Genomic DNA, 223,298 nt, shown 5'->3' on the forward strand with positions numbered 1-223,298 from the left:
CTCAGCAATGCCCATATTGCCGAAAGCAAATTCTTGAAAAACAGCGGCCAAAACACATTCTGCCAAAGTAGTGCTAGTTCGTGCGGCGGCGGGCGGCGTTGATAGGCATGCAGGCCGGGGGCGGGGTCGCACCCGATGGCGCCGCTCCACCGGGACTGGACTGACGGGGCGGTGGCCAAGGAACTGGCGACGGGTACGGGCTGCAAGGCATGGGCTGTTGTTTCGCTCTAGCCTCCCCACTCTTGCGGAGTGTTACATATGGGTGTATGTAATTGCCATGAGCCACATCAGTATCCGCGATTTGCAGAAGATTTCTGGCGAGGCGATCGGCGCTTTGCCCGGTCCTACGCCGGTCAAGTCTGGAGAGCGGACGGTTGGCCTCCTTATCCCGCTCAAGGCGGCAGACCCGGACCGGCTCGCGGCGGTTCTGGCGCGTGCCGAGAGGCTCGCGAAGCGACGGGACGTCGCCGCGGACGACGCGGCGCTCGCTGAGTTCGGTGAGGTCGATCCGGTCGATTGGTCCGTCTCGGCCGTGAGGGCTCTGACGGCCAAGTCGAAAGCATGAGGCGCCCGTCGACCACGATTGTCATCGATGCTGCCATTCTGATCGCTGCAGTTCGGGGCCGAAGCTCCGGCGCCCTCTTGGCGGCCGCCGCCAGCGTGATCCTGGTGACGACGGACCGCGTTATCCAGGAAGCGAGGCGGCGTATCCTGCTGGGGTTGCGGCGACCGGAGTTGATCGAGGTGCTCGACGCATTGGCGGAATCGATGACGATCGTGCCGGTAGCCGCATTGGAGCCCATGCTCGCCAGATGTGAGGAGACGCTGCGAGACGCCGTGCCGAGCCGCAACGGGTCCGAGCGCGATGCGCATGTGCTGGCGCTTGCCTGGAGTGTCGATGCTGACGTCTGGACGACAGATCGCGATTTCGCCGGTACGGGTGTCGCGACCTGGTCGACGCCGAACCTCCTGCGTGCGTTTGCGGAGACCGCTACGTAGCGCGGCCGGAGTAGCACTCCGAATTTGTCCCAAACCGCAAGATCGGTCGAGCGCACCCTGGCCATCCCGGCGTAACTGCATCCGCCACGGAGGAGGGACGATGACGGCGGCACTGCAAAACTATCGGGCCCGGATGCGGCGGGTGCTGGATCATATCGATCGGCATCTCGACGATGATCTGGACCTCGACAGCTTGAGCGGCGTTGCGGCCTTTTCGAAATTCCATTTCCACCGGCAGTTCACCGCGACCTTCGGGCTGTCGGTGCATCGTTATGTCCAGCTGGCCCGCATGAAACGCGCGTCCCACCAGCCGGCCTATGACGACGCCCTCGATGTCACCGAGATCGCGATGGAGGCCGGCTACGGCGCGCCCGATGCCTTCGCCCGCGCCTTTCGGCAACGGTTCGGGCAATCGCCGTCGTCCTTTCGCAAATCGCCGGATTGGGAGCCGTGGCTTGCGGCCTTCGGGCCTCTCTAAGATGCGAGGAGCAAGCTCATGCAGACGACCTTTACCAAAGACGACGTGACGATCCGCGATGTGCCGACCACTGAGGTGGCGATCATGGAGCATCGGGGTAACCCGGCGACGCTTCCTGCCACCATCCAGCGCTTCATCGCCTGGCGCAAGGCGGCCGGACTGCACCCCAGTGCTCATCCGACCTTCACCGTCTGGCGCTCCGAGCGGCGGCCCGCGCAGCCTGCCGATTACAGCATCGACCTCTGCGTCGGCACGACCGGCCGATCGCCGCAAGCGGTGAAGATATCAAGGCCGGCGAGATTCCCGGCGGCCGCTGCGCCGTGCTGCGTGTCGTCGGCTACACCGACAATCTCGAGCCCGCCGCGCTGTTTCTGTACCGCGACTGGCTGCCGGCCAGTGGCGAGGAAGCGCGCGACTTCCCGATCTATTGCCAGCGGCTGAAGTTCTTCCCTGACGTACCGGAGCATGAGACGGTCGCGGAGTTGTTCCTGCCGCTGAAATAGTGCGCCGCATGGCGCAAAAATCAGGCTGCGGCTGCGCGAGGTGCAGTCGCAGCTTGTCGTGACTTCGCGCTCGAGCATCTGAGGCTCCGCTGCCGCGGCGTGCGGTGCTACGGCATGAATATAAGGGTTGACTTATATTAGCCATCACCGATATTCTCATCCCACGCCTGGAAATAGGGAGAATCAAGATGGAGATCGACGTCGCCAGGGTATTGGGGCTTGTGACGCGTTCGGTGCGGAACTTCGAGAAGGACGGCAAAGCGGCCAGCGCGGTGATCCTGACGCGGCTGTACGATACGGATGTCGACGATCTCTGGGACGCGGTGACGAGCAAGCAGCGCATTCCGCGCTGGTTCTTGCCGGTCGAAGGAGACTTGCAGCTCGGCGGACGCTACCAGCTCAAGGGAAATGCGGGCGGCACGGTCACGGCCTGTACGCCACCGACCCATTTTGCTGCGACATGGGAATTCGGCGGCGCGGTGAGCTGGATCGAGGTGACGCTTGCGGCAGAACGCAATCAGGCGCGTCTGACGCTGGAGCATACCGCTGTTATCGAGGATCATTGGAAACAGTTCGGTCCAGGCGCGGTGGGGATCGGGTGGGATCTCGCCATCACAGGACTTGAGCGATATCTTGCGACCGGGGCATCGGTCGATCACGAGATCGCCGAGGCGTGGATGGTCTCCGCGGAGGGCAAGGACTTCATGACGAGATGCGGCGAGTGTTGGTGTGCAGCGCATGTTGCGAGCGGGGTCGATCCCGCCTCGGCGAAGCAGCGCTCGGACCGCACCATCGCCTTCTATCGCGGCGAGATGCCGCCTGAGATCGCCCATCCGGGCACGGGAAGCTGATGCACGCCTTCGAGGTCCTCGCCGATCCCGTCCGCCGCCGCATTCTCGAATTGCTGGCGCCAGGTGAGATGGCGTCCGGCGAGGTCGTAGAAGTGATCGGTGCCGAGTTCGGCATCACCCAGGCGGCCGTGTCGCAGCACCTCAAGGTGCTGCGCGAAAGCGGCTTTGCAACAGTCCGCGCGGAGGCGCAGAGGCGCCTCTATTCGGTCGACGTCGCGGGCCTCCGCGCAGTGGATGCGTGGATTGGCCAGTTCAGAAATTTCTGGGAGCCGAAGCTGGACGCGCTGGCAACGGAGATCGCGCGCGGCAAGCGGGAGCGGAGTCGTGGTCCCATCGTCAAGCGTGGCGGCAAGAGAGCCTGACCGTCTCCGGGTTCGATCCGTCATTCCCGCGCCATCTTCTCGAACTTCTTCACCAGCCGCTCGCGCTTCAGCCGCGACAGCCGCTGGATCCAGAACACGCCGTCGAGCTGATCGATCTCGTGCTGGTGGCAGACGGCGCGTAAGCCGTCGGATTCCTCGGTCTGCGTGTTGTCGTCGAGGTCCTGATAGCTGATCCGCACCCGGGCGTGGCGCTGCACCTCGTCGGTGACGCCGGGCATCGAGACGCTGCCTTCCTTGTGCAGGATCATCTCGGGCGAGGCCCACTCGATTTGAGGATTGACGTAGGTCTGCGGCCCCGCGACGGGATCGAGCTCGAGCACGACGAGCCGCAAGGGCACGCCGATATGCGGCGCCGTGATGCCGATCCCGGGCGCAGCGCGCATCGTCTCCAGCAAATCGGCCGCAAGCTCGCGCAAGCCGTCGTCGAAGGCGGTGACGGGCCGGGCTGGCACGGCAAGGCGGCGGTCGGGATAGCGGACGATCGGGCGAATGGTCATGAGCTCGGGGCGGCCAAGGCGAAGAGTGATCGAACTGTCGGGATGACGACATCGTGCCGGTGTTTTGCCCGACGTGTCAAATCTCTATGCGCCAGCACGGCTGAGAGACACCGGACGTGACCGGTGGGGTAAGCCATTGATCCGCTACTGTCGGCTTCTATGCGCGGGTTTCGGCTTTCTGTTGGCAGGGCGCCTGCGAATTTGCCACGCATCGATGTCTGGCCTAACGTTACCACCAACAACAAGCATTCGGGAGGACCAACTTCATGCGCACGATCGTGATCGCACTGGCAACGGCCCTTGCAGCGGCGACCCCGCCGCGGCCGACTATCTCGTCAAGGAGGTCGGCAGCTTCCACGTCGGCGGCCGCACCGAGACCCTCAACGGGCTTCCGTCCAAGGAGATCGTGTTTTCGCCCGGTGCGCCGCCGATCAAGGTCGATCCCAACGGCGAGTTCGCGGTCGAGCAAATGTACGTCCAGTTCGTCAAGCTCGCGCAGCCAAAGTCGAAACTGCCGCTGCTGCTCTGGCACGGCGGCGGGCTGTCGGGTGTGACCTGGGAGACCAAGCCCGACGGCAAGCCGGGCTGGCAGCAATTCTTCCTCAATGCCGGCTATGACGTCTACGTCTCGGATGCGGTCGAGCGCGGCCGCGCCTCCTGGGCGCGCTATCCCGAGATATTCAAGAGCGAGCCGTTCTTCCGGCCCAAGAAAGAAGCCTGGGAGCTGTTCCGGATCGGGCCTGCTTACGAGGTCGGCGGCAAGCGCGAGGCGTTCGAGGGGGAGCAATTCCCGATCGAGGCGTTCGACCAGTTCGCCAAGCAGAGCGTTCCACGCTGGGCAACAAACGATGCAGCCACGCAGAAGGCCTATGATGCCCTGGTGCAGAAAGTGTGCCCCTGTATCGTGGTGGTGCACAGTCAGGGCGGCAATTTCGGCTTCACCGCTGCACTGAACGCGCCGGACAAGGTCAAGGCGCTGATCGCGCTCGAGCCGTCCGGTGCGCCGGATCCCGCCAAGGTCGATGCGGCCAGGCTGAAGGGCGTGCCGCATCTGATCGTGTGGGGCGATTTCCTCGACAAGGTCCCGGTGTGGTCCAAGCTCGTGGTCAATCCGACCAAATGGGCTCAGGCGATCGCGGCCGCCGGTGGCAAGGTCGACACGTTCGAACTGCCCAAGATGGGACTTAGGGGCAACACCCACATGATGATGATGGACCGCAATTCCGACGATGTGGCAAAGCTGGTCAACGACTGGATCGAAAAGCAGGGCCTGACGAATTAGCCTGCGGACTCGCCGGAGATCTACACCAGTTGCTCAATGCTCATCGTCGGATCACTCGGCGGGATGATGGCATTGTGCTGGTGTTTTTGCCCGGCCAGTCAAATTGCGGCGTGGAATCCAGGCTCACGGCATCGCGATTGATCCCCGATCGCAAACCGTTGATTCCGCTGTGGGCGGCTACTGTGCATGGGGTTGTTTTCGGCGTTTTGTTGGGGGCGCGAATGCTTGCCCCAAAAAAGGTTGGAAGACCTGTCTGCTTGCGCGGTTCCCATTCGTCTTGCAGGTGAGACAGACCTGACGGGAGACAAAAATGCCTGCTTCCAGATATCGCTGGGTGATCGTCGCCGCCGGCGGCCTGCTCGGCTGCGTCGCCATCGGCGGCATGTTTTCGCTGCCGGTGTTCCTCCAGCCGATCGCCAAGGACACCGGCTGGTCGGTGACCGGCATCTCCAGCGCGATGACGATCGGCTTTCTTGCGATGGCCTTCACCAGCATGGCGTGGGGCACGCTAACGGACAAGTTCGGGCCGCTGCCGGTGGTGCTGACGGGATCGAGCGTGCTGGCGCTCAGCCTGTTCGCCGCGAGCCATGCGACCTCGCTGCTCGCGTTCCAGGTCGTGTTCGGCCTTCTGGTCGGCGCCTCCTGCGCTGCGATCTTCGCGCCGATGATGGCGACCGTCACCGGCTGGTTCGACACCCATCGCGGCCTTGCGGTCTCCCTGGTGTCGGCCGGCATGGGCGTGGCGCCGATGACGATGGCGCCGTTTGCGGCCTGGCTGGTCTCGCATCATGACTGGCGCACCGCGATGCAGATCGTGGCGCTGGTCGTTGCGATCATCATGATCCCGGTCGCGCTGCTGGTCCGCCGTCCCCCGGGGCTTTCGCATCCGCCGGCCCCGACGATGGGCGGGGGCGGGGCGCCAGCCGAGATGTCGCGGAGCGAAGCGCTGCGCTCGCCGCAATTCCTGATCCTGCTCGCCACCAATTTCTTCTGCTGCGCCACCCATTCCGGCCCGATCATCCACACCGTCAGCTATGCCGTGAGCTGCGGCATCCCGCTGATCTCGGCGGTGACGATCTACAGCGTCGAGGGCCTCGCCGGTCTCGGTGGCCGCATCGCCTTCGGCCTGATGGGCGATCGTCTCGGCGCCAAGCGCGTGCTGGTCTCGGGCCTGCTCGCGCAAGCCTTCGGCGCGCTCGCTTATGCGTTCGCCCATCAGCTCACGACCTTCTATGCGGTCGCAGCCGTGTTCGGCTTCATCTATGCCGGCACCATGCCGCTCTATGCGGTGATCATCCGCGAGAATTTTCCGCTGCGCATGATGGGCACCGTGATCGGCGGCACGGCGATGGCCGGCAGCCTCGGCATGGCGACCGGTCCGCTCGCCGGTGGCCTGATCTACGACGCGTTCTCCAGCTATGCCTGGCTCTATATCGGCTCCTGGGCGATGGGCCTCGGCGCCTTCCTGATGGCGATGACGTTCCGTCCGTTCCCGAAGCCGCAAGGCGAGGCGGCGCCGGCCCCGGTGGCGGCGTGATCTTCGCGAGGCGCAGCAGCTAGAGCTGCGCCTCGATCGCGGCCTTGTCGATCACCGACCACACCTGCCGGATCTTGGCGCCATCGAATTCATAGATCACGTTTTCGCAGAAGCTCACGCGCCGGCCGTTCACGGCAAGCCCTAGGAACGTGCCGGCCGGCGTGCAATCGAATTTCAGCCGTGCCGCAACACGCGGCGGCTCGGAAATCAGCAGTTCGATGTCGAAGCGCAGATCCGGAATCTCGCGAAAATCCCGCTCCAGCATCGCGCGATAGCCGGTCAGCCCGAACGACTGCGAATTGTGCACGACCTCGTCATGCACGAATTTCCCCAGCGCCGGCCAATCCTGCCGGTTGAGGCAGGCGATATAGTCACGATAGATGTCGGTGAGTTCGGCTGGCGTCATGGCGATGCTCCTGCGGCTCCGGGCCTAACGCGGAAAGCAGGGAGTCGGCGCGCCGATCACAGCCTTTTTTCGAAGAACAGATCCGGATAGGGATCGTCGTTGAAGCGCGGGATTTCGCGCCAGCCGGTGCTGCGGTAGAGCTGGCCTGCCTCGGGCAGGGCGCTGTTGGTATCCAGCCGCAGCAGCGCGATGCCGAGCGAACGCGCGGCATGTTCGGCCGCGTCCATCAGGCGCCGGCCGAGCCCCAATCCGCGGGCGGACGGTGCGACCCAGAGGCGCTTGATCTCGGCGTAGCCGTGGTTCGTTCCCTTCAGGCCGACGCAGCCGACCGGCAGCGTGTCCGAGATCGCGACGATGAAGCTGCCTCGCGGCCGGCGCATGTCCTTGGCATCGGGGTCGCGCGACAGCGACACATCAAAGCCCTGTTTGAAGCGGCGGCCGAGCTCGGCATAGTACTCGCCGAGGCAATGGCGCGCCTCATCGCTTCGCGGTTCCATTTCGACGAGCGCGATCCGCCCGCGTGTCAGCGCCGAGGCGATCAGATCCATTGCCGCCAGCAGCGCTTCGCGTTGCGCGTTGCGGGCGAGGAAACCTTCCGCCTGCGTGTTCGACAGCGCTTCATAGGCCGCGAACTCGCGCTTGCCGGCGCGTGTCAGGCTTGCCACCCGGCGCCGGGCATCGTCCTCATGCGCGCTCGTCTCGATCAGGCCTTCATCTTCAAGACTGCGCAACAGCCGGCTCATCAGCCCGGAATCGAGACCGAGATAATCGCGGATCTCGCCGACGTCGGAGCGGCCGTGTCCGATCGCATTGAGCACGCGCGCCGCGCCAAGCGGGCGGCCGCGCCCGAGGAAGGACGTATCGAGCGCACCGACGGCGGAGGTCACGGCACGGTTGAAGCGGCGGACGCGGGAGACCGGATCAAGCATTACCTGACTTTAGTCAGAGATGCTTTGGCCGTCAATCTCAGCCCTTCGCCCGGTATGCCGGAGGGATCACGAACACTTCATCGGCGCGGCCATAGCCGCCATCAGGAACTTCCTCGATCAGCACCATGGTATGCGGACGCGCCGCTTCGCTGAAATAGTCGACGAACATCGCGGTCACGCGATGCACGATCTCCTCCTTTTGCGCGGTCGACAGCGCCGCTTGCGGCACCTTGATGTTGGCAAAGGGCATGGTCGGTCTCCATATTTGCGACGCCGGATCATCCGCCATCATGTGCGCGAGAACTAGCCGATCGCATGCGTGGGATCATCCGGCTGCTCTTGCCATCACTTGTCGGCTATGTTGAACAATCGGACCATGGACCGCTTCGAGACCATGCGCCTGTTCGTTCGCCTCGTGGAAAGGCGCAGCTTCACTGCGGCTGCGGCCGATCTCGGCTTGCCGCGCTCGACGGCGAGCGAAGTCCTGCGCGGCCTCGAAGCCCATCTCGGCGTGCGCCTGCTCGAACGCACCACGCGGCATGTCACGCCGACGCTCGATGGCGAAGAGTATTACCGCCGCTGCATAGCGATCCTGGCCGAGGTCGAGGAGGCGGAGAGCGCGATGCGCGACGCCCAGCCGCGTGGGCTGTTGCGCTTCGATGCGCATCCACTGCTGACGCGCACGTTCATTCTGCCGAAGCTGCCCGAGTTCCTGGCGCGCCATCCGCTGATCGAGCTGCAGATCGGGCAGGGCGACCGCCTCGTCGATCTCGTGCGCGAGGGCGTCGATTGCGTCATCCGCGCCGGCGAGCCCGAGGATAGCGGCATGATCCAGCGTCGTCTCGGCTCGATAGAGGAGATCACGGTGGCAAGTCCGGCCTATCTCGCCGCGCACGGCACGCCCGTGTCGCCCGATGAACTCGACGGCCACCAGATGGTCGGCTTCATCTCGTCACGAACCGGCGACGTGTTGCCGCTGGAGTTTTCGGTCGGAGGGCGATTGCGGGAGGTCGTGCTGCCGAGCCGGATCAGGGTGAACAATTCCGACACGATGGCTGATCTGGCGCGGCTCGGCTTCGGCCTGGTGCAGGCGCCGCGCTATCGTTTTGCGAACGACCTCGCCAGCGGTGCGCTGGTCGAAGTCCTGCGCGACCATCCGCCGTCGCCGACGCCCCTGTCGGCGCTCTATCCGCAAAATCGCCAGCTCACGTTGCGGTTGCGCGTCTTCCTCGACTGGATCGGTCGCATCTTCGGTGAGGCGAAGCTCTAGCCGAGCCCAAGGGTTTTCCGTGATTTGCGCGTGAGCTTTGCCACGATCAGTGCGTGCGCCTGAACGAGATAGGCCGTCAGCTCCGCATCCGGCAGCGCGTTGTTGCTGACAAGCTGCACCCACTTGGCCCGCGCGAGATAGGGGGCAGGCCGGGCGAGGCCGTGCTCGATGAGCATGGAATACGCCATGTTGGAGACCTTGAACATGTAGCCGCCCGAGCTCGCCGTATAGCCGCCGCTGATGGCGAACATCTTGCCGCCGACCTTGAACACCGAGGTGCCTTCCCATTGCACCACCTTGGTGGCGGCGGGCAGGCGCAGGCAGCGTGTCTCGAATGTCTTAGGGGTCATGCGCTTGCGAGCACCAGGCAGGAGAAGCCAGTCACTAGGGCAGCGCGCGTCAACTAACAAGGGATGAGACGCGCGCGGGTTCTGAGGTGTTTCGCTGCGTTCGCAATGGCGAAGGGGAGCAGATGCGCCGCTTTGTGAGTTGTGCAGGCCGCCAAGTCAGCTACCATGCATCGCCTGCTTCATACCCGGGCGGCAAGTGGAGGCGACATGAGCGCGCAGGAACGGAAAGTCAAGGGATCGGACCTGTTCGTCGCGGCGCTCGAGAACGAAGGCGTCGATCGCATCTTCGGCGTGCCCGGCGAGGAAAATCTCGACCTCGTCGAATCGCTGCGCACGTCGAAAATCGAGCTGGTCCTGACCCGCCACGAGCAGGCCGCGGCCTTCATGGCGGCGACCCATGGCAGGCTGACCGGCAAGCCCGGCGTGTGCCTCTCCACGCTCGGGCCCGGCGCGCTCAATCTGTCGACCGGTGCCGCCTATGCGCATCTCGGCGCGATGCCGATGATCCTGATCACCGGCCAGAAGCCGATCATGAGCAGCCGGCAGGCGCGATTCCAGATCGTGGACGTGGTCGCGACCATGAAGCCGCTGACGAAATTGTCGCGGCAGATCGTCAGCGCCTCCTCGATCCCGACCGTGGTGCGCGATGCCTTCCGCGTCGCGATGGAGGAGCGGCCGGGACCGGTGCATCTCGAACTGCCCGAGGACATCGCCGGCGACGAAGTCGAGGCCGTTCCCGTGATCCCGATCCATCCCATCGAGATCCCCGTCGCGCATCGCGCCGCGCTCGACCGTGCTGCCGAGATGATCCTGGCCGCGAAGCGTCCGTTGGTGATGATGGGGGCGGCGACCAGCCGGCCGCGCTCCACCCACGGCATCGCGAGCTTCGTGCGGCGGACCGGCATTCCGTTCTTCACCACGCAGATGGGCAAGGGCACCGTGCCCGGCGGCACCAATCTCTATATGGGCACCGCGGCCTTGTCCGAACGCGACTATGTCCACGATGCCATCGACGCTGCCGACCTGATCGTCGCGATCGGCCATGACCCGATCGAGAAGCCGCCCTTCATCATGGGGCCATCGGGGCCGAAGGTCATTCACGTCAGCTACACTTCGGCCAGCGTCGAGTTGGTCTATTTCCCTGACGCCGAGGTCGTCGGAGACGTCGGCCCCAGCCTGGAGCTTCTGGCCGACCGGCTCGAAGGCAAGCTGCCGCAGGCGGCGGCGTTGCTGCCCTTGCGCGAAGACATCCTCAGCCACATTGCCGACCGCGCAACCGAGACGCGCTGGCCGCCGACCCCGCAGCGCATCGTGCACGATATCCGTCAGGTCATCCCGGAGAACGGCATCGTCGCGCTCGACAACGGCATGTACAAGATCTGGTTTGCGCGCAACTACCGCACCCGTGTCGCCAATACGCTGCTGCTCGACAATGCGCTGGCGACGATGGGCGCGGGCCTGCCGTCGGCGATGATGGCCGCGATGCTCTATCCTGATCGCCGCGTGCTCGCGGTGGCCGGCGACGGCGGCTTCATGATGAACAGCCAGGAGATGGAGACCGCGGTTCGCCTCAAGCTCAATCTCGTCGTGCTGGTGCTGGAGGACAATGCCTACGGCATGATCCGCTGGAAGCAGGCCGTCGACCATTTTGCCGACTACGGCATGACCTTCGGCAATCCCGACTTTGCGCTCTATGCCAAAGCCTATGGCGCCAAGGGCCACCGCATCGAAAGCATCGACAGTTTCGGTCCGACGCTGGAGACGGCCTTTAGGGAGGGCGGCGTGCACCTGGTCTCGATTCCGATCGACTATTCGGAAAACGTCCGGGTGCTCGTGGACGAGCTGCGGGCGCGGCAAAAGTAGCGCCCGGTTTACCATCTTGCTGCGAGGATCATAGCTGCCATTCCTTGATATATATCGCATTGCGATATAATGCGGGCGCGAAGAATCCTCCCGACAAGAGACGTCCATGCGCCAGACCCCCGACATCACCGGCGGCCTCCCGCGTCCTCGCGGCAAACCCGGAGATTTTACCGCCGACCGCCGCGTGCTGGTCCTGATCGGGATGGCGCTGCTGGTCGGCAGCATCAGTGCCGGGGCGGCCTGGGTGCTGCTGAAGCTGATCGCGCTGGTGACCAATCTGGTGTGGTTCGGTCATTTCAGCACTGAGAACGTCTCGCTTGCGAATGCCCATCCCGGAATCTGGATGGTGCTGGCGCCGGCGCTCGGGGGGCTCGTGATCGGGCTGATGGCGCGGTTCGGATCGGAGAAGATTCGCGGCCACGGCATTCCCGAAGCGATCGAGGCGATCCTGATCGGTGGCAGCCGGATGCAGCCGAAGGTCGCGATCCTGAAGCCGCTGTCCTCGGCGGTGTCGATCGGAAGCGGCGGCCCGTTCGGCGCGGAAGGACCGATCATCATGACGGGCGGCGCGATCGGATCGATCTTCGCCCAGTGCTTCCATCTGACCGCGGCCGAGCGCAAGACGCTGCTTGTCGCGGGCGCGGCTGCGGGCATGACAGCGATCTTCGGTACGCCGATTGCCGCGGTGCTGCTCGCGGTCGAGCTGCTACTGTTCGAATGGAAGCCGCGCAGCTTCCTGCCCGTGGTGACGGGAGCGGTGATCTCGGCGGCCTGGCGCCCGCTGCTGTTCGGGACCGGGCCGTTGTTTCCGTTCACGGAACGGCCGGACCTGCCCTGGTGGGGCCTAGCGGCTGCGATCGGCGTCGGCATTGCCGCCGGCCTGCAATCCGGGCTGATGACGCGGCTGCTCTACGCGATCGAAGACCTGTTCGAACATCTGCCGGTGCACTGGATGTGGTGGCCGATGCTCGGCGGCCTCGTTGTCGGTCTCGGCGGCCTGATTGATCCCCGCGCGCTCGGTGTCGGTTACGACGTCATTGCGGATCTGTTGTCTGGCCACATGGCGCGTGACGAGGCGATCCGGATGCTGCTGGTGAAGTCTGCAATCTGGGTGGTCGCGCTGAGTTCGGGCACATCGGGCGGCGTGCTGGCGCCATTGCTGATTCTCGGCGGCACGGCCGGCTGGATGGAAGGACTGATCTTGCCTGGCGGCACATCATTCTGGGCGCTGGTCGGCATGGCCGCGATGATGGGCGGCACGATGCGCTCGCCGCTGACAGGCGTGATGTTCGCGATCGAGCTCACCGGCAACATCGACATGCTGCTGCCGCTGCTGGCGGCGACCGGCGCGGCGCATGCCGTCACCGTACTGTTGCTCAAGCGCTCGATCCTGACCGAGAAGATCGCACGGCGCGGCCAGCACATCACGCGCGAATACGCGGTCGATCCGTTCGAACTGCTACGAGCGGCCGACGTCATGGTGACTGATGTCGACACTCTGCCGGTCGACATGTCCATTGACGCGGCGGTCGCGTTCTTCACCTCGGAGCAGCGCCGTCACAAATCCTATCCCGTCGTAGCAAGCGATGGGCGGCTGACCGGCATGGTGACCCGCGCCGACGTGCTGCGCTGGCGCACCGAGGGCGATCATCAGGCGGCGACGCTCGATGATGTCGTGTCGGACACGTCCAGCATCGTCGCGTATCAGGATGACGTGCTGGGGCGGGTCGCCGATCTCATGGTCGCCTCCGATCTCGGACGGCTGCCGGTGGTCGATCGTGGCAGCCATCGCGTGGTCGGCCTCGTCGCTCGCAAGGATTTGCTGCGAATTCGCGCAGTCGTGAACGCGCAGGAGGAGGACCGCGATGCATATTTCCTGCGCGAAAAGGCGCTTGTGCCGGAGCCGCGGATCGCGGAAGGTCAGCCGCTCTGAATTCCAGCACTGACAGGAATGAACATGACACGTGTTCGCTGCGTTACCGAGATGGGCATGGGCGTCGACGTCCACGGCCGGGACGCCACCAAGGCGGCCAAGCGCGCGGTGTCGGATGCCATCAGGCATTCGAGTCTCGGTTTCTTTCGGATGATCGGCAAGACCGCAAGCGACATGTTCGTCGACGTTACCATCGGCGTGCCCAACCCTGAGGCCGTCGACAAGGAGGCGGTTGCCAAGGAGCTTCCTTACGGCACCGTGACCGTCACCGCGGTCAAAGGTGGGCTGGAAATCCCCTCGGCCACGGAAGTGGCCAATGATCCCATCCTCATCGCCAATGCGGCCGTGATCGTCAGCTTCGAGAAGGACTAGGCCGGTGTCCGACAGCGATGAGGCATTGCTGGATCGTCCGATCTGGAGCGCGCTGACGACGAGCCAGAAGCACCTGGCCGAGGGAGGCTCGCGCGCGCGACGCTATCCCGTGGACATGACGCCGTTCGCTGACATGGTCGACATGTCTGAGGCGAGCTTTGCCGCGCTCGGCGATCTCCTGCCGCCCTTGCAGGTCACGGCGTTGTTCACGCCCGAGCCGGTCGACGTCCCCTCGGGCTTCAAGGTCGTGCTATCGGAAACCGGCGAGCAGATGATCGGCTCGCCCGCGGACAGCTCGTTGCGTGACGCCGAGATCGTGAGGCTGGGTGCGGCCGATGTTCCCGCGATGATGGCGCTGACGGCGTTGACCAAGCCCGGTCCGTTCGCCGCGCGGACGCACGAGCTCGGCACGTTCCTCGGCATCCGCGCTGGCGGCGAGCTGGTCGCGATGACCGGCGAGCGCATGAAGCCGGGCAAATTCACCGAGATGACGGCGGTCTGTGTCCATCCCGATTATCGCGGACGCGGCTATGCGCAGGCTCTGCTCGCAGCCGTCGCGCGCCAAATCGAGGCGCGCGGCGAAATTCCATTCCTGCACGTGTTTTCGAACAACAATTCGGCCATCGCGCTCTATCAGCGCCAGGGCATGCGCATCCGCCGGCGTCTGCACGTGACGGCGTTCACGAAGCAGGCGTGACGGCCCGGCGGGGTGCGCCGGGCCGTCGATTTCAAGTCTTGTAGTCGACCAGCAGCGCGCTGGATGCATTGGAGGACGCCGAGTTGCCGCTGGAGCTGTAGGAGGTCGACTGGCTGGTCGCGTTCTGAAGCAGCGAGATCAGCTCCTTCATCAGCTCCGCGGTGGCGGCAGACGACGAGCTCGACGAGGAATCGGACGACGAAGTCGAGTCCGTGCTGGTCGTGCCCGACGCATCGCTGCTGCCGTCCGGCGGCGGCGGGCCGCCGGCGCTGCCGGAGAAAGTGTTGGCGAATACGTTCTTCAACTCGCTGGCCTGATCGCTGGTCAGCTTGCCGTTCGACACTTCGTTCTGGATCAGGTCGTCGATCTTGGACTGCATCTTGTCAGCCGAAGGCGGCGATGAGGAGCTTGCGCTGGATGCGCCGCTCTTCATCGTCGAATCGATGTCGTCGAGCGCCGACGACAGTGCGGACTGGTCGCTCGACGAGATGGTCCCTGCCGAGACTTCCTTGGTGAGCTCGCTCTTGAGGCGGTCAAGGGGGGAGTAGGAATTGGTGGTCGTTGCAGAGATCGAGGTCATTGCCGGTCACTCCTGGTGAGCATGAAGATACGCTGAACATGACCGTGAGGCTAAAGGTCGCGCGCTTAACGAGATCTTGCCGCAGGGATTGCTGACGTTTTCGTTGTGTTGCTCGGGCGGGTAGGAACATGCGGCGAAACAAAAAGGCTGAGATGACCAGCGTCGTCCGCGCCTCACGCGAACGGGCTTCCCCGCGAACGATTCGTTGCTATATCCATCGCAGACCAATTCAGGGAGGAGCGCATTTATGGACGCCAGGACGCCAGATTTTTCCGCCGCGCGGACGGCGATGCAACGCTACGTCGATCAGGAGATCATCCCCGGCGTGTCCTGGGCGGTGCTGCGCGGGCGCGAGGTGGTCGACCAGCAATGCGTCGGCTTTGCCGATCGCGAGGCGAAGACCCAACTCCGACCCGACCATATTTTCCGCGCGTTCTCCAACACCAAGATCTTCGTCACCTCCGCGATCATGCTGATGGTCGAGGAGGGCCGCATCGGACTCGATGACCCCATTGAAAAATTCCTGCCGCAACTCGGCCATCGCAAGGTGCTGAAGCAGGGTGCTTCGAGTCTCGCCGATGTCGAACCGGCGAAGAGCCCGATCACGATCCGGCATTTGCTGACCCATACGTCCGGTCTCAGCTACGGCATCTTTGATCCCGGCACGGTGCTGTTCAAAGGATACAACGACGCGGGCGTGCTCAATCCGCTGACGCCGCTGACCGACATGATCGACAAGCTCGCCGACCTGCCGCTGTCCTATCATCCCGGCACATCCTGGGAATATTCGGTGGCGACCGACGTGCTTGGCCGCGTGGTCGAGGTGGTCTCGGGCAAGCCGCTCGATGTGTTCCTGAAGATGCGCATCTTCGATCCGCTCGGCATGACCGACACCGGCTTCTTTGTACCTGAAGCGCAGCAAGGCAGGCTGGTTGCGCATTACACCGGCGCCGACGTGCTCGATCCGATGAAGCCGGGCCTGACGCGCGCCGATAATCTGCCGTATCCCCAGGCCTATCGACGGCCGTTCCCGCGGCTGTCGGGGGGCGGCGGTCTGGTCTCGACCCTGCCTGACATGCTCGCTCTGGTGCGGGCTCTGCTACCCGGTCCGGATGCGCTGTTGAAGCCGGACACGCTGCGGCAGATGATGATCAATCAGTTGCCTGAGGGCCAGACCATCCGCTTCGCCAATCTCGGGCCGATGCCGGGCAAGGGCTTTGGCCTCGGCGGCGCCGTGACCTTCGCGCCGACCCAGTTCGATCCGCCGAATTCCACGGGCGAATTCCAATGGGGCGGCCTGGCCGGCACCCATTGGTGGATCTGCCCCGGGGCCAATACCGCAGGTGTTCTGATGGCCCAGCGTCATCTGGGCTTCTGGAATCCGTTCTTCTTCGAGTTCAAGCGCCTGGCCTACCAGGCGGTCGGGAGCTGATTGCGAAAAGATTGCTGCATTGATTGCAGGAGCCGTTGCGCGCCGGCGGTACGCTCGGCCATGCATTGTCGGCGCAGAGGCTGTTTGACCGCCATAGGGATGAGGGATGAGAGAGCCTTGGTTCGAGGCGGGACCATGCGCGTGAACAACTATCTAGGTCTCGATGGATTTCGTTTCGGCTGGGTAGCTGCGTGGATCGACGAACGCGGCGATCACGGCTTCGACTATTCGACGGGCCTGACGCGCCTGCTCGCAATGCCGCACACGCGCGCGATGATCGACATGCCGATCGGATTGAAGCCTGGCGGCTACCGCGCATGCGACCTGCGTGGGCGCGACTTGGTGGGGCCTGCGGTGTTTCTCGGCGCCCGCCGCGACCTCTGGACATTTCCGGACATGGCCGCGGCCAACAGGCATTACTGGAAGCGGGAAGGCAGGGGCAGGGGCGTCTCGGCGCAGCTTTGGAACATCAGGGACAAGATCAGGGACGTCGACGCGATCATGACGCCGGAGCGTCAGGCGACAATCGGCGAAGCGCATCCGGAATTGATCTTCTGGAATCTTGCAGGGAGGAGCCGGCTTGCGAAGAAGACCTCGGCGGAAGGCCGTGAGCAGCGCATTGCGCTGCTCACGCAACGCGGCTTCACGCGTTTGCGGCAATGGCTGACGCTGCGCCATGGCACCGGCATCGGCTGCGACGATCTCGTCGATGCCTGCGCCTGTGCGGTCGCGGCGCGCAACAGCACGCAGCGTATCGGCGGGGACGAGATCGATCCGCGCAGTTTGCGGATGGAGATCAACTACTGAACCGGTCCCGCGGAGCGGCTCCGGCCACCCGGGAAAAACAGGCAATTTTTTTGGACCCTACCGGAACCGGCGGTGGTGGGCTCGCGTTCCCCATGCGGACAGAATTGGAAGAAGCTCGTACTACGATGCATGATGCCAGTCAGTTAGCGACCGCGATGCTCGCGCTCATTTTTGCCGGAGCGCTGCTCGTCACGGGGCAGCTCTTCATCGAGCAGCGCGCCCAGCACGATGTGGTCTACGCCACCAATCATCTGCTAAAGCCACTATGATCGGAATTCGCGGCAGACATCCGGCGTGACACGTCCCGGCCTTGCGCCATATCCCGGCTCGCCTAGATTAGACGGAATCTCACGCAAGCCGCCGGGGTCCCCATGTCCGATCTGTCCGCCTTTCCGATCACCAAGCGCTGGCCTGCCAAGCATCCCGAACTGCTTCAGCTCTATTCGCTGCCGACCCCGAACGGCGTCAAGGTCTCCATCATGCTGGAGGAGGTCGGACTGCCTTACGAAGTTCATCTCGTCGATTTCGGCAAGGACGACCAGAAGACGCCGGAATTCCTCTCGCTTAATCCGAACGGCAAGATTCCGGCGATCCTCGATCCCAACGGTCCCGGCGGCAAACCGTTGCCGCTGTTCGAGTCCGGCGCGATCCTGCAATATCTCGCGGAGAAGACCGGCAAGCTGCTGCCGCAGGATGCGGCGCGGCGCTACCAGACCATCCAGTGGGTGCATTTCCAGATGGGCGGCGTCGGGCCGATGTTCGGCCAGGTCGGCTTCTTCCACAAATTCGCCGGCAAGGATTTCGAGGACAAGCGCCCGCTGGAGCGTTACGTCGGCGAGTCCAAACGGCTGCTTGGGGTGATGGAGGCGCATCTCTCCGGCCGGCAATGGTTCATGGATGACGACTACACCATCGCCGACATCTCCATGCTCGGCTGGGTTCGCAACCTCATCGGCTTCTACGGCGCCGGCGATCTCGTGGCGTTCAGCCAGTTCAAGTCGGTCGCTGCCTGGCTCGAACTCGGACTGGCGCGTCCGGCCGTGGAACGTGGGCTCAACATCCCCAAGCGCCCGTGAACTAGCTCAGCGCCTTGTAGCTCATATAGAGCGCCATGACGGCCACGAGGGCGATCATGCTCCGGCGCAGCACCGCTTTGCTGACACGGTTGGCCGCGCGGGCGCCGAGATCGGTGCCGATCCAGAGGCCGGCGATGATGCCGAGGATGGCGGGCCAGCCCACCATCAGGCCCTTGCTCCAGTAGATCCAGGCTGCCGGGATGTTGGTCGGGATCACCGAGAAGATCAGGCTGACGAGCTGCGCCTGATGCTGCGGCACGCGCAAACCGGCGGCGAGACCAACCGTGATCGCGAGGCCGCCGCCGATGCCCATGAAACCGGAGGAGAAGCCCGCCAGCATGCCGATGAGGAGCAGGGGGAGCCAAGGCAGTTGGTCGCGGTCATCGGCGCCGCTGTCCTTGCGGTCGCCACGCAGGATCAGCAGAGCGATCAGCGCGACGAGATAGCCGACGTAGGTCCATTGCAGCACCGCGTCGGACACGGCCGCCGCGGCATAGCCGCCGCCCGCGCCGCCCAGGAGAAATCCGATGCCGATCCAGATGATCCATGGCAGCGGGCTGCGGTTGCCGCTCTGCCAGTAGCGGCGCACGCCGGCGAGTCCGGTCGGCGGGACCTGCGTGATCAGCGAAGTCCCCTGGGCGACGTGTTGCTCCGCGCCGAGCAGCAGCACGCTGAAGATGACGAGTCCGCCGCCGGGGCTCGTTCCCATGAAGCCCGACGTCAGTCCGCTGACGAGACCGACGCCGATGCCGGCAAGGACCTCGTGCATCCAGGGCATGATTTACGTCCTGGCCCGTCGCTTGATGTCGGGCCGGGTCGTGCGAAACCCGTCGATCACTCCGGTCACGGCTGCCATGCAGGCCGTGACATCAAGATCCTCGCCCCAGCTTTTTTGCAGCACGAAGCCCTGAAAGATCGCGATCAGCACGCGCGCGATCGCGTCCGCGCCGACGTCGCGCCTGATCAGGCCGTCGTGCTGACCGCGTTCGACCAGCGCCACGATCAGCGCGCGCGGCATGGCGATGCCTTCGACGACGCTGGAGCGGACGCGGCGGTTGCGAAGCGCCTCGGCCCAGCCGTGGATGCCGACGCGGCGCCGCGCTTCGCCCGCAGGATCGGTCAGCCATTGCGCGTAGACGCGAACCAGCGCGTGCAGTCCCTCGACGGGATGACCGGAGCCTTGCGCAACCGAGTTGAGCACCGCCTCGCGGCGATGCCGGTCGTCGGCGAGCGCCTCGATCAGCTCGTCCTTGCTCTGGAAGTAGAGATAGACCGCGCCATGGCTGAGGCCCGACCGCTTCACGATGTCGGCCATGCCGGTCTGGTGAAACCCGTCTTCGGAGAAGCAGGCGAGCGCCGCTTCGAGAATCTGCTGGCGCCTGTCTTCACGCTTCTTGTCGCTGATCTTGGGCATCCGTCCCGTCCGCAAATAACTGACAGATCGATCACTTTAGAAATTCCGCAAAGACTGGCCTTCAGAGCGACGTCCCATATAAAAAGCGATCAGTCAGTCAGTTTTATTGTCGAACCAGCTTCAGGTCAAGTCCGAGCACGATGGCGCGAAGCAACAGGATCAGCGATGGGTGATCAGCCTGTGAGAGCGCTAGAACAGCCGCCCGCCGTTCGGCACCGGCTTGCTCGGCTGCATCAGCACGACCTTGCCGTCCGCATCGGGAAAGCCGAGCGTGAGGACTTCCGACACGACAGATCCGATCTGGCGCGGCGGGAAATTGACGACGGCCGCGACCTGCTGTCCCACCAGCGTCTCGAGCGGGTGGTTCTCGGTGATCTGCGCCGAGCTCTTGCGCACGCCGATGACGGGGCCGAAATCAATCCATAGCCGCCAGGCCGGCTTGCGCGCCTCCGGAAACGGCTTGGCATCGACGATGGTGCCGACGCGGATATCGACCGCGAGGAACGTGTTGAAGTCGATGGTCGGCGAGGCGGATGCGGCGGGATCGTGGGTGACGTGCATAGTGTGTCCGTTCGGGAGAGGTCGAAACATCGTTCGCGATATTGTCGCGCGATCAGGAGTTTCGTACAACGCGAACAGCCCAGGCATCACGCATGCGCGAGGACCGTCTTGCCCAACATCATCTACGGCATCAAGAACTGCGACACCATGAAGAAGGCGCGGACCTGGCTCGACACCCATGGCGTCGCCTACGAGTTCCACGACTACAAGACCGCCGGCGTGGAAAAGGACAAACTGAAGCAATGGAGCGACAAGCTCGGCTGGGAGACGCTGCTCAATCGCGCGGGCACCACCTTCAAGAAGCTGCCCGAGGCCGACAAGGAAGGCCTGACGGAAAAGAAGGCGCTGGCGCTGATGCTAGCGCAACCATCGATGATCAAGCGGCCGGTGCTGGAAATCGGCGGCAAGCTCCTGGTCGGCTTCAAGCCAGATATCTACGACAAGGAAGTCGGCGCCGTCTCGCGCAAGCGCTAAAGCGTTTCAAGCGAAGTGGATTCCGGTTCGCATAAGAAAACGCGTCGAATCCAGATTCAGTTCAGCTCGATGATTTCGGCGGAAACACTCGGGCCGTCGCTCTGATCGGCGAATTCGACGATGTCGGCGGCCGCGATGCGGCCCGGCGCACGGTGAAACAGGTCACGATCGATCACCGTGCGCAGTTTCGGCCGAGGTGGCGCGTCATTTCCGCGCAGCAGATCCTTGATCTCGAAGCCGCCGTCCTCGCAGAAGGTCTTCACCGACGCGATGACGTGGCTGACCCTGTCGTCGGTGAGGAACGGCAGCAACAGCCGTTCATAGGCGACGACGCGGCCGTAGATGTCGTCGACATCGGCAACGCTGTAGACCGGGAGCCCGCGCGCCACGCATTCCTGATAGATCGGTATCACGAACGGCGCGAGCCGCGGTCCGACATAGTCGTCCAGCAGGATTCCCTTGCCGGTGTGGCCATAGGCGCTCGAGATTCGCGTGCCCTCGCTCTGAATCGTCAGGCGCGGCGGCGTCGAAGCGTCCACCGTGTAGTAGATGAGATCGGACAGCTCCTCCTCGAGCCGCGCGGGCTGATACTCCCAGATCGGCGGCGCAATCTGCTGGCGCGCATAAAGGCGCAGCCACGTGTTGAGCAGATCGCGCTGCCGGATCGACTTGACGACGGAGGGAGCTGAGCTGGCGAAATCCAAGACAATATTCCCGGCGAATGAAGCGCGTTCATGATCTCGCGTGCGGGAAAATTTTTGATGAAGGCTGGCGCGGGGCGCCAAAGACCGTTAACGACGACTTGATGACCGGTGTCTTGCGGACCGGGAGGCCGGCAGGCCACATCGCAAAGCCTGCAACTAAGGGAGCATAAGACTCCCGGTCAAAGGCCTGACCTGCTCAGCTTTCCGCCTTGCCTAACCCCCGTCACCTCCGGCATATTCCGCGCCCGGAGGCGGCGTTCCGGGACGGGCTCCAAGGCCTCCGGAAAGCCGAAGTAAACAAGGAGAGCCACGCGCGGTTCGCGCGGGCAGGGGGAAATCTGTTTGGCCGATGAGTTCATTCTCGAAACGGAAGGCTTGACCAAGGAGTTCGCGGGCTTCTTCGCCGTCCGCGACGTTGCGCTCAAGGTACGCCGTGGGAGCATTCACGCGTTGATCGGCCCGAACGGTGCCGGCAAGACGACGTGCTTCAATCTTCTGACCAAGTTCCTCAAACCGTCTGCCGGAAAAATCCTGTACAAGGGGCAGGACATCACCGCGATGGCGCCCGCCGATGTGGCGCGTTTGGGCTTGGTGCGTTCGTTCCAGATCTCGGCGGTGTTTCCGCATCTCACCGCGCTGGAGAATGTTCGTGTCGCGCTCCAGCGCCAGCATGGCAGCTCCTTTGATTTCTGGCGCTCCAAGTCCGTGCTCAACCGCTTCAACGACCGTGCGCGCGAGCTGCTGAACGATGTCGGCCTCAGCGAATTTGCCAATACGCCGGCGGTCGAGATGGCCTATGGACGCAAGCGCGCGCTCGAGATCGCAACCACGCTCGCACTCGATCCGGAGATGATGCTGCTGGACGAGCCGATGGCCGGGATGGGGCACGAGGACATCGACAAGATCGCGGCGCTGATCAAGCGCATCTCGGCGAAATACACCATCCTGATGGTCGAGCATAACTTAAGCGTCGTCGCCAATCTCTCCGACATCATCACTGTGCTGACGCGCGGGCAGGTGCTCGCGCAGGGCCATTATTCCGAACTCACCAAGGACGAGCGCGTCAAGGAAGCCTATCTGGGAGCCGGTCATGCCTGAGACTGCAATGGCCGAGGCACCGGTGAAGGCCGCAACCGGCGGCAACATCCTCCAGGTCCGCAACCTCGAGGCTTGGTACGGCGAATCCCACATCCTGCACGGGATCAATTTCGACGTGAACGCGGGCGAGGTCGTCACGCTGCTCGGGCGCAACGGTGCTGGCAAGACGACCACGCTCAAATCGATCATGGGCATCATCGGCAAGCGCGCCGGTTCGATCAAGTTCAACGAGCAGGAGATCATCCGCGCGACCTCGGACAAGATCGCGCGCATGGGCATCGCGTTCTGTCCCGAGGAACGCGGAATTTTCTCAAGCCTCGATGTGCGCGAGAATCTCTTGCTGCCTCCGGTTGTGCGCGCAGGCGGATTGCCGCTGGAGCAGATCTTCGACCTGTTTCCGAACCTGAAGGAACGGCTGAGCAGCCAGGGCACCAAGCTGTCGGGCGGCGAACAGCAGATGCTCGCGATCGCGCGTATCCTGCGCACGGGCGCGAGCTTCCTGATGCTGGACGAGCCGACCGAAGGTCTTGCGCCGGTCATCATTCAGCAGATCGGTCACACCATTGCGCGACTCAAGAAGGAGGGCTTTACGATCCTTCTGGTCGAGCAGAACTTCCGTTTCGCATCCACGGTTGCAGATCGTTATTACGTCGTCGAGCACGGCAAGATCATTGACGGATTTTCCAACTCGGAGCTTGCCGCCAATATGGACAAGCTCCACGCCTATCTCGGCGTCTAGAACGGCCAAAGAGAAGACTTCGAAAAGGAAAATTGCATGAAGACCAGGTCGATTGCATCATTGCTGCTGACCACCGCGCTCAGCTTCGCCGTGGCAGGCGTCGCGTCGGCGCAGGACAAGACCGTCAAGATCGGCGCGTTGTCCGACCAGTCCGGTCTCTATGCGGATCTCGGCGGCCCCGGGTCGACACTCGCGGCCCAAATGGCGGTTGAAGATTCCGGCCTTGCCGGCAAGGGCTGGAAGATCGACATCATTTCCGGCGACCACCAGAACAAGCCCGACATCGGCACCGCCATCGCGCGGCAATGGTTCGACGTCGACAAGGTCGACATCATCGTCGACGTGCCGAATTCCGGCGTGGCGCTTGCGGTCAACAACGTCGTCAAGGAAAAGAACGGCGTCTACATCAATTCCGGTGCGGCGACCTCGGACCTCACCAATGCGCAGTGCTCGCCCAACACCGTGCACTGGACTTACGACACCTACATGCTGGCGCACACCACGGGCCAGGCTCTGGTGAAGGCCGGTGGCGACACCTGGTTCTTCCTGACCGCCGACTACGCCTTCGGCGCGGCGCTCGAGCGCGACACCACGGCCGTCGTCACCGCCAACGGCGGCAAGGTGATCGGCGGCGTCAAGCATCCGCTCAACACGCCTGATTTCTCGTCCTTCCTGCTCCAGGCCCAGGCCTCCAAGGCCAAGATCATCGGCCTCGCCAATGCCGGCGGCGACACCACCAACACGATCAAGCAGGCCTCCGAGTTCGGCATCGGCAAGGGCGGCCAGAAGCTCGCGGCGCTGCTGTTGTTCCTCACCGACGTCAAGGCGATCGGCCTGGAGACGGCGCAGGGCCTCAACTTCACCGAGACGTTCTACTGGGACATGAACGACCAGACCCGGGCGTTCTCCAAGCGCTTCGCCGAGAAGATGAAGAACAATGCACCGCCGACCATGGTGCAGGCGGGTGTCTATGCGGGCGTGCGCCACTATCTCAAGGCGCTGGAAGCCTTGGGCGGCAATCCGCATGACGGCATCAAGGTCGTCGAGAAGATGAAGTCGATGCCGACGGATGATGATCTGTTCGGCAAGGGCGAGATCCAGCCCAACGGCCGCACCATCCATAACGCCTATCTGTTCGAGGTGAAGAAGCCGTCGGAGTCCAAGGGACCGTGGGACTTCTACAAGCTGGTCGGCACGGTGCCGGGCGATCAGGCCTTCACGCCGCTGTCCGAGAGCAAGTGCGCGCTGCTCAAGAAGTGAGACCAATAGCCCGCCGGCGCCGGCCGGCGGGCAACTCCAAAGCGTTTTCGAGCGAAGTAGATACCGGTTCGCATGAAGAAAACGCGTCAAAACAAGAATCTGGAGATTGGGTTCTGATTCCATCAGAACCGATTCTCTAGGGAACGCCGAAGGGACTGGGTGCTGGATCGATGCAGGCTCTCTACGCACAGCTATTGGTGGGACTGATCAACGGCTCGTTCTACGCGCTGCTCAGTCTCGGGCTCGCCGTGATCTTCGGCATGCTCAACATCATCAACTTCGCCCACGGCGCGCTCTACATGATGGGCGCCTTCTGCGCCTATTTCCTGCTGAATCTCGGCGGCATCAATTACTGGTGGGCGCTGCTGCTGGCGCCGATCATCGTCGGCATCTTCGGCATGATCCTGGAACGGACCATGCTGCAATGGCTCGCCGGCCTCGACCATCTCTACGGCCTGCTGCTGACCTTCGGCATCGCGCTGATCGTGCAGGGCGTGTTCCAGAACTATTTCGGCTCGTCCGGCCTGCCTTATGCCATTCCCGACCAGCTCAAGGGCGGCATGAATCTCGGCTTCATGTTCTTGCCCGTCTACCGCGGCTGGGTCGTCGTGTTCTCGCTGGTGGTGTGTCTGGCGACCTGGTTCCTGATCGAGAAGACCCGGCTCGGCGCCTATTTGCGCGCCGCCACTGAAAATCCGACGCTGGTGCGCGCCTTCGGCATCAACGTGCCGCGCATGATCACGCTCACTTACGGTCTCGGCGTCGGTCTTGCCGCGCTCGCCGGTGTGCTCTCGGCGCCGATCAACCAGGTCCGGCCGCTGATGGGCGCCGACCTCATCATCGTGGTGTTCGCGGTGGTGGTGATCGGCGGCATGGGGTCGATCATGGGCTCGATCATCACCGGCTTCGCGCTCGGCGTGATCGAGGGCCTGACCAAATATTTCTACCCCGAAGCCTCCAACACCGTCGTGTTCGTGCTGATGGTGCTGGTGCTCTTGGTGAAGCCAACGGGATTGACGGGAAGGGCAGCCTGATATGACAGCCTTGACGGACGACACGCTGCCGGTGACCCCGCGCGCGATGCGCGACGAGATGATCCTCTTCGTGGTGATGGCGCTGCTGCTGGCGTCGGTGCCCTTTACGGGGGTCTATCCGTTCTTCGTGATGCAGGCGCTGTGCTTTGCTCTGCTCGCCTGTGCCTTCAATCTCCTGATCGGCTATGGCGGCCTGTTGTCGTTCGGCCACGCGATGTTCATGGGCACCGCGGGCTATTGCAGCGGGCATGCGCTGAAGGTGTGGGGACTGCCGCCCGAGCTCGGCATCCTCGTCGGCATTGCCGCGGCGTTCGGGCTGTCGCTCATCACCGGCTATATTTCGATCCGCCGCCAGGGCATCTATTTCTCGATGATCACGCTGGCGCTGTCGCAGCTGCTGTACTTCATCTACCTGCAGGCGCCCTTCACCCACGGCGAGGACGGCATCCAGGGCATTCCGCAGGGGCATTTGTTCGGCGTGTTCGATCTGTCCAAGCCGACGGTGCTCTACTACGTCGTGCTGGTCGGCTTCCTGGCGGGCTTCCTGCTGATCTACCGGATCATCAACTCGCCCTTCGGTGAGGTCCTGAAATCGATCCGGGAGAACGAGCCGCGCGCGATCTCGCTCGGCTACCGCACCGACCAGTACAAGTTCCTGGCCTTCGTGCTGTCGGGCACGCTGGCAGGCTTTGCCGGTGCGCTGAAAGTGTTCGTGGCGCAGAATGCCTCGCTCACCGACGTGCACTGGTCGATGTCAGGCGAAGTCGTGCTGATGACGCTGGTCGGCGGACTCGGCACCATCTTTGGTCCCGTGGTCGGCGCCTTCGTGATCATCGCCATGCAGCAATATCTGGCGGGCTTCGGCCAGTGGGTCACAGTCATCCAAGGCTCGATCTTCGTGATCTGCGTGCTCACTTTCCGCCGTGGCGTCATCGGCGAAATCGCGCATTACTTCCGGCGGTCCCTGTAAGCTATTGATATATCAGGGGTTCAACTGACGGGCGAATCCGGTGGATGATCCGGCTCCGCAGGCCTGAGATGGCACGCGCGCGGAGCGAAAATGGTCTATGACGGTTTCGTGACGGCCCTGACGGGGCCGGGCCATGTCAAACCGGTAGACTAGTCCCATGATGCGTTGGTTTCGCGCTTTCCTTCCTAAGGAAGAACGGTTTTTCGACCTGTTCGACCGCCATGCCCAGACCGTGATCCAGGGCGCGATCGCGCTCCAGGGCGTGCTGAACGGCGGCGAGGAGACGCCGGTCTACTGCCAGCGCGTCAGCCAGTTCGAGAACGACGCCGACAATGTCACCCGCGAGGTGCTGACGGCGGTGCGGCGCACCTTCATCACGCCGTTCGATCGTGGTGACATCAAGAACCTCATCACCTCGCTGGACGATGCAATCGACCAGATGCAGCAGACGGCCAAGGCGGTGATGCTGTTCGAGGTCCGCAGCTTCGAGCCACCGATGCGCGAGATCGGCGCGCTCCTGATCGAATGCGCCAATCTGGTCGGACGCGCACTGCCCCTGATGCAGCAGATCGGCAAGAACGTTGCCATGCTGACCGCGATCACGGAGGAGCTGACCAAGCTGGAGGGCCGCGTCGACGATCTCCACGACATCGGCCTGAAGGAGCTGTTCCTCAAGCATCGCAACGGCAACGCGATGGATTTCATCGTCGGCGTCGAGATCTATGACCATCTGGAGAAGGTGGCCGATAGGTTCGACGACGTCGCGAACGAGATCAACAGCATCGTCATCGAGCAGGTTTAGCGCATGATCCGGAAAAGTGTGCAGCGGTTTTCCGCCCAGATCATGCGTGGATTTTAACGGAGGGCCGCGCCGTGGATGCTGCGTTGGGTCTTCCCGTTCTGGTCGGACTGATCGCCGTCGCGCTGCTGTTCGACTTCCTGAACGGCCTCCACGACGCCGCCAATTCGATCGCGACCATCGTCTCGACCCGGGTGCTACGGCCGCAATTCGCGGTGATATGGGCCGCGTTCTTCAATTTCGTCGCCTTCATGGTGTTCGGTCTGCACGTCGCGCAGACCATCGGCACGGGCATTATCGATCCCGCGATCGTCGACGCCCAGGTGATCTTCGCGGCGCTGGTCGGCGCCATCGTCTGGAATCTCGTGACCTGGGCGCTGGGCATTCCATCCTCGTCATCGCACGCGCTGATCGGCGGCCTCGTCGGCGGCGGCATGGCCAAGGCGGGAATCTCGGCGGCGGTCTGGAGCGGACTGACCAAGGCGGTGCTGGCGATCGTGCTGTCGCCGCTGGTCGGCTTTCTGCTCGCGATGATGCTGGTCGCGATCGTGTCGTGGCTTTCAGTGCGCTCGACGCCGTTCGCGGTCGACCGCGCCTTCCGCATCCTGCAATTCGCCTCGGCCTCGCTCTATTCGCTCGGCCATGGCGGCAACGACGCACAGAAGACCATGGGCATCATCGCGGTGCTGCTCTATTCGCAGGGCCATCTCGGCAGCGAGTTCTCGGTGCCGTTCTGGGTGGTGCTGTCCTGCCAGGCTGCCATGGCGCTGGGCACGCTGATGGGCGGCTGGCGCATCGTCCGCACCATGGGCCTGCGCATCACCAAGCTGACGCCGATGCAGGGGTTCTGCGCCGAGACCGGCGGTGCAGCGACCCTGTTCATGGCGACCTTCCTCGGCGTTCCCGTCTCGACCACCCACACCATCACCGGCGCCATTGTCGGCGTCGGCGCGGCCCGCCGCGTCTCGGCGGTGCGCTGGAACGTGGCGAGCTCGATCGTCTATGCCTGGGTGATCACGATCCCGGCCTCGGCCATCGTCGCAGCACTGAGCTGGTGGGCGGTCCAGATCTTCCTCAAGTAACGAGCTTCAGCCCGACGATGCCGGCCACGATCAGCCCAATGCTGGCGAGGCGAAGCGCCGTGGCGGGCTCATTGAACAGGAAGATGCCGAGCGTCGCGGTCCCGACCGCACCGATGCCGGTCCAGACCGCATAGGCGGTTCCGACGGGCAGGGACTTCAGGGCAAGTCCCAGCAGGATGACACTACCGGCCATGGCCGCGAGCGTGATCACGGAGGGAACAGGTCTGGTAAAGCCCTCGGTATATTTCAGGCCGATCGCCCAGGTGATCTCGAGAAGACCGGCGACGAACAGGACGCTCCAGGCCATGACGACCCTCCATTCACGGCAGGGTCGTCCCCGCGGGCTGATAGACGGATGAGCAGGAAGGTCGTCCTCCCCGGAAAGCCGATATGGGGCTGGCCGAAGGGCTCCGCAATCACCAAATGAAGCTTGATCAGGCCCGTTTTCCCTGCCAAACGCTCCCGCCATGTCCGACATCGCCACCACCACAGCCGAATCGCCGGCCCGTTCCCCGCTTGCCGCCGAAGTGGCGCGGCGGCGCACCTTTGCGATCATTTCGCATCCGGACGCCGGCAAGACCACGCTGACCGAAAAGCTGCTGCTGTTCGGCGGCGCCATCAACCTGGCCGGGCAGGTCAAGGCCAAGGGCGAGCGCCGCAATACCCGCTCGGACTGGATGAAGATCGAACGGGAGCGCGGCATTTCCGTCGTGACCTCGGTGATGACCTTCGAGTTCGAGGGCCTCGTGTTCAACCTCCTGGACACGCCGGGCCACGAAGACTTTTCGGAAGACACTTATCGCACGCTGACCGCGGTCGATTCCGCCGTCATGGTGATCGACGCCGCCAAGGGTATTGAGGCGCGGACCCGCAAGCTGTTCGAGGTCTGTCGGCTCCGCGACATCCCGATCATCACCTTCATCAACAAGATGGATCGCGAGAGCCGCGACGTCTTCGAGCTGCTCGACGAGATCGAGAAGACGCTGGCGCTTGACACCACGCCGATGACCTGGCCGGTCGGCCGGGGCCGCGATTTCCTCGGCACCTATGATGTCGTCAATGGCGGCGTGCGCCTGCTCGAAGGCGGCGGGGCCAAGACGGGAGCTGCGCAGCAGATCGAGATCGAGGAGCTCGCCAAGCTCAACGCCAATCTCGACGTCTCGGCGGTGAAGGACGAGCTCGAGCTCGTCACAGAGGCCTCAAAACCCTTCGAGCTCGAAGCGTTCCGCGAGGGACATTTGACGCCGGTCTATTTCGGCAGCGCGCTGCGCAATTTCGGCGTCGGCGACCTCTTGGAAGGTCTCGGCAAGTTCGCCCCCGAGCCGCGCGCGCAGGACAGCGATCAGCGCAGGGTCGAGGCCACCGATCCGCGCATGAGCGCCTTCGTGTTCAAGATCCAGGCCAACATGGATCCGAACCATCGCGACCGCATCGCGTTCGCGCGGCTCTGCTCCGGTAAGCTCAGCCGCGGCATGAAGGCCAAGCTGGTGCGCACCGGCAAGAGCATGCCGCTGTCGAGCCCGCAATTCTTCTTCGCGCAGGATCGCTCGGTGGCGGACGAAGCCTTTGCCGGCGATGTCGTCGGCATCCCCAACCACGGCACGCTGCGGATCGGCGACACGCTGACCGAAGGCGAGGATTTCAACTTCGTCGGGGTGCCGAGCTTCGCGCCGGAAATCGTCCGCCGTGTTCGTCTCACCGACGCGATGAAGGCGAAGAAGCTGAAGGAAGCGCTGCAGCAGATGTCGGAAGAGGGGGTGGTGCAGGTGTTCCGTCCGCGCGACGGTGCGCCCGCGCTCGTCGGCGTGGTCGGCGCGCTGCAGCTCGACGTGCTCAAGGCCAGACTGGAAGCCGAATATTCGCTGCCGGTCGAATTCGAGGTCAGCGAGTTCCAGCTCGCACGCTGGGTTTCCTCGGAGGACCGCAAGAAGCTCGACACCTTCATCGCCGCCAACACGTCCAGCATTGCCGACGACGTCGACGGCGATCCTGTCTATCTCGCCCGCAACGAGTTCTACCTCGGCTACACCAAGGAGCGCGCCGAGGGCATCGAGTTCACCAACGTCAAGGACGTCAAGAAGAAGGCGTAGGTGGTCGCGTTCGCGGCAATCACGCTCTCGGCGCTGCAGCCACACTCTCCACTGTCGTGCCCCGGCTTGACCGGGGCATCCAGTACGCCGCGGCTCTTCGGTTCTATCGCTGCTGTCTCGGAGTACTGGGTCGCCCGGTCGAGCCGGGCGACGACACTGTGCCTCCACGCAAGCATGTGAACGGTGGCAGGCTTGACGTTGTCGATGGCGATGCCACTTTTCACGCACGTGGCATTGTGAGCTCATCCATGTGGCGCGGCATTCTCGTTTTTTTCTTGCTGGTGTTACCGTCCGCCGCCGTCGACGCGCGACCGCGCCAGATCAACCCGATCCCGTTCGCGCACGAGCCCTGCAGCGTCCTCGACGGACGCCCCTGCACGCCGTATTATTGCAGCCCGCTCGAGCCCGGCCCCTGCATCCCCGAGATCGACTATCCCTACGGCCAGAATCTCCAGCTCACGATTCAGAGCGTCCCGCCGGAGGCCGACCGCGCAAAATACCAGAAGCCTGATCACGATCTCGATACGATCGGTGACCTCTTCGCCGAACTGCGCAGCTGCTGGTCGCCGCCATCGGAGAACGCGCGTGGCGGCACGCAAATGTCGGTGCGTTTCAGTTTCAACAAGAACGGCGGCCTGATCGGCCCGCCGCGCCTGACATATGCGACCGCGGGCATTCCGGCCGATACACGGACCGCCTACCTCGACGCGATCAAGTCGTCGCTGAACGCCTGCCTGCCGCTGAAATTCACTGATGGACTCGGTGGTGCTCTGGCCGGGCGTCCCATCGCAATCCGTTATGTCGATAACCGGGACCTGGGCAAGTAGCGCGTCAGTTGCGACCGGCGGCCAATCGATGATACCTGAGGGGCGGGGGCGCTGAGCCAAGGGGAGGATGTCGTGGGTCTGCTGGTCATGATCCTGGGGCTGGTGCTGTTTTTCGCCGCCCATGTTTTCACGACGAAACGTGAGGCGCGCGCGCAGGCGATCGCGCGGCTCGGCGAGGGGACCTACAAGATCCTCTACTCGGTCGTCTCGCTTGCGGGCCTGGCGCTGATCGTCTGGGGCTTTGGCCATTATCGCAGCTCAGGTTGGATCGATGTCTGGTATCCGCCGAAAGCGATGAAGCACATCACGGTCGCGCTGATGCTGCCCGCCGTGATCCTGGTGGTCGCCTCCTACCTGCGCGGCCGCATCTATGCGACGCTGAAGCATCCGATGCTCGCGGGCGTCAAGCTGTGGGCGTTTGCGCATCTGCTTGCCAACGGCGATCTCGGCTCCATCATCCTGTTCGGCTCGTTCCTGGGCTGGGGCGTGTATGACCGCATTTCGCTGAAGCATCGCAAGGATGCCGGTGCCCCGCCGATTCCGGTGGGCGGCGTCACCAACGATGTGATTGCGATCGCGGTCGGCATCGTCGCCTATCTGGCGCTGGCCTTTGCGTTCCATCCGGTCGTGATCGGCGTGCCCGTCATGGGCTAGCCGATCGGCGCAAGACATCACCTCCGTGCCCATGCCCGGAAGGTGACAAAAGTAACGAGACGAGGGCCCACCGATGGACTGGTCGCAATCTCAGATTCCGCCGATGCGGTGCGAGGCGCGTTTTGGTGATCGGGTGGTGCCGGCTTTCACCGAGCGACCGGAAAGTCTCTGGGCGATGATCGCGCAGGCTGCCGCGCGCAACGGCGACGGCGAAGCACTCGTTTGCGGCGATATCAGGCTCAGCTGGCGGCAGGCGGCGGAGCAGGCCGCGCGGATTGCTTCGGGCTTTCGCAAGCTCGGCCTGCAGCGCGGCGACCGCGTCGCGATCCTGCTCGGCAATCGCATCGAATTTCCGCTGCTGCTGTTTGCCGCTGCGCATGAGGGCTTGGTCACGGTGCTGCTCAGCACGCGCCAACAGAAGCCGGAGATCGCCTATGTGCTGGCCGATTGCGGCGCCAGGATCCTGATCCACGAGGCAACGCTCCTCGAGCGGCTGCCCGATGCGCAGGATGTGCCCGACCTGCTTCATCGCATCGCCATCGACAACGATCCGGCGCTGTCGCGTTTCGCCGCGCTCGCCGGCAACACGCCGGCGGCGGCGCCGGTCGAGGTCAGGGAAGAGGACACCGCGATGATCCTCTATACGTCGGGCACGACAGGCAAGCCGAAGGGCGCGATGCTGGCCCATTGCAACATCGTGCATTCCTCGATGGTGTTCGTGTCCTGCCTGCAATTGACCGCGGCCGATCGCTCGATTGCAGCGGTCCCGCTCGGGCACGTCACCGGCGTCGTCGCCAACATCACGACCATGATCGGCTGCGGCGGCGCGCTGATCATCATGCCGGAGTTCAAGGCGGCCGATTATCTCAAGCTCGCCGCGCGCGAGCGCGTCACCTACACGGTGATGGTGCCGGCGATGTACAATCTCTGTCTGCTGCAGCCGGATTTCGACAGCTACGATCTCTCGAGCTGGCGTATCGGCGGCTTCGGCGGCGCGCCGATGCCGGTTGCGACCATCGAGAAGCTCAAGGCGACGATTCCCGGCCTGAAGCTGATGAATTGCTACGGCGCGACCGAGACGACGTCGCCATCCACGATCATGCCGGGCGAGCTGACGGCGACCCACATCGACAGCGTCGGGCTGGCGTGCCCGGGGGCGCGGATCATCGCGATGGGGACCGATGGGCGCGAGCTGCCGCGTGGGGAGATCGGCGAGCTCTGGATCCAAAGCGCCTCCGTCATCAAGGGCTACTGGAACAACCCGAAGGCCACCGCGGAGAGTTTTACCGCCGGCTTCTGGCATTCGGGCGATCTCGGCTCGGTCGACGCCGAGGGGTTCGTCCGCGTGTTCGATCGACAGAAGGACATGATCAACCGCGGCGGCCTGAAGATCTATTCGGCCGAGGTCGAATCCGTGCTGGCCGGCCATCCCGCCGTAGTCGAGAGCGCGATCATTGCAAAGCCATGCCCCGTGCTCGGCGAGCGCGTTCATGCCGTCGTGGTCACGCGCACGCAGATCGGCAGCGACGACCTGCGCGCCTGGTGCGCCGAACGGCTCTCCGATTACAAGGTGCCGGAGACGATGACCGTGACCGCCGAGCCCCTGCCGCGCAACGCCAATGGCAAGGTGGTGAAGCGGCAATTGCGGGAGCTGCTGGTCTGACCGGGGACCGGGGGGCCGGGATGCCAAGGTCCTCAGTTAACGCCTTGATCGGGCTTGCTTTGCCTTGCCACCGCCATATCGATAGGGTATCGCCGCCGCGACGTGGGGACGGGGTTTGGACGCGCGCGATCTGGCGCGCGCTCCCGGCCGGGCATGGGATTAGCTTAAGTGTCTGAATTATTTGACGAAGTCGACGAGGAAGTACGTCGCGAGCAGCTCAAAAAGCTGTGGGACAAATATTCGCTCTACTTCATCGCCCTGATGGTGCTGATCGTGGCGGCCGTCGGCGGCTGGCGCGGCTACCAGTACCTGGAGGCCAAGAAGGCCGCCGAGGCCGGCGCCGTCTTCGACAAGGCCGTCGAGCTGTCGGAGCAGGGCAAGCATGCGGAGGCCGAGACCGCCTTCGCCGATCTCGCCGCCAAGGCGCCGTCCGGCTATCGCACGCTGGCACGGCTTCGCGCTGCGGCCGAAAGCGCGGCTCGCGATCCCGAGGCTGCGGCCAAGATGTATGACGACATCGCTGCCGACCGCAGCATCGGCAGCGAGTGGCAGGACCTGGCGAAGGTTCGCGCGGCCGGCCTGCTGGTGGACAGCGCCTCCTATGCCGACATGCAGCAGCGGCTGGAATCCTCCGCCGATCCCAAATCGACCTTCCGCCACACCGCCCGCGAATTGCTGGCGCTGTCGGCTTGGCGCAACAACGACATGACCGCGGCCCGCAAATGGCTCGACGCGATTGCCGAGGACGGCGAGACGCCGCCCGGCCTGCGCTCGCGCGCCGAGGCGCTTCAGGCCCTGCTGCCGCCCGTCGCCAAGAGCTGACGACGGCCCTCTGACTAAACGAGATCCAAGATGCGCCGCACGCCACGTTTGATCGCAGCTGCCGTCCTGATCGCCTTCACGGGCGTTCTGAGCGGTTGCTCCAGCTTCGATCCGAGTGATCTGCTCGACTTCCTCGACACCAAGAAGAAGCTGCCCGGCGAGCGCAAGCCTGTCTTCCCCGAAGGCGTGCCGGGTCTGGAGCAGGGCGTTCCTAAGGAGATGTACAAGGGCGCGCAGCAGCAGGACCCGAACGCGCCCGCCGTCGCTGCGCTTCCGGCCGAGCCGGCCGAACCCGCAAAGCCGACCAAGTCCGCCAAGGGGAAGAAGACCAGGCAGACGACGCCCACCGCTGCCGCACCGGCTGAAGCGCCGGCTGGTGAGGTCGACGGCGAGGCCCAGCCCGAGGCGGCACCGGCGCCGGCCGCCCCGCCGCCGAAACACAAGATCGTCCGCAAGCGCACCACCGCGCCGCCGCCGGACCAGCAACCCGCACAGCAGCCGGCGCAGTCGGCCCAGACCACCCAGCCACAGCCGGCGCAGCAGCCCCAGGGCGCTTTCCCCGCGCCGCTGCCGAGCGGCAGCTTCTCGCGCTAGTTTTCTCATTGCATTGACAGGCGCGGCCCCGGCAGCGCACGAATGACCGATGTCCTTTTCGATCGCCATCATCGGCCGGCCCAATGTCGGCAAGTCGACGCTGTTCAACCGCCTGGTCGGACAGAAGCTCGCGCTCGTCGATGACCTGCCCGGCGTCACCCGCGACCGCCGCGAGGGCGAGGCAAAGCTGGGCGATCTCGAATTCACCATCATCGATACCGCCGGTCTCGACGAGGGCGCCAAGGGCTCGCTGACCGCACGCATGCAGGAGCAGACCGAGGCCGCGATCGCGCAGGCCGATGCGCTGTTCTTCGTCATCGATGCCCGCATCGGTCTCACGCCGACCGATCGGGCCTTCGCCGATTTCGCGCGCAAGGCCAACAAGCCGGTGCTGCTGGTCGCCAACAAGAGCGAAGGCAAGCACGGCGACGCCGGCGCGATGGAGTCCTTTGCGCTTGGTCTGGGCGATCCCATCCAGATATCGGCCGAGCATGGCGAGGGCATGGGCGAGCTTTACGACGCGCTCGCCAAGCTGATGCCGCCGCCTGTCGAGGAGGATGATGCCGAGGACGACGAGCCGCTCTCCGAGGAAGAGGCCGCGACGCGTCCGATCCGGGTCGCCATCGTCGGCCGGCCCAATGCCGGCAAGTCGACGCTGATCAACCATCTGCTCGGCGAGGAACGGCTGCTGACGAGCCCTGAGGCCGGTACCACGCGCGATTCCATCGCGGTCGAGATCAACTGGAAGGGCCGCGATTTCCGCGTGTTCGACACTGCCGGTCTTCGCCGCCGCTCGCGCATCGAGGAGAAGCTGGAGAAGCTCTCGGTTGCGGATGCGCTGCGCGCGGTGCGCTTTGCCGAAGTGGTCGTGCTGATGATGGACACGCAGAACCGCTTCGAGGAGCAGGATCTGCGTATCGCCGACCTGATCGAGCGCGAGGGCCGCGCGGTCGTGCTCGCCGTCAACAAATGGGACCTGATGGAGACCAAGGGCGGCGGCGCGATTTCCACTCTGCGCCGCGATGCCGACCATTGGCTGCCGCAGCTCAAGGGCGTGCCGATCGTCGCCGTCTCCGGCCTGATGGGCGAAGGCATCGATCGCCTCATGCAGGCGATCCAGGATGCCTACGCGATCTGGAACAGGCGCGTGCCGACATCCGCGCTCAATCGCTGGTTCGAGCAGGCGGTCCAGGCCAATCCGCCGCCCGCGGTGTCCGGCCGCCGGCTGAAGCTGAACTACATCACGCAGACCAAGGCGCGCCCGCCGAGCTTCGTGCTGTTCTGCTCGCGCGCCGATGCCGTGCCGCAGTCCTACTTGCGCTACCTCGTCAACTCGATGCGCGAGACCTTCGAGCTGCCGGGCACGCCGGTGCGCATCACCTTGCGCGAGAAGGCCAACCCGTTCGCGCACAAGCGCAAGCGGCCGTCGTGAGCGGACGGGTCGGCTGCCTGAACGACTGAGGCGCGATTTTTCGCGTCGGCCATCTTCGCGTAAGTGCTCTTTGAGCAACAGTTCGAGAATCTTGGCGAGACCCGCTGGACTGCCGGCGTCGGCGAGCGCAACCTTAAATTTTCATATCGTGATTACGCAGCCGCGCTGATGTGCGCGGCTGAGCGGAGGCTATTGTGATAAAACGGAGCTTTTTCGCTGCCGTCGCAATCCTGTCTCTCCTGTCTACAGGTTGCGCGATCCATCCACTGCCGGAGAACGTGACGGGCGTATCGACCTATCATATCGTTCGCCAAATCCGATGCGAGAGCCGCGATACGCTTCGCCGGTTTGTCATCAAGTGGCTCCACCGGATCGGTCCGCAACTTCCAATGGCTGAAGATCTTGCTCTGCAGTACGAGCAAGAGCCGGCGTCCATAAGGAATTTCCACTACAACCTATTCAAGGGAGCTGCGCTTGTTCGTGTGCGCTCCGCTGCAAAGCTGTTTTACGACGCTGGGCTTGCCTACAGTTTCGATCTCACCATGACGGAGGACAATAATTTGTCCACCGACGTCAACTTTCTCAAGCCTCTTACCAACTCGCAATACACGCTCGGTCTGCACGGTTCAGCCAACAGGGCGCGGGTCAATCAGCGCACATTCACCGCGACGGATACTTTCAGCGGCCTGCTGACAAAGGTACCCGAAGGGTATTGTGAAGGAAAAGTCGTCGGGCCCAACTACATTTATCCGATCGCTGGGCGAATTGGCATCGATGCTGTGATCGAGGACTTTATCAATCTGACGCTGTTTGCCAACCTGGCAGGTGACGATGCCAAGCCGGGAGTTGGCGGCAGTCCTCCTACGATGGCCGACAAGCTCACCTTTACCACGACCGTGTCGGCCTCTGTGGTGCCAGGGGTGACATTTACTCCCGTGACGGATGCATTCCAATTGTCGAGTGCGACCGGAAACGGACTTGCCGATCGGACCGACGTGCATCAGGTGACAGTGGGAGTTGCGATTGCGCCCACGGGGATCGCCGAGTTGGATCCACTTCGCTCCTACCTTTTTTCCTCATCTCGCGGGGGAGTTGCGAGCGATCCGGCTGATCAGATTACGCGGAGTCCTCTTATTGTCGGTCGGCGCGTGATCGGAGGCGGCAGCCCGTCCGAACGGCTCGCGGTGCTGGCCGCGGACCAGGCCAAGAGTCCCGAAGTTGAAATCAGGCGGTTGCGATAACTAAGGAGGGTATTATGGCGAAAAAGGCTAAGAAGGCTAGCAAGGCTGCGAAAAAGTCGTCTTCGACAACGAAGATGCTCAGAGTTCCGCTGCACTCCGTCGTGCATTTTGTTCGAATGCTCCAGGACGAAAAGCATGCCGCCAACTTCGTGAAGGCAGCCCGGGATTCAAATGCGGTCGTGGCTCTCCATCCCGCAACGGTCGACTTCGTCAGGAATTTCGTTGCGGACAAGCAACTCCACCACGCAATGGTGACCAAGGTGGTTGATCCATGTCCGGGCGATCCTTTCGAGTGCCATTTTAGAGACTAGTTCGGCACGGCCTCCAAGAACGTGGATGCCCGGGACAAGCCCGGGCATGATGTCGTGGAGGCGTGCGCGACCGCTACGCGGTCACTTCTTCACCAGCGGGCACTCGCTGTCCTTGAGCGGCCTTGCCGCATCTTCCGCCGGGATATTCGCAACCAGCTTGTAATAGTCCCACGGTCCCTTCGATTCCTCCGGCTTCTTCACCTCGAACAGGTAGGCCGGGATGATGCGGCGACCGTCCTCGCGCAGCGGGCCCTTGCCGAACAGCGGATCGTCCGTCGGGATTTCCTTCATCTTGGCGACGACCTTGGCGCCGTCATGCGGATTGCCGCCGAGCGCCTCGAGCGCCTTGAGGTAATGGATCACGCCGGCATAGTTGCCGGCCTGGGTCATCGAGGGCATCGCGTGGTTGGCCACCTTCTCCTGGAAGCGCTTGGACCAGGCGCGGGTGTTGTCGTTCAGATCCCAATAGAAGGATTCGGTGAAGGTCAGGCCGTGCGCGGTCTTGAGGCCGAGCGAGTGGACGTCGTTGATGAAGAGCAGCAGCGCGGCGAGCTTCTGGCCGCCCTCGACGATGCCGAACTCGGCCGCCTGCTTGATCGAATTGGTGGTGTCGCCGCCGGCATTGGCAAGCCCGATGATCTTCGCCTTCGAGTTCTGCGCCTGGAGCAGGAACGACGAGAAGTCGGACGTGTTGAGCGGATGCTTGACGCCGCCGAGCACCTTGCCGCCGTTCGCGGTGACAACGGCACTCGTGTCGCGCTCGAGCGCGGCGCCGAAGGCGTAGTCGGCGGTCAGGAAGAACCAGCTATCGCCGCCGGCCTTGGTCAGCGCCTTGCCGGTGCCGTTGGCGAGCATGTAGGTGTCGTAGGTGTAGGAGATGGTGTTGGCGTTGCAGGCCTTGCCGGTGAGATCGGCGCTGGCGCCGCCATTGTTGAGCAGGACGACGTTCTTTTCCTTGGCGACGTTGCTGACCGCCAGGGCCACGCCGGAGTTCGGCGTGTCGGTGATCATGTCGACCTTCTGGGTGTCGATCCACTGCCGCGCGATGTTGACGCCGACATCAGGCTTGTTCTGGTGGTCGCCGCTGACCACTTCGATTTTCCAGCCCTTGGCAAGCAGGCCGGAATCCTCGACTGCCATCTTGACCGCCGCCACGGAGCCGGGGCCGCCGATATCCGCGTAGAGGCTGGACATGTCGTTGAGCACGCCGATCGTGACGGTCTTGTCCTGAGCGTAGGCGGATGATGCAAAACCGAAGGCAGCGCAGGCGAGAAGGGCCGCAGAGCGGCGCGCGAACGTCGTCGTCATAAAGGATTTCCTCCATTGTCAAATATGCGGACAGCTCTCTTGCGGAGCCTTGTTCCGGCTGTTGGCTCTACCGTGTCCCGCGGGCCCCGGCAATGCGCCTAAAGCCGGACGACGCTGCGCCGTCGCGTCATCCGTCGGTTAACTCTGGGGCAAAGATGCGTTGAGACGCTATTTCAGCGCGTCCGAGGCAGCTCGAGCGTCTGCATTATTGAGCCGATGGTCACGCCGGCGCGCGGAAGCTCATCAGGCTGCGCGTCTTGTAGTCGTAGAACTTGCCGGTCTCGGTCCAGTCGGGCGCGCACAGCGGCACGATGAGTTCGGCGACCTGCTCGGGCGTGTCGAGCGTCGCCGGGTCCTCGCCCGGCATCAGCGTGGCGCGCATGCGGGTGCGGACCGGGCCCGGATTGAACAGGTTGACGCGGATCTTCGTGTTCGCGGTCTCGTGCGCCCAGGCGCGGGCCAGCGTCTCCAGCGCGGCCTTGGAGGCGGCGTAGGGGCTGACATAGGCGGTCGCCTTGTTGGCGGCGCCCGAGGTGATGAACACGGCGCGGCCAGCGTCTGACTGCTTGAGCAGCGGCTCCATGCAGCGGATCAGCTGGAAGTTGGCGGAGACGTTGACGGCCATGACGTCGTTGAACGTCTTCAGCTCGATATGGCCGATCGGCGAGGAGGGACCGAGCACGCCGGCATTGCCGACGAGGATGTCGAGCTTGCCATAGCGCTCGTGCAAGCCTGCGCCGAGCCGCGCGATGCCGTCGGTATCCGTGAGGTTGAGTGGTACCAGCGTGGCGCTGCCGCCCACTTTGCGGATCTCGTCGTCCAGCTCCTCGAGCCCTCCTTGCGTGCGCGCGGTGGCGACGATATGCGCGCCGGCCTTCGCCAGCGCGAGCGCCGTGGCAAAGCCGATGCCGCGCGAGGCGCCGGTGACGAGAGCGATGCGGTTGGCGAGGGGTTTGGTCATATCCGTGTATCCACGTCTTCGCGACGGGTTTTACAGACATGGGGCACCGGGACAAGCCCGGTCTGACGCAATTATTGCCTTCACGCTTTAGCGGTCGCGGGTCAATTGCTTATTATCGTCGTTCGAGCCGCTTTCCGAGCTTTTGGGCGTGACCTTCATGCCCTGGACGAAGGCGAAGACGATGAAGCCGACCAAAAGCACCCCGCAAAGGATGGCGACGATCGTCTGCATCGGCGCCGCTGCGCCCTCAGCTCGCCTCGGCCAGCAGCGAGAGCTGCCGCGGCTGCGGCTCGGTCTGGGTCTGGTCGGTGAGGTGGGTCGGATAGGCGCCGGTGAAGCAGTGGTCCGCGAACTTCGGATTGGCGGGGTCGCGGCCGGGCTCGCCCATCGCGCGGTACATACCGTCGATCGACAGGAAGGCGAGCGAGTCGGCGCCGATGAGCTCGCGCATCTCCTCCAGCGAATGCGTCGCGGCCAGCAGGCCGCCGCGATCGGGCAGGTCGATGCCGTAATAATCGGGGTAGAGGATCGGCGGCGAGGCGAGGCGGAAATGCACTTCCTTGGCGCCGGCATCGCGCATCATGCGCACGATCTTCTTCGAGGTGGTGCCGCGCACCAGCGAGTCGTCGATCAGGATGATGCGCTTGCCTTCGATCGCGGCGCGGTTGGCCGAGTGCTTCATGCGCACGCCGGATTCGCGGATCGCCTGGGTCGGCTGGATGAAGGTGCGGCCGACATAGTGGTTGCGGATGATGCCGAGCTCGAACGGCACGCCCGAATGCTGGCTGTAGCCGACCGCGGCGGGCACGCCGGAATCCGGCACCGGCACCACGACATCGACGGGCACATGGCTCTCGCGTGCGAGCTGCGCGCCGAATGCCTTGCGCACCTCGTAGACCGAGCGGCCGTGGACGATGGAATCCGGACGCGCGAAATAGATGTACTCGAAGATGCAGGGGCGCGGCGCCATCGGCGGGAACGGCTTGTGGATGTCCTGGCCGTTCTCGTCGAACACGATGACTTCGCCGGGTTCGATGTCGCGCACGAAGCGCGCGCCGATGATGTCGAGCGCACAGGTCTCCGACGTCAGGATCGGGCAACCGTCGAGCTCGCCGAGCACCAGCGGGCGGATGCCGCGCGGATCGCGCGAGCCGACCAGCTTCTTGTTGGTGAGCGAAACCAGGGCATAGGCGCCTTCGATCTCGCGCAGCGCGTCGATGTAGCGCTCGATGAAGCGGCTGCGCCTGGAGCGCGCCACCAGGTGCAGGATCACCTCGGTGTCGGACGTCGACTGCATCATCGCGCCGCTCTTGACGAGCTCGCGACGCAGCGTCAGGCCGTTGGAAAGGTTGCCGTTGTGAGCGACCGCGAGGCCGCCCGCGTTGAGCTCGGCGAACAGCGGCTGCACATTGCGCAGGATGGTGGCGCCCGTCGTGGCGTAGCGGACGTGGCCGACGGCCATGGTGCCGGGCAGGCGGTCGATCACCTCACGGCGGGAGAAGGTATCGCCGACGAGGCCGAGGCGGCGTTCACTGTGGAAGCGGCTGCCGTCGTAGGAGACGATGCCCGCGGCTTCCTGGCCGCGATGCTGGAGGGCGTGAAGGCCGAGCGCCGTGATGGCGGCGGCATCAGGGTGTCCGTAGATGCCGAATACGCCGCATTCCTCGCGGACCGTATCTCCCTCCAGGTCGTCCTGAAGCTCTAGCGCGGCGGAGCCGGGATCGAGATCAGTATGGGCGTCCTGGTCAGGGTGTCGCATCTCGTCCCGCCTCTCTCTAGGGCTCAATCAACGCGCCGCAGGTTTCTCGATCAGCTTCTTCAGGCTGTCACGAGCAGGTTTGCTGTACCCGTCGCCACTGCCCGAAGGCTGCTGCTCGGTATCAGCTTGATCATCTTCTGGTTTGTTTTTCTTGAATCTTTTCAAGATGGTGTTCTCGGGGTCGTCAGGCAAGAGGGACATCAGCCAATCCCCGGTTCCCTGGAGCACCACGCGGGATTTGGCCCCCGTGACCCAGTCCGGGCGCTGCTTGTCCGGCACCAGCCAGGTGAAGAACAGGAAGGCGACCACGACGATCAAAAGCCCGCGAGCGAGGCCAAACAGGAACCCGAGGGTGCGGTCCAGCGCGCCGATGCGCGAATCCAGGATCATGTCGGAGATTCGGACCGTGATCACGGAGACGACGATCAGGGTGCCCACGAACACGCCGGCGACCACGACCACGCTCGCGACCGTGTCGTTGTTGAAATAGGTCTTGGCGGTCGGCAGCAGCTTGGAGAAGGAGTACAGCGTCACGATCGCCGCGGTACCCCAGGCCGCAATCGAGAGGATTTCGCGCATGAAGCCGCGAACCATGGCAAGCAGGCCCGAGATCAGCATCACACCGAGCAGGATCAGGTCGAGGAGTGTTACTGGCATCGGCTGGTCTGGTCCGCTCGTACTCTCAAAAGGTGCTCAGCGAATCGGTGTTTGGCCGCCGGCCTAAAAGAAGGCCTGACGACGCTTCCGGCAAGGCCGCAACCACGCAATCCCCATGCTGCTTTTGTGACGGCTGTATAGCGGCGGGGGCGCTTGACGTCACCTCCAGCTAACCCTCTCCACGGCGGAATCTTGCCGGTGTGGCATTTTTCTCCGCTGGAGCGGTCGACTCGCCCCGGCGAGAGCCACGGGCGGCGATTTCAGCGACCAGGGTCGTGAGGCTGTTGATCGCGTTCAGGGACAATCCGGCATCGCCACTCGCCTCACCACCCCGGGCCGATTCGGGCAGTACGGCGCGCTTGAAGCCGAGTTTTGCCGCTTCCTTGAGCCGCGCCGGGGTCTGCGCCACCGGGCGGATCACGCCGGAGAGCGAAATCTCGCCAAAATAGACCCCATCGGTGGGTAACTGCGCGTTAACCAGGGATGACACCAGTGCCGCCGCGGCGGCCATGTCGGCGGCCGGCTCGTGGATGCGCAGGCCGCCCGCGACGTTCAGATAGACGTCGTGGCCGGACAGCTTGACCCCGCAATGGGCCTCCAGCACCGCCAGCACCATCGAGAGCCGGCTCTGATCCCAGCCGACCACGGCCCGTCGCGGGGTGCCGAGCGAGGTCGGCGCCACCAGCGCCTGCAACTCGACCAGAACGGGCCGCGTGCCCTCGATCCCTGCGAACACAGCAGTGCCGGGCGTGCCGAGATCGCGCTCGGACAGGAACAGCTCGGAGGGGTTGGTGACCTCGCGCAGGCCGAGCCCGGTCATCTCGAACACGCCGATCTCGTCGGTCGGGCCGAAGCGGTTCTTGACCGCGCGAAGGATGCGGAATTGCTGCGAGCCTTCGCCCTCGAACGACATCACGGCATCGACCATGTGTTCGACGACGCGGGGTCCGGCGATCTGGCCGTCCTTGGTGACGTGGCCGACCAGGATGATGGCCGCGCCGGTTTTCTTGGCGAAACGAATGAGCGCCTGTGCCGAAGCGCGCACCTGCGTGACCGTGCCCGGCGCCGATTCCACGGTGTCGGTCCACATGGTCTGGATCGAGTCGATCACGATCAGCCGGGGCACCGTGCCTTCCGACAAGGTCGAGACGATATCCTCGACCGAGGTCTCGGCCGCGAGCTGCACCGGCGCATCCGACAGCCCGAGCCGCTCGGCGCGCAGCCTCACCTGGGCGATGGCCTCTTCGCCCGAGATGTAGACGATGCGGTGGCCGGCCCGAGCCATCATGCTGGTCGCCTGCGTCAACAGCGTCGACTTGCCGATGCCGGGATCGCCGCCGACCAGCAGCACCGAGCCGCGGACGAAGCCGCCGCCGGTGACGCGGTCGAGCTCGGTCAGCCCCGACGACATGCGCGGCGCATCCGGGCTCTTGCCGGCAAGGCTCTCCAGCGCGAACGTCCGCCCCTTGCGCTTGGAGCGGATCGAGACCGGCACGCTGCCTGAGGTGTCCTCCTCGGCGAGCGTATTCCACTCGCCGCAGGATTCGCACTTGCCCTGCCAGCGGTTATAGGCCGCGCCGCAGTTCTGGCAGACGAAGGAGAGCGTGTTCTTGGCCATCGGTATGGTGAGTCGGAGGTTTCAAAATGCGCTGATAGCACGGAACGGTGGGCTGCGCGGCTAGCCATCCGTGCTCCAGTTAAGGCAATTCCGTGCGGCCATACACTCTTTGTTAGCGCTATGCCGTCCCTCCGTGCCGGACTTTGCCAAATGTTAGCGGACGCAGGTCCAGTTTCGGAACCAGGATGGGGTGGCGAAACGGATGACGGTCCTCTTACGGATATTGCTCGCGGCGAGCATGGCCTTTGGCGTTCTCGTGCCGGCTGGCCGTGTCGTTGCGGCCGATGCAAAGCCGCTCAACATCGTCTTCGTGAACCCCGGCAAGACCGGCGAGGTCTACTGGGACATGGTCGCGCAGACCATGCAGGCCGCCGGCCGCAAGCTCGACGCCCATGTCGAGGTGCTGACCAGCGAGCGCAATTACCGCACCATGCAGGAGCTTGGCCTCGGCGTGGTCGCCCGAGCCGACAAGCCGGACTTCCTCATTCTCTCCAACGAGGAGTCCGCCGCCGTACCGATCCTCGAGGCGGCCGAGAAGGCGGGCATCAAGACGCTGCTGCTGTCGAACACGTTGATCGGCGAGGACGCTGTGCGGCTCGGGCCGCCGCGAGCCAAGCTCAAGAACTGGCTCGGCGACATCACGACCGATCTGACGACCGCAGGCGCGCGGATGGCGAATGCGCTGATCGGCGCAGCGCGCAACGAGAAATGGCAAAGCCCTGACGGCAAGATCCATCTGCTCGGGATCGGCGGTGACGAGATCACGCCGGCCTCGATTGCCCGCAATGCCGGTCTGCAGCTCGCGGTCGCGGCGGCGCCCGACGTGGTCGTGGACCGGATGCTGTTCGCGAACTGGACGCAGTCGGAAGCGGAGCAGGTGGCGGCCAATTACCTGGGCTGGGCGCAACGCAAGGGCATCCGCCCCGCCGGGATCTGGGCCGGTAACGATCCGATGGCGCTGGGGGCGCTCAAGGCCGTCGCGGCGGCCGGCATCACACCGGGACAGGATATCCAGATCGTCGGCCTCAACTGGTCGGAGGACGCGCTGCGTGAAATCAAGGCCGGTCGTTTGCTGCTGAGCGACGGCGGTCATTTCCTGCTCGGCGGCTGGTCGGTCGTGCTGTTGCGCGACTATGCCGACGGCTGCGACTTCGCAGCCAGCTCGCCGCATATCGAAGTCAAGACGTCGGCGATCACGCGCGACAATCTCGCCTCCGTCGCCACGCTGATCAAATCCCGGGCTTACGACCGCATCGACTTTGCGCGATTCAGGGCAAAGCAGGGACGCTGCGGCCAATACGACTTCTCCGTTGATATGCTGATCTCCACGCTGTCACCCCCAAGCAGCGCTGGTGAATGATGCCGGACGCTGACGGGATGAACGGTCCAGCGAAGTCCGCGCCATCGCGCTCGGTCGTCCGCGCGATGATCTGGGCCACCGTGCCCGTGCTGTTGCTGGTGCAATTGCTTGCGTCTGCCGGCGTCGAGGTGTCGAGCTTCTGGTCGCAGATCAGGCAGCTCGATGCCCGCATTGCTCGCGTTGCCGAGAGCCGTGCTGAACTGATCGCCGAGCCGCTCTGGAAGATGCGCTACGACCAGGTCACGGGTGTGCTCAACGAGATCATGCACGACGAGACCATCGCGGCCGCTGCCGTCTACGACGACACCGGCGTCGTGATCGCCCGGGTGGTGGCGCGGCCCACGGTCCAGACTCTCACCGAGATCTCGCGTCCGATCGCCTACCGCAACGGCAACATCGCCGTTCAGGCCGGCCGCATCGCGATCGCCTATTCCTATGCGACGCTCTATGCGGACACCGGCAGCAGGCTGGGGCTGCTACTCATCGTCGGCCTGCTCGGGACGCTTGCGACCATGATCGCAATGCGGATCTCCGCCAACATCTTCATCGGCAAGCCGCTGGCGGCGATGATGTCCGCGATCCAGCGCAGCAAGCAGGATGGCCGCGCCTATCCGGCGGATGTCAAATCGTCCAACGAATTCGGCCAGCTCGCGAGCGCCTTCAACGCGATGCAACACACGACATCAGGCGCGCTTGACCGGCTCGGTCACATGGCCTCGCACGATCCGCTCACGGGGCTGCCCAACCGCCGCTCGCTGTCCGAGCGTCTGGGGACCTTGAGCGGGGATGCCGGCTCGCCGGACGCGCTGATCGCGTTCTGCTTCATCGATCTCGACGATTTCAAGGGCATCAACGACACCTTCGGTCACGATGCCGGCGACAAGTTTCTGGTCCAGATCTCCGAGCGGCTTCGTGGCACGGTCGGGCCGGAAGATTGGGTCGCGCGGCTCGGCGGCGACGAGTTCGTGGTCATTCGCCCTGAGGTCGGCAATGAAGCGGCCGCAGAAGCCTTCGCGCGACAATTGCTGGAGGCGATCTCCGCGCCGATCCTGCTGCATGACAAGCAGGTCGTGCCGCGCGCCAGCATCGGCCTTGCCGTGCGCCGTGCCGGCGACCCCGAGCTGGCGCATTTGCCGGCGCTCGCCGACATTGCGCTCTACCACGCCAAGAGCAAGGCGCCCGGCACCGTGGCGGTGCTGGACGAAGCGCTGCAGCGTCACTACCGACGCCGTCGGGATCTGGAGCTCGCCATTCCCGCAGGCTTTGCCGAGCAGCAATTCGAAGTCTGGTATCAGAGCCAGGTCGACATGATGACCGAGGAAGTCATCGGCCTGGAAGCACTCATTCGTTGGCGTCATTCCGAATATGGCGTGATCGGCCCCGGCGAATTCCTGCCGCTGATCGAACGCAGCGGAAATAACGCGCGGCTGACGCGCTACGTGCTGACCGACGCCTGCCGCGCGTTGCAGCAGCTGGCCGCTGCCGGCAAGTCGTCCATCCGGATCGCGATCAATCTGCCTCCCTCCGAATTGGCCGATCATTCGTTCGCGGCCGAATTGCGCGAGACCTGCGAGCGGTTCGGCGTCGCAGCTTCGTCGCTCGAGCTCGAGATCACGGAGGGATCGCTGATCAACAATATCGCCAGCGCGTCCGATACGCTGCGCCGGCTGCGGCGCCTGGGCGCGACCATCGCGCTCGACGATTTCGGCACGGGCTACAGCTCGCTCGCCCATCTCAGGCGCTTTCCGCTCGATAAGGTCAAGATCGACAAGGCGTTCATCCGCGAGATCCCCGAGAGCGCCGAGGACAAGGCGATCGTCGGCGTCATCGCCTCGCTCGCGGGCACGCTCGGGCTCACCCTGGTCGCCGAAGGCATCGAACGCGCCGAGCAGGCGCAGGCCATGCGCGAGATGGGCGTGAGGCTCGGCCAGGGCTTTCTGTATCACAAGCCGCAACCCCTCGATGCGGTGCTGCGCGGGCTTGCGGTGGCCGGGCGCGGTGAGGATCGCGTGCTCGCAGACAGCCCCTCGATCGCGCCCGAATTCGCCGACTGAGCGCTACGGCCGTGTCGCGTTCCAGAGCATCGAGAGCCCGGCTGCGAGCATGATCGCATCCATCACCAGGCGGAACATCTCCGGTTTCAGGTGCAGTACGAATCGCTTGGCGACGAAGGCGCCCGACATCAGCGAGGAGCCCGCGATCAAGCCCTTGATGAAGACCTCCGGCGTCAGCGCGCCGAAGCGTTCGAACGTGACAGATTTCGCGAAGTAGAGGCCAAGGGAGGCGGCGGCCTCGGTCGCGAGGAAGGCGCCCTTGCTAAGACCGTAGAACAGGAACAGCGGCACGCTGAGCGGACCGGTCGAGACCACGATGCCGGTGAGATAGCCGATGATCGCGCCGCCGATCGCCAGATGCCAGAGATTGGCCCTGAGGTCGTGCCGTGCCAGCCAATGCCGTAGCGGCACCATGGCGATCAGGAAGACGCCGATGGCGAGATCGACGGCGTGCGAGGGCAGGGCGAGCAGCGTCCGCGCGCCGAGCGCCGCGGCCGGAATGCCCGTGACCGAATAGGCCGCGCAGGCCCGCCAGTCGACCTCGCGCCACCACGCGAGGATCCGCGAAAGATTCGCCATCACCGAGGCGACTGCCATGATCGGCACGGCCTCCTTCGGCCCATAGGCATAGACCAGCACCGGCATCAGCATGATCGACGAGCCCGTGCCGACGATGCCGGAGATGGTGCCCGCGACGAGGCCGACGGTGAGGACGAAGAGGAACGCCAACGACAGGGCTCCGGGAGATCGGGGAAATTGAGGATCCCCGCCTGGCGCTGCTCGCAGCGGACGGAGTTCGTTCATGGTGACATCCTGCCAGTGTTTTGCCCGACGAGTCAAACCAAAATTCGGAATAATGGAAAATCATGATCCTGACGGGGGCGGCTACTGTGCATGGGGTTGTTTTCAGGATCTTGCTTGGGCGTCAGCGCTGCTGACAGTATGTTGGCAGCAGCGTCCGGCTACGACCATCTCCTGACAAGCGGGGAACGGATCATGCCGATCGAGGCAAGCTGCCATTGCGGTGAGACGGTGTTCGAGGTGACCGAGGCGCCTGCGAGCGTGACGCGCTGCACGTGCTCGCTCTGCGCCAAGCGTGGCGCGTTGTGGGCCTATTACACGCCCGCGCAATTTCGCCTGCTGTCACCTGTCGACAACGTTGCGACCTATCTCTGGGGCAGCCGCACCGTCAAACATCATTTCTGTGCGAGCTGCGGCTGCGGGACCTTCTCGGAATCGCCCGACTGGTCGACGGGAAAGCCCGACTTCGGCAATCCCAGGGTCGGCGTCAACGCGCGTCTATTCGACGATTTCGATCTCGACGCGGTGCCGGTGAACGTGATCGACGGCAAGAATTTGTGGTGAGGACGCAGCGCCACGCATATCTGCCCGCAGCGGCGTCCTCTTGAGGCGCTCTCGAAAAGCTGATTTGTTTCCGGCCCGAGAAAAACGGGAGGAAGCCATGATGCGTCTTTTTACGCGAGTGATGCTCGCGGCGATTGTGGTCGCTGCGGCCGGCTTCGATGCAGCGCAGGCGCAGACCAAGCCCAAGGTCACGACGCTGGGTCCGGACTTCCCCAAGGCCGCGCTGTTCGTCGGCAACAGCTTCTTCTACTACAACAACGGCATGCCGGGCCATCTGACGTTGATGGAGCGGGCAGCCGACGCTGCGAACAAGGCGACCTATCGCAACACCATGGTGACAATCGGCGGCTCCGGGCTCGACTGGCACGACATGGACAATCTGCTGCGGCCGGGCGGCCTCGGCGCTTATTCCTTCGACGAGCAGAACGTCGTGAAGTTCAACAAGCCAGGCCGGCAGTACGACGCGGTCGTGATGATGGACTGCAGCCAGTGCCCGATCCATCCGCAATTGAAAGACGCGTTCACGAGCTTTGCGAAGAAAGACAGCGAGATCGTTCGCGCCCACGGCATGCGTCCGGTGCTGTTCATGTCCTGGGCCTATGCCGACAAGCCGGAAATGACGGAAGAGCTCGCCGAGGCCTACACGCTCGCCGGCAACACCAATGACGCGCTCGTCATTCCCGCGGGCCTCGCCTTCGCGCGCGTCCGCAAGCTGCAGCCTGAGCTCAATCTCTATGCGCCGGACAAGCGCCATCCGAGTCCGGCAGGTACGTATCTGGCGGCCTGCGTGACGCTCGCTGCGCTGAGCGGCCGCTCGCCCATCGGCAATTCCTACATGACCGGGGTCGATCCGGAGACGGCGCAATTGCTGCAGAAGGCGGCATGGGAGACGGTGCAGGACTATTACGGGCGCTGACCCGCGGCAGCGGCACTATTGCTTCAGCACCACCCACGCCGGCGCGTGGTCGCTGGCGCCGTCCTCGCCGCGAACCTTCCTGTCGACACCGGCCCTAGCGAGGCGCGAGGTGAGGGCAGGGCTCAACAGCAGATGGTCAAGCCGCAAGCCCGCATCGCGCGGCCAGCGGTTTCGCTTGTAGTCCCAGAACGTGTAAATGCGCTGGTCCGGGTGCAGCTCGCGGATCGCATCGCACCAGCCTTGTGCGACGAGCGAGGCAAACGCCGCGCGGCTCTTCGGCTGGATCAGCGCATCCTTGTCCCATGAACGCGTCGGATAGATGTCGATCTCATCGGGCGCGACGTTGTAGTCGCCGGCGAGCACCACGGGCAGGTCCTGCTTGATGAACGTCTTGGCGTGACGTTTCAGCCGTGCAAACCAGTCGAGCTTGTAATCGAATTTCGGCCCCGGCTGCGGATTGCCGTTGGGGAGGTAGATGCTCGTGACGATGATCCCGCGCACGGCGGCCTCGATGTAACGGGCTTCGAGATCCCCAGGCTTTCCCGGCAACCGGTCGCGCGTGAGGATAGGCTCCGTGCCACGGGCGAGGATGGCGACGCCGTTCCAGGTCTTTTGGCCACGCCAGACTGCGCCGTAACCGGCCTTTTCGATCGCTTCTGCCGGAAATTCGCCATCACTTGCCTTCAATTCCTGAAGCGCGACGACATCGGGCTTCGCCGCGCGCATCCATGCGAGCAGATTGGGCAGGCGACGGTTGATGTTGTTGATGTTGAATGTCGCAATCTTCATGTAGAGCTACCGGCTCCTGCCTTTCCTTACCGGAGATACAATGTCCAAATTGAGCTTTGCCGTTCTTGCGTTCGTCGTCGCGTTCTCCGGGACCGCTTCGGCACAATCGTCCGATACGCGCGGCGCGTGCAAGGCGGACTACGACAAATTCTGCGCCGGCATCGCTCCCGGCGGCGGCAAGATCATCGCCTGCCTGAACGCCAAGCGTGACCAGCTCAGCGCGACCTGCAAGGCGGCGCTGGACAGCCGGAAGAAGTAAGCGGCGAGGCGCTCAGCCCGGCAGCGGCGGCGGCGGCCCCGGCTGCTCGATCGGCGGCGGGGAGGGCGATTGTTCGGCCGTCTGCGCGGGCTCCGGCTTCGTCAGCGGTTCGACCACGTTGCCGCCCTTGTAGACGCGCGCGTAGCGGTGGCCGAGGCTGGTCAGCACCTCATAGCCGATCGTGCCAAAATGGTGCGCGAGTTCGTCAACGGTGATGCCTTCGCCGAGCAGGGTGACCATATGGCCGCGCCGTGCCGCATTCGGCGGCAGATCGGTGATGTCGATCGCGATCAGGTCCATGGAGATACGGCCTGCCACGGGACAGCGCTTGCCCGCGACGATGACCTCGGCGCCGCGTGTGCCGTCGTTGGAGCTGGCGGCGCGGAAATAACCGTCGGCATAGCCGACCGCGATGATCGCGAGCTTGGTCGGCCGCCGTGCGGTCCAGGTGCCGCCATAGCCGACGGTCTCGCCGCGCTCGACATTGCGGGTCTGCACGATGCGTGCCTTCAGGTCGATGACCTGCTGCATCGGATTGTCGGCCTCCGGCGTCGGATTGACGCCGTAGAGCGCGGCGCCCGGCCGCACCAGATCGAACTGGAACGGCGCACCGAGGAAAATGCCTGAGGAATTCGCAAGCGCCGCCGGTACGCCGGAGAATTCGCTGGCGATGCCGCGGAAGGCTGCAAGCTGCTTGGCGTTGACGGGGCTGTTGAGCTGCTCGGCCGAGACCAAATGGCTCATCACCAGCGTGATGCCGTGATCGCCGGCATTGATGCGGGGGATGATGGCCTGCGCCTCGGCAAGAGTCAGGCCGAGCCGGTTCATACCGGTGTCGATGTGGATCGCGGCGCCGCCCGACCAGCCGGTGCGGCGGCAGAACACGTCCCACTCGGCGAGCTCGTTGAGGTCGCCGATCACCGGACGGCAATTGATCTTCGCGTAGTGCTCGCCGCTGTTCTGGAAATAGCCGCCGAGCACGTAGATCACCGCGTCCGGTATCGCAGCGCGAGCGGTGCGCGCCTCCTCGATGGTGGCGACGAAGAAGGTCCTGCAGCCGGCCTTGTTCAGGGCCTGCGCGACCTGCGCGGCTCCGCATCCATAGGCGTCGGCCTTGATCACCGCCGAGCACTCGGCTGGCACTGCCGTCTTCTCGAGCTTGCGCCAGTTGGCGATGATGGCATCGAGATCGACGGTCAGCACGCCGCCGTAGGCAGCGAGTGCGGCAGCCTGATTGGCCTCCGCTGAGAGGAGGCCGGATTGCGGGATCATCTTCGGGTCGGACGCCATTGTCATGGCGTCGTTTTACGCAAGAGGCAGGCCGGGTTCAAGAAACTCAGTAGTCGTTGCCGCTGCGGGCCGGAAGCTGACTGTCCGGCGCGAGGTCGCCGAACCGGGTGACCGAGGCTTCGAACGCCAAATCGACGGTGCCTGTCGGGCCGTGGCGCTGCTTGCCGATGATGACCTCGGCCTTTCCGTGCGCAAGACTCATGTCAAGCTGCCACTTCTCGTGTTCGGGCGTGCCCGGGCGTGGCTCCTTCATGGCGAGGTAGTATTCCTCGCGATAGACGAACAGCACGACGTCGGCGTCCTGCTCGATCGATCCGGATTCACGCAAGTCGGAGAGCTGCGGCCGCTTGTCGTCGCGGGATTCAACCTGGCGTGAGAGCTGCGACAGCGCGATCACGGGGACGTTGAGCTCCTTCGCCAGCGCCTTCAGGCTGGTGGTGATTTCGGTGATTTCCTGCACGCGGCTGTCGCTGGCGCGCTTGCCCGAGCCGGAGAGCAGCTGGATGTAATCGATCACGAGCAGATCGAGGCCCTTCTGCCGTTTCAGCCGGCGGGCGCGGGCCATCAGCTGCGCGATCGACAGGCCGCCGGTTGCGTCGACATAGAACGGCAGCGATTGCAGCTCGATCGAGACCTCCCGGATCTTGTCGAAATCGGCTTCTGAGATGCCGCCGCGGCGGATGTGGGAGGAGGGGATTCCGGTCCGCTCGGCCACGATACGCGTGGCGAGCTGGTCGGCCGACATTTCGCAGGAGAAGAAGCCGATCACGCCGCCATTGGCGGCCTTCATGGTGCCGTCGGCCTGGATCTCGCCGACATAGGCCTTGGCGACGTTGTAGGCGATGTTGGTCGCCAGCGACGTCTTGCCCATGCCCGGGCGTCCCGCAACGATGATGAGATCGGAGTGCTGCAAGCCGCCCATCTTCGTGTCGAGGTCGCGCATACCGGTCGAGATGCCCGACAGTTTGCCGTCGCGCTGGAACGCCTTGGCCGCGAGATCGACCGCGACCGCCAGCGCCTGCGAGAATTTCTGGAAGCCGCCGTCGTAGCGGCCGGACTCGGCAAGCTCGTACAGCTTGCGCTCGGCATCCTCGATCTGCGCCCGTGGCTGGAAGTCGACGGGAGCGTCATAGGCGACATTGACCATGTCTTCGCCGATGCCGATCAGGTCGCGCCTGAGCGACAGGTCGTAGATGGTGCGGCCATAATCCTGGGCGTTGATGATAGTCGTCGCCTCGGCGGCGAGGCGCGCAAGATATTGCCCGATCGTCATGCCGCCGACATCGGTATCGGCGGGCAGGAAGGTCTTCAGCGTGACGGGCGTTGCGATCTTGCCCATCCGGATCAGGCTGCCGGCGGTTTCGAAAATGGTCTGGTGCAACGGCTCGAAGAAATGCTTCGCCTCCAGGAAGTCGGAGACGCGGTAAAAAGCATCGTTGTTGACCAGGATCGCGCCCAGAAGGCTCTGTTCCGCCTCGATATTGTGCGGCGCGCTCCGGTAGGCGGGAGTTCCGGCATCGGGCGCGAGTTTGAGAACGTTCGAATCAGTTAGGGCCATGGTCGGACGTGCTTAGCAATTTTCTTGGGCGGATGCGGGGCCGGGATAAAGCGCCGCCGCAGGCGAAAGCGGAAGCAAAAGCTGGTCGCTATCAACCGATCTTAAAAGCGGTGGATGATTAGCAGCCGCAGCATGCCCCGCGCTTGACGGATTTTCGCGGAACTTGGGTCGGACCGGAAGTCGCCGCGATCACGTCACGGAAAAATCCGGATACCGTGAACCTAATGATGGAGATGCAGACCTATTTAAGCGCGCGTTAGCGCGTCCTGTGCAGGTTCAGACCAAAAGGAGGTAGACCAGCGCAACCAGGGCCGCGCCGACGCCGGTGGCGATCAGGGCGTAGTCGGTGCGGAGATCATCCTGCACGTCGAATGAGGTTTGGGTCTCTTTGCTCATTGCCACGGTCTAAGGCAGCGCCGTCGAGAGGAATGTGAACCAGATCACATCTCCCCGGATTCTTTCGGGGATAGGAGAGGGAACAGGCGAGCGGGCCGGGGATTGTCTCCCGTAGACCCGCCATGGGAACGAGGCAGGAGATGCGGCCAGAACGGCAGCACCAGATTTGGCGAAACGAGACGGCCAGCCGGCTTTGGCTCTCGGGCCTGATCGCCGCCATGCAGCACGCCGAGCGGCCCGAAATCCGGCGTCAGCCGGTCGCCCCCGAGGTTATCGTGGAACTGAGGGCGCAGTTGGCCTTAACGGCGCCTTACCGCGCCTCTCCGATCTCCACCCTTCGTCATTAGGACTCATTCACCGGCGAGCTTCAGCTTCGGTTTGGCGCCGCCCTCGAGAGCGCGCAGCCGGGCTTCTTCACGCGCGACATAGTCACGCGTCATGGGGACCACGCCCTGGCGTTTGGTGAGCTGGACCTGGAAATTCATCATCCCTTGCTTGCGGAACGTCATCTCGCAGGCCGCCAGATAAAATTCCCACATCAGCGCGAAGCGCTCGTCGTAAAGCTGTACGGCTTCCTCGCGTCGCGCCATGAAGCGCTCCCGCCAAGCCTTCAGCGTCTCGGCATAGTGCAGGCGCAGGATCTCGATGTCGCAGACCAGAAGGCCGGCGTCTTCGATCGCGGGCAGCACTTCCGACAGCGAGGGAATGTAGCCGCCCGGGAAGATGTATTTGGCGATCCAGGGATTGGTCGAATCCGGTCCCTGCGAGCGGCCGATCGAGTGCAGCAGCATGATGCCGTCGTCGCTCAGCAACTCAGCGCAGCGCCGGAAATAGGTGCTGTAGAACCTGGCTCCGACGTGCTCGAACATGCCGACCGAGACGATGCGATCGAATTGCCCGTCGATGTCGCGATAGTCCTGGAGCAGGAAGCGCGCGTGCTGCGTCAGCCCCTTTTCGGCGGCTCGCGCCTTCGCGATCTGCAACTGCTCCGTCGATAGCGTCACGCCGGTGACGTCGGCCCCCACGATCTCGGCGAGATAGAGTCCGAGCCCGCCCCAGCCCGAGCCGATATCGAGCACGCGCTGACCGCGGTTGACCAACAGTTTTGCGGTGACGTGCCGCTTCTTGGCGAGCTGCGCATCGTCGAGCGTAGCGTCCGGAGTCTCGAAATAGGCGCAGCTGTATTGCTTGTCGGCGTCAAGGAAAAGTGAATAGAGCCTCGCATCGAGATCGTAGTGATGCGCGACATTGCTGCGCGAACGCGTTCGCGGATTGAATTGTCTGAGGTGTCTGACCAGATAGCGCAGGTGCCACCAGGGTTTTGCCCAATGCGGCAACAGGTCGGGTTGATCGAGCAGGATCGCCAGGGCATCAGCTATGCTGCCGCGCTCGACGACGAACTCGCCGTTCATATAGGCCTCGCCAAGCCCCAGTTCGGGATTGATGAGGATCTTTCGTTGAGCATCGGCCGTGACGAAGCGCACTTCGACCGGCGTACCGGAGCCGTCACCGACGCTGAATTTCAATCCGCCCGCCGTGGTCACCGTCATCGACCCGCGGCGGATGAATTGAGTCAAAAACTTACGCAACAAGCGGTCCATCGACACCAACCTCTCGAGCGAACCCGAAAAGATGCCACTACCCGGCCGTCACATCGACGCTTGGAAAATCCGTTGGTTCCCATGCGTTCGCATGTAAATCTAAGCAGCCGATTACCGCCCCGCTATTGCACTGTGTTCAAAGCCGATATTCGAAAACTGCGTGCTCACATGTTCGATGAGTGCGCTTCCATTCGCGGCGCAATCGGCTAAAAGGTGACCGCTGCCGCGCCGGATACCGGCCTTATCTATCGGATTTCAATGGAGATGATGGGAATGTCGAGCCGAGCGCTCAGCCTCGCCACGGTGCTGTTTCTGGTCGGCTTCGGTGCTACCGATGCCGCTTTGGCGCAGGCGACGAACCTCGAGGCCGGCAAGGCCCCGTCCCAACTCTTCGCGCAGACCTGCAACGCCTGCCACAAGAGCCCGCGGGGGCTTTTGAAGACGGTCTCGCCGAGCTCGTTGCCGGGCTTCCTGCGCCAGCACTACACCACCAGCCCGGACATGGCCGGCGTGCTGGCCTCCTATCTGGTCTCCAATGGCGCCGCCGACGTCCGTTACCAGGCCAAGGACGGCAAGGAAGGCAGGGACAAGAAGGACGGCGCCAGGGAGAAGGACGCCAACACGAATCCTGGGCAGTCGCCAGAACATCAGGGGCGCCGCCAGCGTCCGCAAGAGGCCACCAAGCCGGAGGGCGAGGGTGCCGCACCGGCGCCTGAGGGGCGCCAGAAGCGCGCGGCGCGACCGAGTGAGGACGGTGCCAAGGAAGGCGTGAAGCCTGAGGCCACGACCGAACAGCGGCCGGCGGGCCGTAAGGGCAAGCGCATGAGCAAGCGTGGCAAGCCGGAAAGCGAGGACGCTGTTGCGCCGAAGGTCGAACCCAAGATCGAGCCGAAGAACGAGAATGCGAAGGCCGACTCCCTTCGTGAAGGGTCCAAGCCTGACAGCGCCAAGCCGGCCGAGAAGCCCGCCGATGTGAAGCCGGAGAGCGCCAAGGTCGAGCCGAGCGGCAACGACGCGCCGGCTCTGCGCCCCGACCCGGTCCCGCAGGTCACGCCGGCTCCGCCGACTGATGCCGCCAAGCCGACTGAGCCGGCCGCTCCCAAGCCTGCCGAAGCTGCCGCATCCAAACTGACTGAGCCCGCGCCCAGTTCCGAGCCCGCAGCCAAGCCGGCAGAGCCGGCCCCGTCTGCGCCCGCCGCGGCTCCGTCGCCTGCACCGTCGGAATCCTCCGGTCCGCCGGCTCCCCCGATCTCGCGATAACCGATAATCCCGTCAATCTGCGAAGACTGCGCTCAGCGCGGCCTTCGCTTCGTCGTGCGGAGCCGACGAGAGAGGCACATGGCAACGGCGCTCGCCTCGATCGCGATGCTGAGCGAGGACATTGCCGTCGAAATGAAAAGCCCGGCCGCCTGAGGCGACCGGGCTTCGCTTCGCGTATGAACGCGAGGCTTACTTCTCTTCTGCAGCGGGGGCCGGCTCGACCTCGTCGTGCTGGGCTTCCGGATCGAAGAACTCGCCGGCCGCGGCGATCGCCTCGGCGGCTGCGTCGCGGTCCTCGTTGCGGGTCGAGATGTCCTCGCCGCGATTGATGCGCTCGGCCTCGTCCTGGCTGCGCGCGACCGTGACGGTGACTTCGACCTCGACCTCGGGATGAACGGCGACCGTGATCGAGTGCTTGCCGATGGTCTTGATCGGCGCATCGAGCTGAACCTGCGGACGGGCGAGCGTGACGCCGTCAGCCTCGAAGGCGAGAACCACGTCGCGCACGGTGACCGAGCCGAACAGCTGACCCGCTTCCGAAGCCTGGCGGATCACGATGATGTTCTTGCCCTCGATCTTCTCGGCGACCTTGGCTGCCTCGCCCTTCGAGGCAAGGTTGCGAGCTTCGAGTTCGGCCTTCATGCCGTCGTACTTGGCGCGGTTGTCGGCGGTGGCGCGCAGCGCCTTGCCGCGCTTGAGCAGGAAATTGCGGGCATAGCCGTCGCGAACCTTCACGACTTCGCCCATTTGACCGAGCTTGCTCACGCGTTCCAGCAAAATGACTTCCATATTCGTTCTCCTTTGAAGTGCTCTGGTTTCAGTTTTCGGGGTGGACTTAAGATGTCGGCAATGGCGGCGGTTGCCGGTTGCGCAGGAAGCGCTCCCGGAAGCCGAACACGGCATCCGCGAGCCCAAGGATGGTGAGCAGGACAAGGCTCACGCTGAACATGAAGATGATGACGTAGGCGGCGGCGAGCCAGAATGCGCGGCTGGCGAGGCCATGCGTAATGGTATGCAGAACAGCAAGGCCGACCAGCGCATAGGCCACCATCAAGACGGTCGTGACGACGATGGCGAGAATGCCGGTCATTCCGCCGAAGAAGCTGAAGGCCAGCGCAACGCAGAGTGCCACGAGGGTCATCGGCGGCAAGTTCGTGCGGCTAAGGTCCGGCCTGGGCCGATGCAGCCGTCCCGAAACAGCCGCGACCTTGGCGGCGAGCCAGAGGTTCAAAGTCAGCGTTGCCATCTGGGATGCTGCCACCAGAACCGGCGTGACCGCGACCATCAGGCCGACACGGGGATCATTCTCCGTGACGTTGGTCTCGCCCATCAGCGTGAGCACCCTGGCGAAGCCGCGGCGCATGGCGTCGCTGATCGTCGACGCATCGCTTCCCAGGGAAAACAATGATCCCGCAGTCAGAAGCGCGGCGAGCGCCGCAATCCAGAGCAGGACACGACCGAGCGGATACCACTCGACCTGCAGCGAAGCCGGATCCGGGTCCACGCTACCATCAGCCAACGGCCGTCCCAGCATGGCGAGATGGCCAAGCCACCAGGCCGGCAATGCGATCGCAAGACCGTAACCGAGGGCGAGGGGCGTGCTGAGTGCGACGCCGATGACGAGCGTTGCGGCAAGACCGCCAAGCGCGCCGCAAAGCGGGCCCCAGGCGATCGCGACAAGCATCAAAGGGAGAGGAGCAAGGCAGACCAGGACGAGCGAGATCAGCGCGCCCGAGACGATCGAGGCGAACATCAGGGCCGACGCAGCGCCGGCGATCAGGGCTATCAGTCCAAATGCCATCATCAGCTGTCCCGCTCCCTTCGAGCGGTTAGAGGCGCTTTGCCCCAACCATCGGCGACCGGACGACCCGGAAGCCTTATGAGTTCAGAAAGTCACGACCGGCGACGGCAATCGTCGCCGGTCGAAAGTGGTCGTGTCAGCGAATGACGTAGGGCAGCAGGCCCAGGAACCGTGCGCGCTTGATGGCGCGGGCGAGTTCACGCTGCTTCTTCGCGGACACCGCGGTGATGCGGCTCGGCACGATCTTGCCGCGCTCGGAGACGTAACGCATCAGGAGCTTGGAGTCCTTGTAGTCGATCTTCGGCGCATTGGCTCCCGTGAACGGGCAGCTCTTGCGGCGACGGAAAAACGGGCGGCGTGCACCAGCTTCAGCCATTGTTCTTACTCCCCATCCGTTTCAGCTTCGTCGCGCGGACGGCGCGGGCCACGATCACCGCGGAAGCCGCCGTCGCGATCGCCACGGAAGCCGCCTTCACGCTCGCCGCGGAAGCCACCGCCACGGTCGTCACGCTCGCGATCACGGTCGGCCTTGCGCATCATCGCGGACGGACCTTCCTCGAGCTCCTCGACGCGGACGCTGAGATAGCGGATCACGTCTTCGCTGATGCGCTCCTGGCGCTCGATCTCGGCAATCGCCGCGGACGGCGCGTCGATGTTGAGCAGCACGAAGTGCGCCTTGCGGTTCTTGTTCATGCGGTAGGTGAGGGAGCGAACGCCCCAATTCTCGGTCTTGGTGACCTTGCCGCCGAGACCCTCGACGATGCCGGTCATCTGCGCAGTCAGCTCTTCGACCTGCTGCGTGCTCGCGTCCTGGCGCGCGAGAAAAACATGCTCATAGAGAGCCATTGTCGTCCTTTCCTCGTGTTGGCGCATTGCCCGGCGTCAAGCCCTTAAGAGACCTTCGGAAAGGACTCTGGGATTAAGCTCAGAAGGCGGAAACACGGGACGACGGGTCGACTGGCCCTGCCACACCAAAATCACTGAGGATTTGCTGAGACCGTCCGTTCAGCTCCCGGCCGGGGTCTGCGGATGCGCGCGTTATACGGATTTTGGCCGGCTTGGCAAGGTTGAGCGCTTTGCTTTCGGCCCGGATCGTCCCGGTGCGGGCGGACAAACGGTTCTTAAATACCATATCCAGCTTGATTTATTTGTTTGTATGTCATACAAACAATGCCGCGCGAGGATGAGATGGTGGAAAAGTCGGCCCAGGAGTCGTTGGAAGCGGTTGGCGACCCCAAACATGCCGCGCGGGCGACGCGCTCGGCTGGCCGCAAGATGCGGTCTCTGCTCTTGGATGCCGCGAGCCCCTTGTTTCGCGAGCGGGGCCTGTCGGGCACCGCGATCACCGACATCGCAGCCGCCGCGGACGCGTTCCCGAGCCAGATCACCTATTATTTCCGAACCAAGGAAGCGCTCTTCGTCGAATGCGCCTGCCGCGATCTGCTGTATTTGGCCCGCGCGACCGAGCAGGCGGCGCTGAAGGCGCGCACGCCCGGCGAATACACCCGCGCGTTGGCCGAGACCGTGACGGCGAGCGATTCGATTGCCTTCTTCGCCGAGGCGCTGACACTGACGCGCCGGCGCCAGGATTTGGCACCGCTGGTCGAGCGCACCATCGAGCGCCTGCATTCTGAAGGCGCGCGCGCCTATGCGGGCCAGGTGGCGCGCCATGGCTGGCGGTCGCTGCGCGCTCCCGACGATAGCTCGCGGCGGTTCTGGGCTGTCGCCATCGGAATCATTCTCGAAGGCTGTGCCATGGGCCGCTCGCCGGAGGCGCTGTGCGCCGAGATGCTGCGTGTGCTCGGCGCGCAGGCGAAATCCAGCAGCGACACTGGGCGGCTGCGTCTCGTCGACGAGCACAATGCGTCAAGCCATCAGAACGAGGAGGAGTAGGTCATGACCGCGCTTCGCATGCGGGCCCGCGATTTCCTCACCGACAAACAACTGGCCGACGTACGCCAACGCGTGACCTGGAAGGGCGTTGCGATGATCGCGCACGCCTGGGCGCTGATATCAGGTGCGATCGCCCTGGTCGCATGGTGGCCCAATCCGATCACCTATATTCTCGCCGTCGCGATCATCGGCTCGCGCCAGCTGGGCCTGGCGATCCTCATGCATGACGGCGCCCATGGCTGTCTGTCCGCGGACGAGAAGACCAATCTGGCATTGAGCCAATGGCTCTGCGCCTATCCGCTCTTTGCGGAGACACGCAGTTACCGGCGCTACCACCTTCAACACCACGCCCGCACCCAACAGGAGGACGATCCTGATCTGGTGCTGTCGGCGCCGTTTCCGATCACCAAGCTCAGCTATCGCCGCAAGTTCATTCGCGACATCACCGGGCAGACCGGCTACCAGCAGCGCAAGGCGCAACTGCTCAATGCGCTCGGACCGAGGGACTGGCCGTGGCGCCAGCGCGCCGCGCATTTCTGGGACAAGCTCGGCCCGCAATGCCTCGTCAACGCCGCGATGTTCGCTGGCCTTGCGGCGGCCGGCGTGTGGTGGGCCTATCCGCTTTTGTGGTTGGTGCCGCTGCTCACCTGGATGATGGTCATCACCCGCATCCGCAACATCGCCGAGCATGCTGTCGTGCCTGACAGCAGCGATCCCCTGCGCAACACCCGCACCACCCACGCCAATTTTTTCGAGCGGCTTTTCATCGCGCCGTACTACGTGAACTACCACCTCGAGCATCATCTTCTGTTCTACGTGCCCTGCTACAACCTGCCGAAGGTGCATCGTCTGCTGAGCGAGAGCCGGCATGGCGGCCGGATGGAGGTGCAGCCGAGCTACGCTGCGGTGCTCCGGCTTGCGACCGCCAAGCCCGATCGGGATGACCGTCCCTGCCAGCTCGTCAACAGCGCGCGCCGTGCGCAGGCAGGGGCGGTGGTTGATGCCAACCAGGCCAATGGCGGGTTCTAGGCGTCGCATCCCCAGGTGAATGCTGGCCGAAGTCCCTATCTTGGCTTGACATTCCAGCCCCGGACAGTGTCTACGGCCCCCTTTGGAGCATGATCCGGAACCATGGCCTAAGGCCGTGCGTCATCGGCTGCCGGTTCTCGAGAGGGATCACGCCCGACAAGCAGGGAGCGCCGATGACGGCAGCATTCACATTTCCTGGACAAGGTTCCCAGGCAGTCGGCATGGGCAAGGCCCTGGCCGACACCTTTCCGGTGGCGCGCGCCGTGTTCGACGAGGTCGATGCCGCGCTCGGGGAGAAGCTGACGGCGACTATCTGGGATGGCCCGGCTGAAACCCTTCAGCTCACCGAAAACGCCCAGCCGGCCCTGATGGCGATGTCCATGGCCACTCTGCGGGTGCTCGAGGCTGAGGCCGGGTTTTCCGTCGGGCGGGATGCGGCCTTCGTGGCCGGCCACTCGCTCGGTGAATATTCGGCGCTGGCTGCGGCTGGGAGCCTGACCATCTCGGACACCGCGCGGCTGCTTCGTATTCGTGGTCTCGCAATGCAAAAAGCCGTGCCTGTTGGCGCCGGCGCCATGGCCGCGCTGCTCGGCCTCGATTATGACGCGGCCATGGAGGTCGCCAAGGAGGCGGCGCAGGGCCAGGTCTGCCAGGCCGCCAATGACAATGGTGGTGGGCAGGTGGTCGTCTCCGGCGACAAGGCGGCGGTCGATCGCGCGGTCGAGATTGCCAAGACCAAAGGCGCCAAGCGTGCGATGCTGCTGCCGGTGTCCGCGCCGTTCCATTGCAAACTGATGCAGCCCGCGGCCGACGCCATGGCGGAAGCGCTGTCCAAGGTGACGATCAAGGCGCCGGCTGCGCCGCTGGTGTCCAATGTGCTGGCCCGCGCCATCACCGATCCCGACGAAATCCGCCGCCGCCTGGTAGAGCAGGTCACCGGCACGGTGCGCTGGCGCGAGTCGGTTGCCTATATGGCTGGGCAGGGCGTCACCCGTTTCTTCGAGATCGGCGCGGGCAAGGTGCTGACGGGACTCGTGAAGCGCATCGCCGACGGCGCTGTCGGTGTTGCGGTCGGCGGTCCCAATGATATTGCCGCCGCCAAGGATGCATTGGCCGCTGCGAAGCAGGGCTAGAGGAGTTTTTCCATGTTCGATCTGACTGGCAAAAAGGCGCTCGTCACCGGCGCGACCGGCGGCATCGGCGGTGCGATCGCACAGGCGCTGCACGCGCAGGGCGCCACCGTCGCGATATCAGGAACGCGCAAAGAAGTGCTCGATGAGCTTGCCGGCAAGCTTGGCGAGCGCACCCATGTGCTGCCCTGCAATCTCTCCAAGGCCGATGAGGTCGAGGCGCTGGTGCCGGCTGCGGAAGCGGCGATGGGCCAGGTCGACATTCTCATCGCAAATGCCGGTATTACGCGGGACAATTTGTTCGTTCAGCTCCGTGATGAGGATTGGGACGAGGTTATCAACGTCAATCTGACCGCGACCTTCCGCCTGGCGCGCGCCGCCACCAAATTGATGATGCGCAAGCGCTTCGGCCGCATCATCGCCATCACCTCGGTGGTCGGCGTTACGGGCAATCCCGGGCAGGGGAATTACACTGCCTCGAAGGCCGGCTTGATCGGCATGATCAAGACGCTCGGCGCCGAATACGCCAAACGCGGCGTCACCGCGAACTGCATCGCACCCGGCTTCATCAAGACGCCGATGACGGATGCGCTCAACGACAAGCAGCGCGAGATGATTCTGACCAAGGTTCCAGCCGCCCGTCTGGGCACGCCCGAGGACATTGCGGCAGCCGCCGTCTATCTCAGCTCGAACGAAGCAGCCTACGTCACCGGCCAAACCATCCACGTCAACGGCGGCATGGCCATGATCTGACGTTTCGCATGGGCGGGCGGGATGCGGCAAACGGCCGTTTCCGGAGCGAATTGAGGCGTGTAGTCAAGGCACTTGAAGTATGTTAACCGGACGCTGAACGGATGGGCAAAGAACGCCATTGCAGGTTTTTGAAACCCTGTATATTGGCGATGCGGAGCCTTAGCCGTCGTTCGCCGGGCCGCATCGGTAAAGATGGGGCCAAATCAAAGTTCGTAAGCGAAGGCAGTCAACGACCACGACGGCTCGTATCGTCCCGGGGGGTCGGGTCTACAGGGAACAACACGAGGTTATGCAATGAGTGACATTGGCGAGCGGGTTAAGAAGATCGTGGTCGAACACCTTGGTGTTGAACCCGAGAAGGTTGTCGACGCTGCGAGCTTCATCGACGACCTCGGCGCCGACAGTCTGGACACCGTCGAGCTGGTGATGGCGTTCGAAGAAGAATTCGGGTGCGAAATTCCGGACGACGCCGCGGAGACCATTCTCACCGTCGGCGACGCCACCAAGTTTCTCGAGAAGAACGCGAAGAGCTAAGGCTCTTCATTTTCGCGGGGACAACATTGAAACCGGACGGGCCGCTTCGCAGCGGTCAGCCGGTTTCTTGTTATTGGCCGTGAATCTTTCGATGCGGAGTTTTCGGATATGAGGCGGGTTGTCGTCACTGGTCTCGGCATGGTGTCGCCACTCGGCTGCGGCGTCGAGCCGACCTGGAAGCGCATCCTCAACGGCGAGAGCGGTGCGCGCAGGATCGAGAGCTTCGATGTCTCCGATCTGCAGACGAAGATCGCCTGTACGGTCGTGCGCGGCGACGGCAGCAACGGCAGCTTCAATCCGGACAAGTGGATGGAGCCGAAGGACCAGCGCAAGGTCGACGACTTCATCATCTTCGGCATGGCCGCGGCCGGCCAGGCGCTCGACGACGCCAATTGGCATCCCGAGACCGAAGAGGACAAATGCGCGACCGGCACCATGATCGGGTCCGGCATCGGCGGCCTCAACGGCATTGCTGAGACTGCGATCCTCTTGAAGGAGCGAGGCCCGCGCCGGGTCTCGCCATTCTTCATTCCGGGCCGCCTGATCAATCTCGCTTCCGGTTATGTCTCGATCGCCCACGGCCTGAAGGGCCCGAACCACTCGGTGGTCACGGCCTGCTCGACTGGCGCGCATGCTGTCGGAGACGCCGCCCGCCTGATTGCGCTCGGCGATGCCGACGTCATGGTCGCCGGCGGCGCGGAGTCGCCGATCAGCCGGATCGGCATTGCCGGCTTCAACGCCGCGCGCGCGCTGTCGACCGGCTTCAACGAGACCCCCGAGAAGGCCTCACGCCCCTATGACAAGGACCGCGATGGCTTCGTGATGGGCGAGGGCGCCGGCGTCCTCGTCCTCGAAGAGCTCGGGCACGCCCAGCGCCGCGGCGCCAGGATTTATGCCGAGGTGATCGGCTACGGTCTGTCGGGTGACGCCTATCACATTACGTCGCCGTCACCCGATGGCGATGGCGGTTTCCGCAGCATGTCGGCCGCGCTCAAGCGCGCCGGCCTGACGGCGTCTGATCTCGATTACATCAACGCGCACGGCACCTCGACGCCGCTCGGCGACGAGATCGAACTTGGCGCAGTCGAGCGCCTGCTCGGCAATGCTGCTTCCAAGGTTGCGATGTCCTCGACCAAGTCCTCGACGGGCCATCTGCTCGGTGCGGCCGGCGCAATCGAGGCGATCTTCGCCATTCTGGCGATTCGCGATAATATCGTGCCGCCGACCATCAATCTGGATCATCCGTCGGTGGAGACCGCGATCGATCTCGTGCCGCACAAGGCGAAGCAGCGCGAGGTCAACGTCGCGTTGTCGAATTCTTTTGGTTTCGGCGGTACCAATGCGTCGGTGATCGTCCGGCGTCTGGCCCAATAGTTTGTGTTTGCGACGAATCCACCGTTTTGCCGTATTCGGCGATAGTCATATCTGTGGGCGCGTGCATTTGGCTCGGCAAGCGATTGTCAGGCTGCGATTGAACCGGCAGGATTCAGGTTGCTTCGATGAGTGAAAGGCCGCCCATTTCGCCCCGGAGTCCGCGGGCAGCGCTCGAGCCCGAGCAAGTCCCGCCGCCGCCGAGGCGTTCGGAGCGGGCGCGCAATCCCTTCGTTGTAGTCGGTAACGCCATCATCACCCTGCTTTTGATCGGTATGATTGGAGCGGGAGCTGCCTACTATTACGGCCGGCAGGTGCTCGAATCGCCCGGGCCGCTGAAGGAAGACAAGGTCGTCAACATTCCTCAGCGTGCAGGTAAGCGCGATATCGCCGAGACCCTGAACAGGGAAGGCGTGACCGACGTCAATCCCTGGGTGTTCATCGGCGCTGTGGCCGCGCTGAAGGCGAGCTCGGACCTCAAGCCGGGCGAATATTCGTTCCAGAAGAACGCGAGCTTGCGCGACGTGATCGCCACCATTGTCGAGGGCAAGGTGGTGCAGCATGCCGTCACCATTCCGGAGGGCCTGACCTCCGAGCAGATCGTGGCGCGTCTCTCCGACAACGACATCTTCACCGGCAGCGTACGCGAAGTGCCGCGCGAGGGCACCCTGCTGCCCGAGACCTACAAGTTCCCGCGCGGGACCCCGCGCGAGCAAGTGATCCAGCGCATGCAGCAAGCGCACAAGCGCGTGCTCGCGGAGATTTGGGAGCGCCGCAGCCCTGATCTTCCGGTCAAGACTCCTGAGCAGCTGGTGACACTCGCCTCAATCGTTGAGAAAGAGACCGGCAAGCCCGACGAGCGCAGCCGCGTCGCCGCGGTGTTCGTCAACCGCCTCAAGCAGAAGATCAAGCTGCAGTCCGATCCGACCATCATCTACGGCCTGGTCGGCGGGAAGGGCACGCTGGGACGCCCGATCAAGCGCAGCGAGATCACGCAGCCCTCGCCCTACAATACCTATGTGATCGAGGGCCTGCCGCCCGGTCCGATCTCCAATCCCGGCCGCGCCTCGCTGGAGGCCGCCGCCAACCCGGCCCGCACCCGCGATCTCTATTTCGTCGCCGACGGCTCGGGCGGGCATGCCTTCACCGAGACCTACGACGCGCATCAGAAGAACGTCGCGAAACTGCGCGCGATGGAGAAGCAGATCCAGAACGACACGGTTGAGCCGGCCGAGGACGCGCCGCCGCCTGCGGCTGCGGCACCCTCGGCCGCAGATACGGTGCCGACCGCGACAACGCCGGCCCCCCGGCCGCCCCAGCAGAGGAAGCCGCCCGCCCGGCCGGCGGCGCCCGCCCGCCAGGGCGCGGTGCAGCCATCGCCGCCGGTGATCCAGCGCTAGGGCTGCTCCAGCCTCGGGCCTTGCGCAGACCGGCCTGCGGACATTGCGGATTCCACTTTCGTGCAAAATAGTCTTAAGATTCCCGTGGCCTGATGGCCTCGCGAATCCCATGCTTGTTGGAGAATTTGACCTGATGGCGCTGTCGTCCATGACCGGCTTTGCGAGACGCCACGGCGCAAGCGGGCCGTATACGTTCGAGTGGGAGTTGAAGTCGGTCAACGCCAAGGGCTTTGACTTGCGGGTGCGGCTGCCGCAGGGGTTCGACGAGCTCGAGGCCCACGCCAAGAAGCGCGCCGGCGAGCTGCTCTCGCGCGGCACCGTCTACGCCAATCTGAACGTCAAGCGCGCCAATGCTGCTGCCACCGTTCGCGTCAACGAGGATGTGCTCAACGCCGTGCTGAAGGCCGCCGCAATGATCTCCGGCAAGGTCGACGCGGTGGCGCCGAGCATCGACGGCCTGCTCGCCATCAAGGGGGTCGTCGAGGTCGCCGAGCCCGAGGGCGACGAGGAGGAGGACAAGGCGGTGCGTGTCGCCGCAGCCGAAGCCTTCGACAAGGCGCTCGACGAGCTCGTCGCGATGCGCAAGCGGGAGGGGATCTCGCTCGGCCAGATTCTGACCCAGCGCATCGATGAGGTCGAGCAGCTGGCGAAGAAGGCGGAGATCGCGCCGGGCCGCAAGCCCGAGGCGATCAAGGCGAGGCTCGCCGAGCAGATCGCCGCGCTGCTGGACACCACCGACCGTTTCGATTCCGACCGCCTGATGCAGGAAGCGATCCTGATCGCGACCAAAGCCGACATCCGCGAGGAGCTCGACCGCATCACCTCCCACATCGCGCAGGCGCGCGAGCTGATCGGCAAGGGCGGCCCGATCGGCCGCAAGCTCGACTTCCTGGCGCAGGAGTTTCACCGCGAGGTCAACACCTGCTGCTCGAAGTCGAACGACATCGAACTGACCAATACCGGTCTCGCCATGAAGAACGTGGTCGAGCAGTTCCGCGAGCAGGTCCAGAATCTGGAGTGATCGATGACGACAAGCGGTCACGGAACTGACGGGGTCGAGCGCCGCGGATTGATGTTCGTGCTGTCCTCGCCTTCGGGCGCGGGCAAGACGACGCTGTCGCGCCTACTGATCGAGCGCATGTCGGGCCTGAAGATGTCGGTCTCCGCGACCACGCGGGCGATGCGGCCGGGCGAGGTCAACGGCAAGGACTATTCGTTCGTCGACAAGGCCACCTTCGAGGCGATGGTGAAGGCCGGCGAGCTGCTGGAATGGGCCACCGTATTCGACAACAGCTACGGCACGCCGCGTGGCCCGGTCGAGGCCGCACTGTCGGCCGGGCAGGACGTGCTGTTCGACATCGACTGGCAGGGCACGCAGCAGCTGCGCGAGAAGGCGCGCGCCGACGTCGTCAGCGTCTTCATCCTGCCGCCCTCAGCGGCTGACCTCGAGAAGCGGCTGCATTCGCGCGCACAGGATTCCGACGAGGTGATCCGCAAGCGCATGAGCCGCGCCAGCCACGAGATGAGCCACTGGGCCGAGTACGATTACATCGTCATCAATCACAATGTTGATGACGCCTTCGCCGAGGTGCAGTCGATCCTGAAGGCCGAACGCCTTAAGCGCGAGCGGCGGACTGGCCTCGTGAGCTTCGTGCGAGCGCTGCAAGGTCAGCTTCAAGGCTAGGTTCGAAGCCAGGCTGCGACAGCCGTGGCCCTTGCGCCGCCAGCCGCTCCAGCATCGACGTGATGATATCGATGTCGACGGCAGTTTCGTCGTGCGCGTGGTCCTCGTGCGCACCCGCCTCGCGCACGCCCTCTTGGTGCGCATCCAGATCGTGACCGGCCAGGTCGTGATCGGCCACATCGAGATCGATCACATCGGGGTTGGCCTCCGCTTCGGAGTGGCTGTCGGCCGCAAGCTGGGGCGCCGGTGTTTCGATCTCGAATTCGTCCTCGAAATAGTCGATCCCGGTGTCCTCAGGCTCTGCGACCGCAATTTCGGTGGAACGGCCCTGCGCGGCGATCCGGCCGATCGCGTCGCTGAACGCGGCGATCTGCGGCGCTTGCGGACGCACGGCGTCGAAATCTACCGGAAGCGGTCGCGTCGTGCGTGGCATGGGTGTCGGGGCTGCATTGAGCCACGGCGCGCGGCTGTCGTCGCGATCCTGCCGATTGTCCCAGTTCACGCGGCGATCGGACGTCTGCACGCGCACGCGGCCACCGGCGAAGCGGTAGATCAGGCTGGCGAGCAGGCCAGCGAGCGCCAGTGCGCCGCCGATGACGAGCAGCAGCATCTGGAGCGAGCCGGTCGACTTGTCGGCAGCGCTATCTGCAGCGGCGAGCGTGACCGGAGCAGGGGCTGCGGCCGGTTGCGCGCTTGGCTGCGAGGTCGTTGCAGGCGTGGAGGCGGGGGCAGATTGCGGCGCGGGCGAAGCGGTGGCGGGAGCGGCATCGGGCCAGGGAGCGGCGACCGCGGGCTGAGGTGCATTGGCATCCGTGGTGGGGCCAAACGCCTGCTGCGGTGAGGTGGTGGCCGGCGCCGGTGCACTCGCTGCGGGGGTGGTTTGCGGCGCGACATATTCAGCGCGCGCATTCTGCACCGATGACGGCGCGGCCGGATTTGCATTCGGCGTGTCGGCCGCCGCCTGCGCGTTCTGCGTAGCCTTACTGCCTTCCGCGCGCAGATACCAGCATTGCCGCTTGGTCGCGCGTTCCACCCGATAGAACCAGTGCTGCCCCTGCGGCGCGACGCCCTTCGGCGAGGCGAGGCAGTCGCTCGCGGCATTCGTCGTGCTTGCCGCGCTGGTGGCTGCCGCCGTCGTGTTTGCCGCGCTGGGCGCAGTCGGCGCGTTCTGCGACACGGCGGCCAGAGGTGCGCCGGCAATGATGCTGCCAATCAGCGCGGACGTGAACTTTGCGGTGCGGTTGCCCATCCTGGTCTCCCGGTTACGCATGACGCAACTCGTTACCTTTCCTTTCTCTACAAAGAGTTAGGTGGCAATGAGCCGCAAATCCGGAGAGGATGTGGCCTGAATCGGGCCTGCGGCGCGTTTGTTCCATCCGTGATTGGGCCCTTTCCAAGGCGCCACGGCGATGCGCGGTTCCATCCGAAGGAGCTTGCGAAAGCCTACTTCCACACGCTCGCCAGCTTCAGCGCCAATATCCCCCAGCACGCCGCTGATCGATCCCACCATCGCATACGATTGCGCAAAAACGCCGGTCTGGATGAAGAACTGGCACGCAATGGCAAAGCAGACGGCGGTGAGCAGCAGGCACGCGCCGCCGGCAATGATCGCGAGGTAGCGGATCGCGACGACGACGGGTCTGGCGGAGGATGCGGGCTCGGTCATGCACGGACGGATATGCGGCGGACGCTTCTGCAGCGTCTCACACGGGTAACAGATTAGTTGCTTGCGCAGCAGTCGACCAGCGCGCGCCAGATGCGCTGGATCTCGACATTCCTCTGGAACTCGAGGACGTGATTCTCGGTCGCGTGGGAAGATCTGGCTGCGGAGTGATGTTCGCGTGGCGCGATCCAGCGTTCGGAAATCGGATCGTACCATTTGCCGGGAGTAACCAAGTTCGTATCTCCTTCTTCATCCCCCTGGTTTTCGCGCCTATCCCATGCGCCGGTTGCTGGTGTTCTGGGTGAGGTTGCCGTGCGCGGCCTGCTCACGGATGTTCTGCTTCTCGTCGTCGCGATGGCCTTTGGTGGTGTCGACGGGAATTGTCGGCGCGCTGCCGGCGCCCTTGTGGCACTGGTTCTCGTCGGGAACCGGTCGCACCGCTCTTGTCAGCGGCTTCGTCATGCGAGTCAGCCTCCATCGTTGCCCTTGATGAAAGGCCAACGCGTGGGACGCGCGGGGCGTTCCAGGCTCGGGTCCGACGCAATTGTGGCGGTGCGGCGCCCTAGTGCTTCGACTCGTGCTGCTCGCGGGGTGGCGATCCCACCGAGGACGTCTCCGTCTCCCCGGCACGGAGCTCCCTGAGATCGGTCTCAAGAGATCGTCCGTCGTCTTCGCCGGCGGCCTCGGCACTTGGCCGCTGCGTGCGGTGCTTTCCCACCATCCGTTTGATCTCGTCGATGGCTTCGAGCAGCGGCGGGGTCAGGGAGAGCAGCACCCCCATCGCAATGGCGATGATGGTGTGGCGCAGCGAGATCTTCTCATCTTCATCGACGGCATACGCGTTCTGGCCAATCGGGACAGGCGCGAGCCCGCTCGACGAGCGAGCCTGATTCGGCTGCCTCGGCTTACGCGGCGGGATCATGATCACGACGAAAAGCACGTTGATCAGGAGCCAGATGCCCAGGATGACGAGAACGGTCTGCATTGGAAAACCAAAGGTAAAGAAATGTGCTGCCGCCTTAAGGAGCCATTGAACGGCCGTTCGCACCCCAATGCAAGTTGCAAGTTGTGCATTTTGATGGACGCAAGTTTCGAGCAGGTGGCTATCGGAATCCGGCAAGTCTGGACGCGGAGAGCGGACGCAAGCCGGAGGCCATCCTCGAGCGTTGCGGTTTCGATGCCGGCCACCATTTTGAGGTGCCGACATATGGGCCGGGAGATTTTCCCCGTTGCCCGCCTGCCACGCCTTGAACTCTGTTCTTGGCCGGAGAACTACGGAAGCTGGAAAATAGCGCGGCACTGTCGGGAGTGAACAGCGGGCAGCGGGTCCGACGGCATCGCCTGGCGCCGCTAGCCGCGGCGTACTTCGCGCGTCCTCGGCTGCCTGTTCAAGTTCCGGTAAGCGTCGATTGCTTTGTTGGCAAGCATCAGGGGCCGACGTTCGCCAGTCCTGAGCTGCGCTTCGATCGCGTCGAGAATGATGTTCGCGGAGATGTCAGGCGGGCCGAGCTCGCCGCTCTTCTCCAGTGAGCTCCAGGCGATGAAGAATGCGCTCTCGACGGTGCAACGAATGGACATGCGCTGCCAACGCGGTGCGGGGACAGCCGTTCCGTGAGCGGCGGCGAGAGGTGTATCCCGCCGCCGATTGAAACTCAGTTCTTCAGCACGATGCGGCCGACCACCTTGCCGGCACGCAGCTCGTCGATCCATTTCTGGACGTCGCTCATCGGCTCCTCGCGCATCGGCGTCGGCTTGATCTTGCCAGCGCGGGCGAGCGCCATCAATTCGTGGGCCTCCGCGAGCGTACCGACCATGAAGCCTTCGACGGTGAGGCGCTTGTAGACCCATTGCACCATCGGCAGCGTGAATTGGCCGCCCATCAGGCCGGAGACCACGACCTTGCCGCCGCGCGCGGCAACGGCCACCGCGAACGCCATCGACCTTTCATTGCCGGCGAAATCGACGACCTCGTCGAAGCCGCCGTCGGTCTCCTTCAGAATGCGCTTGATCACGTCCGGCTCGGACGGGTCGTAAGCATTGGCCGCACCGTTCTTCAGCGCGGTCTCGCGCGCGGCGCCGCTGAGATCGGCAACCGTGATCGGCTGCTTGAACATCGCCTGCGCGAACGACAGGCCCATCATGCCGACGCCGCCAAGGCCGATCAGCAAAAGGTTGCGCTGGCGGGGACGGTCGACCAGACGCTTGAGCGCGCCGTAGGCGGTGACGCCCGAGCACATCAAGGTCGCCGCCTGGTTGACGGGCAGGGGATCGTAGTCGAGCAGATATTTTGCGTCGGGCACCAGCACGTGGGTGGCGAAGCCGCCGTCGATGGAGACGCCGAGGAAGCGCTGCTTCGCGCACAGGTTCTCGTCGCCGTTCTTGCAATCGCGGCACTGGCCGCAGCCGATCCAGGGAAACACCGCCTTCTTGGCGCCGACGACGCTCGCCGGCACGTCCGGACCAATCTCGTCGACGACGCCAGCGATCTCGTGGCCGAGCGTGAAGGGCAGCGTCATGCCCCGCGTGGTGTCGAGCTTCTTTCCGCCGCCGAGATCAGCATAGCCGTCCTGGATATGCAGGTCGGAATGGCACAGGCCGCAGCGCTCGATGCGCACCAGCACCTCAGGTCCCTGCGGTTTTGGCGTGTCGACGATGGTCTCGCACAACGGCGCATCGAACTTGACGAGGGACTGCCGACGCATCAACGCCATTTTCTTTCCTCCGGAATTTAAATTGTCAGGCTTCGCTGCGTATATCCGCCAATTCCCGGGCCATGGCAACAAAGCCGGAGATGGGAATGGTCTCGGCGCGCCGCGTCGCATCGACGCCGGCTGCCTGCGCGAGCCGTGCCGGATCGGCTTGAAGCGATTTAAGACTCTGGCGCAGCATCTTGCGGCGCTGGCCGAAGGCAGCGGCCGCGACCTGCTCGAGCAGCTTGCGATCGCAGGGCAGCGGCTCCGCGCGGGGCACGAGGCGCACGACTGACGAGGTGACTTTCGGCGGCGGCACGAAGGCGGATGGCGAAATGTCGAACAGGATCTTGGTCTCACAGCGCCAGTTGGCGAGCACGCCGAGCCGGCCGTAGGCGTCGTCGTCCTCGCGCGCGACGATGCGCTCGCCGACCTCGCGTTGAAACATCAGCACCATCATGTCGTACCAGGGCGGCCATGGCTCGATGGTGAGCCAGTTGATCAGGAGCTGGGTCGCGATGTTGTAGGGCAGATTGGCGACGATCTTGGCACGCTCGCCCGCGAGCAGCGGCCGCGGATCGAAGCTCATGGCATCGCCATGCACGATCTCGAGTCGTCCGGGGTAGCGTGCGGAAATGTCCTGAAGTGCGGGAATGGCGCGCTCGTCGTGCTCGATCGCAATGACGCGTCTGGCGCCGAGCGCGAGCAGGGCGCGCGTCAGTCCGCCCGGACCGGGACCGATCTCGACGATGGTACTCTCTTCGAGCGGCGCTGCCGCGCGCGCGATGCGTGCAGTGAGGTTGAGATCGAGCAGAAAGTTCTGGCCCAGCGATTTGCGCGCGGATAGCGCGTGCTGGCGAATGACCTCGCGCAGCGGCGGGAGGTCGTCGATCGCGCTCATCAGTTGTTTGCAGCCGCCATGCGGCTGGCAAGCTTCAGCGCGGCAATCAGGCTCGCAGGGTTGGCCTTGCCGGTGCCGGCGATATCGAAGGCGGTGCCATGATCGGGCGAGGTGCGGATGAAGGGCAGGCCGAGCGTGACGTTGACGGCGTCGTCGAACGCCACCGTCTTGATCGGAATCAGCGCCTGGTCGTGATACATGCAGACCGCGCAGTCATAGGTCTCGCGCGCGGCTTCGTGAAACATGGTGTCGGCGGGCAGCGGGCCTTTGGCGTCGATGCCTTCGTTGCGCAGAACCTTGAGCGCCGGCGCGATCACGGTCTGCTCCTCGTGGCCGAGTGAGCCGTCCTCGCCGGCGTGCGGATTGAGCCCTGAGATCGCGATGCGCGGCCGGGCAATGCCGAAGCGGGAATTGAGCTCGGCCGCGACGATGCGCACGGTCGAGACGATGAGATCGCTGCTCAGCTGGGCGAGGGCGTCGTGCAGGGAGACGTGGATCGTCACCGGCACCACAGCCAGCCGTGGTGACCACAGCATCATCACGGGCTGCGGGATATGGCTGTCCGAGCTTGCGAGCTCTGCCAGGAATTCGGTGTGGCCGGGATGGCGGAAGCCGGCGCGGTAGAGCACGCTCTTGGCGATCGGATTGGTGACGACGGCGCTGGCGAGCCCCGCCCGCACGTCGCCGACGGCACGGCGGATCGAGGCGAGCGCGGCCGGCGCGCTTGATGCGTCCGGCTTGCCGGGCGCGGCGGTGGCGTGCTCGCCGGTCGCAACCACGGGCAGCGCATCAGTGAAGGCCGCCTCAGCTTCGGCCGGGCTCACCGCGGCGACCCTGACGTCGGCGCCGAACGATCTTCCCAGCAGCCTGGCGCGCTGTGCAATCAGCGCTTCATCGCCGAGCAGGTAGAAGGCGGGCAGGGCGAGCTCGCGGCGCCTGAGCCAGGCTGCGATGGTGATGTCGGGACCGATGCCGGCGGGCTCTCCGAGCGTGAGCGCGAGGGGCTTTGCGGGAGCGGGTGCCATCAGCGGTTGCGATATTCGATCATCGCCGCCTTGCGGATCTCGTCGAGATAGGCCTTCTGGGTCTTCTCGTACTTCTCCTGATACATCTTCTCGCGGATCTCGCGCTTTTTCGGCGTGTCGATCAGGGTCGGCTTGCGCGCGCACAGCACCACCATCTCAATGCCTGCTTTGGTCACCTCCGGCGCGGTGAGATGGCCGATCGGGGTGTCGTCGAGCACCTTGCGCAGGGCCTCCGGCAGGTCCGCCGTGGTCTTGGTGACGCTCTCGCGGATGGTGGCATTCGGCGTCGAGCGAAACAGCGAATTGGCTTCATCGCAGCTCGTGACGCGCTGACGATAGCTCTCGGCTTCCTTCATGCGCGTCTCCTGGAACGCCGGGGAGGAGCCGCGCGGCACGATCAGCACGATGGGCTGCATCTTGTATTCGGTGCCCTCGATCTGGAGCTTCTCGCTGCCGCCTTCGCGCACCTTGTCGGCGACGTCCTTCTCGCCAACCATCAGCTTTTCCTTGTAGCGGCCGCGCACGAGGCTGGTCCAGACCATCTCGGCCTTCATGCGGCCCTTGAGGGTTTCGGGACGGACCCCCTTGGTTTCGAGCGACTTGGTGAGCTGATCGGACGAGATGCGCATGCGCTGCGCCATGCCCTCGTAGGACTGGTTGATGTCGGAGACACCGGGGTCGACGCCGTATTTCTTGCCTTCCTTGATCTTGATCTTGTCGTCGATCAGCTCGTTGATGACGTCCTGCCGGCTCGGGGTCTTTTGCGTGGTCAGCTGGTCGAGCTTGGAGCGCTGCTCGATGTCGAAATCGGTGATGGGGTCGCCGTTGACCATGACGACGATGTTCTGTGCCCGTGCCGGCGCGCCGGCGAGAACCAGCACGGCGGCGAGGACGAGAACGAGGTGGCGGAAAACAGGCAATGAGGTCGTCATGGTTGTCGCTCGCATGTCAGCCAAGATGATCCTGCAATCGGGTACAGGCGGCCGGCACTTCAAACGGGTTCACTGGAAGCCGGCGGAACTGCTGGACCCGGTCGAGGTCGCCAGCGTGCGCAGGCCGATCTGGAACATGAACGCGTGGCTCAGCACCGGCGGCGTGGTGCCCGCGGAATAGCTATACGAAGTTACGTAGTTCGCCGCCAGCACGAAGCAATCGTCGACATAGCCCGCGCCGAGCACATATTGGTTGATCTTGTTGGCCTCGAGGTCCCAGCGCGCCGAACCCGTCACCACCCAATTGGTGGCGACCTTGATCGAGCCCGAGGTCAGGATCCCCTCGCGGCGGGTCAGATAGCCGAGTTCCGGCTGCGGCGCGTAATTGCCGTACATCATGCTGACCGACCAGCGATTGAAGTTGGCGCGGCCTTCGGCCTCGAAGCGCTGGACGTTCCAGGTCTGCTCGTCCATGCGGGACCGGACGCTGAACGTGTAGGTGCTGTTCGGCGAGTAGGCGACGCTCGCGACGTAGTCGGAACGCGGCTTGTCGAGGCCGGAATCGAGGCCCGTGTTGATGGTATCCTGCACGGCGTAGGAGTTCATGCCGAACAGCTGGTAGGACTGCCCGAACAGCACCTTGACGGCGCCGCCCTTGTCGAACTGCGTGGTGGCCTGCACGCCGACATTGGCGCGGCCGCCGCCCTCGACGCGGTCGTAGCCGGAGAACTTGTCGACGCTGAACAGGTTCGTGGTGTCGAACACCATGCTCTGAGCGTCCTCGTTCGGAAGCTTGCCGGCATAGGTCTCGTTCGGCCGGATGATGACCTGCGCGATCGGCTCGATCGTGGTCGAGCCCCAGGGCTGAACGTTGATGAAGGGATAGCGGTATTCGAGGCCGACGGTCGGCATCAGGCGGAACGCCTGCGTGTTGCCGACCGGCAGGTAGTTCGACACGCCCGGCTGGTTGGAGACGTCCGAGTTGATCGCGTCGGCGCGCAGGATTGCGAACGGCGTCCAGATCTCGCCGAACGGATCGGTGTAGGACTTCCGCCACTGCGCTTCCGCCGTCAGGCGGGTGTAGGTGCCGGGGAAGCCGCGCAGCAGGCACTGCGAGGGCGTGCGCGCGAGCGGATCGGCCGACGTCGTCGTGCACAGGCTGTTGGTGTTGGCCGTCGTGGTGATCGGGTCGAACGCCGCGTCGTTCCGCGTCAGGTTGACGAAGTTGGTCTTGTACGAGACCTCGCCGCCGAAGATCGGATAGTTGAGCACGTTCGAGTAGTCGATCACGGGATAGACGACCGGAACCTGCTGCTGGTTACCCGAGAAGCTCAGCCAGTACATCGTGCGCGCGTCGAAGAAACTGCGGTTGCCGACGCCGGTCAGATAGAGCTGCGAGAGCGCGTCCGTCGGCAGGTTCAGGAACGAGCCGAGCGGATCACGATAGGCCGACAGGCGGTAATCCGACATGAAGTAGTAATCGGAGAGCAGGACGCCGTCCCAGCCCCAGACCCATTTGTCGTTGAGCGCGAACTGGCCCTTGGTTTCGATGCCACCGCGGAACTGGCGGTCGCCCGGCTGGCCGGCGAAATTACCGGGATTGAGCTGGTCGATGCCATAGACGCGGACCTGGTAGGCGCCGTCCATCAGGCGCTGACGGAACTCAGCCTGGAACAGCACCCCCTGCTTGGAGGTGATGCGGGGGCTGAAGGTCGCGTCCATGTCGGGGGCGATCGCCCAGTAGAACGGAACTTCGACGCCGTAGCCGAACGCCGTGTAGGAGGTGAAGCCCGGCATCAGGAAGCCGGTCTTGCGTTTCACGGTGGGGTCGGGCGTCGAGAAGTAGGGCATGTAGGCGATCGGCACGCCGAAGAATTCGAGCTGCGCCGTCTCGAAATACAGCATCTTCTCCTGCTGGTCGTGGATGATGCGGGCACCCTTGACCTGCCAGAGCGGCGGCTTCTTCGGATCGTCCTTACACGGCGCGCAGGCCGTGTAGACGCCGTTCTCGAACACCGTGTAGTTGCCGCTGGAGCGATCGGCGCGGGTCGCGGCCATGCGGGTCTGGTCCGCGGTGTCCACGCGCAGCGAATCGACGAAGCCGTCCCGGTAGTCGTCGGAGAGATCCAGGATCTCGGCATAGGTGATCTTGCCCTCGGCATCCGTCATGCGGATGTTGCCTTCGGCATGCAGGCGCTTGGTCTTCTGGTCGTAGATGACCCGGTCGGCCTCGACGCTTGTGCCGTTGTAGAACAGCTGGACGTTGCCGACCGCCGAGACGCGCGAATTGTTGTAGTCGTAATCGACCTCGGTCGCCTGCACGAGCATCTGCCCGTCATTGGCGGCCTTCGGCGGCGCCGGGCGCGGCGGCCGCGGATTGTAGGTGAAGCTCTGGGCGCTCGCAGGCGCCACCGCGGCAAGATCCATCATGCCGGCCAGCGATACGGTCGCGACCAGCGCAAGCAGGGCTTTGCGGACAGACAAGCCGTATCCGTTCGCGCGCATGCGGGTGCGCGACGTCGATCCAGACACGGGTCCTCGATGGACGGCAGTCACTAACCGTCCTCCTGGTACAGCAAGGCCAAAAAGCCGGTGAGGCCGCCCACCACTACGGGCAACCACGCCGCAGCGATCGGATGCATCAACTCAGCCTTGCTCAAGTCTTCAGTCACTTTCGACAGCACGTAGAGCAGAAAGCCTGCGCCCACGCCACTCAAAACCATCTTCTGTACGCCGCCCATCCGGAAGAAGCGCAGCGACACGGAAGCCGCGAGCATCACCATGGCGGCGAGCAAGAACGGCTGTGCCAGCAGCTTGTGATACTGGAGTCGATATCCCGCTGTCGCGAACCCAGAGCTCTCGGACGAGCGGATGTAGCTCGGTAGTTGCCAAAAGGACACAGTCTCGGGTGTGGAAAAGCTGTTGCGAACCTGCGCCTCGGTCAGCGTCGTCGGAATCTCCAGCGTCGCCTGATCAACCGGCGGAGAATCGAGCGAGAAGCGACGGACGCCCTTGAAGAGCCAATGACCGGCCTCGAGCGTGGCCTCGCGCGCCTCGACCCGCTCCTTGAAGTGCTGCTCTGTATCAAAGCGGAACAGCGTGAGTCCCGTCAGGCGGACGCCCTGCTGCTCGCTGCGAGCGGCATTGATGATGGTCTGGCCGTCGCTGGTCACCTGGTTGAGCCAGAAGCCGGAGGCGTCCTGGATGCCGCCGCCGGGCGCCGAGCCGAACAGTTCAGCCTCCATGCGCTTGGAGAGTTCGCGCAGATTCGCCGACATGGGATTGTAGGCGACGGTTGCGATTACCCCGATCAGCAGCGCGCTGCCGAGTGCCGGCGAGATGAACTGCCAGGCCGAGATGCCGGCGGCGCGCGCGACCACGAGCTCGAGCCGGCGGGAGAGGGCGAGATAGCAGGTCATGGCGCCGATCAGCATGCAGAACGGCGTCAGTTTCTCCAAAAGCTGCGGGACCCGGAACAGCGAGGTCTCGGCCACCATCAGCGCGGAGGCGGAGGCGAGGCCCGAGGTCTTGCGCACCATCTCGATGTAATCGACCAGCACCAGCAGCAGGAAAATGCTCGCGAACACGCCGAGTGCGGCGACCACGAAGCGGCCCGCGAAATAGCGCCCGAGCGTGTTGGTGAGCATGCTCATGCGGCGGCCGGCCGTCCGAACAGCCGCGCGATGCGCGCATTCGATCTGTTGATGGCTTCCATCAGGCCCGGCGGCGGCTCGACTACGATGCCGCCGATGATCATCCACAAGCCGACGCCGATCGCCCCAAGGACCATCGCGTACTGGACCCACACCGGACCCGGCGATTTCACGGCCATGACCGAGCAGGCAAATCCCGCCATGCGCAGGCCGAACACGGCGAGCACCGAGCCACCGATCGAGAAGTTGCGGCTCTGTCGGGTCGTGCGCGGCGCGCCGAGAAAAGCGAAGGTCAGCGCGGCAAAGGCGAAGGGATAGAGCGGCGCAAGCAGGCTGTCATGCAGGGCCGAGCGGAACTGCCCGGGGATCTGCTTGTAGACCGGATCGTCCTCGGACGGCGAGAACAGCTCCCACAGATAGCGTTCGCGAATGCCCAGGGTGACGTCGTGGCCCTGGTTGCCGAACTTCGACATGTCGAAGCCGTAACGGCCGAACGCCACCAGCGCAGGGTCGCGCTTGCCGGCCTCAAAGCGCTGCAGATTGCCGTCCTTGAGCACCAGGAAGGATCCGTTCTCGTTCTTCACGACCTCGCCGTGCTCGGCGACGATCGAGACGCGCTCGTTCGGATCGCGGCGGTCGTCGATGAAGATTCCGGCGAGGATGCCGCCGGGCAGCCGCTCGCGAATCCGGATCGTCAGGTTCTTGTCGAGCTGGGCGAAGCGGCCGGGCTGCAGGATGTTGGTGAGCACGTCGGCGGTGATTTCGGCGTCCCACTGCTTAATGCGCCGCATGCCGTCGGGCGCGAGATAGGCGGCGATGAAGGCGACCAGCAGCGCCACCACGCAGGTGGCATAGAAGAACGGATAGAACAGCCGGAACGGCGAGAAGCCGGCGGCATTCATCACGATGATCTCGGAATCGGTCGCCAGCTTGTTCAGGGTGTGCGAGATCGCGATCATCAGCGCGATCGGCGAGATGATCAGCACCAGCGCCGGGATCACGAGGCTTGTGATGCCGAGGAAGGTCATGATGGTCTGACCCTGGCTCGTCATCAGGTCGATGCCGCGCAACGCCTGCGTAATCCAGATCACGCCGGTGAGGCTGACCAGGACGAGCGCAAACGACGCCAGCGTCGTGCGGAAAATATACCTGTCGATCGACCCCATGCGCTACCGCACGATTCCCACCAAGTCCCCAACGCGCACCGGAATTCGGACTCTCCGACCAATCCCCTGACAGGGATCCCCAAGGCCGGCCAATCACCTCTTCCGGAGGCTTACTTTCTCACTACCATCCCTTTGATCCGTCAACAAAATGGCTGACCCATGGCGCCCTCATCATATGGTTAATATTTCGTCCAATGTGGCGTCCCTGCCACGGGCGGTGCTTGGCATCGACCGCGCCTCTGGCCCATAGTGGGGAGAGACGAGTGAATCGCCGTTCAGCTCCGGCCTGTGGCCGGAACGGTTGACCGGCAAAAAGTCCCAAGTTTTCGAGGAGTTATCCATGCCCGATGCCATCAAGGTCGGCTTTGTCCCAATGGCTTCTGCCGCCCGTGGCATTCTGGTCGTGTTCTGTGACGAGGCTCTGAAGGTCGGCCCGGCGACGGCCAAGGCACTCGGCGGCGCGAGCGAGCTTATGAAGCGAGCGGCGGCCGCCGCCTCATTCAAAGGCAAAAGCGGCGCCGTCCTGGACGTCCTGGCTCCCGAGGGTCTGAAGGCTGAGCGCCTGATCGTGATCGGGACCGGCAAGGCCTCCGGCCTGAAGGGGAACGATTTCCTTAAATTTGGCGGCCTGGTCGCCAGCAAGCTGAAGGCCGGCTCCGCGGCCATGACAATCGTGGCGGAACTCGCCACCGGCGCGATGAGCAGCGAACAGGCGGTCGCGATTGCCTCGGGTGTGCGCCTGCGCGCCTACAAGTTCGACCGCTACAAGACCAGGAAGAAGGACGGCGAGGAGGGCGCCTTGCGAGCCGATGTTTCGCTCGCGGTGGGCGATGCGGCCGCGGCGAAGAAGGCCTTTGCTTCGGCAGCAGCAGTCGTTGACGGTGTCATCATCGCGCGCGATCTCGTCAACGAGCCGCCGAACGTGCTGTACCCCGAGGAGTTCGCCCGCCGCGCAGGGCAGCTGCGCAAGCTCGGCGTTAGAATCGAGGTGCTCGACGTCAAGGCGATGCAGAAGCTCGGCATGGGTGCGCTGCTCGGCGTCGGCCAGGGCTCGGCTCGGCCGAGCCGCACCGTGATCATGCGCTGGGACGGCGGCAAGAAGGGCGAGGCGCCGGTCGCCTTCGTCGGCAAGGGGGTCTGCTTCGACACCGGCGGCATATCGATCAAGCCGGCCGGCAGCATGGAAGACATGAAGGGAGACATGGGGGGCGCGGCTTGCGTCGTCGGCCTGATGCACGCGCTTGCGGCACGCAAGGCAAAGGCCAATGTGGTCGGCGCCATTGGCCTCGTCGAGAACATGCCCGACGGCAACGCGCAGCGGCCCGGCGACATCGTGACCTCGATGTCGGGCCAGACCATCGAGATCATCAACACCGATGCGGAAGGCCGCCTCGTGCTGGCCGACGTGCTCTGGTACGTCGCCAAGAAGCTGAAGCCGAAATTCATGGTGGATCTGGCGACGCTGACCGGCGCGATCATGGTCGCGCTCGGCACCGAGCATGCCGGCATGTTCTCCAACAATGACGAACTCGCCGAGCGCCTGCTGACGGCCGGCATCGAGGTCGGCGAGAAGGTCTGGCGCATGCCGCTCGGCCCCGAATACGACAAGCTGATCGATTCCCAGTTCGCCGACATGAAGAACACCGGCGGTCGGCATGGCGGCTCGATTACCGCCGCACAGTTCCTGCAGCGCTTCGTCGACGGGACGCCCTGGGCGCATCTCGATATCGCCGGCACTGCGATGGGCGCACCGAAGACCGACATCAATCAGAGCTGGGGGTCCGGCTATGGCGTTCGTCTGCTGGATCGTCTGGTGGCAGATCACTACGAGCGCAAATGACGGAAGTGCTGTTTTACCACCTGCAAAACATGACGGTTGAGAACGTCTTGCCGCCGCTTCTCGAGAAATCGCTCGAGCGCGGCTGGCGCGTCGTGGTGCAGTCGACCTCGCCGGAGCGCGCCGATGCGCTCGACGCGCATTTGTGGACCTATCGCGACGATTCCTTCCTGCCGCACGCGACGTGGCGAGTGACTGATGTGGCCGAGCAGCCCATCGTGCTGGCGATCGAGGCGGACAATCCGAACGGGGCCAACGTGCGTTTCCTGGTCGACAACGCCGCGTTGCCGGAGGACGCGGAAGCCTATGAGCGCATGGTGCTGCTGTTCAACGGCGACGATCCGGACGCGCTGGCGGTCGCCCGCAGCACCTGGACGGATTGCAAGACTCGCGGATTTGAGGTCACTTATTGGCAGGCCGACGACCGGGGCCGGTGGCAGCGCCGGAATTAGCGCCGCTTCGCAATTAATGATAATTTGGACTTTCTCGGGCAGATTGGTTTCGGCCACCTTCATGCCGCAAAGTGATGTTGGGACAATCGCTTAAGGGCGCTCCTTCATGCGGGGAATTTAGTTTATCGTGCGACATCAAAAGCTTCCAAAGTCGCTCATAGTTGCGTTGGCCGCCGTCGCGCCGCTGCTCGCCGGCTGCTCGGGCGCAACCGATATGCTGGCGTCCGCCAAAGACGCCGAATGGTTCAACAAGCCGAGCCGCCTGTTCATCAAGAACATCTCGATCGAGTCGCCGCCGCTGACCCCCGACAAGCCGGTGGCGCCTGACGATCTCGTCAGCGCCGACGGCGCTTGCCCTGGCATGGCACCGCCGCCGGGCCCTGCCGACGCCAATGCGTCGACGACGGCGCCGGCCCCTGTGGGCGGCACCGTCGCGCTCGGCCACACCGAATGCGACGTGGTGCGTGGCATCGGCGCGCCCTCGAACGTCAATCTCTCCAGCGATGCCGCCGGCCGGCGCGTCGCGGTGGTCACCTGGACCACAGGTCCGCGCGCGGGCATCTACACCTTCACCTCCGGACGCCTGTCCGCGATTGAGGGTAATCCTGAGCCGCCCCCGGCGCCGAAGGCGGTAAAATCGAAGCCGAAGGCGAAGAAGAAGGCGGCAACGTAACGCGTCGCCGCCTTCGGAAATACCCTTGCCAGCTTCCTGGCACGGACCCTTGGATGCGCGACGTGTCGAAGGGCGATCCGGCTCACCTATATTTTTTGTGAAGGCATGGCTCGCATCTATCGAGCCGCGCGCTCCAACGCTTACACTGACGACATTTGGACGTTGGCGGGGCGGGCATGAGGCGGCGTGAATTCATTGCAGGAATAGCCGCGGCTGCGGCCGCGCCCTCTATCGTGGGTGCCCAGCCACCGAAGCGGCTGCACCGCGTCGGCGTGCTCGTAGGTCTCGCGGCTGATATCGACGTGCCGGTGGCCCGGGCTTTCCTGAAGCCCTTCCGTGAGGCTATGGGCAGAGCCGGGTGGGTCGAGGACGGTAATGTTCACATCGACTATCGCTTTGGCGGCGCGCTGTCCGATCTGGCCAATACCAAAGCATCGGCGGCTGAGCTCGTCGCGCTCGCGCCGGAGGTCATCTACGCCCAGGGCCTGCCGGCGACGCTGGCGCTGCGCCAGCAGACCACGACGATTCCCATCGTGTTCACGCAGGTCATCGATCCCGTCGGTTTTAGACTCGCGGACAGCCTTGGGCATCCTGGCGGCAACGTGACGGGCTTCGTCACCTGGGATTTCGCCATCGGCGGCAAATGGATGGAGCTGTTGCGCGAGCTTGATCCAAAATTGGCCCGCGTTGCCATCCTCTTCAACCCGGAGACCGCGCCCTATGCGCCGGGCCTAGTCGTCGCTGCGAGGGATGCTGCATCTGGCGTCGAGGTCATCGAAATGCGGACGCACGATGACGCCGAGACCGAAGCTCAGCTCCAGGCATTCAGTCGCACGCCGAACAGCAGCCTGCTCGTCATTCCCGAACCGTTCACCAACGGGCATCGCGACCACATCGTCGCGCAATGCGCCCGCTTTCGCGTACCGGCGCTGAACTCGGTGCTGGGCGCCGTCGATAGCGGGGCGCTGATGTCCTACACCTTCGTTTGGGACGAACTCGTCAGCGCCCCCGTCGACTACATCGATCGCATTTTGAAGGGCGCTTCGCCGCGCGATCTGCCGATCCAGGCGCCGCGTCGTTATGAGCTCGTCATCAACCTGAAGATGGCCAAGGCGCTCGGCTTGGACATGCCGCCAGCATTACTCGCGCGTGCCGATCGCGTGATCGAATAGAAGCTGCTACCCCGCCGCCTCGTCGAACTGCGCGCTCGCCTCGAGCCATTGCTCCTCCGCGCGCGCCAGCGCATCCGCCGCATTGGCGCGGGCCTTCGACAGCTGCGCCGCCTGCTTGGGATCGCGCGTGAAGATGTCGGGCAGGGCAAGCGCCGTGTCGATCTTGGCGATGATCTCGGTGACGCGAGCGATCTCGGTCTCGGCTTCCGCGATGCGCTTCTTCAGCGAACCGCGATTGTTCGACTTCGGCCGCTGCGGCTTTTCGATTTGAGCGCTGCGCTCGCGCGGAGCGGGTTCGGCATTGCGCGAAGACAGCACCATGCGGCGGTAGTCGTCGAGGTCGCCGTCATAGTTGGTGACGGTGCGGTCGGCGACGATCCAGAGCCGGTCGGCGCAGGCCTCGATCAGATAGCGGTCGTGCGAGACCATGATGACAGCGCCCGGAAATTCGTTGATCGCTTCGGCCAGCGCGGCGCGGCTGTCGATGTCGAGATGGTTGGTCGGCTCGTCCAGGATGATCATGTTCGGGCCGAAAAAGGTGGCCAGCCCCAGCAGCAGCCGCGCCTTCTCGCCGCCCGAGAGCTGACCGGCCTTGGTATCGGCCGCCTTGCCGGAGAAGCCGATCGCGCCGGCGCGCGCCCGCACCTTGGCCTCAGGCGCATCGCCCATCAGCTTGCGGACGTGATCATAGGTTGAGGCATCCTCGTTCAGCTCATCGAGCTGATGCTGGGCGAAATAGGCGATCGACAGCTTGTCGGCGCGCGTCACCTTGCCGGAGAAGGGGGCGAGGCGTCCGGCGAGGAGCTTGACCAGCGTCGACTTGCCATTGCCGTTGGCGCCGAGCAGCGCGATGCGGTCGTCATTGTCGATGCGGAGCGTCACGCGGCTGAGCACCGGGGTCGCCGGATCGTAGCCGACGGAGGCGTTGTCGACCGCGATGATCGGCGGCGACAGCAGTTTTTCCGGCGCTGGAAAGCTGATCTCGCGCACGTCCTCCGTCACCAGTGCCGTGATCGGCTTCAGCCGCTCCAGCATCTTGACGCGGGACTGCGCCTGGCGCGCTTTCGAGGCCTTGGCCTTGAAGCGGTCGACGAAGGCTTGCAGGCGGGCGCGCTCGGCTTCCTGGCGCTTGACGGCCTTGGCGTCGAGCAGTTCGCGCGCGGCGCGCTGCTCCTCGAAGGAGGAGTAAGTGCCCTTGTAGAGTGTGAGCTTGCCGCGCTCCAGATGCAGGATCTGGTCGACCGAACTCTCCAACAGGTCGCGGTCGTGGCTGATCACGATCACGGTGCGTGGATAATGCGCAAGGTGATCCTCGAGCCACAGCGTTCCTTCGAGGTCGAGATAGTTGGTGGGCTCGTCGAGCAGCAGCAGGTCGGGCGCTGCGAACAGGGTCGCTGCCAGCGCGACGCGCATGCGCCAGCCGCCGGAGAATTCGGCGCAGGGACGCAGCTGGTCGGCGGCGGAAAAGCCGAGGCCGGACAGGATCGCGGCGGCACGGCTGGGCGCAGAATGCGCATCGATATCGACGAGGCGGGTCTGGATCTCGGCGATCCGGTGGGGATCGGTGGCGCTCTCGGCTTCAGCGAGCAGCGCGTCCCGCTCGAGGTCGGCCTTCAGTACAACTGAGATCAGGCTTTCCGGGCCGTTCGGGGCTTCCTGCGCCAGGCTGCCGACCCGCCAGCGCGGCGGCAGCGTCACCGAGCCGTGCTCGGCCGCGAGCTCACCGCGGATCACCTTGAACAGCGTCGATTTGCCGGTGCCGTTGCGCCCGACCATGCCGACGCGCGAGCCGGGCGTGATCTGCACGGAGCTGCTGTCGATCAGAAGGCGTCCGGCAAGGCGGACGGAGAGGTCGGTGATGGTGAGCATGCGGCCTTGTCACCGCAAGGCGCGGCGAACGCAACCGGTTTTTCTGTGAGCACCAGGTTAGTACGTATCGCGGTCGCGCTTCTGCAATTCGTTCAAGAGCTGCTCGAGATGCGTCGGCAGGCGCGGTTCGGGACGGAGACTCTGCTGCAGCCGCTCGCCTACGGCATCGCAAATCGAGCGGCTGGTGCGCCGGTCGATCTGTTCGCTGTCATTGGCAAAAAGGCCAGCCATTTGTGGGTTCCGTATTTGCAAAGTAACGACACGGTACCAAGTCACAGGCCCCCGAAATGGTTTCGCCGCCGTGGCGAATGCCTGGCATTCTAGTAAAAATTGTATGAATCCGTCGCCCTGCCTAAATACAAGGCCCCGGCGGGGGGATCGCCGGGGCCTCTCTTGGAAGGTGCCGCAGGGGGGGAACGACACCTCAGGAAGTTATTTGGGGGCTCAGTAGCAGCGGTTGATCAGCCGCCAGCGGGGTCCCCAGGGGGTCGGGACCAGCCGGCGCACATAGCAGCCGCCGTATCCGTAAGCGACGGGAGCAGCATAGAAGCGCGGTCCGCCCCAGCCGTAACCGTAGCCGTGATGCCAACCGCCCCAACCGCCGTGCCAGCCCCAGCCGCCATGCCAGTGAGCGGAGGCGGAGGTGGGAGCCAGCGCGGCACCCAGAGCGACCGCGGCGACTGCAGCGAGCGAAAGTTTCCTCAACATGGTGATCTCCTCAAGACTGCCGGCGCGGGCTATCGCGTCGATGGAAAGGCCTCCGAAACGGTCAGCCTCGGGGAGGAGGCTTTTGGTTTCGATAGGCCCCACATTACGCCGGTCAGGCTGAACCAAACCCTGACGAAGCTTTCAGATTGGGTTCATCTGGGTGAAATCGTTGTAATCCATGTTGGAATCACCACTTGGACCCTGCGGCGAAGCGCCCGTGAAGGCCGTTCCGGCGGTCGCTTGCCGGATCGCGAAGGCGCCGATATAAGCCCGGCAACTTCGAACCACCTTTTTTCTCTTCAAGGACACGATCATGGCCATCGAACGCACTTTCTCGATCATCAAGCCCGACGCGACCGCGCGCAACCTGACCGGCGCCGTGAACGCCGTGATCGAGAAGGCGGGCCTGCGCATCGTCGCGCAGAAGCGCATCCGCATGACCAAGGACCAGGCCGAGACCTTCTACGCCGTCCACAAGGCGCGTCCCTTCTTTGGCGAGCTCGTCGAGTTCATGACGTCCGGCCCGGTCGTGGTCCAGGTGCTGGAAGGCGAGAACGCCGTCGCCAAATATCGCGACGTCATGGGTGCGACCGATCCGTCCAAGGCGGCCGACGGCACCATCCGCAAGCTCTACGCCAAGTCGATTGGCGAGAACTCCGCGCACGGCTCGGACGCTCCGGAGACCGCCGCGATTGAGATCGCGCAGTTCTTCTCGGGCAACGAGATCGTCGGCTGATCCAGCCGGTGAATTAAGTCGACGGGGCGAAAGGACTTGTTGTGAACTGGCTCTGGCAGGCCTTCGATCCCGCCACGATCGGAGCATTCTTCACCCAGTTCCGCAATGAGATGGCCGAACCGACCTTCTGGATTGCGGTCGGTAAGATCATCTGGATCAACGTCCTTTTGTCCGGCGACAACGCGCTGGTGATCGCGCTCGCCTGCCGCGGCCTGAAGCCGCGGCACCGGCTGTGGGGCATGGTGCTCGGTGCGGGCGCCGCGGTGCTGCTGCGGATCATCTTCACCGGCATCGTCGCAAGCCTGATGGGGCTGCCTTACCTCAAGCTGATCGGCGGCCTCGCGCTGATCGTGATCGCTGCAAAACTGCTGGTGCCGGAAAACGAGGACGAGGACGACGTCGAGTCGGCCTCGCATCTGTGGCAGGCGGTGCAGATCGTCGTCGTCGCCGACATCATCATGAGCCTGGACAACGTCATTGCGGTGGCGGCCGCCGCCAATGGCAGCGTGCCGCTTCTGGTGCTCGGCCTTGCCATCAGCGTGCCGTTGATCGTCGCCGGTGCGGCGCTGATCATGGCTCTGCTCTCGAAACTGCCGATCCTGGTTTGGGCCGGTGCGGCGCTGCTCGGCTGGATCGCGGGCGAGGTGATCGCGACCGATCCCGGCATCGCACCGAGGCTGCATTTCCTGTCGGAGGGCTCGTTCGGCGCGTCACTGGACAAGATGCTCGGTAGCCTTCACATCCCGGCGCAATTCGCTCATGGCGGTGGCGCCGAATATCTCTGCGCCACACTCGGCGTCATCGTCGTGTTGTTTGTCGGCTCGGTCTGGCGCCGGCGCAGCCTCAGCGCGGCTGCACTCGAGGCCTCCGAACGGCACGCCAAGGCGTCGGCTGAAGGTTAGTCGTTCAGTCGATGATGCCGAAGTCCGTCACCGGCGTCGCCCAATAGACGAGTCTGGTTCCAGCAAACGAAACCCTGATCCGGTCGAGCAGGCGCGTCGAATCATCCTGCAGCACTATGACCTGCACCATGGCTTGATCGGCGTGGCCCTGGACGCGTTCGGCCGCCGTGTGCAGTCGGACTTCGCCGCCGTGGCCGGCGGCGTGCGAGGCCGTGAAGCCCGAGACAAGGTCGCTTTGTTCGGCGAGATAGTCGAACACCTCTTCCCTGAGCCGATGTGGCACAATCAGCGTGAGGCAGACCTTCTGGTCGGTCATTTGGCCACCTTCGACGTGCCGCCGTAGCGGCGGTACAGGATCGGCAGAAGGATCAGCGTCAGCACCGTCGAGGACAACAGGCCTCCGATCACGACGACGGCAAGCGGTCGCTGGACCTCGGACCCCGGACCCGAGGCAAACAGCAGCGGGATCAGACCAAGCGCCGTGATGCTCGCGGTCATCAGCACCGGCCGCAGCCTGCGCATGGCGCCTTCGACCACGATGCGATGTTCGCTCAGGCCGTGTGCGCGCAGTTGATTGAAGTAGGAGACCAGGACCACGCCATTGAGGACGGCGATCCCAAGCAGTGCGATGAACCCGACCGAGGCCGGCACCGAGAGATACTCGCCGGTGACGACCAGCGCGAAGACGCCGCCGATCAGGGCGAAGGGAATGTTCACGAGCACCAACAAAGCCTGGCGAATGGCGCCGAACGTGGTGAAGAGCAGGACGAAGATCAGGCCGATCGCGACGGGAACGACCACCGACAGGCGTGCCGAGGCACGTTGCTGGTTCTCGAACTGTCCGCCCCAGGTCAGCCGATAGCCGTCCGGCAGTTGCAGTTCCGCCGCAACCTTCTGGCGGGCCGCTTCGACAAAGCCCACCATGTCCCGGCCTCGGACATTGGCCCGAACCACGCTCATGCGAGCGCCGTCTTCGCGGTCGATCTTGACCGGGCCGTCCACGCGTTGAATGCGGGCAACCTGCGACAGCGCGACGTGCTGCCCCGATGCGAGCGTCAGCGGAAGGCTCGCGAGCAGCGTGGGCGCCTCCCTGGTCGTCTTGCTGCCACGGACGAGAATGGGTGTGCGGCGTCCTTCCTCGAGCGCGGTGCCGATCGTTCGCCCCTCGATTTGAGTGCGCAGCGAATTGGCGATGGCATCAACCGTGAGGCCGAGACGTCCGGCCTCCATTCGATTGACGGACACCGTATAATACTGCGCGCCTTCGTTGAGCGTCGTGTAGACGTCCTCTGCGCCATCGATGCTGGACAGGATGGCCGACAACTTTGCCGCGGCTTCGTTCAGCCTGGCGATGTCAGGGCCGAAGATCTTGACCGCGACGTCGCCACGCACGCCGCTGATCATCTCCTGGACGCGCATGTCGATGGGTTGGGTAAAGCTGAGCGAGATGCCGGGAAAGCCGGAGAGAACCTCACGCAAATTCTGCAGCAGGGCCTCTCGATCGTGGGTCTGTCTCTCGGCAGCCGGCTTCAGCACGAGGAACGTGTCGGTCTGATTGGGACCCATGGGATCGAGGCCGAGCTCGTCGGATCCGGTCCGCGCGACAATGCCGGCAATGTCAGGCACTGTGAGGAGTGCGGCCTGCAGCCTTCGGTTCATCGCAAGCGACTCGTCGAGATTGACCGAAGGGAGCGTTTCCACGCTGACGATGACGTCGCCTTCGTCCATCGTCGGCATGAAGGTCTTGCCGAGCTTCGTATAGGCAAAGCCTGCGGCGAGCAGGGCGACCAGCGCCGCAGCCATCACCTTGCGCTCGTTGCGCAAGGCCCAGTCCAGTGCCGGCGCATAGACGCGCTGGGCGGCACGAACGATCAGGGGATCGCCATGCGAGGCCGACCTGAGCAGGAAGGACGTCGCGACCGGAATCACGGTGAGCGCAAGCAGCAGCGAGCCGGCAAGCGCGAAAATGATCGCGAGCGCGACCGGGATGAACAGCTTCCCCTCGAGGCCCTGGAGCGTCAGCAGGGGGACGAACACGATGATGATGATGAGGACGCCCGAAGCCACCGGCTCCAGCACCTCGCAAACCGAGCGGTAGATCAGGTGGATCAGCGGTGCCGTCTTGCCGGGTTCGTGCTTGCCGAGATTGCCGACAATGTTCTCGACCACGACGACGAGCGCGTCGATCAACATGCCGATCGCGATCGCAAGTCCGCCGAGGCTCATCAGGTTGGCGGACATCCCCACCAGCCGCATGACAATCAGCGCAATGACGATGGCGAGCGGCAGGCTGAGGGCAATCACCAGGGAGGCCCGCCAGTTGCCGAGGAAAAGCAGCAGAAGCACAATGACGAGGGCAGTGGCCTCGCCAAGCGCTCGCACGACGGTTCCTACGGCGCGATCGACCAGGCGACTGCGGTCGTAGAACACGTTGATCGAAACGCTCTTCGGCAGCGAGGGCTGCAGCTCCGCAAGGCGGGCCCGCACGTCGCGGACGAGCTGGCCCGCGTTGGCGCCGCGCAAACCGAGCACGAGTCCCTCGACGGTTTCGCCGCGCCCGTTCGACGTGACCGCACCATAACGTGTCAGCGTCCCGACTTTGACGCTCGCGACGTCGTTGACGAGGATCGGCACCCCCTCGCGCGTGTCCACGACGATGCCCTTGATGTCCTCGATCGAGCGGATGCTGCCTTCGATCCGCACCAGGGCGCTGTCCTCGCCCTGGTTCACCCGCCCGGCGCCGTCGTTGCGGCTGTTGGCCTCGATCGCCCGGCGAAACAGGTCGTAGGAGATGCCACGGGCGGCCAGCGCGTCGTTGCGCGGAACGATCTCGAACGCGCGCACGTATCCGCCCAGCGCGTTGACGTCCGCAACGCCGGGAACCGTGCGCAGGGCCGGTCGGATCACCCAGTCGAGCAGGGTGCGGCGCTCGGCGAGCGAAAGCTCGTCGCTGTCGATCGTGAACATGAACATTTCGCCGAGAGGGCTCGTGATCGGGGCAAGGCCGCCGCTCACCCCCTCAGGGAAATCGCGCGAGATGTTCGATAGCCGTTCCGAGACCTGGTTGCGCGCCCAATAGATGTCGGTGCCGTCTTCGAAATCGACGGTGATATCGGCCAAAGCGTATTTCGTGGTCGAACGCAGGATCTTCTTGTTCGGCAATCCGAGCAGCTCGAGCTCGACGGGCACCGTGATGCGCTGCTCGACCTCTTCGGGAGTGAGGCCGGGCGCCTTCATGATGATCTTGACCTGGACTGGCGAAACGTCGGGGAACGCATCGATCGGCAGGCTGGGCAACAGGACGGCGCCGGCCCCGATCAACAGCAACACGCTCAGCAAGACGAACAGCCGCTGCGAAAGCGCGAATGCGACCAGGCGCCGGAGCATTTATTGCCCCAGCCCCGAGAGAATGCCGCGGAGCGCGGAGATGCCGCCGATCGCGATCTCGTCGCGCTCGGTGATCGGGCCGGATATCACGACATGGTCCTGGTCTTCGGCAAGGAGCGTGATCGGGACGAGCCGGAAGCCGCCATCAAAGGCGACGAAGACTGACGTCTGTTCACCTCGACGGACGAGACCGGCGTAAGGAATCTCCCAGGCGCTTTCGCCCGCGGAGAGAAAACCGATGCGAGCCGCGGCCGTCTGGCCGGGATGCAGCTCGCCGTCATTGGGGACTTCCGCACGGACCAGGATGGTCTGGGTGGCGGGATCAATCGTCTCGGAGACCAGCACGACCTTTCCGGGCGTGGAATAGCCCTCGATCTCGACCTTCGCGCCGGCGCGGATCGCTCGAATGCTCGCCGCGGGAACCGCGATTTCGGCCCAGAGCGGCGACAGGCGGGCCAGCTTGACCAGCGGCGCGGATTGCTCGAGCCGCTGCCCCGGCGACACCACGAGGTCGACCACGGATGCGGTTTGCGGCGCATTGACCGTCAGCGTGGCGCTGATCGCGGTTTCCTCGACCAGCCGTGAAATGGCTTCGTCGGACATTCCGCTCAGGCGCAGCATCTGCCGGCGTTCGGCAACCACAAGCGTGGCCTGGCGGGCCTCGGCCTGGCTAGCCTCGAGCACGCGTTGCGGCACGGCCTTGCCGTCGAACAGATCCATGTTGCGTTTGAGCTGCTGGGTTGCCAGCTGCTCCTGCGCGATCGCGTGCAAATAGTCGCGCTGCTGGGAGACGAAGCTTGGACTTTCGAGGACGACCAGCGGCTGGCCGGCCGAGATGCGATCGCCGCGGCCGACGGGGAGGCTGGCGACCATGCCGGCCACGGGGGCGCTGACGACCCACAATTGCGGCGTAGGGATCACGATCTGGACGGGATAGGGCAGCGTCAGGTCGGTCCGGCTCGCGATGGGATGAGCGAGGCGTACGCCAAGATTTCTCGCCTGCGGCTCGGTCAGCTTGAGTTCGTCCTGCGCTCCAAGCATTGGGGACGAAAAGCCGAGGGCGAGCGCGAACAGGACGCTGACAGCCAGTTTCCGACCACGGATCGGGAAGCGAAGCTCATGTTGCATGATAGAGGTGGTCCGAAACAACGTGGCGGCACGTTAGTCCGGCACCATCCGGCCGAGTTGATCTGCATCAACCGGCGTCGGTTCTGCGACAGAATGCAGCGCTGGTCAGCGTCTGACGATCGAGCCGGATCGTCCGACCAGGCGGGCGAGCTGCTTGAAGCGGCTGCCGACCCGGTCGGCGACGAGATCGCCGAGCCGGTGCTCGAAGACCAGCGTCAGACTGCGGCCCCGGCTGCGAAAATGCGTGGCCGGCAGCACGCCCGGACGTGCGGCCGAGATCAGATGCGCGACGCGGAACGCAGCGCCGAGCAGGCGGGCGCGTTCGAGCTGCGCCGGCGTCAGCAATTCCTGCATCGTCAGCGGCGGCTGGTTCTCTTCGCTGAGACCCGCATAGCGATAGAACACCGACAGTCCGACGAAGGCGCGTTCGCGGTGATCGATCGCGCCGAAATTGGCGTTGACCACGAGACTCAGCGTCTGCTCGCCGCGATGATCGGGATGGACGCGCCAGCCGATGTCGGACAGCAGACAGGCCGTGTGGCGCAGACGGCGATCCTCCTCGGTCTCGCGCAGCTTCACGACGCGCGCCAGCCGGTCGGTCCAGGCGATCAGCTCGCGCGCGTGCTGCGCCGAGCGCGACAGAAGCTGGTTCAGCTCCTCGGCCGCGCAGATCAGGCCGTCCTTGTTGCGTTCGGACTCCGGCAACTTCTCGTGCAGCAGGCCCTCGCGCACGCCGAAGGTCGAGAACACGATGGTCTTGGGTTTTGCGACGCGGATGATGTGCTCGAGCACGAGCGCTGCATAGGTGAGGAGAGGGCGCCGCGCATCCGCGACGACCTCGATGTCGGCGAGCATGTCGGCGGCGGCGAGGCGCCGCAGCCGGCGGACAAAATCCAGCGCCTCGGCCGCTTGTATGGAATAGCCGTGCATCACCTGGAGCGGATAGCCGCTCTGGATGATGTGGATGCGCGCCAGCGCGCGCCAGGTGCCGCCGACGGCATAGAAGGTGCGGCCGCTGCCGGCCGTGAGCTGTGGGACCTGGTCGAGCGCCTCGCGCACGATGCGGTCGGCGCGCTTGAGCGATTTGTGGGCGAGGTCCTGGAGCGCGAGACCACCGAGCGGCAGCGTCACGCCGCTCCGCACCCGGTTCCTGCGCACGTCGATCAATTCCAGCGAACCGCCGCCGAGATCGCCGACGATGCCGTCGGGATTGTGCACACCCGAGATCACGCCGAGCGCCGACAGCTTTGCTTCGCGCGGTCCCGACAGGATTTCGATGTTCACGGCGCAGATGCGCTCCGCCTTCGCGATGAAATCGGGGCCGTTGGAAGCATCACGGCAGGCCGCAGTTGCGATCGCGAATACGCGGCCGACCTGCATGACGCGGCACAGCGCGCGGAAACGCTTCAGCGACGTCAGCGCCTTGTCGACGGCGTCGGGCGCAAGCAGGCCGGTGCTCTGCACCTCGCGTCCGAGGCCGCACAGCGTCTTCTCGTTGAAGATCGGAATCAGGCTCCGCGCCAGCGCCTCGTAGACGACGAGACGAACCGAATTGGAGCCGATGTCGATGACCGCGACGCTAGCGCCACGCTTGCGCGGGCGTTTCACGACAAGGATCTCCGGTCAGGACTGATGGCGTTCGTTCCGGCGTGTGAGACGCCGCGGCGAGGATTCCTTGAGCGACTTTCCACGGCCAGACAGACTCGGATTTGTCATGAAGTAGTTGTGCACGTTGAAGGGCTCCTCGCCCTTCGCGGCCTTCATACGCGTTGAAGACCCGTCCGGCAACAATTGCCAGCTCTGCTCATTGTCCTTCAGATTCGCGACCATGATCTGTTCGAGAACCTGCTGATGCACCGTGGGATTCTGCAGCGGACACAACACTTCGACACGGCGATCGAGGTTGCGCGGCATCATATCGGCCGACGAGATATACACAGCCGCTTTCGCGCTCGGCAGGCCCTGGCCCATGCCGAAGCAGTAGATTCGGCCGTGCTCCAGGAAGCGCCCGATGATCGACTTGACGCGGATGTTCTCCGACAGGCCAGGAATACCGGGGCGGAGGCAGCAGATACCGCGTACCACGAGCTCGACTTGAACGCCGGCCTGCGAGGCCTCGTAGAGCGCGTCGATGATATCGGGGTCGACCAATGCATTCATCTTCATCCAGACCGCGCCGGGCTTGCCGTGACGCGCGTGTTCGGTCTCGCCCTGGATGTGCTCGATGATGCGCTTGCGCAAGGTCAGCGGCGACACGGCCATCTTTTCCAGATCGCTCGGTGCTGCGTAGCCCGTAATGAAGTTGAACACGCGCGCGGCGTCGCGGCCGATGGTCGGTTCCGAGGTGAAGTAGGAGAGATCGGTGTAAATTCGCGCGGTCACCGGGTGGTAATTGCCGGTGCCGGTGTGGACGTAAGTGGCAAGGCTCCCGCCCTCGCGGCGCACCACCATCGAGAGCTTCGCGTGCGTCTTGAGTTCGAGGAAGCCGTAGACGACCTGGACGCCGGCGCGTTCGAGATCGCGCGCCCAGCGGATGTTGGCCTCTTCGTCGAAGCGCGCCTTCAATTCGATGAGCGCGGTGACGGACTTGCCGGCTTCGGCAGCTTCGGCCAGCGCGCGCACGATCGGCGAGTTGTTCGAGGTCCGGTAGAGCGTCTGCTTGATCGCGACGACGTCGGGGTCGCGCGCCGCCTGTTGCAGGAACTGCACCACGACGTCGAAGGATTCGTAGGGGTGATGGACAATCAGGTCCTTCTGCCTGATAGCGGCGAAGATGTCGCCGCCATGCTCGCGCACGCGCTCGGGATGGCGCGGCACGTAGGGGGTGAATTCGAGATCGGGCCGATCAAGCCGGGTGAGCTGCGACAGCTCGTTCATGGCCAGCACGCCGTCGACCAGGAACACCTCGTCATCGGACGCCGACAGCGCGTGCTGCACGAAGCTGCGCAGCTCCTCCGGCATCTTGGCGTCGATCTCCAGCCGAATCACCGAGCCGCGGCGGCGGCGCTTCAGCGCGGTCTCGAACAGGCGGACGAGGTCTTCGGCCTCTTCCTCGATTTCGAGCTCGGAGTCGCGGATGATGCGGAAGGCGCCCTGGCCGTGCAGACTGTAGCCGGGGAACAGGCGGTTGATGAACAGGCTGGTTGCCTGCTCCAGCGAGATCAGGCGCACCTTGCCTTCGGCCGGCAGGCGGATGAAGCGGTCGATCTTGCCGGGCATACGGATCAGCGCGTTCATCGGCTTGCCGTCGGCCTCGCGCGTGAGCTGGAGCGCGATGGTGAAGCCGAGGCTCGGGATGAACGGGAAGGGGTGGGCAGGATCGATCGCCAGCGGTGTCAGCAGCGGGAAAACGTTGTTGAGGAAATAGTCCTCGAGCCAGGTCCGTTCCGCCTTGGTGACGTCCTTGCCGTCGACCAGCACGATGCCGACCTCGGCCAGCGTGCCGCGCAGGTCGCGCCAGATGGCCTGCTGATCGGAGGCGAGCTGGGAGACTGTGCGGTTGATCAGCGCGAGCTGCTCGGACGGGGTCAAGCCGTCAGGGGCGCGTTCGGCAATGCCCTCGCGCACCTGGGCTTTGATGCCGGCGACGCGGACCATGAAGAATTCGTCGAGATTGTTCGCCGAAATCGACAGGAAACGCACCCGCTCCAGCATGGGATGGCTGGGGTTGACCGATTCCTCCAAGACGCGCCGGTTGAAGTGCAGCCAGGACAGTTCGCGATTGATGAAGCGCTCGGGGCTTGTGGCGATCGCCGGCAGGCCCTGGGGCTCCGTGGCTTTCTCTTTTGTTTCAACGGCTTGCGCAGAGTCCATGAGAAGTCGGTCCATCAAAATTGCCCCTCTTTGCGACTTAGGCGCAAAACCGGCGGGAGCATGTGTTAGGGCGATGACGTTTCGATGACATTGATGTTCCGCCGCGGCATTGCGTCAAGCCGGCCTGAGGGAGCTGGCGGTCAGGTGTCCCGGAGCAGCTCGGCGGCGAGGGCCCGGGTGACGGGGCGGCCGAGACGCAGCGCCTCGCTGTCGAGCAGTTCCACGGCGCGCCGGGCGGCGGCCGAGGAGCGCTCCAGCCGGGTCGCGAGATAGCTCACGACGCTTTCGTCGATGGCAAGCTGGCGGTCGGCGCAGAATTTGACGATCAGGCCGCGGAACAGCTGGTCGTCGGGCGGCGCCAGCGAAATCACCGGAATGGTCCGCAGGCGGGAGCGCAGGTCGCGGAGATCCACCTCCAATGCCGCCGGTGCCTCGCGAGCAGTGAACAGCACGAAGGCGCCATCCTCGCGGGCAAGGTTCATCAAATGGAAGAGGGCGCGCTCGTCGAAATCCCTGGCCTTGAGATCCTCCATCACCAGAGCGCCGGTCGCGAGCGCGCCGGGGACGCTGGCTGGGGTCAGCGCATTGGCCATGGTCGAGCGGGCACCTGATATCTCGGCCCAGATCGCAGCCAGATGGCTCTTGCCGGAACCCTCAGGGCCGGCGAGCCACATGATCCGGCTCGGCCATTCCGGCCAGCTGTCGATCAAAGCGAGGCCAGCGGCATTGGCGGGGCCCTCGAGAAAATTGTCCCGGGTGAGGCTCTCGGCATGCGGAAGCGAAAACGCCAATTGCCGGGGATGAACGCGGGCTGCCACGCTTGCTTTGCTCCGTGCCGGCGCGCCGGCCTTGTCTGAAGAGATTCGTGTTACTCGATCGGGACTCGGCCTTTTGCGGGGCCGCATCCCGTCTCATTTCGCCTCGATCGTGCTCATGTGCCGCAGCCATTCGACGAGGTAGAGTGACACTGAGGACAGCGTGAACACCGTGACCAGCGCCAGCAGGATCATATCATAAGGCGCAGCCTTGAAGCCGAAGGCGAGGGCCGCCAGCACTAGGGCCGCATAGGCCACCTGGGCGGCGGTATTGAGCTTCGAGACCTTGGAGGGCCTCATCTCGACGGGTTTGTCGAACAACCAGGATACGATCACGGCAGCGACGATCATGATGTCGCGCGACACCACCAGGATCACGATCCAGCGTGGGATATCGCCCCAGATCCCGAGCGACAGGTAGATCGACACCAGCAAGGCCTTGTCGGCCAGGGGATCGAGCAGGGCGCCGAGCTCACTGGCCATGTTGAAGCGCTTGGCCAGGAAGCCATCCACGGCGTCGCTGATGCCCGCGATGAGGAAGACGGCGAACGCCACCTCCATTTGGCTCGACACGATGGCCCAGACGATGATGGGGACCAGCATGATGCGGCCCAAGGTAATGATGTTCGGTATACTCACACGGCGCTTCCCGGCACCCGACCTGACCTTGAATCCCGGCTCTAAGAGGCTGAACCGGTTGATATCTCTACATAGTATAGGGCGGGGCGCCACGCTTGCCATTGCGCGTCCCCGGAATTCGACGTAACCAGCCGCAAACCCACTGGAAATCGGGCATGACCGACCGCAAAAACGGCCTCACTTACGCCGATTCAGGCGTCGATATCGACGCGGGCAACCGCTTGGTCGACCTGATCAAGCCGATGGTGCGCGCCACCGCCCGGCCCGGCGCAGATGCAGAGATCGGCGGATTCGGCGGCCTGTTCGACCTCAAGGCGGCCGGTTTTAGGGATCCCGTCCTGGTCGCGGCTACCGACGGCGTCGGCACCAAGGTCAAGATCGCAATCGAGACCGGCCTGCATGGCGGGATCGGCATCGACCTCGTCGCCATGAGCGTCAATGACCTCGTGGTCCAGGGCGCCGAGCCGCTGTTCTTCCTGGACTATTTTGCCTGCGGCAAGCTCGACCCCGAGGCCACGGCCGCGATCGTCGCCGGTGTTGCCGAGGGCTGCCGCGAATCCGGCTGCGCCCTGATCGGGGGCGAGACCGCCGAGATGCCCGGCCTCTACAAGGACGGCGACTATGATCTCGGCGGTTTTGCTGTTGGCGCCGCCGAGCGCGGCACGCTGTTGCCGCGCAAGGATATCGCCGTCGGCGATGCCGTGATCGGCCTTGCTTCGTCGGGCGTGCACTCCAACGGCTTCTCGCTGGTGCGCAAGATTGTGGAACAGTCCGGCCTTGGCTTCGAGGCACAGGCGCCATTTGCACCGGTCATGACCCTTGGCGGCGCGCTGCTGACGCCGACCCGCCTCTACGTCAAATCCTGCCTGCGAGCGATCCGCGAGACCGGCGCGTTGAAGGGGCTTGCCCATATCACCGGCGGCGGCTTCACCGACAACATCCCGCGCGTGTTGCCAGGCAATCTCGGTGTCGGTATCGACCTTGCGCGCCTACCGGTGCTGCCCGTGTTCAAATGGCTGTCCGAGCAAGCCGGCATCGCCGAGCTCGAAATGCTCCGCACCTTCAACTGCGGCATCGGCATGATCGCCATCGTCGAGCCTGACAAGGTCGACCAGGTCACGCAGGTCTTCACCGATGCCGGCGAAACCGTGGCACAGCTCGGCACCGTGATCCCGGCCGAGGGCGAGCACCGCGTGGTCTATAACGGCCATCTCGATCTGGCGCTGTGATGAAGCGCCGCGTCGCCATTCTGATCTCCGGTCGCGGTTCCAACATGGCCGCACTGATCAAGGCCGCAAGCGCGCCGGATTTTCCGGCAGAGATCTCGCTGGTGATCTCGAACAAGGCCGACGCGCTCGGGCTCGAACGGGCCAAGGCGGCCGGCGTGACGACGCTGGTGATCGAGAGCAAGCCGTTCGGCAAGGACCGCGCTGGTTTCGAGAAAGTGTTGCAGGCAGCTCTGGACCAGCACGGCATCGAGCTGATTTGCCTCGGCGGCTTCATGCGCCTGTTCACCGCCGAATTCACCAAGGCCTGGTACGGACGGATGCTCAACATCCATCCGTCGCTGCTGCCGTCGTTCCCGGGCCTCGACCCGCATGGGCAGGCCCTGCGCGCCGGCGTCAAACTGTCCGGCGCGACGGTGCACTTCGTGATTCCCGAGACCGATGCGGGCCCGATCGTGATGCAGGGCGCCGTGCCCGTCAGCGACCACGACACGGCGGAGACGCTATCGGAGCGCATCCTCGAAGTGGAGCACCGCATCTACCCCGCGGCACTGAGCCTGCTCGCGACCGGCAAGGTCACGATCGAGGGAGACGTCTGCAAGACGGCGGGAAGCGCGGCGTCCGAGAATTTTCTGATTGCGCCGGTGGCGAACTGAATCGCGTCCTGCGTTTCGTCACCCCAAATAAAATCCCCCGGCAGAGCCGGGGGCAACGTCATGATCTCTCGCGCTGAGCTTCGAGAGAAATCAGGAGACCTTGAGGTTCTCCGCGGACGATTTGCCGCGGTTCTCCACGAGGTCATATTCAACCACCTGGTTCTCGTTCAGGGTCGAGAGGCCAGCGCGCTCGACCGCGGAGATGTGGACGAACACGTCCTTATCGCCGCCGTTGGGCTTGATGAACCCGTAACCCTTGGTGGGGTTGAACCATTTGACGGTGCCCTTTTGTGGCATCGTTAGTCTCCTCCGCTAGATACTAAAAAGACGCGGCCGCTTTTCGCGTGCCACGTCACAAACGGGCTTCCGGAAGTCTGTTCGAGTCTTGAGTCTGTCGCGAAACGCACAGCCGAGCGGCCAATTCCGATTGTGTGCGGTATTCCAACACGAAAACCGCGCGCTAGCAAGTCGCGCGCGAATTTCAAGGTCACGCGGAAGATCTCCCGCAGCAATTTGCGACCTGTGGCCGAGGAACCACAATCAGGGGCAATCACCCCGGCGATAGCCTGCCAAGCTGTTGACCCCTCATGGCAGTTCAGCACAAATCGCCGCACCTGCTCGCCGTTCGTGTTGTATTTTTGCGGCCGCCATTTTGCTTCTGGGATTCCTCGTCATGTGCCGCATTCGGCAGCCCAACAGGATACGGCAGACGATCGGATTGGGCCGTGTCCGTCGGATCGTGCGGGCAGTTGCCGTCGCCCTTTCGGTTGTCGTGATGCTGCCGGTGACGTCAGGCTTCGCTCAGACCCCGACGCCTGCTGCATCTCCGACGCCGACGCCCACGCCATCGCCGATCCCGACTCCAAGCGCGACATCGACCAATTACAACCAGTCGGCCGGCAGCAGCACGCTCAATTTCGGCTCGAACTTCCTGGAGCGGCTCGGTAGCCAGGCGTCGGGCGGCGTCAACCGGGTGTCACGCACCAATCCCGGCGGCGGGGGTGCGTCGGAGAGCGCGGAGGATCCGCGCTACCGCACCTGGTTCGAGGGTTATGGGATGTCAGTCCGGACCGATGCCCAAGGGGATTTCGTCGGCGACAAGCGCAAGACCGTCGGCGGTGTCGCCGGCTTCGGCGCGCGGATCGCGCCCGGCGTCAACCTCGGCTTTTCCGTTGACCAAAGCCATACCGACATCGACGTGCCGCTCGCGCTCCAGTCGGCGACGCTCGACCTGACGCAGGTCGGCTTCAACGGCTCCGTCGACAAGGGCCCGTGGACCTGGGCCTTCGCAGTGGTGCACGGCTTCGGCAAGGTTCATTCTAGCCGCGACACCGGCTTTGGTCTCGCAACCGCGGGCTATCGCGCTGCTGTCGATGGCGCGCTGACCGAGATCAGCTATTACTGGACCAGGGACCAGAGGCGCATCGTGCCCAAGGGCGCGCTTGAATATGTGCGGGCGACCGGCGCGGCGTTCCAGGAGACGGGCGGACTTGACCCGCTCAACGTCGGCTCGAGCGCAATCTCGCGTGCGCGCGTCATGGTCGGCGCCGAGATCGGGCGCTACTTCATCTTCGACAGGAAGGTCCTGGACCTCTCAGCTTACGGCAAGTTCGTCGATAATTTCCATCAGGACCTGGGATCGGTACAGGTCAGCTTGGGGAGCCAGAACATCATCGTTCCCGGCATCGGCGAGAGCCGATACGGCATGGACGCCGGTGCCGCTGCCTCGCTCAGCCTGACCAACACCGCGCGGTTGTACGTCAATTACGACGGCAAATTCCGCAATGAGCTGGTGTCGCACCAGGGCACGGTCGGCTTCGAATATCGGTGGTGACGTGGGGTGCCCTGGCGCTTAAGCCGGTGTCACCGCGACGTAGCCGGTCAATCCAAAGGCTTCGCGGACCGACGTCATCATCGGCACCAGCGCGTCCGGATGGATGAACTCGTCTCGGAAGCAGGGATAGATTTTGGGATCGAATATCTTTTTCAGCCAGTCGACGACGATCTTGTGCCGCTCGGAGGCGCGGAACTCTTTGTGATAAGTGAGCCAGAGGTCGACGTGATGGCTGACGCCGAGATCGACGGCGACGAGCGGTGCCCCCAGCGCGATCGCCACCGTCGGCAGGAAGCCGATGCCGGCGCCGCGCTCGACCGCATAGAGCACGCCGACCGAGGAGTTGGTCTTGATTCCGACGATGCCTTCTAGCGATTTCAACCCGAGCACGCGGGCATAGGCGCCGCCGTCGACCTGCGGCGCGCTCTGCTGGATGATGCGATGGCTCGGCAATTCGGCGAGCGTTGCCGGCAGGCCGTAGAGGTTCGCATAGTCGTTCGAGACGAACGGATAAATGTGCAGCCGGCCTAGCTTGGCCACGATGAGGTCGGGATTGGTCGGCGGCTCGAGCTGGATCGCGATGTCCGACTCCAGCCGCGCGACGTCCGCCTGCTCCATCGCACAACGCAGATCGACGGTGATCTTGCGATAGCTCTTCTGGAAGTCGATCAGCCGCGGCAGGATCCAGAAATTGCCCGGACCCTCCGTCACCGCGACGCGCACGGTGCCCGACAAGTCGTTGGACGTGCGCGAGGCGCGACGGAAGACGTTGAAGGCGTGACGCTCCATATGCGCGACGTCCGCGATCATAGCGGCGCCTTCGTCGCTGAGCGTGAGGCCGCTCTGGTCTCGCAGGAAAAGCTTGCAGTCGATGCTCTCTTCGAGCCGGTCGATCCTGCGCATCAACGTCGTGGAAGTGAGCCCGAGCTCTTCGGCGGCATTTCGGAAACTTTTAAATTTGGCGCAGGCTAAAAACAGCTTCAAATCATCCCACGACGCATTTAGCGGTTCTTCATGGTGCTGCATCATTGCAGCACCCCGGTGCAATACTTGCTGCATACTCCTGATCTCCAGCCGCTTAGCTTTTCCCCATAGCGGCGTACAAAACCCTGGAACGATAGAGGGACGACATGGGTATGGAAAGGGGCTCGCTTGCCCCGAGGCATGATTTCGACGCCTTGCCGTTGACCCCCGAGATCGACGTCCGTTGCGCGCAGCTTTCCGAAATCGCAGCGCTGTCGGAGATGGCGCACCGGCTGGTTCCTGGCGTAGAGATCGGGGCAGTGGAGCTTGCGAAATATTTCGCCTTTGATCCCCAGAGCATCCTGACCTTCACCCGAAAAGGCAGTTTGCTCGGCGGCATGGCCTTCCTGTTTCTCAACGATCATGGGCATGATGCATTGCTGCTCGACGAAATCTGTCTGACTGCGCCGGAGACGCGCTATCTCGCTTCCGCGAATGACGACGTCGCAGCCATCTACATCTGGGCGATCGCGGCGACCGGCCGCGGTATCGGGGGGCTTGGCAAGGCTGCTGCTCATCTGCGGCAGTTAAGGTTTCGCGGCGCGGATTGCTATGCCCAGCCGTCAACCGTGGCCGGACGCGAGATCATGGGGGCGACCGGATTCAAGCCCATAGCGAGCTTCCAGCCCGACCTCTGGTGTTACGAGCGCCCGTGGCACCGTCGCCCGATGCGCATGCCGGGTGCTTTCGTTCAATCAAGGAGTTTTGCAGATGCACGGCACTAGGATTCCTCTCGCCAAGCCCGACTCCCGCGCCATCACCGTCCGCCTAGCGCGCAATCCAAGCGACCTCATGCTGGTCACCGCCATTCGCTCCGCGGTCTATCTCGCCGAGCAGGATTGTCCGTTTGACGAGGAGTTCGACGGCAACGACATGGTGGCCGCACATTTCATCGGCTATGTCGGCAACGAGCCCGCGGGCTGCCTGCGCGTGCGTTTCTTCGGCGATTTCGCCAAGGTCGAGCGGCTCGCGGTGCGTCACCAATATCGGCGCTCGCGCCTTTCGTTCAAGCTGGTGCAGGCGAGCATCGACTTCGTAAAGCGCAAGGGGTTCCGCAAGATCTACGGTCAGGCTCAGGACCGGCTGGTGGATTTCTGGGCTCATTTCGGCGCCAAACCGCTCGGCCACAACAGAAAGATCACGTTCTCGGATTTCTCTTACACGGAGATGCTGCTGGAGATCGAGCCGGGTCCGGACGCCATCACGCTGGACAGCGATCCCTATGTGATCATCCGCCCGGAGGGCGACTGGGACCGGCCGGGCGTGCTCGATGCCTCGGCGGGGCGAGCGGTGACCTCGCCATTGCGGGACCTCGCGCTCGCCGGCCGTTGAAATGGGTGCAGCTCTGCGCAAGACAATGCGCTCTGCCGCGACCATCCGCGGGTCCTGCGCGAACATTCGACTAGACTATCTGATCCCTGGGCGTCGCCACGTCATACTCGTTGGCGTCGCCGCCACCATGCGCTCTTCGGAGCTGTTGTTGCTGTGGCGCAGCAATCGATCGCCAGCGATGCATTGAAACCATCGCAAGGGCGGCATGGCGCGATCTGTCACCCACGCTGACAGATGTACGGAAGGCGAGGGCGCGGCGAATGACGTTCGAGCACCCGTTGTCGTCGGCCTGCGACCTCTCGTGTTTCGCGGACGATACGTACAGAAACCGCGATGCCGCGGCTTGCCTCGAGCCGGGCGCGGCAGCCGTCCGCAAACAGTTGGTGGTGGATGTCACCACCAACTTTGCTACACTCCAAGCCAGCGCCGAAACTGATCAGAACCAGCCGGCGCCGTTGCGGTCCAGGCGGACGTGATCGGCGGATGCAGGGGTGGGACATTGTCGCGGAAGAACGACCTCAAGGAGCTGGCGAGCGATCTGTCACGGGCCGTCGAGACGGCGCGCCGGGTCGGTCTGCCCACGACCGTCTATCTGCTGTCGATGGCGCTGGTTGACGTGAAGGAAGCCGCTGCCGATCACGACGGGAGCGACGATAGCGCGGCCTGAGCGCTGCCCCGCGTGCGGCTTTGTGCAATGCTGCTGAGCGCTTGTTGCCGATGAATTGACGTTGCAAGTTCTGCCTCGTCGCAATAGCCAAGTAACCAGCCGAGTAACTCGACAATCGCGTGCGACGTCGGCCGCGCCGACGACGTCACGACTAAAGGGATCCCCGCACATGTCCATGCTGCCCAATTCGCAAGAAGCCCGTGATGTGGCCTACCAGCTCCATGCCTACACCAATGCGCGCGCCCATCAGCAGGCGGGTCCCCTGGTGATCGAGCGCGGCGATGGGCCTTACGTGTTCGACGCGGCGGGCAAGCGTTATTTCGAGGCGATGGCGGGCCTGTGGAGCGTCGGGCTCGGCTTCAACGAGAAGCGGCTGGTCGAGGCGGCCTACAAGCAGATGCAGGCGCTGCCGTTCTATCACACCTTCTCGGCCAAATCGCACGGGCCTTCCATCGATCTCGCCGAAAAGCTGGTGGCGCTCGCGCCGGTGCCCATGAGCAAGGTGTTCTTCACCAATTCGGGCTCGGAGGCGAACGACACCGTTCTCAAGCTGATCGCCTATCGTTCCAATTCGCTCGGCCAGCCCCAGCGCAAGAAGATCATCAGCCGCATGCGCGCCTATCACGGCGTGACCATTGCGTCCGCGAGCCTCACGGGCCTGCCCAACAACCACCGCTCGTTCGACCTGCCGCTGCCGAACATCCTGCACACGGGCTCGCCTCATTTCTACAAGGACGGCGCCCCCGGCGAGAGCGAGGAGGCGTTCGCGACGCGACGGGCCGAGGAACTCGATGCGCTGATCCAGAAGGAAGGACCCGATACGATCGCTGCCTTCTTCGGCGAGCCGGTCATGGGAGCAGGCGGCGTCGTCGTGCCGCCGGCGACCTATTGGGACAAGATCCAGGCGGTCCTGAAGAAGTACGACATCCTGCTGATCGCCGACGAGGTGATCTGCGGCTTCGGTCGCACCGGCAAGATGTTCGGCTGCGAGACCTATGGCATCAAGCCCGACGCGATGGTGGTCTCCAAGCAGATCACATCGAGCTATTTCCCGCTGTCGGCGATCATCATGAACGATCGCATGTTCGAGCCGATCGCCGACGAGAGCAACAAGATCGGCGTGCTCGGCCATGGCTTCACCGCGGGCGGCCATCCGGTCGGCTCGGCCGTGGCGCTCGAAAACCTCAAGATCATCGAGGAGCGGGGCCTGGTAGCGCATGCCGCCGAGCTCGGCGGCTACATGCAGGGCCGCTTGCGCGAACTCACCAGCCATCCGCTGGTCGGCGAGGTCCGCGGCGTCGGCATGATCGCAGCGCTTGAGCTCGTGCTCGACAAGGACCGCAAGACCGCGGCCGCGGCCCCTGGCGCCGTCGGCGGCATGGCGAGCCGCATGATCCAGGAGCGGGGCGTGATCTTGCGCAATATGCTCGACGCCATCGCCATCTGCCCGCCGTTGATCGTCACCAAGGCGCAGATCGACGAGCTGGTGGCGGCAATCACTGGCGTGCTCGATGATATGAAGGCCGAGGTGGCAAAGCTGCCGCAGGCCTAGGGCGAGCGTGTCAGTGTGGCTGGATGACCGGCCATCTCTACCGACGTCGTCCTGGCGAAAGCCGTGACGACGTCGGTGAGGCAGTTCGGTTAACTACGCCCGCTGAACTCCGACCACGCGACCCTTCTCGATCGCCAGCGCCAGCTCCCCACGCTTGAGCTTCAGCGCGGCTTCGCCGAACAACTCGCGGCGCCAGCCGCGCAGGGCCGGCACGTCGGCATCATCGCTGGCTGCAATCTCTTCGAGATCGTCGACGGTCGCGATCACCTTGCTCGCCACCGCGTGACGCTCGGCGGTCATGCGGAGCAGTACCTTCAACAGCTCGACCGTCGCGGCACCGTTGGAATTGTTGCGCGGCTTCTCCAGCTTCGGCAGCGTCGAGAAATCCCGCGCCAGGCCGCGCTCGACTGCGGCGACGATGTCGGCGCCCCATTTGGACTTCTCGAAACCCTTCGGCACCGAGCGCAGATGGGCGAGCTTCTCCAGCGTGTTCGGCGCATGGGTGGCGATGTCGGTGACGGCTTCGTCGCGCAGCACGCGCCCACGCGGCACGTCGCGACTCTGCGCCTCCTGCTCGCGCCAGGCGGCGACCTCCATCAGGACGGCGAGATCCTTCGGCTTGCGCACCCGCGTCTTCAGCCGCTCCCAGGCACGCTCGGGGTGGAAATCGTAGGTCTTGGGCGAGGTCAGGACCTCCATCTCGATGGAGACCCATTCGCTGCGGCGGCGCTTCTTGAGGTCAGCGTCCAGCGCGGCGAAGACGTCGCGCAAATGCGTCACGTCGGAGACCGCGTAATGCATCTGCTCCTTGGTCAGCGGCCGGCGCGACCAGTCGGTAAAGCGGTGGGTCTTGTCCGGCCGGTGGCCGGTCACCTTCTCGACGAGGGCGTCATAGGCAATGCTGTCGCCATAGCCGAGCACCATGGCGGCGACCTGGGTATCGAACACCGGATGCGGGATGATGTTGGCCTGGTGCCAGATGATCTCGATGTCCTGGCGCGCGGCGTGGAAGACCTTCAGCACGCTCTCGTTGGCCATCAGCGCGAAGAACGGCTTGAGGTCGATGCCCTCGGCCAGGGTGTCGATGACAACAGCTTCCTCGGGGCTGGCCATCTGCACCACGCACAACAGCGGGTAATAGGTGGTCTCGCGCAGGAACTCGGTATCGACGGTAATGACGGGATGCTTGGCCAGCCGGCTGCAGGCAGCTGTGAGGTCAGCGGTGGTGGTAATCAAATCCATGAACGGCCCATGACACTTGGTATCAGCCGTTCTGCCGAAAGTGCTGTGATGTCAAGGGGGTTGGCGCGAATTCGAGCCTTGCATTGCGACCAGAATCGCCGGAAGCGGCGAAAATTCCTATTCGTAGCGGATCCGGTGCGAGGATTTGCGGGCGCAGGGCAGCGCCACCACGACCAGGCACATGCCAACGAGGGCCAATCCCAGGAACTCGAAAACCAGCAGATCCACGGCGGAAATCTCCAGAAACATCGGTAGATTTGTCGGGGCTGCGTTGACGGTCTGTTAATTGCAATGGTTACCGGCGGCGGGCCGGGCGGGATGGTGGACGGGGGGTTAACGGCAGTAGCCGCTCAAACGCATCAGGCGCCCCGCGGGAGGGAGCGCCGATCTTCGTTTGCCGGTGCGGCCCGCCTTACGGCAGCTTCAGCGACGTTTCGGCATTGTACGGCTTGAGCGTCTCATCGGCGGCCTTCTGAGCGGCGACGAGGGCGTCCTTCGGCTGCTTCTTGCCGTTGAGGACCAGCATGACCTCGTCCTCCAGGTTCTTGCGCACCGGCACGGTCTTGTAGGTCGCGAACCAGGACTTGGCGACGTCGAGCTGCTCGACGGCGATCTTGGCGTCCGGGTTCTTGTTGAGGAAGTCGACCATGTCAGGCGTCTTGTAGGCGGCCATGTTCGGCGCGAAATAGCCCGTGGCGCGGCTCCACCAGGCACTCTTCTCGGGCGAGGTCATCCACTTGATCAGTGTCCAGGCGGCCTTCTGCTTGTCGGCTTCGACGCCGGCCGGAATGATCAGCGAGGCGCCGCCGATCGGCACGGCGTTGCGGACGTTGCGCGGAATGAAGGCGACCTTGTAGTTGAACTTGGCGTTCTCGCGCACGTAAGTGAGCGAGCCCGTCGACAGCATCATCATCGCGGCGTTGCCCGAGATGAAGGAGGTGCTGACGGCGGGGCCAGGCGTGGCGCCGGGCGGGTGGACCTTGTACTTGCTCACGAGGTCGTTCCACCAGGTCAGCGCACCTAACATCGACGGTGTGTCGTAGTAGACCTCGCCGCCGAACTCCTCGTTGTAGTAGCGCCCGCCATTGCTCATGGTGAGCGTTTCCATCATCCAGCCGCAATAGTCGTAGGCGCAGGGAATGGCGATGCCCCATTGGGTCACCTTGTCGCCTTCGCGCTTGGTGAGCTTCTTGGCCCATTCGGTGAGCTCGGCCCAGGTCTGCGGCGGTTGGTTCGCATCAAGGCCGGCTTCCTTGGCCTTGTCGGCGTTGATGTAGAGCAGCGGCGTCGAATTGTGGAAGGGCACGCCATAGACCGAGCGGTTGATCACCGCGTTGCCTTGCAGCGCCGGGAAGAACTGGCCCAGGAACTGCTCCTTGGTGGTCCCGTCGGCCTTGATCAGGGCATCGAGATTGGTGAGTTCGTTCTCGATCTGCATGTCGAGCAGAAAGTTCGCCGACATGATCACGGCAGCCGGCGGCTTGCCGGCCTTGATCGAGGCGCGCGTCTTGATCAGCGTGTCGTCGTACGAGCCGGTGTAAACAGCGGTAGCCTTGATATCGGGGTGACCGTCGTTGAACTCCTTGATCAAGGTGCCCATGTCGCGGGCGAGCTTGCCGTCGACGGGGACAGGGAAGAACAGGTCGATCTCGGTTGGGCCTTCGCCGGCGAGCGCGGGGAACGTGAGGGCGCTTGCCAAAGCGCCTGCCATAGCGAGGCCGAGCATGAGCCTGCGGGAGAACAGCATCGAAAATCTCCTATTTGATGCCTGAGGTGACGAAAGAGCTGATGAAACGCTTCTGGAAGATCAGGAAGGTAATGAGCAGCGGTGCGATCACCATCAGCGTGCCGGCGGCGATCGTGCCCCAGTCCTGCGTGCCTTCGGCGGTCTTGGTGAAGACCGAAAGCCCGACCGTGAGCGGCCGCTTGTCCGGCGAGTTGATCACCATCAGCGGCCACAGGAAGTCGTTCCAGTGGCTGGTAACCGAGATGATGGCAAAGGCCGAGAAGCTCGGCAGCGACAGCGGCACGTAGATGTGGCGGATGCGCTGGATCAGGCTGGCGCCATCGATCAGAGCGGCGTCCTCGAGCTCGGTCGGGATGGCCTCGAATGCTTGGCGCATCAGGAAGGTGCCGAAGGCCGAGGCGAAGAACGGCATCATCACGCCGGCGAGCGTGTTGTAGAGGCCGAGCTGCACCACCAGGCTCAGGTTGGGTACGATCAGCAGCACAGGCACCAGCATGAGCTGCATCAGGAACAGGTAGAAGATCGGCGTCTTGCCAGCGAAGTCGAGCCGCGCAAAGGCGAAACCCGCGAGCGTGATCGTGACGAACTGCACCAGCAGGATGCCGGTGCAGATGATCGTGGTATTGAGGAAATAGCGCGGAAAATCGCCGATCTCCCAGGCATCCCTGATATTGTCGAGCGTCGGCTTCAGGCTCGGCATCAACTCCGCCATGAGGTTGATGCCGTCTGAGGCCGGACGCAGCGTTGCCACGCCCATCCACAGGAACGGGATCAGCCAGGCGAACGCGAGCAGGATTGTGAGCAGGAAGCCCAGCTTCGGCGTGATCTCGTTGCGGGTGGCGAGCGGGGCGTCCTTGTAGAGACGATCGATCAGCTTCATGCGCCGCCCTCGCGATTGGCCATCGTGCGGAACGAGAGCGCGGTGAGGGCCATCAGCGCAGCGAGCGTCAGCAGCGTTGCCGCAGAGGCCTTGCCGACGTCGAAATGCTCGACCGCTTGCTGATAGATGTAGAACAACACGAGATTGGTCGAATTGGATGGGCCGCCCTGGGTCAGGACGAAGACGTGGTCGACCTGCGTTACCGCATTGAGCGTGGCGATCACGATGACGAACAGGAAGGTGGGCTTGAGCTCCGGCAGGATGATGTAGCGCAGCCGCATGAATGGGCCGGCACCGTCGAGATGCGCGGCTTCCATGACGTCCTCCGGCACCGCCTGCAGGCCCGCGAGGAAGAACAGCATGTAGTAGCCGGCGTTCTTCCAGACCGTGATAATCATGATCGCGTAGAGCGCGATGTCGGGGTCGCCGAGCCAGTTCGGCAGCACCGGAAGCAGGCGGCCGACGTAATGATCGAGCAGGCCGACATTGGGCAGGAAGATGAACAGGAATAGCGCCGAGGCTGCCACCATCGGGATCAGCACCGGCAGGAACAGCGCGGCGCGGAGCGCGCTGGTGACGGCGTTGGTGCGCGCCAGTGCCAGCGCGAACAGCAGCGCGAGGCTGATGCTCGGGATCGCTGTGCCGACAGCATAGATGAGGTTGTTGATGACGGCGCCGGTGAAGGCGGGGTCGCCCAGCACCGCGCTGATATTGTCGAGGCCGACGAAGCGCAGCGGCGCCTTCGGCGTGGCGCGCTGATACAGCGCATCGATCAGCACGCGTCCCATCGCGCCATAGGTGAACAGCGCGAGGAAAACGAGCGAGGGCAGCAGCAGCAGGTAGGCCGGCAGCGATGCTTTGAAGCGCGCGATGAATCTCCTCGCGACGTGAAGGCGCGGCGGCGCTGAGGCCGCGACGGAGAGAGCCGCGGGTTCGGCGAGGCTCATCTCACCGCGCCGCGAAGCTGAGCGCATAGTCGCGGCCGTCCATTCCCTCGGGCGGGTCGAACGGGAAGCGGAGACTGGTGTCGAGGAAGTCGTGGCTGTGCACGACGAGGTTCTGATCGTCGATCAGCACCACACCATAGGCCGGCGGCTCGTGGCTCGCCAGATGATCAGTGGCGGCGGGATCGAGCTCGAACCAGACCTGGTGGTTGGTGCCGCGCAGCGTCGAGAACGGGATCTTGCCGTAGCTGCCGAAGATCGGCCGGTGTACATGGCCGAAGAAGAGATGGCGGATGCGCGAACGATAGGGCGCGATCACCTCGGCGAACTCCGCGCTCTGTCTCAGCGCGATCTCATCCATCGCATGCACGCCGACCGGGAAGGGCGGATGATGCATGAACACGACGAACTGCTGGTCGTCAGGCGCAGCGGCAAGCGTCTTGGCCAGCCAGTCGAAGCGTCTCGTGCACATCTCGCCGGCGTGGCTGGTCTCGTCGAGGGTGTCGAGGAAGACGAACAAGCCGTGCTCGGTGGTGCGGGTGCCTTGCACGAAGCCGTTGGGATCGCGGGGCGCGGCTTTCAGGCCATCGAGGCAGGCGACGCGCTTGTCGTGATTGCCGACCATGGCGATGTAGGGAATCTTCAGGGCCGACATCGCATCGGCGAAGTTGGCGTAGGATTCCGGCTCCCCCCAATGGGTGAGATCGCCGGTCACGACCGCGAAGGCGGCGTCCGACTGATGCTTGTTGATGTCGGCAACCGCCGCATCCAGCCGTGCGCGCGGATCGAGGCCGTAGAGCGTCAAGCCGGGATTCGCCAGATGCGTGTCGGTGAGGTGGATGAATTTGAATGGCATGGCGCGCTTTGTCGGACGGTTGGAGGATGGACGCCTCCGGCAAGACGACCTGCCAGCCCGTTAGAGCGCGTGTGTTTCAGTTTGATGACAGCGGTTCCCTGCGCTCGGAATTCCACAGGAGGCGCGGGCAAGAGAAGAAATCGAAAACAACCCCATGCACAGTAGCCCACGGTTGCCGGGTCGACGCTCTACGCGTGTTTCGACATCCGTTGATACGGCGGGCAAAACAGGGCATATTGCCAATATCGGAAAATCCGCAGAACGCCTGTTCGAGGGCAGCCCTGCAACGAAGTCCCATTTACCTCACGTCCCGCAGAACGTCTGCAACACCCGCTGATCCGGCAGTGGCGGATCGGCGTAGGCGGCGTACTCCGGCTGGTCCTGATAGGGCTTGGCCAGCACCTTCACCAATTCTTCGAACGGCGCATAATTGTCGTCGTTCACCGCGGCCTGGATCACCGCCTCGACGCGGTGGTTGCGTGGGATGAAGAGCGGATTGACGGCGTGCATCGCGGCTTGCCGCTCGGCTGCAGTCTGCGGCTCCAGTGCAATGCGCGCGCGCCAGCGTCCGGCCCATTCGTCGAACGCTGCGGGCTCCATGAACTGCGCGCGCACGTCGGCGCTGTCGTCAAGTGCGGCGTCGCCAAGCTTGCGGAAGGTGAGGGTGAAGTCGGCCTGGTTCTTGGCCATGGCATCGAGCAGGTCCTGGATCAGAGCCTCGTCGCCGTCGCGCTCGGTGAACAAGCCGACCTTCTGCCGCAAGCCCGCCTGATAGGCGGCGCTGAACGTGTCGGAGAAGGCGCTGAGAATGTCCTGGGCTTCCGCGACCGCCTTTTCCTGGTCGTCGGAGAACAGCGGCAGTAGGCATTCGGCGAGGCGTGTCAGATTCCACAACGCGATGCGCGGCTGGTTGGCGTAGGCGTAGCGGCCCATCTCGTCGATCGACGAGAACACCTGTGAGGGGTTGTAGGCGTCCATGAAGGCGCAGGGGCCGTAGTCGATGGTCTCGCCTGATATGGACGAGTTGTCGGTGTTCATCACGCCGTGGATGAAGCCGACCAGCAGCCAGCGCGCGATGAGCTCGGCCTGCCGCGCGACCACAGCGGCGAGCAGGGCGTGATAGGGCCGCTCGGCGTGAAGCAGATCCGGATAGTGGCGGGTGATGACGTGGTCGGCGAGCTGGCGGATCGCGTCGGTGTCGCGGCGGACGGCAAAGAACTGGAAGGTACCGACCCGGATGTGGCTCGAGGCGACGCGCGTCAGCACCGCACCGGGCAGGACGGTCTCACGGATCACGGGCTCGCCGGTGATGACGGCCGCGAGCGAGCGCGTGGTCGGAATGCCCAGCGCATACATGGCTTCGCTGACGATGTATTCACGTAAGACCGGCCCCAGCGCGGCGCGGCCGTCGCCACGGCGGGAGAACGGGGTGGGCCCCGAGCCCTTGAGCTGGATGTCGCGGCGGACGCCATTGATGTCGATGACCTCGCCGAGCAGGATGGCGCGGCCGTCGCCGAGCTGGGGCACGAAATGCCCGAATTGGTGGCCGGCATAGGCCATGGCGATGGGATCGGCGCCTGATGGAACCGTCTTGCCGGCCAGGATTTCGGCGCCCTCAGGGGTCTCCAGGACGTCAGGATCGAGCCCAAGCTGAGCCGCCAGTGGCCGGTTCAGCTTGATCAACCGGGGCGCGGCCACGGGGGTCGGCGCGACGCGGGCAAAGAAGCTGTCCGGCAGGGCCGAATACGAGTTCTGGAAGGGGAAATGAACGGTCATGGAGGTAAAGATAGGCGGGGAACGCGGATCGGCAAAGGCTTGGGGCCCAATCGGCCCAAAATGAGTGCTTCTGCCCAAAACTGGCCGTTCCCTTGGTTGCCGCCTCCGGCCTCGTCGGGTAAACCCTGCCGCAACTTCGGACCGGTCGTTTCAGGCCGTCCGATTCGTATCCTCCGACATTGATTTTGGGACGACCATGCATCGCTACCGGTCACATACATGCGGCGCGCTCCGCGAGAGCAACATCGGCGAGACCATCCGCCTCTCGGGCTGGGTCCATCGCGTTCGCGACCATGGCGGCGTGCTGTTCATCGACCTGCGCGACCATTATGGACTGACCCAGTGCGTGGTCGATCCGGACTCGCCGGCATTCTCGCTGGCCGAAAAGCTGCGCTCGGAATTCGTGGTCAAGATGGACGGCAAGGTCCGCCGCCGCCCCGAAGGCACCGACAATGACGATCTGCCGACCGGCAAGGTCGAAGTTTACGTCAGCGAGATCGAGGTGCTGGGCCCGGCCGGCGATTTGCCGCTGCCCGTGTTCGGCGACCAGGAATATCCAGAGGATATCCGCCTGAAGTATCGCTTCCTCGATTTGCGTCGCGAGAAGCTGCACCAGAACATCATGACGCGCGTCGAGATCATCAAGTCGATGCGCCGGCGCATGGAGGGGCAGGGCTTCTTCGAGTTCAACACGCCGATCCTGACCGCGTCCTCGCCGGAAGGCGCGCGCGACTTCCTGGTGCCATCGCGCATTCATCCCGGCAAGTTCTACGCGCTGCCGCAGGCGCCGCAGCAGTACAAGCAGCTCTTGATGATGTCGGGCTTCGACCGCTACTTCCAGATCGCGCCCTGCTTCCGCGACGAGGACCCGCGCGCCGACCGTCTGCCGGGCGAGTTCTACCAGCTCGACGTCGAGATGAGTTTTGTCACGCAGGAAGACGTGTTTGCGGCGATGGAGCCGGTCATCACCGGCGTGTTCGAGGAGTTTGCGAGAGGCAAGCCCGTGACGAAGGGCTGGCGGCGGATTCCGTTCGCGGAAGCGCTGCGCAAATACGGCAGCGACAAGCCTGATCTGCGCAACCCGATCGAGATGCAGGACGTCTCCGAGCACTTCCGCGGCTCAGGCTTCAAGGTGTTCGCGCGCATGCTCGAAGATCCCAAGAACCAGGTGTGGGCGATTCCCGCGCCCGGCGGCGGCAGCCGCGCCTTCTGTGACCGCATGAACTCGTGGGCGCAGGGCGAAGGCCAGCCCGGCCTCGGCTACATCATGTGGCGCGAGGGCGGCGAGGGCGCTGGCCCGCTTGCGAACAACATCGGGCCCGAGCGCACCGCCGCGATCCGCGCGCAGCTCGGCGTCAAGGAGGGCGATGCCGCCTTCTTCGTCGCCGGCGACCCCGACAAGTTCTGGAAGTTCTCAGGCCTTGCCCGGAACAAAGTCGGCGAGGAATTGAATCTCACCGATAAGGAGCGGTTCGAGCTCGCCTGGATCGTCGACTTCCCGATGTACGAGTACAACGAGGAGGACAAGAAGGTCGACTTCTCGCACAACCCGTTCTCGATGCCGCAAGGCGGACTCGAGGCGCTGAAGAACCAGGACCCGCTGACCATCAAGGCGTTCCAGTACGACATCACCTGCAACGGCTACGAGATCGCCTCGGGCGGCATCCGCAACCACGTGCCTGAGGCGATGGTGAAGGCGTTCGAGATCGCAGGCTACGGCGAGCAGGAGGTGGTCGATCGCTTCGGCGGCATGTACCGCGCCTTCCAATACGGCGCGCCGCCGCACGGCGGCATGGCCGCGGGCGTCGACCGCATCGTGATGCTGCTCTGTGGCACCACGAATCTGCGCGAGATCTCGCTGTTCCCGATGAACCAGCAGGCCATGGATCTCCTGATGGGCGCCCCGTCGGAAGCCACCACCAAGCAGCTGCGCGAGCTGCATGTGCGGGTGAACCTGCCGCAGAAATGAGATTGTCTCCACACCGTCATTGCGAGCCACCGGGTCCGCGCGAAGCGCGGCCCGATGACAGGCTCCGCGAAGCAATCCAGACTTTCTCCGCTGAGATATCCTGGATTGCTTCGTCGCAAGGGCTCGCAATGACGAGGAGGAGAGAGTTGCGCGTCTCTCCTACAGCCCCGTCGACGCCTCGATCCTGAACTGCGCCAGCGCGCTCTCTGGATCGATCTTGATGAGCTGCTTTCTGCATCAACGGCACCTTGGCGCGGGGGGTGAGCTTGATGACGAGCGTCTGGCCTGGGGTCTCGACGAAGCTTGCGATGGCATCCACGGCTACGCCCGCATCCGGGTTGGCGGAAGCGATCTCTTCCCGATGCATCCTGACGTCGTCGGCGAGCGCCTGCCGTGCAGCGTCGCGGCTGACATTCTTGCCACGGGCGTACTGTGCCGCTGCGGCCTCGACCGCGCCATTGTCGCGCAGGGAGAGCTCGAGCGAGCCCGCTTCAATCCTGACAGCCTGACCCATGAGCTGGGCGGGATCTGACGAAAACACCTCGCGCGGCACGTTGTCGAGGGCAATGCGCAATTGCGCTCTCGCGATCCCGCCAATGTCGAGGGTCGCCGGCGTCAGGGCGAAGCTGTTGGACTGTTCGGTCCATGCCGCGCCGAGATCGAGGTCGATCGCGAGCTTGTCGATGCCGGCCGCGAGTAACGGAAGCTGCTTCGGATCGGACGGATCGGTGGGCGTGACAAATTTGGCAACCACATGCGCCTTGCTCGGGATCGAGCCCACCAGCTGCCCCCAGTCCAGGCTCAGCGTGTCGATCGTGACCAGCTTCTTCGTATTCTTGAAGGGCGCCGTCACGCCCTTGATCTCCGCGCCTGCCAGCACGCCGAACAGCCCGAGCATCTGATCCGGCGCGGGCGTCCGCCCTGGTGTCGTGAGATCGGCTGCCCAGCGCACCAGCTTCGCGACGCTGAAGGACTTCAGCGCGAAGCGCTCCATCTTGAACCGCCCTTGCGGGGACGGCGCGTCGACTCCTTCGACGGCGAATTCGCCGTCCTGGTATCTGACCACATTGATGCCGCCCGTGCCTTGCGGCGTTGCCATCGAGGTCTTGCCGATCTCGATCTTGCCGATGCGGAGGCCGTCATAGAAGCCGGCAACCTTCTCCATCATTTCACGCGCTTGTGCCGGCGTTGGAGGAGCCGATTTGTCCTGCGGCAGCGCCGCAAACATCTCTGCCAGCCGGAATTTCGACGGCTGCACGGCGATCTCGTTCATGCTGAAGCTGGCGATATCGACGCGCGTCCCTTGCGCAAACTTGAGCACATAGGGGCCTGCCGAGACCTGGCGGTAGGCCCGGTGGTAGCTGTCGTCACCCGCCGTCTGCGGATCAAGCGTGGCGCGGATTGCGGTCGCATCGAAATCGTTGACGATGATGTTTGACAGCTCACCCGTCAGCTTGTCCGGTTTGCCTGGCTGCTTCACGTCGATCGAGATGGTTGCGCGATCCGCTTTCATCACATCGATCTTGCCGTGCGTCAGATTCTGGATCGCCATTCCTGAATAGGTGATCTCTCCGCTGGCCGTGCTGCCGGACTCGAAGGTCATTGTCAGTGTCGGGGCAATGAGCGACGACGCCTTGATGCTGACGTATTGATCGAGGGCGTAGCGGTACATCTCGACCAGGGAATTGTCTGCCGGCACGGTCAAAACGTGAACGGGACCGGCATAGTCGCGCATCGTGAGCTGCGGAATCTTGTAGGACGCCTTCAGCTTTGCCGGGCCGACCTGGTCCAGCGCGACTTCGAATCCGGTGATGTCGATGCTGTCGGCGGAAAACCCGGTCTCGTCGACCAGGCGAACGCCGGTGCCCTTGATGCCCGCGATCTTGATCTGCGCCTGCGGCTCCTTGCCGGGATCGACGACGATGTCCTCGATCGAGAGTGTACGTGTCGGCAGGTCGAACCCGATCTTGCCGTGGCTCGCCTTGCCGCCGGCCTTGCGGATCTGCTCGAACGCCGCCTCGACCTCGCTGGTCGCCCGATGCTTGACAGAGAGGTTGGCGCCAAACCATCCGCCCACGGCGAGCACGGCTGCCACGATCAGGCCGATCAGGATCCGCTTCATTCCCAGCTCCAGTTGCTCGTTGTGCGCTGCGCAACCTGCCATATTCGGGAAAGGCCGCTTCGTCCAGGGAAAGCTAGCCCTATCAGTTATTTGACGGCGTGCCCTGTTGACGGGGGCGCAATCGGATGTTGCCACCGGGCGGTCGGCCGTGCTTCATCCCGTTTCCACGGCCCGGAAATATCGCCCGCTCGGGCGGCCGTTCCGGATGATGCATTTTGAGGCCGGTAACGCGAGGCAAGAGACCGCATGTCGTCCTATTCTGATGATCTCCACCAGGCGGCGCTGGCCTATCACCGTCTGCCGCGCCCCGGAAAACTCGAGATCCAGGCGAGCAAGCCGCTCGCCAACCAGCGCGACCTCGCGCTTGCCTATTCCCCGGGCGTTGCGGCTGCCTGTACCGAAATCGCCAAGAACCCGGCGGAAGCCGCGACCCTGACGACCCGCGCCAATCTGGTCGCGGTGGTCTCGAACGGCACCGCGGTGCTCGGCCTCGGCAATATCGGCCCGCTGGCCTCCAAGCCTGTCATGGAGGGCAAGGCGGTCCTGTTCAAGAAATTCGCCGGTATCGACGTGTTCGACATCGAGATCGCCGCCGACACCATCGACCGGGTGGTCGAGACCGTGGCCGCGCTCGAGCCGACCTTCGGCGGCATCAATCTCGAGGACATCCGTGGACCGGAGTGCTTCGAGATCGAGGCGCGGCTGAAGGAGCGCATGAAGATCCCGGTCTTCCATGACGACCAGCACGGCACCGCGATCATCGTCGCCGCAGCCATCACCAACGGCCTGCGCCTGAACGGCAAGAAGCTGTCCGAGGTCAAGATCGTGCAGTCAGGGGCGGGCGCGGCCGCGCTCGCGACCCTCAATCTCCTCGTCTCGATGGGCGCGCAACGCAAGAACATCTGGGTCTGCGACATCGACGGTCTCGTGCATGAAGGCCGCAATACCTCAATGGACCGCTGGAAGGCGGTCTATGCGCAGAAGACCGACAAGCGCACGCTCGGCGACGTCATCGGCGGCGCGGACATCTTCATCGGACTTTCGGCGCCGGGCGTGCTGACGCCCGAGATGGCCAAGCAGATGGGCGACAAGCCCTTGATCATGGCGCTTGCCAACCCGACCCCGGAAATCATGCCCGAGGAGGCGCGGAAAGCGCGGCCCGATGCCATGATCTGCACCGGGCGCTCCGACTATCCGAACCAGGTCAACAATGTCCTGTGCTTCCCGTTCATCTTCCGTGGCGCGCTCGACGTCGGCGCCACCGCCATCAACGAGGAGATGAAGCACGCCGCGGTCGATGCGATCGCGCAGCTCGCGCGTGAGGCGCCGTCGGATGCGGTGTCGGCCGGCGGTTTCGACACCGGCGAGGCGGGCGGCTTCGGACCCGGCTCGCTGATCCCGAGCCCGTTCGATCCGCGCCTGATCCTGCGCATCGCGCCGGCGGTGGCCAAGGCTGCGATGGAATCGGGCGTGGCGACGCGGCCCATCACCAATTTCGAAGAATACGAGACGCAGCTCACGCGCTTTGCCTTCCGCTCCGGCCTCGTCATGAAGCCGATGTTCGCCAAGGCCAAGACGCAGCCGGTGCGTGTGATCTACGCCGAAGGCGAGGACGAGCGCGTGCTGCGCGCCACCCAAGTGGTGCTGGAAGAGAATCTGGCGCGGCCGATCCTGGTCGGTCGCCCTTCGGTGGTCGAGGCGCGCATCAAGCGCTTCGGCCTCTCGATCCGTGCCGGCAAGGATTTCGATCTCGTCAATCCCGAGGACGATCCGCGCTACCGTTCCTACGTGCAGTCCTATGTCGAGGTCGCCGGCCGTCGCGGTGTGACGCCGGATGCGGCACGCACCGTGGTGCGCACCAACAACACGGTCATCGCGGCGCTGGCGGTGACGCGCGGGGAGGCGGATGCGATGCTTTGCGGCGTCGAGGGCCGCTACATGAGCCATCTGCGGCACGTCCGCGAGATCGTCGGCTTCTCGCCTGGGGTCAGCGATTATGCGGCACTGGCCTTGCTGATCACCAGCAAGGGCGCCTTCTTCATCGCCGACACGCAAGTGAGGCCCAATCCGAGCGCTGAAGAGCTTGCCGAGATCGCCTCGCTCGCGGCGGTCCATGTGCAAAGGTTCAACATCAAGCCGAAGATCGCCTTCGTCTCGCATTCGGATTTCGGCAGCTACGACACCGAGTCCTCGCGCAAGATGCGGCGGGCGACCCAGCTCCTGAAGGAGAAGCATCCGGAGATCGAGGCCGACGGCGAGATGCAGGGCGACACCGCGCTGTCCGCCGCAGCGCGAAAAATGGTGCTGCCGCACTCCAAGCTGGAGGGCGAGGCCAACATCATGATCATGCCGAGCCTGGATACCGCCAACGTTGCCTATCAGATGATAAAGTCGCTGGCGGATGCGCTCCCCGTCGGGCCCATCCTGATCGGCCCGGCACGGCCCGCCCACATCCTCACGCCCTCGGTCACCGCGCGCGGCATCCTTAACATGACGGCGGTCGCCGTGGTCGAAGCGCAGGAACGCGCGGCCCGGCAGCAGCCGACGTTGTTTACGTAAGGGGGGGCCGGAGCGCGGTCTTCGCCTCTCCCCGCGTGCGGGGAGAGGCCGGAGTTTGCGAGAGCAAACTCCGGGTGAGGTGGCGCCTCCGCGAATCCAATTCTCACCGTGATTGCGGAAGCAGCCCCTTACCCCGACCCTCTCCCCCTAAGTACGGGGAGAGGAGCAACTGCGACCGCTTTTGAATAACTCGCAGCTTTCCATTTCGCCGTTTGAAAACCGCAATCGGACTCTCCATAATCCGCGGGCGTCCCGCGTTTAGCGCTTTGCCAAGAGGCCGACCATGCCAGCGTTCGTGACTTTCGGGCGAATCCTGTTCGCCGTGCTCTTCATCTACACGGGCGCGACCAAGTTCTTCCCGCTCCAGGCGACGGCCGACCTCATCGCCGGCAAGATCGTGGTGCCGGATGCGATCGCCCCCTATGCGAAGCAGGTGGAAACGGCGACTGCAATGACCACGCCGCAATTGTTGGCGATCGCGCTCGGCGGGCTCGAGATCCTTGCGGGACTGATGATCGCGCTGAATTTCGGCCCGCGCTTCTTCGCGATGCTGATGATCATCACCGTCGCGGTGTCGACCGTCCTGTTCTCAGATTTCTGGAATCAGACGGCGCCCGAGAACGCTGCGGTGGTGATCGACGCGCTGAAGAATCTCTCCATCATCGGCGCGCTGTTCATGATCATGGGCTACGGCCGCGTGACCCGTCCGGCCGAGGCCGCCTATGGCGACGTGTAGGACAGGCCGAACGAGTCGTGCCTGTGTCTTGCGGGCCACACCCGAAACCGGGAACGAATGGTATATGGGTCTGGCCAACCCATGCTGTCCGACACCGAACAACTCTCTGACCTGATCGCGGCGATCTACGACACCGCGTTCGACCATTCGCGCTGGCCGGACGCGCTGGAGCGGACGGCGCTCTTCATGAATGCGACGGGCGCGACGTTCGTCGCCCATGACGCGGCGCGCAAGGAAGGCAATCCGGTCTATACGTATGGCGGCGATGCCGCGTTCAACGAGCGCTATTTCTCCGAGACCGTTAAATTCAATCCGGCGTTGGTGCCGATCAGCCTCTATCGTGAGCCCGGCGAAGTCTTCCATCTCACCGAGCTCGTGCCGATCGAGGAGGTACGCCGCTCGCGCCTGTTCAAGGACTGGATGGAGCCGTCCGACTGGGGCGACTTCACCCATGCGCTGGTGGAAAAGTCCGGCACGCGCTTCTCCACGTTCGGCGTCGCCCATCCGCTGAGCCGGTCGCCGGCGACGGACGCCGTGAAGGATCGCCTGCGGCTGCTGGTGCCGCATGTGCTGCGTGCGGCGCAGATCTCCAACACGATGCAGCTTCAGCGCGTCGAGGTCGACGGCATGACGGCCACGCTCGATGCGCTCGGCGCCGCGGCCTTTCTCGTCCGTGCCGAGGACGACTACGTCTACGCCAATCCGAGCGGCCTGAAGTTTCTCGCCGAGGCGGGGCTGCTTGCCGAACTTGACGGCAAGCTGCGGCCGACCGGCGCGGATGCGGCGAAGCTGTTGCGCGCGGCGGTGCAGGCCTCTGCAACGGATCTCGCGCTGGCGAACCAGCCGGTTGCCATTCCGCTCGGCAGTTACGCCGGCGATGTCTGGATCGCCCACGTCGTGTCGCTGCGGCAGGGCTCGCGGCGGCAGGCCGGCCGCCGCTACGATGCGGTCGCCGCGATCTTCATCCATCGCGCCGAAGTGCGCCGCCCGACCTTGGTGCAGGTGATCACGGCGCAGTTCAAGCTGACGGCTGCCGAAGCGCGCGTGCTGTTTGCTATCCTTGCCGCGGAAGGCGTAGCAGAAACTGCGGGCGTGCTCGGCATCGCCGAGGAGACCGTGAAGACGCATTTGAAGCGGATCTACGCCAAGACCGGCGCCGGTGGTCAGGCCGAATTGTTCAAGCTGCTGCTGGCCTACGCCAACCCGATGGTCGGCTGAACGTCAACGCGGCCTCTGTGTCCCGATCGCAACATATGGTTCCAAACGCTTCGTCCATCCCTCGCGCGGGGGACGACCGGATGTCGCAGCCTCGCTAAGCCTCACCGTATTGCAAACAGGCGGCCAGCCGTGAGCGGGCCGGATGGGGGAATAGTGATGAAGCGAATTGGTCTGGTTGCCGCCGGCGTTGCGGTCTTCGGTTTTGCCGGTGCGGTCGAGGCGGCCGACCTGGCTGCCAAGGTCTACACAAAAGCACCGGCACCGATTGCTGCAATCTACGACTGGAGCGGCTTCTATCTCGGCCTCAACGGCGGCGGCGGCTGGAGCAGGAAGTGCTGGACCAATACCAGCACGCTCGGCGGTCCGACCGTCCCCGCCTTCGATGAAGGATGCCATGACGCTTCTGGTGGGCTCGTTGGTGGCCAGGTCGGCTATCGCTGGCAGTCGGCGAATTGGGTGTTCGGCGTGGAAGGACAGGGCGACTGGGCCAATCTCAAGGGCTCGAACTTGAGCCTCGCCTCGGCGCCGATCTTCGGCTTCGCCGCCACAAACCAGAGCAAGATCGATGGCATCGGCCTGATCACCGGGCAGGTCGGTTACGCCTGGAGCAGCGTGCTTTGGTACGCCAAGGGCGGCGCTGCGGTCGCGCACGATACCTACACCGGCATTCTGACGGTGAGCTCGACCGCATTCGATCGCGGCAGCGAGACGCGCTGGGGCGGGACGATCGGCACCGGGCTGGACTTCGGCTTCGCGCCGAACTGGTCCGTTGGCGTCGAGTACGACCATCTCTTCCTCGGCCGCCGTGATGTGACTTTGACGTCGCTGCTTCCGCCCGCCGGCGGACCCTCCCGCACCGACAGCATCAGGCAGGACGTCGACATGGTCACGGTCCGGCTGAACTACCGGTTCGGTGGGCCGGTGGTGGCGAAGTACTGAGCCTGGGCGCGGGCCCTACGGTCGGCATCGTCCATCTCATTGAACTTTCGCAGGTACCATGACTTTCAGGATTGGTTTGCCCGTCGTGGCCGCGGGAATACTCGGCTGCGCGTCCATGTGGCCTGGCGTTGCCGCGGCCCAATGCACCGCAGCGGCACCGGACCAGACGTGCACTAATTCCGGCAGCATCATTGGTCCGCTCCAGGCGCAAGGCCTTGTCGGGAGCGACGGCGGCCCGGGTGCTCCTGGAGGAACTGGTGGCAACGCTTCCACGATCAACACCGGGACGATCTCGCTCTTTGGTGCGTCCGCGACTGCCGGCGCGGGAGGTCTTGGTGGGGATGGTTGGACAGGCGGCATCGGCGGGAATGGCGGCTCGGCGGCACTGAGCAATACCGGCGGCATCGCAGGCGCCGTCACAGTGATGGCAGGGCGCGGGGGCGACGGCGGCTATGGAGGCGCGGGCTTTGGCCAAGGAGCCGATGGCGGCCATGGCGGTGGTGCGGTTCTGATCAATTCCGGAAGCATTGGCGGGACCGTCACCGTGACCGCGGGCGGTGGCGGGGGCGGCAATGACCCCAGCTCTGCGTCCAACAACGGTGCCGGCGGCAGCGGAGGTGTCGGTGGCTCCGCCGCGCTCACCAACGTCGGGAGTATTGGAGGCGCTGCCTTGGTGACCGGGGGCGTCGGCGGCTATGGCGGAAACTCGGATACCGATTCAGGCGGTGCCGGCAGCAACGGTGGCGCCGCCAGTCTGACCAACTCCGGCACGATCGCGGCAGGAGCCACGGTCACGGGCGGCGCGGGTGGTGGTGGAGGCGAAGGTTATCGCGGCGGCAGCGGCAGCGGCGGCGGCGACGCCATGCTCACCAACACCGGGAGTATCGGGGGAGCAGCCGTCGTGTGGGGAGGCTCCGGCGGCCGCGGCGCCGTCGGTGATTCCGACGATGGCGGCTGGGGCGGCAGCGGCGGTAATGCGGCTCTGGTCAACGCGGGCCATATCGGCGGCTCTGCGACGGCGACTGGCGGCGCGGGAGGCAATGCTGCCGATTACTCCTTCAACGACAGCGGCAGTGGTGGCAGCGGCGGCGACGCCACGTTGACCAATACTGGAAAGATCGGGTCGGCGGCGACGGTGACCGGAGGTAAGGGCGGTTCGGGCGGTACCGGCGGCGGCAACAGCGGCGATGGAGGCAACGGCGGCAACGCGACGCTGAGCAACTGGGGCGGCATCTTCGGCGGCGTCACGGTCGCGGGTGGCATGCACGGTACAGCCGGCAATGGCGGTGTCGACGGCACCGACGGCACCGCGACATTGAACGTCTATGCGGGCTCGCGCATTGCCGGCGCGATCACGCTGACCGGCTCGGCCAAATATCTGAACTTCTTCGGCGGCAATTACAGCTACACGCTCAATTCGCTCTCGGGTGTGAACATCTCTGTGGCAGGCGCGCCGTTCGTCGTGCTGGGCAACACCGTTGTGGTAGTCGATCCCCAGGTGAGCGCGTCGGTGCTGTCCACGAATGTCCGCGCTTTGGTCGACTTCTCGCGCACCGCCTCCGACGCCGTGCCGGTTTTCTCCGGCAACGCGCCCGGCAGCGGTGGTGCGCCGCTGGCGTTCGCCGGATCCGAGGCGCCCTCGCGCTTCGACGACGCCTTTGCCGCCGTCTCCGGTCTGTCGTCCGCCTATGCCGGTGATGCCGTGGTCTTCAAGGCGCCCACCGCGACTTACGCAGACGGCACGTCGGTGTGGGCGCGCGGCTTCGCCGGTCAGCGCGTGCAGCAGCAGGATGGGGCGCAGCTGCGCAACACCAATCTGTTCTACGGCGGCATGATGGGCGCGGACTTCGCCTTCCGGCCGGACCTGCGATTCGGTATCTATCTCGGTGGCGGTGACACGAAGAGCGCGATCGATCTCAACCAGGGCAGCAGCAATGCCGATCTGGTGTTCGGCGGCGCCTACGCGCGCTACGACATCGGACAATCCTTCCTGCATGCGGCGGTGCAGGCCGGCGGCTCGCGCAACAATGTCAGCCGCACTGTCAACAACAACCTCGCGCTCAACGGTATCGAGACGGCCAGCGCATCGTTTAACGGCTGGTATGTGAGCCCCGAAGCGACCCTCGGCCATCGCTGGGCCCTCGGCAATCTTGGTGGCGCCGCCTACACGCTGACGCCCTCGCTGCGGCTTCGCTATCTCTACGGCGCCTATGACGGCTACGCCGAGACCGGCACGGCTGCGCCATTGACGGTCGGAAGCCAGAGCGTGAGCTCTCTGGAAGAGCGTGGCGAGATGAAGCTGACTCGGAGCGTGAGCTTCACGGCAAGCGACATGCTGTCGGCCAGTATCAGCGCCGGCCTGCTCGGTACACAGCGAATGGGCGGCAACACGGTCAATGCAGCGCTGCTCGGGCAGGCCATCCCGTTCGCGACGACGGGGCAGGCCGACATCTGGGGTGGCTTCGGCGGTTTGGGCCTCGAATGGCGCAGCCGCAACGTGACGCTGTTCTCCGCGGCCGAATATCTTGCGCTGTCGGACAAGTCGAACGTCGTGAGTGGACGCGCGGGTCTGCGCGTGGCGTTCTGAGCCAGGACGGGTTCAATCGATGCAGGCAGCGCGTCTGCCTGTGCGTGCGCGCCTGATGATTGCTATCCCTCGCGCGGGTGACGACCGACCGTCGCACACGCGCTAGTTTCAATCGGATTGTTTAGACGGTCGGCTGCGCTGCGCTGATTGTTTGCCGACCTTTGATTATTTTGTTTGGAGGCGTTCATGCTGACACGGCTGGGTGTTGCATTCCTGACGGCGTGCGTTGTTTCAATGACGGAAGCGAATGCGCAATCCATCGACATTCCTCTTCAGTACGAGGTGAGCTCGAATGGTGTTCAGCTGTTCATCTATGTCGGTGTCGGCAGCAATGGTGGACAAAAATATCTGTTCGACACCGGATCCAATTCCTTCAACCTGGAGGCGACCTCGGCGACCCTCGGCTCGCAACTGTCGAGCCTGTCGCAACAGGCCAATCTTCCGACAGATCTGCATTATTCCTATTCGAGCGGGCTCGCCCTCTACGGCAATCAGGTCGGCGTGCCATCGCTGACGTTCTACACGCCTGCCAGCCGGCCGGTAGGCACGATCACGGCGTCGAGTTCGACTGGAATTCTGGTGGATGCGCTTTACGCCTACAAGGATGGCTCGGCGGGCCAGACAACGACCTTCTCATCTCCGACACTGCTGCCGGGATTCAACGGCTATGGTGTCTTCGGGGCAGGCTACTTCACGGGCTCGACCGGAACCGGGAGCAACGGTGTTGCCTCGACCTATGCCTCGCCCCTTGGGCAGGCGGTCATACCCGGCACGACGGGAGGATATGTCGTCGCGGCAAACGGGCAATCGCTTCGCTCGCTCGATTCCCAGAATCTGCTGAACGCGGCCAATTACGGCAATGGACCCCAGGTCAATCAATCCATCACCTCGTGCAGCCCGTGTGTGATGCTGGGTCTTACGCCGGCGCTTCTTGCGCAATTCCCGGCGGCAAACCGACTGCCATGGAATTCGTCGAGTACCCCGTTCCCCAATTCCAACTATCCTGCAACGACCCAATATGGAATCAATCTGGACCTCACGGTGGTGTCGCCGACCGGGGGCACGACGGCCTACAACAACGTCGCGACGCAATTCGACAGCGGCAAGCCGACAAACATCATCTACGATTCCAATCTTAGTCAGCACTCACGCGCGCTTCCCGGCGGATCGACCCTCATCATCTCGCCTGCGGGATCGAACAACGCGGCAGAGACGCAAACCTCGGTGGCTGCAAGTTCGACGCCTCAGCCTTACATGCTCTCGCTCAGCAATCGCAGCGACACCAACCCGCAGCGGCCCCAACAGGGGCAGGGCATCGGCGTTTCATTCTTCCTCGGAAATTCGGTGCTCTACGATCTCTCCGGACAGGCGGTGTCGTACACGTCGAACTTCGTCACGGACCAAAGTCTGACGACGACGGCCGCTCATCCGCTGATGATCGATGCCGCCTCTCCATCGCTCGGCCTGGCGGGTGTCATTGCCGGCAATGGAGGGGTGACAATCGGTCCCGGCGGCGCGGCCACGCTCAGCAACGCAAATACCTATTATGGGGCCACCAGCGTCGTCGGCGGGTACCTCGCGCTGGTCGGCCCTGGGACGATCAGCAACTCCAGCGGGGTCGGGATCGTCAACTCTGGGACGCTCGACATCTCCGGATCGTGGGCTCCCGCCGTCGCGCTGCAATCGCTTTCGGGCGATGCGACTGCGCAGCTCGTGCTCGGAGACCGCATGTTGACCGTTGTCAACGGAAGCGGAACATTCTCGGGGACGATCTCGGGCAGCGGGGGCGCCGTGACCGTCGCCGGCGGGTTCTTGAGGCTGAACGGTTCGAACAGTTATACCGGCGCGACGAACGTCCTGTCCGGCGTCCTTGAAGTCAATGGGTCAATCAGCTCATCGACCGTGACGTCGGTAGCGCCGGGCGCAACCCTTACCGGCTCAGGCACGGTTGGCAACTTGCTGATTTTCTCGCAGGGGACCTTCGCGCCGGGCTCTGCGACCGGCGGCGGCTCGATGTCGGTCTCGAGCGATTTGGCGCTCGGCGATGCCGCGCGCTATCTGGTTCGCGTCTCTTCGGCGGGCGCGAGTTTCGCCACGATCGGCGGAACGGCTTCGCTTGGTGGCGTCGTGCAGGTGGTACCGACAAATGGTGTCAAGTTCGGATCTATGACGATCCTTTCGTCCTCCGGACTGAATGGCACCACCTTCAACGCACTTTCGATCGGGCAGGCCGGCATCACGGGCGCATTGTCGTATACGCCAACGGCGGTTCAACTTTCTCTGACGTCGAGTCTCGGTCAGCTGTCGGGGGCGAGCGCCAACCAGAAGTCGGTGGGTCTGCTGTTCGATCATATCTTCAACTCGGCCGGCACAACCGGGGCATTTGGCGCCATTTTCTCGGGCAATGTTCTCTCCAATCTTCAGCAGGCCACTGGAGAGACGGCTGCGGGAGCGCAGCAGGCGACATTCAATGCGATGGGCCAGTTCGTCGGTCTGCTGACCGGACCGGATGGCGGCGGTGCGAACCCGAACATGGGTGCGCAGGCTTATGCGGAAGAAGACGGGGTGATCGCCGACGGGGCGACAGGCCGCATGCGTCTCGACGCCGAACGTACCGCTTACGCGATGTTCGCAAAGGCGCCGTTGCGAAAGGTCTATGAGCCGCGCTGGAGCGTGTGGGCGTCGGGCTTCGGCGGCTCGCAATCGACCGACGGCAACGGGTCCGTCGGTTCGAGCAGCGCGACCAGCCGCATCTTCGGAACGGCCGTGGGCGCCGAGTACCTGCTCTCGCCACGGACGATCGCAGGCTTCGCGCTTGCCGGTGGCGGAACGAGCTTCAGCGTCAATGCTCTCGGCTCGGGCCGGTCGGATCTGTTCCAGGCCGGTGCCTATGTCCGGCATGCGAGCGGTCCCGCCTATGTGTCGGCGGCGCTCGCTTATGGCTGGCAGGATGTCACGACGGACCGCGCAGTCGCAGGGGCCGATCAGCTGCATGCCGAATTCAAGGCCAATGCGTGGAGCGGGCGTCTCGAGGGCGGATACCGAATGCTCATGCCCTGGCTGGGTGGCATCGGCATCACGCCCTACGGGGCTGGTCAGTTTACAACGTTCGATCTGCCTGCTTATGCCGAGCAGATCGTGTCGGGCACCGGCGCGTTCGCGCTGGCCTATGGTGCACGGAGCGTCACCGACACGCGCAGCGAACTCGGTGTGCGAACTGACAGGTCATTTGCAATGTCCAATGCTGTTCTTGCCCTGCGCGGTCGCCTCGCCTGGGCGCACGACTTCAATCCGGACCGGACCCTCGCCGCAACGTTCCAGTCCCTGCCGGGCGCCAGCTTCGTCGTCAACGGCGCAGCGCAGGCGCCCGATTCAGCCTTGGCGACGGTGTCGGCGGAGATGCGCTGGATGAACGGCTGGTCGGCGGCGGCGAGCATCGAGAGCGAGGTTTCGAAAGTCACACGATCCTATGCCGGCAAGGGCGTCGTCCGATATGCGTGGTAATCCCGGGGCATCGGGAGCGGTACCAAATTGCCGGTACTGTGCATGGGGTTGTTTTGGATATTATAGAGCTTGCCGCCGCCATGGCGTCACGGTCACGTCGTGCGCGGCATCGAGCATGTAAGGCTTACCCGGCGCCATCCCGTGCGAGGCTAGCACCTCGTGCGGCGTCCGCCGGGGCACGTCGACGAAGCAGCCTTCGCCGCCGGGCAAGGTGACATGCGGGGCTTCCGACAGCCAGAACGTGTCGTAACGGTCCATGAACATGTCGAACACGACGGGGCCGCCGATGATTGCGACCCGGCCCGCGGCGACATCGGCAAAGGCACAGGCCTCCTCGAAGCTCGCATGCTGCGGATTCCACAGCGTCGCGTTCGGCATCTCGGGATCGACGGTGAGAGCCTTGATCTTGCGGGTCAGGATCAGCCGCTTGCGCTTGGGCGAGTTCGGCTGCTGCTCATGCGAGTGGCGGCCGTGCACGATCAGCGCGGCGCCGTCGAGCGCCTGCTCGAAGAACAGCTTGTCGCCTTCGAACTTCAGACTGTCGGGCATGACACGGCCTGCGTCGGCGAGCATGCCTTCTGCCGAGACGATGACGTAGCCTTCGAACCGGAAAGACAAGTGACGACTATTCGGAAACGGTCGTCACCACGGAATTGACCGGGCGGGTGCTGACCGTCGGCAGCTTGACGTCCTTCATCAGCTCCTGGTCGTATTCGGGCAGCGAGGCGACCGGCGCCTTGGCGCGCATCGCCACGATCTTGTAGCCGCCTGCCTTGAGGCGGTTCAGCAGCTCGGGCAGGGCCTCTGCCGTGTGCTTCTGGAAGTCGTGCATCAGGATGATGCCTTTGCCCTTCTTCTCGAGCCCCTTCATCACGGTCTCGATCACCTTCTCGGGCTTGGAGGCCTTGAAGTCGAAGGAGTCGATATCGCAGGAGAAGATCGCGACGTTGCGGTTGCCGAGATAGGTGACCATCTCCGGCGGATGCTGCAGCGCCGGGAAGCGGAAGAACGCAGCGGGCGAGATTCCTCCAAGCGCCCATTTCACGGCGCTGATGCCTTTCTCGATCTCTTCCTTGCGTTGGTCTTCGCTCAGCTTCTTGTTGTTGAGGTTGGCATGCGACCAGGTGTGAGTGCCGACGGTGTGACCGGCCGCGTAGACCTGCTTCAGGATCTCCGGCTCGTAGGTGGCATGCTTGCCGATCGAGAAGAAGATGCCGGTGGTGCATTGGTCGGCGAGCGCCTTCAGCACGGCGGGCGTGTTGCGCGGCCAGGGACCGTCGTCGAAGGTCAGGACGACCTCCTTGTCGCGCAGGAAGTCGAGCTCCTTGAAATGCTCGAAGCCGAAGCCGGGACCGCCTGTCGTGTCGATCTCGACGGTGCGGGCGACGCCGAGCGCATCAGGATTCGTGCAGGCGGCGCGCGCCGGTTGCGGCGCTTGTTGCGGCGGCGGCGGAAAGGCGGCGGATTGTGCCGCGGCGGGCGCTGCGGGTGCCGGAGCCGCAGCTGCGGCCGGCGTTGCCGCCGGTGCGGCTGGCGTCGCGGCCACCGGTTTCGCTGCCGGGGTCTGCGACCATGCCGCGCCTGTCAGCGCAACAGACATCGCGCTTGCCAAAATTAGTCCTACCGCCACACGCATGGTGTTGTCCTCGAGATTGATCCCGTTGTTCCGCCGCGGCTTTTCGCCTCCGGCCGAACCCATCCTGCCCCAGATCATCCTAGCCTAGATGTTGGCCCGTCGCCATTGCAACGGCTGTTTGGCGCTTCGCCGCAATTGTGCCCAAGCCTGTTCGACGAACCGACTGAAGAGCCTACGCGTGCGGCGCATCAACTGTCCGCCAAGGCCCTCGCAATCGCTGTCTTGATGCGGGTGTCGGCAGGCTCAACGGCGGATGGAAATACCTCGGCGATATAGCCGTCGCGGCCAACAAGGTATTTGTGGAAGTTCCAGCGCGGAACCTCCTTCGGTCGTGCCTCAGCGGCCCATTTATAAAACGGATGCGCCTTCGGCCCGACCACGATGGCTTTGGCGGTGATAGGGAAGGTAACTCCGTATTGGTGGTGGGCGGTCTCCGAGATCTCGCTGGCGCCGCCAGGCTCCTGGCCGCCGAAATCGTTTGAGGGCACGCCGATGACGGTGAGACCGCGTTGGCGAAACTCGCTCCAGAGCTCTTGCAGCCCGGCATATTGCGGGGTGTAGCCGCACAGGGAAGCCGTGTTCACGACCAGCATCGGTTTGCCGGTAAAGGCGGCGAGGCGAATGTCGTCGCCGGACAAAGCGGGGAACGAGAAGGCGTAGGCGGAAACCCGGCTCATGCCGCCATCGGCTCGCGCAGACGTGGCCGAGCCGGTCGCCGCGAGAAACGCCGCGCTGAGCATGGTTCTGCGGTTCAGCATGGCGGTGTGCCCCGGATGTGATGGGCGGAGCTTACTCCGCGGACGCGGCCGTCCCGCTCAACACCGCGTTATCTGACGCCGTGATGAGTTCAGTAGAGGCGGACGATGAAATCGGTGCCTTCGCCGGTCTCGCCCTGGTTGATACCCTGATCGGAGACGATGACCGAGCCGCCTGACGTGAGCATCTCGTTGATCTTGGCCATGGCGTCGGCCGGGATGGTGATGCGATCCAGTGCCTCGGCGGGGCTGTCCGGCGTGATCACCGGCTTTGCGGCAACGGGGATCACGGCGGCGCCGCGCTGGCGGCGCACGACGTGGCCATCCTCGTCGCGCGCGGCGGCGCGAACCGAGACGGGCAGTGACACCACCGACCAGTGCAGCGCATTGGGATCGGCCTTGTCGACCTCGGCGGTGAAGACGTGGGTGCCGAGCGGCCGGTCGCTCGCTGCGATCGTCACGGGCACGTCGAACAGCGGCGCAAAGTTCTGCCGGACGTAGAGCTTGGAATCCTTGCGGCTGATGAACACGGCGATCTGGCCGCTCCGCTTCGGTAGATCCGGCTTCACGGACGGTGCGGGATCGGCGACACGGGTCTGGTCTTTCTTCGCGTCCGGCGAAGCCGCTTGCGCCGGGGCTGTTGCCGTCGCGTCGGGTTTCGTCTCGGTCGCCGTGTCAGCCTTGACTGGTTCGGATTTGGCAGGCTCTGAAACGGCGTCCGCCTTCGGTGCGTCGGCCTTCGGCGCATCGGTCGATTCCGGCTTCGCTTCGGTGCTCGCCGTGTCAGTGGCCTTGGTCACCTCGTCCGTCGTGGCCGCTTCCTCGTGGACCGGCGCATTGCCGGTGGTCACGTCCGACATCACGGTATGGCCGACGGTGGAGCGCAGCTCCAGCTCGCCGTCGGCGCTGGCGGTCTTGGTCCCAAGAGATTTGGTCTCGACCGGCTTGGCGTCGGGGGCCTTGGTCTCGGGCGCGCCCTTGTCCGCCTTCTCGCCGACGCTGGTCGTCGGCTCGAGGCTGGCAGCCGGCTGCGGCGGGACGCGCAGCGAGGCGAGCATCGGATGCGAGAAGCTCTGCGGCGTCATCTGGCCGGGCGCAACGATCACGCGTGCGCCCATCTTGGTCCAGTTCCACATCTTCACCGCGAATGCCATCGGCATGCGAATGCAGCCGTGCGAGGCGGGATAGCCCGGCAGCACGCCGGCATGCATGGCGACGCCGGACCAGGTGATCCGCTGCATGTACGGCATCGGCGCGCCGCTATAAATGTTGGAGTGGTGGAATTTGTGCTTCTGGATGACGCTGAACACGCCCATCGGCGTCGAGTGGCCCTTCATGCCGGTCGACACCGGCGATTCCGCGAACACTCCGTTGGCATCGTAGATCGTCACCTTTTGACGGTCGATCGAGACCACGATCACGAGCGGACCTTGCGGCTTGGCGCCGGTCTCCTTCTCGACGACAGCCTCTTTCTTGTTCCTGGCGGCCGCCGGGCCGCGCTTTTGGGGTTTCTGTCGCGGCTCCTCGGGATACCGCTCCTGGCGTCCATAGGATCCGTCGGAATAATCCGACCAATAATAGAAGGCGGCTTCCGCCTGGCTCGCCGTCCCCATCGCGCCTGCTGCAGCCAAAATTGCCACCTGCCACAGCCGTGCCGGCGCGGCAGCAAAACGGGACCCGTTCACGCTATTCATTCCTCGAATCCACAATCCAAATCAGACGTTAGTGTCGCAGAGGGGATACGCGTTCACCACCATGGCGGTTCTGCCATCAGCTACTTTTGTTCAAGACGTAGCAAAAAAGCCTCACGGAGCGGTAAACGGCAGCCGCGGCCTGCTTTTCGTCACCTTCCTGATCTGCCACCTCATGCCTACATTGCCAGGACTTGTTACCGGAGAACTTCATGTCATCTCGTTTCCCCGGTCTTTCCAGCATCCGCTTGAAAGGCCTTGCTTTATTCCTCCTGGCTCTGGTCGTCCCTGTGGCTTCCGCTTCGGCCGCCGATGAGCCCGATCTGATCTTTCGGCGCTCCACGGTTTTCAAATGGATGAGCCCGAATGACAAGCTCGCGACTTATGGGCTCGACGATCCCGAGGTCGAGGGTGTGGCCTGTCATTTCACGGTGCCGGAGAAGGGCGGCTTCAAGGGCTGGCTGGGTCTTGCCGAAGAAGTCTCGGACATCTCGCTCGCCTGCCGTCAGATCGGTCCAATCAAGTTCAAGGACAAGATGGAGCAGGGCGATGACATGTTCCGCAAGCGCCGCTCGATTTTCTTCAAGAAGATGCAGATCGTGCGCGGCTGCGACGCCAAGCGCAATGTGCTGGTCTATATGGTCTATTCGGACAAGCTGATCGAGGGGTCACCGAAGAACTCGACCTCGACGGTGCCGATCATGCCCTGGGGGCCGGCTGACGCGAATGTCCAGAAGTGCGGTGACTTCTTTACTCAGTGACTGGATCGCGGCTGATGCGCGGTTTCACGAGATGTGAGCCGCTCAGCCGCACCAACGCCTGCGGCGCAGCCTCGTAGCCGCGCCCCGATTGCAGCGCCATCGCGCCGGGCGAGGCGGTGCGGTGCCTGATCTGTCGATCGTTGCGGTCCGCAGGCTGCGCCGCGTCGCGCACCGTTGCGCGATCTTGCGCCGTCATGATGGCCGTCCCTCGAATCTGTGCCCGATCGATGGCGAGCCTGTCGGTTTCGCCCAGTCGATTCTGGCCGGCGTTTGCGGTTCTCTTCAGCAGAAAACCGTAAAATGCATGTGAAGCGCCGACGTCGGGGATGTGACGGCGCTGCTTCAACTGGCCTGAAAGGTTGTTCTCGAGCGAGTGCAATTGGTCTGGCGCTCCATCTGATATGATTGATGTTTTCCCGGAATTGTTTCGTCGTGTCGCGGCTGACGAAACAATTCTCACGGGGAACGAAACCATTTTGGGCTTTGTACGCATCACGGGAGAAACTGCTGATGGTTATCAGCGTCACAACGACGACGGCACACCGTCGGCCACGCGATTCGGAGGCCCATCCATGCGCGCGCTCAGCTTCATCCTTGCTTTCAGCTTCGTGCTCGCCGGTTCCTCGCTCGCCGGTGCGCCGGACGGGGATCTGCCCGGTATTGGGACCTTCCAGTACAGCGGCTCACCGGTCACGACCGCCGGGCCGCAGCCCATCGTCCTCGCGGCGCACTTCTGATCACCAACAAGAAAATCAGCCGGCTAGGCCATCATGCATCTTCGTTTCTGCGCCGCAGCGTTCCTGTCCGTTCTGGCGATCAACTCCGTTCAGGCGCAGGTCCGCTCACCGAGTCGATTGCCGGACCCCCGTAGCGAATTCGTGCGGCAATGCGCGCCGCGCATGCTCGGGCGCTGGGAGCACCCGGAAGAGGTCTGTGGCTGTCTTCATGATCATGCCGCGGCCGTGGTCGAAGATCGCGACCTGCGCGAGGCGCTGCTGCGCGGCATCAGCGAGACCGGTGTGCCCACGATCGAGACCGATTGGGTGCCCGCGGCCAAGCAAAGCGAAATCGGCGCGACCTTCACCAAGATCGCCAAGCCGACCTTGCAGTGCATGTTCGACCCGGCAAAGTCTTAAGCCGTCACCTCGACTTGGGGCCGAACCGCGCCACGCAGGTGGCCGTTCGCACGACGCCCTGATCGGTCATCTTCGAACCGCGCACTTCCTTGATCTGTCCGGCCGGGCAGGTACCGTCATCCACCTGCACACGCTGGCCGAGCTTGAGGTCGACGATATCCTGTTCGCGTCCGACCGTCGTTGCGTCGGCCGCCGGCGCAAGCGCGGAGAAGAGCAGGAGCGCCAGGCAGGTTGCGCGGCCGAATGACGTGACATGTGACATGACGAAGATTCCCGGAGTCGATTGTCGCGATGTTAGGGACCGACCAGCGATTCTGATAGTCAACCTTCGTCACGCCCGCCGGGCGGATCTGCCCCTGCTGCGCAAGGCGGTCCGCGACGCGCGCGCCAGCCGTTCCGCGGCGGCGACCAGGCGCGGAACCGGGTGCCCCGAAAATCCCAGCACGAAACCGGGCAGCGGCCGCGCCCGCGCATAGGTCTCGGCAAGCAGCCAGCCTTCCGCGCCTGCGGCCTGTTTCGCCTCAGCCGCGACGGAAGGTGCAACCGACGGATCGAATTGCGCCACGAGGTGCAAGCCCTGTGACGGCATCGGAACCGACAGCGCGCCATCCGACGCCGCTTCCAGCGTCTCTGCCAGCGCATCGCGCGCCTCACGATAGAGCTTTCGCACGCGCTTCAAATTCGCTGCAAAGGCGCCGGCATTGAGCATGTCGGCGACTGCGCCTTCCATCAACGTGCCGGGAAAGCGGTCCAGCGCAGCACGCGCGGCCGTGACGTCGCCGATGAGGCGCTCGGGCAGGGCGCAATAGCCGATGCGCAGGCCTGGAAACAGCGTCTTGGCAAACGTGCCCATATAGATCACGCGCTGGAGGCGATCGATGCCTGCCAGCGACATCAGCGGCGCGCCGTCATAGCGAAACTCGCTATCGTAGTCATCCTCGAACACGAAGGCGCCGGCCTGCTTTGCCCAATCGAGCAGCTCCAGCCGGCGCGACATCGACATCTGCACGCCGAGCGGGAATTGGTGCGATGGGGTCACATAGGCCGCGCGCGCCGATGGTGCGGCGGCGCGGCCCAGAGCGACTTGCAGGCCATGCCGGTCGACTGGAGTGGGCACGGTGCGATAGCCGCATTGCGCGATGGTCCTGCGCGCGACGGGATAGCCGGGATCCTCACACCAGATCTGATCGTTAGCCTTCAGGATCGCGCCGAGCACGATGCGCAGCGTGTGCAGCGTGCCCGACGTGAGCATGATGTGGTCGGGGTCGCAGCGCAGTCCCCGCGCTGACAACAAATGATCGGCGATGGCGACCCGCAACTCGCGACTGCCGCGCGGGTCGCCGTAGTGCAGATGCTCGGCGCCGAACGCGCGCATGCGCCGGCCAACGAATGCGCGAAAGCGCTGCACCGCGCGCTCATCGATATGAGTGCAGCCGAGCGCGAGCGCGCCCTGCCTGGGCGCTTCGATAATGACCTTCGGCTTCTTCGGTGCGGTGGCGCGTGCCGGAATCTGCGCGGCCACGAAGGTGCCGGAGCCGACGGTGGCCTCCGCAAATCCGTCAGCGATCAGACGTTCATAGGCCGTGACGACGGCGTTACGCCGGAAGCCGGTCTGCTTGGCCAGGATGCGCGACGGCGGCAGCGGCTCGCCTGACTTGACGAGGCCGGAAACAATCACCTCGCATAGCGCCTGGTACAGCCGATGCGCCGAGGAGGCGCCGGCAGTGATGTGCGGCCCGGTGAAATCCAGCGGCAATTCGGCTTTGGCCGGCGAGGTGGAATTGGTCGGAATTTTTTGCATGGAATTGGCACTATCGCAGACCAAATGCACCGCTACAACTGCTGTGGACTTCTTCCAATCCCGACAGGAGCGGCCGTGAGCCAGACCGAAAACCAAACTGTCTATCCGACCTCAGCGCGCAACCAGGTCAAGCGCCGGCACGACCGGGGCTTCTACGATCACGCCACCGTTCACCGCATCCTGGATTCCTCGATGCTGTGCCACGTCTCCTACGTCATCGACGGCCAGCCCTATTGCACGCCGACCTTCTTCTGGCGCGAGGGGACCAGGCTCTATTGGCACGGCTCCAGCGCGAGCCGCATGCTGCGTAACCAGACCAAAGGTGAGCGCGTCTGCCTGACTGTTGCTCATCTCGACAGCCTCGTGCTGGCGCGCTGCGGCTTCAACCACTCCGCCGACTACCGCGCGGTGATGGCGTTCGGCACTGCCTACCTCGTTACCGACCCCGCGGAGAAAGAACGCGCGGTGATCGCGATGGTCGATCGCTTCTTCCCGGCTCGCACAGCCACCCTGCGGGCGAGCAACACCCAGGAAATCAAGGCGACCTCGTTCATCGCGATGGAGATCGAGGAGGCCTCCGCAAAAATCCGCGCCAAGGGTGTCGCCGACGACGATGAGGATTACGAGTTGCCGATTTACGCGGAGCGCATTCCGGTCCGCACCGTCCTCGGCGCGCCGGAGCCGTGTCCGCGGCTGCTCGAGGGCGTAAGCCGGCCGGCGACGCTGAATGGCTACTCGGAGGGCCGACTGCTCGAAGATGCATTGCGGGATGCTTATTTTGTGGAGTACCCGAACGGCTGAAATCGGCTAGCTTGCGGGCACCCTTGATCATTTGGATGCCGGAGTTGCCTGATGAATGCCGATACGCAACAGAGGATTCTTGACGCCGTCGACGCCGGCTTCGAAGCCCAGCTTGCGACCACCCGCGATTTCGTCGCGATTCCCTCGACCCGTGGCGCCGAGGGACCCTGCCAGGACATGATCGGCGACCTCCTGCGCGCGCGCGGTTACGAGGTCGACGACTGGCACATCAATGTTGACGATTTGAGGGAGCTGCGCGGCTTTGGGCCGATCGAGCATGATTTCTCCAAGGCGCGCACTGTGGTCGGCACCTATCGTCCGGCGACTGAAGCCGGCAAATCGCTGATCCTCCAGGGCCACTGCGACGTGGTGCCGGCAGGTCCCCTGGAATTGTGGGACACGCCGCCATTCTCGCCCGTCATCAAGGACGGAAAGATGTTCGGCCGCGGCGCCTGCGACATGAAGTCGGGCACCATTGGTGCGCTCTATGCAGTTGATGCGATCAAGGCCGCTGGCCTCAAGCCGACCGCGCGGATTCACTTCCAGTCGGTGATCGAGGAGGAGAGCACCGGTGTCGGCGCGCTCTCGACACTCCAGCGCGGCTATCGTGCCGATGCCTGCTTCATCCCCGAGCCGACCTCCGGCAAGATGGTGCGCTCGCAGGTCGGCGTGATCTGGTTTCGGCTGCGCGTGAAGGGCCATCCGACCCATGTCGCGTTTGCCGGCTCGGGCTCCAATGCGATCATGGCGGCTTATCATCTCGTTCACGCGTTGCAGAAACTCGAGATCGAGTGGAACGAGCGTGCCAAGGCCGACCGTCACTTCAAGACGCTCAACCATCCCATCAACTTCAACCCCGGCATCATCAAGGGCGGCGACTGGGCCTCCAGCGTGCCGGCCTGGTGCGACGTCGACTGCCGTATCGCCATCCTGCCGGGCTGGTCCGTCGCCGATCACCAGAAGGAGATTTTGGCCTGCGTTGCAGCCGCCTCGCGCGACCACCGCTTCCTCGCCAACAATCCGCCCGAGGTCCAGTGGTCTGGCTTCCTGTCGGAAGGTTATGAACTGACCGACGCCGCCGCGCCGGAAGCTGCATTCGGCAAGGCTTTCAACAAGGTCTATGGCGGCGCGGTCGAGGATCTGGTCTTCACCGCGCTCACCGACACCCGCTTCTACGGTCTCAACCACGGCATTCCCAGCCTGTGCTTCGGCGCCAGCGGCGGCGAGATGCACGGCTTCAACGAGTTCGTCGATCTGGAGTCGCTGAAGAAGACTACCAAGGCAATGGCGCTGTTCATCGCGGAATGGTGCGGGGTGGAGAAGATGTAGCGGCTGCTTCGAGCGGTGCTGTAGGAGGGGCAAAGGCGCTCTTGCGCCGTGCCCAGCCTTTTTCTCCGACATGGCCAAAATCGTGGGCACGCTTCGCTTTGCCCACCCTAAAAAGCCCGGTTGGAGCTACCGCCGCCTGAAACATGGCATCCAGATGCTTTAAGCTTAAAAGAAAGGCTAGGATGCCACCCTCGGCGGTGGCAGACTGCCGCCCGGTTCGCCAGACGAGTCCTCGGGAGTCACCATGCGCGATTGGGATGATGCTTACGCCAATTCGGCCCATATCCCGGGCTCGGACAAGATGCCGGCGCAATGGGCGGAGCGGGCGGCGGCCTACCGTGCCGCTCTGAAGGGGTTTCGTGCGGACATCGCCTACGGCTCCGGGGAGCGTCAACGCTTCGATCTCGTGCTGCCCGAGGGCGACAGCAAGGGCCTCGTCGTGTTCGTGCACGGGGGCTACTGGATGCGCTTCGACAAATCGACCTGGACGGATATCGCCGAAGGCGCGCGTCGCCACGGATGGACGGTTTGCTTGCCGAGTTACACGCTGACGCCGGCTGCACGCATCCCTGATATCACCGCGGAAATATCATCCGCGATCGCGAAAGCGGCCTCGCTTGTCGCGGGACCGATCCGGCTCGCCGGGCATTCCGCCGGCGGTCATCTCGTCACGCGCATGCTGTGCGACGACAGCGGGCTCGAACCTTCCGTATTCAACCGCATTGCGGGTACGCTTTCGATCAGCGGTCTGCACGATCTGCGACCGCTGCTCAAGACGAAGATGAATGAGACGCTGCGGATGACCATGGAGGAGGCGAGCCTCGAAAGCGCGGCCTTGCATCTGCCGCGCGGGCATTCGCCGGTCACCGCCTGGGTCGGCGGCAGCGAGCGGCCGGAATTCATCCGCCAGTCCGATCTGCTGGCTAATGTCTGGACCGGTTTTGATGTGCCCACGCGCCTCGTCGTCGATCCCGGCCTCAACCATTTCACCGTGATCGACGGGCTGAAGGATCCGTCGTCGCCGATCACTGCGCGCCTGATCGGCCTCGATTGAGCCGGGGCAGGGATGATCGATCGGGAGGGACTGCTATGACGTCCAGCGATTACGATCCCACCAGCGAAGGCGCCGAGACCGATTTTTCCCGGCGCATGTCCTATGGCGACTATTTGGCACTCGATGCGATTCTCGGCGCGCAGCATCCATTGTCGGAAGCGCATGACGAGATGCTGTTCATCATCCAGCATCAGACCACCGAACTCTGGATGCGCCTTGCCATCCACGAGCTCAGCGCCGCGCGGCGCGCCATTGCCAAAGACGAGGTGCAGCCCGCGATGAAAATGCTGGCGCGCATGTCGCGCATCTTCGAGCAGCTCAATAATGCCTGGGACGTGCTGCGCACGATGACGCCGAGCGAATATACGCGCTTCCGCTCCCAGCTCGGTCAATCTTCCGGATTTCAGTCGCGTCAATACCGGCTGATTGAATATCTGCTCGGCAACCGCAATCACGCCATGCTGAAGCCGCACGCGCACGACGTGGAAACGACCAGGCTGCTCGAAGCCGAGCTCGCGACCCCGAGTCTCTATGACGAGGTGCTGCGGCTCGCCGATCGCCACGGGCTGACGATGCCGGCGGCGGTGCTGGCGCGCGACGTCCGCGAGACCCACAGCTTCAGTGAAGGCGTGCTGCAAGCCTGGCGGATCGTCTACGAGGCGCCGGAGACGCACTGGATGCTGTACGAGCTCGCCGAGAAGCTGGTCGATTTCGAAGATTACTTCCGGCGCTGGCGCTTCAACCACGTGACGACGGTTGAACGCGTCATTGGCTTCAAGCGCGGCACCGGCGGGACCGGCGGTGTCAGCTACCTCAAGCACATGCTGGAGGTCGAGCTGTTCCCCGAACTCTGGCGCGTCCGTACCATTCTGTAGAATTGCTCATGACCAGATATCGCGTCTACGACGACACCAAAGCGCTATTTCATCTCCCCGAGGGGGTGATCTATCTCGACGGCAATTCGCTCGGCGCGCTGCCGCTGGGCGTTGCCGAGCGGGTTGGCCGTGTCATCACGACCGAGTGGGGCAACGAACTGATCCGCGCCTGGAACAGTGCGGGCTGGTATGCCCAGCCGCGCCACGTCGGCGATCGCATCGCGCGCCTGATCGGCGCCGAACCCGGCTCCGTGATGGTCGGCGACACGCTGTCGCTCAAGGTCTATCAGGCGCTCGCCGCAGCGCTCGATATGAACGCCTCGCGCAAGGTCGTTTTGTCCGACACCGGCAATTTCCCAACCGACCTTTACATGGCCGAGGGCCTGATCGCGACGCTCGGGCGCGGGCATCAATTGCGCCTAGTGGCGCCGGAGGAGATCGAGTCCGCGCTGTCGGAAGAGATTGCGGTGCTCTACGTCACCCAGGTCGACTACCGCACCGGCCGCCGCCACGACATGGCGAAGTTGACTGGGAAGGCCCATGCGCTCGGCATCGTCACAGTTTGGGATCTCGCCCATTCGGCCGGCGCGCTATCGGTTGATCTCGCCGGCTGTGGCGTCGATTTCGCCGCCGGCTGCACCTACAAATATCTCAACGCCGGCCCGGGCGCGCCGGCCTTCCTCTACGTCTCACCGCGCCATGCCGACGACGCGCGCGCTGCATTGTCCGGATGGATGGGCCATGCAAAGCCCTTCGCCTTCGAGCTTGCCTATGCGGCCGCCGGCGGCGTCGAGCGCATGCGCGTCGGCACGCCGCCGGTGCTGGCGATGGCAGCGCTGGAGGCATCGCTCGATATCTGGGATCGCGTCGACATCAATGAAGTCCGCACCCGCTCGCTGGCGCTTGGCGATCTGCTGATTGCGGAGGTTGAGCGTCGTTGCCGGTCGTTGAGGCTGGTGACCCCGCGTGCGCACGAACGTCGCGGCTCCCAGGTCTCCTTCGCCTTCGAGGGCGGTTACGCCGCCATGCAGGCGCTCATCGCCCGCGGCGTGATCGGCGATTTCCGCGCGCCTGATATCATGAGGTTCGGAATCACGCCGCTGTATATCGGTGAAAGCGAGATTGTTCGTGCCGCCGAGATCATCGAGGAGGTGATCGTGGGCGAGGTATGGCGCCGGCCGGAATATCAGATTGTGAATGCGGTGACGTGAGCAGGCGGCCTATCCAGCCGTCATTGCGAGGAGCTGTTGCGACGAAGCAATCTAGAGTCTCTCTGCGGAGGACTCTGGATTGCTTCGCTTCGCTCGCAATGACGGGTGGAGTGCAGGGCGCCCAATTCACGGTAACCATTATCTCGGACATCATTGCTTTGCCGCGCGAAGCCATTCACGCTGGGCCAACAAGGAATTGGGAGGACATCTGATGACGCCGCTCGAGAAACTTAAAGCGATGAAGATGCCGTTCGCCGAGCTCAAGGGCGTCGAGTTCATCGAGGCCGGGAAGGACCGCGTCGTCGCGCGGATGAGGGTCAGGCCCGATCTCTGCACCCTCAATCACACCATCCACGGCGGCGCGGTGATGGCGCTTGCGGATTCCGTCGGAGCTGCGGCGACCGTGATCAACCTGCCGGAGGACGCCAAGGGCACGACTACGCTCGAGAGCAAAACCAATTTCATCGGTGCGGCCAAGGAGGGAAACACCGTCATCGCGACCGCCACCCCGGTCCACCGCGGCCGCCGAACCCAGGTCTGGACCACCCGGCTTGAGACCGAGGACGGCAAGCTGGTCGCTATGGTGACCCAGACGCAGCTGGTCCTGTAAGACTACGGGCCCTTGATTTTGTTAACGAATTAGTCGTCTGCGCTGCCTCAAACTTGAGCGGGTTCCCATCTTGAAATTCTTGCTGCGACGCACAATATTGGAGGCCTAGGGATTCGAACGCCTCCTCGAGGGACACCAAGAGGAGTTTTGACGTGGTACTTGAAGACACCGTCCGCACCGCCCCGGGCTATGTGCGGACCCTGATCCAGCAGGAAGAATTGCCGCTGCTGCGCGATCACCTGCTCAGACTAGATGCCGAAAGCCGGCATGATCGTTTCAACGGGTTTCTCGACGATAGTTTCATCGAGCGTTACGCAGCCCGCTGCGCCGAGGACGGCACTGTGATCGTCGCCTACATCGTCGACGGCGTGGTCCGCGGTGCGGCTGAGCTGCATCCGCCGGAGGGCGATTCGCTGCCCGAAGTAGCTTTTAGCGTAGAGGCCTCCTCGCGGCGTCAGAACGTCGGCACGGTGCTGTTCAGCCGCCTGATCGCCGAAGCACGCTGGAAGGGCTACAAGAGCCTGCGCATCACCACGGGCGCGGAGAATCATGCCATGCGCGCGCTCGCCAGGAAGTTTGGCGCCCATCTGCAATTCCGCCATGGCGAATCCACCGGCACAATCGATCTTACCAAGACCGCCGAGGACGAGCTTGCCGATCTCGCCGCCGCGCCGTTCAAGGCTGGTCGCGCGCTTCTCAGCTTCAACTCCACCTGCTGGAAGTTGATCTCCAGCATGTACGGCAATCGCGCGGCTTGATCCCAAAGACTGAATCAAAAAGCGGACCGGCGCGAGGCCGGTCCGCATTTTGTTGATCCAAAGGAATGAGTGTTCAGGTTCCGGTGCGCTTGTCGTTGCCGAAGCGGCGGACGACACGGCGTTCGACCACGACCGAGCGCTGCGCACCCTGTTCGCCGGCGATCACGCGCGTGGCAGTGATGCGGCTGTTGGTGCGAGCCTGCTTCTTGACCTCGGCCTGAACGACGTCGAGCGGCATCCCCATCAGCGCGGCAGCGATCTCGGCCTGCTGCTCCTGGTCGTCGGTGATGCCGACGGCGGCGAAGATCGCCTCGTCCAGGGTGGGCGGATCATGGCGGACCCGCCGCGTGCCATATTTGGTATTCCAGTCTGCGCTCATAACGGCCTCGTTTTGATGCCGGGATACCTAGTGCTCCAAATGTTGCATTGCAATATGAAATTGGTGTGGCATCTCAGCTATGCACCGGTCAGGTGTCATGGCGGTGACGCGGCACCTCCACCGGCCTCACCCCGTTGCTGCGGCCAACGCTTCAGCGCCGCATGTCCCGCCTCGGTCAGCCCGTAGATGCCCCGGTCGGCACGCGCGAACCAGCCATACACATTGTTAAGCAAGATCTTGCCGGCGTCGGGACAGCGTTGGCGCAAATCGCGCACGCGCCGCGGACCGGCGGCGAGTTCTGATGCGCAGGCCAGCGCCTGCTGCCGGTAGGCCGTCATGATCGGTGCGCGGGTGCTGCCGCCGAGCACGGGATCGCCTTGGCGGCGCTGATGCTCGGCCACGAGCCGCGAGCGCGTTTTCGGCTCGCGGCGGGGAGCGGCCGTTGGCGGCTTCACCAGCACCTCGACCTGGCCGTTGTCGGTTACGCCGAGCATACCGAAGCCGAGTCGGCGGCAGAGATTGCGATATCGCGCATCGCTCTCGCGTCCCTTGCCGCGCGCCGATATTTTTGCCGCGATCCAGATCTCGTCGCCCGCCGGCGCGCGATCGACCGCTTGCAGGATCAGTTCGAGATTGAAGGCGAGCTTGAGCTCGCCGATGACGACCACGGGTGGATCGCCGGCGCTCAGGCCGACGAGATCGCAGCCACGAATCTCGCCCTTCACGTCGAAGCCGAGGCCTTCGAGGAATCGTTTGACGGGGAGATAGAGAGCGGTTTCCACGGCGAGTGTCCGATCGGAGAATCAGTTGCGGGCAGTCTAGCCCGGATTGGACTCGGGGCTGATCGCATTTGCCCGCACGCGGCCAAGCCAGCTATATCTCCGCGTGGGGAACAGGGCGCTTGCGGCGATGACGATCAGGAACGGGCTTTATCATATCCGGATTGAGTTCCTGGATAGCGTCCAGGGCGGCAATCAGGGTGTCATGGTGCTGCGCGATGGCACCATGCGCGGCGGCGATTCCTTTTTCTTCGCCCACGGCAGCTACACGTCCGCCGATGGCAAGTGGAAGGGCGAGCTGACCAATGAGGAGCATTCGCCCTCGTTCGACGAGCGCCCGGTGTGGGGCCGCAAGGTCGTGACCATCGGCTTCAGCGGCACCTACACCGATGAGACCGCCTATGGCGAGGGCATTGCGCTCGCCGGCAAGCAGAGCATCCGCTTCAAGGGCAATTTGCGCCTGCTTGTGCCGGATTGATCACACCCGTCCGCTCACCGGAATCAGCGCACCGGTGACGCCGCTCGCGGCGTCGCTGACGAGGAACAGGATGACCTCGGCGAGCTCCTGCGGCGTCACCCATTTGGAGAAGTCGGCTTTCGGCATGTCGGCGCGGTTGGCCTTGGTGTCGATGATCGACGGCAGCACGGCGTTGACGGTGACCTTGCCCTTCCACTCGTTGGCGAGCGCCTCGGTGAGACGGTGCACGCCGGCTTTCGATGCCGCGTAAGGACCCATGCCGGACCCGGCCTGGAGCGCGCCCATCGCGCCGATATTGACGATGCGGCCTGCCTTCGACGCAGCAAGATGCGGCAATGCCGCGTGCGCGGTGTTGAGGGCGGTCAGTACGTTCAGCGCGTGCATGCGCTGCCACGTCGTGATGTCGCCGTCAGCAATGGTCTCGAAGGCAAAGCCGCCGGCGATGTTGACCACGGCATCGAGCCTGCCGAAATGCTTCACGGCGGCCTCGACCGCCGTCTTGGCTTGCACCGCAGCGGACAGGTCGACGCCTCCGATCTCGATCCGCTCGGCCGTCGCCGGCGTTTGAGAGGGGGCGTGATCGATGCCGGCGATGCGCGCGCCACGCGCCAGCGCGGCGTCGGAGACCACCTTGCCGAGCGCGCCGAGCGCACCGGTCACGATCAGAACCTTGCCTTGCATCATCGATCTCCTGAGCGGCGCGACCGCCTACGATTGCAGATAACGTTCCCTTAGCGCGGAGCGCTCCGCCGGCCCAAGCTTGAGGCCATCGCGCAAATAGGTTTCGACATCGCCATAGTCGCGGCTGACGGCATCAAAGGCGGCATCGAGAAACGATGCCTCGACCGAGCCGATGGCGTCGAGCACGTCGGCGGGCAGATCGGAGACGCTCGAGACGTCGCGCTTGTAGTGGCTGTTGGTCAGCAGATAATCTTCCGCAATCACGTCATCGGGTACGCCCAGCGCATGCAGGATCAGGGCGCTGGCAAAACCGGTGCGGTCCTTGCCGGCGGTGCAGTGAATCACGAGCGGCGCGCGGTCTTCCAGGAGATGGCCGAACAGCGCGCGAAAGCTGTGCGTGTTGTGGCGGACGTAGTTGCGGTAGGACTCGCGCATGAGCTCGAGCGCGACCGGTCCGGTCAGCGCGCCCCTGGCGAGTTCGGCGCGCAGCGCGGCAATAACCGTCGGCTCGATCGGCAGCGAATACACGGTGATCTCGCTCACGGCGCAGATGCCGGTCGCACGCTCCTCGACCCCGCGGAAGTCGAATGCGCTTCGGACGCCGAGCGCGCGGACGATCTCGACGTCCGCCGCGGTGAGCTGGCCGAGATGGTTGGAGCGGAAGATGTGGCGCCAGCGCGTGGTACGGCCGTCATGTGTGACGTAGCCGCCGAGATCGCGAAAGTTGCTGGCGCCTTGCAGAGCGAGGTGGCGGGCAGGGGAGTCGTTCAGGGAAGAGTCTTGCATGGGCTCAGCTTGGGTTATGGTTCCGCTAGACGCACGGAGGGCATCCTTCAAGTCTATTACAGGGGGCGAGCATGGACGGGCACAAGGCCATTCTTTTGGGGATCGCAATGCTGGCTGGGATGACCGGTGCACGGCAGGCCGATGCGCAGACATTCCGGAACTACCATTGTGCTGATGGTACGCAGTTCATCGTGGGATTTTATGACTACGACAACCGCGCCTTCCTCCAGATCGACGGCGGGCCGGTGACGCTCGCCAAACGGCTGACGGTCTCAGGCACGCGCTATTCGGGGGCGGGAATTACTCTCGTTATCGGCAAGAGCGGGGCCACCACGGTCAAGCATCTGAAGCGGCCGGTCACGGCCTGCAGCGTGATTTGATCATCGCAACGAGGTCGAGGAATCAAAAAGGATCGAAACGTCGTTGTTTCGACCCTTTTTCAAACTTCCGGCGGGCCCTTGCAAAAGCGCGGCGGCCTTAAACCGGACTGGCATCAGCGATCCCATTTCGGCTTTGCTTCGTCGACCGCATCCTGATGGTACCAGCTATCGCTGCAGATCGAGGCATTCGCAGGGAGCGAAGCATGATCGGCAGCGAGGCGGGTCTCACCGTAGCGACGTCCGCCGAGAGCCGCGCGGCCGCCGACGGGGAATTGGTAGATCGTTGCCGATCCTTGACTTAGACCATTGTACATCATTGCGATTGCTCCTTGGTCGAAGCGCCTTGGCCTCCATGGTGCGCCCGACTCGTTCGGATGTGGTTACTGGAGTCCCCATATCGGTCGGGCCTGCCGGATTGGAAAGTGCTGAAAAGGAAATCAGTTTCCGCCTATTTTTTGGGCAGGAGGCCTTCTGCATCCCTTTGGGCACGCCGCCGATGACCAACGTCTCGGCCATTCCAAAGGTTGCTAGGCAGGGGCGGGGTGCTTTGCGAAAGTTGCCGGACGTTGCTGCGCGTTTCATCGGCAACCTCCGGGAGGAGCCTGCCTGCTCCGGAATCAGGCGATTTCCGCGGGATTTTGCGGTGCAGCCTCACGGGAAGGTGCGCGGCTATGACGCATGTCCTTTTGGAGGTTTCCTTGGCTGCCGGCCGGACCCGGCGGCGGTGGAAAACCTCCCGCACTGCGGCTTTTTGGCACGCAAAATGCTTATAAAGCGCCGGCCGATGATGGCCGGGTACAAACGTGCGGGGCTCTCAACCCCACCTTTCGCATCATCTACAGAGAGGCTCAATGACCAAGTATAAGCTCGAGTACATCTGGCTCGACGGATATACGCCGACTCCGAATTTGCGCGGCAAAACTCAGATCAAGGAATTCGCGTCGTTCCCGACGCTCGAGCAGCTTCCGCTCTGGGGCTTCGATGGCTCCTCCACGCAGCAGGCCGAAGGCCACAGCTCGGATTGCGTGCTGAAGCCGGTTGCTGTGTTCCCGGACGGCGCCCGCACCAACGGCGTGCTCGTGATGTGCGAAGTCATGATGCCCGATGGCAAGACCCCGCATCCATCCAACAAGCGCGCCACCATCCTCGACGATGCCGGCGCCTGGTTCGGCTTCGAGCAGGAATACTTCTTCTACAAGGACGGCCGTCCGCTCGGCTTCCCCGAGTATGGCTATCCGGCGCCGCAGGGCCCGTACTACACCGGCGTCGGCTACAAGTTCGTCGGCGACGTCGCCCGCAAGATCGTCGAAGAGCATCTCGACCTGTGCCTCGCTGCCGGCATCAACCATGAAGGCATCAACGCGGAAGTCGCGAAGGGCCAGTGGGAATTCCAGATCTTCGGCAAGGGCTCCAAGACCGCTGCCGATCAGATGTGGATGGCCCGCTATCTGATGCTGCGCCTCACCGAGAAGTACGGCATCGACATCGAGTTCCACTGCAAGCCGCTCGGCGACACCGACTGGAACGGCTCGGGCATGCACGCCAACTTCTCCACCGAGTACATGCGCAACGTTGGTGGTAAGGAGTACTTCGAGGCGCTGATGGCCGCCTTCGACAAGAACCTGATGGACCACATCGCCGTCTACGGCCCGGACAATGACAAGCGTCTGACCGGCAAGCACGAGACCGCTCCGTGGAACAAGTTCAGCTATGGCGTGGCTGATCGCGGTGCCTCGATCCGCGTTCCGCACTCCTTCGTCAACAACGGCTACAAGGGCTATCTGGAAGACCGTCGTCCGAACTCGCAGGGCGACCCATACCAGATCGCTTCGCAGATCCTGAAGACGATCGCGTCCGTGCCGACCGACAAGAAGGCCGCGGCCTAAGATCCTCCCGGCCCGGGCTGGGGGCTGGCCCGGGTTGGCTTTCAAATCCGCCGGAGCTGCAAGGCTCCGGCGGATTTTTGCATCTGGATGGCAGCGGCCGTGCCGGAAGCAACCGTGCTGGCTGGCAAGCGCAACCCGCGCTTGACCGCCACGCTCAAAGTGATGCATCGCGCCTGATCGCAAGGGGACATCGCCCATGGAAAAAGTTCGCATGCTCTCGACGCTCGGCCTGATGGGCGCGATGCGCAGCCTGTCCGCCGCCTTCGAGGCCGCAACAGGCATTCACGTCGATGCCGACTTCGCGCCAACTCTGGCGCTGCTCAAGCGGCTGCGCGCGGGCGAGGCCGCCGATCTCGTGATCCTCACGCGCGAGGGGCTCGATGCAGTGATCGGCGAGGGCCGCGTAATCGCAGATACCGCAGCGGACCTCGCGCGCTCCTATGTCGGACTTGCCGTGCGGAAAGGCGCACCGCATCCCGACATCGCAACTCAGGCTGCACTGCGCCAGACGCTGCTTGCGGCGCGATCGGTCGCCTATTCGCGGCTCGGTGCGAGCGGGGTGTACTTCGCCCAGCTGATCGTACGGATGGGCATTGCTGATGAGATCAACGCCAAGGCCACCATCGTCGAGCAAGGCTTTACCGCAGAGCGGCTCGTCAGCGGCGAGGCTGACCTCGCCGTGCAGCAGATCAGCGAGCTGAAGCAGGTTGATGGCATCGAGGTGATCGGCCCGGTGCCGCACGACTTGCAGACGGCGGCCGTGTTCTCCGCGGGTCGCATGGTGAATGCGAAGCAGGCCGACGCCGCCGACCGGCTGTTGCGCTATCTGGCATCCGCCGAAGTCGTGCCCGTGCTGCGGCAATCGGGACTCGAGCCTTGAAATCGCCGGGACGCGGAAGCAACGTCATGTCCATGCGGACTTTCCTCTGTGCCATTTTCCTCGCGCTCACCTTGCCGGTTGCCGCGCATGCGCAATCGGCCGATCTCGTCCTGTGCGACCGTGTCGCCGCGGACCCGAGCGATCCCGACAAGCCGGCCGACGTGAAGGGCGTGCCTGACATCGCAGCCTCCGACATCGCGACCGCGATCAAATTCTGCAGGCAGGCGGCATCATCCTCGCGCCGCGCGATGTTCGCGCTCGGCCGCGCCTATGCGGCCAACCGGCAGACGGCGGAGGCGATCGCGGCCTGGCGCAAGGCGGCGGACAAGGGCTCGAGTGCGGCGATGGTCGAGCTCGGCGTCGCCTACGGCACCGGCTCAGGCGTCGCCCAGAACGAGGCGCAGGCGCGCAAATTGTTCGAGAAGGCGGCGCAGGCGGGCAATCCTCGTGGCGTCTCCAACCTTGCGGCAATCGGCAGCGCCGGCGGCGGCGCGCCCGCCGATCCCGCGCAGGCGCGCGCGCTGCTCGGCAAGGCCGCCGAGACCAACGCGGAAGCGCAGTACCAGCTCGGCCTGATGCTTTCCAATGGCAATGGCGGCGAGAAGGACGACGTTGCGGCGCGCGCGCTGTTCGAGAAGGCGGCCGCGCAAAACCATCCCGGCGCGCTGGAGCGGATGGGCGCCTTCGCGGAAGAAGGCCGCGGCGGCCCGAAGGACAAGGACGCAGCCAAGGCCTATTACGAGCGCGCTGCTGCGCTCGGCGACGAGGACGCCAAGAAGGCGCTGGAACGGCTGCGCTGCCCCTACGCGATCAAGGACAAGCAGGGCAAGCTCGTCACCACTCTGTGTTTCTAGCGCACCTGCGAGGCCGGGCTTGATCGAGCGCAAGGTGGCACGGCCCGGCCGGCCTAGATTGCGTCTCCATTGGAATGGAGACGTGCGATGACACTGCGGCATTGGATGATCGTGTTGGCCGGCCTGGGAGCAGCCACGGCGGTGGCGGCGCAGGATCTCAAATCGCCCTCGGCGGACCAGTACGTGCCGCGGCTCGGTGACATCATGACCGCCGCGCAGACGCGCCATCAGAAGCTGTCTCTAGCCGGCAAGGCGCAGAACTGGGAGCTCGCCGCCTACGAGCTGCGCCAGCTCAAGGCGAGCCTGGTCGAGGCCGCCTTGCTCTATTCGGGCATCCCCATCAGCAACGTCACGACGTTGGAGCCATCGCTGCAAGCGACGTCCGACGCCATCACGGCGAAGGACGGCCGCAGATTCGCGAAAGCCATGGGCGATCTGACCGAGGGCTGCAATTCATGCCACCGCTCGATGGGGCGCAGCTTCGTCGTGATGAAGGTTCCCGCCGATCCGCAGCCGTTCGCCAACCAGCAGTTCGCGCCGCAGGCCAAGCCTTGACCGCCAAACCCTGACGGAACGCGCCGCGTGGGAAGCGGGTTGACCTGCAAGGCACGACAGGAGGCGCAACCATGATCCGCAAGCTCGCATCCGGCGAATACCGGCTCTATTCGCGCAAGGTGAATCCCAAGACCGGCAAGCGCCGCAATCTCGGCACGTTCAAGAGCCGCGCGGCGGCAGAGAAGCACGAGCGCGAGGTACAGTACTTCAAGCGGCATTAATGTCTGGCGCATGTCGGCCAAGCCGACACGCCGAAAACAACCCCATGCACAGTAGCCAAGTGGTTGAAATTCAAAGCGGCGAGGGCGGCCGACCCGCTATTGCGGATTTTTCGAAATTGACTTGACCCGTCGGGCAAAACAGGTGCATGCTGACATGATCGCACCGTCGGCTCCGTAAGCGCCTCTGCGCGGATAAGCCGGATGGTCTTGATGCGGCGACGGTGCTATGTGGCCTGTTCTTCTCTTTGAATTTGCGGGTTCATGACTTTGCTCGACGGACTCTACCGAGTTGAATACGGCATCAACGGCGCGTTCGGCCGCAGCATCATGTGCCTGCACGACGGCAAGATGCTCGGCGGCAATTCCGCGTTCGCGCATCTTGGCACCTATCGCGTCACGGAGGGCGCCATCGAAGCCCAGGTCATTACCGAGCGCCACAATGACGATCCCAACTATCGGCCGTTGATGGGGGCCGACGTCACCTCGATCAAGGTGCGCGGTCGCACCGAGGGATCGACGATCCTGCTGGAGGGCAGGGCGGACGCGATACCGGACGGCGTGTTCTGGGCCAATCTCGCGCCGCTCGACGACGAGGCGCTGCCGCCACGCGGCGCGATAGGGCAAGGCAGCATCGCCAACGGGCTCTATGCGATGCAGCTGCGCGCGCTCGACGGCGTCGAGGCCTCACTCTCCGGCGTGATGCTGTTGATCGACGGCCGCATCCTCGGTGGCGATGCGTTCTTCTACTATCTCGGCGCCTATTCCTCAGCGGACGGTCGCTGGAAGGGCGAGATGCTCAACCAGGAGCACACGCCGGCGAGAGGCGACAATCCCGTGTTCGGCGGCATCGAGGTGGGGATCGGCTTCTCCGGCACCTGCACGGAAGACAGCGGCGAGCTCGAAGGCATCGCGCTCGCCGGCAAGCGCAGCCTGCGGCTGGCGGCATCGCTGAAGCTGATGCGGCGGGCGTAGGGGCGGCGGGCTATGAGTTTGTTGTGTCCGCTTTGCTATTGGAAGGCGACGTGAAGCCGAGACGTCCACTCTTCAGCTCCGGGCCAAAGGCTGCCCTACGACCGAAGTCAGCGTGACGTGGCACGGTTCAGTTGTTGTGAGTTTAGCTCCGAGATGAGATCCACCATCTGGCATAGTTCCTGAAACCATAAAATCCGATCAGTGGCGGCCAGCTCCAAGGCACGGACAGCCAGACCGTACGAGGAGCTTGCGCCGCAAGGAAATCGACAGACGCCGGCGCTCGCGCCGCTCGTCGGCTTAGGTACACGCTACCATAGCGAGCACCGTATGCTGCTGCTCGTACACTCTCGATGTCCTTTATGGGAACGCATAGATGCCACGCTTCCATACCGAACGGCCTAAACCGAATACCCACATGGGTGCGGGTTACGATAAAGGTTAGTCCGCTTGCGACCAGCAATACCACGAAGACAAAGATTGGAAGCAGTGTTTGCAATTTAATGAGCGCATCGTGGCGATTCACTCGGCGGGATCGTAAGTCCGCTCCGGGTCAAACTCGACAAAACTCACAAGCAAGGTGGATGCTCTGGCTCGATTGCTGCCAATACACCTGCAAGTTGAAAGGTGTTGAAAGGAGCTTCTCCTCGACGGTGCCGTCCATGAAGTTCTTCGACCAGCCGTCGATGTAGTCGTTGCCGGGAATCCAGGGAGAGGATTGCGCCGGGGTATGCCAGGGTATCTTGACCATCTCGGCCTGTGCAGACGAGAACGACAAAACAGCGACGAGTGAGAAGATGATCATCCTCATTGAAAAATTGCGCCCCTTGCTTCCCTGATTCCAATCGACAGCATATCCGAGTTAGGGGGCGCTGGCATGGCTCGCTCGCACCGGAGTGCTGCTCAAACGGTTGATCCTGCGGTGCTCTCACGGCAGGGAAGGGGCAGGGCGCTTCTCGTGTATTCGACCTTTCTCCGATCCGGTCCATAGGAACATTCGCGCGCCTGCGCGGTAGGCGTCTCGCGAAGCTTCACGATGTTCCGCTTCGCCGAGGTTTCCAATCGATCCCGTCGCGCCGCGCAGGGAGAAGGTGTCGCGCGTCCTTATCGGCCGCCAATCGCGCCAGCTCTCAACCTAAACATTCATTAATCCTGCAACGTTCGACGTTCTTTCCTGTTGGATTCCGTACCAGCCGCACAACGTCACGAATGACATACGGGACGCTTCCGATGAATGTTAGCGAATATGTTTGGCATCGCCTGTCCGAATGGGGTTTGAAGCGCGTCTATGGTTATCCCGGCGACGGCGTCGGCGGCCTCGATGTCGCTCTCGAAAAAGCCAAGGACAAAATGGAGTACGTGCAGGTTCGCCACGAGGAGATGGCAGCCTTCATGGCCTCGGCCCATGCGAAGTTCACCGGCGAAGTCGGCCTTTGCTATGCCACCTCCGGTCCCGGTGCGATTCACCTCCTCAACGGGCTCTATGACGCCAAGATGGACCACGTTCCCGTAGTCGCGCTCGTCGGTCAGCAGGCACGAAGCGCGATCGGGGCAAGCTACCAGCAGGAGGTCGATCTCCAGACCTTGTTCCAGGGCGTGACCGAATATGTCGCGATGGCGAGTGTGCCCGAGCAGGTCCGTCATCTGATCGACCGGGCGGTTCGCATCGCACACACCAAGCGGGCCGTGACCTGCGTGATCCTGCCGAACGATCTGCAGGAACTCGATTACAAGGATCCGCCGCTGGCGCATGGCGCCACCCACACCGGCGTTGGCTATGCCGGACCGGCGAAGCTGCCGGATCAGGCCGCACTCCGCGCCGCCGCCGATGTCCTCAACGCGGGCAGCAAGGTTGCCATGCTCGTCGGTGCCGGCGCACTGGATGCAACGGATGAAGTGATCGAAGTTGCCCAGCGCCTGCAGGCCGGGGTCGCCAAGGCGCTGCTGGGCAAAGCGGCGGTACCAGACGATTTGCCGTTCGTGACCGGTTCGATCGGCTTGTTGGGAACGCGGCCAAGCTGGGACCTGATGAAGAACTGCGACACGTTCCTGATGGTGGGCTCCGCCTTTCCTTACAGCGAGTTCCTGCCAAAGCCGGGGGCCGCGCGCGGCGTGCAGATCGACATCGACGGCCGTCGCCTCAGCCTGCGCTATCCGATGGAAGTGAACATGGTCGGCGATAGCGCCACGACACTGCGCGCGCTGTTGCCGCTGCTCACCCAAAAGAAGGACTCATCCTGGCGGCGCGACATCGAGAAGGGCATGGCCGATTGGTGGGAGACGCTGAAGGAACGGGCGATGAATTCCGCCGAGCCGCTCAATCCGCAGCGGGTGTTCTGGGAGCTGTCGCCGCGTCTGCCCGACAACGCCATCATCACCGCCGATTCCGGCTCGGTGGCGAACTGGTATGCGCGGGACCTCAAGATGAGGCGCGGCATGAAGGCGTCGCTGTCCGGTGGGCTTGCCTCGCTCGGTGCCGGCACGCCTTACGCGCTTGCGGGGAAGATGGCTTATCCCGATCGCACCGTGATTGCCTGCATGGGCGATGGCGCGATGCAGATGAATGGGCTCAACGTCATGATCACCATTTCCAAATATTGGAAGCGCTGGTCGAATCCGCGGCTGATCGTGCTGGTGCTCAACAATCGCGACCTCAATCAGGTGACGTGGGAGGAGCGCATCCAGCTCGGCGCGGGCAAGACCGAGTCGACCCAAAGCATTCCTGATTTCCCTTATCACCGCTACGCCGAGCTGCTCGGCCTGAAGGGCATCTTCGTCGACAATCCCGACCGGGTCGGCGCGGCATGGGACGAGGCGCTCGCTGCCGACCGGCCTGTCATCCTCGAGGCCTATACCGATCCCAACGTGCCGCCGCTGCCGCCGCACATCACTCTGAAGGAGGCCAAGAATTTCGTCAGCATGATCCCCTCCGAGCCGGAGCTGGGCAGCGTGCTCAAGAACAGCGCCAAGGAATTGCTGACGAGCGTTCTACCCGGGAAAGACTGATGCGGTGCGAGGTCCCAATCCGCAGCGTGCGCGCCGAGGCGTACACGGTGCCGACCGATCGCCCCGAGGCGGACGGCACCATCGCCTGGAATTCGACGACGATGGTGCTCGTCGAGGTCGAGGGCGGAGGCCGGGTCGGGCTGGGCTACACCTATGCGAGCGCCTGCCTCGTCGGGCTGATCCGGGACAAGCTCGCCGCTGTGATCAATGGCAGGGACGCCATGGCGCCCCAGGCCTGTTTCGAGGCGATGCAGCGGGCGGTCCGCAATCTCGGACGTGAGGGGCTCGCAGCGACGGCGATCTCCGCTGTCGATACCGCCTTGCATGATCTCAAGGCGCGTCTGCTCGACTTGCCGCTCGTCGTCGTTCTCGGCGCGCGCCGGGCCTCCATCCCGATTTACGGCAGCGGCGGCTTCACCACCTATTCGGATATAGAGCTGGAGCAACAGCTCGGCGGCTGGGTCGCGCAGCAGGGCTGCGCCTACGTCAAGATGAAGATCGGCTCCGAGCCCGAGCGGGATCCGCATCGCGTTGCGGTGGCCAAGCGCGCGATCGGCGATGCGGCCCTGTTCGTCGATGCAAACGGCGCATGTAATGCGAGGCAAGCGATCCGGCTCAGCCATGTGTTCGCCGAGCAGGACGTCAGCTGGTTCGAGGAGCCGGTGTCATCAGACGATCTGCGTGGACTCGCCATGGTGAGGCAGCATGTCCCTGTCGGAATGGACGTGGCCGCGGGCGAATACGCCTACACGCTCGATTACGTGCGTGCCATGCTCGAGAGCGGTGCCACCGATGTGCAGCAGGCCGACGCGACGCGCTGCGGCGGCTTCACCGGCTTTCTGCAGATTGCGGCGCTGTGCGAGGCCTTTCACGTCGACCTCTCGGGTCATTGTGCGCCGGCGCTGCATCTCGCCGTCGCCTGCGCGGCGCCCCGCATGCGCCATCTCGAATGGTTTCACGACCATGTCCGCATCGAGCGCATGTTCTTCGACGGCGCGCCGCGGCCGCGCGAGGGCCGGATCGCGCCCGATCTGTCGGCGCCGGGGCACGGGCTGGTCTTCAAACGGACCGATGCCGCCCCTTACGCGGTGCCGGAGGCCGCATGACCAGGCCCGCCGAACGCGATCTGATTGCCATCGCCGGGATCGCCGCATCGGGCCTGGCGCTTGTCTCAGTATTTTCGAACGCCCGGCGCGCGCGCCCCTCGCGATCGCGCCTTGCCGCGCCGGGTCGCAATCGTTCCGACGGTGCAGAAACCGTGACAACCGCGCGCAGGCTAAATCGCGCCGCGGGAACGCTTGCGGCCTCGGTGCTCGCCGATTCCGGCGTCGAGCACTACCGCGGCTCGTTCAAGAACAAGGCCATGTACACGCCGCTGCTGGTTTCGGCGCTCACGCTGGCGACGAGCCTGCACGGCACCGCCGATATGCGTCCACTCGCGCACAAGGCGCGCGATGCGACCTACCTGCTTGCGGCCGCCACCGGCCTCGTCGGCTCCGGATTCCATCTCTACAACGTCGGCAAGCGCGTCGGCGGCTTCAGCTGGCAGAACGTGTTTTACGGCGCGCCGATCGGCGCCCCCATGGCGATCCTGCTGTCCGGCTTGCTCGGCTTCTGTTCGGAACGGGTGCGCGAAGCGCACCGAACGCGCCCGCGCATTTTCGGTCTGCCGGCGGGACGCATGATCGCCGCAGTCACCGGTGCGGGCCTGCTCGGCACCACCGGCGAGGCCGGCCTGCTGCATTTCCGGGGCGCCTACCACAACCCGTTCATGCTTCTGCCGGTCACGCTGCCGCCTGTCGGCGCGGCGCTGCTGATGTCGGCGGCCGGAGGTGGTCCGGGCAGGGCGCATCGGTTCACCCGCTGGTGGATGCGCCTGCTGACGGTGATGGGCTTTGCCGGCGTCGGTTTCCACGCTTACGGCGTGTCGCGAAACATGGGGGACTGGCGCAACTGGAGCCAGAACATCCTGAACGGACCACCGATCCCAGCGCCGCCCAGCTTTGCCGGCCTCGCGCTGGCGGGTCTGGCTGCGCTCGGTCTCATGAAGGCGCATCCCAATGCATGAACAAAGCGACCGCTATCCCGGATACGACGTGCTCGCCAAATGGTCGGGTCCGTCCTGGAACGACAAGACGCGCGAGGTCATCACACGGCGGCTGTCGATCGCGCCCGAGCCGCGCTTCTTCACAGTGGACGAATACGAGACGGTCGTGGCGATCGCGGACCGTATCGTTCCGCAACCGGCCGACCGTCCGCCCGTGGCGATCGCCGCGCTGGTCGATCGCAAGCTGGACGACCAGATCATGGACGGGTTTCGCAGACCCGGCGTGCCCAGGGACGGCGAGGCGTGGCGTCTCGGCCTGAAGGCGCTGAACGCCGAGGCCGCCGCAGCGTACGGCAAACGTTTTGCCGAATTGCCGGAAGCTTTGCAGGACAAGCTGCTGCGCGCCGCGCAGTCAGGTGAATTGGCATCAGGCGAATGGGGCGGCTTGCGCTGCGAGGTCTTCTTCAGGCATCGGCTGGGTCGCGACATCGTGCTTGCCTATTACGCGCACCCGACCGCCTGGAGCGAGATCGGCTGGGGCGGGCCCGCAAGCCCGCGCGGTTATGTGCGCCTCGGCCTCGACGAGCGCGATCCCTGGGAAGCCGCCGAGGCAAAGGACGGCAATGCCGCGACAGCTTTCCGGAGCAATCGCCGTGTCCGATGATCCCCTGCATGTGCCGCGCGCGTGCGATGGTCGGGCGCCCGACGTTTTCCGTCCGGGCGGCTGGGTGCCGATGCGGCAATATCGCGAGAGCGAGCCGGTCGATTTCGCCATCGTCGGAACGGGCGCGGGTGGCGGCACGCTCGCCTGCAAGCTCGCCGAATATGGTTTCTCCGTCGTTGCGTTCGACGCGGGTCCTTATTTCAGGCCGCTGGAGGATTTTGCCTCCGACGAATCCGAGCAGACCAAGCTCTATTGGACCGACGACCGCATCATCGACGGCGACAACCCGCTCCAGCTCGGCAGCAATAACAGCGGCAAGGCGGTGGGCGGCTCGACGGTGCATTTCGCGATGGTCTCACTGCGCTTCCGGCCCGAATGGTTCAAGTCGCGTAGCGTGCTCGGCTACGGCGCCGACTGGCCGCTCGACTGGCGCGAGATGTGGGACTACTACGCCGAAGTCGAGCAGGCGCTGAAAATAGCAGGTCCGGTGACCTATCCCTGGGGGCCGCGGCGTCCGCGCTACCCGTATCGTGCCCACCCGCTGAACGGCGCGGCGCGGGCGCTGGCGAAAGGCTGCGAGGCGCTGGGCATCAAATGGACCGAGACGCCGCTGGCGACGCTGTCCGCGCCGCGCGGACTGGCCCATCCTTGCGTCTATCGCGGCTTCTGCGTCACCGGCTGTTCGACCAATGCCAAGCAGAGCGCGCTCGTCACATGGATCCCGCGCGCGATCGCGGCGGGTGCGGAAATCCGCGATCTTGCGATGGTCGGGCGCGTCGAGGTCGAGCCCTCAGGCTTGGTGTCCGGCGTCCACTATCATCGGGACGGCAGCTGGCGTTTTCAGCGCGCGCGCAACGTGGTCGTTGCAGGCTATGCGATCGAGACACCACGGCTCCTCTTGAACTCAGCGACAGCCCGCTTTCCCGACGGCCTTGCCAACAGCTCGGGTCTGGTCGGAAAGAACCTGATGGCGCAATCCAATCAGGCGGTGTGGGGACGGTTGGAGCAGGAGGTTCGTTCCTACAAGGGGCCGCCCTCGCTCGCCATCACCGAGCACTGGAACTACGAAGACAAGGGCAAGGATTTCTTCGGCGGCTATTCCTACATGAGCCAGGGACCGTTGCCGCAGCTGTGGGCCAACACGCTGTTCAGCGCGCGCGGTCTGTGGGGGGAGAGCCTCGTCGAGGCCATGAAAGACTACAATCACGTGGTCGGCCTCAAGATCGTCGGCGAGATGCTGCCGCAGGAATCCAACCGGGTGACCCTGTCCGACGAGGTCGACCAGTACGGATTGCGGATTCCCCGGATCACCTATTCCTGGTGCGACAACGACAAGCGTCTGATCGATCACTCCCTCAAGTTCATGCGGCGTGCGCTGGAGGCGGTGGACGCAAGCGATATCTGGATCCAGGACGACGACACCTGTCATCTCAACGGAACCGCGCGCATGGGCAGCGATGCCTGCAACAGCGTCGTCGATGCCGACTGCCGCAGCTGGGACATTCCGAACCTGTGGATCTGCGACGGCTCGGTTTTCCCGACGGTTGGAGGCGCCAATCCGTCGCTGACGATCCAGGCGATCGCGTGCCGGACCGCGGACCGCATTCGTGCTTTGGCAAGCCGAGGCGAACTCGAGGCCGGTTCATCACGGCCATCCATTCAGCGGCGATCAATCGAGGTGCAGAGATCATGAGCGTGGTGCCAATTCATTCAGGCGGGGTTGTCGTCATCACCGGAGCTTCGGCCGGCGTCGGGCGCGCCACCGCGCACCGCTTCGCCCGCGACGGCTGGCGTATCGGTCTGATCGCGCGCGACGCCGAGGCGCTGGAGGAGACCCGTCGCGAGGTCGAGCAGCTGGGTGGAACGGGGCTGGTGTTACCGGCCGATGTAGCCGATGCGGAGGCCATGTTCGCCGCGGCGGACCGCGTCATCAGGGACTTCGGCAGGATCGATGTCTGGATCAACGATGCCATGGTCACGGTATTCTCGCCGGTGTGGAAAATGAGTGCCGAGGAGTTTCGCCGCGTGACCGAGGTGACCTATCTCGGCTTCGTGCACGGCACCATGGCGGCGCTGCGTCATATGCGTCCGGCCGATCGCGGCCACATCATCCAGATCGGGTCCGCGCTAGCCTATCGCGGCATCCCGCTGCAATCGGCTTATTGCGGCGCCAAGCATGCCATTCGCGGCTTCACCGATTCTCTGCGCACCGAGCTGATCCACGACAGGAGCCGCATCCATCTCACCATGATGGAGCTGCCGGCGGTCAACACGCCCCAATTCGATTGGGCCCGGACCCACATGCCGCGGCAGCCGCGCCCGGTCGCGCCGGTGGTGCAGCCCGAGGTGATCGCGAATGCAGTCTATCAGGCTGTCCGCCGTCCCCGCCGCGAATCCTGGATCGGACTGAGTACGCTCAAGGTCATCCTGGGCAATGCCGTGCTTCCGGCCTGGCTCGATCACTATCTGGCCAAAGCGGCGTTCGCGGCGCAGGAGACGGCGGAGCCGGTGGGAGAAGAACGCGCCGACAATCTGATGAGCTCAGTGCGATCTCTGCATCGCACGCGCGGGCGTTTCGGTGCGGAGGCGAATGATCATGCCTTGACCGTTGATGGTCCCATGGCACGTATCGTACCGCTGGCCGTCGGCGCTCTTGCCGCTTTCGCAGCCGGCCTTCTGGTCGGCACACGGACCGGCGCATTTGCACACACGCGCCCCCTGCGGAGCCGAGCAGATCGCGCTAGAAAATTCCTAGGAACGATCGGCGCGGCACGACGATAACGCGTATCTCTCAACCCAGGAGAACGCTCATGAGACCAACTCTCGCCATGGCAACATTGCTGGCATTTCTCGGCTCGCCGGTGCTTGCGCAAACGTCCGCTCCCGTCAACAGCTCGCAGATGGACGCAGCATCGAGCAAGAACGACCAGGGCAGCCCGGCCGACGCTTCCCCGAACGGCGGCCAAACGCAGGATACAGATGCAATCCAGAAAATTCGCCATGATCTGGAGAAGGCCGGCTTCACCGACGTGAAGGTGGTCGCCCGTTCATTCGTCGTGCAGGCCAAATCGAGCGACGGCAATCCCGTGCTCATGACAATCGGTCCGCACGGGATGTCCGTGTTTGAAGCGATGAGTGGAGCAGGGAGCAATTCAGGGACGGTCGGCACGGGCTCAGGTTCGGCGGGATCCGAATCCAATCCATCCGCCTCTCCGCGTCAGAATAGCGGGGCTTCGGGCAATCAGCAGAGCGGATCTCAACAATAGCGAGGGGCGCGGGCCGGAGAGGAGAGTTGAGGTACCGCCGGCGCCGGGTGGTGGACCGGCAACGGCGGCCTCGAGAGTCCGGCCGCGACGTTTGTAAACCTGCGTTGATCTCGCGAGCGCTGCGCAAACTTGAACTTCTGCGATCGCAGGCTACTACTTCAGAGGGGGAACGGCAGATTCCGCAAAGATGCAACGCCAGGCGACTCTCGCAGGCATCTTGCGGAGAACACGTCGGTCAGGTTGCGCTTCGCGGCTGCCATGTTCTGTCCCCGCCGCGGGGAATTTGGGGTTGGTCATTTGAAACGTCGAGCTCTTTACGCGACCGTCTCGCTGGTCGCGCTTGCATCGGGCATCTCTGCCGCACGTGCCGCTGATTTGTCGGTCAATCCGCCGTCGCCGCCGATCGCTTCCTGGACCGGCTGGTACGTGGGAACGCACCTTGGCAGTGGTTGGGGCTACGATGGTTGGCGCAGCGGTAGCGGCGTGCTGGCGCCCCTCACGCCGTTCTTCGGCGAAGCTTCGAGCGGCGGCACCATCGCTGGCGCCCAGATCGGCTATAACAAACAATTCGGCCGTTGGGTGCTCGGCGCCGAGGCGGACGCGAGCTTTGCGGATCTGCAGGGTATCGCCGAATGCGCGAATGGCCTGTGGCTGTGCCGGACCCGCACCAATGCGCTCGGCACCGCGACGGCGCGGCTTGGTTTGACGGTCGACCAGTTCCTGCTCTACGGCAAGGGCGGTCTTGGCTGGGCGCACGAGCAGTTCGCGATGTTGCCTTACCCGTCGTTCGGAATCCCGAACCAGTTTTCCGGGGATGCGATGCGCCTTGGCTGGACCGCCGGTCTCGGGCTCGAATATGCCTTCTCGCCCGCGCTGTCTGCCAAGGTCGAGTACGACTGGCTCGACTTCGGCAACAAGACCACGCGGATGACCGACCAGTTCGGCAATCAGTCCGATGTCGTGGTGGGGAGCCACGCGCAGCTCGTCAAACTTGGGCTGAACTATCATCTCGGCAACGGCCTTCCCGCGTTTGCAACCGGGGCCGGCCCTGCATTCATGTCCGCGGCGGCGCCATCAGGCAATCGCAACTGGACCGGCTTCTATGTCGGCGTCCATGGCGGTGGCGGCTGGGGGCGCACCGACTGGAAGCAGGCCGATGGCGTGTTCAACACCTTCGCCGACAGCATCTTTGCCGGCAGTGGGGAAGCGGGCGGGATGATGGTCGGCGGCCAGGCCGGCTATGCCTGGCAATTCGGCCGCTGGGTGACGGGCATCGAGGGCGAAGCCAGCTGGGCTGATGTCGACAGCAACGCCAAATGCGCCGTGAGCGAGGTGGGGCCCACGAGCTTCAACTGCCACACCCGCATCGACGCGCTCGGTGCGCTGACCGGACGTCTCGGCACGACCTATGGCAATCTGCTCATCTACGGCAAAGCAGGCGCAGCCTGGGCCCACGAGACCCACGACGCCGTCAATCCGCAGGCTGCCTTTGGCGCTCTTCCGACCAACCGTTTCACGGCGGACGACACCCGCTGGGGCTACACGATCGGCACCGGCCTCGAATACGCCTTCTCGCCCGCCTGGTCGGCCAAGGTTGAATACGATTACGCGAACTTCGGCAGCAAGACCGTCGCCTTCACGGACCAGTTCGGCAACGTTTCGAATGTCGGGCTTTGGCAGGACCTGCACAGTGTGAAGATGGGCGTGAACTACAAGCTCGGCGCCGATCCGGCAGCCGCAGCCTACGCGTCGGCCGTGCCGTCGAAAGCGTATGTCAAGGCGCCGGAGCGCTTCGCCGACTGGAGCATCGAGGCGGGCGCGCGTGCATTCGTGAGCAGTGGCCGCAAGGCTCAGGATCTCGGCGCCATCCCAGGTCAGGACAATATCGTCTCGCGCCTCAGCTATCGCGGCATGACCGGCTATGCGGCCGAACTGTTCGCGCGGCTCGATCACCGCGACGGCATCTTCGTCAAAGGCAATCTCGGGCTCGGCGACTTCGCCGGCGGCACGATGAACGACGAGGATTTCGTGCCCGGCGTGACACCGTATTCGAACACGCGTCACCAACAACGAGACGGCCGTCTCCGCTATGGAGCGCTCGATGTCGGATATGACGTCATCAAAGGGCCGGCCGGAGAGCTCGGCCCCTATGTGGGCTATCGCTCGTTCTACGAAAGCGGCCCGACATTCGGCTGCGTCCAGGTCGCGAACGGCGGCATCTGCGCGCCGCCGACCACGCAGGACACGTCGCTGCTGGCTCTCAGCGAAACCGAGACATGGCGCGGCGTTGCAGTCGGCTTGAACACGCGCGTTCCACTGAGCGATCGCTGGAAGCTCGAGATCGATGCCGCCTATCTGCCCTATGTCAATTTCCAGGGGCATGACCAGCACTGGAACAGGCCCGATATCAACCCGGGCCCGGAGCGCGGCGACGGCTGGGGCACGCAGATCGAGGCGATCGTCTCCTACGCGATGACCGATCGCTGGAATGTCGGTGTGGGTGGCCGTTACGTGTATCTCGCCACCAACAACGCCTACACGCAGTTTCCGGCCGTCTCGCCCAACCAGCTCGAGAAGTTTTATACCGAGCGTTGGGGTGGATTTGTGCAGACCTCGTATCGCTTCGGAGGGGACATGCGCGCCCAAGCGTCGGCCGCGTCGTCTCCGGCGGCACCGCGGGACTGGACCGGCGTTTATATCGGCGGGCATCTCGGCGCCGGCGCCGGGACCAGCGACTTTGCCGATCCGTATCCGTCGTTCGGCTTCGGCGATCGGGTGCGCACGGCCGGCGCCGTCGCCGGTGCGCAGATCGGCGTCAACTACCAGCGCGGGCACGCGGTCGTGGGGCTCGAAGCCGCCGGCTCATGGTCGCGGGTCGAAGGCACCTTCACGTGTTTCACCGGCTTCCCCGATCCGTTTGCCGCAGGAATGAACTGCGGCTCGACGTTGGACCGGCTCGCAACGTTCACCGGCCGCCTTGGCTACGCAGCCGACAGTACGCTCTATTACGTCAAGGCCGGCGCCGCCGTGGGGCACACCAACTTCATGCTCAATGCCGACCCGGTGCTCAATGCGATGGGGCTCGGCAACACCGGCGGGGTCCTCAACAGCAGCACGACTGCATGGGGCTGGACTGCGGGGGCAGGCATCGAGCACGCGCTGGATGCGCACTGGTCGGTCGTAGGCGATTACAAATATGTCGACCTCGGCAGCACCCCGGCCAGCTTCGCCAACGCGCCGGACCCGCTCGCCGCGGTTCAGTCGGAAACGATCAAGCAGCGCTATCACGTGATGATGCTCGGCGTGAACTACAAGTTCGACTGGACTCAGTTCGCTGGGCGAGGCGCGACAGCACATTAGGACCGCGGAGGGCGCGGCGCGTTCGCGCCTCACGGCGCAGGGCAGGCCGCTCCCGTCTTCACCCACGCTTCGACGAGCGCACCGGCCTGCGCTTGCGTGCCCGGGACGGGCGAGCGGCCGAAGCCGGGTTTCCAGGCCCAGCCGACCAGTGTGTCCTTGCCGATGTGATCGATGAGATATTCCACCTTGCGGCCGCCATTGCGCGCGGGGTCGCGGATCTGCTCGCAGATCTCGCCGATCGTCTTGCCTTCCCAGGCCATCTCGCGCGGGGCGAGATGCCATTCGGGATGGCCGGGAATGCGGCCGGGCTCGAAATTGGCCTTCTGGTGGCAGGAGTGGCAGCGCATCGCTTCAAGGCCATGGCCATCAGTGCCGCGCGTCACCGGCGGCTGATGCAGGCGGGGATTGTCGCCCTGGCGCGGGCTGTCGCAGGCCGGATGGCAGTTGGTGCGGCGCGGATGCGTCAGCACCTTGCCCAGCTCGGTGAATCGCGGCCGAGCGCTTCTCGGTGTCGGTGATGTCGGCAAAGCTCTCGGGCGAGGCAAGGCCGTGGCTCGTCGTGTCGGAGGCGGCGTAGCCGGCGCAAAGGCTGCTCGTCAGCGCTGCCATCACGGCCATGATCTGACGCGCGCGGTGATCATGACTGGCGCACTCATTTGGCGGCGACCAGATAGCGGCTGGAATCGGCCAGGATTACGTCGCGCACCGCGTCGTGGTACTTGATGTAGCCGGTGCAGCGGCAGAGATGGCCGTCGAGCGCATCGGCGATGGTCTGCTCCAGCGCTTCGCGGGTCACAGGGCTGCGCGCGAGGCGTTCGAGCAGCACCTGGCCTTCGCCAAGCCGGCAGTGCAATAGCCGCACTGGAAGGCGAAGTGATCGATAAAGGCCTGTTGCAGGCCGAGAGCTGGCCTTCCTTGGCATGGCCTTCGACGGTGCGGATCGAATTGCCGTCGAAATTGACGGCCGGTGCGGTGCAGACGCGGAAGCGGAAGCAGCTCCTGATCGCACCCGGCCAGCGCGCGGACATCCTGGTGAAGGCGGACGCGCCCGGAACTTATGCCTTCAACGCTGCGCCCTACGACCAGGGCCACCCGTCACCGGTCGGGCCGCTGGCGCGGGTCGTGGTGTCAGGCGCGCCGATGGAGATGAAGCTGCCGGCGCCGCCGCCCGCGAGCATCAAGGACAGCGAGATCACGGGGCGGCGCAAGGTGGTGCTGTCGGCGACTGCGCCGGACGCCGATGTGGAGGAGTGGACCATCGTCAATACGCATGAGCATGACGACCACGTATTCCACATCCAAACCAACCCTTTCGAGGTGGTCTCGGTCAACGGCAAGGCGCTGGCGACCCCGGAATGGCGGGATTCCGTCATCGTCGAGCGCAAGGGCGGCGAGCTCGTGTTCCGCTCGCGCTTCCTCGATTTCACTGGAATCTTCATGCTCCACTGCCACATGATGAACCATGAGGAGATGGGCATGATGCAGACGGTCGAGGTCTACAGGGGCTGACCAAATCAGCATCGCCGTGGAGGTGCAAAGCCGGGTGTCGCGATCAGCCGAGTGACTGCGACACCGGCGTTCTTCGAAGCATCTGGAGCGTCAACGCGATCCGAGGCTTACCGATCAGGAAATACCACGACCCATGCGTCCATGGACTATGGGGTAACGCGTATCGTGGGGGTAGCATTGAGATCGGAAGCGGAAATATTCGTCGCGAGAACCGCGCGCAGCAAAGTGAAGATCTGCTTTGTATTTTCAGCCCCCTCCATCGGTACGCAATAGTTTGCGCCGTGATACCAGGCTTCGGCGAAGCAGCTCGCTCCGGATCCCGAGATGATCGTCAAGACCTGGGCTCTTCCCGCATCATCATTGCCGCGCTCACGTCCCTTCAGCGCCACCCGATACTGAGATTCGCTCGCGACGATACGTCCGAGATACTGAAAGATCGCGAAGGGAGAGCGCATTCGCAGCTCCACCCCCTTCAGATTTCCGGGACCCATGATCGAGAAATGAGCAGCCTCAAGGGAAGCTTGACTTCCGCAGACCCTCAATCCCGGAATGAATTTCTTGTGCGCATATTCCCGGAACCAGGCTGGATCGTAGCAAGTGACGACTTTCGAGATGGTCTTGGGTTCTGTCGTGCTGTCCTTGGTCCACTTGGGATTCGGCACGGCAATCGTTTCGGTGCGAAGGCCATACTTGACGGCGAGATCGATTAGGAATCTGAACTTCTCAAAACGGCAATCGTTTTCGTGAAGCCCGTACCAAATCGCGATGTCACTGTATTGCGTCGATCTACCGCGACCGCTGTTGGCTGGCATGCACATCGCGCTGTTGTGCTCCACCTCGCTTTGCGAACTGTGCCAGTCGTTGTCTTCCGGATCGTTGCGGTATTCATACACCGCTCCATCCATGCCGGTTGTTCGGATCGAGGCAATCAGGACGTAGAACACCAACTCGCGACTGAGACCTTGACTGAACCAGGTGTTGGTTTGAGTGGCGTCCATTCCCCTAAGCAGACCGGTGTAGAAGTCTTTCGTCTCAAGCACATTGAGGTCGAACGAGCCGCTGATCTGTCCATTGATGTTGTTTGGACCGAACTGGCTCGCTGGGTGCGTAACGTTGGCGACGTAAGTAAATTGACCTGCCTGAGATGTGAGCCCGAGCTGTCCCGACCCCGTATACTTGGCGATGGCGACGAAGTTCAGCGGTTCGGATTGTGACGCCCTCAGGATGTTCAGAAGTATGGTGTTGTTCAGGACCGCATCGGCCCCCTCGTTGACGGAGTACGTCCTCGGCGATAGGGCGTTGTCGACAAGGCCGCAGCCGCTGACCATGGTTAGGACGGCGAGGGCCGCGATGGCCCGCAATGAGCTAAGGTTGCAAAACATTCTTTCCCCCTAGACGAAAATTGTCCGAGGGTAGTACGTTGACATGATTAGCGCTATGGTTGATTGCGCCGGAGCGCGGGGTCAGTGGGAGGGGCAATATGGCTACCTACAAGGATGCCTTCGAAGTCTTGAGAGCTGCCATCAATAATCCGGACGATCCTGAGAGGCTGCGGCACGCCAAGCAGCACCCAAAGCTCAAGAAGACTTTGGTCGGCTTCACTCAGAATGACCTTCAAGTTCTTGCGAAGGTGCTGAAGGCGGCGCCAGGCGCTAAGGCATTCAAGTGTGACGAGCAATAGTATGCCGCCATTCCAGTGCATCGAGAGCGAAGGAGAAGGCCCTCTCTCGCGCCGACAAATCCGATAGCAGGATGGAATTGCTCCAGGCGTATTGTTCCGGTTGGGCGAGAATGATGTCCTCCAGAAAGCCGAGGAGCGTTTGCGTGCAGTCTTTGGTGGACGGTTTTACAACATCGCCCATCGTGTAGCCGAGAAGAGCCCTGGACTCTACCCGGGTCGCAAGAGGCAGTAGCGATGCGCGGCTGTGCCGCGCATATAGCCAAGGCATCGACGACACCGCGACTTGGTAGCCCAGGAATGGATAACTCCGGCGCGAAGCGAACGGAGCGTCTATCATGAGCACGATGTATCGGCCGCTCATCCTCAATTCGTCGAACGCATCGAAAATCCTTCGTAAGCTCGACACTTGGTCGAGATCGACGAGCGCGACGCCACTGCGACCCAGTGCATCAATGTAAGTCCTGGAAGCCGAGCGGTAGCATGCGGCCAAAGGTACGCCCGCGCGCGAAAAGGCGCTAAGGAATGCCACAAAATGTCCGTGATGAGCGGTGGCAATAGCCAGATCGCTCGGCGATGTGATCGAGAGCGTCCGAAGCAGATCGTCGAGCTCGGATATCCCAATGCGATCGCTTTGTGCGGCCAGTTGCTGATCGAGCCTCCTGTAATCGCTCTGGAACTTGGCTGCTCTCCCATAGAGGGTCATGATCTCTGCTTTGGGGCGAAGGTTCGCAAGGCCTGCGGAAAGCAGCACCGCTCGCTCCAGGAGCTTCGCGCCCTCCGAGGCTGGGTCCGGTATGGTCAAGTGAAGATCCCTTCATCACCGCTGATGGCAAAGGGTCGATCCACATTTTGTGCAAGTCAAGGTTGCCGAGCTCCTCGTATGCGGCGGACGAGCCTGCCGGGGCCGGTGCTGACACGGGAAGGCAGCCCAGCTTGACTAGGACGGAATCCGTACCCCGCCGGGCTTCCCTTGGGCGTGGCCATGGCCTATTACGCTGCAACGCAAAATTCCCCCCAAAAGACCCCATGATCCGCCTCGACAACATCAGCAAGCAAGCCGGCCACCAGATCCTGTTCATTGAAGCCTCCGCCGCCCTCAACAAGGGGGAGAAGATCGGCCTCGTCGGCCCGAACGGGGCCGGCAAGACCACTCTGTTCCGGATGATCGCCGGCGAGGAGCTGCCTGACGAAGGGCAGGTGTCGACCGATCGCGGCATCACCATCGGCTATTTCAACCAGGACGTCGGCGAGATGTCTGGCCACAGCGCCGTGGCCGAGGTGATGAACGGCGCAGGCCCCGTCAGCGAGGTCGCGGCCGAGCTGCGCCAGCTCGAGGCCGACATGGCCGACCCCGACAAGGCCGACCAGATGGACGAGATCATCGCGCGTTACGGCGAGGTGCAGCACGCCTTCGAGGAGCTCGACGGCTATGCGCTCGACGGCCGCGCGCGCGAGGCGCTGTCGGGCCTCGGCTTCAGCCAGGAGATGATGGACGGCGACGTCGGCAAGCTCTCGGGCGGCTGGAAGATGCGCGTGGCACTGGCGCGCATTCTGCTGATGCGGCCCGACGTGATGCTGCTCGACGAGCCGAGCAACCATCTCGATCTCGAAAGCCTGATCTGGCTGGAGAAGTTCCTGCACGATTACGAAGGCACGCTGCTGATGACCTCGCATGACCGCGAGTTCATCAACCGCGTGATCTCGAAGGTGATCGAAATCGATTCCGGTTCGCTTACCACCTATACCGGTGATTACGAGTTCTACGAGCAGCAGCGCGCGACGGCCGAGAAGCAGCAGCAGGCGCAGTTCGAGCGCCAGCAGGCGATGCTCGCGAAGGAGATCAAGTTCATCGAGCGCTTCAAGGCGCGCGCCTCGCACGCCGCGCAGGTGCAGAGCCGGGTGAAGAAGCTCGACAAGATCGAGCGGGTCGAACCGCCGCGCCGCCGCCAGAGCATCGCCTTCGACTTTCCGCCGGCGCCGCGCTCGGGCGAGGACGTCGTCGCGCTCAAGAACGTGCACAAGGGCTATGGCAACAAGCGCATCTATGACGGGCTGGATTTCATGATCCGCCGCAAGGAGCGCTGGTGCGTGATGGGCGTCAACGGCGCCGGCAAGTCGACGCTGCTCAAGCTGGTGGCGGGCGCGAGCGAGCCCGATGAAGGCACCGTCGCGCTCGGCGGCAGCGTCAAGATGGGCTATTTCGCCCAGCATGCAATGGACCTGCTCGATGGCGAGCGTACCGTGTTCCAGTCGCTGGAAGACCAGTTTCCGACCGCGGGGCAGGGCAGCCTGCGTGCGCTCGCCGGCTGCTTCGGCTTCTCCGGCGACGACGTCGAGAAGCGCTGCCGCGTACTCTCAGGCGGCGAGAAGGCGCGCCTGGTGATGGCCAAGATGCTGTTCGATCCGCCGAACTTCCTGGTGCTGGACGAGCCGACCAACCATCTCGATCTCGCCACCAAGGAAATGCTGATCAATGCGCTGTCCGATTTCGAGGGCACCATGCTGTTCGTCTCGCATGACCGGCACTTTCTGGCGACGCTGTCCAACCGCGTGCTGGAGCTGACGCCTGATGGCATCCACCAGTATGGCGGCGGCTACACGGAATACGTCGCGCGCACCGGGCAGGAGGCACCAGGGCTGCGGAGCTGAACGCGCTCACGGAATGATGCCCAGACTTTGCCCGGCCGCCACCGGCCTGATGATCCCGTAGCCGTAATCGTAGTTGGGCACCGCGCCGCCCATGGGGTGCGCTGTCGCCTGCAACACTCTAATCATGGCTGCAGGATCCGTCGCCGTGGGCGGCTGCGCGGTTCGCAGCGCGGCGACGCATCCGGATGCGACGGCACATGCGGCCGACGTTCCCGTGTCGGGCTCAAAGCCGCGCGGGCCGCGCAGGACCTTCGAGCCGAGAAACTGCGTATAGGCGGTGATGTCCGGTTTCTGCTGAGGCATTCCCGCGATCGACGGTCCTTGCGAGGAATAACAGACGCGCAAATCGTGGATGTCGCAGCCGGCGAGCGTCAGCACTTCGTCGTACGCGTTGGCGCCCATGATCATTCCCGTCGTCCGCTGCAGACACACGGCATTGGGGCAGCCGTCGCCGCAATTGCCTGCGGCGAAAAGGACGTCGGCTCCGAATGCCTTGAGCAGGGCGATGTAGAGTCTGAAGGGATGGCCGGGATTGTCGATGTAGCGCCGGGGATCACCAGGCGCAAAGTCGTCGAGGCTCGGATGGAAGATGCCCCAGCTGTTGTTGACCACGAGCGCGCTCTGCGGAATGACTGCAGTAAGCGCCCAGCGCCAGATCAGCACCAGGTAACCGCGCATCATTTCTCCGATCGTGGCGCTGACGGTGTGCTCCCCGGCCGGACGTCCAAGCAGCAAAGGATAGTCGAGCAGCGTCACGTTCGGGGCCACCGAAAGCACGCCATAGGCGCACATTGTACCGTGACCGATGCGATGAAGGCCCGGCATCGTCGCCACGGTCGGTGGCGTCCACGAATTGCTCACATCCAGGGCCGGATTGAAGCCGAGCCGCCTCGCCAGATGTGATCTGCAGATGCCGGTATCGACGATAGCGACGGCAATGTCCGTTCCATAGAGGCCGTTGTCCTGCAGCACCGAGGTGTTGAGGTCCTGCCGTACCGTTTCGGTATCGCCCGTTGCCTGGTTGGCAGGCGGCAGGGCAAGTAAACCGCGCACATCGGAATCCAGCCAGACCGGCTCCCCGTCATTGAAATCCGGCTTGGACAGAGTCGCTGGAGAAACGTATGCGCGGACGAGGAATTTCTTCGATTTCTCGAGCTCGAGAAGCGAGAACGCTTTTTCGCCTCTGTCCTTTGGCGAAACTGCAGGTCGCTGATCGACGCCATCCCAAATCGGTAAGGCGCCGAACTCGCCGTCGATCAAAAAGTCCGGCGCCGCGTTCTCGTGGACGTAATCGCGCATCGTGCCCACCGGACTATCGCCCTTGAGCAGGTCGTTCGCCGCCCCAATGAGCACGCTATTTTGATCACGCTGCACCAGCACTCGCACATAGCCGGTTGGCATTTCCCAAGGCGTCATAGCTGCCTCCGCTGCCGTGGTCAGGTTGCGCGCAAGCTCATTTCCATTCAGCCTGCGCGAGCTTGAATGTCGCCGCGTAGAACGGGCAAGCCGTCAGAAACGGCTTCAGCGCGACCGCGGCCTTGGCGCCCGCGTCAATGTCCTCGCGATAATGCAATCCTGCGATGACCCGGTTCATCGCGACTCGCGCGGCCAATGCCCGCAGCGGCTGCTTGTATTGGGGCAGCAGGTCGGCCAGGCACTCGGAGGTGAGCGTGCCAATGAGCGCGTGTCCGGCCGGATAGGACGGGTGGCCCGGAACCTGGACGGGCGGATACAGCGTCGGGCAGACCTGGCTTGGTCGCGGCTGGTACCAATAGGGTGGAGGCGCGGCGCCGCTCACGTTCGAATACTGGAGCTTGAGCGTGACCATCGCGAATTCGCCGACGCGGGCCACGATCTTCATCAGCAGGAACGTGTGCGGGTAGGCCGTGGCGCTCATGTTGAGAAGCTGCAGCCAGCGCAGTTGAAAATTCTGATCCTCCTCGACGATTTCGCCGAGCGCTTCCGGCCGCTCCGCAACTGCAAGCACCAGGACCTCGTCGACCATCTTCGCAGTGACAGGGTAGGTGGGCGGTGGCAGCGCGACGGCCGCCTGCCATTGCTTGCCCTTGATGGTCTGTGCCAGAAACTCCGGGAGGATCGTGACTGCGCGCAGATCCGGGTCCCACTCCGCGTCTCGGAACTTGGCGTCATAGGACCGCGTTATTGCGATCTCGGCGAGCGGCCGATCGGCCCGCATCGCGAACACGGGAGTGCCGCTGCCGCCCGACCCGCCTGCCCAGTTTCCTCCGAACCAATTGCCACCAAACCAGTTGCCTCCGAACCAATTTCCCCCCATGGCGGAATCCTCCTGTGGTTCGCTGCAAATGCAGCATGGTTTCAATCCGGCAGGCCAGCCTCTCGCAAATGGTCGATGAAGCGGTCCCGCAAACCCGCCTTGAACGGGCACCGCTCGCGATAGGCCGAAAGCTTGAATCGAGGCTGGATATCCGAAAGCATCCTGGTGACGCCCCGGGCCTCCTCGTGCTGGCCCTTTGCAACATAGGCAGCCGCCAGAACCCGCAGGTTGGCGGAGAGCCGACCGTTCAGAGCTGCGGTCTTGCGGGCCCACACGACCGCCTCATCGTAGTTACCATTGATGTAGTGGGCTTGGCCGAGGAACATCAGGTAAAAATAGGCCTGCGTGTCGGCTGGTGACAGACGCAATCCCTGTTCGGCGCGCGTAATCGCCGATTGGCCGTCCTCAAGATAGCCGTACACGCCACTGCTAAGGGTCCAAGCCATCGCATTGCCCGGCGATGCGCTCAAGGCTCTGTCAAACAAATCGAGCGCCGCGTTATAGTCCTTAAACAACAGCGCCTTGGTGTGTCCGAGAACGGCCAACGCGAAGCCGTCTGCCGGCGCCCGGTCGACCGCCGCGGTGGCAAGGCGCGCCGCTTCTGCCGCATCGGGCCCGCCCTCGGCGCCCCAACCTTGCGCGACATTGTGAATGTGCCACAGTGCCGCATAGGCATAGGGAGTTGCGTAGCTCGGATCCGAAGCGATTGCGGCCTGCAGCAGCTCGCCGGCTCGTCCGAAGTCGAAGAAATTCATGCGATACATGAAGTCGATCGCCTTCATGAGCAGCTCGTAAGCATTGAGGTTGTCCGAGCGTTTTTGTAGCGCACGCCTCAGTTCTGCCTCGCGGACCTGGGGGGCGATGCTCCATACGATGCGTGTCGCAATACGGCTTTGAAAATCAAATAGTTCCGAGACATCGCCATCGTAGTGATCTGCCCAGAGCACGACCCCCGCTTCGACGTCCTGCAATTCGACTCCAATTCGTAGCCGCTTGTCGGCTCGCCGGATGCTGCCGCTCAAGACGTATCGGACGCCGAGTTCTTGGCCGATCCTCTGGCTGTCGACCGGGCCGCTGCGATAGGGGGACGTCGACATGCTTGAAATAACGAACAGCCCACGGAGGTTCTGGAGCGCAACGACGATTTCGTCGGCCGTCCCATCGCCGAAGTAATCGTCTTCCGAGTTCGCGCCCTGCGTACGAAATGGCAATACCGCGATGTAAGGCACCTTGGCCTGACGGCTTGCTCTGCGGCCACCGCCCGACGGCAGCCGTTCGGCCTCTGGCAGCAGAAGAGAATAAGCGTGAACGGGGCGCGCAAGGTGCTTGAGCCGAAGGACGCCGAGGTCTTGGACGGGTACGTCGAGCCGATCCTTGATCTGCTGGAACATCTCGTCTGAAAGCACCACGCCGCCAGCCGGCGCGGACTGCTCGAGTCTCGCGGCTATGTTGACTCCCTTTCCGAAGATGTCCTCCGATTCGACGATGGTCTGCGCAACGTTCAGACCGATTCGGAATTGTATCTTCCGATCGTATCCTTCTCGGGTCTGTGCAGCGGAGACTTCGTGCTGCAAGGCGACCGCACAACGCGCCGCATCGAGCGAGGAATCGAAAGAGGCGAGAAAGCCGTCCCCCGTATTCTTCACGATCCTGCCGCGGAAGGAGACAATGCACGGGTTGATCACGCCGAAACGAAGCGCGCGCAGTCGCACGTGCGTTGCTTCCTCGGCCACCTCTGTCAGGCGAGCATAGCCCACGACGTCTGCAGCCAAGATCGCAAGTACGCGGCGCGCGGGCAGGGCTTCTGCAACATCGATCCCCGGATGATTCACCTCGGCCGCCCCGCTGTTTTGCAGAACAGGGGCAGGATAACATAACGCGAGGTCATTGATAGCGCCCACCGCGCACCTCCGACTCTGAACAAAGTCAGCCCCGCCTACGCGCGCCGACATTTTGGTGAACGAAGCGGCTCCCAAATCATATGCAGCAACCTCTCCAGGTGAGCGGCCGTGTCGGACGAGGCACAATTATCCCTTCCGCGAACCTGGGAAACTCGCTCCCCGCAGCGGATGGTCGGACTGATCGTTGCGGCCTTTTCGGCTCAATCTGCAAAGAGCTACAATCGATTTTCAGCAATTTGACTGCGAGACTGAAGGCCCGAGAGCCACAGTGTCGCGCGGCTGCATGTTACAGACGAACTGGAGGGGCGCTGTGAATTAGATCATACAGACGCGCAATTTCGTGTCACGAGCCCGGCGGTTGTACTTTGGTGATTTGCTCGCGTCGGTCGAGGGTGTTGAGGCCCCGCGGTCTACTGGAAATGAGGTGGCGAGCCGGAGCTTGGGATCGCGGCCGCGCGCGCGCCGTAGAAACCATGCGTCGACCGTGCCGCGGTGGCCGTCGTGAATGGCTCGTCGCCTCGGGCGGCAGGCCTGCGCCGACCCGCCTTGAACGCCGCATGTTCGCTCGTTACGCTCGAGAAAAACCGGAGATACGCATGAAACAACTTCGGATCGGCGATATCACCATCGATGCGGTGATCGAGCGGGAAGGGCCGTGGCGGCGGCCGCAGGATTTTTTCCATGGCTACGACGAGGGCGTGTTCAAGCAGCATCTGCCGACGATGGAGCCTGAGGTGTTCGACGCGGCCCGCGGCATGATGGTCATCACCTATCAGACGTTCGTCGTGCGTACGCCGCGCTACACCATTCTGGTCGACACCTGCACCGGCGAGCACAAGGGCCATCCGCCGCCGTTCGACTTTCCCGGCAAGGAGCGCTGGCGCAACGAATTGTTCGCGCTCGGCATCGGCTTCGAGCAGATCGACTACGTCTTCTGCACGCATCTGCACATCGACCACACCGGCTGGAACACGAGCTTGCGCGACGGCCGGTGGGTGCCGACGTTCCCCAACGCGAAATACGTCTTTCACAAAGGCGAGTACGCAGCCTGGGAGGCGGAGAATGCCAAAGGCAGCAACCCGCCCGGGACTGTGTTTCGCGACAACTGCCTGCCGATCGTCGAGGCGGGGCAGGCGCTGCTGGTCGACGACGACTATGCGCTGGACGATACCGTCACGCTGACGCCGACGCCGGGGCATTCGCCCTGTCATTGCTGCGTCAGCATCTTCTCGAAGGGCCAGCGCGCGGTGGTCGCCGGCGATCTCATGCATCACCAGATCCAGTGCCGCGAGCCGGAGTGGTCGTCGAAGCCGGACTGGGATGCGAAGCAGTCAGCGGTGTCGCGGCGGAAGTTCTTCGCTTCCGTCGCCGACACCGACACGTTGATCCTGCCGATCCATTTCCCGGCGCCGACGGTCGGACTGATCAAACCGTTCGGCGCCGCGTTCGACTATCGCTTCAAACGGGAATAGGGCGACCGCCTCTCGGACGCTCTAATAGGTGTAGAACATCCGCTGGATTTCCTTGCTGTCGCTCGTCTTGGTCAGTGCCAGCATCAGCAGGATGCGCGCCTTCTGCGGATTGAGCGTATCCGAGACGATGAAGTCGTGTTCGTCGTCCTTGGCTTCGCCGTTGCGCGCCACAATGCCGTTGCCGACCCGGCTGCTGCGAACGATGGCGACGCCTTTTTTGTGGGCCTCGTCGAGTGCCGGCTCGACCGCCGGCCGGGCCAGGCTGCCGTCACCCACGCCGGCATGTACGATCCCCTTGGCCCCGGCGGCGACGAACGCGTCGATCGCGACGCGGTTCATGTTGGCATAGCCGTAGACGATGTCGACTTGCGGCAGGGTATCGAGGTTGGACACGTCGAACTCGGAGTCCGCCGTATGCCGGCGGGTCGATTGACGATAGAAGTAGGGCTTGTTGCCCTGCATGTAGCCGAGAAAGCCGAGCTCGGGCGTGCGGAAAGTGTCGGCCGTCGAAGTGTTGTTCTTGGTGACGTCGCGCGCCGCATTGATCTGATCGTTGAGAGCGACGAGCACGCCCTTGCCGACCGCCTCTTCGCTGCCTGCGAGGATCACCGCATTGAAGAGGTTGATCGGGCCGTCCGCGCTGATCGCCGTCGAGGGGCGCATCGCGCCGACGACGACGACCGGTTTCCTGCTCTTGACCACCAGGTTCAGGAAATAGCTGGTTTCCTCGATCGTGTCGGTCCCGTGCGTGATGACGATTCCGTCCACGTCGTCCTGCGCGAGCAGCGTGTTGACGCGCTTGGCGAGCTTCAGCCAATAGTCATTGTTCATGTTCTCGCTGGCGATCTGGAAAACCTGCTCGCCCTTGACGTTGGCGACCGTCTTCAGCTCGGGGACGGCATTCAGGAGAGTCTCGATGCCAACCGTGGCTGCGGTGTAACCGACCACGGTGGTGCTGCTCGCGCCGCTGCCGGCGATCGTGCCGCCGGTGGCCAGAACCACGACATTGGGCAGACCGGGGCCCCTCGCATTTGCGACGTCAAGACTGATGAGCAACGCAAAGAGAACGCCCATTGTCGCCATCATGTGATCACGCACTCGGAACTGCCACATCTCGACCACCCTTTTCTACAAGCCTTGTCGATGTGCCCCGTTTCGCTCAGCGCTCTATGATCCGTCAGCGGCGGCGTTCTGTCTAGGGTGGCGTTGGCTGTTGTTTGCGCGCCCGGCGGGTGCGGACAGATGGCGATGGTCCTCCTTCTCTCGTGCTCAAACAACAAACGTCAATGCCCGGGACATGCCCGGGCACGACGAATTCGCGGAGCAATTGCTCGTTACAGAGGCAGCGAATCCGGAAGCCCCTTATGCGCCCATCTCGCACTTCTTCATGAAGCTGTTCTTGGCGGCGCCGGCCAGCGGCTTGCCATCGGAGCCGACAGCCTTGGGCGCGCAGGCGTCTTGCTTGCACTTCTTCATGAACGAGGTCTTGGCCGCGCCGGCAAGCGCCTTGCCATCCTTGCCGACCGCCTTGCTCTCGCAGGTGTCGTCCGCAAGCGCCGAGCCCGCTGCAAAGGTGGCAACGATCGCAGCCAGGAAAATCCGTTTCATCATTGGGTGTCTCCCTAAACCAAAATGGCGTTCCGGATTGGAGCCCGGAATCGTGGCGCAATCAAGCAGCGCCATCCGCGAGGGGCCAAATTTTCCGGCGGTTCAGCCGTCCCGGTTGCAATGCGATCAGACCCCGCGCGCCAGCAACGCCTTGAAATCGGCGCGCGCACGCTGCGCCTCGGCGCGGGCGACCTCGGAGGCCTCGCCCATGCCGAAATAGCCGTGGATCAGGCCGGCGCCCTCGTGATGCTTCACGCGCACGCCGGCGGCCTCCAGCGCTTTCGCGTAGGCCGCGCCTTCGTCGCGCAGCGGATCGAACCAGGCTGTGGTCACGATGGCGGGCGCGAGGCCTTTGAGCGACGCGGCCCGCAGCGGCGACACCCGCCAGTCGGAGGCATCGGCGGGATCGGCGAAATAGTGGCCGCAGAACCATTCCATCGTGGCGCGCGTGAGGAAATAGCCGTCGGCATTTTCCGAGCGCGAGGGAAAGCGCGCGTTCTCGCGCGCGTCCGCATAGAGGCCGACCGCGTCGGTGACGGGGTAGACCAGCAATTGTGCGGCGAGCCTGATGCCGGCATCGCGCGCCGCGATCGCGGTCGTGGCCGCAAGATTGCCGCCCGCACTGTCGCCGGCAACGCCAAGGCGTTTGGGATCGCCGCCAAATTCCGCGACGCGGTCGAAGATGTCGCTCGCGGCAGCAAACGCGTCCTCGAAGGCGCCGGGAAAGCGCGTCTCCGGCGGGCGGCGATAGTCGACGGAGACGACGACCGCGCCGGTCTCGATCGCGAGATTGCGCGCCTGTCTGTCGTGGGTCTCGAGATCGCCAGCTACCCAGCCGCCGCCATGGAAGAACACCACGGTCGGTGCGGGATCGGTGCCGACGCGATAGACGCGGGCATCGAGCGGGCCGGCGCCGCCCTTCACCTTGATGTCGAGCACGGCATCGACCGGCGGCGGCGGCACCGCGGCGCGCGCGGCAGCCAGTGCGCGCAAGGAATCGCGGGCGCTCTGTGGCGTCATCGTTGCGGGATCGCGCAGCGGCAGCAGCGGAATGATCTGGGCGACGACGGGATCGAGCGGCGCGGGCATCGGCGGGTCCTCACGGGGTTCTTGGTCTTGGTTGGCCGTTAGCATAGATTTGGCGCGCCGCATCGGCAACCGGCCGAGCGCTACAGTTGCAGTGCCGGCGAATGAACGGGCAGGGAGGCCTTGAGGTGGAATTCGAAACGCTGGTCCAGTCGCGCCGCAGCGTGCGCGGTTTCAAGAACGAGAAGGTGCCGCGCGCGGTGATCGAGGCGATCATCGAGAGCGCCAAGCGCGCGCCGTCGTCGATGAACACCCAGCCCTGGCATGTGCACGTGCTGACCGGCGCACCGCTCGAAGAGGTTCGCCGCCGCAACATGGAGGAGATGGCGGGCGGCGCCAAGGTCAAACGCGACATCGTCAGCCACGGCGAATACCAGGGCGTGCATCGCACCCGTCAGGTCGACATCGCCAAGAAGCTGTTCGGCGCGATGGGGATCGCGCGCGACGACAAGCCGATGCGGCAGGACTGGGTGCTGCGCGGCTTTCGCCAGTTCGACGCGCCGGTCTCGCTGGTGCTGACCTATGACCGCGTGCTCGATCCCGGCGCGGTCTGCCATTTCGATCTCGGCGCACTCTGCTACGGCATCGTGCTGGCGGCTTGGGACCGCGGGCTCGGCTCTGTCATCAACGGGCAGGGTATCATGCGGAGCGACATCGTGCGCGAGGTGGCGGGAATTCCCGAGGACGAGGTCATCATGACCTGCGTTGCGATGGGCTATCCCGACGACAATTTTGCCGCGAACGCCGTGCGCTCGGACCGCGAAGGTAACGAGGAGTTCGTCCGCTATGTCGGCTTCGCCGAGTGACTGAAGGAGGGAGAGGAGATTATTCCATCGCGAAATTTTTCGTGCGGACTCCTTACGACCCCTTGCAATCTTCACCGCGCAGGAGGAACAATATGCGGACTCGAAGGTTTGTTGCTGGCGCGAGGGAATTGACATGCGGCGGCTGGCTAGCCTGGTTCGATGGTTCTTCGGCCCGCGGATGCGGCGCCCGATCGATGACGATCCCACCCTTCCTTTTACTCCCGAAGAGTTCGGCAGATTGATCCGCAGCGGCAAGCGCGAGGACATGAAGCTGCTTGCCGAGGGGTTGAGCTGTCGCTCGATCCCGCACCGCATCAAGTACCGCGCGACGCACTAGGCGCGAGCGCACCACCATCGCGCAATTGCAGCGGGTGGAATGATGCTTGGGGCCGAGGTGCTTACTTGCTCTTCGCTGCGACTGCGCTAGCCGTTTTCTTTTTGCTGTCCGCGTTGACGAAGTGCACGCCGGCTGTGGTGCCGTCGATCCAGACCAGCTCGCAGCGCCGATAAGCCAGTCCGGTCGATGACAGCACCATAAAGAATTCCTTGGCCTGCAGCACGTCGAGTGTGCCTTCCACCTCGATCTTGGCGCCGGTGTTCGACACGTCGATCAGAACGCAGCTGCGCCGCCAGGTGCCGTCCGCTCCCATCAAATTCACGGGTTGCCGGTGATCCATTCTGACACGAGAGTCCTTGCGGCTGTCGAGCTTCATCGGCTGGTCCCCATTGCTGCGGTGCGATCGCGCGTGCCGGCGCTGGCCGCGATTTCCCCCCAGCGCACCGTCCATTGGCTGGTCGACAGGAGGAGCGTTTCGAACATCAGCTGCGCGCGTTCGCGTTGGGCGAAGGAGAGCCGTGCGCTGCTGCGGTTGCTCAGGATCGCAAGCGTCGTCGCCCAGTTCAGGCGTGACGCCCGGCAGGCCATCACCAGGCCTTCGCAATCGTCGTCGCTCATGACTTGCTCGATGATCTCGACCGGAGCCCCTGACAGCACCGACAGAGCGGTGAACAGATTGGCGGTCTCGCCGCGGATCGCGAAGCGGTTCACGGTGGAATCGCCGAGCTTGCCAATTCGGTTGAGCGCGACGATCTCGGGTCTTGCCTTGGCATAATCGGTCGAGGAGGGCCGGTTCCGCAGAGCCGGTAGTGCGTCCTGCGCGGGCGGAACGGAGGCTGCGTCGGGTTTGGCCGGCGCGGCCGTGCAGGAGGAAGTGGAGAGCAACTTGCGGACGACCAGGTCGGGTGTGTCGGGCCGGAGCGCCAGCGCCTTCGCGATCTCGCCGTCCTGGTCGGCCGTGGCGATCAGGGTGGCATAAGCCGTCTCGGAGAATTTTGTCCCGGGGTTCTTGATCAGCGCAAGGCAGATCCGCTCGCCGCGCTTGATCAGCGTCTCGGTCACTTCGGGCTCGATGCACTCGCGCGCTGCGATCGCGCGTTGATGCCGCTCGCCGCACGAGGCCGCCACCGACACGAGATCGGCCGTAGGGAGTGCCTGCGATTTGTGCAGGACAGGACACGCCACGTCCGGGTCGTCATGCATCGCAAGACGCCGCAATGTCTCGGGCGGAGCGACCGCAAGCGCGGCAAGTGCCGTGCTGAGCTGGATCAGCGCGCCGGCTGTGACCCGTTCGGTCAGGCGCAGCAAGACGCGGTCGGCCACGCCGGCCAGCAAATGCTGGGGCCAGTCGCGGTTGGCAGTGAGCAGGTTGACGACGCCTTCGAGAATGCGTGCGCAGCGCTCCGGGGGGCACGCAGCGACCGCGTCTTCCAATTCGACAAGGCTGTCGGCAGGCGAGTTTGCCATCATGGCAGGAGCCTGAACTGAAATAAATTGCAACGATCCAACGGTCGTCATTGCGCCTCGTAGGCGTTAATTTGGATTTTAGGCGTCACGCTTCCGGGTATCGGCGCACCGCTGGCGCTGCCGGAAACGATATCGAAATTTGGCAGGACACGAACCCTTGGCTTGTCCTTCGGACGAAATACTCGCCAATTGGTTGCGTGGGGCTAGTATGATTCTTTCGGTCTAACGGGCACCCGAAGGGACAGAAATCAGACCGGTATCGTGTCGGCGCGTCGCGTTGCGACGCGGCTTTTCAACTTGTCATGACCAGCATTGATGATGCGCCCGGGTTGGCGCCAAAGATATTTCGTTTTGCAGACGTCGATGAGTTTCGCTACGCGATCCGCGGCCTGAATTTCGATTTCACGCCGCTTGGACGGGGGATTGCGACCGAGCAGATCATTCTGCAATTGCCCGGCTGCGACGTGAACATGACGCGGGCATTTCCGCGCGTGGTCGATGCGCAGCTGGGCGCGGATTGCACCGCCGTCGGCTTTGCGATGGACGACCTCGACGTGCCGATCCGCTTCAACGGCACGCGGCGGGACCGCGCGGCCATCGTTGTCGGCAGCAGCGGGGCGGCCTACAACACCATCCAGGAGGTGGAGCGGCAGATTGCTTCGGTCGTATTCCGGCCGGAGGTGAAGGATCGCGGCTGGCCCGAGACGAATTCCAGCTTCAAGATATTCGAGACCAGTCCGCCTGCGCTGCAATGGCTGCGAGCGGTGGTGAGGGAGGTGATGGCGGCCGCGTCCGAGCCGATCGATTCCGCGGAGGTGCCGCTGAAGGGGGCGGCGATGAAGGAATCGCTGCTCAGTGCGGTCGATGTCGTCTTCGCCAATGTCATGCCCGCGCGCTGGACGCTGCGGCCGAACGACGAGCGGCAGTTCAAGCTGTTCCAGGACATCCGCGCGCTGCTGTCCGAGGATCTCGGCCAGCCCATCTACAGCGAGGAGATTGCGCGCAAGCTCGGCCTGTCCGTCCGGACCATGCACGATGTCGTTCTCCGCTATCGCGGCATGAGCCTGCACCGCTATTTGCGCCTGCGGCGGCTCTGGCTGGTGCGCCAGCGGCTGCTCGCCGGCGCCGACAGCGTGAAGGCCGTCGCGCTCGCCTTCGGTTTCTGGCATCTCAGCGATTTCTCCCGCAGCTATCGCGACCAGTTCGGCGAGACGCCGTCGGAGACGCTGGAGCGCGGTCGGCGGCGATAGCGCGACAAAGCGATTGGGGCGGCGCTTCGGTTTCGTGCTAGTGTGCTGGCCATGAGCAATCGCATCCTCGTTCTCTACGGTTCCTACCGTTCCGACCGCATGGGCATCCGCCTTGCGAATTTCGTCATTGATCGTCTGCGTAGTCGCGGCGAGGAGGTCGAGTTGATCGACGCCAAGGCCATCGGCCTGCCGATGCTCGACCGCATGTACAAGGAATATCCCAAGGGTACGGCGCCCGAGGGGCTGGAGAAGCTGGCAGGTCAGATTCGCGGCGCCGATGGTTTTGTCTTCGTCACGGGCGAATATAATTGGGGCATTCAGCCCGGGCTGAAGAACCTCACCGACCATTTCCTGGAGGAATGGTTCTGGCGGCCGGCCGCGATCGTGAGCTATTCCGCCGGACGTCTGTCGGGCGCGCGGGCTTCAACCGCCTGGCACGGCACCCTGTCGGAAATGGGCATGGTGGTGATCTCGAGCACCATCGGCGTCGGACCGATCGCGCAGACGCTGTCGGTCGAAGCCGAGCCGATCGGCGAGGGCGGCAAGGCGCTGGAACGCTCGTTCCCGCGCTTTGCGGACGATCTCTCGTGGTGGATCGAGGCGGCCAAGGCGCAACGGGCGCGCAAGGCGCCGCCGTACTGATCTCATTCTCCGCGAATATGGTCCGCAGTCCGAATGCAGCGAAGCGCAATCCGGGGCGGTGCCGATGAGGTGCGAGATCCCGGATTTCGTTGTCGCTCCATCCGGGCTACGATGCCTCTGCCTAAGCAGCCCTGACTTCACCGAGGAAGCGGTCGAACTGGCCGGCGAGGTCGCGCGACTGGGTCGAGAGCTGCTCGGCGGCGCCGAGAACCTCTCTCGCGGCCGCACCGGTGTCGTCGGCGGCGCGCTGCACGCCGGATATGTTGGTGTTGACCTCCTGGGTGCCGCGGGCGGCTTCCTGGACGCTGCGGGCGATCTCCTTGGTCGCCGAGCCCTGTTCTTCGATCGCGGCCGCAATCGCGGTGCCGATCTGGTCGATCTCGCCGATGACGTCGGCGACGTTGCGGATCGCGGCCACGGTCTCGTCGCTCGCGGTCTGGATTGCGGTGATCTGCTCGGAGATTTCCGTCGTGGCCTTGGCGGTCTGGCCGGCCAGCGATTTCACCTCTGACGCGACCACGGCAAAGCCGCGACCGGCATCGCCGGCGCGGGCGGCCTCGATGGTCGCGTTGAGCGCGAGGAGGTTGGTCTGCTCGGCAATGCTCTGGATCAGCGTGACGACGTCGCCGATCTTCTGGGCACCCTCGGCCAGCGCGCGCGCGGTGTCGCCGGTGCGGCGGGCGTTGTCGACGGCGCGGGCCGCGATCTCGGTCGATTGTGCGACCTGGCGGCCGATCTCGGCGATCGAGGAGGTCAGCTCTTCCGTGGCGCTGGCCACGGTCTGAACGTTGGTCGAGGTCTGCTCGGAGGCGGCCGCGACGACCGCGGCCTGGCTGTTGGTCTGCGCCGCCGTCGAGGTCATCGACTGGGCCGTGCTCTCCATGGTAGCGGACGCCTGCGAGAGCCCGCCGACAAGCTTCGTGATCTTGGCTTCGAAGGAACGGGTCAGTTCGTCGAGCGCCTGGGCGCGCCGCATCTTGCCGTCGTTCTCGGCCTGCTTCTCGGCCGCGAGCCGGTCGGCCCGGATCATGTTGTCCTTGAACACCTGGACGGCTGCGGCCATCGCCCCGATCTCGTCGGAGCGTTCGGCGCCGGGGATGTCCTCGGCAACGTTGCCCTCGGCGAGTCGCGACATCCGGGTCGTCAGGTTGACGATCGGGGCGCAGACGCGGCGGCGGACCATCACGATGAGGCCGACGCTGGCGACCAGCACGGCGAGGAGGCCGACGAGCGCGATCGTGAAGCTGGTGCGTGCGGCGCTGGAGGCGCTGGCGAGAATCTGCTCGGCATTGTCGTAGAAAGCATCGCGGACGTCGATGATGGTGCCGAGGCCGCGCTGCGTGGCGGCGTAATAAGTCTCCATGTCGTGTTCGTACTTGCCGCTGACGGCACCGTCCTTGACCATCTTGAGCTCGCGGCCGAACTCCTCGACATAGATTGCGTTGAACTTCTCCAGCGCGGCGGCGACGTTCGCCGGTGTCGTCGGATTGCCGCGCAGTTCCTGCAGCGACATGACGAGCTGGTCGTTGCGGCCCTGGGAGCGGCTGATGTCGGCCTTCTCGGCGTCCGTTGCCGGTTTCTTGCCGCCGACGAGATTCTTGTGCAGGCTGGAGTTGAATCCGCCGACGTCGCGCAGCGTCATCGCGATGTTGGCATAGCTTGCTTGGCGATAGGCATCGCCATTGAGAATCGCCATGCGGCGGACCTGCTCGTTGAGCAGCGCGGTGACGCCGGCGTTGAGCACGGCGTTGTCGGCGACGATCTTCTTGGCCGCGTCCTTGCGCGCCTCTGCCGGCCCGGCCATCGCCTTGTCGATGGCCTCGCGCAGCGCGCTGAATTTCGAATTGATTCCGTCGATGTTGCTGCCGATGGTCGCGCCATCATCGAACGAGCCGGGCAGCTCCTTGCGCACCGCATTCATCTTCTCGCGCGCGCCGTCGGTCTGCTGGCGCAGTCTGCCTTGTTCGGCGAGCTGCGCCGGATCGATCGTCGCCGGCCCGTACAGGATGTTGGTGGAGAAGCCGCGCTCGGGATTGAGATAGCGCGGGATGTCGCTGACGGCGCGAACGATCGCGAGCCGGCCCTGTGCCTCGGTGACACGCTCGATCGTCTGGTATTTCGTCACGGCGACGTAGACGGCGAGACCGCCGCCGACAGTCGAGAGCGAGACGATGGCGGTGGTCAGGAGCGTACCGATTTTCATGATTTGTCCGGCATTGACGCTGGGAGAAAGATATTCTCCAAAAATAGAGGTGGCGTATTAATCCCGGGTTTACGCTGCCGGCCGCCGCTGTCGCGGTCACCCGGCCTGTTGATCGAGCGAGGCGAGAATCTCCAGCGTCGCGCCATCGGGCTCGCCTGCGAAATAGCGAGCAAGCGCCTCGTCGAAAACAGGCTCATCGGAGACCGCGCCGAACAGCGTCATCGACGAGCGGAATTTGGCGTCGTCGGGCGCGCCGAGGATCGCATTGATGCTCCGCCCCTGGACGGCAAGCACGAGGCGGGTGCATTCGATCAGGCGTGGACCGAGAATGGGGTGGGCCAGATAGGCCTTGGCCTCTGCCCGCGAGCCGATGGCGTAGCGCTGGGACATGGCGCTGAAGCCGAGGCCGGCGATCTGCGGGAAGACGAACCACATCCAGTGAGTCTGCTTCCGTCCTTGGGCGAGCTCCCCCAAAACGGCGCGAAAAACCGGCTCCTGGGCCCTGACGAAGCGCTTTAGATCGAAAGGATCGGTCATTGGATACCTCAGGCGGGCTTGCCGGCCGCGATTATGCCTAACTTTTGGCTCCCAATGTGGTAGCTGGTATAGAGTCTCCGGGTGGGGGTTGGGTCCCCCGGGGGTCGATTTGGGGATCTGATGGTTTCCGACCGCGCAAGCGCCGAGAGGCTATTGTCGCGCCGCCGTATTGGGCGAGCCGAGACGATATTGCTGTCGATGGCCGCCATCGCGCTGGCGCTGGGCGCCGCCGCATGGGTCGCTGATATCGGCGACTCGACCCCGCTCGTGTCAGCCGCGCTGCCGCCGGCCAATGCTCCCTCGTTCGAGGACCGTTTCGCCTCGCTGTCGGGTAATCCGTCCGCTCGCGATCTTGGCTTGCGGACGATGGAGCGGTCCGCGCTGAATGCGGTCCAGCTCAAGCTTCGCGATGCCAAGGCGATGCTCGCCCAAAAACTCCAGGGCGACGACTGGCGCTCGATCCTGACCGAAGATGACAACAACAAGCCCGCCGCCGAAGAGGCCAAGCCGACGCAGCGCGCCGATGCCGTCCCGATGCCGCGCTCGCGGCCGGTCCAGGCCGACTTCTCCGCGCAGATCGCCTCGAGCCAGGCCTATGCCGACACCAATCCCAGGGTCGACAATCGCAACTTCTTCGAAAAGTTCACCGACAAGATCAGGCTGGCTTCGCTGACGCCCGGCGACGGCCTGCTCGGCAGGGCGCCGGATCTCGCCGCGCTCGGTTACGATTCGAAGACGGCGGTCTATGATATCAAGGCCAAGGCGCTTTACTTACCGAGCGGCGTCGCGATCGAGGCTCATTCGGGCATGGGCGCGCTGATGGACGATCCTGATCATGTCGACCAGCGCATGGTCGGTGCGACCCCGCCTGCGACCTACGACCTCAAGCCGCGCGAAAAACTGTTCCACGGTGTTCGCGCCTTGCGCATGACGCCGACCGACGGCACCAGCGCGCTCGGCCGCGTCGGCCTGCTCACGCACACCTACATGCTCGGTCCGCGCGGCGATTCCAACGGTTGTGTCTCGATCAAGGACTATGACCGCTTCCTCAAGGCCTACGACAATGGCGAATTCAACCGCCTGGTCGTGGTGCGAAGCCTGGGCGAAGCGGCGACTGCCTCGCAGCGCACCGCCAATAACACCGATTCCTGAAACGCGACGTGACGTTTGCCTGCTGCGGCGGGGCTGCCGTTTTCCCTTCGTTAAGCCGTTGTCGTCCAGAAGCAGCCCATGAGTGATCCAGCAAGCTCCGAGACCCCGCTGCGCACGACGTTCAAGATCAAGCTGAACGGTGACACGCTGGCGATCGCGACCGTCGGCCAGGCCTATCAATTCCTCACCAACTTCAAATCGGTCGAGTGGATGGAATTCCGCTCGCTGCATGAGGAGGCGGTCCAAGCGCTTGAGGGTGCCGCCGGCAACGCCATGCTCGCCGTCCAGGCGACGAATGCGGTGCGGGCGCTGTTCGTGAGCGCGAAGCTGCTCTGAAGCAGGCGTTCTCCTGCTGCTCGCATCAACCGGCAATCCCTGGGGCCGCGACGAAGTCGTAGCGCGTGTCGGGGCGAGGCCCACACCTCGTCACCGCAACCTCGCGGCTGGCTGGCTCGGCGGCCGGACCCTCCTTTATCATGGCTTGAACTGCATGACAGGAACGGGCAAACGGTCCGCGAAGACCGTGGCTGACGCCACTCGTTTCAAGTCTGACGCCAAGAAAGGGAGCCCATCATGAAACGCCGTACATTCCTCAGGGGCGGCGCGATCGCCGGCGCGACGACGCTGGTTGCCGCCCCCGCGATCGCGCAGAGCGCGCCCGAGATCAAATGGCGCCTGACCTCGAGCTTCCCGAAGTCGCTCGACACCATCTACGGCACGGCGCAGACCTTTGCGAAATATGTTGCCGAAGCCACCGATAACAAATTCCAGATCCAGACCTTCGCGGCGGGCGAGATCGTCCCCGGTCTCCAGGCACTGGATGCCGTAAGCGTTGCGACCGTCGAGATGGCGCAGACGCCGCTCTATTTCTACATCGGCAAGGAGCCGGCACTGGCCTACGCCACGGGTGCTCCGTTCGGCATGAACCATCGTCACCAGGAGTCCTGGTGGTACTTCGGTGGTGGCGCCGACCTCGCCAACGAGGCGCTGAAGCCGTTCAAGGCGCACGCCATTCTCTGCGGCAATTCCGGTACCCAGATGGGCGGCTGGTTCCGCAAGGAGATCAAGACGGTCGACGATCTCAAGGGCCTCAAATTCCGCATCGCCGGCATGGGCGGTCATGTGCTGGCGCGGCTCGGCGTCGTCCCGCAGCAGATCGCGGGTGGCGACATCTATCCGGCGCTGGAGAAGGGCACGATCGACGCGGTCGAGTTCGTCGGCCCCTATGACGACGAGAAGCTCGGCTTCCACAAAGTCGCCAAGTACTACTACTTCCCCGGCTGGTGGGAAGGCGGCGCCATGCTGCACATGATCGTCAACGACGAGAAGTGGGCCAGCTTGCCGAAGCAGTACCAGGCGATCGTCAACCAGGCGGCCTCGGCCGCCGGGGCTTGGATGCTCGAGAAATACGACAGCGTGAATCCGGCGGCGTTGAAGCGGCTGATTGCAGGCGGCGCGGAGCTGAAGGCATTCCCGCAACCCGTGATGGAGGCCTGCTACAACGCGACCCAGGAACACCTGAACGAACTCGCCGCCAAGAGCGGCCTGTTCAAGCGCACCAAGGACAGCCACGACACGTACATGAAAGAGCTGCTGTTCTACACGCAGATCGCGGAGAATTTTTACGACAACTATCTGCTCAGCAAGATGCGCAACAAGAGCTGAGCCCGAGACGGGCGGGGCTGTCTTTGCAGCAGCCTCGCTCGCGTAGGGTGGGCAAAGGCGCTCTTGCGCCGTGCCCACGTTCTGCCGCTTCATCGGCAATGATGGGTACCGCTTGCGCTCTGCCCAGCCTACGTGGTCTGAGCGCGTGGCTCAGGCCGCGCCCAACCCCAGCTTCGCGTAAATCCGCCGCGCATATGCGCCAAACGCGTCCGTCGTCTTCAACGGCAGGTCGCGCGGGAAGGGCAGGTCGATGGGGAAGTAATCGGCCATCTTCGCGGGTCCCGCGGTCAGCACCGCGCAGTGCGACGACAGGAACACCGCCTCCTGGATCGAATGCGTGACGAAGACGATGGTCTTGCCGCTCTCGCGCCAGATCCGCAGCATCTCCAGATTCATCTGCTCCCGCGTCAGCGCATCCAGCGCGCCGAACGGCTCATCCATCAGGATCAGTTTTGGGTCGTGGATGAAGGCGCGCGCGATGGCGGTGCGCTGCTGCATGCCGCCGGAGAGCTCTCGCGGATATTTCTGCTCATAGCCGGCAAGTCCGACGAGCTTGAGCAGATCGCGCGCCCGCTCGCGTGCAGCCTTCATCGGCAGACCGACGATCTCGGCGGGCAGCAGCACGTTGTCCAGGATGGTGCGCCATTTCAAGAGCAGCGCCTGCTGGAACACCATGCCGATGTCGCGGCTCGGATCGAACGGACTTTTGTCATTGCCGATTGTCACCGTGCCGCCATCGGCGCCGTGCAGGCCGGCCAGGATCTTCATCACCGTGGTCTTGCCGCAGCCGGACGGGCCGACCAGCGAGACCAGCTCGCCTTCCTGCACGTCCATCGTGACGTCGGACACCGCCAGAAATTCGGCGCCGCCACTGCGATAAACCTTTCGGACGCCTTGCAGGCTGATGAAGGGTCTTGAGCTCATGAAAGCCATTTGCTCAAATTGGCGGCGACGAAGGCATCGTCGCTGAGGTCGGCGTGCTCGCGCGTGACGCGATCGATCTCGTCTTTCTGACCGGGGCTGAGGCCTTCGTTCGGATCGAGGCACCACAGGCCCTGCATCAAGCCCTGACGCCGCAGGATTTCGTGGCAGCCTGCGATGCAGCCATGGAAATTGTTGGCGACGTCGAAGAAGGCGCTGTTGCAATCGGTGACGCGGGCATCGAGCGCGAGCAGATCGGCCGGCACGCTGTCCTTGTGCCGCATCGCCCTGCAGCGCTCGAACTGCTTGACGGCGCTCGCCGTCCAGACCGACCAGTGGCCGAGCAGGCCGCCTTTGAAATAGGTGCGCGTGGTGACGCCCTTGTCGCGAAGGTCAAACGGCAGCATGAGGTCGAGCAGGATGTGATCGTCGTTGCCGGTGTAGAGCGCGACCCGGTCGAGCGCGCCGGCGGCTGCGACGCCGCGCAGCACATCGAGCGTACGATAGCGGTTGAACGGGGCGATCTTGATCGCGATCACGTTGTCGATCGCGGCAAAGCGCTGCCAGAAGCGGCTCGACAGGAGGACGCCGCCGACAGCGGGCTGCAGGTAGAAGCCGACCAGCGGGATCTCGGCGGCGATCGCCGTGCAATGCGCGATGATCTCGTCTTCGGAGGCACTCTTCATCGCGGCGAGGCTGAGCAGGCCGGCGTGATAGCCGATGTCGCGCGCGGTGCGCGCTTCAGCAAGGGCCTGCTTGGTCGGACCGGCAAGTCCCGCCACCATCGCCAGCGGACGCTTCGTCCAGTTCGCGGCGGTCTCCGCAGCAAGCTCCAGCACGGGACGATAGAGACCGACGTCGCGGATCGCGAACTGCGTGGTGTGGACGCCGACGGCAAGGCCGCCGGCGCCGGCGTCGAGGTAATAGCGCGTGAGCGCACGTTGATGCGTCTTGTCGAGCTGCCGCTCGGCGGTGAGCGCGAGCGGATGCGCCGGCAGCACGGTGCCCTCGGCAATCAGCTTGCGGATGTCGCTGTCGATCTGGCTGTGGTGCATGGTGTCCTATCCGAATTCGGGGCCGGCGACGGCGAATGGCAATTCCTCGCCCGCTGAAGTGGCGGGGCCGAACCGCATCCGCTGGAACGGGCGCTCGATGGTCCAGCCAGATGCGGTCAATCCTTCGAGGAAGGCTTCCTGCGGGGCGACCGCGTCGAGCAGAAGAGGACCGGTCTCGGAGCGTACGATCGCATCGACCAGGGCCAGCGCTGCCGCGGCATTGTCGGCGAATAAGGGGCCGACGTGACGGGCGGTCCGGCCATCGCGAACCAGCGCGATGGCTCCGTTCGCGGAGACGATGCGCGAGCCGGAGCGCTGAGCGAAAGCTGAGAGCAGAGCGGTGCGATCGAGCCCGGTGGCCCGCCGGTCGCGCGCGCGAAGCGCATCGATGCTCGCGGAGGAAGATTGTGGCGCTTCGGCCCGCGCGGACTTCGCGAGCTTCAGCCGGCGCAACTGCAGCGTCGGCGTGAATCCGAGCGGGCCATAGACCGCGACGCCGTCAGGCGTCGCGTCGAGCCAGCTGGTCAGGCCGTTCTTGCGTGCCGTCTCCAGGCAGGCATCGACGAGGCGCGTCGCGAGGCCGCGCCGACGGTGACTTGCTGTCACCAGCACCATGCTGATCCAGGCGTTGTTGCCGGAGTAGGGCAGCAGCGCGGCGGTTGCCACCAACAGCACGCCGGTGCGGATGCCGAAGACCATGCCGTCGCGCAGGAAGATGCGCCAATCCTCTTCGGTCTGGTTCCAGTGTGCTTCCGTCGACAGCACAAGCCCCGCCATCGCATCTTCGGGGCCGAGCTTGATGACGGCAGGTCCGTCAGTAGCGGCCATCGCGCACCTCGTATTTGGTCGGCTTGCCGAGGCTCGGCATGGCGCGGGAGACCCAGTCGGCGGTCCAGGCGATCAGCTGCTCGGTGTCCACCACGGGCAGACCGAATAGCTTCACGGCCTGCGAGGTATCCGTCAGCCACGCCGTCGGCTCTTCTTTGCCCGTCAGTACTGGGGCGCGGCCGAAGCGGTCGCCGAACTTTTGTGCGAGATCGCGAACGGCCAAAATCTCGTGGCCGCTGACATTGATCGGCGAAGTTGGCGTCGTGCAGTGCGCCAGGCACCGCAGTGCCTGCGCGGACGCGTCGCCCTGCCAGATGAAATTGACATGGCCGAGGCTGACGTCGATCGGCGTGCCCGCGAGCACCTTTGTCGCGATGTCGTGCAGCACGCCGTAACGCATGTCGATGGCGTAGTTGAGCCGGAACAGCCGGCCCGGCGTTCCGAACTTGTGCGAGAAATACTCGAACATGCGCTCGCGCCCCACGCAGGACTGGGCGTATTCGCCGGGCGGGTTCGGCGCCATCTCCTCGGGCGAGCCTGTGCCGTTGACCGGGACGAAAGGGTAGACGCAGCCGGTCGAGAACGCGACGATCCGCGACGATGGGAAGGCCTGCGCGACCAGCGCCGGCACATGCGCGTTCATCGCCCAGGTCAGCGACAGATCGCCCTCGGCGCCGAACTTGCGGCCGGCCATGAAGACGATGTTCGGCGCTTTCGGCAGCGTATTGATCGCGGCCTCATCCAGCAGGTCGCAATTGATGGTCTCGATGCCACGCGCTTGCAGCCAGTGCTTGACGCTTGCGTCAGTGAAGCGGGCGACCCCGATGACGCGTCGTTGGGGCGCGGCCGCTTTCGCAAGACCTGCCAGCGTCGGGCCCATCTTGCCGGCGACGCCGAGGATCATGATGTCGCCCTCGACCTTGTTCAGACCGTCGATCAGCTCCTGCGTCGGCCGGCAGAGGAGATCGTCGAGGGCGGCGATGTCGGGGATGGTTTTCGGCAGCGTCTGGCGGGTGAGGAGCATCGATTGATCCTTGGTCAGGTTTGCCTGGCGTCGCCCACGACGAACATGCGTTCGAGGGCGAGCACCAGGCCGTAGAGGGCGACGCCCAGCAGGGTCAGCAGCACGACGGCCATCACCATCGCGGGCGTGTCGAGCGAGGATTGCACCTGGATCATGAGGTAGCCGAGCCCGCGTTCCGAGGCGATGAACTCGCCGACGATGGCGCCCGCGACCGCGAGGATGGCGCCGACCTTCATGCCGGAGAAGATGTAGGGCAGCGACCCCGGCAGCTGGATCTTGCGGAACAGGGTCCAGCGCGAGCCGCGCAACGATTTGACGAGATCGAGCAGATCGGGCTCGACCTCGCGCAGCCCCCGCGCGGTGGTGAGCAGGATCGGAAAAAAGCAGATGCTGAAGGCGATCAGGATGTTCGGCAGGATGCCGTAGGAGAACCAGACGATGAAGAGCGGGCCGAGCGCGACCTTCGGAATCATGTTCAAGGTCACGAACAGCGGCAGCAGGACGAGGCTGACGAGGGGGGCCCAGCTGAAGATCACCGCGAGCGCGACGCCGACGAAAGCGCCGAGCGCGAAGCCCCCGAGGATCTCGATTCCGGTCACCAGCGTATTGGCGCCCCAGGCATAGCTTGCGGTGCCCAGCGTCTGCACCGTCGCGAGCGGCGAGGGCAGGATGAATTTCGGCACGTGGAAGGCGTCAACCGCGACCTGCCAAAGCACGAGCACGGCGAGGTGCACGATCAGGACGATCGCAAAGCTGCGCGCCGGATTTGCTCCGCGAGCTGCCACCTGTTGCTCCTAATTGCCGCGGCTACCCTGCCACGTCGGCGAGCCTAACCGGCCTTCCGCCAAGTTTCAACCAGCTGGTTGATTACGGCCGGAGCGACTGCAGCACCAGATCGACGACATGGCGGCGGCGGGCGCGACGCGCGGTGCGGCTCGACAGGTCCTTGCCGAAGATTGCCGACAGCGTCGGCGTGTTGGAGAAGAAGAAATAACTGAGGCCCGCGATGGAGATGTAGAGCTGGACGGGGTCGATCCCGTTGCGGAATAGGCCCGAGCGCACGCCCTCGTGAAGGATGTGGGAGACGCTCTTGACCAGCGGCGAATGCATGGCCTCCAGCCGCGTCGAGCCGCGGACGTGGCGGGCACCGCCACGGTTCTCGTCGTTCAAAAGCACGATAAAATCAGGGTTCGCCGCCAGATGATCGAACGAGGCCTCGATCAGCCGGCGTATTGCCTTGTCCGGCGGCAGGCCCTCGAGATTGAGCCTGCGCTCCTGCTCGCGGATGTCCTCGTAGACCCATTCGAGCACGGCGAGGTAGAGCGCGTCCTTGTCGCCGAAATAGTGGTAGACCAACTGCTTGTTGACGCCGGCGCGCTCGGCGATCTCGTCGACGCGGGCACCGGCAAAACCGTGCCTGGCAAACTCCTGGCGCGCGGCGGTGAGCAGTTTCTTGCGGGTGGCGACGGGGTCGCGCCGCTGCGGCGCGGTGTCGCCTGATCGTTTTGCGCGCATTTCCAACCAAACAGTTGACAAGTTGAGGGCGGGCTTGTTGCATTGGTAGCCTCACATGGGAAGAGCGACAAGCCGGGTCGCGGGATCGAGGAGAGATGCGATGAAGCATTTGCAGGCGGCTTTTGTAGCCCTGGTGCTCGGTGTATCGGCGCCGCCGGCGAGCGCGGGCGAGGCGGTCAACCTGATCCTGAACTGGACGCCGACGGCCGACCATTCTCCATATTATTATGCCAAGGCGCAGGGCTGGTACGAGAAGGCCGGCATCGACCTCACCATCGAGACCGGCAAGGGCTCCGGCGTCTCCGCGGCCAAGGTGGGCTCGGGCGGCTCGCCATTCGGCGTCTCCGATCTCGCCACCATGCTGGTGGCGAGGGGCAAGGGCGCCGACGCGGTGGCTGTGATGAGCGTCTACGCCAACACCGGCCAGACGTTCTATTGGCTGAAGAGCTATGGCGTGAACGGCGTGAAGGATTTTGCCGGCCACAAGATCGGCAATCCGCCGGGCGACGCCTCGCGCGTGATGTGGCCAGCCTTTGCCAAGGCTGCAGGGCTTGCGCCTGACTCCGTCAGCTTCGTCAACATCGGGCCGACCGCGAAGATCGCCGCGCTGAAGAGCCACACCGTCGACATCATCAGCGACTTCTACAACGAGCATGATCTGAAGGTGATCGAGTTCGGGCAAGATCTCGGCTACATCAACTGGAAGGACATCGGCCTCAATCCTTACGGCAATTCGTTGATCGTCAACGGCGCCTATTTGCAGAAGAACCCGAAGCTGGTCGAGGCGTTCGTGCGCGTGACGCAGAAAGCCTTTGCGGCCTGCGTCGCCGACGTCACGCCCTGCCTGAAAGCGTTGCTCGACCAGGTCTCCGGCCTCGACAAGGAGAACCAGGAGCGCCAGTGGGAGCGCATCAAGGTCTTGATGACGGACGAGTTCACGACGACAAAGGCGCTGGGCTGGATCGACGGCGAGCGAATGAAGAAGGACTATGAGCTGGTCCAGACCTATCTAGGCATGGAGAAGCCGTTCGACGTGACGACGGCGTTCACGACAAACATGCTGGATCCCGCCATCAAGATGGATGCGAGCAAGGTGAAGAAGTAGGGGGCGCAACGCCACCGCTTCCTCATTCCGAGCGCAGCGAAGCAATCCAGAGTCTCTCCGCGGAGGCAGCCTGGATTGCTTCGCTGCGCTCGCAATGACGATTTGGATACAGCGAACACTTATCCATTCCCGTCAGCTTGAGGTGGCCGCTTCTTCAGCGGCCCTCGAAGGGCGACGGCCCGGCGGCAACTGGGCCGTGCGTCCTCCGAGGTCCCCGTCCGGCGCTTGGCGCCGGACGTCTCGCGCCTCAGGATGACAGGGCGAGAGAAGACTAGAGGCGGCCCATCCACGTAGCCCCACGGAGAAATTAACCGGCCGTTAACCATATCGGCGCCATCGTTAACCATTCAATAACAGGGAACGAGTCGGCCGCCATGGAGGCCCTAGCAAAACCTCAACGCCAGATGGTGCGCCTGCGCGGTCGCTCCTATGTGGCTTTCGTGTTCGTGCCGACGGTCCCGATCCAGGACTGGCTGCTGGAGATCGACGCCACCATCGCCCGCTCGCCGGGCTTCTTTGCCGGCCGGCCCGTGGTGGTCGACCTGTCCTCGGTCGATCTCAGCCAGTCTGGCATCGGCCATCTGCTCACCAGCCTGCAGGACCGCAACATTCGCGTGCTCGGCATCGAGGGCGTGGAGGAGGGCCGGTTGACGCCATCCATGCCGCCGCTGCTCTCGGGCGGGCGGAGCTGCGTGGTCGAGCAGAGTGCCCCCAAGAAATCCGAGGCGAAGGCCGAGAGCAAGCCGACCTCGCTGCTGCTCGAGAGCCCCGTGCGCTCCGGCCAGACCGTGATCTTCCCCGACGGCGACGTCACCATTCTGGGCTCGGTCGGCTCCGGCGCCGAGGTCGTGGCCGGCGGCTCCATCCACATCTACGGCGCGCTCCGCGGCCGCGCCATGGCCGGTGTGAACGGTCACACGAGCGCGCGCATCTATTGCCAGAAGATCGAAGCCGAACTGCTTGCAATCGATGGGTTTTATCAGACTGCCGACGACATCGATTCCGCTCTTCGCGGCCGGCCGGCCCAGGCCTGGCTGCAGGGCAACACCATGCGAATTACCGCGCTGAACTGACCAGAAGGAGATATTTGAGATGGCCAAGGTACTGGTCGCGACATCAGGCAAGGGCGGGGTCGGCAAGACCACGACGACCGCCGCACTGGGAGCGGCGCTGGCGCAACGCGGCGACAAGGTCGTCGTCGTCGATTTCGACGTCGGCCTGCGCAATCTCGACCTCGTGATGGGCGCCGAACGCCGCGTGGTGTTCGACCTCATCAACGTGGTGCAGGGCGTGGCAAAGCTCCCGCAGGCGCTGATCAAGGACAAGCGTCTGGAGAATTTGTGGCTGCTGCCGGCCTCGCAAACCCGCGACAAGGACGCACTGACGGAAGAGGGCGTCGGCAAGGTCATCGCCGACCTGCGCAGCCGCTTCGACTGGGTGATCTGCGACAGCCCGGCCGGTATCGAGCGCGGCGCCTCGATGGCGATGCGCTTTGCGGACGAGGCCGTGATCGTCACCAATCCGGAAGTCTCCTCGGTGCGCGATTCCGACCGCATCATCGGCATGCTGGATTCCAAGACCGTGCGGGCCGAGAAGGGCGAACGGGTTGAAAAGCACATTCTCATCACCCGCTACGATCCCGCGCGCGCCGCTCGCGGCGAGATGCTGACCATCGACGACATCCTCGAAATCCTCGCAACGCCCTTGCTCGGGATCATCCCGGAGAGCCAGGACGTGCTGAAGGCCTCCAACGTCGGTACGCCGGTGACGCTGTCGAACGCCGAAGGCGCACCCGCCCGGGCCTATATCGACGCCGCTCGGCGGCTGTGCGGCGATACCGTGCCAATGCAGGTGCCGACCGAGCGTAAGGGCTTCATGGATCGTCTGCTGCGACGGAGGGCTGCATGAGCATGGGTCTGCTTCGGCTTCTCCGCGGCAACAAGGCCACTGCACCGGTCGCGCGCGAACGGTTGCAGATCCTGCTGGCCCATGAACGCGGAATGCGCGGTCAACCCGATCTGCTCGGGGTGCTGCGTGAGGAAATTCTCGCGGTCGTCTCCAAGCACGTCACGCTGGACCCGACCAAGGTCATCGTTCGGCTGGAACGGGGCGACGAAGTCTCGACCCTGGAGGTCGACATCGAGGTGCCAAACGACTTCGAGCGCAAGAAGGCGGCGGTCGCGTAGGGGACGCGGCCGACGATTTCAGTTTTGGGGTGGGTGAGAAGGCGGTCCGCTGGGCATGGCGGGCCGCCTTTGCATGTTGCCGTCAACGCCACGGAACGAGGCCCAGGGCTCAATCGTTGTGAGACACCCCGCGCGGGCGATGCCCCGCGGGAGCGTCAAACCGGAGAGCGCCCATGATGTCCGAGGTCCAGGTTCATACCGTCGCCCGGCAGATGCTGGAACAGCATGGTTTCGCTGCAATTGCGAAGGCTGCCGAGCAGGCTCAGCTCTGCGAGGGCCGCGGTGAGGCTGATGAGGCCAAGGAGTGGCGCCACATCGCCGACGCCATGAAGATCATGCGCGGGCCCGCCCATAGCTAAGGTGCGCTGGCAGACAACTTAGCGCTCCTCGTGATCGGTTCCCTGGGTGGGAGCCCGGTGCTGCGTCTGCGGTTGCGCACGCTCGCCGGTCTCCTTGCACGGGAGCTGCTCCCACGAGCCGTCCGGGCCTTGCTGATAGGCGCTGCAGGATGGCGAAGAGGTCGATCTGTCATCGCTCCTCTGGGCGTCGTTGTTCCTCGCCACGACCGGGGCGGTCAGCGCAGCACCGATCGCGAGAGCACCGGCGAAAACGAGATAGGCATTCCGCATGGGGTTCTCCTTTCAAAGAGGCCGCATGCTGGCGATGATTGTGACGATTATTTGCCGCCGCGCGGGTTCCGGCGCGGCAGCCTTAATGTCTGGAAAACCCGCTAGCCGCCCTTGCTGCGGATCAGGCCGGCGAGGCTGGTCTTCTGCTTTTCGCACCAATTGCTCATGCCGAGCCGGCGCTGGTCGAGATCGGTCATCTGGGTCGCGACCGCGACCTCTGCCATGATGTCGTCGGCCTGCTTCTCGCCCATCTTGCCGCCGGTGTGCATCCAGGCAATGGCCTTGCGCACCTGCTCGGTGGTGCCGTCGGGAAGCTGCATCTGCTGCGCCCTCTGCACCAGATCCTGGTAGGCGACGTCTGTACCAGGGCATTCGACCTTGGCGGCAAAGGCCTGCAAGACCATCGTCACATAGGTCGAGCGCGTGTGGTCGTCAGCCGCCTGGGCGGGAGCTGCGATCAGCAACAGGCCTGCCATCAGCAAGGGGTAGCGCATCCTTGGGTCCTCCACGTTTTTTGGGAGGCTAGCGCCCGGCGGGCCGCTCTGCAATGGTTGCCGGGGCGGATTGTCGCGCCTTCGTCGGGCGCACCAAATTGAGCCTAATCCGGAGGGGATATGAGCCTGTTCACCATGCCATTCGATCCCGCGCGCGACAGGGTACTCGTCACCGGCGCCGGCAACGGTATCGGCCGCGCCATCGCGCTGGGTCTGGTCGGTGAGGGCGTGCGGACCTTGTTTGCCGATGTGAGTGCCGAGCGGGTCGCAGCGGCCGTCGCGGCGAGCAAGGCGCCCGAGTTGGCGCGGCCCTGGGTCGGCGATCTCGCCGGGCTGGATGGGTGTGACGCATTGCTTGCCGCCGCCGATGCCGAACTGGGCGAGGTCACGCATTTCGTGCACAGCGCCTCTCCGCCGCGGCGCGAGGCCGATCACGCGCTCGCGGTCGATCGCCGGACCTGGCAGGAGATGCATGCCGTCAATCTCGATGCCGGCTTTCATCTGGCGCGCGAGATCGCAAAACGGCTGATCGCAGCGAAGCGATCAGGCTCGTTCCTGTTTCTCACCTCGCTGCATGCGGGTACGCCGCGCAACCTGCCGCATTATTCGACGGCGAAGGCGGGGCTCGCGATGCTGGTGAAGGAGCTCGCGAAGACTTTCGGTCGTCACGGTATTCGCGTCAACGCGCTGGTGCCGGGCGCGATCGCGGCCGGCGGTTTCGTCGCGGATGCTTCGCTGGCGAAACACATTCCGCTCGGACGTCTCGGCGAGGCCAACGACCTCGTGCCGGTGGCACTCACCGTGCTGTCGAACAAGCTTTCAGGTTACGTCACCGGTGCGGCCTTCGTGGTCGACGGCGGATTGTCGCTGACGAACTGGTTCGAAGCGCCTGACCTGGACGATTAGCTAGCGCTGCCAGGCCGGCACGGGATCCAGCGGCGTGCGATAGACCTCGTTGTGATCGCGGTCGGTGACGCGCACCGCGCAACCCTTCCGCTGCAACTCGGGTTTCACTTGCGACAGCTCGCTGGCCAGTTGGACGGCGCGATCGGAGGCAACCTCGATATCCTCGAGGATGATTCCGCCCTGGTTCTTGAACTCTTCACCAACCACGAGATCGAAGGAGTAGTAAGGCATCCGAATTCCCCCGGTGTGACGACCCAAAGTCTCGAAACAAGCCTTCAATGGAGTTCTTCAAGACATGATGGATCGTACCACTGAGTCGATCTCTATCCGATGAACGGACCGCGCAATCTCTGTGCTTATGGCGCAGAAATGATGTGCAACCGGAATGTGCTTTAAGATTTAATTAAACATATCGGCCTGATGATAAGGCATGGAATTGCAGCAGAACCGGGCTCCGGGAACCGGCAGCTGCAAGAGAAGGCCGGCGGCATAGATCCCGACGGCCTTTTCTCTTTGCGCGCGAGTTGCGCATCACCGTAGTTGCACGGACTCAACTGAACACATCGAGTCGGACAGCCTGCGTTCTCGCTTGATGCGAGTTTCTCGATGAAGCTCTAGTGCACCGGCATCGGCGGACGCACGACAGGTCCGTCATCATCGGCAACAGTTTGCGTTGTCGCAACCGGCGGCGCTGGCGGCGGCGGGACCGCAGTGGCTTGCGAAGGCGGCGGCGGAGGTGCGAGCGGCGGCGGCGAATAAGCCGGCATGTAGGTGTGCGACACCACCGGCTTCGGTTTGCGAACTGGCGGCACCGGTGCCGGAGCGCGCGGCGACAGCGCAGACGCGCGTGCGGGCGAATTGACCGGTGGTCGCGCCTCAGCGACCGGCCTTGGCGCCGGCGGCTTCGCCATCTCGCGGATCATCTGCTCCTGACCGGCCTTCAACTCGGCGATGTTCGCCTTGAGCTGCTCGATCTGCTGCGCCATCGCGGCGATGTCGCGCGTCATGGCTTCCACCGCAGGCGCGGTATCGGTTTGTGTGGCTGTTGGCGACGCCGCGGCCGTGGTGACTGGCTCTGCGGGCGTGCCTGCAGTTTGAGGCGCGGCAGATTGATCGGCGATCTGATCCTGCGCGGCAGGCGGCGTGACCTGCGCGGCTGCGACGGGCGCGGTCTGTGACGTCGAAGGCAGCAGCGAGGCCAGGACCGGTGTCCATTCGGCGACCATCTGCTTGGCCGTGTCGCCGTGCTTCTCCCAGGCAATGGTGGCGGCGGCGCTGCCGCCGGCAAACAGGAAGGTGACGAATGCGCCACGCAGCCACTTGCCGGCGGCCGATCGCTTTGGCCGGCTGCGCTCATCGCTCGCAGTCACGCGCACGGCGGTGTCGACCGATGGCGCGGCTGCTTGCGGCTCTGCGACCGGAGTTAACTTCGGCTCGACCGGATTTAACTTCGGTTCGAAATGAGTTCTCGGCTCCGCTGCGAGTTTTGGCTCCGCTGCGAATTTCGGCTCCGGCCGCGCCGTGAGCTCCGGTGCGAGCGTTGGCGCCTCGCTACCGGCGCGCGAAGCCCTGATCACGTCGGGCGCAATCTGGATGGCGTCGTGCGGGTCGTTGTCCTTGACCGTGTCTTTCACGATCTCATCGACAATTTGCCGGCTGTTCAGCGTCGCGAGCATTGCAGCTCCCCTGAAGCATTGGTCGTTCGCATTGGCGCGAGCCGATCGGTTGAATGGCCCATCCAAGTCTGAGGCGGTTGGCCGATGGCGCACGAGTCCAGCCGGGTTTGACCAAAGCAAGGCGAGGCGATGGAGAGACTGCGACGTCTTCCGCCAGATGTGGTGATGGAACCGGATCGGCCGAACACGGGCACGTGTTCCACGCTGCCTTGTTTTAAGCACGATTTGGGCAGCATCTCGCGGTGCTGGGGGCGCTGCTATCCGCTATCGGGGGCCGGCGGTGCCAAGAGTTTCGATCGCAGTTTTCCTTGCCGCCTTGCTGCCGCTTGGCGGCTGCATGCAGGCGACGTTGTCGCCGTCGACCGACGCGAGCATGACGCCGCGCGATCGGCAATTGCTGGCCCATGCGCCTTACGCCCAGGCGAATGTGCCTGAGCAATATCTCCGTCACGTCGTCGATTATCCGCGCAAGGAGCAGCCGGGCACCATCCTGGTCGATACCGACGCGCGCTATCTCTACTACGTGCTGCCCGATGGCAAGGCGATCCGCTACGGCGTCGCGGTCGGCGAAGAGGCCATGGCCTTCTCGGGCGTTGCGCGCGTCGGCCGCATGGCGGAATGGCCGGATTGGGTGCCGACCGCCGAAATCCAGGCGCGGCTCGGGCCTTATCCGGCGCGCGTGCCCGGCGGCCCCGCCAATCCGCTGGGGGCGCGCGGCATCTATCTCTATGTCGGCAACAAGGACACGCTTTACCGCATCCACGGCACCAACCAGCCGGAATATATTGGCCAGGCGATCTCGTCGGGTTGCATCCGGATGCGTAACGAGGACGTCATCGACCTGTTCGACCGGGTGAAGCTCAACGCCACCGTCGTGGTCCTGCCGCCAGGGCAGAGCGCGCAGGTCGAGGCGGGACCGAGCTGGCGCGGGTGAAGCCCTTCGCGAGCGCAGCCGCTGCAGCCCAGGCCAAGCTCGCGGGTGCGCGCTACGGTGACGGACGCGCGCCGCTCCGGCCTTAATTTTCAGGTCGCGCGATGCGCCATTGCAGAGTTGTGGCGTTGCCATTGGCATCGCCGGGCGCCTTGTCGGCAGGCGATGTGTAGAGCGGCCGATAGCGGTACGCCCACATCTTGCTGCCATCGTTGCGGCTGATCACGGTGAAGTCGCCGACGGCCTTGGCGTCGACGGTCGCGGCCAGGGGAACCCAGCTCTCGGTGCACTTGCCGTTGCAGTTCGAGCTCTTGCCGTTGGTGTCGCGCTCGTAAGTGTAGAGCGTCATGCCTTTGAGATCGACCAGCTTGGGACCCTGCTTGGTCAGGACCACCTTCGCCGGCGCCGTCGTTGCCTCGGGCTTGGGCGGAGGAGGGGCGTCGCCGCCGCCATGGCCGTTGGCAAGCACAGGAACGGTCGAGAGCGCGATGGCCGCGGCCGCGATGGTGAACCTGAACATCCTGATCTCCCGAACCGGCAAAGTTAATGGCGCGTTAAGCGCAGAATGTTGCCGACCCTAACAGCCGAAGGTTAGCTCCAGGTTTCGCGGATCCGCGACAAAATACCGATAGAAATACGGAGGCCAGCTTCTTGATGCGAAGCAGGACCCATATTCCCGAAGCGCTCTAAGCCTCCGCCTGGCGCAGCGGGGCACGGCTAAGCTCATTGCCGGCCGCGGTCGCCTTGCGGAGCAGCCGCATCAATTCCTCGCCCTCCCTGGCATTGAGACCTCGCAGCATGATGCGCTGGGCGGACTCCACCGCCGGCGTGATCCTGCGCAGCGTGCGGCGGCCCTCGTCGGTGATTTCGAGCTCTCTTGCGCGCCGATCGCGCGGACTGGCGCGGCGCTCGATCAGACCTTTCTGCACAAGACGGTCGATCACGCCGGTGATGGTGGTGCGGTCGTAGGCGATCAGGCCTGCGAGGGTCACCTGGTCGAGTCCCGGATTGGCCTTGATGGTCGCAAGCGCTGCGTATTGTACCGGAGTGAGGTCAAAGCCGGCGTCGCCGACCTCGGCCAGGAACACCGCGACCGCGATCTGCTGGAAGCGCCGCGCCAGATGGCCGGGCATGTCGATGTTGTCTTTCACCGAATTCTCCTTCGCGATGCGGACGGTGCCGATCATTGACAAGTATACTGATAGTCAGCATACTGAGCAATAGAACAAGGCGTCAGCGGGGGAGGTGCTCATGCAATTCCATCTCAATGGATTCCAGCCGGGCGATCCCGAGATTGCCGATCCCGCCGAGCGCATGCCGGCGCCCGGTGCTTTGGGCGCTGTCCCCGACGAGGTCGACGCCCTCATTGTGGGCTGTGGCCCCGCCGGTTTGACGCTGGCCGCCCAGCTCGCGCAATTCGGCGACATCAAGACCTGCATTGTCGACCAGAAGCCGGGCCGTCTCCTGGTCGGTCAGGCCGACGGCATCGCCTGCCGCACCATGGAGATGTTCCACGCCTTTGGCTTCAGCGAGCGGGTGCTGAAGGAAGCCTATTGGGTCAACGAGACGACGTTCTGGAAGCCGGACGAGCGGGCGCCGGAGAAGATCGTCCGCAGCGGCAGGGTGCAGGACGTCGAGGACGGCCTGTCGGAATTTCCGCACGTCATCCTCAACCAGGCGCGCGTTCATGACGGCTTTCTCGACCTCATGCGCAAATCACCGGCCAAGCTCGAGCCCTATTACGGAAGGCGCCTGATCGACCTCCAGATCGATGCGGCCGCAGGTCCCGCCGATCACGCCGTGACCGTGCGCCTCGAACGCGTCGATGGCCCTGATGAGGGCAAGGTCGAGACCATCAAGGCGCGCTATGTCGTCGGTTGCGACGGCGCGCGCAGCACGGTGCGCAAGTCGATCGGCCGCGAGCTGCACGGCGATTCCGCCAACCACGCCTGGGGCGTGATGGACGTGCTGACGGTGACCGATTTTCCCGATATTCGCTTCAAGACGCTGATCCAGTCGGCGAAGGACGGCAGCCTTCTCATCATCCCGCGCGAAGGCGGCTACATGGTCCGCATCTATGTCGAGCTGGCCAAGCTCGACGTCGGCGAGCGCGTCGCCAACCGCAACATCACGGCCGACGACGTGATTGCGAAGGCGCAGCGAATCCTGAAGCCTTATACGCTCGAGGTGAAGGAGATCGCCTGGTGGTCCGTCTACGAGATCGGTCAGCGCCTGACAGACAAGTTCGACGACGTGCCGGAATCCGAGATCGCAACGCGGCAGCCGCGCATCTTCATCGCCGGCGATGCCTGCCATACGCACAGTCCCAAGGCCGGGCAGGGCATGAACGTCTCGATGCAGGACGCCTTCAATCTCGGCTGGAAGCTCGCCGCCGTGCTGCGGAAGCAGTCTGCGCCGAGCCTGCTGCATTCCTATTCTGCGGAGCGGCAGGCGGTGGCGAAGGAGCTGATCGACTTCGATCGCGAATGGGCCGGCATCCTGGCCTCCGCGGCCAAGGCCGGCGGCGCCGACGCGGCGAAGACGCAGGACTATTTCGTCAGGCACGGCCGCTACACTGCGGGCACCGCGACGCATTACGCGCCGTCGATCCTGACCGGCGCGGCGTCGCATCAGCATCTCGCGCCAGGTTTCGTCATAGGCAAACGATTCCACTCCGCGCCCGTGATCCGGCTCGGAGATGCCAAGCCGGTGCATCTTGGCCACGCGGGGACGGCCGACGGGCGTTTCCGCATCTACGCGTTTTCGCCTGCCGAGAATCCCGCGTCGTCGAGCTCGGCCATTCGCGCCTTGTGCAATTTCCTCGCCGAAGCCAGGGAATCGCCGATCCTGCGATACACGCCTGGGAGCTCCGACATCGATAGTGTCATCGATCTGCGCGCGGTGTTTCAGCAGGATCATCGTGAGATCGAGCTCGAGAAGATGCCGCCTCTGCTGCTCCCGAGCAAGGGCCGCTACGGCTTGTCCGACTACGAGAAGATGTTTTGCCCGGATCTCAAGAGCGGCCACGACGTTTTCACGATGCGCGGTATCGATCGGAAGGTTGGCTGCATGGTCGTGGTGCGGCCGGATCAATATGTGGCCCAGGTGCTGCCGCTCGAGGATTTTACGGCGCTGACAGCCTATTTCGACGCCTTCATGCTGCGGGTGAAGTGAGCCTTTGCTCCGCCGATGAATGGCGGATGAATATTGAACCACGCGCCGCATCCTGTCTCAATCTTTAGGCTGAAGCGATGATCGTGAGCGGAACGCTTTATTCCGCTCGCGCGTTCCGCCTCCCAAAGGAGGACTTCGCCATGAGACTGAGAACCGCTTTAGTTGCAGCATTGCTGCTCACCCCGACGGCCGCATTGGCCGCGCCGGGTATCGTCACCGTCTCCACCGGTCTGCGCGCCGGGCCGGGACCGGGCTTTCCGCTGGTCGATCGCATTCCCGAGGGCGCTCGCGTCAACATTCATGGTTGCCTGCGCGGCGATGCCTGGTGCGATGTGAGCTTCTCCGATGATCGCGGCTGGGTGTCTTCGCAATACCTCGAATATCTCTATCGCAACCACTATGTCTACCTGCCCGACTATGCCGATGAGATCGACGTGCCGGTCGTTCCTTTCGTACTGAGCTCGTACTGGTCGAGCTATTACGAGGGCCGTCCCTGGTATCGTCGCCACGCCTACTGGAATAGCTACTGGACGTCCCACGAACGCTTCGCGACGCGGATGACGATCGACCCGCACGCTGCCCGGATCGGTCGTGCAGCCACGCGTGACGCGGCGGTCGCGCTCGACCGCGAAGGCATCCACGGCAAGGGCAATGTCACCGGCGCTGCCGCGATCTCCGGCCGAGATGCCACGGTTTCGCGGCGCGATGCGGCCATCGCAAAGCGCGACGCCGCAGCGACAGCCGACCGGACGGGAGCCCGGCCAGGCGAACGCATCGCGCATGAGCGTAGCGCCGTCCAGACGCGCAATCCCCGTGATGCGCAGGCGCGCATGATGCACGAGCCGACCTCGGCCCGGGCCGCGGTACACGCGCAGCCGATGGCACGGGCGCATGAGGCGCCACGCATGTCTGCCGCGCCGGCGGCCCGGCCTGCGATGCCGCATATGGCCCAGCCGAACGTCAGCCGTGGTGCGCCGATGAATGCGCATGCGCAGATGCCGGCACCGCGCGCGGCCGCACCTGCGATGCCGCATCCGGCGGGCGGTGGCGGCGCTCCGCACATCAACGCCGCCCCGCATGGCGGCGGGCCACAGAAGCACTAGCGACGCTGAAAAGCCCGGCCTTCGTGCCGGGCTTTTTGCTGGCAACTGGCTTCGGTTCCGTGCGCGTAAAATTTAAGAAGGTTCTTCGCTGGCAGATTTCATTGATCGTAAGATGTCTACCCAAAGCTGTAAGCATTCCACTCGGGGCAGCGGGGCACGGGAGGATGAAGATGAGACAGAGCCAGGCGGAGTCGCGCCGCCAGAATGTTGCGAAGCGTTCGATGACCAAAGAGGCCAAGCAGCTGGCCAGCCTGATTGCCGGCTTGCGCAAGTCTCTCGAGGGCATCCACAAGGAGCGGACGAGCAAAAAACTCTCCGGCGCCGAGATGGGCCTGCTCGATGAGCGTCGCAACAATTTGTTGCTCACCATTGCCGCTCTCGACGACCGCCTGTCGGCCGTGCAGGGCCTGATTGATCTCGGCCGGCCACATGTGATCCGCGTCCACTGAGCGGATCCCCCGAGCGCTATCGGTTCCGTCGCGGCGGCGATGGGCCGGAGCCCGGCTGGCGGTTTCTGCGCGGTATTCGGATCTCTATCACATTCGGCGGTTCGTCCGGACGCTGCGCGGGTAGGCAGCGAACGGCACCAAATTGCCACGCTCCCGGCGAATTGCCGCCAAAGCCCGCTGCCACGACGAGAGCGGGTGCAGGGCAACGCAGGGGATGCGAATTGGCCTATAAAATGGTCGCAGAACGCGACAATGAGAAGTACAGTTTTGCCCGCGAGAGCCGGTTGCTCATCGTGGCGAAGGCGAAAGTTTGGGCCAGCGAAGGCTGGCGAGTCGTCATCACCGATCAGGACGGCAAGGCCTATGCGCCGCCGGAGTTCGATCAGTTGCTGGCGGCGTGATCGCAAGACGGGCTTGGGGACGATAGTGAGATCGCTTATCCGACGGGGGCACGAAGTTGTCGCGCCTCTGATGATTCTCGGGACCATTGCTGCAGCAGGCGTCGTACTGACGGCGCCGCCTGCCTCCGCGCAAAATCTCGACGCCGGCAAGTCGCCCGAAAAGCTCTTCGCGGATGGCTGCGCGAGTTGCCATCGCAGCCCGCGGGGGCTGGCGAAGGGGCGCTACAGCCTGACGCTGTCCTGGTTTCTCCAGGACCATTATTCGGCCGGTCCCGACACCGCCAAGGCACTCGCCGCGTACCTAGTGTCGGTCGATACGCCGCCACCAAATGCTCCGGCGAAGTCTGGCGCAAAATCCAGATCCAAGCCGCATCCACCCAAGCCGGTACAAGGTCAGTAGCACCGATTTCGGCTAGCCGCGTAGGCGTGGCGAAGCTCGCCGACCTCAATGCGCCGTCGTTTGCGAGAACAGGTTGATGACCACGACGCCTGATACGATCAGGGCGATGCCGACGAAGGCCGCGGCGTCCAGCATCTGGCGGAACAGCACGAAGGAGACGGTGGCGGTCAGGATGATGCCGACGCCGCCCCAGATCGCATAGGCGATGCTCAGCGGGATGACGCGGATCGCGACCGACAGCGCATAGAACGAGGCGACATAGAACAGCACCATCGCCAGCGTCGGCCAGGGCCGGGTGAACTGGGCGGATTGCTGCAGGAAGGCGGACGCCGTCACCTCCAAGACGATGGCGAGGGCAAGCGCGGCATAAGAGGTGAAAGCGGACGGCATGGAGCTCTCGGGCGTGGCGCGCGAAAGAATCGCGCGGTTCGTAGATTCAGCACGCGACATGGCCTTGCCGGCTATCACGCCCGAGTGACGACGCTGCGACAGGGGAGAGCCCTGATCATTCCAGGGGCGAAACGATGAAGCCGCCTCGCGGCGGCTCCGAAGGGTCGCGAGGCGTTCGACCTGGTCCTAATTGATCCGGACGGAAAGCTCGACGTCGTCGGCGAAGGGCGTGGACATGTAACCGGAGCCGGGATCGCGGACGCGCGCCAGGTAGTCGGGGCTGAAGTCCGCATTGTCGGCGACGATGATCGCGCCTGGCTTCAGGCGATCTTCGACCAGATCGAGGATCTCAGGGTAGAGCGCCTTGGCGCCGTCGAGCAGGACGAGATCGATCTGATCGGGCAGGTCGGCGCTCAGTGTTTGCAGCGCATCGCCTTCGCGGATTTCGACGAGATCCATCAGCCCGCCGGCCGCCAGGTTTTCGCGGGCCCGCGCCGCCTTGGCCGGCTCGAACTCGCTGGTGATGAGGCGGCCACCGCCATTGTCGCGCAAGCCTGCGGCGAGGTGCAGGGTCGAGATACCGAACGAGGTGCCGAACTCGACGATCGCCTTCGCGCGCGAGCTGCGCGCTAGCATGTAGAGCAACTGGCCGGTCTCGCGCGAGACCGCGAGCGGCGCGTCCTTCAGGCGTGCGTAGAGGTCGCGGTAATCGGTTTTGCTTCGCATCATCCGCGCGCGGTCAGCGTCGCTCAAATCAGCGACGGCAGCTTGCGTTGCGCCATCTGCTGCTTCGGCCTGGTCGAACAGGCGATCCAGCAGCGGCGCAAGCGAGGTGATTGTGGGGGTGATCATGGGCGACTCCAGAGTTCAAAGCGCGTGCTTGCGCATGAGCTGAAATACGACTAATTCGTCGCATTTCCTATTCGCATTCCGTTGGGCGCCCCATGGCCGATCGTCGAACTCGTTCAGTTTCCTCACGAAAACAGCCGCAGCAGGCCCGCTCCAACGAACTGGTGGCCGCCATTCTGGATGCGGCTGTTCAGGTCCTGGCGAAGGAGGGCGCGCAACGCTTCACCACCGCGCGCGTTGCGGAGCGAGCCGGGGTGAGCGTCGGATCGCTCTACCAATATTTTCCGAACAAGGCGGCGATCCTGTTCCGCCTGCAGAGCGACGAATGGCGCAGCACGAGCGAGCTCCTGCGCGGCATTCTCGCGGATCGCACGAAGCCACCGCCGGCGCGGCTGCGCGCGCTGGTTCACGCTTTCGTTCGCTCCGAATGTGAGGAAGCCGCGATCCGTGGCGCGCTGAGCGACGCGGCGCCGCTCTATCGTGACGCGCCCGAGGCGCAGGAGGCGCGGGCGGCCGGCGAGGGCATCATCGCAGTCTTCATGGGCGAGGCACTGCCGGAGGTCCCGGATGCGACACGCGAGCTTGCCGGCGAGCTGATCAAGACGACGTTGGCATCGGTGGGGAAACGGTTCTCCGAGACGCCGCGCAGCGAGGCGGAGATCATGCGCCACGCCGAGGGGCTGGCCGACATGTTCTGCGCCTATCTCGATGAGCTGGTCCGCCGCGGCGGGCATTCCTGACCTGTGCATTTGCGGCTCGATATCGTTTCGGAATCGGCGGCAGCATAGATTAGCATTGCATTGCCTTCGTCCGGATCGAGTACGGCACCATGCATATCCTTCGCCCCCAGTTTCGCATCGAGGAGCAGCGCGCGCTGGAATTTGCGCGCCGGCGCGGCTTCGGCGTGATCGTCACGGCAGATGCGACAGGCCCGCGCGCTTCGCACGTGCCCTTCGTGCTGTCCGAGCGCGACGGGCATGCGATCGTGCAGATCCATTTCACGGCAAGAAATCCGCTGGTCGAGCTTGCCGACGGCGTCAGGCGGTTCCTGCTGATCGTCGCGGGCGACGATGCCTACATCTCCAACGACTGGTACGCCTCGCCAGACAACGTCTCGACCTGGCTTTACGAAGCCGTGCATCTGTCGGGTGTGGCGCATCTGCGCGGTCACGAGGAGAATCGCGGCCATGGTGATGCGCTGCTTGCCGTCGCCGAGTCGCGGCTGCCGAAAGAGCCGTGGACTCTTGCGCAGATGGAGCCAGGCAAGCGCGAAAGCATGCTGGCTGCGATCCGCGTCGCCGAAATCGTGGTCGACCAGATCGAGGGGCAAGCCAAGCTCAATCAGCACAAGAGCGATGCCGACCATGTCGCGGTTGCAAATCAGCTGGCACGATCGGAGGAGACGGGGCACCGGCGTTTGGCGCGGAAGATGCAGGCGCTGCGGCCGGGGCTCGGCTACGACATCTCGTGATCCGCGCTAGGCTTGCCCCGCGTCACGATTGGTTTTACGGACCTCTGCATGCTCGTCATCTCCATTCAAAGCCAGGTGGTCCACGGCCATGTCGGCAACAGCGCGGCGGTCCACGCCATTCAGGCGGAGGGCGTAAATGTCGCCGCTGTGCCCACCACACTGCTGTCGAACCATCCGCGCTACCCGACCTTGCGCGGGCGGGTGCTCGATGCCGAGCTCGTCGCGGATCTGCTTGCCGGCGTCGAAGAGCGGGATCTTGTCGATGAAGCCGCTGTGCTCGTCACCGGCTATCTCGGCTCGCCCGACAACGCGGTCGTCGTCGCTGATTTCGTCGAGCGCGCGCTGTCGCGCAATTCGAAGCTCATCTATCTCTGCGATCCCGTCATCGGGGATGACGGCCGCATCTATGTCGCCGACGGCATTCTCGACGTGGTGCGGCACCGCCTGTTGCCGGCGGGACACCTGGTCACGCCGAACCAGTTCGAGCTCGAGATGCTCTCCGGCGTCACGATCGCGGACACGGACAGCTTGCGCGGCGCGGCAGCCGCGCTTGCTGGGCACCGCCGGATCGATGTCGTCGCCACCGGCTGCGCGCTGGCCGATACGCCGGCAGGGCAGGTGGAGACGATCCTGTGCGCGGATGGGCAATTGTCACGATTTGCAACGCCGCGGCTGCCGATCCGCCCCTACGGCACCGGCGACCTGCTCACCGCTCTGATTGCGGCGCATCTTGCCAAGGGGGCGGCGATCGAGGCGGCGGTGCGGCTTGCGGTCGAGACGATCTTCGCGGTGCTCGTTCGCACGCAGCAGACCGGATCGGCCGAAATGTGCCTGGTGCCGTTGCCGGCATCGGGCAGGTAAGCCTGGATCAGGTCGTCCGCTTCGCAGCCGACTGCGCCGACTTCTGCGGCTTTGCCGAGCTCTTCTGCAGCCGGGCGGCCTGCGCCTTCGACGGCTTGGCGCTGGCGACTGCGCGCGCCTTCTTTGGTTTGACGTTGGCGGCTTCCTTGCGGTCGGTCGCAACGCCGCGCTTGGAGATGTATTCCTGGCCGTCGATGGGGCCGACATGCGGCGGATCCCGGCCGAGATAGGGCCGGCCGATGCCAAGCGCCTTGGCGTTGGCGTCCACCCATTTCCACAGCACTTCCGTGGAGGCCCAGCGCTGCGCGCGGTTATCGCCCTTGATGCTGACGATGTCGGCTGCCATGCCGTGACCGTAGCCGCCGCGAGAGCTGCCGCCATGATAGGAGCGATCGGAGGCCGCCTTCAAGCCGCTCGCGATCGACTGCCGGTAATCGTCGCGGAACGCGCTGGTGATGCCCGGCGACAGGCCGGCAGCCTCGGCCGCGAGCAGCGTGCGAAACAGCTTCTGCTTGAAGCTCTTGTCCATTCCGCCGATGACGTAGTCCATCAGCGGCATGTTGGCGTGCTCGGCCGCCTTCGGATCCTTCCAGGCAAAATCCTCGTCGACGAGTTTTGTGTAGCTGCGCATCACCGTGACCATCTTGCCCTTGCGCTTGATGGTGACGGCACGGCGGTCCTCGACCTTGATCGAGTCTTCCTTCGGCGTGCGCTGATAGAGTGTCCAGAGATAGCGGTCGATGCAGGCATCCATGGAGAAGCATTCGTCGAGCACGGCGACGGTGTCGGCGGGTGGCGATGCCTTGCTCTCGGTCGAGGGGCCGGTCGCAAGCGCTGCGGGCGACAGGGTTTCCGACGGCACGACATCGCCGGGATCGGCGGACGCGAGCTTGACGGGAGGCGCGGGCGCGGGCTCAGCCTCGGCCTCGCTGGCCGGGGCTGCAGGTTCAGGTGCAATCTGAGGGGCGGGGGTGGCCGGCGGCACGATGTCGATCGGATCCGCCGAGGCGAGCTGGACGGCGGGGACGGGCACTTCGGGCGGTGGCGCTTCGATGATCGCCACGCTCGGCGTCGCAGCCGCGGCGGCGGCGATGTCAGCGGTCAGCGCGATGCCATCGTCTATCGTCGCTGCGCGCGGGATGTCGGCGAGGTCGAGACGCGCGAGATCTTTCGCGCGGGAGACCGCGGTTGCGTTGGCTCCGCTGTTTTCGATCAGAGCCGGGGCGTAGGCAGAGAGGGAGAGCGCCAGCCAGCCGACCATCACGGCCGAGGGGCATGAGACCGCCACAAGAAGAGACCGCCGATCATTCATGATCCCTGCCTCCAAGGTTCGCCAGCGAACCAGATTGCACAGCCAAGCACGCGGCGCGTCAATTGTTCGGAGGATGATATGGCGGCGCAATGGCGCAAATTTCCCGGAATGGGCTTTTCGAGCCAGTGTTGCCCCAATACAACGCCGGTTCCCGCTGGATAGCTGTACCGGCGCACGCGGCAACCTTGCCCGCGCCACTGCGTTGGTCGGCCATGACGCATTCCTCGCTTCGTCCCATGGACGCCTTCGATCCCGCTGAGCCCGCCATCCTGCATGATCGCGTCTCCGGCGCGATCATCACCTGGACTGCCGACCAGGCCGAGGATTATCGCCGGGCCAGCCGGTCACGGGGAGATGGGACAGTGGCCTGGAGGGCCTACGTCTTTGATGGCTGGGGCAACGTCATGGGCGGCTGACTCCCAGCGCTTGGCGATTCGTCCAAGCCTTTGGACATGTTAAATATATTGCCATGCGCGAGGCGCGTTGTTGCGATGCAGCAACGCATATCGCAATGCAGCAAATCGGCCTTACATTGGCTCCGAACTTCTCCTTGGAGCATCACCATGAACAAAAAGACTTTGTCGATCGCAGCCGCTGTCCTCGCCATCGCGAGCTCGACTGCCACCTTCGCGGCCGAGCTGCCGGCCTATGAGGCCAATGGCATTCCGGCCTCTCCTGTGCAGGTCCGCGTGCTCGGCGCCGCCCATGTCGAGCAGCAAGTGACGGCGCCCGCCACCAGCGTGACGGCGCTCCAGGCCAGTGTCCTGGCGCCGCGCAAGCTGAAGACCGCGACGGTGACCACGGGTTCCGCCCGTTAAGCTGCTGCCGCGCCGGGCTGAGCTCGGTGCGAAGCTTTTCACGACATCATGGCCGGGCTCGTCCCGGCCATTTTTTTTGCATGGCCCGCAAAGCGTCTCGCCTTGATGCGCGGGCTGAGAAATCCGTCGGCAGAAAATCCCTCGTGATGCGCGAGTTGTGTATCGCGGTTCAAAACGAGTGTGATCTCCTTAACAGTTGGTTTGCCGATCAACGTGCTTGATGCGGGCGCCGCATATTGGCGGCCAAGAATCGTTTTCATAATGGAGACTGTCATGCCCGTTGCGCAGAAAGCTGTTGTTGTCGTCACCTCGTCGCGTGCATTCATCCTGCGGCATCTCGTATTGTTCGCCGCCGCCGCGCTGTTCGTGTTCGTGCTGAGCCTGACCTATGGGCTCGATCTCAGTCCCGGGTTTTTCTGAGCGATGATGTCCTGCGCATCGCGCGCAGGCTCGACGGCGATCGGCCGTAGAGCTCGGCGAAGGCGGCGTTGAAGCGGCGCAGGCTGCCGAAGCCGGATTGGAATGCGATGTCCGTCATGGTGTGATCGCCGGCGTCGACCAGACGCTTGGCGCGCTGGACGCGCAAGGTCTTGGCGAGCTGCCGTGGCGTTGCGCCGACATGGCGCTCGAACAATCGCGCCAGATGACGCGACGAGATGCCGAGGCGCGCTGCGAGCGCCACCACGCTGTCTTGGTCGAGCGCGCCCGCATCGATGAGCTTCACCGCGCGCGCGACCGTCGAGCGCGTGCCATTCCAGGCCGGGCAGAACGGCGCGGTCTCGGGACGGCAACGCAGACAGGGTCGAAATCCGGCCGCCTCCGCTGCGGCTGCCGTCGGATAATAGGTGACGTTGCGCGTCAGCGGATGCTTGGCCGGGCAGACCGGACGGCAATAGATCCCCGTCGTCTTCACCGCCGTGAAGAAGCGCCCGTCATAGCGGGGATCGCGGCGCAGCCGCGCGGCATTGCAGATCTCGAAGGTCAACATGGGGGGATGATAGCGCATGCCTGCGGCGGTGGAACAGCCGTGGGATGACCGAGTCCGATTATGGCGAGCCGCATCGCGCCTCGGGGCCTAGAACGCCGCTTCAGATCTCGCAAGCCGAGGGAGCGCATCGTGATCAGCCCAAAGGACATCGTCCTCAACGCCTGGAAAACCTTCTCGTCACGCGATGTGGATCGCATTGCGGCGCTGTTCACGGACGATGCCGAATGGATCGCGCCGAAAGGCAACGCGACGGCGGTCGCGCTCGATCACACCGACCACATGGTCGGGGCGAGGCAGATCGCGCGCTTCATCGCGCAGGAGATGCACAGGATGTTTGGTGGGATCGATATCGCCTTTCGCGGGGTCTACGCCGACGGCGATACCGTGATCGTGGAAGAGCGGATGCGCGCGACTCTCCCCGGTGGCAAGCCCTATGAGAACGACTATTGCTTCGTGTTCACGGTTGCCGGCGACCGCATCCGCGAGGTCCGGGAATACATGGATACGCGCAAGGGATGGCGCATGGTGTTCGGCGAGGAAGCTTGATGTGCGCCTTCCGCATTCGCCGGCGCGCTTCAGACCTGCAAGCGCGTGGGGTGAGCTGATCTGGGCGCTGACCTCTGCGAGCCGCCGACGTCATTGCAGGCCGCAGGCCTCGTGACGGTGCTGTGCGGTTTCTACCTCGCGCAAAGGCAGCGCTAGCAGAATCGCGAAAACAACCCCATGCACAGTAGAAATGCCTGCGTTTTTTTCGGATTTCGGCGATCCCGAATAACGGTTGACCCGTCGGGCAAAACAGGCGCATGATGCCATGGTGAACGGCTGCGCGGATCAGCCCCAGTGTCATCACCGGGGCCGCATCCGCTGCGCCTCACGCCTTCTTCACGAACTCCGATTTCAGGTTCATGGCGCCGATGCCGTCGATCTTGCAGGCGATGTTGTGGCCGTCGGTTGCGTCCTGGAGACGGATGTTGCGGACCTTGGTGCCGCCCTTGACCACGGAGGAGGAGCCCTTGACCTTGAGGTCTTTCATGACGATGACGCTGTCGCCGTCGCTGAGCAGATTGCCATGGGCGTCGCGCACGGCGGCCTCTTGTGGCACCGCGGCGGCCGCATCGCCGGCCGCGCTCCATTCATGGGCGCATTCCGGGCAAACCCAGAGATCGCGATCCTGGTAGGCGTGCTCCGATTGGCAGTTCGGACATTTGGTGGCGTCGGTCATAATGGTCTCGATCTCGAAGCTAGAGAGTGGAAAGCGGCGGAGCGTCAGCGAAACAGCGCGACGAAGATCACGTAGAGCCAGCCCAGGAGCCCGTGGATGATCGCCCACAGGATCGAGTGGTTGTTGGTGTAGGAGATCGCGATGGCGAGCGCGGAGCCGAAGCCCACCCCGTATTTTGCGCCCTCGACGCGGACGCCGTAATAGCGATTGCCGTTCATGATCGTCCTTCCCGAGCGATGGCGCTGCATCTCTTCCTACGCGCATCGCGCCGCCCACTTGATGCAGATCAATTGGCGGCCGCGCGCTCCGACTTACGCTTATCAAGTCACGCAAGCGAAGGCGAGGGCAGAGCGATGTCGCGCAGCATTCGAATTTACCTCGGCCTCGCCGTCCTGATCGCGCTGTCGATCCTGTTTCTCTTCGGCGTCATCCACACCGCGGCCGGCGCCTCCAGGCCTTCGCTGCGCAAGGTCTCGGAAGGACATCGCCTCGCGCAGGCTTGGTGTCAACCGTGCCACGCCATCGAGCCGGGCATGTCCGGCTTCTTCGACCTCGCTCCGAGCTTCCAGGCCGTCGCGGATCGCAACGGCACCACGGCGCTCTCGCTCAAGGTGTTCTGGCGGACCAGCCACCATGACATGCCGAACCTCGTGATTGCGCCCGATCAGGCCGATGCGCTGTCGGAGTACATCTTGAGCTTGCGGGGCAATTGACAGCGCCGTGTAGCCAGGGCGCTCGTAGGGTGGGCAAAAGCGACTTGTCCGCCGTAGCTCGAAGGGCGAAGGCGGAAGCGTGCCCACGCATTGTTTGCCAACGGAGAGAGATGGTGGGCACGGCGCCTGGCGCCTTTGCGCAACCTGCGGCACTGCGGATCGAAGGCAAGCCTCGCATAAGCGCCCCCTGCGATATCAGCATCCACGCAAAGTGCGGGGAGATTCTGCAATGCCGATCGCGGGGCAAAAGCTGGCCTTTGTCATGACGTCGTCCAGCCATGGCACGATGATCGTCAACCGGTTCGACTATCGCATGGTCGGTCCTGATCGCGGCTACGGCGTCGGCTATCAGATCCTGGAGGCCGCCGCGTTCGATCCCGGCGAGGTCAAGATCGCGCTCGAACTGCTGGCCTTGCGGCGCAAGCACCACGGCGATGGCGTGATCGCGGTCGATTGCGGGGCCAATATCGGCGTGCACACGATCGAATGGGCATCGGTGATGACGGGCTGGGGCTCGGTGATCGCGATCGAGGCGCAGGAGCGGATCTACTACGCGCTCGCGGGCAACATCGCCATCAACAACTGCTTCAACGCGCTGGCGGTACATGCGGCCGTGTCTTCCGAATCAGGCACGATGCAGGTTCCAAATCCGGATTACTTCACGCCGTCGAGCTTCGGCAGTCTGGAGCTGCGTCCACGCCCCAGCAACGAATTCATCGGTCAACCGATCGATTACACCAATAACACCGTCATCGTGCGCAAGATGACGCTCGACGAGCTCAATCTGCCGCGGCTCGATTTCATCAAGATCGACGTGGAGGGCATGGAGCTGGAGGCCCTTGCCGGCGCGTGCGAGACCATCAAGACGTATCGCCCGATGCTGCTGATCGAGAAGATCAAGACGGATCCGAGGCAGCTCGAGCAATGGCTGGTGGACCATGGCTACCAACTGATGACGCTCGGCATCAACATTCTCGCGATCCACCACAGCGACGTGTGCCTGAAGGATATCACCGCGCCTCAAGCCGCGGGCAAGCACGCGGCCTGAGCCGCAGCGAAGGTCCCGGAAGGTGGGCAAAAGCGGAGCGTGCCCACGCATTATAGCAGCCGAGAGAGATGGGGCGCGGCGCCAACCCTACTGCACGGCGTGTCATTCAAGAAGTTGAAGGCGAAATCGCTTGCCTTGGCTGGCGTCCTCCCGCACTCTTGGCGGGAAGGAGACCATCGCATGAAGATCATGACTGTCGCCTGCGCGTTCGGAACGGCCCTTGTGCTGCTGGGGTCATCAGGCACTGAAGCCCGGACGCGGAAGGCTGTCGTCGTTCGCGCGCCGCAGGAGCGGCTCATCGTCACCGCGCCCGTGCTGAGGCCCACGCCGTGGGATTACAACGTCGTTCCCCGCTATCGGTATCGCCCCGAAGACGATCGCGTCGATCCTTACGGTCCGCCGCTGGTGCCGTCGTACATTCGCTATGAGGGATGGCGCTGGCCGTATTGGTGGTGAAGACCGCCGAGGGACACGAGATCGCTGCGGCCGCCTGAGGCGACATGCCGAAAAAGCCATCAAGGAAGCTGAAGACGTTTCAGACCTCGCTCGGCTTCTACGACCAGGCGGTCGCCGCACCCTCGATGAAGGCGGCGCTGGAGGCCTGGGGCGCCAAGTCCAACCTGTTCCATCAGGGCATCGCCAAGGAGACCGACGATCCTGACATCGTCGCCGCGACCATGGCGGCGCCCGGAATCGTGCTGAGGCGTCCGGTCGGAACGGACGGCCCGTTCACCGAGCACGCCCAACTGCCGACCGACCTCGCTGGCGACGAGGACACGGCGAGATCCAGGTCGAAGTCCAGATCGAAACCGAAGAAGCGCCCGGCCAAAAGCGCGACCAAGCGTGCCGCGAAGCCTGAGATCGACGCGGCGCAAGCGCGCAAAGCCGTCGCGGCCTTCGCCAGGGAAGAGCAGCGCCGCGAACGTGAGCGCCGCAAGGAAGAGGCCGCCCGCGCCAAGGCGCGCGAGCGCCGGGACAAAGCGGTCGCGGCCGCGCAAGCCGCGCTGGACAAGGCGCGGCAGGAGCATCAGGCGCGCCTGGACGAGATCGAAGCGGAGCTGGCCGCGCTCGACGAACGTGCGGCGGCGGAGGAGGCGCGCTGGGACAAGCAGCGGCGCAAGCTGGAGGAGGCGATGCGCCGGGCGCGGGATTGAAGCGGGATGAATTTTTGATCGAGTCGATGCTCCGGCAAGCCGACCAGCTAGAGCATGATGAGATCAGGTTCATCTGCCGCGACAAGAAAGGTGCGCTCCCTCCCCCGCTTGCGGGGGCGGGTTGGAGGAGAGGGTTTCTCCGCAACGGGACACTCCCCCAGAGGAGAGAACCCTCACCCGGCGCGTTCTGCCGACCTCTCCCGCAAGCGGGAGAGGTGCACCGAGCCCGCGGCGACTTGATTCACCCCAATCTCATCGCGCTTTAGCACGCGTCCCGATCGTTTCAGATCATGACTCCGCGCTTCTACGGCCGCCCGGGTCCTTGCGGGACGCTGGCGGCGTCTGTACCCTGCGTTGCAGCACAATGACTTTTCCATCCATGGACTGGCTGAAATGACCGTAATCGAGGGCGTGGTGCCGGAGCAGGGAGCGAGGCCGAAAATGCCGCCGGGCGTCCTTGTCGAAGGGCCCGTCGTCGACGCCAAGTTTCGCGATTCCTACATCTCCTTCGCGCTGATGATCGGAGGCTCGATCGGCGCGCTGGTCTGGGCCTTCACCCAAGGCATCGGGCGGGTGGAGATGTCCGTCTTCGCCGGCATGTTCGTGCTGAGCACGATCGGGATCGGCTTCATGCATCGCTATTTCGTGCATCGCAGCTTCCGCTGCGGTCCGGCGATGCGGACGATCCTGGCGGCGATCGCCACGATGGCAGTGCAGGGCTCGATCCTGAAATGGGTCAGCAACCACCGCCGCCACCATCTTCACTCCGACAAGCCCGGCGACGTTCACAGTCCCTATTATGACGGCTTCGGCAGCCGCATCGCCTCCTTCGCCAAGGGGATGGGGCACGCACAGGGCGGCTGGGTGTGGGACCAGGCGACCACCGATGCCGAATACTATGCCAGGGATATCTTGGCCGACCCGATCGCCATGTTCTTCACGCGGACGCGCTGGTACTGGTACGCGCTGTCGGCGCTGATCATTCCGGGCGGCATCGGCTACGCCTTCGGCGGCGTGCACACCATGATCGGCTGCGTGCTGTTCTCCGGCCTGTTCCGCAGCTATCTCATGACCATGGCCACCTCATTGGTCAACTCGGTCTGCCACAGCAACGGCCGCTGGGGCTATCGCCGCTACCAGCTCGACGACGGCACCACCAACGAACTGGTCACGACGCTGCTCACCTTCGGCGAAGGGCTGCACAACAACCATCACCGCTTCCCGCGCGATGCTTATCTCTCGCACGCCTGGTACGAGATCGACATCAATGGGCTGATCATTCTGGGCTTGGGGAAGCTCGGGCTGGTGCATGATATCTTCATGCATCCTGACAACGAGCGGCGGTGATAGGAGGGCGGCCCGCAATCAATAGCGGCCGCCGCTGCTCTTCTGCTGCGTGATCCAGTCCGACAATGTTTTCGGTGCCGATTTCACAGTCCGGCCCGCCGACGTCTTCGGATTGTCGCGGATGCCTTTCGCCGAACGGGTGCGCGGCGCGTCCATTGCGCCAGCGCGCTTTGTGGCCGCCATCGCGGCCTCCGCGGCTTCCTTCTCCAGGCGCAACTGTTTCAATCGCGCCATTTTGAGGCGCTCAGCCTCGACTTCGGGGCGTTCGGCGAGCTGCGGCTTGTGTTGCGCAAGCTCGGCCGTCACAAGGACACCGAGAATGGTCGTCTCGCCGAGCGCCTTGCAGGCCTCTAACCGATGCAGTCCCTCGACCAGAACGAGGCGGTCTCCGTCGCGCCTGATGGAAATCGGTTCCTGCTGTCCGATCTCCATGATGCTTTCCGCGACCTCCGCGACGGTCTCGGGCTTGATGGCTTTCTTCTGCTTCGTGGGAACGAAGATCTTTTCGATCGGGAAGCTTTCCGGCTTGGACATAGCTTCTCCTCCGCGTCTAATGAGTTCCGCTGCAAGTCTGTGGGGTGGGGAATTGTAGGGGGAAAACGCACGGTCGCAAAGGCAATTTCGAGGGACTGCAGGAGACCCGCTTCCAGCGTGGTAGGCTCGTGACCGGAACAAGGAGTTTTCGTGCTTTCGATCATGGATGTCGCGGCCGTGTTGCTGACGTTGTCGGCGCTGTTCGGCTGGCTCAATTACAAGTTCCTGCCGCTGTCGCACAGCGTCGGATTGCTGGTGATGAGCGTGGTCACGTCGCTGGTGCTGATCGGCGCGGATACGCTGTTTCCAGGACTGCGGCTGCTCGAGCAGCTCAGGGACGGGATGCAGCAGATCGATTTCACCGAGATCGTCGTCAACGGCATGCTGGCCTTCCTGCTCTTCGCCGGTTCGCTGCACGTCGATCTGGATATGCTGCGCAGCCGGGCGGTGCCGGTTTTCCTGCTCGCGGTGTTCGGCACGATCATCTCCACGGCGGTCGCCGGCGTGTTGTTCTGGGGCGTCGCGGCGGTGGCCGGTTTCCACGTCCCGTTCGCATGGGCGCTGGTGTTCGGCGCGCTGATCAGCCCGACCGATCCGGTTGCGGTTCTCAGTACGTTGCGTAACGCGAACGTGCCGAAAGACCTGCAGGTCGAGACCGAAGGCGAGGCGCTCTTCAACGACGGCGTCGGCATCGTGCTGTTCACGCTGCTGCTGCGGTTCGCCTCGTCCGGCGGGGGCGCTTCGGTCTCGGTGGGCGACGTCGCCGAGCTGCTCTTGCGCGAAGCCGTCGGCGGCATCCTGCTCGGGATCGCCACCGGATACGTCGCCTACCGCGCGATGCGCCTGATCGACGATTATGCGGTCGAGGTGCTGATCTCGGTGGCCCTGGTGACCGGGACCTACGCGCTGGCCTCGCACCTGCATGTCAGCGGCCCGCTGTCGATGGTCGCCGCCGGTCTTCTGATCGGCGATCGCGGACCGCGCTATGCGATGAGCGAGCGGACCCAGCGCTACGTGTTCGCGCTCTGGACCGTGGTCGACGAGATCCTCAACTCGGTGCTGTTCCTCCTGATCGGCCTCGAAACGCTCGTGCTGCGCTTCGATCCCCGGACGTTGCTTCTCGCCACGGCGGCTGTTCCGATCGTGCTCGCGGCAAGGTTCGTCTCGGTCGGCGTGCAGCCGCTGCTGTTCGCTTGGACGAAAATGCTCTCATGGGCGAACGCGCCGTTCCTGACCTGGGCCGGTGTGCGTGGCGGCATCTCGGTGGCGCTGGCACTGTCTTTGCCGGACGAGCCCGCGAAGCCGCTGATCCTGGCGGCCACTTACGCGGTCGTGCTGTTCAGCATCATCGTGCAGGGGTCTACGCTCGGGTGGGTGGTGAAGCGGACGGTGGGGACGGGAAGCAAGTCGAATGCCTGAGAGGCAGCGCGAAGAATGAGGTGCGCCTGTGAGTGCCCATCCTGTCACCGGATGGGTTGAGCCGTTGCGGCCATCGCTTTGTCCAATGACGTTGACGGACGCTTCGCTCAATCGGCCCCAAAAAAGTCATACCGCAATGTGAATTGCGCCACAGACGGCGGCCGTCCGGTCTGTTTACCTGCCGCCATCAGGCCTCTCATGCGCGCGTTTGGCAT

232 protein-coding genes and 4 pseudogenes are annotated in these 223,298 nt (G+C 64.2%); 131 read left to right on the forward strand and 105 right to left on the reverse strand.

Annotated elements, in window-relative coordinates; genetic code table 11:
- The first annotated feature begins 277 nt into the window (after positions 1-277).
- The 5 genes and pseudogenes from IF809_RS02400 (at position 278) to IF809_RS02420 (ending at position 3,193) form a co-directional block, all read left to right on the forward strand.
- The gene (locus IF809_RS02400) at positions 278-565 is read left to right on the forward strand and encodes a hypothetical protein (RefSeq protein ID WP_128965769.1); all 288 of its coding nucleotides are present in this window, start codon (positions 278-280) and stop codon (positions 563-565) included.
- Complete coding sequence (locus IF809_RS02405) at positions 562-999, forward strand: PIN domain-containing protein (RefSeq protein WP_462836728.1); 438 nt, start codon at positions 562-564, stop codon at positions 997-999. The genes IF809_RS02400 and IF809_RS02405 overlap by 4 nt, the downstream gene beginning before the upstream one ends.
- Before the next feature lie 100 nt (positions 1,000-1,099).
- Positions 1,100-1,980, forward strand: a pseudogene (locus tag IF809_RS02410) (AraC family transcriptional regulator).
- A gap of 188 nt (positions 1,981-2,168) precedes the next feature.
- Entirely contained in the window at positions 2,169-2,831 is a 663-nt protein-coding gene (locus IF809_RS02415) for an SRPBCC family protein (protein WP_128965772.1), read from the forward strand.
- Positions 2,831-3,193, forward strand: coding sequence for an ArsR/SmtB family transcription factor (locus IF809_RS02420; RefSeq protein WP_128965773.1), 363 nt, complete (start codon positions 2,831-2,833; stop codon positions 3,191-3,193). Before IF809_RS02415 ends, IF809_RS02420 begins: the two co-directional genes overlap by 1 nt.
- Positions 3,194-3,213: 20 nt before the next feature.
- Here IF809_RS02420 and IF809_RS02425 read toward each other — a convergent pair whose 3' ends face one another.
- Positions 3,214-3,711 (reverse strand): peptide deformylase, encoded by a 498-nt coding sequence (locus tag IF809_RS02425; protein ID WP_128965774.1) that lies wholly within the window; start codon positions 3,709-3,711, stop codon positions 3,214-3,216.
- 214 nt (positions 3,712-3,925) lie between these two features.
- On the opposite strand from IF809_RS02425, the gene IF809_RS02430 reads away from it, so the two are divergent.
- Together IF809_RS02430 and IF809_RS02435 are read left to right on the forward strand one after the other, a co-directional pair.
- The gene (locus IF809_RS02430) at positions 3,926-4,993 is read left to right on the forward strand and encodes an alpha/beta hydrolase (protein ID WP_462836729.1); all 1,068 of its coding nucleotides are present in this window, start codon (positions 3,926-3,928) and stop codon (positions 4,991-4,993) included.
- Positions 4,994-5,303: 310 nt separating this feature from the next.
- Positions 5,304-6,530, forward strand: coding sequence for an MFS transporter (locus tag IF809_RS02435; protein ID WP_128965776.1), 1,227 nt, complete (start codon positions 5,304-5,306; stop codon positions 6,528-6,530).
- Positions 6,531-6,549: 19 nt separating this feature from the next.
- Here the strand turns inward: IF809_RS02435 and IF809_RS02440 are convergent, their stop codons facing one another.
- From IF809_RS02440 to IF809_RS02450, 3 genes are read right to left on the reverse strand one after another with little or no spacing between them, the layout of a single operon-like run.
- A complete protein-coding gene (locus IF809_RS02440; RefSeq protein WP_128965777.1) occupies positions 6,550-6,936 on the reverse strand; it encodes an ester cyclase in 387 nt (128 codons plus the stop codon).
- A gap of 56 nt (positions 6,937-6,992) precedes the next feature.
- Positions 6,993-7,865 carry a bifunctional helix-turn-helix transcriptional regulator/GNAT family N-acetyltransferase gene (locus IF809_RS02445; protein WP_128965778.1) on the reverse strand — a complete coding sequence of 291 codons (873 nt, stop codon included), beginning with the start codon at positions 7,863-7,865 and terminating at the stop codon, positions 6,993-6,995.
- Between the two features lie 37 nt (positions 7,866-7,902).
- Positions 7,903-8,115 carry a tautomerase family protein gene (locus IF809_RS02450; RefSeq protein WP_128965779.1) on the reverse strand — a complete coding sequence of 71 codons (213 nt, stop codon included), beginning with the start codon at positions 8,113-8,115 and terminating at the stop codon, positions 7,903-7,905.
- A gap of 126 nt (positions 8,116-8,241) precedes the next feature.
- Here IF809_RS02450 and IF809_RS02455 point away from each other — a divergent pair, with 126 nt between their 5' ends.
- Entirely contained in the window at positions 8,242-9,135 is an 894-nt protein-coding gene (locus IF809_RS02455; protein ID WP_462836730.1) for a LysR family transcriptional regulator, read from the forward strand.
- On the opposite strand, the gene IF809_RS02460 is transcribed toward IF809_RS02455, so the two are convergent.
- Positions 9,132-9,485, reverse strand: coding sequence for an MmcQ/YjbR family DNA-binding protein (locus IF809_RS02460; protein WP_128965781.1), 354 nt, complete (start codon positions 9,483-9,485; stop codon positions 9,132-9,134). The two genes, IF809_RS02455 and IF809_RS02460, sit on opposite strands and share 4 nt — an antisense overlap.
- Before the next feature lie 207 nt (positions 9,486-9,692).
- Between IF809_RS02460 and IF809_RS02465 the strand changes: the two genes are divergently transcribed.
- From IF809_RS02465 to IF809_RS02480, 4 genes are all read left to right on the forward strand, one after another.
- Complete coding sequence (locus tag IF809_RS02465) at positions 9,693-11,348, forward strand: acetolactate synthase large subunit (protein WP_128965782.1); 1,656 nt, start codon at positions 9,693-9,695, stop codon at positions 11,346-11,348.
- A gap of 106 nt (positions 11,349-11,454) precedes the next feature.
- Entirely contained in the window at positions 11,455-13,281 is a 1,827-nt protein-coding gene (locus IF809_RS02470) for a chloride channel protein (protein WP_128965783.1), read from the forward strand.
- 24 nt (positions 13,282-13,305) lie between these two features.
- Positions 13,306-13,653: a Lin0512 family protein gene (locus tag IF809_RS02475; protein ID WP_128965784.1), complete on the forward strand. Its 348-nt coding sequence runs from the start codon at positions 13,306-13,308 to the stop codon at positions 13,651-13,653.
- A 4-nt stretch (positions 13,654-13,657) separates the two neighbouring features.
- Positions 13,658-14,350, forward strand: coding sequence for a GNAT family N-acetyltransferase (locus IF809_RS02480; protein ID WP_462836731.1), 693 nt, complete (start codon positions 13,658-13,660; stop codon positions 14,348-14,350).
- 31 nt (positions 14,351-14,381) lie between these two features.
- On the opposite strand, the gene IF809_RS02485 is transcribed toward IF809_RS02480, so the two are convergent.
- Positions 14,382-14,930: a hypothetical protein gene (locus tag IF809_RS02485; protein ID WP_128965786.1), complete on the reverse strand. Its 549-nt coding sequence runs from the start codon at positions 14,928-14,930 to the stop codon at positions 14,382-14,384.
- Between the two features lie 247 nt (positions 14,931-15,177).
- Between IF809_RS02485 and IF809_RS02490 the strand changes: the two genes are divergently transcribed.
- The 5 genes and pseudogenes from IF809_RS02490 (at position 15,178) to IF809_RS02510 (ending at position 18,245) form a co-directional block, all read left to right on the forward strand.
- Positions 15,178-16,362 carry a serine hydrolase domain-containing protein gene (locus IF809_RS02490; protein ID WP_462836732.1) on the forward strand — a complete coding sequence of 395 codons (1,185 nt, stop codon included), beginning with the start codon at positions 15,178-15,180 and terminating at the stop codon, positions 16,360-16,362.
- 13 nt (positions 16,363-16,375) lie between these two features.
- Positions 16,376-16,472, forward strand: a pseudogene (locus tag IF809_RS02495) (carboxymuconolactone decarboxylase family protein); the annotation flags it as partial.
- Positions 16,473-16,503: 31 nt separating this feature from the next.
- Complete coding sequence (locus IF809_RS02500) at positions 16,504-17,169, forward strand: DUF429 domain-containing protein (protein ID WP_462836733.1); 666 nt, start codon at positions 16,504-16,506, stop codon at positions 17,167-17,169.
- A 92-nt stretch (positions 17,170-17,261) separates the two neighbouring features.
- Entirely contained in the window at positions 17,262-17,438 is a 177-nt protein-coding gene (locus tag IF809_RS02505; protein ID WP_188637406.1) for a hypothetical protein, read from the forward strand.
- 102 nt (positions 17,439-17,540) lie between these two features.
- Positions 17,541-18,245 (forward strand): glutathione S-transferase family protein, encoded by a 705-nt coding sequence (locus IF809_RS02510; protein ID WP_128965789.1) that lies wholly within the window; start codon positions 17,541-17,543, stop codon positions 18,243-18,245.
- Position 18,246: 1 nt separating this feature from the next.
- Here IF809_RS02510 and IF809_RS02515 read toward each other — a convergent pair whose 3' ends face one another.
- The 3 genes from IF809_RS02515 to IF809_RS02525 all read right to left on the reverse strand — a co-directional run bounded on the left by IF809_RS02515 (position 18,247) and on the right by IF809_RS02525 (position 20,220).
- The gene (locus IF809_RS02515) at positions 18,247-19,023 is read right to left on the reverse strand and encodes a sulfite exporter TauE/SafE family protein (protein ID WP_462836734.1); all 777 of its coding nucleotides are present in this window, start codon (positions 19,021-19,023) and stop codon (positions 18,247-18,249) included.
- 3 nt (positions 19,024-19,026) lie between these two features.
- Positions 19,027-19,659 carry a TetR/AcrR family transcriptional regulator gene (locus IF809_RS02520; protein ID WP_128965791.1) on the reverse strand — a complete coding sequence of 211 codons (633 nt, stop codon included), beginning with the start codon at positions 19,657-19,659 and terminating at the stop codon, positions 19,027-19,029.
- 189 nt (positions 19,660-19,848) lie between these two features.
- Positions 19,849-20,220 carry a tRNA-binding protein gene (locus tag IF809_RS02525; protein ID WP_128965792.1) on the reverse strand — a complete coding sequence of 124 codons (372 nt, stop codon included), beginning with the start codon at positions 20,218-20,220 and terminating at the stop codon, positions 19,849-19,851.
- 108 nt (positions 20,221-20,328) lie between these two features.
- On the opposite strand from IF809_RS02525, the gene IF809_RS02530 reads away from it, so the two are divergent.
- Positions 20,329-20,694, forward strand: coding sequence for an ArsC family reductase (locus tag IF809_RS02530; protein ID WP_128965793.1), 366 nt, complete (start codon positions 20,329-20,331; stop codon positions 20,692-20,694).
- A 56-nt stretch (positions 20,695-20,750) separates the two neighbouring features.
- Here the strand turns inward: IF809_RS02530 and IF809_RS02535 are convergent, their stop codons facing one another.
- Positions 20,751-21,398, reverse strand: coding sequence for a PAS domain-containing protein (locus IF809_RS02535; RefSeq protein WP_128965794.1), 648 nt, complete (start codon positions 21,396-21,398; stop codon positions 20,751-20,753).
- A 342-nt stretch (positions 21,399-21,740) separates the two neighbouring features.
- Between IF809_RS02535 and IF809_RS02540 the strand changes: the two genes are divergently transcribed.
- The 7 genes from IF809_RS02540 to IF809_RS02570 all read left to right on the forward strand — a co-directional run bounded on the left by IF809_RS02540 (position 21,741) and on the right by IF809_RS02570 (position 28,380).
- The gene (locus tag IF809_RS02540; RefSeq protein ID WP_063983735.1) at positions 21,741-22,496 is read left to right on the forward strand and encodes an ABC transporter ATP-binding protein; all 756 of its coding nucleotides are present in this window, start codon (positions 21,741-21,743) and stop codon (positions 22,494-22,496) included.
- On the forward strand, positions 22,489-23,235 hold the full coding sequence (locus IF809_RS02545) for an ABC transporter ATP-binding protein (protein ID WP_128965795.1): 747 nt from the start codon (positions 22,489-22,491) through the stop codon (positions 23,233-23,235). Before IF809_RS02540 ends, IF809_RS02545 begins: the two co-directional genes overlap by 8 nt.
- A gap of 36 nt (positions 23,236-23,271) precedes the next feature.
- Entirely contained in the window at positions 23,272-24,495 is a 1,224-nt protein-coding gene (locus tag IF809_RS02550) for an ABC transporter substrate-binding protein (RefSeq protein ID WP_462836735.1), read from the forward strand.
- A gap of 170 nt (positions 24,496-24,665) precedes the next feature.
- Complete coding sequence (locus tag IF809_RS02555) at positions 24,666-25,529, forward strand: branched-chain amino acid ABC transporter permease (RefSeq protein WP_128965797.1); 864 nt, start codon at positions 24,666-24,668, stop codon at positions 25,527-25,529.
- A 1-nt stretch (position 25,530) separates the two neighbouring features.
- Positions 25,531-26,499, forward strand: a complete 969-nt coding sequence (locus IF809_RS02560) for a branched-chain amino acid ABC transporter permease (protein ID WP_128965798.1) — start codon at positions 25,531-25,533, stop codon at positions 26,497-26,499.
- A gap of 157 nt (positions 26,500-26,656) precedes the next feature.
- Entirely contained in the window at positions 26,657-27,301 is a 645-nt protein-coding gene (locus tag IF809_RS02565; RefSeq protein ID WP_128965799.1) for a DUF47 domain-containing protein, read from the forward strand.
- A 71-nt stretch (positions 27,302-27,372) separates the two neighbouring features.
- The gene (locus IF809_RS02570; protein ID WP_128965800.1) at positions 27,373-28,380 is read left to right on the forward strand and encodes an inorganic phosphate transporter; all 1,008 of its coding nucleotides are present in this window, start codon (positions 27,373-27,375) and stop codon (positions 28,378-28,380) included.
- Here the strand turns inward: IF809_RS02570 and sugE are convergent.
- Entirely contained in the window at positions 28,373-28,687 is a 315-nt protein-coding gene (sugE, locus tag IF809_RS02575; RefSeq protein WP_128965801.1) for a quaternary ammonium compound efflux SMR transporter SugE, read from the reverse strand. The two genes, IF809_RS02570 and sugE, sit on opposite strands and share 8 nt — an antisense overlap.
- 160 nt (positions 28,688-28,847) lie before the next feature.
- On the opposite strand from sugE, the gene IF809_RS02580 reads away from it, so the two are divergent.
- The 9 genes from IF809_RS02580 to IF809_RS02620 all read left to right on the forward strand — a co-directional run bounded on the left by IF809_RS02580 (position 28,848) and on the right by IF809_RS02620 (position 38,014).
- Positions 28,848-30,470 carry a peptide chain release factor 3 gene (locus IF809_RS02580; protein ID WP_462836736.1) on the forward strand — a complete coding sequence of 541 codons (1,623 nt, stop codon included), beginning with the start codon at positions 28,848-28,850 and terminating at the stop codon, positions 30,468-30,470.
- A gap of 248 nt (positions 30,471-30,718) precedes the next feature.
- Positions 30,719-31,297, forward strand: coding sequence for a hypothetical protein (locus tag IF809_RS02585; protein ID WP_462836737.1), 579 nt, complete (start codon positions 30,719-30,721; stop codon positions 31,295-31,297).
- A 72-nt stretch (positions 31,298-31,369) separates the two neighbouring features.
- Positions 31,370-31,951, forward strand: a complete 582-nt coding sequence (locus tag IF809_RS02590) for an NnrU family protein (protein ID WP_128965804.1) — start codon at positions 31,370-31,372, stop codon at positions 31,949-31,951.
- 73 nt (positions 31,952-32,024) lie between these two features.
- A complete protein-coding gene (locus IF809_RS02595; RefSeq protein WP_462836738.1) occupies positions 32,025-33,614 on the forward strand; it encodes a class I adenylate-forming enzyme family protein in 1,590 nt (529 codons plus the stop codon).
- 168 nt (positions 33,615-33,782) lie between these two features.
- Entirely contained in the window at positions 33,783-34,436 is a 654-nt protein-coding gene (locus tag IF809_RS02600) for a tetratricopeptide repeat protein (protein WP_462836739.1), read from the forward strand.
- A gap of 30 nt (positions 34,437-34,466) precedes the next feature.
- Entirely contained in the window at positions 34,467-35,030 is a 564-nt protein-coding gene (locus IF809_RS02605; RefSeq protein ID WP_462836740.1) for a hypothetical protein, read from the forward strand.
- A gap of 49 nt (positions 35,031-35,079) precedes the next feature.
- The gene (gene der, locus IF809_RS02610) at positions 35,080-36,462 is read left to right on the forward strand and encodes a ribosome biogenesis GTPase Der (RefSeq protein ID WP_462836741.1); all 1,383 of its coding nucleotides are present in this window, start codon (positions 35,080-35,082) and stop codon (positions 36,460-36,462) included.
- A gap of 194 nt (positions 36,463-36,656) precedes the next feature.
- Positions 36,657-37,703 carry a hypothetical protein gene (locus IF809_RS02615; protein WP_462836742.1) on the forward strand — a complete coding sequence of 349 codons (1,047 nt, stop codon included), beginning with the start codon at positions 36,657-36,659 and terminating at the stop codon, positions 37,701-37,703.
- Positions 37,704-37,717: 14 nt separating this feature from the next.
- Positions 37,718-38,014, forward strand: a complete 297-nt coding sequence (locus tag IF809_RS02620; protein WP_128965810.1) for a hypothetical protein — start codon at positions 37,718-37,720, stop codon at positions 38,012-38,014.
- 81 nt (positions 38,015-38,095) lie between these two features.
- Here the strand turns inward: IF809_RS02620 and IF809_RS02625 are convergent, their stop codons facing one another.
- The 6 genes from IF809_RS02625 to radA all read right to left on the reverse strand — a co-directional run bounded on the left by IF809_RS02625 (position 38,096) and on the right by radA (position 44,317).
- On the reverse strand, positions 38,096-39,322 hold the full coding sequence (locus tag IF809_RS02625) for an ABC transporter substrate-binding protein (protein ID WP_128965811.1): 1,227 nt from the start codon (positions 39,320-39,322) through the stop codon (positions 38,096-38,098).
- Between the two features lie 220 nt (positions 39,323-39,542).
- Entirely contained in the window at positions 39,543-40,283 is a 741-nt protein-coding gene (locus IF809_RS02630; RefSeq protein ID WP_462836743.1) for an SDR family NAD(P)-dependent oxidoreductase, read from the reverse strand.
- A gap of 87 nt (positions 40,284-40,370) precedes the next feature.
- Complete coding sequence (locus IF809_RS02635) at positions 40,371-40,514, reverse strand: hypothetical protein (protein ID WP_164938626.1); 144 nt, start codon at positions 40,512-40,514, stop codon at positions 40,371-40,373.
- A gap of 16 nt (positions 40,515-40,530) precedes the next feature.
- On the reverse strand, positions 40,531-42,042 hold the full coding sequence (gene purF / locus IF809_RS02640; RefSeq protein WP_128965813.1) for an amidophosphoribosyltransferase: 1,512 nt from the start codon (positions 42,040-42,042) through the stop codon (positions 40,531-40,533).
- A 27-nt stretch (positions 42,043-42,069) separates the two neighbouring features.
- Positions 42,070-42,699, reverse strand: a complete 630-nt coding sequence (locus IF809_RS02645) for a CvpA family protein (protein ID WP_453979253.1) — start codon at positions 42,697-42,699, stop codon at positions 42,070-42,072.
- Positions 42,700-42,868: 169 nt separating this feature from the next.
- Positions 42,869-44,317, reverse strand: coding sequence for a DNA repair protein RadA (radA, locus tag IF809_RS02650; protein WP_462836744.1), 1,449 nt, complete (start codon positions 44,315-44,317; stop codon positions 42,869-42,871).
- 202 nt (positions 44,318-44,519) lie between these two features.
- Here radA and IF809_RS02655 point away from each other — a divergent pair, with 202 nt between their 5' ends.
- Together IF809_RS02655 and IF809_RS02660 are read left to right on the forward strand one after the other, a co-directional pair.
- Complete coding sequence (locus IF809_RS02655) at positions 44,520-45,677, forward strand: ABC transporter substrate-binding protein (protein WP_462836745.1); 1,158 nt, start codon at positions 44,520-44,522, stop codon at positions 45,675-45,677.
- Positions 45,678-45,694: 17 nt separating this feature from the next.
- Positions 45,695-47,731 (forward strand): putative bifunctional diguanylate cyclase/phosphodiesterase, encoded by a 2,037-nt coding sequence (locus IF809_RS02660; RefSeq protein ID WP_462836746.1) that lies wholly within the window; start codon positions 45,695-45,697, stop codon positions 47,729-47,731.
- Positions 47,732-47,734: 3 nt separating this feature from the next.
- On the opposite strand, the gene IF809_RS02665 is transcribed toward IF809_RS02660, so the two are convergent.
- Positions 47,735-48,460 (reverse strand): sulfite exporter TauE/SafE family protein, encoded by a 726-nt coding sequence (locus tag IF809_RS02665; RefSeq protein WP_462836747.1) that lies wholly within the window; start codon positions 48,458-48,460, stop codon positions 47,735-47,737.
- A gap of 267 nt (positions 48,461-48,727) precedes the next feature.
- Here IF809_RS02665 and IF809_RS02670 point away from each other — a divergent pair, with 267 nt between their 5' ends.
- Complete coding sequence (locus tag IF809_RS02670) at positions 48,728-49,096, forward strand: GFA family protein (protein WP_462836748.1); 369 nt, start codon at positions 48,728-48,730, stop codon at positions 49,094-49,096.
- Positions 49,097-49,193: 97 nt separating this feature from the next.
- The gene (locus IF809_RS02675) at positions 49,194-50,012 is read left to right on the forward strand and encodes a DUF4886 domain-containing protein (protein WP_453979247.1); all 819 of its coding nucleotides are present in this window, start codon (positions 49,194-49,196) and stop codon (positions 50,010-50,012) included.
- 15 nt (positions 50,013-50,027) lie between these two features.
- Here IF809_RS02675 and IF809_RS02680 read toward each other — a convergent pair whose 3' ends face one another.
- The gene (locus IF809_RS02680; RefSeq protein WP_128965819.1) at positions 50,028-50,801 is read right to left on the reverse strand and encodes an exodeoxyribonuclease III; all 774 of its coding nucleotides are present in this window, start codon (positions 50,799-50,801) and stop codon (positions 50,028-50,030) included.
- Positions 50,802-50,841: 40 nt separating this feature from the next.
- Between IF809_RS02680 and IF809_RS02685 the strand changes: the two genes are divergently transcribed.
- Positions 50,842-51,060: a cysteine rich repeat-containing protein gene (locus IF809_RS02685; protein WP_128965820.1), complete on the forward strand. Its 219-nt coding sequence runs from the start codon at positions 50,842-50,844 to the stop codon at positions 51,058-51,060.
- Positions 51,061-51,072: 12 nt separating this feature from the next.
- On the opposite strand, the gene alr is transcribed toward IF809_RS02685, so the two are convergent.
- The 3 genes from alr to IF809_RS02700 all read right to left on the reverse strand — a co-directional run bounded on the left by alr (position 51,073) and on the right by IF809_RS02700 (position 55,905).
- Positions 51,073-52,356, reverse strand: coding sequence for an alanine racemase (gene alr / locus IF809_RS02690; protein ID WP_462836749.1), 1,284 nt, complete (start codon positions 52,354-52,356; stop codon positions 51,073-51,075).
- A 40-nt stretch (positions 52,357-52,396) separates the two neighbouring features.
- Complete coding sequence (locus IF809_RS02695; RefSeq protein ID WP_128965822.1) at positions 52,397-53,908, reverse strand: replicative DNA helicase; 1,512 nt, start codon at positions 53,906-53,908, stop codon at positions 52,397-52,399.
- Positions 53,909-54,654: 746 nt separating this feature from the next.
- Entirely contained in the window at positions 54,655-55,905 is a 1,251-nt protein-coding gene (locus IF809_RS02700) for an SAM-dependent methyltransferase (protein WP_164938628.1), read from the reverse strand.
- 273 nt (positions 55,906-56,178) lie between these two features.
- Here IF809_RS02700 and IF809_RS02705 point away from each other — a divergent pair, with 273 nt between their 5' ends.
- A complete protein-coding gene (locus IF809_RS02705) occupies positions 56,179-57,165 on the forward strand; it encodes a hypothetical protein (protein ID WP_462836750.1) in 987 nt (328 codons plus the stop codon).
- Between the two features lie 189 nt (positions 57,166-57,354).
- Here the strand turns inward: IF809_RS02705 and rplI are convergent, their stop codons facing one another.
- The 4 genes from rplI to rpsF all read right to left on the reverse strand — a co-directional run bounded on the left by rplI (position 57,355) and on the right by rpsF (position 59,812).
- Positions 57,355-57,954 (reverse strand): 50S ribosomal protein L9, encoded by a 600-nt coding sequence (rplI, locus tag IF809_RS02710; RefSeq protein ID WP_128965828.1) that lies wholly within the window; start codon positions 57,952-57,954, stop codon positions 57,355-57,357.
- Positions 57,955-58,000: 46 nt separating this feature from the next.
- Positions 58,001-58,969 (reverse strand): DUF2232 domain-containing protein, encoded by a 969-nt coding sequence (locus IF809_RS02715; RefSeq protein ID WP_462836751.1) that lies wholly within the window; start codon positions 58,967-58,969, stop codon positions 58,001-58,003.
- Positions 58,970-59,102: 133 nt separating this feature from the next.
- Complete coding sequence (rpsR, locus tag IF809_RS02720) at positions 59,103-59,342, reverse strand: 30S ribosomal protein S18 (RefSeq protein ID WP_007592020.1); 240 nt, start codon at positions 59,340-59,342, stop codon at positions 59,103-59,105.
- A 5-nt stretch (positions 59,343-59,347) separates the two neighbouring features.
- Entirely contained in the window at positions 59,348-59,812 is a 465-nt protein-coding gene (rpsF, locus tag IF809_RS02725; protein WP_128965830.1) for a 30S ribosomal protein S6, read from the reverse strand.
- 342 nt (positions 59,813-60,154) lie between these two features.
- Here rpsF and IF809_RS02730 point away from each other — a divergent pair, with 342 nt between their 5' ends.
- The 9 genes from IF809_RS02730 to gmk all read left to right on the forward strand — a co-directional run bounded on the left by IF809_RS02730 (position 60,155) and on the right by gmk (position 68,760).
- A complete protein-coding gene (locus tag IF809_RS02730) occupies positions 60,155-60,859 on the forward strand; it encodes a TetR/AcrR family transcriptional regulator C-terminal domain-containing protein (RefSeq protein WP_462836752.1) in 705 nt (234 codons plus the stop codon).
- Positions 60,860-60,862: 3 nt separating this feature from the next.
- Positions 60,863-61,888 carry a fatty acid desaturase family protein gene (locus IF809_RS02735; RefSeq protein WP_462836753.1) on the forward strand — a complete coding sequence of 342 codons (1,026 nt, stop codon included), beginning with the start codon at positions 60,863-60,865 and terminating at the stop codon, positions 61,886-61,888.
- 173 nt (positions 61,889-62,061) lie between these two features.
- Positions 62,062-63,021 carry an ACP S-malonyltransferase gene (gene fabD, locus IF809_RS02740; RefSeq protein ID WP_462836754.1) on the forward strand — a complete coding sequence of 320 codons (960 nt, stop codon included), beginning with the start codon at positions 62,062-62,064 and terminating at the stop codon, positions 63,019-63,021.
- 12 nt (positions 63,022-63,033) lie between these two features.
- Positions 63,034-63,771, forward strand: a complete 738-nt coding sequence (gene fabG, locus IF809_RS02745) for a 3-oxoacyl-[acyl-carrier-protein] reductase (protein WP_462836755.1) — start codon at positions 63,034-63,036, stop codon at positions 63,769-63,771.
- Positions 63,772-64,065: 294 nt separating this feature from the next.
- Complete coding sequence (locus IF809_RS02750; RefSeq protein WP_008130699.1) at positions 64,066-64,305, forward strand: acyl carrier protein; 240 nt, start codon at positions 64,066-64,068, stop codon at positions 64,303-64,305.
- Positions 64,306-64,413: 108 nt separating this feature from the next.
- Positions 64,414-65,679 carry a beta-ketoacyl-ACP synthase II gene (gene fabF / locus IF809_RS02755; RefSeq protein WP_462836756.1) on the forward strand — a complete coding sequence of 422 codons (1,266 nt, stop codon included), beginning with the start codon at positions 64,414-64,416 and terminating at the stop codon, positions 65,677-65,679.
- Positions 65,680-65,804: 125 nt separating this feature from the next.
- Positions 65,805-67,076, forward strand: a complete 1,272-nt coding sequence (gene mltG / locus IF809_RS02760) for an endolytic transglycosylase MltG (RefSeq protein ID WP_462836757.1) — start codon at positions 65,805-65,807, stop codon at positions 67,074-67,076.
- Between the two features lie 133 nt (positions 67,077-67,209).
- Positions 67,210-68,097: a YicC/YloC family endoribonuclease gene (locus IF809_RS02765; protein ID WP_128965837.1), complete on the forward strand. Its 888-nt coding sequence runs from the start codon at positions 67,210-67,212 to the stop codon at positions 68,095-68,097.
- A gap of 3 nt (positions 68,098-68,100) precedes the next feature.
- A complete protein-coding gene (gmk, locus tag IF809_RS02770) occupies positions 68,101-68,760 on the forward strand; it encodes a guanylate kinase (protein WP_092294557.1) in 660 nt (219 codons plus the stop codon).
- Here the strand turns inward: gmk and IF809_RS02775 are convergent.
- The 12 genes from IF809_RS02775 to lptF all read right to left on the reverse strand — a co-directional run bounded on the left by IF809_RS02775 (position 68,693) and on the right by lptF (position 80,790).
- A complete protein-coding gene (locus tag IF809_RS02775) occupies positions 68,693-70,009 on the reverse strand; it encodes a hypothetical protein (protein WP_462836758.1) in 1,317 nt (438 codons plus the stop codon). The genes gmk and IF809_RS02775 overlap by 68 nt on opposite strands.
- Before the next feature lie 57 nt (positions 70,010-70,066).
- Positions 70,067-70,426 (reverse strand): hypothetical protein, encoded by a 360-nt coding sequence (locus tag IF809_RS02780; protein WP_462836759.1) that lies wholly within the window; start codon positions 70,424-70,426, stop codon positions 70,067-70,069.
- A gap of 267 nt (positions 70,427-70,693) precedes the next feature.
- Positions 70,694-70,885, reverse strand: a complete 192-nt coding sequence (locus IF809_RS02785) for a hypothetical protein (protein ID WP_128965840.1) — start codon at positions 70,883-70,885, stop codon at positions 70,694-70,696.
- Positions 70,886-70,985: 100 nt separating this feature from the next.
- On the reverse strand, positions 70,986-71,543 hold the full coding sequence (locus IF809_RS02790) for a phosphonate metabolism protein PhnM (protein WP_462836760.1): 558 nt from the start codon (positions 71,541-71,543) through the stop codon (positions 70,986-70,988).
- Between the two features lie 230 nt (positions 71,544-71,773).
- Positions 71,774-72,001: a hypothetical protein gene (locus IF809_RS02795; protein ID WP_453979229.1), complete on the reverse strand. Its 228-nt coding sequence runs from the start codon at positions 71,999-72,001 to the stop codon at positions 71,774-71,776.
- 74 nt (positions 72,002-72,075) lie between these two features.
- On the reverse strand, positions 72,076-73,134 hold the full coding sequence (locus tag IF809_RS02800) for an alcohol dehydrogenase (RefSeq protein WP_462836761.1): 1,059 nt from the start codon (positions 73,132-73,134) through the stop codon (positions 72,076-72,078).
- A gap of 25 nt (positions 73,135-73,159) precedes the next feature.
- Entirely contained in the window at positions 73,160-74,014 is an 855-nt protein-coding gene (rsmA, locus tag IF809_RS02805) for a 16S rRNA (adenine(1518)-N(6)/adenine(1519)-N(6))-dimethyltransferase RsmA (protein ID WP_128965843.1), read from the reverse strand.
- On the reverse strand, positions 74,014-75,039 hold the full coding sequence (pdxA, locus tag IF809_RS02810; RefSeq protein ID WP_128965844.1) for a 4-hydroxythreonine-4-phosphate dehydrogenase PdxA: 1,026 nt from the start codon (positions 75,037-75,039) through the stop codon (positions 74,014-74,016). The genes rsmA and pdxA overlap by 1 nt, the downstream gene beginning before the upstream one ends.
- Positions 75,039-75,971 (reverse strand): peptidylprolyl isomerase, encoded by a 933-nt coding sequence (locus IF809_RS02815; RefSeq protein WP_164938630.1) that lies wholly within the window; start codon positions 75,969-75,971, stop codon positions 75,039-75,041. Before IF809_RS02815 ends, pdxA begins: the two co-directional genes overlap by 1 nt.
- Positions 75,972-76,040: 69 nt before the next feature.
- Positions 76,041-78,476: an LPS-assembly protein LptD gene (locus tag IF809_RS02820; protein WP_453983679.1), complete on the reverse strand. Its 2,436-nt coding sequence runs from the start codon at positions 78,474-78,476 to the stop codon at positions 76,041-76,043.
- Positions 78,477-78,526: 50 nt separating this feature from the next.
- Positions 78,527-79,624, reverse strand: coding sequence for an LPS export ABC transporter permease LptG (gene lptG, locus IF809_RS02825; RefSeq protein WP_128965847.1), 1,098 nt, complete (start codon positions 79,622-79,624; stop codon positions 78,527-78,529).
- Positions 79,621-80,790, reverse strand: coding sequence for an LPS export ABC transporter permease LptF (gene lptF, locus IF809_RS02830; protein ID WP_453979224.1), 1,170 nt, complete (start codon positions 80,788-80,790; stop codon positions 79,621-79,623). Before lptF ends, lptG begins: the two co-directional genes overlap by 4 nt.
- A 340-nt stretch (positions 80,791-81,130) precedes the next feature.
- On the opposite strand from lptF, the gene IF809_RS02835 reads away from it, so the two are divergent.
- The 4 genes from IF809_RS02835 to IF809_RS02850 all read left to right on the forward strand — a co-directional run bounded on the left by IF809_RS02835 (position 81,131) and on the right by IF809_RS02850 (position 84,924).
- Entirely contained in the window at positions 81,131-82,630 is a 1,500-nt protein-coding gene (locus tag IF809_RS02835; RefSeq protein WP_462836762.1) for a leucyl aminopeptidase, read from the forward strand.
- The gene (locus IF809_RS02840) at positions 82,627-83,079 is read left to right on the forward strand and encodes a DNA polymerase III subunit chi (protein WP_462836763.1); all 453 of its coding nucleotides are present in this window, start codon (positions 82,627-82,629) and stop codon (positions 83,077-83,079) included. The genes IF809_RS02835 and IF809_RS02840 overlap by 4 nt, the downstream gene beginning before the upstream one ends.
- A gap of 166 nt (positions 83,080-83,245) precedes the next feature.
- Positions 83,246-83,752, forward strand: a complete 507-nt coding sequence (locus IF809_RS02845; RefSeq protein WP_164939013.1) for a hypothetical protein — start codon at positions 83,246-83,248, stop codon at positions 83,750-83,752.
- A gap of 176 nt (positions 83,753-83,928) precedes the next feature.
- The gene (locus IF809_RS02850) at positions 83,929-84,924 is read left to right on the forward strand and encodes an ABC transporter substrate-binding protein (protein WP_128965852.1); all 996 of its coding nucleotides are present in this window, start codon (positions 83,929-83,931) and stop codon (positions 84,922-84,924) included.
- Between the two features lie 6 nt (positions 84,925-84,930).
- Here IF809_RS02850 and IF809_RS02855 read toward each other — a convergent pair whose 3' ends face one another.
- The 4 genes from IF809_RS02855 to IF809_RS02870 form a co-directional block, all read right to left on the reverse strand.
- Positions 84,931-86,793 carry an ABC-F family ATP-binding cassette domain-containing protein gene (locus tag IF809_RS02855; protein WP_462836764.1) on the reverse strand — a complete coding sequence of 621 codons (1,863 nt, stop codon included), beginning with the start codon at positions 86,791-86,793 and terminating at the stop codon, positions 84,931-84,933.
- A 57-nt stretch (positions 86,794-86,850) separates the two neighbouring features.
- Positions 86,851-87,024, reverse strand: coding sequence for a hypothetical protein (locus tag IF809_RS02860; RefSeq protein WP_164938632.1), 174 nt, complete (start codon positions 87,022-87,024; stop codon positions 86,851-86,853).
- A 213-nt stretch (positions 87,025-87,237) separates the two neighbouring features.
- Entirely contained in the window at positions 87,238-87,501 is a 264-nt protein-coding gene (locus IF809_RS02865; RefSeq protein WP_128965854.1) for a sulfur globule protein precursor, read from the reverse strand.
- Between the two features lie 141 nt (positions 87,502-87,642).
- Positions 87,643-87,822 (reverse strand): hypothetical protein, encoded by a 180-nt coding sequence (locus IF809_RS02870; RefSeq protein WP_128965855.1) that lies wholly within the window; start codon positions 87,820-87,822, stop codon positions 87,643-87,645.
- Between IF809_RS02870 and ndk the strand changes: the two genes are divergently transcribed.
- Positions 87,815-88,237, forward strand: coding sequence for a nucleoside-diphosphate kinase (gene ndk, locus IF809_RS02875; protein ID WP_128965856.1), 423 nt, complete (start codon positions 87,815-87,817; stop codon positions 88,235-88,237). The two genes, IF809_RS02870 and ndk, sit on opposite strands and share 8 nt — an antisense overlap.
- Positions 88,238-88,278: 41 nt before the next feature.
- The gene (locus IF809_RS02880) at positions 88,279-89,139 is read left to right on the forward strand and encodes a TerC family protein (protein WP_128965857.1); all 861 of its coding nucleotides are present in this window, start codon (positions 88,279-88,281) and stop codon (positions 89,137-89,139) included.
- Between the two features lie 4 nt (positions 89,140-89,143).
- On the opposite strand, the gene IF809_RS02885 is transcribed toward IF809_RS02880, so the two are convergent.
- From IF809_RS02885 to IF809_RS02915, 7 genes are all read right to left on the reverse strand, one after another.
- On the reverse strand, positions 89,144-89,455 hold the full coding sequence (locus IF809_RS02885) for a DUF3240 family protein (RefSeq protein ID WP_128965858.1): 312 nt from the start codon (positions 89,453-89,455) through the stop codon (positions 89,144-89,146).
- The gene (locus IF809_RS02890) at positions 89,452-92,526 is read right to left on the reverse strand and encodes an efflux RND transporter permease subunit (RefSeq protein ID WP_462836765.1); all 3,075 of its coding nucleotides are present in this window, start codon (positions 92,524-92,526) and stop codon (positions 89,452-89,454) included. The genes IF809_RS02885 and IF809_RS02890 overlap by 4 nt, the downstream gene beginning before the upstream one ends.
- Positions 92,527-93,654 carry an efflux RND transporter periplasmic adaptor subunit gene (locus IF809_RS02895; protein ID WP_462836766.1) on the reverse strand — a complete coding sequence of 376 codons (1,128 nt, stop codon included), beginning with the start codon at positions 93,652-93,654 and terminating at the stop codon, positions 92,527-92,529.
- 105 nt (positions 93,655-93,759) lie between these two features.
- The gene (gene ppx, locus IF809_RS02900) at positions 93,760-95,262 is read right to left on the reverse strand and encodes an exopolyphosphatase (RefSeq protein ID WP_462836767.1); all 1,503 of its coding nucleotides are present in this window, start codon (positions 95,260-95,262) and stop codon (positions 93,760-93,762) included.
- Positions 95,263-95,277: 15 nt separating this feature from the next.
- Positions 95,278-97,467: an RNA degradosome polyphosphate kinase gene (locus tag IF809_RS02905; protein ID WP_453983676.1), complete on the reverse strand. Its 2,190-nt coding sequence runs from the start codon at positions 97,465-97,467 to the stop codon at positions 95,278-95,280.
- Between the two features lie 140 nt (positions 97,468-97,607).
- Positions 97,608-98,285 carry a P-loop NTPase family protein gene (locus IF809_RS02910; protein ID WP_462836768.1) on the reverse strand — a complete coding sequence of 226 codons (678 nt, stop codon included), beginning with the start codon at positions 98,283-98,285 and terminating at the stop codon, positions 97,608-97,610.
- A gap of 93 nt (positions 98,286-98,378) precedes the next feature.
- Entirely contained in the window at positions 98,379-98,921 is a 543-nt protein-coding gene (locus IF809_RS02915) for a CDP-alcohol phosphatidyltransferase family protein (protein WP_128965862.1), read from the reverse strand.
- A 155-nt stretch (positions 98,922-99,076) separates the two neighbouring features.
- Here IF809_RS02915 and purM point away from each other — a divergent pair, with 155 nt between their 5' ends.
- On the forward strand, positions 99,077-100,150 hold the full coding sequence (purM, locus tag IF809_RS02920) for a phosphoribosylformylglycinamidine cyclo-ligase (RefSeq protein ID WP_453991301.1): 1,074 nt from the start codon (positions 99,077-99,079) through the stop codon (positions 100,148-100,150).
- Positions 100,150-100,803, forward strand: a complete 654-nt coding sequence (purN, locus tag IF809_RS02925) for a phosphoribosylglycinamide formyltransferase (RefSeq protein WP_164938633.1) — start codon at positions 100,150-100,152, stop codon at positions 100,801-100,803. The genes purM and purN overlap by 1 nt, the downstream gene beginning before the upstream one ends.
- A 90-nt stretch (positions 100,804-100,893) precedes the next feature.
- Here the strand turns inward: purN and IF809_RS02930 are convergent, their stop codons facing one another.
- Positions 100,894-101,100, reverse strand: a complete 207-nt coding sequence (locus IF809_RS02930; RefSeq protein WP_008551638.1) for a cold-shock protein — start codon at positions 101,098-101,100, stop codon at positions 100,894-100,896.
- A gap of 376 nt (positions 101,101-101,476) precedes the next feature.
- Here IF809_RS02930 and IF809_RS02935 point away from each other — a divergent pair, with 376 nt between their 5' ends.
- The gene (locus IF809_RS02935) at positions 101,477-102,637 is read left to right on the forward strand and encodes an autotransporter outer membrane beta-barrel domain-containing protein (RefSeq protein WP_462836769.1); all 1,161 of its coding nucleotides are present in this window, start codon (positions 101,477-101,479) and stop codon (positions 102,635-102,637) included.
- A gap of 18 nt (positions 102,638-102,655) precedes the next feature.
- Here the strand turns inward: IF809_RS02935 and IF809_RS02940 are convergent, their stop codons facing one another.
- On the reverse strand, positions 102,656-103,696 hold the full coding sequence (locus tag IF809_RS02940; RefSeq protein ID WP_128965866.1) for a LysR family transcriptional regulator: 1,041 nt from the start codon (positions 103,694-103,696) through the stop codon (positions 102,656-102,658).
- A gap of 71 nt (positions 103,697-103,767) precedes the next feature.
- Here IF809_RS02940 and IF809_RS02945 point away from each other — a divergent pair, with 71 nt between their 5' ends.
- The 4 genes from IF809_RS02945 to IF809_RS02960 all read left to right on the forward strand — a co-directional run bounded on the left by IF809_RS02945 (position 103,768) and on the right by IF809_RS02960 (position 107,211).
- On the forward strand, positions 103,768-104,385 hold the full coding sequence (locus tag IF809_RS02945; RefSeq protein WP_164938634.1) for a hypothetical protein: 618 nt from the start codon (positions 103,768-103,770) through the stop codon (positions 104,383-104,385).
- On the forward strand, positions 104,372-104,992 hold the full coding sequence (locus IF809_RS02950) for a GNAT family N-acetyltransferase (RefSeq protein ID WP_128965867.1): 621 nt from the start codon (positions 104,372-104,374) through the stop codon (positions 104,990-104,992). Before IF809_RS02945 ends, IF809_RS02950 begins: the two co-directional genes overlap by 14 nt.
- A 499-nt stretch (positions 104,993-105,491) precedes the next feature.
- Positions 105,492-105,659 (forward strand): hypothetical protein, encoded by a 168-nt coding sequence (locus IF809_RS02955; protein ID WP_164938635.1) that lies wholly within the window; start codon positions 105,492-105,494, stop codon positions 105,657-105,659.
- 169 nt (positions 105,660-105,828) lie between these two features.
- Positions 105,829-107,211, forward strand: a complete 1,383-nt coding sequence (locus IF809_RS02960) for an aspartate aminotransferase family protein (RefSeq protein WP_462836770.1) — start codon at positions 105,829-105,831, stop codon at positions 107,209-107,211.
- 93 nt (positions 107,212-107,304) lie between these two features.
- Here IF809_RS02960 and rnd read toward each other — a convergent pair whose 3' ends face one another.
- From rnd to IF809_RS02990, 6 genes are all read right to left on the reverse strand, one after another.
- On the reverse strand, positions 107,305-108,453 hold the full coding sequence (gene rnd / locus IF809_RS02965; RefSeq protein WP_462836771.1) for a ribonuclease D: 1,149 nt from the start codon (positions 108,451-108,453) through the stop codon (positions 107,305-107,307).
- 412 nt (positions 108,454-108,865) lie between these two features.
- Positions 108,866-110,200, reverse strand: coding sequence for an ABC transporter substrate-binding protein (locus tag IF809_RS02970; protein ID WP_462836772.1), 1,335 nt, complete (start codon positions 110,198-110,200; stop codon positions 108,866-108,868).
- A 10-nt stretch (positions 110,201-110,210) separates the two neighbouring features.
- The gene (locus IF809_RS02975; RefSeq protein ID WP_462836773.1) at positions 110,211-111,080 is read right to left on the reverse strand and encodes a carbohydrate ABC transporter permease; all 870 of its coding nucleotides are present in this window, start codon (positions 111,078-111,080) and stop codon (positions 110,211-110,213) included.
- On the reverse strand, positions 111,077-112,027 hold the full coding sequence (locus tag IF809_RS02980) for a carbohydrate ABC transporter permease (RefSeq protein WP_462836774.1): 951 nt from the start codon (positions 112,025-112,027) through the stop codon (positions 111,077-111,079). The genes IF809_RS02975 and IF809_RS02980 overlap by 4 nt, the downstream gene beginning before the upstream one ends.
- 1 nt (position 112,028) lies before the next feature.
- A complete protein-coding gene (locus IF809_RS02985) occupies positions 112,029-112,880 on the reverse strand; it encodes a phosphodiesterase (RefSeq protein WP_128965873.1) in 852 nt (283 codons plus the stop codon).
- A gap of 303 nt (positions 112,881-113,183) precedes the next feature.
- Positions 113,184-114,656: a protein adenylyltransferase SelO gene (locus IF809_RS02990; protein WP_462836775.1), complete on the reverse strand. Its 1,473-nt coding sequence runs from the start codon at positions 114,654-114,656 to the stop codon at positions 113,184-113,186.
- Between the two features lie 196 nt (positions 114,657-114,852).
- Here IF809_RS02990 and aspS point away from each other — a divergent pair, with 196 nt between their 5' ends.
- Positions 114,853-116,625, forward strand: a complete 1,773-nt coding sequence (gene aspS, locus IF809_RS02995) for an aspartate--tRNA ligase (RefSeq protein ID WP_462836776.1) — start codon at positions 114,853-114,855, stop codon at positions 116,623-116,625.
- A gap of 16 nt (positions 116,626-116,641) precedes the next feature.
- Here the strand turns inward: aspS and IF809_RS03000 are convergent, their stop codons facing one another.
- Positions 116,642-118,747, reverse strand: a complete 2,106-nt coding sequence (locus IF809_RS03000; protein ID WP_462836777.1) for a hypothetical protein — start codon at positions 118,745-118,747, stop codon at positions 116,642-116,644.
- Between the two features lie 246 nt (positions 118,748-118,993).
- On the opposite strand from IF809_RS03000, the gene IF809_RS03005 reads away from it, so the two are divergent.
- The 6 genes from IF809_RS03005 to IF809_RS03030 all read left to right on the forward strand — a co-directional run bounded on the left by IF809_RS03005 (position 118,994) and on the right by IF809_RS03030 (position 130,290).
- Positions 118,994-121,306: an NADP-dependent malic enzyme gene (locus IF809_RS03005; protein WP_128965877.1), complete on the forward strand. Its 2,313-nt coding sequence runs from the start codon at positions 118,994-118,996 to the stop codon at positions 121,304-121,306.
- 283 nt (positions 121,307-121,589) lie between these two features.
- Positions 121,590-122,042 carry a DoxX family protein gene (locus tag IF809_RS03010; RefSeq protein ID WP_128965878.1) on the forward strand — a complete coding sequence of 151 codons (453 nt, stop codon included), beginning with the start codon at positions 121,590-121,592 and terminating at the stop codon, positions 122,040-122,042.
- 81 nt (positions 122,043-122,123) lie between these two features.
- Positions 122,124-123,260 (forward strand): helix-turn-helix transcriptional regulator, encoded by a 1,137-nt coding sequence (locus tag IF809_RS03015; RefSeq protein WP_462836778.1) that lies wholly within the window; start codon positions 122,124-122,126, stop codon positions 123,258-123,260.
- A gap of 156 nt (positions 123,261-123,416) precedes the next feature.
- On the forward strand, positions 123,417-124,199 hold the full coding sequence (locus tag IF809_RS03020) for an outer membrane protein (protein ID WP_462836779.1): 783 nt from the start codon (positions 123,417-123,419) through the stop codon (positions 124,197-124,199).
- 58 nt (positions 124,200-124,257) lie between these two features.
- The gene (locus IF809_RS03025) at positions 124,258-126,786 is read left to right on the forward strand and encodes an autotransporter family protein (protein WP_462836780.1); all 2,529 of its coding nucleotides are present in this window, start codon (positions 124,258-124,260) and stop codon (positions 126,784-126,786) included.
- Between the two features lie 186 nt (positions 126,787-126,972).
- Entirely contained in the window at positions 126,973-130,290 is a 3,318-nt protein-coding gene (locus IF809_RS03030; protein WP_462836781.1) for an autotransporter family protein, read from the forward strand.
- 60 nt (positions 130,291-130,350) lie between these two features.
- Here IF809_RS03030 and IF809_RS03035 read toward each other — a convergent pair whose 3' ends face one another.
- From IF809_RS03035 to IF809_RS03050, 4 genes are all read right to left on the reverse strand, one after another.
- Positions 130,351-130,908 carry a dihydrofolate reductase family protein gene (locus tag IF809_RS03035; protein WP_164938638.1) on the reverse strand — a complete coding sequence of 186 codons (558 nt, stop codon included), beginning with the start codon at positions 130,906-130,908 and terminating at the stop codon, positions 130,351-130,353.
- Positions 130,909-130,915: 7 nt separating this feature from the next.
- Entirely contained in the window at positions 130,916-131,926 is a 1,011-nt protein-coding gene (locus IF809_RS03040; protein ID WP_453983675.1) for a polysaccharide deacetylase family protein, read from the reverse strand.
- 188 nt (positions 131,927-132,114) lie between these two features.
- Complete coding sequence (locus IF809_RS03045; protein ID WP_128965883.1) at positions 132,115-132,684, reverse strand: glutathione peroxidase; 570 nt, start codon at positions 132,682-132,684, stop codon at positions 132,115-132,117.
- 89 nt (positions 132,685-132,773) lie between these two features.
- Complete coding sequence (locus IF809_RS03050; RefSeq protein WP_128965884.1) at positions 132,774-134,375, reverse strand: L,D-transpeptidase; 1,602 nt, start codon at positions 134,373-134,375, stop codon at positions 132,774-132,776.
- Between the two features lie 209 nt (positions 134,376-134,584).
- On the opposite strand from IF809_RS03050, the gene IF809_RS03055 reads away from it, so the two are divergent.
- Positions 134,585-135,133 (forward strand): CreA family protein, encoded by a 549-nt coding sequence (locus IF809_RS03055; protein ID WP_128965885.1) that lies wholly within the window; start codon positions 134,585-134,587, stop codon positions 135,131-135,133.
- On the opposite strand, the gene IF809_RS03060 is transcribed toward IF809_RS03055, so the two are convergent.
- Positions 135,123-135,512, reverse strand: a complete 390-nt coding sequence (locus IF809_RS03060; protein WP_462836782.1) for a hypothetical protein — start codon at positions 135,510-135,512, stop codon at positions 135,123-135,125. The genes IF809_RS03055 and IF809_RS03060 overlap by 11 nt on opposite strands.
- 22 nt (positions 135,513-135,534) lie before the next feature.
- On the opposite strand from IF809_RS03060, the gene IF809_RS03065 reads away from it, so the two are divergent.
- Positions 135,535-135,870, forward strand: coding sequence for a hypothetical protein (locus IF809_RS03065; RefSeq protein WP_462836783.1), 336 nt, complete (start codon positions 135,535-135,537; stop codon positions 135,868-135,870).
- A gap of 33 nt (positions 135,871-135,903) precedes the next feature.
- Positions 135,904-136,269, forward strand: a complete 366-nt coding sequence (locus IF809_RS03070; RefSeq protein WP_128965887.1) for a hypothetical protein — start codon at positions 135,904-135,906, stop codon at positions 136,267-136,269.
- Between the two features lie 4 nt (positions 136,270-136,273).
- On the opposite strand, the gene IF809_RS03075 is transcribed toward IF809_RS03070, so the two are convergent.
- Positions 136,274-136,531, reverse strand: a complete 258-nt coding sequence (locus IF809_RS03075; protein WP_128965888.1) for a DUF6719 family protein — start codon at positions 136,529-136,531, stop codon at positions 136,274-136,276.
- 69 nt (positions 136,532-136,600) lie between these two features.
- Positions 136,601-138,070, reverse strand: a complete 1,470-nt coding sequence (gene pdxR / locus IF809_RS03080; RefSeq protein WP_128965889.1) for a MocR-like pyridoxine biosynthesis transcription factor PdxR — start codon at positions 138,068-138,070, stop codon at positions 136,601-136,603.
- 75 nt (positions 138,071-138,145) lie between these two features.
- On the opposite strand from pdxR, the gene IF809_RS03085 reads away from it, so the two are divergent.
- The 7 genes from IF809_RS03085 to IF809_RS03115 all read left to right on the forward strand — a co-directional run bounded on the left by IF809_RS03085 (position 138,146) and on the right by IF809_RS03115 (position 144,708).
- Positions 138,146-138,871 carry a pyridoxamine 5'-phosphate oxidase family protein gene (locus IF809_RS03085; RefSeq protein ID WP_453979188.1) on the forward strand — a complete coding sequence of 242 codons (726 nt, stop codon included), beginning with the start codon at positions 138,146-138,148 and terminating at the stop codon, positions 138,869-138,871.
- 51 nt (positions 138,872-138,922) lie between these two features.
- Positions 138,923-140,200 carry an ArgE/DapE family deacylase gene (locus tag IF809_RS03090; protein WP_128965891.1) on the forward strand — a complete coding sequence of 426 codons (1,278 nt, stop codon included), beginning with the start codon at positions 138,923-138,925 and terminating at the stop codon, positions 140,198-140,200.
- A gap of 244 nt (positions 140,201-140,444) precedes the next feature.
- Positions 140,445-141,254, forward strand: a complete 810-nt coding sequence (locus tag IF809_RS03095; RefSeq protein ID WP_462836784.1) for an alpha/beta hydrolase — start codon at positions 140,445-140,447, stop codon at positions 141,252-141,254.
- Between the two features lie 35 nt (positions 141,255-141,289).
- Positions 141,290-142,129 (forward strand): tryptophan 2,3-dioxygenase, encoded by an 840-nt coding sequence (gene kynA, locus IF809_RS03100; protein WP_462836785.1) that lies wholly within the window; start codon positions 141,290-141,292, stop codon positions 142,127-142,129.
- Positions 142,130-142,137: 8 nt separating this feature from the next.
- Entirely contained in the window at positions 142,138-143,340 is a 1,203-nt protein-coding gene (kynU, locus tag IF809_RS03105; RefSeq protein WP_462836786.1) for a kynureninase, read from the forward strand.
- Between the two features lie 211 nt (positions 143,341-143,551).
- Positions 143,552-143,950: a PaaI family thioesterase gene (locus IF809_RS03110; protein WP_128965896.1), complete on the forward strand. Its 399-nt coding sequence runs from the start codon at positions 143,552-143,554 to the stop codon at positions 143,948-143,950.
- 152 nt (positions 143,951-144,102) lie between these two features.
- The gene (locus IF809_RS03115; RefSeq protein WP_128965897.1) at positions 144,103-144,708 is read left to right on the forward strand and encodes a GNAT family N-acetyltransferase; all 606 of its coding nucleotides are present in this window, start codon (positions 144,103-144,105) and stop codon (positions 144,706-144,708) included.
- Positions 144,709-144,781: 73 nt separating this feature from the next.
- Here the strand turns inward: IF809_RS03115 and IF809_RS03120 are convergent, their stop codons facing one another.
- Positions 144,782-145,087 carry a hypothetical protein gene (locus tag IF809_RS03120; RefSeq protein ID WP_015686575.1) on the reverse strand — a complete coding sequence of 102 codons (306 nt, stop codon included), beginning with the start codon at positions 145,085-145,087 and terminating at the stop codon, positions 144,782-144,784.
- Between the two features lie 95 nt (positions 145,088-145,182).
- Complete coding sequence (locus tag IF809_RS03125) at positions 145,183-145,869, reverse strand: DUF2161 domain-containing phosphodiesterase (protein ID WP_128965898.1); 687 nt, start codon at positions 145,867-145,869, stop codon at positions 145,183-145,185.
- 127 nt (positions 145,870-145,996) lie between these two features.
- Between IF809_RS03125 and IF809_RS03130 the strand changes: the two genes are divergently transcribed.
- Positions 145,997-146,344 carry a GrlR family regulatory protein gene (locus tag IF809_RS03130; RefSeq protein ID WP_128965899.1) on the forward strand — a complete coding sequence of 116 codons (348 nt, stop codon included), beginning with the start codon at positions 145,997-145,999 and terminating at the stop codon, positions 146,342-146,344.
- On the opposite strand, the gene IF809_RS03135 is transcribed toward IF809_RS03130, so the two are convergent.
- Both IF809_RS03135 and IF809_RS03140 read right to left on the reverse strand, forming a co-directional pair.
- The gene (locus tag IF809_RS03135; protein ID WP_128969314.1) at positions 146,345-147,025 is read right to left on the reverse strand and encodes an SDR family oxidoreductase; all 681 of its coding nucleotides are present in this window, start codon (positions 147,023-147,025) and stop codon (positions 146,345-146,347) included.
- Between the two features lie 27 nt (positions 147,026-147,052).
- Positions 147,053-147,796 carry a tyrosine-protein phosphatase gene (locus tag IF809_RS03140; RefSeq protein WP_128969315.1) on the reverse strand — a complete coding sequence of 248 codons (744 nt, stop codon included), beginning with the start codon at positions 147,794-147,796 and terminating at the stop codon, positions 147,053-147,055.
- 86 nt (positions 147,797-147,882) lie between these two features.
- On the opposite strand from IF809_RS03140, the gene IF809_RS03145 reads away from it, so the two are divergent.
- Positions 147,883-148,191 carry an MliC family protein gene (locus tag IF809_RS03145; RefSeq protein ID WP_128965900.1) on the forward strand — a complete coding sequence of 103 codons (309 nt, stop codon included), beginning with the start codon at positions 147,883-147,885 and terminating at the stop codon, positions 148,189-148,191.
- 113 nt (positions 148,192-148,304) lie between these two features.
- On the opposite strand, the gene IF809_RS03150 is transcribed toward IF809_RS03145, so the two are convergent.
- A complete protein-coding gene (locus IF809_RS03150) occupies positions 148,305-148,508 on the reverse strand; it encodes a DUF2735 domain-containing protein (RefSeq protein WP_128965901.1) in 204 nt (67 codons plus the stop codon).
- Positions 148,509-149,042: 534 nt separating this feature from the next.
- Between IF809_RS03150 and IF809_RS03155 the strand changes: the two genes are divergently transcribed.
- The 6 genes from IF809_RS03155 (at position 149,043) to IF809_RS03180 (ending at position 153,559) form a co-directional block, all read left to right on the forward strand.
- Positions 149,043-150,077 carry a glutamine synthetase beta-grasp domain-containing protein gene (locus tag IF809_RS03155; protein ID WP_128965902.1) on the forward strand — a complete coding sequence of 345 codons (1,035 nt, stop codon included), beginning with the start codon at positions 149,043-149,045 and terminating at the stop codon, positions 150,075-150,077.
- Positions 150,078-150,273: 196 nt separating this feature from the next.
- On the forward strand, positions 150,274-150,957 hold the full coding sequence (locus tag IF809_RS03160; RefSeq protein ID WP_462836787.1) for a substrate-binding domain-containing protein: 684 nt from the start codon (positions 150,274-150,276) through the stop codon (positions 150,955-150,957).
- A gap of 32 nt (positions 150,958-150,989) precedes the next feature.
- Positions 150,990-151,811 (forward strand): tetratricopeptide repeat protein, encoded by an 822-nt coding sequence (locus IF809_RS03165; protein ID WP_462836885.1) that lies wholly within the window; start codon positions 150,990-150,992, stop codon positions 151,809-151,811.
- Between the two features lie 87 nt (positions 151,812-151,898).
- Complete coding sequence (locus IF809_RS03170) at positions 151,899-152,366, forward strand: hypothetical protein (RefSeq protein WP_462836788.1); 468 nt, start codon at positions 151,899-151,901, stop codon at positions 152,364-152,366.
- A gap of 71 nt (positions 152,367-152,437) precedes the next feature.
- The gene (locus tag IF809_RS03175; protein WP_007609497.1) at positions 152,438-152,587 is read left to right on the forward strand and encodes a hypothetical protein; all 150 of its coding nucleotides are present in this window, start codon (positions 152,438-152,440) and stop codon (positions 152,585-152,587) included.
- Positions 152,588-152,854: 267 nt separating this feature from the next.
- Positions 152,855-153,559 (forward strand): GrlR family regulatory protein, encoded by a 705-nt coding sequence (locus IF809_RS03180; RefSeq protein ID WP_462836886.1) that lies wholly within the window; start codon positions 152,855-152,857, stop codon positions 153,557-153,559.
- 550 nt (positions 153,560-154,109) lie between these two features.
- Here the strand turns inward: IF809_RS03180 and IF809_RS03185 are convergent.
- On the reverse strand, positions 154,110-154,367 hold the full coding sequence (locus IF809_RS03185; RefSeq protein ID WP_462836789.1) for a hypothetical protein: 258 nt from the start codon (positions 154,365-154,367) through the stop codon (positions 154,110-154,112).
- Positions 154,368-154,786: 419 nt separating this feature from the next.
- Between IF809_RS03185 and IF809_RS03190 the strand changes: the two genes are divergently transcribed.
- From IF809_RS03190 to IF809_RS03225, 8 genes are all read left to right on the forward strand, one after another.
- The gene (locus tag IF809_RS03190) at positions 154,787-156,562 is read left to right on the forward strand and encodes a thiamine pyrophosphate-requiring protein (protein ID WP_462836790.1); all 1,776 of its coding nucleotides are present in this window, start codon (positions 154,787-154,789) and stop codon (positions 156,560-156,562) included.
- Positions 156,562-157,668 carry an enolase C-terminal domain-like protein gene (locus tag IF809_RS03195; RefSeq protein WP_462836791.1) on the forward strand — a complete coding sequence of 369 codons (1,107 nt, stop codon included), beginning with the start codon at positions 156,562-156,564 and terminating at the stop codon, positions 157,666-157,668. Before IF809_RS03190 ends, IF809_RS03195 begins: the two co-directional genes overlap by 1 nt.
- Positions 157,665-158,630 (forward strand): hypothetical protein, encoded by a 966-nt coding sequence (locus IF809_RS03200; protein ID WP_462836792.1) that lies wholly within the window; start codon positions 157,665-157,667, stop codon positions 158,628-158,630. Before IF809_RS03195 ends, IF809_RS03200 begins: the two co-directional genes overlap by 4 nt.
- A complete protein-coding gene (locus tag IF809_RS03205) occupies positions 158,623-159,273 on the forward strand; it encodes a gluconate 2-dehydrogenase subunit 3 family protein (RefSeq protein WP_462836793.1) in 651 nt (216 codons plus the stop codon). The genes IF809_RS03200 and IF809_RS03205 overlap by 8 nt, the downstream gene beginning before the upstream one ends.
- Positions 159,263-160,966, forward strand: a complete 1,704-nt coding sequence (locus IF809_RS03210) for a GMC family oxidoreductase (protein ID WP_462836794.1) — start codon at positions 159,263-159,265, stop codon at positions 160,964-160,966. The genes IF809_RS03205 and IF809_RS03210 overlap by 11 nt, the downstream gene beginning before the upstream one ends.
- A 5-nt stretch (positions 160,967-160,971) precedes the next feature.
- Positions 160,972-162,054 (forward strand): SDR family oxidoreductase, encoded by a 1,083-nt coding sequence (locus IF809_RS03215; RefSeq protein WP_462836887.1) that lies wholly within the window; start codon positions 160,972-160,974, stop codon positions 162,052-162,054.
- Between the two features lie 47 nt (positions 162,055-162,101).
- Positions 162,102-162,539: a hypothetical protein gene (locus IF809_RS03220; protein WP_462836795.1), complete on the forward strand. Its 438-nt coding sequence runs from the start codon at positions 162,102-162,104 to the stop codon at positions 162,537-162,539.
- A 297-nt stretch (positions 162,540-162,836) separates the two neighbouring features.
- Positions 162,837-165,899 (forward strand): outer membrane protein, encoded by a 3,063-nt coding sequence (locus tag IF809_RS03225; RefSeq protein WP_462836796.1) that lies wholly within the window; start codon positions 162,837-162,839, stop codon positions 165,897-165,899.
- 29 nt (positions 165,900-165,928) lie between these two features.
- Here IF809_RS03225 and IF809_RS03230 read toward each other — a convergent pair.
- Together IF809_RS03230 and IF809_RS03235 are read right to left on the reverse strand one after the other, a co-directional pair.
- Positions 165,929-166,517 (reverse strand): annotated as a pseudogene (locus tag IF809_RS03230) (Isoquinoline 1-oxidoreductase subunit).
- Positions 166,518-166,551: 34 nt separating this feature from the next.
- Positions 166,552-166,876 (reverse strand): annotated as a pseudogene (locus IF809_RS03235) ((2Fe-2S)-binding protein); the annotation flags it as partial.
- Between the two features lie 169 nt (positions 166,877-167,045).
- Between IF809_RS03235 and IF809_RS03240 the strand changes: the two are divergent.
- The gene (locus IF809_RS03240; protein WP_308421696.1) at positions 167,046-167,408 is read left to right on the forward strand and encodes a multicopper oxidase domain-containing protein; all 363 of its coding nucleotides are present in this window, start codon (positions 167,046-167,048) and stop codon (positions 167,406-167,408) included.
- Positions 167,409-167,554: 146 nt separating this feature from the next.
- On the opposite strand, the gene IF809_RS03245 is transcribed toward IF809_RS03240, so the two are convergent.
- The gene (locus IF809_RS03245; RefSeq protein ID WP_462836797.1) at positions 167,555-168,790 is read right to left on the reverse strand and encodes a hypothetical protein; all 1,236 of its coding nucleotides are present in this window, start codon (positions 168,788-168,790) and stop codon (positions 167,555-167,557) included.
- A gap of 98 nt (positions 168,791-168,888) precedes the next feature.
- Here IF809_RS03245 and IF809_RS03250 point away from each other — a divergent pair, with 98 nt between their 5' ends.
- Entirely contained in the window at positions 168,889-169,089 is a 201-nt protein-coding gene (locus tag IF809_RS03250) for a hypothetical protein (RefSeq protein WP_128965916.1), read from the forward strand.
- Here IF809_RS03250 and IF809_RS03255 read toward each other — a convergent pair.
- Entirely contained in the window at positions 169,070-169,840 is a 771-nt protein-coding gene (locus IF809_RS03255; protein ID WP_462836798.1) for an LpxL/LpxP family acyltransferase, read from the reverse strand. The genes IF809_RS03250 and IF809_RS03255 overlap by 20 nt on opposite strands.
- A 275-nt stretch (positions 169,841-170,115) precedes the next feature.
- Between IF809_RS03255 and IF809_RS03260 the strand changes: the two genes are divergently transcribed.
- Positions 170,116-171,738 (forward strand): ABC-F family ATP-binding cassette domain-containing protein, encoded by a 1,623-nt coding sequence (locus IF809_RS03260; RefSeq protein WP_462836799.1) that lies wholly within the window; start codon positions 170,116-170,118, stop codon positions 171,736-171,738.
- A gap of 6 nt (positions 171,739-171,744) precedes the next feature.
- Here the strand turns inward: IF809_RS03260 and IF809_RS03265 are convergent, their stop codons facing one another.
- The 3 genes from IF809_RS03265 to IF809_RS03275 form a co-directional block, all read right to left on the reverse strand.
- Positions 171,745-173,154 carry a S8 family serine peptidase gene (locus IF809_RS03265; protein WP_462836800.1) on the reverse strand — a complete coding sequence of 470 codons (1,410 nt, stop codon included), beginning with the start codon at positions 173,152-173,154 and terminating at the stop codon, positions 171,745-171,747.
- Between the two features lie 37 nt (positions 173,155-173,191).
- A complete protein-coding gene (locus IF809_RS03270) occupies positions 173,192-173,935 on the reverse strand; it encodes a phosphatase PAP2 family protein (protein ID WP_244659372.1) in 744 nt (247 codons plus the stop codon).
- Between the two features lie 140 nt (positions 173,936-174,075).
- Positions 174,076-175,935, reverse strand: a complete 1,860-nt coding sequence (locus IF809_RS03275; RefSeq protein WP_244659373.1) for an adenylate/guanylate cyclase domain-containing protein — start codon at positions 175,933-175,935, stop codon at positions 174,076-174,078.
- 596 nt (positions 175,936-176,531) lie between these two features.
- Here IF809_RS03275 and IF809_RS03280 point away from each other — a divergent pair.
- Positions 176,532-177,407, forward strand: coding sequence for an MBL fold metallo-hydrolase (locus tag IF809_RS03280; RefSeq protein ID WP_462836801.1), 876 nt, complete (start codon positions 176,532-176,534; stop codon positions 177,405-177,407).
- A 21-nt stretch (positions 177,408-177,428) separates the two neighbouring features.
- Here IF809_RS03280 and IF809_RS03285 read toward each other — a convergent pair whose 3' ends face one another.
- From IF809_RS03285 to IF809_RS03295, 3 genes are all read right to left on the reverse strand, one after another.
- Positions 177,429-178,481, reverse strand: coding sequence for a type II asparaginase (locus tag IF809_RS03285; RefSeq protein WP_244659374.1), 1,053 nt, complete (start codon positions 178,479-178,481; stop codon positions 177,429-177,431).
- A gap of 288 nt (positions 178,482-178,769) precedes the next feature.
- Positions 178,770-179,018 (reverse strand): hypothetical protein, encoded by a 249-nt coding sequence (locus IF809_RS03290; protein WP_128965923.1) that lies wholly within the window; start codon positions 179,016-179,018, stop codon positions 178,770-178,772.
- A 123-nt stretch (positions 179,019-179,141) separates the two neighbouring features.
- A complete protein-coding gene (locus IF809_RS03295; RefSeq protein WP_128965924.1) occupies positions 179,142-180,104 on the reverse strand; it encodes an alpha/beta hydrolase in 963 nt (320 codons plus the stop codon).
- Positions 180,105-180,229: 125 nt separating this feature from the next.
- On the opposite strand from IF809_RS03295, the gene IF809_RS03300 reads away from it, so the two are divergent.
- On the forward strand, positions 180,230-180,907 hold the full coding sequence (locus IF809_RS03300) for a nitroreductase (protein ID WP_462836802.1): 678 nt from the start codon (positions 180,230-180,232) through the stop codon (positions 180,905-180,907).
- A 133-nt stretch (positions 180,908-181,040) separates the two neighbouring features.
- Positions 181,041-181,244 carry a hypothetical protein gene (locus tag IF809_RS03305; protein ID WP_128965926.1) on the forward strand — a complete coding sequence of 68 codons (204 nt, stop codon included), beginning with the start codon at positions 181,041-181,043 and terminating at the stop codon, positions 181,242-181,244.
- Positions 181,245-181,305: 61 nt separating this feature from the next.
- Here IF809_RS03305 and IF809_RS03310 read toward each other — a convergent pair whose 3' ends face one another.
- A complete protein-coding gene (locus IF809_RS03310) occupies positions 181,306-181,620 on the reverse strand; it encodes a PilZ domain-containing protein (protein ID WP_128969319.1) in 315 nt (104 codons plus the stop codon).
- Positions 181,617-182,714 carry a DUF2336 domain-containing protein gene (locus tag IF809_RS03315; RefSeq protein WP_462836803.1) on the reverse strand — a complete coding sequence of 366 codons (1,098 nt, stop codon included), beginning with the start codon at positions 182,712-182,714 and terminating at the stop codon, positions 181,617-181,619. The genes IF809_RS03310 and IF809_RS03315 overlap by 4 nt, the downstream gene beginning before the upstream one ends.
- 299 nt (positions 182,715-183,013) lie before the next feature.
- On the opposite strand from IF809_RS03315, the gene IF809_RS03320 reads away from it, so the two are divergent.
- Complete coding sequence (locus IF809_RS03320) at positions 183,014-183,961, forward strand: AraC family transcriptional regulator (protein ID WP_462836804.1); 948 nt, start codon at positions 183,014-183,016, stop codon at positions 183,959-183,961.
- 51 nt (positions 183,962-184,012) lie between these two features.
- A complete protein-coding gene (locus IF809_RS03325; RefSeq protein WP_462836805.1) occupies positions 184,013-184,603 on the forward strand; it encodes an NADPH-dependent FMN reductase in 591 nt (196 codons plus the stop codon).
- A 121-nt stretch (positions 184,604-184,724) separates the two neighbouring features.
- Here IF809_RS03325 and IF809_RS03330 read toward each other — a convergent pair whose 3' ends face one another.
- Both IF809_RS03330 and IF809_RS03335 read right to left on the reverse strand, forming a co-directional pair.
- Positions 184,725-186,806, reverse strand: coding sequence for a methyl-accepting chemotaxis protein (locus IF809_RS03330; protein ID WP_128965930.1), 2,082 nt, complete (start codon positions 186,804-186,806; stop codon positions 184,725-184,727).
- 96 nt (positions 186,807-186,902) lie between these two features.
- A complete protein-coding gene (locus tag IF809_RS03335) occupies positions 186,903-187,343 on the reverse strand; it encodes a DUF1810 domain-containing protein (protein WP_128965931.1) in 441 nt (146 codons plus the stop codon).
- A 189-nt stretch (positions 187,344-187,532) separates the two neighbouring features.
- Between IF809_RS03335 and IF809_RS03340 the strand changes: the two genes are divergently transcribed.
- The 3 genes from IF809_RS03340 to IF809_RS03350 all read left to right on the forward strand — a co-directional run bounded on the left by IF809_RS03340 (position 187,533) and on the right by IF809_RS03350 (position 190,160).
- On the forward strand, positions 187,533-188,495 hold the full coding sequence (locus tag IF809_RS03340) for a DUF2778 domain-containing protein (protein ID WP_164939016.1): 963 nt from the start codon (positions 187,533-187,535) through the stop codon (positions 188,493-188,495).
- A 78-nt stretch (positions 188,496-188,573) separates the two neighbouring features.
- A complete protein-coding gene (locus IF809_RS03345; protein WP_128965933.1) occupies positions 188,574-188,831 on the forward strand; it encodes a hypothetical protein in 258 nt (85 codons plus the stop codon).
- Between the two features lie 237 nt (positions 188,832-189,068).
- Positions 189,069-190,160 carry a TRAP transporter substrate-binding protein gene (locus IF809_RS03350; protein ID WP_128965934.1) on the forward strand — a complete coding sequence of 364 codons (1,092 nt, stop codon included), beginning with the start codon at positions 189,069-189,071 and terminating at the stop codon, positions 190,158-190,160.
- 150 nt (positions 190,161-190,310) lie between these two features.
- Here the strand turns inward: IF809_RS03350 and IF809_RS03355 are convergent, their stop codons facing one another.
- The 6 genes from IF809_RS03355 to IF809_RS03380 all read right to left on the reverse strand — a co-directional run bounded on the left by IF809_RS03355 (position 190,311) and on the right by IF809_RS03380 (position 195,503).
- On the reverse strand, positions 190,311-191,093 hold the full coding sequence (locus IF809_RS03355; protein WP_462836806.1) for an ABC transporter ATP-binding protein: 783 nt from the start codon (positions 191,091-191,093) through the stop codon (positions 190,311-190,313).
- A complete protein-coding gene (locus IF809_RS03360) occupies positions 191,081-192,136 on the reverse strand; it encodes a dihydrodipicolinate synthase family protein (protein WP_462836807.1) in 1,056 nt (351 codons plus the stop codon). The genes IF809_RS03355 and IF809_RS03360 overlap by 13 nt, the downstream gene beginning before the upstream one ends.
- 6 nt (positions 192,137-192,142) lie before the next feature.
- Entirely contained in the window at positions 192,143-192,964 is an 822-nt protein-coding gene (locus IF809_RS03365; protein WP_462836808.1) for a GNAT family N-acetyltransferase, read from the reverse strand.
- Positions 192,951-193,988, reverse strand: a complete 1,038-nt coding sequence (locus IF809_RS03370) for an NAD-dependent epimerase/dehydratase family protein (RefSeq protein ID WP_462836809.1) — start codon at positions 193,986-193,988, stop codon at positions 192,951-192,953. The genes IF809_RS03365 and IF809_RS03370 overlap by 14 nt, the downstream gene beginning before the upstream one ends.
- Positions 193,989-194,002: 14 nt before the next feature.
- A complete protein-coding gene (locus tag IF809_RS03375) occupies positions 194,003-194,773 on the reverse strand; it encodes an ABC transporter permease (protein WP_128965939.1) in 771 nt (256 codons plus the stop codon).
- Between the two features lie 82 nt (positions 194,774-194,855).
- The gene (locus IF809_RS03380) at positions 194,856-195,503 is read right to left on the reverse strand and encodes a TetR/AcrR family transcriptional regulator (RefSeq protein ID WP_462836810.1); all 648 of its coding nucleotides are present in this window, start codon (positions 195,501-195,503) and stop codon (positions 194,856-194,858) included.
- A 100-nt stretch (positions 195,504-195,603) separates the two neighbouring features.
- Between IF809_RS03380 and IF809_RS03385 the strand changes: the two genes are divergently transcribed.
- The 5 genes from IF809_RS03385 to IF809_RS03405 all read left to right on the forward strand — a co-directional run bounded on the left by IF809_RS03385 (position 195,604) and on the right by IF809_RS03405 (position 199,153).
- Complete coding sequence (locus IF809_RS03385; RefSeq protein ID WP_462836811.1) at positions 195,604-196,608, forward strand: ABC transporter substrate-binding protein; 1,005 nt, start codon at positions 195,604-195,606, stop codon at positions 196,606-196,608.
- A gap of 374 nt (positions 196,609-196,982) precedes the next feature.
- Positions 196,983-197,681: a septum site-determining protein MinC gene (gene minC / locus IF809_RS03390; RefSeq protein ID WP_128965942.1), complete on the forward strand. Its 699-nt coding sequence runs from the start codon at positions 196,983-196,985 to the stop codon at positions 197,679-197,681.
- A 19-nt stretch (positions 197,682-197,700) separates the two neighbouring features.
- The gene (gene minD, locus IF809_RS03395; protein WP_462836812.1) at positions 197,701-198,516 is read left to right on the forward strand and encodes a septum site-determining protein MinD; all 816 of its coding nucleotides are present in this window, start codon (positions 197,701-197,703) and stop codon (positions 198,514-198,516) included.
- Positions 198,513-198,794, forward strand: a complete 282-nt coding sequence (minE, locus tag IF809_RS03400; RefSeq protein WP_063683855.1) for a cell division topological specificity factor MinE — start codon at positions 198,513-198,515, stop codon at positions 198,792-198,794. The genes minD and minE overlap by 4 nt, the downstream gene beginning before the upstream one ends.
- 173 nt (positions 198,795-198,967) lie before the next feature.
- A complete protein-coding gene (locus IF809_RS03405) occupies positions 198,968-199,153 on the forward strand; it encodes a hypothetical protein (protein WP_092294762.1) in 186 nt (61 codons plus the stop codon).
- An 18-nt stretch (positions 199,154-199,171) separates the two neighbouring features.
- Here IF809_RS03405 and IF809_RS03410 read toward each other — a convergent pair whose 3' ends face one another.
- The gene (locus IF809_RS03410) at positions 199,172-199,423 is read right to left on the reverse strand and encodes a hypothetical protein (RefSeq protein ID WP_462836813.1); all 252 of its coding nucleotides are present in this window, start codon (positions 199,421-199,423) and stop codon (positions 199,172-199,174) included.
- Positions 199,424-199,524: 101 nt separating this feature from the next.
- Entirely contained in the window at positions 199,525-199,917 is a 393-nt protein-coding gene (locus tag IF809_RS03415) for a hypothetical protein (RefSeq protein ID WP_128965946.1), read from the reverse strand.
- 120 nt (positions 199,918-200,037) lie between these two features.
- Between IF809_RS03415 and IF809_RS03420 the strand changes: the two genes are divergently transcribed.
- Positions 200,038-200,823, forward strand: coding sequence for an SDR family NAD(P)-dependent oxidoreductase (locus IF809_RS03420; RefSeq protein WP_462836814.1), 786 nt, complete (start codon positions 200,038-200,040; stop codon positions 200,821-200,823).
- Here the strand turns inward: IF809_RS03420 and IF809_RS03425 are convergent, their stop codons facing one another.
- Complete coding sequence (locus IF809_RS03425) at positions 200,824-201,054, reverse strand: DUF6894 family protein (protein WP_128965948.1); 231 nt, start codon at positions 201,052-201,054, stop codon at positions 200,824-200,826.
- Positions 201,055-201,437: 383 nt separating this feature from the next.
- A complete protein-coding gene (locus IF809_RS03430) occupies positions 201,438-202,499 on the reverse strand; it encodes a hypothetical protein (protein WP_462836815.1) in 1,062 nt (353 codons plus the stop codon).
- Between the two features lie 337 nt (positions 202,500-202,836).
- On the opposite strand from IF809_RS03430, the gene IF809_RS03435 reads away from it, so the two are divergent.
- Positions 202,837-203,433: a L,D-transpeptidase gene (locus IF809_RS03435; RefSeq protein WP_188637405.1), complete on the forward strand. Its 597-nt coding sequence runs from the start codon at positions 202,837-202,839 to the stop codon at positions 203,431-203,433.
- A gap of 82 nt (positions 203,434-203,515) precedes the next feature.
- Here the strand turns inward: IF809_RS03435 and IF809_RS03440 are convergent, their stop codons facing one another.
- Together IF809_RS03440 and IF809_RS03445 are read right to left on the reverse strand one after the other, a co-directional pair.
- Complete coding sequence (locus IF809_RS03440) at positions 203,516-203,950, reverse strand: COG4315 family predicted lipoprotein (RefSeq protein ID WP_462836816.1); 435 nt, start codon at positions 203,948-203,950, stop codon at positions 203,516-203,518.
- Positions 203,951-204,116: 166 nt separating this feature from the next.
- Positions 204,117-204,581 carry a MarR family winged helix-turn-helix transcriptional regulator gene (locus IF809_RS03445; RefSeq protein ID WP_462836817.1) on the reverse strand — a complete coding sequence of 155 codons (465 nt, stop codon included), beginning with the start codon at positions 204,579-204,581 and terminating at the stop codon, positions 204,117-204,119.
- Positions 204,582-204,681: 100 nt separating this feature from the next.
- On the opposite strand from IF809_RS03445, the gene IF809_RS03450 reads away from it, so the two are divergent.
- The 5 genes from IF809_RS03450 (at position 204,682) to IF809_RS03470 (ending at position 208,957) form a co-directional block, all read left to right on the forward strand.
- On the forward strand, positions 204,682-206,604 hold the full coding sequence (locus IF809_RS03450; RefSeq protein ID WP_462836818.1) for an FAD-binding monooxygenase: 1,923 nt from the start codon (positions 204,682-204,684) through the stop codon (positions 206,602-206,604).
- Positions 206,605-206,744: 140 nt separating this feature from the next.
- Positions 206,745-207,707: an SH3 domain-containing protein gene (locus IF809_RS03455; protein WP_128965953.1), complete on the forward strand. Its 963-nt coding sequence runs from the start codon at positions 206,745-206,747 to the stop codon at positions 207,705-207,707.
- Positions 207,708-207,877: 170 nt separating this feature from the next.
- Complete coding sequence (locus IF809_RS03460) at positions 207,878-208,156, forward strand: hypothetical protein (protein ID WP_128965954.1); 279 nt, start codon at positions 207,878-207,880, stop codon at positions 208,154-208,156.
- A 221-nt stretch (positions 208,157-208,377) separates the two neighbouring features.
- Entirely contained in the window at positions 208,378-208,557 is a 180-nt protein-coding gene (locus tag IF809_RS03465; RefSeq protein WP_128965955.1) for a hypothetical protein, read from the forward strand.
- A gap of 70 nt (positions 208,558-208,627) precedes the next feature.
- Positions 208,628-208,957 carry a hypothetical protein gene (locus IF809_RS03470; protein WP_128965956.1) on the forward strand — a complete coding sequence of 110 codons (330 nt, stop codon included), beginning with the start codon at positions 208,628-208,630 and terminating at the stop codon, positions 208,955-208,957.
- A gap of 45 nt (positions 208,958-209,002) precedes the next feature.
- Here IF809_RS03470 and IF809_RS03475 read toward each other — a convergent pair whose 3' ends face one another.
- The gene (locus IF809_RS03475; protein WP_128965957.1) at positions 209,003-209,347 is read right to left on the reverse strand and encodes a DMT family transporter; all 345 of its coding nucleotides are present in this window, start codon (positions 209,345-209,347) and stop codon (positions 209,003-209,005) included.
- Between the two features lie 186 nt (positions 209,348-209,533).
- Entirely contained in the window at positions 209,534-210,199 is a 666-nt protein-coding gene (locus IF809_RS03480; RefSeq protein WP_462836819.1) for an O-methyltransferase, read from the reverse strand.
- A gap of 92 nt (positions 210,200-210,291) precedes the next feature.
- Here IF809_RS03480 and IF809_RS03485 point away from each other — a divergent pair, with 92 nt between their 5' ends.
- The 3 genes from IF809_RS03485 (at position 210,292) to pdxY (ending at position 212,528) form a co-directional block, all read left to right on the forward strand.
- Positions 210,292-210,936 carry a TetR family transcriptional regulator gene (locus tag IF809_RS03485; protein ID WP_128965959.1) on the forward strand — a complete coding sequence of 215 codons (645 nt, stop codon included), beginning with the start codon at positions 210,292-210,294 and terminating at the stop codon, positions 210,934-210,936.
- An 89-nt stretch (positions 210,937-211,025) separates the two neighbouring features.
- Complete coding sequence (locus IF809_RS03490) at positions 211,026-211,667, forward strand: FMN-binding negative transcriptional regulator (RefSeq protein WP_462836820.1); 642 nt, start codon at positions 211,026-211,028, stop codon at positions 211,665-211,667.
- A gap of 48 nt (positions 211,668-211,715) precedes the next feature.
- Positions 211,716-212,528 (forward strand): pyridoxal kinase, encoded by an 813-nt coding sequence (gene pdxY, locus IF809_RS03495; protein ID WP_462836821.1) that lies wholly within the window; start codon positions 211,716-211,718, stop codon positions 212,526-212,528.
- 7 nt (positions 212,529-212,535) lie between these two features.
- Here the strand turns inward: pdxY and IF809_RS03500 are convergent, their stop codons facing one another.
- On the reverse strand, positions 212,536-213,840 hold the full coding sequence (locus IF809_RS03500; protein ID WP_462836822.1) for a M15 family metallopeptidase domain-containing protein: 1,305 nt from the start codon (positions 213,838-213,840) through the stop codon (positions 212,536-212,538).
- A 185-nt stretch (positions 213,841-214,025) separates the two neighbouring features.
- Between IF809_RS03500 and IF809_RS03505 the strand changes: the two genes are divergently transcribed.
- Entirely contained in the window at positions 214,026-214,256 is a 231-nt protein-coding gene (locus IF809_RS03505) for a hypothetical protein (protein ID WP_462836823.1), read from the forward strand.
- A gap of 147 nt (positions 214,257-214,403) precedes the next feature.
- The gene (locus tag IF809_RS03510; protein WP_128965964.1) at positions 214,404-214,658 is read left to right on the forward strand and encodes a hypothetical protein; all 255 of its coding nucleotides are present in this window, start codon (positions 214,404-214,406) and stop codon (positions 214,656-214,658) included.
- Between the two features lie 38 nt (positions 214,659-214,696).
- Here IF809_RS03510 and IF809_RS03515 read toward each other — a convergent pair whose 3' ends face one another.
- Positions 214,697-214,933 carry a hypothetical protein gene (locus tag IF809_RS03515; RefSeq protein ID WP_462836824.1) on the reverse strand — a complete coding sequence of 79 codons (237 nt, stop codon included), beginning with the start codon at positions 214,931-214,933 and terminating at the stop codon, positions 214,697-214,699.
- Here IF809_RS03515 and IF809_RS03520 point away from each other — a divergent pair.
- Positions 214,932-215,078 (forward strand): hypothetical protein, encoded by a 147-nt coding sequence (locus tag IF809_RS03520; protein ID WP_164938643.1) that lies wholly within the window; start codon positions 214,932-214,934, stop codon positions 215,076-215,078. The genes IF809_RS03515 and IF809_RS03520 overlap by 2 nt on opposite strands.
- Here the strand turns inward: IF809_RS03520 and IF809_RS03525 are convergent.
- Positions 215,059-215,646: a bifunctional transcriptional activator/DNA repair enzyme AdaA gene (locus IF809_RS03525; protein ID WP_462836825.1), complete on the reverse strand. Its 588-nt coding sequence runs from the start codon at positions 215,644-215,646 to the stop codon at positions 215,059-215,061. The genes IF809_RS03520 and IF809_RS03525 overlap by 20 nt on opposite strands.
- Before the next feature lie 129 nt (positions 215,647-215,775).
- Between IF809_RS03525 and IF809_RS03530 the strand changes: the two genes are divergently transcribed.
- Positions 215,776-216,192 carry a nuclear transport factor 2 family protein gene (locus tag IF809_RS03530; RefSeq protein ID WP_462836826.1) on the forward strand — a complete coding sequence of 139 codons (417 nt, stop codon included), beginning with the start codon at positions 215,776-215,778 and terminating at the stop codon, positions 216,190-216,192.
- A gap of 325 nt (positions 216,193-216,517) precedes the next feature.
- Here IF809_RS03530 and IF809_RS03535 read toward each other — a convergent pair whose 3' ends face one another.
- Positions 216,518-216,868 carry a zinc ribbon domain-containing protein YjdM gene (locus IF809_RS03535; protein WP_462836827.1) on the reverse strand — a complete coding sequence of 117 codons (351 nt, stop codon included), beginning with the start codon at positions 216,866-216,868 and terminating at the stop codon, positions 216,518-216,520.
- Between the two features lie 44 nt (positions 216,869-216,912).
- Positions 216,913-217,086, reverse strand: a complete 174-nt coding sequence (locus tag IF809_RS03540; RefSeq protein WP_164938645.1) for a hypothetical protein — start codon at positions 217,084-217,086, stop codon at positions 216,913-216,915.
- 135 nt (positions 217,087-217,221) lie between these two features.
- Between IF809_RS03540 and IF809_RS03545 the strand changes: the two genes are divergently transcribed.
- The 5 genes from IF809_RS03545 (at position 217,222) to IF809_RS03565 (ending at position 221,130) form a co-directional block, all read left to right on the forward strand.
- A complete protein-coding gene (locus IF809_RS03545) occupies positions 217,222-217,581 on the forward strand; it encodes a c-type cytochrome (protein ID WP_164938646.1) in 360 nt (119 codons plus the stop codon).
- Positions 217,582-217,810: 229 nt separating this feature from the next.
- Entirely contained in the window at positions 217,811-218,629 is an 819-nt protein-coding gene (locus IF809_RS03550) for an FkbM family methyltransferase (RefSeq protein ID WP_462836828.1), read from the forward strand.
- Between the two features lie 180 nt (positions 218,630-218,809).
- Positions 218,810-219,085 carry a hypothetical protein gene (locus IF809_RS03555; RefSeq protein WP_453979136.1) on the forward strand — a complete coding sequence of 92 codons (276 nt, stop codon included), beginning with the start codon at positions 218,810-218,812 and terminating at the stop codon, positions 219,083-219,085.
- Between the two features lie 44 nt (positions 219,086-219,129).
- Positions 219,130-219,783, forward strand: a complete 654-nt coding sequence (locus IF809_RS03560; protein WP_462836829.1) for a cell envelope biogenesis protein TolA — start codon at positions 219,130-219,132, stop codon at positions 219,781-219,783.
- 393 nt (positions 219,784-220,176) lie between these two features.
- Positions 220,177-221,130 (forward strand): acyl-CoA desaturase, encoded by a 954-nt coding sequence (locus tag IF809_RS03565; protein WP_462836830.1) that lies wholly within the window; start codon positions 220,177-220,179, stop codon positions 221,128-221,130.
- A gap of 18 nt (positions 221,131-221,148) precedes the next feature.
- On the opposite strand, the gene IF809_RS03570 is transcribed toward IF809_RS03565, so the two are convergent.
- Positions 221,149-221,664, reverse strand: a complete 516-nt coding sequence (locus tag IF809_RS03570; protein WP_462836831.1) for a ParB N-terminal domain-containing protein — start codon at positions 221,662-221,664, stop codon at positions 221,149-221,151.
- Between the two features lie 150 nt (positions 221,665-221,814).
- Here IF809_RS03570 and IF809_RS03575 point away from each other — a divergent pair, with 150 nt between their 5' ends.
- Entirely contained in the window at positions 221,815-223,083 is a 1,269-nt protein-coding gene (locus IF809_RS03575) for a cation:proton antiporter (RefSeq protein ID WP_462836832.1), read from the forward strand.
- Positions 223,084-223,298: the final 215 nt, after the last annotated feature.

This window comes from Bradyrhizobium sp. UFLA06-24 (assembly GCF_054967145.1).

Bases quoted from the DNA above. Each gene is read 5' to 3' on its own strand.
- IF809_RS02400 (WP_128965769.1), top strand. From the start codon at position 278: ATGAGCCACATCAGTATCCGCGATTTGCAGAAGATTTCTGGCGAGGCG.
- IF809_RS02405 (WP_462836728.1), top strand. From the start codon at position 562: ATGAGGCGCCCGTCGACCACGATTGTCATCGATGCTGCCATTCTGATC.
- IF809_RS02415 (WP_128965772.1), top strand. From the start codon at position 2,169: ATGGAGATCGACGTCGCCAGGGTATTGGGGCTTGTGACGCGTTCGGTG.
- IF809_RS02420 (WP_128965773.1), top strand. From the start codon at position 2,831: ATGCACGCCTTCGAGGTCCTCGCCGATCCCGTCCGCCGCCGCATTCTC.
- IF809_RS02425 (WP_128965774.1), bottom strand. From the start codon at position 3,711: ATGACCATTCGCCCGATCGTCCGCTATCCCGACCGCCGCCTTGCCGTG.
- IF809_RS02430 (WP_462836729.1), top strand. From the start codon at position 3,926: ATGTCTGGCCTAACGTTACCACCAACAACAAGCATTCGGGAGGACCAA.
- IF809_RS02435 (WP_128965776.1), top strand. From the start codon at position 5,304: ATGCCTGCTTCCAGATATCGCTGGGTGATCGTCGCCGCCGGCGGCCTG.
- IF809_RS02440 (WP_128965777.1), bottom strand. From the start codon at position 6,936: ATGACGCCAGCCGAACTCACCGACATCTATCGTGACTATATCGCCTGC.
- IF809_RS02445 (WP_128965778.1), bottom strand. From the start codon at position 7,865: ATGCTTGATCCGGTCTCCCGCGTCCGCCGCTTCAACCGTGCCGTGACC.
- IF809_RS02450 (WP_128965779.1), bottom strand. From the start codon at position 8,115: ATGCCCTTTGCCAACATCAAGGTGCCGCAAGCGGCGCTGTCGACCGCG.
- IF809_RS02455 (WP_462836730.1), top strand. From the start codon at position 8,242: ATGGACCGCTTCGAGACCATGCGCCTGTTCGTTCGCCTCGTGGAAAGG.
- IF809_RS02460 (WP_128965781.1), bottom strand. From the start codon at position 9,485: ATGACCCCTAAGACATTCGAGACACGCTGCCTGCGCCTGCCCGCCGCC.
- IF809_RS02465 (WP_128965782.1), top strand. From the start codon at position 9,693: ATGAGCGCGCAGGAACGGAAAGTCAAGGGATCGGACCTGTTCGTCGCG.
- IF809_RS02470 (WP_128965783.1), top strand. From the start codon at position 11,455: ATGCGCCAGACCCCCGACATCACCGGCGGCCTCCCGCGTCCTCGCGGC.
- IF809_RS02475 (WP_128965784.1), top strand. From the start codon at position 13,306: ATGACACGTGTTCGCTGCGTTACCGAGATGGGCATGGGCGTCGACGTC.
- IF809_RS02485 (WP_128965786.1), bottom strand. From the start codon at position 14,930: ATGACCTCGATCTCTGCAACGACCACCAATTCCTACTCCCCCCTTGAC.
- IF809_RS02490 (WP_462836732.1), top strand. From the start codon at position 15,178: ATGGACGCCAGGACGCCAGATTTTTCCGCCGCGCGGACGGCGATGCAA.
- IF809_RS02505 (WP_188637406.1), top strand. From the start codon at position 17,262: ATGCGGACAGAATTGGAAGAAGCTCGTACTACGATGCATGATGCCAGT.
- IF809_RS02510 (WP_128965789.1), top strand. From the start codon at position 17,541: ATGTCCGATCTGTCCGCCTTTCCGATCACCAAGCGCTGGCCTGCCAAG.
- IF809_RS02515 (WP_462836734.1), bottom strand. From the start codon at position 19,023: ATGCCCTGGATGCACGAGGTCCTTGCCGGCATCGGCGTCGGTCTCGTC.
- IF809_RS02520 (WP_128965791.1), bottom strand. From the start codon at position 19,659: ATGCCCAAGATCAGCGACAAGAAGCGTGAAGACAGGCGCCAGCAGATT.
- IF809_RS02525 (WP_128965792.1), bottom strand. From the start codon at position 20,220: ATGCACGTCACCCACGATCCCGCCGCATCCGCCTCGCCGACCATCGAC.
- IF809_RS02545 (WP_128965795.1), top strand. From the start codon at position 22,489: ATGCCTGAGACTGCAATGGCCGAGGCACCGGTGAAGGCCGCAACCGGC.
- IF809_RS02550 (WP_462836735.1), top strand. From the start codon at position 23,272: ATGAAGACCAGGTCGATTGCATCATTGCTGCTGACCACCGCGCTCAGC.
- IF809_RS02555 (WP_128965797.1), top strand. From the start codon at position 24,666: ATGCAGGCTCTCTACGCACAGCTATTGGTGGGACTGATCAACGGCTCG.
- IF809_RS02560 (WP_128965798.1), top strand. From the start codon at position 25,531: ATGACAGCCTTGACGGACGACACGCTGCCGGTGACCCCGCGCGCGATG.
- IF809_RS02565 (WP_128965799.1), top strand. From the start codon at position 26,657: ATGATGCGTTGGTTTCGCGCTTTCCTTCCTAAGGAAGAACGGTTTTTC.
- sugE (WP_128965801.1), bottom strand. From the start codon at position 28,687: ATGGCCTGGAGCGTCCTGTTCGTCGCCGGTCTTCTCGAGATCACCTGG.
- IF809_RS02580 (WP_462836736.1), top strand. From the start codon at position 28,848: ATGTCCGACATCGCCACCACCACAGCCGAATCGCCGGCCCGTTCCCCG.
- IF809_RS02585 (WP_462836737.1), top strand. From the start codon at position 30,719: ATGTGGCGCGGCATTCTCGTTTTTTTCTTGCTGGTGTTACCGTCCGCC.
- IF809_RS02595 (WP_462836738.1), top strand. From the start codon at position 32,025: ATGGACTGGTCGCAATCTCAGATTCCGCCGATGCGGTGCGAGGCGCGT.
- IF809_RS02605 (WP_462836740.1), top strand. From the start codon at position 34,467: ATGCGCCGCACGCCACGTTTGATCGCAGCTGCCGTCCTGATCGCCTTC.
- der (WP_462836741.1), top strand. From the start codon at position 35,080: ATGTCCTTTTCGATCGCCATCATCGGCCGGCCCAATGTCGGCAAGTCG.
- IF809_RS02620 (WP_128965810.1), top strand. From the start codon at position 37,718: ATGGCGAAAAAGGCTAAGAAGGCTAGCAAGGCTGCGAAAAAGTCGTCT.
- IF809_RS02625 (WP_128965811.1), bottom strand. From the start codon at position 39,322: ATGACGACGACGTTCGCGCGCCGCTCTGCGGCCCTTCTCGCCTGCGCT.
- IF809_RS02630 (WP_462836743.1), bottom strand. From the start codon at position 40,283: ATGACCAAACCCCTCGCCAACCGCATCGCTCTCGTCACCGGCGCCTCG.
- IF809_RS02635 (WP_164938626.1), bottom strand. From the start codon at position 40,514: ATGCAGACGATCGTCGCCATCCTTTGCGGGGTGCTTTTGGTCGGCTTC.
- purF (WP_128965813.1), bottom strand. From the start codon at position 42,042: ATGCGACACCCTGACCAGGACGCCCATACTGATCTCGATCCCGGCTCC.
- IF809_RS02645 (WP_453979253.1), bottom strand. From the start codon at position 42,699: ATGCCAGTAACACTCCTCGACCTGATCCTGCTCGGTGTGATGCTGATC.
- radA (WP_462836744.1), bottom strand. From the start codon at position 44,317: ATGGCCAAGAACACGCTCTCCTTCGTCTGCCAGAACTGCGGCGCGGCC.
- IF809_RS02655 (WP_462836745.1), top strand. From the start codon at position 44,520: ATGACGGTCCTCTTACGGATATTGCTCGCGGCGAGCATGGCCTTTGGC.
- IF809_RS02660 (WP_462836746.1), top strand. From the start codon at position 45,695: ATGAACGGTCCAGCGAAGTCCGCGCCATCGCGCTCGGTCGTCCGCGCG.
- IF809_RS02670 (WP_462836748.1), top strand. From the start codon at position 48,728: ATGCCGATCGAGGCAAGCTGCCATTGCGGTGAGACGGTGTTCGAGGTG.
- IF809_RS02675 (WP_453979247.1), top strand. From the start codon at position 49,194: ATGATGCGTCTTTTTACGCGAGTGATGCTCGCGGCGATTGTGGTCGCT.
- IF809_RS02680 (WP_128965819.1), bottom strand. From the start codon at position 50,801: ATGAAGATTGCGACATTCAACATCAACAACATCAACCGTCGCCTGCCC.
- IF809_RS02685 (WP_128965820.1), top strand. From the start codon at position 50,842: ATGTCCAAATTGAGCTTTGCCGTTCTTGCGTTCGTCGTCGCGTTCTCC.
- alr (WP_462836749.1), bottom strand. From the start codon at position 52,356: ATGACAATGGCGTCCGACCCGAAGATGATCCCGCAATCCGGCCTCCTC.
- IF809_RS02695 (WP_128965822.1), bottom strand. From the start codon at position 53,908: ATGGCCCTAACTGATTCGAACGTTCTCAAACTCGCGCCCGATGCCGGA.
- IF809_RS02700 (WP_164938628.1), bottom strand. From the start codon at position 55,905: ATGGACCGCTTGTTGCGTAAGTTTTTGACTCAATTCATCCGCCGCGGG.
- IF809_RS02705 (WP_462836750.1), top strand. From the start codon at position 56,179: ATGTCGAGCCGAGCGCTCAGCCTCGCCACGGTGCTGTTTCTGGTCGGC.
- rplI (WP_128965828.1), bottom strand. From the start codon at position 57,954: ATGGAAGTCATTTTGCTGGAACGCGTGAGCAAGCTCGGTCAAATGGGC.
- IF809_RS02715 (WP_462836751.1), bottom strand. From the start codon at position 58,969: ATGATGGCATTTGGACTGATAGCCCTGATCGCCGGCGCTGCGTCGGCC.
- rpsR (WP_007592020.1), bottom strand. From the start codon at position 59,342: ATGGCTGAAGCTGGTGCACGCCGCCCGTTTTTCCGTCGCCGCAAGAGC.
- rpsF (WP_128965830.1), bottom strand. From the start codon at position 59,812: ATGGCTCTCTATGAGCATGTTTTTCTCGCGCGCCAGGACGCGAGCACG.
- IF809_RS02730 (WP_462836752.1), top strand. From the start codon at position 60,155: ATGGTGGAAAAGTCGGCCCAGGAGTCGTTGGAAGCGGTTGGCGACCCC.
- IF809_RS02735 (WP_462836753.1), top strand. From the start codon at position 60,863: ATGACCGCGCTTCGCATGCGGGCCCGCGATTTCCTCACCGACAAACAA.
- fabD (WP_462836754.1), top strand. From the start codon at position 62,062: ATGACGGCAGCATTCACATTTCCTGGACAAGGTTCCCAGGCAGTCGGC.
- fabG (WP_462836755.1), top strand. From the start codon at position 63,034: ATGTTCGATCTGACTGGCAAAAAGGCGCTCGTCACCGGCGCGACCGGC.
- IF809_RS02750 (WP_008130699.1), top strand. From the start codon at position 64,066: ATGAGTGACATTGGCGAGCGGGTTAAGAAGATCGTGGTCGAACACCTT.
- fabF (WP_462836756.1), top strand. From the start codon at position 64,414: ATGAGGCGGGTTGTCGTCACTGGTCTCGGCATGGTGTCGCCACTCGGC.
- mltG (WP_462836757.1), top strand. From the start codon at position 65,805: ATGAGTGAAAGGCCGCCCATTTCGCCCCGGAGTCCGCGGGCAGCGCTC.
- IF809_RS02765 (WP_128965837.1), top strand. From the start codon at position 67,210: ATGGCGCTGTCGTCCATGACCGGCTTTGCGAGACGCCACGGCGCAAGC.
- gmk (WP_092294557.1), top strand. From the start codon at position 68,101: ATGACGACAAGCGGTCACGGAACTGACGGGGTCGAGCGCCGCGGATTG.
- IF809_RS02775 (WP_462836758.1), bottom strand. From the start codon at position 70,009: ATGGGCAACCGCACCGCAAAGTTCACGTCCGCGCTGATTGGCAGCATC.
- IF809_RS02780 (WP_462836759.1), bottom strand. From the start codon at position 70,426: ATGACCGAGCCCGCATCCTCCGCCAGACCCGTCGTCGTCGCGATCCGC.
- IF809_RS02785 (WP_128965840.1), bottom strand. From the start codon at position 70,885: ATGACGAAGCCGCTGACAAGAGCGGTGCGACCGGTTCCCGACGAGAAC.
- IF809_RS02795 (WP_453979229.1), bottom strand. From the start codon at position 72,001: ATGTCCATTCGTTGCACCGTCGAGAGCGCATTCTTCATCGCCTGGAGC.
- IF809_RS02800 (WP_462836761.1), bottom strand. From the start codon at position 73,134: ATGGCGTTGATGCGTCGGCAGTCCCTCGTCAAGTTCGATGCGCCGTTG.
- rsmA (WP_128965843.1), bottom strand. From the start codon at position 74,014: ATGAGCGCGATCGACGACCTCCCGCCGCTGCGCGAGGTCATTCGCCAG.
- pdxA (WP_128965844.1), bottom strand. From the start codon at position 75,039: ATGGCACCCGCTCCCGCAAAGCCCCTCGCGCTCACGCTCGGAGAGCCC.
- IF809_RS02815 (WP_164938630.1), bottom strand. From the start codon at position 75,971: ATGACGACCTCATTGCCTGTTTTCCGCCACCTCGTTCTCGTCCTCGCC.
- IF809_RS02820 (WP_453983679.1), bottom strand. From the start codon at position 78,476: ATGCGCGCGAACGGATACGGCTTGTCTGTCCGCAAAGCCCTGCTTGCG.
- lptG (WP_128965847.1), bottom strand. From the start codon at position 79,624: ATGAGCATGCTCACCAACACGCTCGGGCGCTATTTCGCGGGCCGCTTC.
- lptF (WP_453979224.1), bottom strand. From the start codon at position 80,790: ATGGGGTCGATCGACAGGTATATTTTCCGCACGACGCTGGCGTCGTTT.
- IF809_RS02835 (WP_462836762.1), top strand. From the start codon at position 81,131: ATGCCCGATGCCATCAAGGTCGGCTTTGTCCCAATGGCTTCTGCCGCC.
- IF809_RS02840 (WP_462836763.1), top strand. From the start codon at position 82,627: ATGACGGAAGTGCTGTTTTACCACCTGCAAAACATGACGGTTGAGAAC.
- IF809_RS02850 (WP_128965852.1), top strand. From the start codon at position 83,929: ATGAGGCGGCGTGAATTCATTGCAGGAATAGCCGCGGCTGCGGCCGCG.
- IF809_RS02855 (WP_462836764.1), bottom strand. From the start codon at position 86,793: ATGCTCACCATCACCGACCTCTCCGTCCGCCTTGCCGGACGCCTTCTG.
- IF809_RS02860 (WP_164938632.1), bottom strand. From the start codon at position 87,024: ATGGCTGGCCTTTTTGCCAATGACAGCGAACAGATCGACCGGCGCACC.
- IF809_RS02865 (WP_128965854.1), bottom strand. From the start codon at position 87,501: ATGTTGAGGAAACTTTCGCTCGCTGCAGTCGCCGCGGTCGCTCTGGGT.
- ndk (WP_128965856.1), top strand. From the start codon at position 87,815: ATGGCCATCGAACGCACTTTCTCGATCATCAAGCCCGACGCGACCGCG.
- IF809_RS02870 (WP_128965855.1), bottom strand. From the start codon at position 87,822: ATGGCCATGATCGTGTCCTTGAAGAGAAAAAAGGTGGTTCGAAGTTGC.
- IF809_RS02885 (WP_128965858.1), bottom strand. From the start codon at position 89,455: ATGACCGACCAGAAGGTCTGCCTCACGCTGATTGTGCCACATCGGCTC.
- IF809_RS02890 (WP_462836765.1), bottom strand. From the start codon at position 92,526: ATGCTCCGGCGCCTGGTCGCATTCGCGCTTTCGCAGCGGCTGTTCGTC.
- IF809_RS02895 (WP_462836766.1), bottom strand. From the start codon at position 93,654: ATGCAACATGAGCTTCGCTTCCCGATCCGTGGTCGGAAACTGGCTGTC.
- IF809_RS02905 (WP_453983676.1), bottom strand. From the start codon at position 97,467: ATGGACTCTGCGCAAGCCGTTGAAACAAAAGAGAAAGCCACGGAGCCC.
- purM (WP_453991301.1), top strand. From the start codon at position 99,077: ATGACCGACCGCAAAAACGGCCTCACTTACGCCGATTCAGGCGTCGAT.
- purN (WP_164938633.1), top strand. From the start codon at position 100,150: ATGAAGCGCCGCGTCGCCATTCTGATCTCCGGTCGCGGTTCCAACATG.
- IF809_RS02930 (WP_008551638.1), bottom strand. From the start codon at position 101,100: ATGCCACAAAAGGGCACCGTCAAATGGTTCAACCCCACCAAGGGTTAC.
- IF809_RS02935 (WP_462836769.1), top strand. From the start codon at position 101,477: ATGTGCCGCATTCGGCAGCCCAACAGGATACGGCAGACGATCGGATTG.
- IF809_RS02940 (WP_128965866.1), bottom strand. From the start codon at position 103,696: ATGCAGCAAGTATTGCACCGGGGTGCTGCAATGATGCAGCACCATGAA.
- IF809_RS02945 (WP_164938634.1), top strand. From the start codon at position 103,768: ATGGGTATGGAAAGGGGCTCGCTTGCCCCGAGGCATGATTTCGACGCC.
- IF809_RS02950 (WP_128965867.1), top strand. From the start codon at position 104,372: ATGCACGGCACTAGGATTCCTCTCGCCAAGCCCGACTCCCGCGCCATC.
- IF809_RS02960 (WP_462836770.1), top strand. From the start codon at position 105,829: ATGTCCATGCTGCCCAATTCGCAAGAAGCCCGTGATGTGGCCTACCAG.
- rnd (WP_462836771.1), bottom strand. From the start codon at position 108,453: ATGGATTTGATTACCACCACCGCTGACCTCACAGCTGCCTGCAGCCGG.
- IF809_RS02970 (WP_462836772.1), bottom strand. From the start codon at position 110,200: ATGCTGTTCTCCCGCAGGCTCATGCTCGGCCTCGCTATGGCAGGCGCT.
- IF809_RS02975 (WP_462836773.1), bottom strand. From the start codon at position 111,080: ATGAAGCTGATCGATCGTCTCTACAAGGACGCCCCGCTCGCCACCCGC.
- IF809_RS02980 (WP_462836774.1), bottom strand. From the start codon at position 112,027: ATGAGCCTCGCCGAACCCGCGGCTCTCTCCGTCGCGGCCTCAGCGCCG.
- IF809_RS02985 (WP_128965873.1), bottom strand. From the start codon at position 112,880: ATGCCATTCAAATTCATCCACCTCACCGACACGCATCTGGCGAATCCC.
- IF809_RS02990 (WP_462836775.1), bottom strand. From the start codon at position 114,656: ATGACCGTTCATTTCCCCTTCCAGAACTCGTATTCGGCCCTGCCGGAC.
- aspS (WP_462836776.1), top strand. From the start codon at position 114,853: ATGCATCGCTACCGGTCACATACATGCGGCGCGCTCCGCGAGAGCAAC.
- IF809_RS03000 (WP_462836777.1), bottom strand. From the start codon at position 118,747: ATGAAGCGGATCCTGATCGGCCTGATCGTGGCAGCCGTGCTCGCCGTG.
- IF809_RS03005 (WP_128965877.1), top strand. From the start codon at position 118,994: ATGTCGTCCTATTCTGATGATCTCCACCAGGCGGCGCTGGCCTATCAC.
- IF809_RS03010 (WP_128965878.1), top strand. From the start codon at position 121,590: ATGCCAGCGTTCGTGACTTTCGGGCGAATCCTGTTCGCCGTGCTCTTC.
- IF809_RS03015 (WP_462836778.1), top strand. From the start codon at position 122,124: ATGCTGTCCGACACCGAACAACTCTCTGACCTGATCGCGGCGATCTAC.
- IF809_RS03020 (WP_462836779.1), top strand. From the start codon at position 123,417: ATGAAGCGAATTGGTCTGGTTGCCGCCGGCGTTGCGGTCTTCGGTTTT.
- IF809_RS03025 (WP_462836780.1), top strand. From the start codon at position 124,258: ATGACTTTCAGGATTGGTTTGCCCGTCGTGGCCGCGGGAATACTCGGC.
- IF809_RS03030 (WP_462836781.1), top strand. From the start codon at position 126,973: ATGCTGACACGGCTGGGTGTTGCATTCCTGACGGCGTGCGTTGTTTCA.
- IF809_RS03040 (WP_453983675.1), bottom strand. From the start codon at position 131,926: ATGCGTGTGGCGGTAGGACTAATTTTGGCAAGCGCGATGTCTGTTGCG.
- IF809_RS03045 (WP_128965883.1), bottom strand. From the start codon at position 132,684: ATGCTGAACCGCAGAACCATGCTCAGCGCGGCGTTTCTCGCGGCGACC.
- IF809_RS03050 (WP_128965884.1), bottom strand. From the start codon at position 134,375: ATGAATAGCGTGAACGGGTCCCGTTTTGCTGCCGCGCCGGCACGGCTG.
- IF809_RS03055 (WP_128965885.1), top strand. From the start codon at position 134,585: ATGTCATCTCGTTTCCCCGGTCTTTCCAGCATCCGCTTGAAAGGCCTT.
- IF809_RS03065 (WP_462836783.1), top strand. From the start codon at position 135,535: ATGATTGATGTTTTCCCGGAATTGTTTCGTCGTGTCGCGGCTGACGAA.
- IF809_RS03070 (WP_128965887.1), top strand. From the start codon at position 135,904: ATGCATCTTCGTTTCTGCGCCGCAGCGTTCCTGTCCGTTCTGGCGATC.
- IF809_RS03075 (WP_128965888.1), bottom strand. From the start codon at position 136,531: ATGTCACATGTCACGTCATTCGGCCGCGCAACCTGCCTGGCGCTCCTG.
- pdxR (WP_128965889.1), bottom strand. From the start codon at position 138,070: ATGCAAAAAATTCCGACCAATTCCACCTCGCCGGCCAAAGCCGAATTG.
- IF809_RS03090 (WP_128965891.1), top strand. From the start codon at position 138,923: ATGAATGCCGATACGCAACAGAGGATTCTTGACGCCGTCGACGCCGGC.
- IF809_RS03095 (WP_462836784.1), top strand. From the start codon at position 140,445: ATGCGCGATTGGGATGATGCTTACGCCAATTCGGCCCATATCCCGGGC.
- kynA (WP_462836785.1), top strand. From the start codon at position 141,290: ATGACGTCCAGCGATTACGATCCCACCAGCGAAGGCGCCGAGACCGAT.
- kynU (WP_462836786.1), top strand. From the start codon at position 142,138: ATGACCAGATATCGCGTCTACGACGACACCAAAGCGCTATTTCATCTC.
- IF809_RS03110 (WP_128965896.1), top strand. From the start codon at position 143,552: ATGACGCCGCTCGAGAAACTTAAAGCGATGAAGATGCCGTTCGCCGAG.
- IF809_RS03120 (WP_015686575.1), bottom strand. From the start codon at position 145,087: ATGAGCGCAGACTGGAATACCAAATATGGCACGCGGCGGGTCCGCCAT.
- IF809_RS03130 (WP_128965899.1), top strand. From the start codon at position 145,997: ATGACGATCAGGAACGGGCTTTATCATATCCGGATTGAGTTCCTGGAT.
- IF809_RS03135 (WP_128969314.1), bottom strand. From the start codon at position 147,025: ATGCAAGGCAAGGTTCTGATCGTGACCGGTGCGCTCGGCGCGCTCGGC.
- IF809_RS03145 (WP_128965900.1), top strand. From the start codon at position 147,883: ATGGACGGGCACAAGGCCATTCTTTTGGGGATCGCAATGCTGGCTGGG.
- IF809_RS03150 (WP_128965901.1), bottom strand. From the start codon at position 148,508: ATGATGTACAATGGTCTAAGTCAAGGATCGGCAACGATCTACCAATTC.
- IF809_RS03155 (WP_128965902.1), top strand. From the start codon at position 149,043: ATGACCAAGTATAAGCTCGAGTACATCTGGCTCGACGGATATACGCCG.
- IF809_RS03160 (WP_462836787.1), top strand. From the start codon at position 150,274: ATGGAAAAAGTTCGCATGCTCTCGACGCTCGGCCTGATGGGCGCGATG.
- IF809_RS03165 (WP_462836885.1), top strand. From the start codon at position 150,990: ATGCGGACTTTCCTCTGTGCCATTTTCCTCGCGCTCACCTTGCCGGTT.
- IF809_RS03170 (WP_462836788.1), top strand. From the start codon at position 151,899: ATGACACTGCGGCATTGGATGATCGTGTTGGCCGGCCTGGGAGCAGCC.
- IF809_RS03175 (WP_007609497.1), top strand. From the start codon at position 152,438: ATGATCCGCAAGCTCGCATCCGGCGAATACCGGCTCTATTCGCGCAAG.
- IF809_RS03185 (WP_462836789.1), bottom strand. From the start codon at position 154,367: ATGAGGATGATCATCTTCTCACTCGTCGCTGTTTTGTCGTTCTCGTCT.
- IF809_RS03190 (WP_462836790.1), top strand. From the start codon at position 154,787: ATGAATGTTAGCGAATATGTTTGGCATCGCCTGTCCGAATGGGGTTTG.
- IF809_RS03195 (WP_462836791.1), top strand. From the start codon at position 156,562: ATGCGGTGCGAGGTCCCAATCCGCAGCGTGCGCGCCGAGGCGTACACG.
- IF809_RS03200 (WP_462836792.1), top strand. From the start codon at position 157,665: ATGACCAGGCCCGCCGAACGCGATCTGATTGCCATCGCCGGGATCGCC.
- IF809_RS03205 (WP_462836793.1), top strand. From the start codon at position 158,623: ATGCATGAACAAAGCGACCGCTATCCCGGATACGACGTGCTCGCCAAA.
- IF809_RS03220 (WP_462836795.1), top strand. From the start codon at position 162,102: ATGGCAACATTGCTGGCATTTCTCGGCTCGCCGGTGCTTGCGCAAACG.
- IF809_RS03240 (WP_308421696.1), top strand. From the start codon at position 167,046: ATGAAGCTGCCGGCGCCGCCGCCCGCGAGCATCAAGGACAGCGAGATC.
- IF809_RS03245 (WP_462836797.1), bottom strand. From the start codon at position 168,790: ATGTTTTGCAACCTTAGCTCATTGCGGGCCATCGCGGCCCTCGCCGTC.
- IF809_RS03250 (WP_128965916.1), top strand. From the start codon at position 168,889: ATGGCTACCTACAAGGATGCCTTCGAAGTCTTGAGAGCTGCCATCAAT.
- IF809_RS03260 (WP_462836799.1), top strand. From the start codon at position 170,116: ATGATCCGCCTCGACAACATCAGCAAGCAAGCCGGCCACCAGATCCTG.
- IF809_RS03265 (WP_462836800.1), bottom strand. From the start codon at position 173,154: ATGACGCCTTGGGAAATGCCAACCGGCTATGTGCGAGTGCTGGTGCAG.
- IF809_RS03270 (WP_244659372.1), bottom strand. From the start codon at position 173,935: ATGCGGGCCGATCGGCCGCTCGCCGAGATCGCAATAACGCGGTCCTAT.
- IF809_RS03280 (WP_462836801.1), top strand. From the start codon at position 176,532: ATGAAACAACTTCGGATCGGCGATATCACCATCGATGCGGTGATCGAG.
- IF809_RS03285 (WP_244659374.1), bottom strand. From the start codon at position 178,481: ATGGGCGTTCTCTTTGCGTTGCTCATCAGTCTTGACGTCGCAAATGCG.
- IF809_RS03290 (WP_128965923.1), bottom strand. From the start codon at position 179,018: ATGATGAAACGGATTTTCCTGGCTGCGATCGTTGCCACCTTTGCAGCG.
- IF809_RS03295 (WP_128965924.1), bottom strand. From the start codon at position 180,104: ATGCCCGCGCCGCTCGATCCCGTCGTCGCCCAGATCATTCCGCTGCTG.
- IF809_RS03305 (WP_128965926.1), top strand. From the start codon at position 181,041: ATGCGGCGGCTGGCTAGCCTGGTTCGATGGTTCTTCGGCCCGCGGATG.
- IF809_RS03310 (WP_128969319.1), bottom strand. From the start codon at position 181,620: ATGAAGCTCGACAGCCGCAAGGACTCTCGTGTCAGAATGGATCACCGG.
- IF809_RS03315 (WP_462836803.1), bottom strand. From the start codon at position 182,714: ATGATGGCAAACTCGCCTGCCGACAGCCTTGTCGAATTGGAAGACGCG.
- IF809_RS03320 (WP_462836804.1), top strand. From the start codon at position 183,014: ATGACCAGCATTGATGATGCGCCCGGGTTGGCGCCAAAGATATTTCGT.
- IF809_RS03325 (WP_462836805.1), top strand. From the start codon at position 184,013: ATGAGCAATCGCATCCTCGTTCTCTACGGTTCCTACCGTTCCGACCGC.
- IF809_RS03330 (WP_128965930.1), bottom strand. From the start codon at position 186,806: ATGAAAATCGGTACGCTCCTGACCACCGCCATCGTCTCGCTCTCGACT.
- IF809_RS03335 (WP_128965931.1), bottom strand. From the start codon at position 187,343: ATGACCGATCCTTTCGATCTAAAGCGCTTCGTCAGGGCCCAGGAGCCG.
- IF809_RS03345 (WP_128965933.1), top strand. From the start codon at position 188,574: ATGAGTGATCCAGCAAGCTCCGAGACCCCGCTGCGCACGACGTTCAAG.
- IF809_RS03350 (WP_128965934.1), top strand. From the start codon at position 189,069: ATGAAACGCCGTACATTCCTCAGGGGCGGCGCGATCGCCGGCGCGACG.
- IF809_RS03355 (WP_462836806.1), bottom strand. From the start codon at position 191,093: ATGGCTTTCATGAGCTCAAGACCCTTCATCAGCCTGCAAGGCGTCCGA.
- IF809_RS03360 (WP_462836807.1), bottom strand. From the start codon at position 192,136: ATGCACCACAGCCAGATCGACAGCGACATCCGCAAGCTGATTGCCGAG.
- IF809_RS03365 (WP_462836808.1), bottom strand. From the start codon at position 192,964: ATGGCCGCTACTGACGGACCTGCCGTCATCAAGCTCGGCCCCGAAGAT.
- IF809_RS03370 (WP_462836809.1), bottom strand. From the start codon at position 193,988: ATGCTCCTCACCCGCCAGACGCTGCCGAAAACCATCCCCGACATCGCC.
- IF809_RS03380 (WP_462836810.1), bottom strand. From the start codon at position 195,503: ATGCGCGCAAAACGATCAGGCGACACCGCGCCGCAGCGGCGCGACCCC.
- IF809_RS03385 (WP_462836811.1), top strand. From the start codon at position 195,604: ATGAAGCATTTGCAGGCGGCTTTTGTAGCCCTGGTGCTCGGTGTATCG.
- minC (WP_128965942.1), top strand. From the start codon at position 196,983: ATGGAGGCCCTAGCAAAACCTCAACGCCAGATGGTGCGCCTGCGCGGT.
- minD (WP_462836812.1), top strand. From the start codon at position 197,701: ATGGCCAAGGTACTGGTCGCGACATCAGGCAAGGGCGGGGTCGGCAAG.
- minE (WP_063683855.1), top strand. From the start codon at position 198,513: ATGAGCATGGGTCTGCTTCGGCTTCTCCGCGGCAACAAGGCCACTGCA.
- IF809_RS03405 (WP_092294762.1), top strand. From the start codon at position 198,968: ATGATGTCCGAGGTCCAGGTTCATACCGTCGCCCGGCAGATGCTGGAA.
- IF809_RS03410 (WP_462836813.1), bottom strand. From the start codon at position 199,423: ATGCGGAATGCCTATCTCGTTTTCGCCGGTGCTCTCGCGATCGGTGCT.
- IF809_RS03415 (WP_128965946.1), bottom strand. From the start codon at position 199,917: ATGCGCTACCCCTTGCTGATGGCAGGCCTGTTGCTGATCGCAGCTCCC.
- IF809_RS03420 (WP_462836814.1), top strand. From the start codon at position 200,038: ATGAGCCTGTTCACCATGCCATTCGATCCCGCGCGCGACAGGGTACTC.
- IF809_RS03425 (WP_128965948.1), bottom strand. From the start codon at position 201,054: ATGCCTTACTACTCCTTCGATCTCGTGGTTGGTGAAGAGTTCAAGAAC.
- IF809_RS03430 (WP_462836815.1), bottom strand. From the start codon at position 202,499: ATGCTCGCGACGCTGAACAGCCGGCAAATTGTCGATGAGATCGTGAAA.
- IF809_RS03435 (WP_188637405.1), top strand. From the start codon at position 202,837: ATGCAGGCGACGTTGTCGCCGTCGACCGACGCGAGCATGACGCCGCGC.
- IF809_RS03440 (WP_462836816.1), bottom strand. From the start codon at position 203,950: ATGTTCAGGTTCACCATCGCGGCCGCGGCCATCGCGCTCTCGACCGTT.
- IF809_RS03450 (WP_462836818.1), top strand. From the start codon at position 204,682: ATGCAATTCCATCTCAATGGATTCCAGCCGGGCGATCCCGAGATTGCC.
- IF809_RS03455 (WP_128965953.1), top strand. From the start codon at position 206,745: ATGAGACTGAGAACCGCTTTAGTTGCAGCATTGCTGCTCACCCCGACG.
- IF809_RS03460 (WP_128965954.1), top strand. From the start codon at position 207,878: ATGAGACAGAGCCAGGCGGAGTCGCGCCGCCAGAATGTTGCGAAGCGT.
- IF809_RS03470 (WP_128965956.1), top strand. From the start codon at position 208,628: ATGATTCTCGGGACCATTGCTGCAGCAGGCGTCGTACTGACGGCGCCG.
- IF809_RS03475 (WP_128965957.1), bottom strand. From the start codon at position 209,347: ATGCCGTCCGCTTTCACCTCTTATGCCGCGCTTGCCCTCGCCATCGTC.
- IF809_RS03480 (WP_462836819.1), bottom strand. From the start codon at position 210,199: ATGATCACCCCCACAATCACCTCGCTTGCGCCGCTGCTGGATCGCCTG.
- IF809_RS03485 (WP_128965959.1), top strand. From the start codon at position 210,292: ATGGCCGATCGTCGAACTCGTTCAGTTTCCTCACGAAAACAGCCGCAG.
- IF809_RS03490 (WP_462836820.1), top strand. From the start codon at position 211,026: ATGCATATCCTTCGCCCCCAGTTTCGCATCGAGGAGCAGCGCGCGCTG.
- pdxY (WP_462836821.1), top strand. From the start codon at position 211,716: ATGCTCGTCATCTCCATTCAAAGCCAGGTGGTCCACGGCCATGTCGGC.
- IF809_RS03500 (WP_462836822.1), bottom strand. From the start codon at position 213,840: ATGAATGATCGGCGGTCTCTTCTTGTGGCGGTCTCATGCCCCTCGGCC.
- IF809_RS03510 (WP_128965964.1), top strand. From the start codon at position 214,404: ATGAACAAAAAGACTTTGTCGATCGCAGCCGCTGTCCTCGCCATCGCG.
- IF809_RS03520 (WP_164938643.1), top strand. From the start codon at position 214,932: ATGCCCGTTGCGCAGAAAGCTGTTGTTGTCGTCACCTCGTCGCGTGCA.
- IF809_RS03515 (WP_462836824.1), bottom strand. From the start codon at position 214,933: ATGACAGTCTCCATTATGAAAACGATTCTTGGCCGCCAATATGCGGCG.
- IF809_RS03525 (WP_462836825.1), bottom strand. From the start codon at position 215,646: ATGTTGACCTTCGAGATCTGCAATGCCGCGCGGCTGCGCCGCGATCCC.
- IF809_RS03535 (WP_462836827.1), bottom strand. From the start codon at position 216,868: ATGACCGACGCCACCAAATGTCCGAACTGCCAATCGGAGCACGCCTAC.
- IF809_RS03540 (WP_164938645.1), bottom strand. From the start codon at position 217,086: ATGAACGGCAATCGCTATTACGGCGTCCGCGTCGAGGGCGCAAAATAC.
- IF809_RS03545 (WP_164938646.1), top strand. From the start codon at position 217,222: ATGTCGCGCAGCATTCGAATTTACCTCGGCCTCGCCGTCCTGATCGCG.
- IF809_RS03550 (WP_462836828.1), top strand. From the start codon at position 217,811: ATGCCGATCGCGGGGCAAAAGCTGGCCTTTGTCATGACGTCGTCCAGC.
- IF809_RS03555 (WP_453979136.1), top strand. From the start codon at position 218,810: ATGAAGATCATGACTGTCGCCTGCGCGTTCGGAACGGCCCTTGTGCTG.
- IF809_RS03560 (WP_462836829.1), top strand. From the start codon at position 219,130: ATGCCGAAAAAGCCATCAAGGAAGCTGAAGACGTTTCAGACCTCGCTC.
- IF809_RS03565 (WP_462836830.1), top strand. From the start codon at position 220,177: ATGACCGTAATCGAGGGCGTGGTGCCGGAGCAGGGAGCGAGGCCGAAA.
- IF809_RS03570 (WP_462836831.1), bottom strand. From the start codon at position 221,664: ATGTCCAAGCCGGAAAGCTTCCCGATCGAAAAGATCTTCGTTCCCACG.